The sequence below is a fragment of the Bradyrhizobium sp. USDA 3311 genome, assembly GCF_054062495.1.
In genome coordinates this window covers 7501628-7727740 of the sequence record NZ_JBSSFI010000001.1, presented here as the reverse complement: position 1 = coordinate 7727740, position 226113 = coordinate 7501628, and the positions used below count along the sequence as shown (strand labels likewise).

206 protein-coding genes and 3 pseudogenes (2 of these 209 only partly in view) are annotated in these 226113 nt (G+C 65.5%); 114 read left to right on the top strand and 95 right to left on the bottom strand.

Annotated features, from left to right (window positions below; translation table 11 throughout):
• The 8 genes from scpA to ACVWW6_RS36945 all read right to left on the bottom strand — a co-directional run.
• A protein-coding gene (scpA, locus tag ACVWW6_RS36980; protein ID WP_456683223.1) for a methylmalonyl-CoA mutase crosses the window boundary here: on the bottom strand, window positions 1–511 show its beginning. 1646 nt of this gene lie to the left of the window's left edge; 511 of the gene's 2157 nt are visible here — the first part of the coding sequence; it begins with the start codon at window positions 509–511; the stop codon falls past the left edge of the window.
• Between the two features lie 23 nt (window positions 512–534).
• Window positions 535–999 (bottom strand): GFA family protein, encoded by a 465-nt coding sequence (locus ACVWW6_RS36975; RefSeq protein WP_011085839.1) that lies wholly within the window; start codon window positions 997–999, stop codon window positions 535–537.
• Complete coding sequence (locus ACVWW6_RS36970) at window positions 996–2867, bottom strand: methylmalonyl-CoA mutase family protein (protein WP_456682487.1); 1872 nt, start codon at window positions 2865–2867, stop codon at window positions 996–998. The genes ACVWW6_RS36975 and ACVWW6_RS36970 overlap by 4 nt, the downstream gene beginning before the upstream one ends.
• Before the next feature lie 81 nt (window positions 2868–2948).
• Complete coding sequence (folK, locus tag ACVWW6_RS36965; RefSeq protein WP_456682486.1) at window positions 2949–3440, bottom strand: 2-amino-4-hydroxy-6-hydroxymethyldihydropteridine diphosphokinase; 492 nt, start codon at window positions 3438–3440, stop codon at window positions 2949–2951.
• A gap of 1 nt (window position 3441) precedes the next feature.
• Window positions 3442–3810, bottom strand: coding sequence for a dihydroneopterin aldolase (gene folB, locus ACVWW6_RS36960; RefSeq protein WP_456682485.1), 369 nt, complete (start codon window positions 3808–3810; stop codon window positions 3442–3444).
• Window positions 3807–4667, bottom strand: coding sequence for a dihydropteroate synthase (gene folP / locus ACVWW6_RS36955; RefSeq protein WP_456682484.1), 861 nt, complete (start codon window positions 4665–4667; stop codon window positions 3807–3809). The genes folB and folP overlap by 4 nt, the downstream gene beginning before the upstream one ends.
• Before the next feature lie 276 nt (window positions 4668–4943).
• Window positions 4944–5351, bottom strand: a complete 408-nt coding sequence (locus ACVWW6_RS36950; RefSeq protein WP_011085844.1) for a DUF4332 domain-containing protein — start codon at window positions 5349–5351, stop codon at window positions 4944–4946.
• A 24-nt stretch (window positions 5352–5375) separates the two neighbouring features.
• On the bottom strand, window positions 5376–5741 hold the full coding sequence (locus ACVWW6_RS36945; RefSeq protein WP_011085845.1) for a hypothetical protein: 366 nt from the start codon (window positions 5739–5741) through the stop codon (window positions 5376–5378).
• A 347-nt stretch (window positions 5742–6088) separates the two neighbouring features.
• Between ACVWW6_RS36945 and ACVWW6_RS36940 the strand changes: the two genes are divergently transcribed.
• From ACVWW6_RS36940 to ACVWW6_RS36930, 3 genes are all read left to right on the top strand, one after another.
• A complete protein-coding gene (locus ACVWW6_RS36940; protein WP_060911172.1) occupies window positions 6089–7708 on the top strand; it encodes a helicase HerA-like domain-containing protein in 1620 nt (539 codons plus the stop codon).
• Window positions 7709–7840: 132 nt separating this feature from the next.
• Window positions 7841–9169 carry a glycosyltransferase family 87 protein gene (locus tag ACVWW6_RS36935; protein ID WP_456682483.1) on the top strand — a complete coding sequence of 443 codons (1329 nt, stop codon included), beginning with the start codon at window positions 7841–7843 and terminating at the stop codon, window positions 9167–9169.
• Between the two features lie 54 nt (window positions 9170–9223).
• Window positions 9224–10618 carry a M20/M25/M40 family metallo-hydrolase gene (locus ACVWW6_RS36930; RefSeq protein WP_011085848.1) on the top strand — a complete coding sequence of 465 codons (1395 nt, stop codon included), beginning with the start codon at window positions 9224–9226 and terminating at the stop codon, window positions 10616–10618.
• Between the two features lie 302 nt (window positions 10619–10920).
• Here the strand turns inward: ACVWW6_RS36930 and ACVWW6_RS36925 are convergent, their stop codons facing one another.
• A complete protein-coding gene (locus tag ACVWW6_RS36925; RefSeq protein WP_011085849.1) occupies window positions 10921–11700 on the bottom strand; it encodes a class II aldolase/adducin family protein in 780 nt (259 codons plus the stop codon).
• Window positions 11701–11883: 183 nt separating this feature from the next.
• Window positions 11884–13533: a glycosyltransferase family 39 protein gene (locus ACVWW6_RS36920; RefSeq protein WP_456682482.1), complete on the bottom strand. Its 1650-nt coding sequence runs from the start codon at window positions 13531–13533 to the stop codon at window positions 11884–11886.
• 307 nt (window positions 13534–13840) lie between these two features.
• On the opposite strand from ACVWW6_RS36920, the gene ACVWW6_RS36915 reads away from it, so the two are divergent.
• Window positions 13841–14704: a DUF308 domain-containing protein gene (locus ACVWW6_RS36915; RefSeq protein WP_456682481.1), complete on the top strand. Its 864-nt coding sequence runs from the start codon at window positions 13841–13843 to the stop codon at window positions 14702–14704.
• A gap of 157 nt (window positions 14705–14861) precedes the next feature.
• Entirely contained in the window at window positions 14862–15278 is a 417-nt protein-coding gene (locus tag ACVWW6_RS36910) for a MucR family transcriptional regulator (RefSeq protein ID WP_011085852.1), read from the top strand.
• Between the two features lie 134 nt (window positions 15279–15412).
• On the opposite strand, the gene ACVWW6_RS36905 is transcribed toward ACVWW6_RS36910, so the two are convergent.
• Together ACVWW6_RS36905 and ACVWW6_RS36900 are read right to left on the bottom strand one after the other, a co-directional pair.
• Entirely contained in the window at window positions 15413–15841 is a 429-nt protein-coding gene (locus tag ACVWW6_RS36905; protein ID WP_456682480.1) for a SufE family protein, read from the bottom strand.
• 68 nt (window positions 15842–15909) lie between these two features.
• Window positions 15910–16344, bottom strand: coding sequence for a DUF5330 domain-containing protein (locus ACVWW6_RS36900; protein ID WP_456682479.1), 435 nt, complete (start codon window positions 16342–16344; stop codon window positions 15910–15912).
• Window positions 16345–16733: 389 nt separating this feature from the next.
• Here ACVWW6_RS36900 and ACVWW6_RS36895 point away from each other — a divergent pair, with 389 nt between their 5' ends.
• From ACVWW6_RS36895 to ACVWW6_RS36880, 4 genes are all read left to right on the top strand, one after another.
• Window positions 16734–18638, top strand: coding sequence for a PAS domain-containing sensor histidine kinase (locus ACVWW6_RS36895; protein ID WP_456682478.1), 1905 nt, complete (start codon window positions 16734–16736; stop codon window positions 18636–18638).
• A complete protein-coding gene (locus ACVWW6_RS36890) occupies window positions 18631–19377 on the top strand; it encodes a peptidoglycan-binding domain-containing protein (RefSeq protein ID WP_161535774.1) in 747 nt (248 codons plus the stop codon). The genes ACVWW6_RS36895 and ACVWW6_RS36890 overlap by 8 nt, the downstream gene beginning before the upstream one ends.
• Window positions 19378–19532: 155 nt before the next feature.
• Window positions 19533–19742 carry a hypothetical protein gene (locus ACVWW6_RS36885; RefSeq protein WP_028172283.1) on the top strand — a complete coding sequence of 70 codons (210 nt, stop codon included), beginning with the start codon at window positions 19533–19535 and terminating at the stop codon, window positions 19740–19742.
• A 53-nt stretch (window positions 19743–19795) separates the two neighbouring features.
• On the top strand, window positions 19796–20140 hold the full coding sequence (locus tag ACVWW6_RS36880; protein WP_161535773.1) for a DUF1491 family protein: 345 nt from the start codon (window positions 19796–19798) through the stop codon (window positions 20138–20140).
• Here the strand turns inward: ACVWW6_RS36880 and ACVWW6_RS36875 are convergent, their stop codons facing one another.
• Window positions 20141–21118 carry a DUF2336 domain-containing protein gene (locus ACVWW6_RS36875; RefSeq protein ID WP_161535772.1) on the bottom strand — a complete coding sequence of 326 codons (978 nt, stop codon included), beginning with the start codon at window positions 21116–21118 and terminating at the stop codon, window positions 20141–20143.
• Between the two features lie 256 nt (window positions 21119–21374).
• Between ACVWW6_RS36875 and ACVWW6_RS36870 the strand changes: the two genes are divergently transcribed.
• Window positions 21375–21563 (top strand): hypothetical protein, encoded by a 189-nt coding sequence (locus tag ACVWW6_RS36870; protein ID WP_028172280.1) that lies wholly within the window; start codon window positions 21375–21377, stop codon window positions 21561–21563.
• A 14-nt stretch (window positions 21564–21577) separates the two neighbouring features.
• Window positions 21578–22339 carry a hypothetical protein gene (locus ACVWW6_RS36865; RefSeq protein WP_028172279.1) on the top strand — a complete coding sequence of 254 codons (762 nt, stop codon included), beginning with the start codon at window positions 21578–21580 and terminating at the stop codon, window positions 22337–22339.
• Here the strand turns inward: ACVWW6_RS36865 and ACVWW6_RS36860 are convergent.
• Complete coding sequence (locus ACVWW6_RS36860) at window positions 22323–23195, bottom strand: LysR family transcriptional regulator (RefSeq protein WP_271555824.1); 873 nt, start codon at window positions 23193–23195, stop codon at window positions 22323–22325. The genes ACVWW6_RS36865 and ACVWW6_RS36860 overlap by 17 nt on opposite strands.
• A 93-nt stretch (window positions 23196–23288) precedes the next feature.
• On the opposite strand from ACVWW6_RS36860, the gene ACVWW6_RS36855 reads away from it, so the two are divergent.
• From ACVWW6_RS36855 to ACVWW6_RS36845, 3 genes are all read left to right on the top strand, one after another.
• Window positions 23289–24116 (top strand): MBL fold metallo-hydrolase, encoded by an 828-nt coding sequence (locus ACVWW6_RS36855; protein WP_271555826.1) that lies wholly within the window; start codon window positions 23289–23291, stop codon window positions 24114–24116.
• Window positions 24117–24439: 323 nt separating this feature from the next.
• Complete coding sequence (locus ACVWW6_RS36850; RefSeq protein WP_271555827.1) at window positions 24440–25432, top strand: zinc-dependent alcohol dehydrogenase family protein; 993 nt, start codon at window positions 24440–24442, stop codon at window positions 25430–25432.
• A 170-nt stretch (window positions 25433–25602) separates the two neighbouring features.
• A complete protein-coding gene (locus tag ACVWW6_RS36845; protein WP_456682477.1) occupies window positions 25603–26583 on the top strand; it encodes a tripartite tricarboxylate transporter substrate binding protein in 981 nt (326 codons plus the stop codon).
• 53 nt (window positions 26584–26636) lie between these two features.
• Here ACVWW6_RS36845 and ACVWW6_RS36840 read toward each other — a convergent pair whose 3' ends face one another.
• Complete coding sequence (locus ACVWW6_RS36840) at window positions 26637–27716, bottom strand: Cj0069 family protein (protein ID WP_456682476.1); 1080 nt, start codon at window positions 27714–27716, stop codon at window positions 26637–26639.
• Between the two features lie 233 nt (window positions 27717–27949).
• Here ACVWW6_RS36840 and ACVWW6_RS36835 point away from each other — a divergent pair, with 233 nt between their 5' ends.
• Genes ACVWW6_RS36835 through ACVWW6_RS36825 form a run of 3 tightly spaced genes read left to right on the top strand, consistent with a single transcriptional unit; the run spans window position 27950 to window position 29356 of the window.
• Window positions 27950–28183, top strand: coding sequence for a hypothetical protein (locus tag ACVWW6_RS36835; RefSeq protein ID WP_028172273.1), 234 nt, complete (start codon window positions 27950–27952; stop codon window positions 28181–28183).
• 14 nt (window positions 28184–28197) lie between these two features.
• Window positions 28198–28431 carry a hypothetical protein gene (locus ACVWW6_RS36830; RefSeq protein WP_271555832.1) on the top strand — a complete coding sequence of 78 codons (234 nt, stop codon included), beginning with the start codon at window positions 28198–28200 and terminating at the stop codon, window positions 28429–28431.
• A 37-nt stretch (window positions 28432–28468) separates the two neighbouring features.
• The gene (locus tag ACVWW6_RS36825; protein WP_038965726.1) at window positions 28469–29356 is read left to right on the top strand and encodes a DUF1259 domain-containing protein; all 888 of its coding nucleotides are present in this window, start codon (window positions 28469–28471) and stop codon (window positions 29354–29356) included.
• A gap of 61 nt (window positions 29357–29417) precedes the next feature.
• Here the strand turns inward: ACVWW6_RS36825 and arsC are convergent, their stop codons facing one another.
• The 7 genes from arsC to ACVWW6_RS36790 all read right to left on the bottom strand — a co-directional run bounded on the left by arsC (window position 29418) and on the right by ACVWW6_RS36790 (window position 33656).
• A complete protein-coding gene (gene arsC / locus ACVWW6_RS36820; protein WP_028172270.1) occupies window positions 29418–29819 on the bottom strand; it encodes an arsenate reductase (glutaredoxin) in 402 nt (133 codons plus the stop codon).
• Window positions 29816–30517, bottom strand: a complete 702-nt coding sequence (locus ACVWW6_RS36815) for an aquaporin (RefSeq protein WP_060911188.1) — start codon at window positions 30515–30517, stop codon at window positions 29816–29818. Before ACVWW6_RS36815 ends, arsC begins: the two co-directional genes overlap by 4 nt.
• Entirely contained in the window at window positions 30517–31044 is a 528-nt protein-coding gene (locus ACVWW6_RS36810) for an arsenate reductase ArsC (protein ID WP_456682475.1), read from the bottom strand. Before ACVWW6_RS36810 ends, ACVWW6_RS36815 begins: the two co-directional genes overlap by 1 nt.
• Window positions 31037–31399, bottom strand: coding sequence for an ArsR/SmtB family transcription factor (locus tag ACVWW6_RS36805; protein WP_060911190.1), 363 nt, complete (start codon window positions 31397–31399; stop codon window positions 31037–31039). Before ACVWW6_RS36805 ends, ACVWW6_RS36810 begins: the two co-directional genes overlap by 8 nt.
• 121 nt (window positions 31400–31520) lie before the next feature.
• The gene (locus ACVWW6_RS36800; RefSeq protein ID WP_456682474.1) at window positions 31521–32063 is read right to left on the bottom strand and encodes a hypothetical protein; all 543 of its coding nucleotides are present in this window, start codon (window positions 32061–32063) and stop codon (window positions 31521–31523) included.
• Window positions 32060–33325 carry an MFS transporter gene (locus ACVWW6_RS36795; RefSeq protein ID WP_456682473.1) on the bottom strand — a complete coding sequence of 422 codons (1266 nt, stop codon included), beginning with the start codon at window positions 33323–33325 and terminating at the stop codon, window positions 32060–32062. The genes ACVWW6_RS36800 and ACVWW6_RS36795 overlap by 4 nt, the downstream gene beginning before the upstream one ends.
• Before the next feature lie 4 nt (window positions 33326–33329).
• Complete coding sequence (locus tag ACVWW6_RS36790) at window positions 33330–33656, bottom strand: ArsR/SmtB family transcription factor (protein ID WP_028172265.1); 327 nt, start codon at window positions 33654–33656, stop codon at window positions 33330–33332.
• Between the two features lie 156 nt (window positions 33657–33812).
• On the opposite strand from ACVWW6_RS36790, the gene ACVWW6_RS36785 reads away from it, so the two are divergent.
• From ACVWW6_RS36785 to ACVWW6_RS36770, 4 genes are all read left to right on the top strand, one after another.
• On the top strand, window positions 33813–34013 hold the full coding sequence (locus ACVWW6_RS36785; protein ID WP_074077126.1) for a GDCCVxC domain-containing (seleno)protein: 201 nt from the start codon (window positions 33813–33815) through the stop codon (window positions 34011–34013).
• A gap of 90 nt (window positions 34014–34103) precedes the next feature.
• On the top strand, window positions 34104–34421 hold the full coding sequence (locus tag ACVWW6_RS36780) for an ArsR/SmtB family transcription factor (protein WP_456682472.1): 318 nt from the start codon (window positions 34104–34106) through the stop codon (window positions 34419–34421).
• Window positions 34422–34470: 49 nt separating this feature from the next.
• Window positions 34471–35841, top strand: coding sequence for an NAD(P)-binding domain-containing protein (locus ACVWW6_RS36775; RefSeq protein WP_456682471.1), 1371 nt, complete (start codon window positions 34471–34473; stop codon window positions 35839–35841).
• 124 nt (window positions 35842–35965) lie between these two features.
• Window positions 35966–37174, top strand: a complete 1209-nt coding sequence (locus ACVWW6_RS36770; protein WP_038965724.1) for an MFS transporter — start codon at window positions 35966–35968, stop codon at window positions 37172–37174.
• Here the strand turns inward: ACVWW6_RS36770 and ACVWW6_RS36765 are convergent.
• Window positions 37160–37960, bottom strand: coding sequence for an IclR family transcriptional regulator (locus ACVWW6_RS36765; RefSeq protein ID WP_304551788.1), 801 nt, complete (start codon window positions 37958–37960; stop codon window positions 37160–37162). The genes ACVWW6_RS36770 and ACVWW6_RS36765 overlap by 15 nt on opposite strands.
• Window positions 37961–38141: 181 nt before the next feature.
• Here ACVWW6_RS36765 and ACVWW6_RS36760 point away from each other — a divergent pair, with 181 nt between their 5' ends.
• The 5 genes from ACVWW6_RS36760 to ACVWW6_RS36740 all read left to right on the top strand — a co-directional run bounded on the left by ACVWW6_RS36760 (window position 38142) and on the right by ACVWW6_RS36740 (window position 42578).
• Window positions 38142–39302 (top strand): aminotransferase class V-fold PLP-dependent enzyme, encoded by a 1161-nt coding sequence (locus ACVWW6_RS36760; RefSeq protein ID WP_456682470.1) that lies wholly within the window; start codon window positions 38142–38144, stop codon window positions 39300–39302.
• 19 nt (window positions 39303–39321) lie between these two features.
• Window positions 39322–40230: an amino acid ABC transporter substrate-binding protein gene (locus ACVWW6_RS36755; RefSeq protein ID WP_011085880.1), complete on the top strand. Its 909-nt coding sequence runs from the start codon at window positions 39322–39324 to the stop codon at window positions 40228–40230.
• Between the two features lie 70 nt (window positions 40231–40300).
• Window positions 40301–41095, top strand: a complete 795-nt coding sequence (locus tag ACVWW6_RS36750; protein ID WP_456682469.1) for an amino acid ABC transporter permease — start codon at window positions 40301–40303, stop codon at window positions 41093–41095.
• Window positions 41092–41787, top strand: coding sequence for an amino acid ABC transporter permease (locus ACVWW6_RS36745; protein WP_456682468.1), 696 nt, complete (start codon window positions 41092–41094; stop codon window positions 41785–41787). Before ACVWW6_RS36750 ends, ACVWW6_RS36745 begins: the two co-directional genes overlap by 4 nt.
• A gap of 20 nt (window positions 41788–41807) precedes the next feature.
• Window positions 41808–42578 carry an amino acid ABC transporter ATP-binding protein gene (locus tag ACVWW6_RS36740; RefSeq protein WP_271555852.1) on the top strand — a complete coding sequence of 257 codons (771 nt, stop codon included), beginning with the start codon at window positions 41808–41810 and terminating at the stop codon, window positions 42576–42578.
• 325 nt (window positions 42579–42903) lie between these two features.
• On the opposite strand, the gene ACVWW6_RS36735 is transcribed toward ACVWW6_RS36740, so the two are convergent.
• From ACVWW6_RS36735 to ACVWW6_RS36725, 3 genes are read right to left on the bottom strand one after another with little or no spacing between them, the layout of a single operon-like run.
• Window positions 42904–43488, bottom strand: coding sequence for a DUF1254 domain-containing protein (locus tag ACVWW6_RS36735; protein WP_011085884.1), 585 nt, complete (start codon window positions 43486–43488; stop codon window positions 42904–42906).
• Entirely contained in the window at window positions 43485–44063 is a 579-nt protein-coding gene (locus ACVWW6_RS36730) for a DUF1214 domain-containing protein (protein ID WP_011085885.1), read from the bottom strand. Before ACVWW6_RS36730 ends, ACVWW6_RS36735 begins: the two co-directional genes overlap by 4 nt.
• A 9-nt stretch (window positions 44064–44072) precedes the next feature.
• A complete protein-coding gene (locus ACVWW6_RS36725; RefSeq protein WP_011085886.1) occupies window positions 44073–46358 on the bottom strand; it encodes a transglycosylase domain-containing protein in 2286 nt (761 codons plus the stop codon).
• A 294-nt stretch (window positions 46359–46652) separates the two neighbouring features.
• Between ACVWW6_RS36725 and ACVWW6_RS36720 the strand changes: the two genes are divergently transcribed.
• Entirely contained in the window at window positions 46653–47168 is a 516-nt protein-coding gene (locus ACVWW6_RS36720; RefSeq protein WP_011085887.1) for a YcgN family cysteine cluster protein, read from the top strand.
• 151 nt (window positions 47169–47319) lie between these two features.
• Complete coding sequence (locus tag ACVWW6_RS36715) at window positions 47320–48906, top strand: MDR family MFS transporter (RefSeq protein WP_161535753.1); 1587 nt, start codon at window positions 47320–47322, stop codon at window positions 48904–48906.
• Between the two features lie 3 nt (window positions 48907–48909).
• On the opposite strand, the gene ACVWW6_RS36710 is transcribed toward ACVWW6_RS36715, so the two are convergent.
• The 5 genes and pseudogenes from ACVWW6_RS36710 to ACVWW6_RS36690 all read right to left on the bottom strand — a co-directional run bounded on the left by ACVWW6_RS36710 (window position 48910) and on the right by ACVWW6_RS36690 (window position 58975).
• Complete coding sequence (locus ACVWW6_RS36710; RefSeq protein WP_456683222.1) at window positions 48910–50553, bottom strand: alpha/beta hydrolase; 1644 nt, start codon at window positions 50551–50553, stop codon at window positions 48910–48912.
• 79 nt (window positions 50554–50632) lie between these two features.
• The gene (locus ACVWW6_RS36705; RefSeq protein WP_456682467.1) at window positions 50633–53671 is read right to left on the bottom strand and encodes a GAF domain-containing protein; all 3039 of its coding nucleotides are present in this window, start codon (window positions 53669–53671) and stop codon (window positions 50633–50635) included.
• A 106-nt stretch (window positions 53672–53777) separates the two neighbouring features.
• Window positions 53778–55436 (bottom strand): annotated as a pseudogene (locus ACVWW6_RS36700) (thiamine pyrophosphate-requiring protein); the annotation flags it as partial.
• 155 nt (window positions 55437–55591) lie between these two features.
• Window positions 55592–55987 (bottom strand): hypothetical protein, encoded by a 396-nt coding sequence (locus ACVWW6_RS36695; protein WP_456682466.1) that lies wholly within the window; start codon window positions 55985–55987, stop codon window positions 55592–55594.
• A gap of 234 nt (window positions 55988–56221) precedes the next feature.
• Window positions 56222–58975 (bottom strand): beta strand repeat-containing protein, encoded by a 2754-nt coding sequence (locus ACVWW6_RS36690; protein WP_456682465.1) that lies wholly within the window; start codon window positions 58973–58975, stop codon window positions 56222–56224.
• A 337-nt stretch (window positions 58976–59312) separates the two neighbouring features.
• On the opposite strand from ACVWW6_RS36690, the gene ACVWW6_RS36685 reads away from it, so the two are divergent.
• Window positions 59313–60758 carry a hypothetical protein gene (locus tag ACVWW6_RS36685; RefSeq protein ID WP_456682464.1) on the top strand — a complete coding sequence of 482 codons (1446 nt, stop codon included), beginning with the start codon at window positions 59313–59315 and terminating at the stop codon, window positions 60756–60758.
• Between the two features lies 1 nt (window position 60759).
• Here the strand turns inward: ACVWW6_RS36685 and ACVWW6_RS36680 are convergent, their stop codons facing one another.
• The 3 genes from ACVWW6_RS36680 to ACVWW6_RS36670 all read right to left on the bottom strand — a co-directional run bounded on the left by ACVWW6_RS36680 (window position 60760) and on the right by ACVWW6_RS36670 (window position 64195).
• Complete coding sequence (locus ACVWW6_RS36680) at window positions 60760–61443, bottom strand: class I SAM-dependent methyltransferase (RefSeq protein WP_456682463.1); 684 nt, start codon at window positions 61441–61443, stop codon at window positions 60760–60762.
• Between the two features lie 8 nt (window positions 61444–61451).
• Window positions 61452–62450, bottom strand: a complete 999-nt coding sequence (locus ACVWW6_RS36675; RefSeq protein WP_028172246.1) for a glycosyltransferase family 2 protein — start codon at window positions 62448–62450, stop codon at window positions 61452–61454.
• A 182-nt stretch (window positions 62451–62632) separates the two neighbouring features.
• Complete coding sequence (locus tag ACVWW6_RS36670) at window positions 62633–64195, bottom strand: hypothetical protein (protein ID WP_456682462.1); 1563 nt, start codon at window positions 64193–64195, stop codon at window positions 62633–62635.
• 243 nt (window positions 64196–64438) lie between these two features.
• Here ACVWW6_RS36670 and ACVWW6_RS36665 point away from each other — a divergent pair, with 243 nt between their 5' ends.
• Window positions 64439–65407, top strand: a complete 969-nt coding sequence (locus ACVWW6_RS36665) for a phosphatase PAP2 family protein (RefSeq protein ID WP_049832421.1) — start codon at window positions 64439–64441, stop codon at window positions 65405–65407.
• A 34-nt stretch (window positions 65408–65441) separates the two neighbouring features.
• Here the strand turns inward: ACVWW6_RS36665 and ACVWW6_RS36660 are convergent, their stop codons facing one another.
• The 7 genes from ACVWW6_RS36660 to ku all read right to left on the bottom strand — a co-directional run bounded on the left by ACVWW6_RS36660 (window position 65442) and on the right by ku (window position 71666).
• Complete coding sequence (locus ACVWW6_RS36660; RefSeq protein ID WP_404523166.1) at window positions 65442–67037, bottom strand: MBL fold metallo-hydrolase; 1596 nt, start codon at window positions 67035–67037, stop codon at window positions 65442–65444.
• Window positions 67034–67954 carry a ribose-phosphate pyrophosphokinase gene (locus ACVWW6_RS36655; protein ID WP_404523165.1) on the bottom strand — a complete coding sequence of 307 codons (921 nt, stop codon included), beginning with the start codon at window positions 67952–67954 and terminating at the stop codon, window positions 67034–67036. The genes ACVWW6_RS36660 and ACVWW6_RS36655 overlap by 4 nt, the downstream gene beginning before the upstream one ends.
• Window positions 67951–69492: a thymidine phosphorylase family protein gene (locus ACVWW6_RS36650; protein ID WP_404523163.1), complete on the bottom strand. Its 1542-nt coding sequence runs from the start codon at window positions 69490–69492 to the stop codon at window positions 67951–67953. The genes ACVWW6_RS36655 and ACVWW6_RS36650 overlap by 4 nt, the downstream gene beginning before the upstream one ends.
• Before the next feature lie 154 nt (window positions 69493–69646).
• Window positions 69647–69811, bottom strand: coding sequence for a Flp family type IVb pilin (locus tag ACVWW6_RS36645; protein ID WP_011085902.1), 165 nt, complete (start codon window positions 69809–69811; stop codon window positions 69647–69649).
• Window positions 69812–70001: 190 nt separating this feature from the next.
• Window positions 70002–70205: a hypothetical protein gene (locus ACVWW6_RS36640; RefSeq protein ID WP_333925903.1), complete on the bottom strand. Its 204-nt coding sequence runs from the start codon at window positions 70203–70205 to the stop codon at window positions 70002–70004.
• 182 nt (window positions 70206–70387) lie between these two features.
• Window positions 70388–70624 (bottom strand): hypothetical protein, encoded by a 237-nt coding sequence (locus ACVWW6_RS36635; protein WP_028172241.1) that lies wholly within the window; start codon window positions 70622–70624, stop codon window positions 70388–70390.
• A 58-nt stretch (window positions 70625–70682) separates the two neighbouring features.
• Complete coding sequence (gene ku, locus ACVWW6_RS36630; RefSeq protein ID WP_011085904.1) at window positions 70683–71666, bottom strand: non-homologous end joining protein Ku; 984 nt, start codon at window positions 71664–71666, stop codon at window positions 70683–70685.
• A gap of 235 nt (window positions 71667–71901) precedes the next feature.
• Here ku and ACVWW6_RS36625 point away from each other — a divergent pair, with 235 nt between their 5' ends.
• The 14 genes from ACVWW6_RS36625 (at window position 71902) to ACVWW6_RS36560 (ending at window position 89271) form a co-directional block, all read left to right on the top strand.
• A complete protein-coding gene (locus ACVWW6_RS36625) occupies window positions 71902–72057 on the top strand; it encodes a hypothetical protein (protein WP_165448146.1) in 156 nt (51 codons plus the stop codon).
• 229 nt (window positions 72058–72286) lie between these two features.
• Window positions 72287–72961: a response regulator transcription factor gene (locus ACVWW6_RS36620; RefSeq protein ID WP_011085905.1), complete on the top strand. Its 675-nt coding sequence runs from the start codon at window positions 72287–72289 to the stop codon at window positions 72959–72961.
• 94 nt (window positions 72962–73055) lie between these two features.
• Window positions 73056–74432, top strand: a complete 1377-nt coding sequence (locus ACVWW6_RS36615) for a sensor histidine kinase (protein ID WP_011085906.1) — start codon at window positions 73056–73058, stop codon at window positions 74430–74432.
• A 163-nt stretch (window positions 74433–74595) separates the two neighbouring features.
• Window positions 74596–75999, top strand: a complete 1404-nt coding sequence (locus ACVWW6_RS36610) for a hypothetical protein (protein ID WP_161535742.1) — start codon at window positions 74596–74598, stop codon at window positions 75997–75999.
• Window positions 76000–76099: 100 nt separating this feature from the next.
• On the top strand, window positions 76100–76369 hold the full coding sequence (locus ACVWW6_RS36605) for a hypothetical protein (protein ID WP_028172238.1): 270 nt from the start codon (window positions 76100–76102) through the stop codon (window positions 76367–76369).
• A gap of 131 nt (window positions 76370–76500) precedes the next feature.
• Window positions 76501–77610, top strand: a complete 1110-nt coding sequence (ccmI, locus tag ACVWW6_RS36600) for a c-type cytochrome biogenesis protein CcmI (RefSeq protein ID WP_011085909.1) — start codon at window positions 76501–76503, stop codon at window positions 77608–77610.
• A 34-nt stretch (window positions 77611–77644) separates the two neighbouring features.
• On the top strand, window positions 77645–78154 hold the full coding sequence (gene ccmE / locus ACVWW6_RS36595) for a cytochrome c maturation protein CcmE (protein ID WP_011085910.1): 510 nt from the start codon (window positions 77645–77647) through the stop codon (window positions 78152–78154).
• Complete coding sequence (locus ACVWW6_RS36590) at window positions 78151–80133, top strand: heme lyase CcmF/NrfE family subunit (RefSeq protein ID WP_011085911.1); 1983 nt, start codon at window positions 78151–78153, stop codon at window positions 80131–80133. Before ccmE ends, ACVWW6_RS36590 begins: the two co-directional genes overlap by 4 nt.
• 4 nt (window positions 80134–80137) lie before the next feature.
• Complete coding sequence (locus ACVWW6_RS36585) at window positions 80138–80620, top strand: cytochrome c-type biogenesis protein (RefSeq protein WP_011085912.1); 483 nt, start codon at window positions 80138–80140, stop codon at window positions 80618–80620.
• 126 nt (window positions 80621–80746) lie between these two features.
• On the top strand, window positions 80747–82090 hold the full coding sequence (locus tag ACVWW6_RS36580) for a methyl-accepting chemotaxis protein (protein WP_011085913.1): 1344 nt from the start codon (window positions 80747–80749) through the stop codon (window positions 82088–82090).
• Window positions 82091–82313: 223 nt separating this feature from the next.
• The gene (locus ACVWW6_RS36575) at window positions 82314–83891 is read left to right on the top strand and encodes a Do family serine endopeptidase (RefSeq protein ID WP_028172236.1); all 1578 of its coding nucleotides are present in this window, start codon (window positions 82314–82316) and stop codon (window positions 83889–83891) included.
• Between the two features lie 271 nt (window positions 83892–84162).
• Window positions 84163–84843, top strand: coding sequence for a response regulator transcription factor (locus ACVWW6_RS36570; protein ID WP_038965709.1), 681 nt, complete (start codon window positions 84163–84165; stop codon window positions 84841–84843).
• Window positions 84827–86287, top strand: a complete 1461-nt coding sequence (locus ACVWW6_RS36565) for an ATP-binding protein (RefSeq protein WP_456682461.1) — start codon at window positions 84827–84829, stop codon at window positions 86285–86287. The genes ACVWW6_RS36570 and ACVWW6_RS36565 overlap by 17 nt, the downstream gene beginning before the upstream one ends.
• Window positions 86284–89271, top strand: a complete 2988-nt coding sequence (locus tag ACVWW6_RS36560; RefSeq protein WP_456682460.1) for a bifunctional [glutamine synthetase] adenylyltransferase/[glutamine synthetase]-adenylyl-L-tyrosine phosphorylase — start codon at window positions 86284–86286, stop codon at window positions 89269–89271. Before ACVWW6_RS36565 ends, ACVWW6_RS36560 begins: the two co-directional genes overlap by 4 nt.
• Here ACVWW6_RS36560 and ACVWW6_RS36555 read toward each other — a convergent pair.
• Genes ACVWW6_RS36555 through ACVWW6_RS36535 form a run of 5 tightly spaced genes read right to left on the bottom strand, consistent with a single transcriptional unit; the run spans window position 89228 to window position 95208 of the window.
• Window positions 89228–89461, bottom strand: coding sequence for a formate dehydrogenase subunit delta (locus tag ACVWW6_RS36555; protein WP_456682459.1), 234 nt, complete (start codon window positions 89459–89461; stop codon window positions 89228–89230). The genes ACVWW6_RS36560 and ACVWW6_RS36555 overlap by 44 nt on opposite strands.
• Window positions 89451–90278, bottom strand: coding sequence for a formate dehydrogenase accessory sulfurtransferase FdhD (gene fdhD / locus ACVWW6_RS36550; protein ID WP_456682458.1), 828 nt, complete (start codon window positions 90276–90278; stop codon window positions 89451–89453). The genes ACVWW6_RS36555 and fdhD overlap by 11 nt, the downstream gene beginning before the upstream one ends.
• A gap of 4 nt (window positions 90279–90282) precedes the next feature.
• Window positions 90283–93156: a formate dehydrogenase subunit alpha gene (gene fdhF / locus ACVWW6_RS36545; protein ID WP_456682457.1), complete on the bottom strand. Its 2874-nt coding sequence runs from the start codon at window positions 93154–93156 to the stop codon at window positions 90283–90285.
• A gap of 10 nt (window positions 93157–93166) precedes the next feature.
• Window positions 93167–94723, bottom strand: a complete 1557-nt coding sequence (locus ACVWW6_RS36540; protein ID WP_161535736.1) for a formate dehydrogenase beta subunit — start codon at window positions 94721–94723, stop codon at window positions 93167–93169.
• Entirely contained in the window at window positions 94720–95208 is a 489-nt protein-coding gene (locus ACVWW6_RS36535; RefSeq protein WP_028172230.1) for a formate dehydrogenase subunit gamma, read from the bottom strand. Before ACVWW6_RS36535 ends, ACVWW6_RS36540 begins: the two co-directional genes overlap by 4 nt.
• Window positions 95209–95432: 224 nt before the next feature.
• On the opposite strand from ACVWW6_RS36535, the gene ACVWW6_RS36530 reads away from it, so the two are divergent.
• Window positions 95433–96326 carry a LysR family transcriptional regulator gene (locus ACVWW6_RS36530; RefSeq protein WP_011085923.1) on the top strand — a complete coding sequence of 298 codons (894 nt, stop codon included), beginning with the start codon at window positions 95433–95435 and terminating at the stop codon, window positions 96324–96326.
• Between the two features lie 2 nt (window positions 96327–96328).
• On the opposite strand, the gene ACVWW6_RS36525 is transcribed toward ACVWW6_RS36530, so the two are convergent.
• The 13 genes from ACVWW6_RS36525 to ACVWW6_RS36465 all read right to left on the bottom strand — a co-directional run bounded on the left by ACVWW6_RS36525 (window position 96329) and on the right by ACVWW6_RS36465 (window position 112245).
• A complete protein-coding gene (locus ACVWW6_RS36525) occupies window positions 96329–98659 on the bottom strand; it encodes a PAS domain-containing sensor histidine kinase (protein WP_456682456.1) in 2331 nt (776 codons plus the stop codon).
• A gap of 227 nt (window positions 98660–98886) precedes the next feature.
• On the bottom strand, window positions 98887–100260 hold the full coding sequence (locus tag ACVWW6_RS36520; protein WP_028172229.1) for a cation-efflux pump: 1374 nt from the start codon (window positions 100258–100260) through the stop codon (window positions 98887–98889).
• A gap of 133 nt (window positions 100261–100393) precedes the next feature.
• Window positions 100394–101362, bottom strand: a complete 969-nt coding sequence (locus ACVWW6_RS36515; protein ID WP_456682455.1) for a zinc-binding dehydrogenase — start codon at window positions 101360–101362, stop codon at window positions 100394–100396.
• Between the two features lie 237 nt (window positions 101363–101599).
• Window positions 101600–102595, bottom strand: a complete 996-nt coding sequence (locus tag ACVWW6_RS36510; protein WP_456682454.1) for an NAD(P)H-dependent flavin oxidoreductase — start codon at window positions 102593–102595, stop codon at window positions 101600–101602.
• A gap of 1075 nt (window positions 102596–103670) precedes the next feature.
• Window positions 103671–104318 carry a hypothetical protein gene (locus ACVWW6_RS36505; RefSeq protein WP_028172226.1) on the bottom strand — a complete coding sequence of 216 codons (648 nt, stop codon included), beginning with the start codon at window positions 104316–104318 and terminating at the stop codon, window positions 103671–103673.
• A gap of 58 nt (window positions 104319–104376) precedes the next feature.
• Window positions 104377–104580, bottom strand: a complete 204-nt coding sequence (locus ACVWW6_RS36500; RefSeq protein ID WP_018647766.1) for a hypothetical protein — start codon at window positions 104578–104580, stop codon at window positions 104377–104379.
• Window positions 104581–104759: 179 nt separating this feature from the next.
• A complete protein-coding gene (locus ACVWW6_RS36495) occupies window positions 104760–106166 on the bottom strand; it encodes a hypothetical protein (protein WP_456682453.1) in 1407 nt (468 codons plus the stop codon).
• A gap of 298 nt (window positions 106167–106464) precedes the next feature.
• Window positions 106465–107250, bottom strand: coding sequence for a fumarylacetoacetate hydrolase family protein (locus tag ACVWW6_RS36490; RefSeq protein ID WP_456682452.1), 786 nt, complete (start codon window positions 107248–107250; stop codon window positions 106465–106467).
• Complete coding sequence (locus tag ACVWW6_RS36485; RefSeq protein WP_060911225.1) at window positions 107250–108269, bottom strand: 2-dehydropantoate 2-reductase; 1020 nt, start codon at window positions 108267–108269, stop codon at window positions 107250–107252. Before ACVWW6_RS36485 ends, ACVWW6_RS36490 begins: the two co-directional genes overlap by 1 nt.
• Before the next feature lie 101 nt (window positions 108270–108370).
• On the bottom strand, window positions 108371–108799 hold the full coding sequence (locus ACVWW6_RS36480) for a CBS domain-containing protein (RefSeq protein WP_456682451.1): 429 nt from the start codon (window positions 108797–108799) through the stop codon (window positions 108371–108373).
• 201 nt (window positions 108800–109000) lie between these two features.
• Window positions 109001–110323 (bottom strand): oxalate/formate MFS antiporter, encoded by a 1323-nt coding sequence (gene oxlT, locus ACVWW6_RS36475; protein ID WP_028172221.1) that lies wholly within the window; start codon window positions 110321–110323, stop codon window positions 109001–109003.
• 250 nt (window positions 110324–110573) lie between these two features.
• On the bottom strand, window positions 110574–111860 hold the full coding sequence (oxlT, locus tag ACVWW6_RS36470) for an oxalate/formate MFS antiporter (RefSeq protein ID WP_011085934.1): 1287 nt from the start codon (window positions 111858–111860) through the stop codon (window positions 110574–110576).
• 247 nt (window positions 111861–112107) lie between these two features.
• Window positions 112108–112245: a hypothetical protein gene (locus ACVWW6_RS36465; protein ID WP_165448147.1), complete on the bottom strand. Its 138-nt coding sequence runs from the start codon at window positions 112243–112245 to the stop codon at window positions 112108–112110.
• A gap of 344 nt (window positions 112246–112589) precedes the next feature.
• On the opposite strand from ACVWW6_RS36465, the gene ACVWW6_RS36460 reads away from it, so the two are divergent.
• A complete protein-coding gene (locus tag ACVWW6_RS36460; protein WP_456682450.1) occupies window positions 112590–113921 on the top strand; it encodes an Hsp70 family protein in 1332 nt (443 codons plus the stop codon).
• Between the two features lie 161 nt (window positions 113922–114082).
• On the opposite strand, the gene ACVWW6_RS36455 is transcribed toward ACVWW6_RS36460, so the two are convergent.
• Complete coding sequence (locus ACVWW6_RS36455) at window positions 114083–114526, bottom strand: SRPBCC family protein (RefSeq protein ID WP_456682449.1); 444 nt, start codon at window positions 114524–114526, stop codon at window positions 114083–114085.
• Window positions 114527–114796: 270 nt separating this feature from the next.
• Window positions 114797–114994, bottom strand: a complete 198-nt coding sequence (locus ACVWW6_RS36450) for a hypothetical protein (protein ID WP_028172218.1) — start codon at window positions 114992–114994, stop codon at window positions 114797–114799.
• 366 nt (window positions 114995–115360) lie between these two features.
• Here ACVWW6_RS36450 and ACVWW6_RS36445 point away from each other — a divergent pair, with 366 nt between their 5' ends.
• The 3 genes from ACVWW6_RS36445 (at window position 115361) to ACVWW6_RS36435 (ending at window position 116293) form a co-directional block, all read left to right on the top strand.
• Window positions 115361–115570, top strand: coding sequence for a cold-shock protein (locus tag ACVWW6_RS36445; RefSeq protein ID WP_011085938.1), 210 nt, complete (start codon window positions 115361–115363; stop codon window positions 115568–115570).
• Between the two features lie 98 nt (window positions 115571–115668).
• On the top strand, window positions 115669–115911 hold the full coding sequence (locus ACVWW6_RS36440) for a hypothetical protein (RefSeq protein ID WP_027546334.1): 243 nt from the start codon (window positions 115669–115671) through the stop codon (window positions 115909–115911).
• Window positions 115912–116068: 157 nt separating this feature from the next.
• Complete coding sequence (locus tag ACVWW6_RS36435) at window positions 116069–116293, top strand: hypothetical protein (RefSeq protein WP_011085939.1); 225 nt, start codon at window positions 116069–116071, stop codon at window positions 116291–116293.
• A gap of 42 nt (window positions 116294–116335) precedes the next feature.
• Here ACVWW6_RS36435 and ACVWW6_RS36430 read toward each other — a convergent pair whose 3' ends face one another.
• The 4 genes from ACVWW6_RS36430 to ACVWW6_RS36415 all read right to left on the bottom strand — a co-directional run bounded on the left by ACVWW6_RS36430 (window position 116336) and on the right by ACVWW6_RS36415 (window position 120711).
• On the bottom strand, window positions 116336–116518 hold the full coding sequence (locus ACVWW6_RS36430; RefSeq protein ID WP_028172216.1) for a hypothetical protein: 183 nt from the start codon (window positions 116516–116518) through the stop codon (window positions 116336–116338).
• Between the two features lie 360 nt (window positions 116519–116878).
• Window positions 116879–118156, bottom strand: coding sequence for a formyl-CoA transferase (frc, locus tag ACVWW6_RS36425; protein ID WP_011085940.1), 1278 nt, complete (start codon window positions 118154–118156; stop codon window positions 116879–116881).
• A 65-nt stretch (window positions 118157–118221) separates the two neighbouring features.
• Window positions 118222–119955 (bottom strand): oxalyl-CoA decarboxylase, encoded by a 1734-nt coding sequence (oxc, locus tag ACVWW6_RS36420; protein WP_456682448.1) that lies wholly within the window; start codon window positions 119953–119955, stop codon window positions 118222–118224.
• 60 nt (window positions 119956–120015) lie between these two features.
• A complete protein-coding gene (locus ACVWW6_RS36415) occupies window positions 120016–120711 on the bottom strand; it encodes a GntR family transcriptional regulator (protein WP_161537124.1) in 696 nt (231 codons plus the stop codon).
• Between the two features lie 346 nt (window positions 120712–121057).
• Between ACVWW6_RS36415 and ACVWW6_RS36410 the strand changes: the two genes are divergently transcribed.
• The 11 genes from ACVWW6_RS36410 (at window position 121058) to ACVWW6_RS36360 (ending at window position 134333) form a co-directional block, all read left to right on the top strand.
• A complete protein-coding gene (locus ACVWW6_RS36410) occupies window positions 121058–123187 on the top strand; it encodes an acetate--CoA ligase family protein (RefSeq protein WP_456682447.1) in 2130 nt (709 codons plus the stop codon).
• Window positions 123188–123351: 164 nt separating this feature from the next.
• On the top strand, window positions 123352–124194 hold the full coding sequence (locus ACVWW6_RS36405) for an IclR family transcriptional regulator (RefSeq protein WP_028172212.1): 843 nt from the start codon (window positions 123352–123354) through the stop codon (window positions 124192–124194).
• A 113-nt stretch (window positions 124195–124307) separates the two neighbouring features.
• A complete protein-coding gene (locus ACVWW6_RS36400; RefSeq protein WP_038966067.1) occupies window positions 124308–125276 on the top strand; it encodes a Bug family tripartite tricarboxylate transporter substrate binding protein in 969 nt (322 codons plus the stop codon).
• Complete coding sequence (locus ACVWW6_RS36395) at window positions 125273–125758, top strand: tripartite tricarboxylate transporter TctB family protein (protein WP_456682446.1); 486 nt, start codon at window positions 125273–125275, stop codon at window positions 125756–125758. Before ACVWW6_RS36400 ends, ACVWW6_RS36395 begins: the two co-directional genes overlap by 4 nt.
• Window positions 125758–127257, top strand: coding sequence for a tripartite tricarboxylate transporter permease (locus ACVWW6_RS36390; protein WP_028172209.1), 1500 nt, complete (start codon window positions 125758–125760; stop codon window positions 127255–127257). Before ACVWW6_RS36395 ends, ACVWW6_RS36390 begins: the two co-directional genes overlap by 1 nt.
• Before the next feature lie 54 nt (window positions 127258–127311).
• A complete protein-coding gene (locus tag ACVWW6_RS36385; RefSeq protein ID WP_011085948.1) occupies window positions 127312–128109 on the top strand; it encodes an NYN domain-containing protein in 798 nt (265 codons plus the stop codon).
• An 85-nt stretch (window positions 128110–128194) separates the two neighbouring features.
• Window positions 128195–129997, top strand: a complete 1803-nt coding sequence (locus ACVWW6_RS36380; protein WP_456682445.1) for an adenine deaminase C-terminal domain-containing protein — start codon at window positions 128195–128197, stop codon at window positions 129995–129997.
• Window positions 129998–130149: 152 nt separating this feature from the next.
• The gene (gene gcl, locus ACVWW6_RS36375; protein ID WP_456682444.1) at window positions 130150–131940 is read left to right on the top strand and encodes a glyoxylate carboligase; all 1791 of its coding nucleotides are present in this window, start codon (window positions 130150–130152) and stop codon (window positions 131938–131940) included.
• A gap of 11 nt (window positions 131941–131951) precedes the next feature.
• Window positions 131952–132737 carry a hydroxypyruvate isomerase gene (hyi, locus tag ACVWW6_RS36370; protein ID WP_060911234.1) on the top strand — a complete coding sequence of 262 codons (786 nt, stop codon included), beginning with the start codon at window positions 131952–131954 and terminating at the stop codon, window positions 132735–132737.
• A 210-nt stretch (window positions 132738–132947) separates the two neighbouring features.
• A complete protein-coding gene (locus tag ACVWW6_RS36365; RefSeq protein WP_456682443.1) occupies window positions 132948–133835 on the top strand; it encodes a 2-hydroxy-3-oxopropionate reductase in 888 nt (295 codons plus the stop codon).
• Between the two features lie 114 nt (window positions 133836–133949).
• Window positions 133950–134333 carry a DUF1236 domain-containing protein gene (locus ACVWW6_RS36360; RefSeq protein WP_028172203.1) on the top strand — a complete coding sequence of 128 codons (384 nt, stop codon included), beginning with the start codon at window positions 133950–133952 and terminating at the stop codon, window positions 134331–134333.
• Between the two features lie 39 nt (window positions 134334–134372).
• Here ACVWW6_RS36360 and ACVWW6_RS36355 read toward each other — a convergent pair whose 3' ends face one another.
• The 3 genes from ACVWW6_RS36355 to ACVWW6_RS36345 form a co-directional block, all read right to left on the bottom strand.
• Window positions 134373–134750: a VanZ family protein gene (locus ACVWW6_RS36355; protein ID WP_304565766.1), complete on the bottom strand. Its 378-nt coding sequence runs from the start codon at window positions 134748–134750 to the stop codon at window positions 134373–134375.
• Window positions 134751–134825: 75 nt separating this feature from the next.
• Window positions 134826–135434 (bottom strand): thiamine pyrophosphate-dependent enzyme, encoded by a 609-nt coding sequence (locus ACVWW6_RS36350; protein ID WP_060911237.1) that lies wholly within the window; start codon window positions 135432–135434, stop codon window positions 134826–134828.
• A gap of 10 nt (window positions 135435–135444) precedes the next feature.
• A complete protein-coding gene (locus ACVWW6_RS36345; protein ID WP_028172200.1) occupies window positions 135445–136002 on the bottom strand; it encodes a thiamine pyrophosphate-binding protein in 558 nt (185 codons plus the stop codon).
• Window positions 136003–136269: 267 nt separating this feature from the next.
• Between ACVWW6_RS36345 and ACVWW6_RS36340 the strand changes: the two genes are divergently transcribed.
• The 3 genes from ACVWW6_RS36340 to ACVWW6_RS36330 all read left to right on the top strand — a co-directional run bounded on the left by ACVWW6_RS36340 (window position 136270) and on the right by ACVWW6_RS36330 (window position 138282).
• Window positions 136270–137319, top strand: a complete 1050-nt coding sequence (locus ACVWW6_RS36340) for a hydroxyacid dehydrogenase (protein ID WP_028172199.1) — start codon at window positions 136270–136272, stop codon at window positions 137317–137319.
• A 119-nt stretch (window positions 137320–137438) separates the two neighbouring features.
• Entirely contained in the window at window positions 137439–137879 is a 441-nt protein-coding gene (locus ACVWW6_RS36335; protein WP_456682442.1) for a flagellar basal body rod protein FlgC, read from the top strand.
• 190 nt (window positions 137880–138069) lie between these two features.
• Window positions 138070–138282 (top strand): hypothetical protein, encoded by a 213-nt coding sequence (locus ACVWW6_RS36330; RefSeq protein WP_028172197.1) that lies wholly within the window; start codon window positions 138070–138072, stop codon window positions 138280–138282.
• 3 nt (window positions 138283–138285) lie between these two features.
• Here the strand turns inward: ACVWW6_RS36330 and ACVWW6_RS36325 are convergent, their stop codons facing one another.
• The 3 genes from ACVWW6_RS36325 to ACVWW6_RS36315 form a co-directional block, all read right to left on the bottom strand.
• Window positions 138286–138864: an N-acetyltransferase family protein gene (locus ACVWW6_RS36325; RefSeq protein ID WP_456682441.1), complete on the bottom strand. Its 579-nt coding sequence runs from the start codon at window positions 138862–138864 to the stop codon at window positions 138286–138288.
• A gap of 6 nt (window positions 138865–138870) precedes the next feature.
• Complete coding sequence (locus ACVWW6_RS36320; protein ID WP_456682440.1) at window positions 138871–141228, bottom strand: Orn/Lys/Arg family decarboxylase; 2358 nt, start codon at window positions 141226–141228, stop codon at window positions 138871–138873.
• A gap of 249 nt (window positions 141229–141477) precedes the next feature.
• Entirely contained in the window at window positions 141478–141957 is a 480-nt protein-coding gene (locus tag ACVWW6_RS36315; protein WP_028172194.1) for an Lrp/AsnC family transcriptional regulator, read from the bottom strand.
• A gap of 141 nt (window positions 141958–142098) precedes the next feature.
• Between ACVWW6_RS36315 and ald the strand changes: the two genes are divergently transcribed.
• Window positions 142099–143214, top strand: a complete 1116-nt coding sequence (gene ald / locus ACVWW6_RS36310; protein ID WP_028172193.1) for an alanine dehydrogenase — start codon at window positions 142099–142101, stop codon at window positions 143212–143214.
• 137 nt (window positions 143215–143351) lie between these two features.
• On the opposite strand, the gene ACVWW6_RS36305 is transcribed toward ald, so the two are convergent.
• From ACVWW6_RS36305 to ACVWW6_RS36295, 3 genes are read right to left on the bottom strand one after another with little or no spacing between them, the layout of a single operon-like run.
• A complete protein-coding gene (locus tag ACVWW6_RS36305; protein WP_456682439.1) occupies window positions 143352–145262 on the bottom strand; it encodes a flavin-containing monooxygenase in 1911 nt (636 codons plus the stop codon).
• Window positions 145259–145900, bottom strand: coding sequence for a TetR/AcrR family transcriptional regulator (locus ACVWW6_RS36300; protein WP_060911244.1), 642 nt, complete (start codon window positions 145898–145900; stop codon window positions 145259–145261). Before ACVWW6_RS36300 ends, ACVWW6_RS36305 begins: the two co-directional genes overlap by 4 nt.
• A complete protein-coding gene (locus ACVWW6_RS36295; protein ID WP_456682438.1) occupies window positions 145897–147390 on the bottom strand; it encodes an AMP-binding protein in 1494 nt (497 codons plus the stop codon). The genes ACVWW6_RS36300 and ACVWW6_RS36295 overlap by 4 nt, the downstream gene beginning before the upstream one ends.
• Window positions 147391–147561: 171 nt before the next feature.
• Between ACVWW6_RS36295 and ACVWW6_RS36290 the strand changes: the two genes are divergently transcribed.
• The 7 genes from ACVWW6_RS36290 (at window position 147562) to ACVWW6_RS36260 (ending at window position 153996) form a co-directional block, all read left to right on the top strand.
• A complete protein-coding gene (locus ACVWW6_RS36290; protein ID WP_028172189.1) occupies window positions 147562–148821 on the top strand; it encodes an ABC transporter substrate-binding protein in 1260 nt (419 codons plus the stop codon).
• A 90-nt stretch (window positions 148822–148911) separates the two neighbouring features.
• Window positions 148912–149814, top strand: coding sequence for a branched-chain amino acid ABC transporter permease (locus ACVWW6_RS36285; protein WP_011085968.1), 903 nt, complete (start codon window positions 148912–148914; stop codon window positions 149812–149814).
• A complete protein-coding gene (locus ACVWW6_RS36280; protein WP_456682437.1) occupies window positions 149811–150830 on the top strand; it encodes a branched-chain amino acid ABC transporter permease in 1020 nt (339 codons plus the stop codon). The genes ACVWW6_RS36285 and ACVWW6_RS36280 overlap by 4 nt, the downstream gene beginning before the upstream one ends.
• A gap of 145 nt (window positions 150831–150975) precedes the next feature.
• Window positions 150976–151731 carry an ABC transporter ATP-binding protein gene (locus ACVWW6_RS36275; RefSeq protein ID WP_456682436.1) on the top strand — a complete coding sequence of 252 codons (756 nt, stop codon included), beginning with the start codon at window positions 150976–150978 and terminating at the stop codon, window positions 151729–151731.
• Window positions 151728–152441 carry an ABC transporter ATP-binding protein gene (locus ACVWW6_RS36270; protein WP_011085971.1) on the top strand — a complete coding sequence of 238 codons (714 nt, stop codon included), beginning with the start codon at window positions 151728–151730 and terminating at the stop codon, window positions 152439–152441. The genes ACVWW6_RS36275 and ACVWW6_RS36270 overlap by 4 nt, the downstream gene beginning before the upstream one ends.
• A gap of 205 nt (window positions 152442–152646) precedes the next feature.
• A complete protein-coding gene (locus ACVWW6_RS36265; protein ID WP_232585903.1) occupies window positions 152647–152826 on the top strand; it encodes a hypothetical protein in 180 nt (59 codons plus the stop codon).
• Between the two features lie 111 nt (window positions 152827–152937).
• Window positions 152938–153996: a YeiH family protein gene (locus tag ACVWW6_RS36260; RefSeq protein WP_011085973.1), complete on the top strand. Its 1059-nt coding sequence runs from the start codon at window positions 152938–152940 to the stop codon at window positions 153994–153996.
• A 195-nt stretch (window positions 153997–154191) separates the two neighbouring features.
• Here ACVWW6_RS36260 and ACVWW6_RS36255 read toward each other — a convergent pair whose 3' ends face one another.
• From ACVWW6_RS36255 to ACVWW6_RS36235, 5 genes are all read right to left on the bottom strand, one after another.
• The gene (locus ACVWW6_RS36255; protein WP_456682435.1) at window positions 154192–155064 is read right to left on the bottom strand and encodes an ABC transporter ATP-binding protein; all 873 of its coding nucleotides are present in this window, start codon (window positions 155062–155064) and stop codon (window positions 154192–154194) included.
• Window positions 155061–155966, bottom strand: coding sequence for an ABC transporter permease (locus ACVWW6_RS36250; RefSeq protein ID WP_456682434.1), 906 nt, complete (start codon window positions 155964–155966; stop codon window positions 155061–155063). The genes ACVWW6_RS36255 and ACVWW6_RS36250 overlap by 4 nt, the downstream gene beginning before the upstream one ends.
• Complete coding sequence (locus ACVWW6_RS36245; protein WP_456682433.1) at window positions 155963–157384, bottom strand: ABC transporter substrate-binding protein; 1422 nt, start codon at window positions 157382–157384, stop codon at window positions 155963–155965. The genes ACVWW6_RS36250 and ACVWW6_RS36245 overlap by 4 nt, the downstream gene beginning before the upstream one ends.
• A 136-nt stretch (window positions 157385–157520) precedes the next feature.
• Window positions 157521–158339: a Crp/Fnr family transcriptional regulator gene (locus ACVWW6_RS36240; protein ID WP_456682432.1), complete on the bottom strand. Its 819-nt coding sequence runs from the start codon at window positions 158337–158339 to the stop codon at window positions 157521–157523.
• A gap of 358 nt (window positions 158340–158697) precedes the next feature.
• Window positions 158698–158994 (bottom strand): gamma-butyrobetaine hydroxylase-like domain-containing protein, encoded by a 297-nt coding sequence (locus ACVWW6_RS36235; protein WP_028172181.1) that lies wholly within the window; start codon window positions 158992–158994, stop codon window positions 158698–158700.
• Window positions 158995–159209: 215 nt separating this feature from the next.
• On the opposite strand from ACVWW6_RS36235, the gene ACVWW6_RS36230 reads away from it, so the two are divergent.
• The 16 genes from ACVWW6_RS36230 to mmsB all read left to right on the top strand — a co-directional run bounded on the left by ACVWW6_RS36230 (window position 159210) and on the right by mmsB (window position 177055).
• Window positions 159210–159983, top strand: coding sequence for a ferredoxin--NADP reductase (locus ACVWW6_RS36230; RefSeq protein ID WP_456682431.1), 774 nt, complete (start codon window positions 159210–159212; stop codon window positions 159981–159983).
• Window positions 159984–160085: 102 nt separating this feature from the next.
• Window positions 160086–161828, top strand: coding sequence for a fumarate reductase/succinate dehydrogenase flavoprotein subunit (locus ACVWW6_RS36225; RefSeq protein ID WP_161535701.1), 1743 nt, complete (start codon window positions 160086–160088; stop codon window positions 161826–161828).
• Between the two features lie 31 nt (window positions 161829–161859).
• Window positions 161860–162093: a 4Fe-4S dicluster domain-containing protein gene (locus tag ACVWW6_RS36220; protein ID WP_011085981.1), complete on the top strand. Its 234-nt coding sequence runs from the start codon at window positions 161860–161862 to the stop codon at window positions 162091–162093.
• Window positions 162094–162095: 2 nt separating this feature from the next.
• Complete coding sequence (locus ACVWW6_RS36215; protein WP_161535700.1) at window positions 162096–163073, top strand: HEAT repeat domain-containing protein; 978 nt, start codon at window positions 162096–162098, stop codon at window positions 163071–163073.
• Between the two features lie 132 nt (window positions 163074–163205).
• Complete coding sequence (locus ACVWW6_RS36210) at window positions 163206–164378, top strand: fumarylacetoacetate hydrolase family protein (protein ID WP_456682430.1); 1173 nt, start codon at window positions 163206–163208, stop codon at window positions 164376–164378.
• A 406-nt stretch (window positions 164379–164784) separates the two neighbouring features.
• Entirely contained in the window at window positions 164785–165750 is a 966-nt protein-coding gene (gene ytfQ, locus ACVWW6_RS36205; RefSeq protein ID WP_011085984.1) for a galactofuranose ABC transporter, galactofuranose-binding protein YtfQ, read from the top strand.
• Between the two features lie 117 nt (window positions 165751–165867).
• Entirely contained in the window at window positions 165868–167412 is a 1545-nt protein-coding gene (locus ACVWW6_RS36200; protein ID WP_038966054.1) for a sugar ABC transporter ATP-binding protein, read from the top strand.
• Window positions 167409–168401 (top strand): ABC transporter permease, encoded by a 993-nt coding sequence (locus ACVWW6_RS36195; protein ID WP_011085986.1) that lies wholly within the window; start codon window positions 167409–167411, stop codon window positions 168399–168401. The genes ACVWW6_RS36200 and ACVWW6_RS36195 overlap by 4 nt, the downstream gene beginning before the upstream one ends.
• Entirely contained in the window at window positions 168398–169378 is a 981-nt protein-coding gene (gene yjfF / locus ACVWW6_RS36190) for a galactofuranose ABC transporter, permease protein YjfF (protein WP_011085987.1), read from the top strand. Before ACVWW6_RS36195 ends, yjfF begins: the two co-directional genes overlap by 4 nt.
• On the top strand, window positions 169375–170145 hold the full coding sequence (locus tag ACVWW6_RS36185; RefSeq protein WP_011085988.1) for a FadR/GntR family transcriptional regulator: 771 nt from the start codon (window positions 169375–169377) through the stop codon (window positions 170143–170145). Before yjfF ends, ACVWW6_RS36185 begins: the two co-directional genes overlap by 4 nt.
• Before the next feature lie 2 nt (window positions 170146–170147).
• Window positions 170148–171074 (top strand): Gfo/Idh/MocA family protein, encoded by a 927-nt coding sequence (locus ACVWW6_RS36180; RefSeq protein ID WP_011085989.1) that lies wholly within the window; start codon window positions 170148–170150, stop codon window positions 171072–171074.
• 2 nt (window positions 171075–171076) lie between these two features.
• Window positions 171077–172153 (top strand): aldose epimerase family protein, encoded by a 1077-nt coding sequence (locus ACVWW6_RS36175; protein WP_456682429.1) that lies wholly within the window; start codon window positions 171077–171079, stop codon window positions 172151–172153.
• Window positions 172153–173031, top strand: a complete 879-nt coding sequence (locus ACVWW6_RS36170; RefSeq protein ID WP_456683221.1) for an SMP-30/gluconolactonase/LRE family protein — start codon at window positions 172153–172155, stop codon at window positions 173029–173031. The genes ACVWW6_RS36175 and ACVWW6_RS36170 overlap by 1 nt, the downstream gene beginning before the upstream one ends.
• Window positions 173032–173103: 72 nt before the next feature.
• On the top strand, window positions 173104–174177 hold the full coding sequence (chvE, locus tag ACVWW6_RS36165) for a multiple monosaccharide ABC transporter substrate-binding protein (RefSeq protein WP_011085992.1): 1074 nt from the start codon (window positions 173104–173106) through the stop codon (window positions 174175–174177).
• 113 nt (window positions 174178–174290) lie between these two features.
• Window positions 174291–175868 (top strand): multiple monosaccharide ABC transporter ATP-binding protein, encoded by a 1578-nt coding sequence (gene mmsA, locus ACVWW6_RS36160; protein WP_060911259.1) that lies wholly within the window; start codon window positions 174291–174293, stop codon window positions 175866–175868.
• Window positions 175865–177055: a multiple monosaccharide ABC transporter permease gene (gene mmsB, locus ACVWW6_RS36155; RefSeq protein WP_011085994.1), complete on the top strand. Its 1191-nt coding sequence runs from the start codon at window positions 175865–175867 to the stop codon at window positions 177053–177055. Before mmsA ends, mmsB begins: the two co-directional genes overlap by 4 nt.
• A gap of 102 nt (window positions 177056–177157) precedes the next feature.
• Here mmsB and ACVWW6_RS36150 read toward each other — a convergent pair whose 3' ends face one another.
• Window positions 177158–177313 (bottom strand): hypothetical protein, encoded by a 156-nt coding sequence (locus tag ACVWW6_RS36150; protein WP_091892367.1) that lies wholly within the window; start codon window positions 177311–177313, stop codon window positions 177158–177160.
• Window positions 177314–177482: 169 nt separating this feature from the next.
• Here ACVWW6_RS36150 and ACVWW6_RS36145 point away from each other — a divergent pair, with 169 nt between their 5' ends.
• The 15 genes and pseudogenes from ACVWW6_RS36145 to ACVWW6_RS36075 all read left to right on the top strand — a co-directional run bounded on the left by ACVWW6_RS36145 (window position 177483) and on the right by ACVWW6_RS36075 (window position 192642).
• On the top strand, window positions 177483–178058 hold the full coding sequence (locus ACVWW6_RS36145; protein ID WP_060911260.1) for a cytochrome c oxidase subunit 3 family protein: 576 nt from the start codon (window positions 177483–177485) through the stop codon (window positions 178056–178058).
• Window positions 178059–178060: 2 nt separating this feature from the next.
• Window positions 178061–178321, top strand: coding sequence for a cytochrome C oxidase subunit IV family protein (locus tag ACVWW6_RS36140; RefSeq protein ID WP_049832431.1), 261 nt, complete (start codon window positions 178061–178063; stop codon window positions 178319–178321).
• A 95-nt stretch (window positions 178322–178416) separates the two neighbouring features.
• On the top strand, window positions 178417–178869 hold the full coding sequence (locus ACVWW6_RS36135; RefSeq protein ID WP_060911261.1) for a c-type cytochrome: 453 nt from the start codon (window positions 178417–178419) through the stop codon (window positions 178867–178869).
• Window positions 178870–178906: 37 nt separating this feature from the next.
• Window positions 178907–180253, top strand: a complete 1347-nt coding sequence (locus ACVWW6_RS36130; RefSeq protein WP_028172167.1) for a cbb3-type cytochrome c oxidase subunit I — start codon at window positions 178907–178909, stop codon at window positions 180251–180253.
• 62 nt (window positions 180254–180315) lie between these two features.
• Complete coding sequence (locus ACVWW6_RS36125) at window positions 180316–181125, top strand: CbbQ/NirQ/NorQ/GpvN family protein (RefSeq protein WP_011086000.1); 810 nt, start codon at window positions 180316–180318, stop codon at window positions 181123–181125.
• Window positions 181126–181135: 10 nt separating this feature from the next.
• Complete coding sequence (locus ACVWW6_RS36120; protein ID WP_456682428.1) at window positions 181136–183055, top strand: VWA domain-containing protein; 1920 nt, start codon at window positions 181136–181138, stop codon at window positions 183053–183055.
• Between the two features lie 73 nt (window positions 183056–183128).
• Window positions 183129–183791, top strand: coding sequence for an HAD family hydrolase (locus tag ACVWW6_RS36115; RefSeq protein WP_456682427.1), 663 nt, complete (start codon window positions 183129–183131; stop codon window positions 183789–183791).
• Between the two features lie 6 nt (window positions 183792–183797).
• Entirely contained in the window at window positions 183798–184748 is a 951-nt protein-coding gene (locus ACVWW6_RS36110; RefSeq protein ID WP_011086003.1) for a sugar-binding transcriptional regulator, read from the top strand.
• A gap of 314 nt (window positions 184749–185062) precedes the next feature.
• Window positions 185063–186373, top strand: coding sequence for an ABC transporter substrate-binding protein (locus tag ACVWW6_RS36105; protein ID WP_161535693.1), 1311 nt, complete (start codon window positions 185063–185065; stop codon window positions 186371–186373).
• A gap of 96 nt (window positions 186374–186469) precedes the next feature.
• Window positions 186470–187342: pseudogene (locus ACVWW6_RS36100) on the top strand (carbohydrate ABC transporter permease).
• Between the two features lie 3 nt (window positions 187343–187345).
• Complete coding sequence (locus ACVWW6_RS36095) at window positions 187346–188176, top strand: carbohydrate ABC transporter permease (protein ID WP_038966046.1); 831 nt, start codon at window positions 187346–187348, stop codon at window positions 188174–188176.
• A 15-nt stretch (window positions 188177–188191) separates the two neighbouring features.
• Window positions 188192–189199: an ABC transporter ATP-binding protein gene (locus ACVWW6_RS36090; RefSeq protein ID WP_304565734.1), complete on the top strand. Its 1008-nt coding sequence runs from the start codon at window positions 188192–188194 to the stop codon at window positions 189197–189199.
• Between the two features lie 30 nt (window positions 189200–189229).
• Complete coding sequence (locus tag ACVWW6_RS36085; protein WP_456682426.1) at window positions 189230–190003, top strand: SDR family NAD(P)-dependent oxidoreductase; 774 nt, start codon at window positions 189230–189232, stop codon at window positions 190001–190003.
• A 39-nt stretch (window positions 190004–190042) separates the two neighbouring features.
• Window positions 190043–191689, top strand: coding sequence for an FGGY-family carbohydrate kinase (locus tag ACVWW6_RS36080; protein WP_456682425.1), 1647 nt, complete (start codon window positions 190043–190045; stop codon window positions 191687–191689).
• 17 nt (window positions 191690–191706) lie between these two features.
• Window positions 191707–192642, top strand: coding sequence for a carbohydrate kinase family protein (locus ACVWW6_RS36075; RefSeq protein ID WP_456682424.1), 936 nt, complete (start codon window positions 191707–191709; stop codon window positions 192640–192642).
• A gap of 7 nt (window positions 192643–192649) precedes the next feature.
• Here ACVWW6_RS36075 and ACVWW6_RS36070 read toward each other — a convergent pair whose 3' ends face one another.
• Window positions 192650–193537 carry a LysR family transcriptional regulator gene (locus ACVWW6_RS36070; RefSeq protein ID WP_028172156.1) on the bottom strand — a complete coding sequence of 296 codons (888 nt, stop codon included), beginning with the start codon at window positions 193535–193537 and terminating at the stop codon, window positions 192650–192652.
• A 134-nt stretch (window positions 193538–193671) separates the two neighbouring features.
• Here ACVWW6_RS36070 and ACVWW6_RS36065 point away from each other — a divergent pair, with 134 nt between their 5' ends.
• The 6 genes from ACVWW6_RS36065 (at window position 193672) to ACVWW6_RS36040 (ending at window position 200601) form a co-directional block, all read left to right on the top strand.
• Window positions 193672–195093 carry an amidase gene (locus ACVWW6_RS36065; RefSeq protein WP_456683220.1) on the top strand — a complete coding sequence of 474 codons (1422 nt, stop codon included), beginning with the start codon at window positions 193672–193674 and terminating at the stop codon, window positions 195091–195093.
• A gap of 99 nt (window positions 195094–195192) precedes the next feature.
• Complete coding sequence (locus tag ACVWW6_RS36060) at window positions 195193–196143, top strand: ABC transporter permease (protein WP_028172154.1); 951 nt, start codon at window positions 195193–195195, stop codon at window positions 196141–196143.
• The gene (locus ACVWW6_RS36055; RefSeq protein WP_456682423.1) at window positions 196140–197033 is read left to right on the top strand and encodes an ABC transporter permease; all 894 of its coding nucleotides are present in this window, start codon (window positions 196140–196142) and stop codon (window positions 197031–197033) included. The genes ACVWW6_RS36060 and ACVWW6_RS36055 overlap by 4 nt, the downstream gene beginning before the upstream one ends.
• A 2-nt stretch (window positions 197034–197035) precedes the next feature.
• Window positions 197036–198049, top strand: coding sequence for an ABC transporter ATP-binding protein (locus ACVWW6_RS36050; protein WP_456682422.1), 1014 nt, complete (start codon window positions 197036–197038; stop codon window positions 198047–198049).
• Complete coding sequence (locus ACVWW6_RS36045) at window positions 198046–199050, top strand: ABC transporter ATP-binding protein (protein ID WP_456682421.1); 1005 nt, start codon at window positions 198046–198048, stop codon at window positions 199048–199050. The genes ACVWW6_RS36050 and ACVWW6_RS36045 overlap by 4 nt, the downstream gene beginning before the upstream one ends.
• A 54-nt stretch (window positions 199051–199104) precedes the next feature.
• Complete coding sequence (locus ACVWW6_RS36040; protein WP_456682420.1) at window positions 199105–200601, top strand: ABC transporter substrate-binding protein; 1497 nt, start codon at window positions 199105–199107, stop codon at window positions 200599–200601.
• A gap of 826 nt (window positions 200602–201427) precedes the next feature.
• Here ACVWW6_RS36040 and ACVWW6_RS36035 read toward each other — a convergent pair.
• Both ACVWW6_RS36035 and ACVWW6_RS36030 read right to left on the bottom strand, forming a co-directional pair.
• Window positions 201428–201811, bottom strand: a complete 384-nt coding sequence (locus ACVWW6_RS36035; RefSeq protein WP_456682419.1) for a hypothetical protein — start codon at window positions 201809–201811, stop codon at window positions 201428–201430.
• Window positions 201812–201819: 8 nt separating this feature from the next.
• Window positions 201820–201993 (bottom strand): hypothetical protein, encoded by a 174-nt coding sequence (locus tag ACVWW6_RS36030; RefSeq protein ID WP_165448148.1) that lies wholly within the window; start codon window positions 201991–201993, stop codon window positions 201820–201822.
• Window positions 201994–202177: 184 nt separating this feature from the next.
• Here ACVWW6_RS36030 and ACVWW6_RS36025 point away from each other — a divergent pair.
• From ACVWW6_RS36025 to ACVWW6_RS36015, 3 genes and pseudogenes are all read left to right on the top strand, one after another.
• Window positions 202178–202359, top strand: a pseudogene (locus ACVWW6_RS36025) (ABC transporter substrate-binding protein); the annotation flags it as partial.
• Window positions 202360–202505: 146 nt separating this feature from the next.
• Window positions 202506–202742 (top strand): hypothetical protein, encoded by a 237-nt coding sequence (locus ACVWW6_RS36020; protein ID WP_456682418.1) that lies wholly within the window; start codon window positions 202506–202508, stop codon window positions 202740–202742.
• A gap of 35 nt (window positions 202743–202777) precedes the next feature.
• A complete protein-coding gene (locus ACVWW6_RS36015; RefSeq protein WP_456682417.1) occupies window positions 202778–203008 on the top strand; it encodes a hypothetical protein in 231 nt (76 codons plus the stop codon).
• 357 nt (window positions 203009–203365) lie between these two features.
• Here ACVWW6_RS36015 and ACVWW6_RS36010 read toward each other — a convergent pair whose 3' ends face one another.
• The 10 genes from ACVWW6_RS36010 to ACVWW6_RS35965 all read right to left on the bottom strand — a co-directional run bounded on the left by ACVWW6_RS36010 (window position 203366) and on the right by ACVWW6_RS35965 (window position 213162).
• Window positions 203366–204919: a hydantoinase/oxoprolinase N-terminal domain-containing protein gene (locus ACVWW6_RS36010; RefSeq protein ID WP_404523106.1), complete on the bottom strand. Its 1554-nt coding sequence runs from the start codon at window positions 204917–204919 to the stop codon at window positions 203366–203368.
• Between the two features lie 6 nt (window positions 204920–204925).
• The gene (locus ACVWW6_RS36005) at window positions 204926–206032 is read right to left on the bottom strand and encodes a DUF917 domain-containing protein (RefSeq protein ID WP_456682416.1); all 1107 of its coding nucleotides are present in this window, start codon (window positions 206030–206032) and stop codon (window positions 204926–204928) included.
• Complete coding sequence (locus tag ACVWW6_RS36000; protein ID WP_028172145.1) at window positions 206029–206715, bottom strand: AroM family protein; 687 nt, start codon at window positions 206713–206715, stop codon at window positions 206029–206031. Before ACVWW6_RS36000 ends, ACVWW6_RS36005 begins: the two co-directional genes overlap by 4 nt.
• A gap of 5 nt (window positions 206716–206720) precedes the next feature.
• Entirely contained in the window at window positions 206721–207803 is a 1083-nt protein-coding gene (locus ACVWW6_RS35995; protein ID WP_456682415.1) for an ABC transporter ATP-binding protein, read from the bottom strand.
• A complete protein-coding gene (locus ACVWW6_RS35990; protein WP_011086026.1) occupies window positions 207800–208864 on the bottom strand; it encodes an ABC transporter substrate-binding protein in 1065 nt (354 codons plus the stop codon). The genes ACVWW6_RS35995 and ACVWW6_RS35990 overlap by 4 nt, the downstream gene beginning before the upstream one ends.
• 28 nt (window positions 208865–208892) lie before the next feature.
• Window positions 208893–209759, bottom strand: coding sequence for an ABC transporter permease (locus tag ACVWW6_RS35985; protein ID WP_038966038.1), 867 nt, complete (start codon window positions 209757–209759; stop codon window positions 208893–208895).
• Between the two features lie 8 nt (window positions 209760–209767).
• Window positions 209768–210643 (bottom strand): ABC transporter permease, encoded by an 876-nt coding sequence (locus ACVWW6_RS35980; RefSeq protein WP_011086028.1) that lies wholly within the window; start codon window positions 210641–210643, stop codon window positions 209768–209770.
• Window positions 210640–211422, bottom strand: coding sequence for an IclR family transcriptional regulator (locus ACVWW6_RS35975; protein ID WP_011086029.1), 783 nt, complete (start codon window positions 211420–211422; stop codon window positions 210640–210642). Before ACVWW6_RS35975 ends, ACVWW6_RS35980 begins: the two co-directional genes overlap by 4 nt.
• Before the next feature lie 178 nt (window positions 211423–211600).
• A complete protein-coding gene (locus ACVWW6_RS35970; protein ID WP_456682414.1) occupies window positions 211601–212227 on the bottom strand; it encodes an alpha/beta hydrolase in 627 nt (208 codons plus the stop codon).
• Window positions 212224–213162: a ring-cleaving dioxygenase gene (locus tag ACVWW6_RS35965; RefSeq protein WP_011086031.1), complete on the bottom strand. Its 939-nt coding sequence runs from the start codon at window positions 213160–213162 to the stop codon at window positions 212224–212226. The genes ACVWW6_RS35970 and ACVWW6_RS35965 overlap by 4 nt, the downstream gene beginning before the upstream one ends.
• Window positions 213163–213290: 128 nt before the next feature.
• On the opposite strand from ACVWW6_RS35965, the gene ACVWW6_RS35960 reads away from it, so the two are divergent.
• A complete protein-coding gene (locus ACVWW6_RS35960; RefSeq protein WP_028172140.1) occupies window positions 213291–214214 on the top strand; it encodes a LysR family transcriptional regulator in 924 nt (307 codons plus the stop codon).
• Here the strand turns inward: ACVWW6_RS35960 and ACVWW6_RS35955 are convergent.
• Window positions 214207–216900 (bottom strand): ATP-binding protein, encoded by a 2694-nt coding sequence (locus tag ACVWW6_RS35955; RefSeq protein WP_456682413.1) that lies wholly within the window; start codon window positions 216898–216900, stop codon window positions 214207–214209. The two genes, ACVWW6_RS35960 and ACVWW6_RS35955, sit on opposite strands and share 8 nt — an antisense overlap.
• Complete coding sequence (locus ACVWW6_RS35950; protein WP_060913005.1) at window positions 216897–217928, bottom strand: ABC transporter substrate-binding protein; 1032 nt, start codon at window positions 217926–217928, stop codon at window positions 216897–216899. Before ACVWW6_RS35950 ends, ACVWW6_RS35955 begins: the two co-directional genes overlap by 4 nt.
• Before the next feature lie 293 nt (window positions 217929–218221).
• On the opposite strand from ACVWW6_RS35950, the gene ACVWW6_RS35945 reads away from it, so the two are divergent.
• Window positions 218222–218968 (top strand): hypothetical protein, encoded by a 747-nt coding sequence (locus tag ACVWW6_RS35945; RefSeq protein ID WP_028172137.1) that lies wholly within the window; start codon window positions 218222–218224, stop codon window positions 218966–218968.
• Between the two features lie 72 nt (window positions 218969–219040).
• A protein-coding gene (locus tag ACVWW6_RS35940; protein WP_456682412.1) for a leukotoxin LktA family filamentous adhesin crosses the window boundary here: on the top strand, window positions 219041–226113 show its 5' end (the start). The gene runs 9985 nt beyond the window's last position; the window shows 7073 of its 17058 coding nt (coding positions 1–7073); its start codon is at window positions 219041–219043; its stop codon lies beyond the right edge, outside the window.

Here is a 226113-nt window from a genome sequence, read left to right as displayed (position 1 = left end):
CGGCGGCGACGAACAGCGCGAGGATCGGCAGCACCGCGCCGTTCATGGTCATGGACACGCTCATCTGGTCGAGCGGGATGCCCGCAAACAGCGTGCGCATGTCGTAGATGGAATCGATGGCCACGCCGGCCATGCCGACGTCGCCGCCGACGCGCGGATGATCGCTGTCATAGCCGCGATGGGTGGCGAGGTCGAAGGCGACCGAGAGGCCCTTCTGTCCGGCAGCTAAGTTGCGGCGGTAGAACGCGTTGGAATCCTCCGCCGTGGAGAAGCCGGCATATTGCCGGACGGTCCAGGGCTGGTTGACATACATGGTCGGGTAGGGGCCGCGCAGGTAGGGCGCGATGCCCGGATAAGTCTCGAGGAAATCGAGCCCGGCGAGGTCGGCCTCGCCATAGGCGGGCTTCACCAGGATGCCCTCGGGCGTCAGCCACGGCTCGGCGCTGCCGGCCGGCGCGGCGGCGGTTGCTCTCTCGAAGGCGACATCGGCGAAATTGGGAATGCGGCTCATGGTTTCGACCATATCATAGACGCTCAATCATGGTCCGGATGCTGATGGCTGACGATGGTCGCCATCTTCTCCGGCCCGTAATTCTGTTGCGTGGTCTGGCTCGGCAAATTGGCGATCCCGACCACCCAGCCGAGGCGGGATTCGGTTCCATATTGCCGTGTCGGCACCACGTGATCCGGACGATCGAACGTACCGGTCATGATCTCGATGCGCGGGCCGTCGATGCGGCGGAAGCTCAGCGGCGTGCCGCAGGCGGCGCAGAAATCGCGCATCGCGATGGACGAGGAGCGGAACGCAGAGGGCGTGCCCTTGGTCCAGGCGAAATCACCCTTCTCGATGTCGGCGTAGGAGGCGAACGGCGCACCGGTCGCCTTCTGGCACATCCGGCAATGACAGATGCTGATCTTCGCCGGCGCTGCCAAGACCGCAAAGCGGATGGCGCCGCATTGGCAGCCGCCGGTGAGAACTGGTTTGCCTGGCTCGGTCATGCCTGCTCCATCCGTCGATAGGCGTCTTGCAGCGTGGCAAGCGCATCGCCCCCGGCGAAGACAAAACCCGTGACGCCGGCGGCCCGTAAACCTGCCTCGGCCTCGGTCGGGCGGCCTGCCAAATAGATATGTCTGGTGCCTGCGGTTTGCAGGGCCTTCGCCGCGGCTTCGGCGTGTTCCGCATAGACCTTGTCGCTGGAACAAAGGCAGGCAAGCTCTGCACCGGAGGCCCTGAACGCGGCGACCAATTTGGCCGGATCAGCAAAACCCTCGCTGTCGATGGCCTGGATGCCGCCGGCCTCGAAGAAGCTCTTCGCAAAAGTTGCGCGCGCCGTGAAATCGGCGGGCGTGCCGAGATTGGCCAGGAACACCTTTGGCCGCGCGCCGTGCGCCTTCAACGCCGCATCGGATTTGTCGCGCAGCGCTTCGAACGGTTCCGCCAGTCGTATCGGCGGCAGCGCGTCGAACTTGTATTTCTGTTCGCCGTAGGGTGCGAGCGCGACCGGCGTCGCGTTCAGCACCGCCGTCTCGCGCTCATGCAGGTTCGGAAACTCGCTCGCGCCGGTCAGGACGTCGCGGCGTTTTGCAATGTCGGCATCGCGCGCTTTGCGGGCGGCCGCGACCTTGCTCTGGAACAGGCCCTGCTGAAGCGCGGCAAAGGCGCCGCCGGCCTTCTCGCTCTCCTGGAACAGTGCCCAGGCCGCCTCGCAAAGCTGTGCCGTGAGCGTCTCGATGCCGCCTGCGCCCGCCGCGGGATCGCTGACCTTGGCGAGGTTGCTCTCCTCCAGCAGCAGCAGTTGCGTGTTGCGCGCCACGCGCCGCGCGAACGGATCGGGTAGTCCGAGCGCCAGCGTGTGCGGCAGCACCGTGATCGCGTTGGCGCCGGCAAGCCCCGCAGCGAACGTCGCCATGGTCGCGCGCAGCATGTTCACATAGGGGTCGCGCTGCGTCAGCATGCGCCAGGCCGTATCGGCGGCGATGAACAACGGCTTCGGTGTCAGTCCGCATGCCGTCTCGATGCGCGCCCACAAGAGCCGCAGCGCGCGGAATTTTGCCATGGTCAGGAACTGGTCGGCGTCCGCGGCGAGCCGCGCATAGACCATGCCCTGCGCGGCTTCCAGCGGAACGCCGGCGCCTTCGATCGCGCGAAGATAGGCGACGCCACAGGCGAGCACGAAGGCGAGCTCCTGCACTTCCGAGCCGCCGGCATCGTGGATCACGCGTCCGTCGGCGGACGCAAACGGCCCCTTGAAGCCGAGCGCGGCGAGACCCTTGATCGCGCCGGTGACGGCAGGAGCGATCTCCTCCCAGGCGTAAGGGCTGTGGCCCCACACCGCGCAGGCGGCGAGCGGATCGAGACCGAAGCGGATGTCGCAGGCCGCGGGATCGAGGCCCTTGCTCTTTACATATTCCGCGACATGGATCGCGGCCATCCGCGATTGCGGACCGATTTGAAGCTCGATGCCGATGCCGGCATCGAGATGAATGTCCTTCAAGACCTTTCCGACCGCGTCGGCTGTCGGTTCCAGGCCGAAACCGTGGGCGTCATTGCCACCGGCGAACACCAGCGCGAGCCCCGTCGCGCCATTCTCCAGATCCTGCAAGGCCTGCGCGTTCGCGGCCGCCGCGTCGGGATGGTCGATCCGCTGCATGATCTGCCACGGCGCGGCAGCAGCCCGTCCGACCACGGGCGCAACGCCCCTGGCGCGCGGATAGAGCGGATCGATCTTCAGGCCGTCATAGGTCTTGCCGACCAGCTTCTCGAACGGCGCGCCCTTGAGCACGCCATCGACCAGCTTGCGCCAGTCTTCGACCGTAGCCTTGGGAAAATCCGCCGCCAGCGGCAGGTCGTCAGTCACGGAGGTCATGCGGCGAGGGGCTCCCGAAAATCTTGTTGTTCGCAGGCGAAATTGCCACGGCGGACCGTCCCTGCAAACGGTTGTTTTTGGTTAACCGGTATCCGGAAGCCGCTCAATGCCTTGCGTCGAGACGCTGGAAAGCCCGTCGCGCACGCGAATGCCTGAGATCACGCGGTCGGGCGCGATCTCGGCCAGCGGCACCAGCACGAAGGCGCGCTCGAACAGGCGCGGATGCGGCAAGGTCAGGTCGGGCTTCTGCAGCCTGACATCGTCATAGGCGATCATGTCGAGATCGAGCGTGCGCGGCCCCCAGGGCCGCTCCTTGGCCCGCGTACGTCCGAATTTCTGCTCGACCTTCTGCAGCACGAACAGCAGCGCGTGCGGATCGAGGCCGGTTTCGATCTCGATGCAGGCATTGATGAAGGGATCCTGCTCCTTATCGCCCCAGGGCGGCGTCGCATAGTCCGAGGAGCGCGCGGTCAGCGCGGCCTGTGCCATGCCGCAGATGTGCGCGATCGCCTTGCCGAACGTCGCGCGGACATCGCCGACATTGCCGCCCAGCGCGATCAGCACGCTCGCCATATCAAGGGTGCCGCGAGCGCGTCAGCACGATGCCGACATCGTCGAAGATCGCAGCGATCGGCGCATGCGGCTTGTGCACGGTGATCTTCACGGCGCGGATGCGCGGGAAGTGCGACAGGATGGCGTCGGCCACCGCGCCGGCGGCGCGTTCCAAGAGCTTGTAATTGGTGTTCTTGAACGCCGCCGTCGTGGTCGCCACGACTTCGGCGTAGGACACCGTATCGGCGAGCCGGTCGGTGCGCGAAGGCTCCGACAGGTCGGTATAGAGCTCGAGATCAATCACGAAACGCTGGCCGACTTCGGTTTCGTGATCCATGACGCCGTGGCGAGCGTGGATCGACAGGCCGGTCACGAAGATCGTATCGGTCATTGCTTGCTCTCGATTGCGCTCGCGACCCGCAGGGCCTGCAAGGTCTCGGCGACGTCATGGGTCCGGATGATCCTGGCGCCGCGCTGCGTGGCGATGAGATGCGCCGCGATCGAGCCGGCGAGCCGCTCTTTCGGTTCCGACGGCGACACCGAGGCGATGAAGCGCTTGCGCGAGGCGCCGACCAGGATCGGCAGGCCGAACATGTCGAATTCGCGCAGCCGCGCCAGCGCGGTCATGCTCTGCTCGGCGGTCTTGCCGAAGCCGATGCCGGGATCGAGCACGATCTTGTCGCGTGCGATGCCGGCCTTGGCGGCGATATCCAGCGAGCGCAGGAAGAACGCCTTCATGTCCGCGATGATGTCGATGGCGGAATCCACGCTCTCGCGGTTGTGCATGACGATGACGGGGACGCCTCTGGCGGCTACCAGCGGCGCCATGCCGGCATCGCGTTGCAGGCCCCAGACGTCGTTGGCGATCGCCGCGCCCTGGTCGAGCGCGAAGGCCACCACCTCCGCCTTCATGCTGTCGATCGAGACCGGCACGCCGAGCGCAACCACGCCCGATAGCACCGGCCTCAGCCGGGCAAGCTCGTCCTCGGCCGTGACGGCCTTGGCGCCCTTGTAGGGCCGGGTGGACTCCGCGCCGATGTCGATGATGTCGACGCCATCGGCGATCATCGCCCGGGCCCGTTCGAGCGCCAGGTCGGGCGCGATGAAATCGCCGCCGTCTGAGAAGGAATCCGGGGTGACGTTGAGCACGCCCATCACCGCCGGGAGTGGCCGTTCCAGCAGTGTCCGCAGCACGTCACGCCCGGCCGAGCCGGCCGGCGGGACGGAAGGGGATGGCAAGGCATTCATGCGCGTGGATGTGCGCGGTCGGGGAGGGGGAGTCAAGACGGGATTGGGGGCGATCCGGTCGCTCCGATCCGTTCCGGGGCCAGTGAGGGAACGTTGCTCTTGCCCACGCTCCGTCATTGCGAGCGCAGCGAAGCAATCCAGATTTTTTCCGCGGCGGCAGTCTGGATTGCTTCGCTGCGCTCGCAATGACGTTGTTGCGACAGCCGTCCAATCTTACCCCCGGTGTCGTCCCGGCGAAGGTGTGGCGTCAGCGCTCGTATTCGGTGAGCAGCAGGCCTAATACGTGATCTTCGGCGGCAGCTTCTTGGCCTTGGCGATGATGTCGCCGACCGATTTCTCCGAGGGCAGGATGCGGAGGAGCTTCTTCTTCTCGTTGGCTTCGCGCATGCTCTGGGCGAGTCTTGCCGGATTCCGATAGGCGAGCTCGCGCACGGTGGTGACGCCGGCGGCACGGACCAGGCCGACCTTGGCACGGCCCATCCCGGGAATGCGCATGTAGTCGGAGACGTTGGCCCATTCCAGAAGCTGCTGCTCGCTGATGCCGGTCTTGGCGGACAGCGCCTTGCGGCCCTTCACGGTTGAGGCCGCCTCGAGCAGCGCGTCCGTCGTGCGGATTCCTTGCGCCTTCAACTTGTTGGCGGCAAAGGCCGGCAGGCCCTCAATCTCGGAAATCGGATATGTCATGATGCTCGATATGAAAAGCGTAGCTCAGGCAAATTGGCTGAGGCCCGGCGTCCCTGCGATGATCTTGCCCATCTGATCCGCTCCGATTTTGTCTCGGCCGAAGCGAAAAAGTTCACGAGCAATGGTCTGAATCTCGGACATGCCAAGTCCCAAGCCCATCAGGCGCGTGCCAACCGCCATCAGGCCGCCGCCCATCAGCCGCGACAGTCCGCCACCGCTTTTGGACGCCTCGATCGCCGCTTCCGCGCCGGGAATATGATTGATCAGGGCTTCGACGTTCTCGGAAGGGCCTTCGTTGCGAAGGAAGCCCAGGATAATGCCGACCGTCTTTTCAGCGACAGCACTATCTATGCTGGCGTTCGTCGCCAGCCGCCCGATCAGCTCGTCCATATGGCCTGCCCCTCAGCCGGTTCACATGCCGGAGTATTGTTTTCAAAATGATCTTGAGCCGGTGTGGTGTGAAATACAAGCTATGAACGGAGGCGAACATGCGATTCAGCTTAGAACGCGCGAAAAGTGTTGCAGCGATGCAAGAGCGGAGACGAAATCAGCAGTAAATTACCGCGGTGCGAACGCGCAGTTCCTACTTTCGGCGGATGTCGTGCACTTGTTTTCCGACAATGTCGCATGATCAGGTCGCGTTGAACGGTTTCAATCGACGCGCGACATGCGTTAAACTACGGAACTGGCATTTGAGTTTCAATACGCGAAATACGGCAGACGGATCAGAGAGAATAATGACCGCACAGAACAGCAAGCTCGGCGACACCGACGACAAGATCTTCGTCGGCAAGGGAGACGAGCAGGCATGGCTGACGCTGGCGCTCGCCAATCGCCACGGCCTCGTCACAGGTGCAACCGGAACCGGCAAGACGGTATCGCTGCAAGTCATGGCAGAGGGATTTGCGCGCGCCGGTGTTCCGGTCTTCGCGGCCGACATCAAGGGCGACCTCTCCGGCATCTCCGAGGTCGGCGTGCCCGCGGACTTCATCGTCAAGCGCGCCACCGAGATGGGGCTGACGTTCCAGCCCGACCAGTTCTCGACGGTGTTCTGGGATGTGTTCGGTGAGCAGGGCCACCCGGTGCGGGCGACCGTCACCGAGATGGGGCCGCTTCTGCTCGCGCGCATGCTCGACCTCAACGACGTGCAGGAGGGCGTGCTCAACGTCGCCTTCCGTGTCGCCGACGACAACGGCCTTGTCCTGATCGACATGAAGGATCTGCGGGCGTTGCTCGATGCCATCGTGCCCGACAGCAGCAAGAAGGGGCCGGACGCCGCCGACGATCCGCTTGCCGACATCCGCAAGGCCGCCCAGGGATTTGGCAACGTCACCAAGGCCACCGTCGGCACCATCCAGCGCCAGCTCCTGGTGCTGGAGAACCAGGGCGCCACCAAGTTCTTCGGCGAGCCGGCGCTGACGCTGAAGGACTTCATGAGGACCGACCGCGACGGCCGCGGCATGGTCAACATCCTCGTCGCCGACAAGCTGCTCCAGAGCCCGCGGCTTTACGCGACATTCCTGTTGTGGATGCTGTCGGAGCTGTTCGAGGAGCTGCCCGAGGCCGGCGACCTGCCGAAGCCGAAGCTGGTGTTCTTCTTCGACGAGGCGCATCTGCTGTTCAACGACGCGCCCAAGGCGCTGATGGACAAGATCGAGCAGGTGGTCCGCCTGATCCGCTCCAAGGGCGTCGGCGTCTACTTCGTGACGCAGAACCCGATCGACGTGCCCGACCGCGTGCTCGGTCAGCTCGGTAACCGGGTGCAGCACGCGCTGCGCGCCTTCACCCCGCGCGACCAGAAGGCGGTCGCTGCCGCGGCCCAGACCTTCCGGCCCAACCCGAAGCTCGACACCGCCAAGGTGATCATGGAGCTCGGCAAGGGCGAAGCGCTGGTGTCCTTCCTCGAAGGCAACGGCACGCCGGCGATGGTCGAGCGGGTGATGATCCGGCCGCCGTCGGCCCGGATCGGATCGATCACGCCGGAAGAGCGCAAGGCGATCATGGATGCGAGCCCGGTGAAGGGCAAATACGACACCGCCGTTGACGAAGAGTCCGCCTACGAGATGATCCAGAAGCGCATCGCCGGCACCGCGGCGACGGCGGATGCTCCGGCGGGCGGAGGCGGCAGCATCCTCGGCCAGATCGGCTCGATCGTCGGCACCATCTTCGGCACCAATGTCAAGCGCGGCCGCCTGTCGGCCGGCCAGGTCATTGCGCGCGACGTGACGCGATCGGTGACCAACCAGGTGATCGGAGGGATGGCCGCCAATCTCGGCAAGTCGGTCGGCGGCCAGCTCGGCGGCTCGATCGGCCGCACCTTGGTCCGCGGCGCGCTCGGCGGCTTGCTGCGTCGGTAGGCAGAAAGCCCGATTGGAGGCAATCCGCGCGCTGGCGCGGCCGCCTCGTCACGGGTACAATTTCAGGTGAGGTGCTCTCCAACCGTTCGTCGGTCTGCTACGTGCTATGTCGACGCTGGACTGGACCCTATTGTGACCTCAACCGACCCGCTAGCCAAACCTGATGCGCCGAGACGCCTGTCGTTGCGCGCGCCGCTGGACCTGCTCTTCCTCTTTTGCTGCTTCATCCTGATCGCAGACGTCCTCGGCCCGGAGATTTTCGGCCACGGCAAGACCAAGGACTATGCGCTTTGGTATTGGGCCGGGCAGCAGGTGCTGCATGGTGGCTCGCTCTATCCGAGCGACTTCCGTTATCCGTTCGAATTCATCTATCCACCCCTGCCGGCGATCCTGCTGGCGATCCCGAGCTGGTTCGGCAAGATCCCGCTCTACATCGTGCTGTCGGTCCTGAATGCGCTGGCGTGGTGGTACACCGGGACACTCTCCAATGTCATGACCGGCTCGGGCCGCAAGCCCGGCCCCTGGCTGGAGGCACTGCCCGCCTTCGTCACCGTGACCTTCGTGTTCGACATGTTCGACCTCGGCCAGCCGAACCTCGTCCTGCTGGCGATGATGCTCTACGGTTTTTGGTGCTTGCAGCATCAGCGCGTCTGGCTCGCGGGCTTGATGTTCGCGCTCGCCACCGCCATCAAGGTGTTTCCGATTGCGGTGCTGCCCTATCTGGTCTGGCGGCGGAAGTGGGCGGCTGCCGTCGCTACGGTCGCCTTCACCGGCATCCTTCTCTATGTTGTGCCGGCGCCCATTCGCGGCTTCGAGCGCAACGCGGCCGAGCTTGCGACCTGGTATCAGGGCATGGTCGGGGCGAGCTCGGAAAAGGGCTTTGGCCAGCGCGACGAGCAGAACTGGTCGTGGGTCAACCAATCCATCATTGCCGTCACGCACCGCCTGGTTCGTCCGATCAACTACAATCAGGAGGATCCCAGCAAGCCGCCGCGCACGATGAATATCATCGACGTCGATTACAGGACAGCGAACTGGATCGTGCTCGCGCTGTCGGCGTTGCTCGGGCTCGGCTTCGTCGCGGTCATGCCGCCGCAACGGCTTCGAACGGCGCGCTCGGATGCCGAGGAGCTCGGCATTCTGTTCTGCCTGATGACGGTGGCATCGCCCCTGGCGCGGCAATACTACTTCATGTGGCTGTTCTTCCCGATGACGGTGCTGATGCATCGCGCCGCCTTCGACGAGCGGGCGAATGTGCGGCTGGGAACCTGGCTTGCCCTCGGCGCGGCCGGATGTCTCATGCTGCTGGCACTGCCGTGGTTTCCCAATGCCTTCCAGGCCTGGGGCAACAACCTCCTCGCCACAGCTATCCTCGCGGGGGGCCTCGCATGGCACATCCGGCATCCGCCGGTTGCGGCTGGCTCCGGCGCCGCGGCAGCGCTAAAACCCAAGACCTCTTGAAACCCAAGACCTCTTGAGAAGCCATCTTGAGACTCGAAAGTCAGGAATCCGACCATGGCCAATGCCCAGCTTCAATCCGTGCTCGACCACATCGACAAGGATTTCGACAACAGCCTTGAGCGCCTGTTCTCGCTGTTGCGGATCAAGTCGATCTCGGCGGATCCGGCCTTTGCCAACGACTGCAAGGCCGCGGCCGAGCATCTCGCCAAGGATATCGCGAGCCTGGGTGTCGCCACCGAAGTGAGGCCGACCGCCGGCCATCCCGCCATCGTCGGCAAGACCGGAGCGGGCGGGCGGCCGCATGTGATCTTCTATGGCCATTACGACGTGCAGCCGGTCGATCCGCTGGACCTCTGGCACCGTCCGCCGTTCGAGCCTGCCGTCACCGATCATGCCGATGGCCGCAAGATCATCGTCGCCCGCGGCGCCGAGGACGACAAGGGCCAGGTAATGACCTTCGTCGAGGCCTGTCGCGCCTGGAAGAAGGTGACGGGCTCGCTGCCGATCGACGTCACCTTCCTGATCGAAGGCGAGGAGGAGGTCGGCTCGAAGAATTTCGTGCCCTTCATCGAGGCCAACAAGGACGAGTTCAAAGCCGATTACGTGCTGGTCTGCGACACCGGCATGTGGGACCGCAACACGCCGGCGATCACGACGTCGCTGCGCGGCCTGCTCTATGAAGAGCTGAAGATCACCGCCGCCAATCGCGATTTGCATTCCGGCGTGTTCGGCGGCAGCGCGATGAACCCGATCCGGGTGCTCACGAAAATTCTCGGCGGGCTGTTCGACGACGATAACCGCATCACCATCCCCGGCTTTTATGACGGGGTGAAGGACCTGCCGCCCGATATCCTGGAGCAGTGGAAGAAGCTCAACCTGACGCCGGAGATGTTCCTGAAGCCGATCGGCCTGTCGATCCCGGCCGGCGAGAAGGGCCGGCTCCTGATCGAGCAGGCCTCCTCGCGTCCGACCTGCGATGTCAACGGCATCTGGGGCGGCTATATCGGCGAGGGCTCCAAGACGGTGATCCCGTCGCATGCGTCCGCCAAGGTCTCGTTCCGTCTGGTCGAGGGACAGGACCCCGCAAAGATCCGTAAGGCCTTCCGCGACTACGTGACGGCACGGCTTCCGGGCGACTGCAAGGTCGAGTTCGGCGACCATTCCGCCGCGCCCGCGGTCGCGCTCGACTGGAACATGAAGCCGCTCGCCGCCGCCAGCAAGGCGCTGACCGAGGAATGGGGCAAGGAGACCGTGCTGATGGGCTCGGGCGCCTCGATCCCGATCGTCGCCGACTTCAAGCGCACGCTGGGACTGGACTCGCTGCTGGTCGGCTTCGGCTTGGATGACGACAACATCCACTCGCCGAACGAGAAGTACGACCTCCGCAGCTTCCAGAAGGGGATCCGCTCCTGGGCGCGCATCCTCGCCGCGCTGGCCGAGGTGAAGTAGCACACGGTGCCGTAGGGTGGGCAAAGGCGCGCTCTTCGCGCGCCGCGCCCACCATCTCTCCGCGATTGCGATCGAAGGGGTGGGCACGCTTCGCTTTGCCCACCCTACGAAATCTCTATCTTCGTCATTGCGAGCGAAGCAATCCAGAATCCCTCCGCGGAAACAGTCTGGATTGCTTCGTCGCAAGAGCTCCTCGCAATGACAGCGGGGCCAAATAAAAACGCCGCCCGGAATTGGGCGGCGTTTCATTCCAGAACGTGCAGAGGTAGTTGAGAGCTACCTTACACGAAATCCCGAAAATCTCAAGACCGATAGCCCGGCAGCTCGCGGTCGAGCTTGCGCAGCAGGGGCGGCCAGACGAGGTTGGTCGCACGCAGCTCGGCGCGGTCACGGTTGGCGAGCAGCTCGGTGTTCTTCTCGATCGCAATCTCCTCGACCGGATAGACCGGCGTGCCGAGCGCGCGCGTGCGCACCTGCATCGAGCAGGCGCGCTCGAGGTGATACATGCGCTCGAAGGCCGAGGCGACCGAGCGGCCGACCGTCAGCGTACCGTGGTTGCGCAGGAGCATGTGGTTGTGGTCGCCGAGGTCCTTCTGCAGCCGCGGCCGCTCGTCGTGGTCGAGCGCGATGCCTTCATAGTCGTGATAGGCAAGGTCGTGGGTGACGAGCTGGGCGGTCTGGTTCAGCGGCAGCAGCCCTTCGGCGCTGCTCGACACCGCGGTGCCGTCGAGGGTGTGGAGATGCAGCACGCAGATCGCGTCCTCGCGCACCTCGTGGATCGCCGAATGGATGGTGAAGCCGGCCGGGTTGATGCTGTACTCGCTCTCGGAGAGCTGGTTGCCGTGCAGGTCGACCTTGACGAGGCTCGAGGCCGTGATCTCGTCGAACATCAGCCCGTAGGGGTTGATGAGGAAGTGATGCTCGGGGCCGGGCACGCGGGCGGAGATGTGGGTGTCGACCAGATCGTCCCAGCCGTACAGCGAGACGAGGCGATAGCAGGCGGCGAGGTTGACCCGTTGCTGCCACTCGGCCTCCGTCATGTTCGACGGCACTTCCTTCAGGCGCGCTTCCGCTGGTGACATGGCAAATCTCTCCGAACCTCGTTGTTGCGGAGCGAGAGCCTAGTCTCGGGTGAGGTCGGCGGCAAGGCGCTCAAAGCGCGGCAGTTCAGCGTCGCCCGCATGGAGTGCGCGTTTGAGGTTCCGGATTTCAGAACCGTCCGACGCGACGTTTCGTCTACGCGGCCGTCCGATCGGACAATGATCTTACGGTGCCGGGATCGAGAGCAGGCTGGAAATGCTGCTGCCGCGGATGTCGTAGACGCGGGCGAACACCACGTCGTCGCGCTTGATCTCGACCATGACAGGCGCGGTCAGGCCCTTGCAGTAGAACTCGCCGAGCGTCATGGCGAAATCGGCGGCATTGGAGTCCCAGCCGATGGTGAAGTCGGGCCCGAGCGCGACCTGCGCCGGACGCTGCGGACCGCACACCGCGACCTTCCATTTGCGGTTGCGCGGCGGCACTTCCTGGCGCTCGACCAGCTGCTCGCGCAGCTCGTCGGAGGCCTGCTTCAGCGCGAGGCCCCAATAGTCCAGCATGAAGCGGTCGTCGGCGGCGCGCACCGTGCCGGCGATGTGGTTGAAGTGGGTGTATTGATAGGGATGCAGCCGGATCATCTCGGCGAGCGGGAGCGCGAGGCCAAAGCAGAAGGTGGCGAGCACGACCGGCTGCCAGGTGCGGTGGTTGGCGCGCAGGCGCTCCATGGTCCAGGCGAAGGCGACGCCGCCGAGCACTGCCATCGGCGGGATCACGAAGACGAAATGGCGGATGCCGTTGTACAGTGCGGGCCGCTTCACCATCGCGATCGCGAGCGGCAGGGTCGCGGCGAGCGTCAGCATCAGCAGGATGGTCTTGCGGCGGGCCGGAACCTCGCCGCGCGGCAGCAGCGCGAAGGTGCTGACCACGGCGCCGGTCATCAGCACCAGCATCACCTCGGGCAACTGAAGCGCGAACAGCGTCGGCAGATAGGACCAGGGCATGTCGGGGACCGACACGATCGCGCCGTCGAACATCTCCTTCCAGGGCTTCTCGAAGAAGTGCGAGAAGTAGGTCAGCGCCTCGAAGGGATTGCCGGGCTCCATGATCGACCACGGCCAGATCAGGCCCATCACGAGATAGCCGAACACAAGGCCGGGCAGCAGCAGGTAGACGACATGGGCGAAGCGGCTGGCCGCCTCGCGAACGCCTTCGGTGCGCAGTTCCTCCAGGAACAGCGGGATGAAGCCGATCACGGCGTAGACCAGCGCAAGCCCGCCGAGGATGCGGCAGCCGATCGACAGGCCGGCACCTAAGCCGACGATCAGGATCGTGCGCGGCGAAGGCTGCGGATATTCCTCCGCGAGCCGGACGAGGCCCAGCATCAGGATGATCATGGCGACCGCGAAGGGCGCGTCCTTCGGGTTCATGAACATGTGGCCGTAGAAGATCGGGCAGAGCGCGAGCAGAAGCAGCGCAGCGAGGCCTGCGAGCGGCCCGCCGATGCGGCGGCCGAGCCGCCACGTCACGGCAAGCCCGATCACGCCGACGATCGCGCCGACCAGGCGGCGCGTCTCGAACAGTTCGAGCGGAATGACCTTGTGCAGGAGGGCCGCGACCATGTCGAAGCCGCCGCCATACATATAGAGGTTGGCGAAGGAGAGCGCCGCGGTGTCCTTGAAGCCGGAACCGAACATGCGCAGCAACAGATCGGCATATTCAGCGTGGGTGTAGTCGTCCCAGCCGAGCCCGTAATCGCGGAAGGTCAGGCCTGCGATGACGGCGACCGCGGCCAGCACCAGCATGGCGAGATCGTCGCAAGTCCGTTCGACCGAGCGCCGCAGAGGCGTGTCGATCGCCGAAGTCGTGATGGATGTCATGGCTATTGGTGACCCGGAATCCCCTCTCGGCCCTGCTGGTGCGCGCGGGCCTGCTCCCCGGACTCCGTATAGCGCAGTTCCATTACCAAGTAATTGGGCATTATGGCTAAATTCCTGATGCGACGCAGCAAATCCAGAAACTCAAGAGCACTCTAGCAGTAGCGATCCGTAGCTGAAGGGAATGTGAATAAGTCCCTGATTTCCTTCCCTTTAGGAACGCTGATCGCAATTCGTCGTTGGCGAGCAACACAGGAAGACGGTATCGTGGCGTGTGTCGCGTATGGATGCGCGGCCGGGGGTGAGTTCGATGACGTTGGCATTATTGATCGCGGGGATTGTCGCCGTCCTGGCGGGCCTCCTTGCGATCCTGTTTGGCTTCACCGTCAGGGAGTTCAGCCTCGGCAGTACCCTCATAATCTCGGGCACGATCGGCGTCTGCTCCGGAATGTTACTGGCGGGCCTCCATTTGGTGGTGCTGGAACTGAAGGGCATCGCCCGCCGGCTTGCCGGTGCCGCCGCACCGTCCGAAGTGCGCGTCAGGCCCGTGCTGCCGGGTCTCGCGCCGCCCGGCGCGCCTGCGCCCGAGCCTGCTCCGGCGATGCGCGCCGAGCCGACGGCCCCGCCATCGCCGGCCGCGCCGCCTCCATGGCAAGGCGAGGCACCGATGCGCGAGCGGCCGCGCGTCGAGCCGCCACCGGAGCCGGAACCTCCGGCGCCGCCCGCAGCTCCGGAAGCGCCGCGCCGGCGCAACCTGCTGTTCGCCTCGACCTCGCGAAAGGAACGCGAGCGTGCGGAGGCCAAGGCCACCGAGGGCCCGCCGCCGCATGCCGAGCCCGCGGCGCCTGCCGGCCCGGACACGCCGCCTGCAAGCTTCGACGACGCTTGGCCGAAGCCGGATCGTATGCGCCCGCCGGAACCGCCGGCCGCCTCGCGCCGCCCGCCACCGCGCTCGCCCTCGACCTTTGTCGAGGCTACCCCGCCGCCTGCACCCGAGCCGGAGTCGGAGCCGGCGGTCGAGCAGGCGCCCGTGACCGTGCTCAAATCCGGTGTCGTCGACGGCATGGCCTATTCGCTCTATTCGGACGGCTCGATCGAAGCGCAGATGCCGGAAGGCATGATGCGCTTTGCCTCGATCGACGAGTTGCGCGCGCATCTTGACCAGCGCTCCTGAGGACTGCCGGGGCCAAGTAAAGCGCCAGCTTTCTTGTCACTTCGCCAGTCATCAGCCCATAGTCGTCAGTCCTGTATTTTGGCCGAACGTATTGTTGACACGGAATACTTCGAAGTCGTCTCTCCCGTGAGACGCAAGGTGGAGAAAGGTCGGGCCCATGTCGGATGCCGGGGCTAAGAATTTCATTGAGCTGACGGCGAGCATCGTCTCGGCCTATCTCGGCAACAACCCGACGCCGGCCGCGGAGATCCCGAACCTGATCAGCCAGGTGCACGGGGCGCTGGTGCGGGTCTCGTCAGGCCGCGTCGAGGCGGCGCCGCTCGAGCCGGCCAAGCCGGCGGTGTCGCTGAAGAAGTCGATCGCGCCGGACTATCTGGTCTGCCTGGAAGACGGCAAGCGCTTCAAGTCGCTGAAGCGCCATCTGCGCACCCAGTACAACATGACGCCTGAGCAATATCGCGAGAAATGGGGCCTGCCGGCCGACTATCCGATGGTCGCGCCGAACTACGCGGTGGCGCGCTCGCAATTGGCGAAGCAGATGGGTTTGGGACAGCAGCAGCGGAAGCGGAAGTAGAGCCGGCCTCGAATCTCGTAGGGTGGGCAAAGCAAAGCGTGCCCACCATCCGGCTCACAATTGTTGATAGATGGTGGGCACGGCGCAAGTGCGCCTTTGCCCACCCTACGCAGCGCTTCCCACCATGAGGATCTTCAGGTGGCTTCCGCCAGCGCCTCTTTCGCGTCGGTCTTGATGCGTTCGACCATCGAGCGCAGGCCGTTGGAGCGCTGCGGCGTCAGGTGATCGCGAAAGCCGAACTCGTCGAACACCGCGATCGCGTCGGTCGCGAGGATCTCCTGCGGTGTGCGGCCCGAATAGAGCGCGAGCACGATCGCGACCAGGCCGCGCACGATATGCGCGTCACTGTCGCCGCGATATTTCAGGATCGGCGCGCCGCCATCGCGCTCGACCAGCTTCTGGAGCCAGACCTGGCTGACGCAGCCATTCACCTTGTTGGCGGCCGAATGCTCGGCCTCGGGCAGCGGTTCCAGGGTGCGGCCGAGCTCGATGACGTACCGGTAGCGGTCGTCCCACTCGTCCAGAATCTCGAAATTGTCCCTGATTTCGTCGATCGTCGTCATGCTGGCCTATCGTTCCCGTTCAGCCCAATATAAGGACGCGAAGCCGTGAAATCGATAGGGTTTGGGGGCTAATTCGCAAGCCTCGGTCCGCGCCATTCCAGCGCGAGGTCGTCCTGGGTCAGGGTGTCGCGCGGCGCCTCGCTCGCAGCGGTGTCGCCTTCGCCGGCCAGCGTGATCGAGCCGGTGTGGTCGGGCGCCTTCTTGTCGCTCTTCTCGTTCTTCTCGTTGGTGATCTGCTCTTTCTTGTCGTTGATGATCTGATAGATCTTCTTCGCGCCGTCCTGGGCGCGCTGGCCAATGATCGACGCGGCCTGTCCGCCGACCTCGCATGCCGCCGGCTGGCGCTTGCAGAACTGGGTCATGTCGGAGACGGCCGCGGTCGCAGCCTGCACCGCGTCGGCGGCGCCGATCTGCGGCAGCTTCTCCGATTCGGGCGTCTTGTCCCGCGGCAGGAGCACCAGCACCAGCCCGAGCCAGAATGTGATGCGGAGCAGAAAGCGCATCTTATCGACCTGTATGTTAGATCCCGCCGCGGCGATTTCCGCAGAGCGCGTCGGACCTAGCAACTCTCGATAAATCGCAAGTGATTGCCTTGAGCTTAATTCGCGGAAATTTTACGCAAAAAACTTCGAAAATGGCGGCCTCGTAAATTTTCCATTGATGCCGAGCCCCCGTGATCTTGCTGTCCTCCTTATCTACCAATTCGAAACCATGCCGGCCGGGGTGAAACCCTGTGTTCACCATCCTCGCCGAAGACGTCGTCAAATCGTCTAAAAAGCTCCGCGATGACACGCTGTCCGGCGCCGGGCCGTACCGCCTTAGCACTCGTTTAAGGTCGCTCTGACACGGTGGCTCAACGACAAGGAGGCGTTCCGGCGCGTCTCTCCGACGAATGAGCCGAAGCGCGAGACCCGTGACAGTTTTGAGTATCATCCGCGATTGTCTCGATGCGCTGCTGCATCCCTCCGCGCGTTACGACGCGCTGACGCGAGCGCGCCATCGTGCCTTCATGGCGCCGCGTCTGCTCGGCAGCCTGGCAGCGTTTGCCGCATTCCCGATCTATCTCGCCATGCGTGGCGCACCGAGCGCGGTCGAGGTCGCGGCCTTTGCCTGGCTGATCGCGCCGATCATGTTGTCCTGGTTCCTGTCGCGCACCGGCCGCTACGAAGGCGCGCATGTGCTGTCGTCGCTGGCGCTCGCCGGCCTGATCATGGCGGTCGCAATCACGACCGGCGGCATCGAATCATTCGCTGCGGTCTGGCTGATCGTCGTTCCCCTCGAGGCTGCGCTGTCGGCATCGCGACGCGTCGCTGCCTTTGCCTCGCTGCTCGCGCTCTCCTGCGCGGGGATACTGATCCTCGTCGGACAGCTCGGCTGGCTGCCGCTGGACGCGCCGGGTGCCGCGGAGCGCAGCCTGCTGATGGCGTTCGGCGTCGCCTCGGCCACCCTCTATGCTGCAGGCCTCGCTTTCGGCGCGGAGTCGCTCGCACGCACCGGCGTTGCGCTGCTGTCGCGCGAGGAGGAGCGTTATCGCCTGCTTGCGCGCAACATGAGCGACGTCATCTCGCGGCATCGGCGCAACGGCGCGGTGCAGTTCATCTCGCCGGCCGCCGAGGCCATGCTCGGAATGCCCGTTGCGCAGCTGCACGGCCACGGCCTGTTCGATCGCGTCCATGTCGCCGACCGGCCGGCCTATCTCACCGCTCTGTCCGATGCCGCGCGCGGTAATGTGCGTAGCGTCGAGTTCCGGCTGCGGCGGGAACCGACCGGCTCGGAGCGCGGCCAGGTTGACTTCATCTGGGTCGAGATGCGCTGCCGGCCGCTCGACCAGGATCTCGGCCGCCAGGATATTGACCGTGATGTCGCACGCGAGACGGAAGTCGTCGCCGTGATGCGCGACATCACCGATCGCAAGCTCTCCGAGCAGGCGCTCGATCAGGCCCGCAGCGCCGCCGAAGCGGCCGACGCCGCCAAGACGCGCTTCCTCGCCACCATGAGCCACGAGCTGCGCACGCCGCTCAACGCCATCATCGGCTTCTCCGACATGATCGCGCAGGAGCAGGCCCTGATGCTGGGTGCGGCCCAGCGCAAGGAATATGCCCAACTGATCAACGATTCCGGCCAGCATTTGCTGTCGGTCGTCAACGGCATCCTCGACATGTCCAAGATGGAATCGGGCAATTTCGAGATTGCGTCGGAGCCGTTCGCGCCGCGCGCCTCGCTGATGCATTGCTGCAATCTGCTGGCGCTGAAGGCGCGGGAGAACGGCATCGACCTCATCACCGACGCGCCGCAGGACCTGCCTGTCATGACCGGCGATCCCAGAGCCTTCAAGCAGATCGTGCTCAACCTCGTCGCCAACGCCATCAAGTTCACCGAGCGCGGCGGCCAGGTCTCCGTATCAGCCGCGGTGTCGGGGTCGCACCTCACGCTGCGTATCAGCGATACCGGCGTCGGCATCGCGCCCGACGACCTCAAGCGTATCGGTGCGCCGTTCTTCCAGGCCGGCAAGACCTATCAGCGCCGTCACGAAGGCACCGGACTCGGACTTTCGATCGTGAAGAGTCTTGTGGCGTTGCATCTCGGCGATTTGACGGTACAAAGCAGGCTCGGCGAGGGCACCGCCGTCACCGTCAAGCTGCCGCTGGTCTACACGTCGCCGCAAGCCAAACCTGCCGATAGAATGCCGGCCGAGAGCAAGATCGCGACTTTGACGCCGGTGCCGCGCCAGGAACATCACGACCAACATCACGACCAACTTCAGGACCAACCTGCTCTGGTGAAGAAAAGTGCCTAAGAAGTCTGCAAAGGGCGAAGCTGCACCGCGCCGTCGTGGCGCCAAGGCTGCGGCTGTCGACATCGAGACCGAGCGCAACCTCGTGATGCGCGTGCTGCTGCACAGTCCCAAGGATACGCTGGCCGGCCTCGTCGCCGTTGCCGCCATCAGCGCGATCGTTGCCAATGCGCTGTTCCTCCAGACCGGAAGGCATCCGGCACCGATGTTCGGCACCGTGATCAACCTTCCCGCGCCGTCGTCCGTGCCGCTGTCGAACCCCTTGCCGCGTCCGCGCCCCGTCGGCGCCGATACTTCGCCGCTCGAGCCGAGAGCGACGGAGTTCCGCGCCGAGCCCAAGTCCGTAGAGCCCCGGCCTGTCGAGCCCAAGCCTGTCGAGAGAGTTGCCGAGAGGGCGCCGGAGAAGCCGGTCGAGGCGACCGCATCGACGCCGCGCTCGGCCAGCGATCCCATGACAAATCTGGTCAAGGCGACGACCTCGACGCCGCCGTCCATTGCTGTCGCGCGTCCGCCGGCACCGATCCCGGCGCAGCAGAGCCCGGCCGTACGGCGTATCGCCGGCGTGCAGCGCGCGCTGTCCGAATACGGCTACGGCAATTTGAAGGTCACGGGCGCGATGAGCGGCGAGACCCAGTCCGCGATCCAGAAATTCGAGCGCGAGCACAAGATGCAGGTCACCGGCCAGGTGTCCGATCGCCTGCTGCGCGAGCTCGCCGCCGCGATCGGCCATCCCGTCGAATAGCGACATTTGTCGTCGTCATTGACGCGGATCAATTGGCCGCGCGTGATCCGCAAGGGGATGCCAGCCCTGCGCCGGCGTGATTTGTCCGGGATCAATGACTGTCGGCGGCGTCAGGGAAGATGATCGCTCATCCTCATCAAGGAAGAGAGGTCATCATGTTCAAGGTCTCGATTCTCGTCTGGATCATGCTGGGTACCGTGCTGGCGGGCGTCAGCCTGATCGTGGTGCTGATGGTGCCGAGCCTTGCCGCGGAGGCGATCAAGAACATCCCCTATGCCGCGGCCATCGGGTTTGCGCTTGCGATGCCGCTGTCATATCTCGTCGCACGCCAGATCGGCGGGGGACAGGGTGCAGGCAAGGCGTAGCGAACGCGCGCCGAGACTGGCGGGACGCATCGTACTGGCCTATCGTCCGATTCATGCGTTTGAAATCCAACATATGGGTCGCGGCCTATTTGCGCCGGTGCCAGAGCGAGGGCGTGTTCGGGGCGGTGCGCCGTCGCGGCGCCGAGGAGGCGGGCGCGGTGTTCGTGAAGGTGTCGCTGCTCGACGGCAATGCGATGCTCTACGTGCCGGCGCCGCAGACCGTCTATGACGACGGCCGGCCCGTCGACCGCTTCTTCGTGCCGGTTGCACCGCAGCCGCTGCCGGAGCCCGCCGTCGAGGAACGGCTGACCAAGGAAATCCGCTTCGATTCGGATGCCTGGATCGTCGAGACCGAAGACCGCGCCGGACGGCACTTCCTGGAATTGGCGAAGACCTGACTAGTGATCCGACGACCCGCCGGTGCCGGTCCGCACCGTTGGGCTGGAGCCGGGCTGCACGCCGGGCCGCGTCTGGCTTGCGCCCGCACGCGCACGCTGGCGTTCGCCATCGTGCAGCGACGACTGATACTTTGCCCGCGTCACCGCGAGCGTGGAGCCGCGCCAGGCGGCCAGCATCACCAGCGCGGAGCGCTCGCCGAGGCGATCGTAGAGCCGCGACAGCCGGTACACGTTGTTCACGGAGTTGCCGATCTCCGGCTTGAAGAATAAGAGGATGCGCTGGAAGTTCGGGCTCGGCATGTCGAGCGCGCGCGCGGCGACCGCGAGCGCTTCGCCGCCGGGATCGTCGACGATCTGGGCCGCGACGCGCGAGGGCAGGATCAGGCTGTCGCCGAGCTCGTAGGTGAAATTCTCGACGTCGCCCGCGATCGCCGCCATCTCCAGGATCTGGATCGCGCGCTTGGCGCGCACGGTCGGAATCCGCGGCGCGGCCTTCAGCGGCGTCTGCTCCAGATTGTGCAGGATCAGCGCGCGCTGGGACGCATCGGCGTGAAAGAACATGTCGTGGATTTCGGCGGCGTCCGTCGGCTGCATCGCCATGTTCGAGGCCATACGCTGCTCGGCCTCGGTCGGCGCGCGGACCGGGGAGGGCGCGGGCGGGGGCGCCGCGATTTCGCGCGCGAGCGGAACCCTGCGGCCTTCCTGGGCGGCGACCAGCCCGAGCTTCTGCAGGATAGGGACGGGCGTCTGCGGATAGACCGCAAGCCGCGCCTTGACGGCGGCGCGCGTCGCATCGTCGACCTGGTCGATCAGTCGCGTGGCGAGTTCGACGAATTGCCGCTGTTCGTCCTCGCTGTGGACGCGCGTCTGGACATAGAGGTCGGTCAGCACGCGCAGCAGCGTCGGGCGAACATCGACGCCTTCGCGACGGGAGAGGGTCATCAGCCCGTCGAATCCGGGAAACAGCGACTTGGTCATGGAGGCGTACGCAACTCGGAAAAGAGACTTGCGAGTGAGCCTAGCGCAGGTTCTTTTAAAGCCTCGTTAAGGAAAACGAGGCGTGAAGCCGCCCCCGCAATTCAAGGCATTGTCGTGCCGCAACGGGACGGCGCGGCGGGTTCCGTGCGGTTACGGTCCAGAGCACATCTTTACACCCCGTTAACCATGAGCTGATCTTAATGATCCGCATGTTGCAGGGGCGCATTCGGTCGCGCGGCAATTGAAGAGAGCTGACATGGGGACCATCATCGAATTTCCGGCCGGTCGCCGGGTAGGCTCGTCGGGGGACGTCGCACCGCGCGCGGACATGGGGACGATTCTGATCCTTCCCGTGATCCGCATCGAGCGCGAGGCGGACGAAACCAGCGGCGATCGTGGGCCGGAAGCGGGCACAGCGCCGGGGCGCCGTCGTCGTCGCCGCTAGATCCGGCTTTTGCAATGCCGGACACCATCCACAAGATCCGGCCCTTCGTATCGGCCGTCCTGCTCGCGCTGCTCGGCGCCACGCTCGGGGCCTGTAGCGGCGGCGATTTCGGCCGCACCCGCGCCGATATGCGCAGCGACGACATGCATCGCTGGCTCGGCACCGAGGCCACCGGCAGCGTCGGGTTGAGACCGTCGCAATTCCAGCTCACCGACGAGGAGCGCCAGCTTCGCGACCTCGCCTATCCCCTGATCGAGCCGCCGCTGTCGCGCCCCGCATGGAAGAGCGTGTTCGGCGACTACAAGGCCTTGCCGTCACCGTGGCGGCAGAAGGTCGTGTTCGACCGCACCATGTACGGGCGCACGCTGATCGACGAGCCGCACCGCTCGCACTCCTCGCGCTATGCGCAGCTGATCGAGGACGTGCGCAACGACACCACCCGCTTCGAGCCGTTCTTCGCCTCCGCGATCAAGGTCATCGACCTCGACAGGAAGCGCGATGCCAGCATGGCGCGCGTCTCCGGCCTCTCTCCGAGGGAGAGAGACGACGCGGTCGCGCGCATGCAGGAGAACTCGCTGATCATCCAGTGGGTGCAGCAGTGCCTGGAGCAGCGCGTCTCCTCCTATCGCTGGGCGTTGGAGCGCCTGGTGATCCAGGCGCCCGACGGCATGGCCGCCGACGCCGACCGCCTGATCGGCGAGCTCGCGGCCCAGACCGCCAACCCGCCGGTCCAGGCGCAGCCGCCCTACGGCCGCGCGGTCATCTCGAAGGGCTGAGCGTTTTGCGCGCACTGCGCTGGCGCGCAGTCCGATCGGGCTTGCGCTGCTTCTGAAGCTTCCCGACAAGATCCCTCAGCGCATCCGCCAGCGGCACTGATGCGCGGTAGGCGAGGCCGACTTCGCGCTTGACCTTGACCTCGATCTCGCGCACCGCGACGTCTGGATTGCAGCGCGCCACGCCCTCGGGAACGATGGCGATGCCGACGCCGGCGGCGACCAGCGCCATGGCCCAGTCTTCCGATTGCGCGATCGCCGCGGTCTGGCGCCGCTGCGCGGCGCGGCCGAAGAACTGGCTTTGCTCGCAATGGCAGCGGTCGATCATGGCAGCGCCGGCGAGATCGGCGGCACGGAGCTTCTCCTTCAGCGTCAGCGGATGCGACGGCGGCAGCGCGGCGACATAGCGCTCGCTCCACAGCGCGACGAAATGCTCGTCAGCGCGCAGCATGGTCTTCGAGATGATCCGCGCATCGGCGCGCTCGTCGCTGCCGACGAGGCGCAGCGCGATGTCGCTGCGCGCCGTCAGCGGCTTCAGCAGCGCGATCGTTCGGGGCACGTCGAGCGTGCGCATCAGGCCGAGCGTGACCGTCGTCCTGGTCGCCGGCTTCCTGAACAGGCCGCGCGCGGCGTCCGCCTCGTCGATGATGCGGCGGGCCAGTGCGTGAAACTGCTCGGCCGAGGCGGTGGGCGCGACGCCCTTCTTGTGCCGGATGAAAAGCGTGGTGCCGAGCTCGGCTTCCAGATTGGTGATCGCGGTCGAGATCGACGGCTGCGACACGAAGCAGGCCCGCGCCGCGGCGGTCAGGTTGCGCGCGCGATAGACGGCGGCGAAGTAGCGGAGCTCGCGGATGTCCATAGGATGAGCCTAGAGATATGATCAATATTCAATATTTTACCTATGGATCGGACGATGACAAGAACGCCCTGTTCACAACGGGCGAGGTCCTCCATGAAAATCCATCATCTCAACACCGGGACGATGTGCCCGATGGGCCGCCGCCTGGTAAACGGCACCGGCGGCCTGTTCCAGCGTGCCCGCATGGTCTGCCACTGCCTGCTGGTCGAAACGGGTGACGGGCTTGCCCTGGTCGATACCGGCATCGGGCTTGGCGATATCGCAGCCCCTGACCGGCTCGGACGGCGATGGCTGCGCCAGACCGCGCCAAGGCTCGATCCGTCCGAGACGGCGCTCGAGCAGGTGAAGGCGCTCGGCTATTCGCCCAAAGACGTGCGCCACGTGCTGCTGACGCATCTCGATCGCGATCACGCCGGCGGCGTGCCCGACTTTCCCCATGCCGCGATCCACGTCCATCGCGCCGAATACGACATGGCGGTGCAGAGCAGGCCGGCGCCGCCGCAAGGGCGCTATGTCACCGGGCAGTGGAGCCATGGACCGAGCTGGACGTTCTATGGCGAAGCCGGCGAAGACTGGTTCGGCTTCAAGGGCGTGCGCGCGCTCGGCGACAAGGAGGCGGACATCCTGATGATCCCGCTCGCCGGCCATACGCTCGGCCATTGCGGCATCGCGGTCCGATCAGGCGACACATGGCTGCTGCATGCCGGCGACAGCTATTTCCATCACGGCCAGCTCGCGGCATCCCCGCGCATGCCGCTGGTGCTCGGCTATTTCCAGCGCCGCGCCGACATGGACCGCACGCAGCGGATCGCCAACCAGGCGCGGCTGCGCGCGCTGAAGCTCTCCCACGGCGGCCGCGTGAGGATCGTCAACAGCCACGATCCCGTCGATTACGAGAACTGCCGGTGCGGGACGCACTGAGTGCGCGCCGGACCCGTCAACGCTTCATGCGCGCAGACGTCCGACGCCTTAGGTCCCCCGATGCGCGCGCGTGAGGCGGCCGCCGGCCGCCCTCGCAAGCCCGAACGGCGCGCCGGCTTTTTCCGGCTGGCGTGTTATTTTCGAAAATGACCGGGACGCCAGCCGCCGCGCGTCGGGATCACGGCGATTTCCTATCTTCGTCCTTCCGATGGTAGCCGGCCGATTCCACTTCAGGAGAGATCTTCGCGCGACGACCGCCTTGCAATAATTTTCGTAAACAGTATTATTTTCGAAAATGCAGTTTGGGGAGGCGGGGCGAAATCATGAGGGCGGTGCTGGTGCGTCAGCCGGGTGGGCCGGATGCACTTGAATTGGTCGAGCTCCCGGTGCCCGTGCCGGGCGCCGGGCAGGTGCAGATCCGGGCCGAGGCGTTCGGGGTCGGGCAGCCCGACGCGCTGATCCGGCGCGGCGTCTACAAATGGATGCCGCCGCTGCCGGCCAATCCCGGCAATGATGTCGCGGGCCGCATTTCCGCGCTCGGGCCCGGCATGGAGGGGCTTGCCGTCGGCCAGAAGGTGCTGCTGAGCGCGCGCGACCTGTCGCAACGTGGCGGCTGCTACGCCGACTACGTGGTTGCCCCCGCGGACGCCGTTCACGCATTGCCCGACCATGTCGATCTGCAAGCCGCCGTGTGCCTGTCGAACTATCAGGTGGCCTACGCACTCCTGCACGAATGCCGCCACCCACGCGCGCCGGCAAGCGTGCTGGTGATCGGCGCGGCCGGCGGCGTCGGCACCGCGCTGGTGCAGCTCGCCAAGCTCGCGCAGATGACCGTGATCGGCACGGTCTCGACCGAAGAGAAGGCGGAGTTCGCGAAGGCGAACGGTGCCGATCACATCATCTTCTACCGCCGCGAGGATGTCGTGGCGCGAACCCGCGAGCTGACCAACGGCGAGGGCGTCGGCCTCGTGCTCGATCACGTCTGCGGGCCGGAGTTCACCGCCTATCTCGGCGCGCTCGGCAAATGGGGGACGCTGCTCTCCTACAACGCCTTCGCGGGCCTTCCGGAAGAGAACCTGATGGCGGCGATGCGCAATCACCTCGACATCTGTCCCGCCGTGCGCTGCTTCTCCTTCCACATCTACGACCACGATCGCGACGGCCGCCGCGCCCTGATGCGCAGCGTGATCGAGGCCCTGAGCCGCAATGCCATCAAGCCGGCCGTCTCGGCGGTCCTGAAGCTGGACCAGGTCAGGCAGGCCCACGCGCTGCTCGAGCAGGGCTCGGCGCTCGGCAAGATCATCATGACGCCATGAGGGGATGGACGGCACGATGACATCACACGCCGAACTTCGCTCGTGCGCCCGTTCGGAGCATGCCGCCATCGCCTGAATGCGCCGGGTTCGCCCGTCAGGCGGCCCGGCCTGGAGAACGTCGCCTTCGCTGCGGCCAACGATAGAACGGTCAAAAAAGGGAGAACGCATCCATGCGATGGATGAGACGGCTTGCTGCGGCAACGTTTCTGCTTGGCGGGTTTCTCGCCGCCGGCACAGTGGCACTTGCGGACAATTATCCGTCGCGCCCGATCCGCCTGCTGCACGGATTTGCCGCAGGCGGCGCGGCCGACACGCTGTCGCGCATCATCGCCGACGGGCTCGCGAGACGGCTCGGGCAGCCGATCATCGTCGAGGCCAAACCGGGCGCCGGCGGCAACCTCGCGGCGGATGCCGTCGCCAAGGCGGCGCCTGACGGCTACACGCTCGGGCTCGTCACCGGCGCCCACGCGATTTCCGCGGCGACCTACAAGAGCCTCGCCTACCAGCCCGCGGACAGTTTCGAGATGATCTCGACGCTGGTCTACTACGCGCTCGTCATTGCCGTGCGCAGTGACTACGCGGCGAAGTCGCTGGGCGAGATCGTCGCCATGGCGAAGGAGAAGCCCGGCTCGCTCAGCTTCGGTTCGGTCGGTTTCGGCAGCACGCATCACCTTGCGGGCGAGCTGCTGAATGCAACGGCCGGCATCGAGATCGTGCATGTGCCGTATCGCGGCGATTCGCAGTCCGTCACCGCGCTTCTCGGCGGAGAGGTTCCGGTCATCGTCGGCACGCCGGTCCTGCTCGCGCCGCAAATCCAGAGCGGCGCGATCCGCGGCCTTGCGGTGACCTCGCCGACGCGGACTGCGCTATTGCCTGACGTCCCGACGGTTCAGGAGGCCGGCATCAAGGGATACGACGTGCGCACCTGGGCCGGCCTGCTGGCCCCGAAGGGAACGCCGCCCGCCATCATCGCCGCGCTCAATGCAGCGACGCTCGATGCGCTCAAGGACCCAGACCTCAGGCAACGTCTGGAGACGGCCGTCGGCGGCGAGGTCCGTGGCGGCTCGCCGGCGGAGATGAAGGCGCTGATCGAAACCGAGATCACCAAATGGTCGGGCGTGGTCGAGCGGGCGAAGATCCCGAAGATCTGATCCACGGGGGCCGCAGCGCCGCTGCTGCGGCCCCCGTCAGATGCCGTCTTCTCCTATCTGCCGGAGCCGGCCTCCTGGGTTGTCAGCAGGCGGTGCTTCACCGTCCGCGCAATCGCCGCAGGTGCCTCTTCGGGAATCGCAAAACAGGAACTCGCGTTGATCTCGCACAGGACGTAAGTGTCGGCGCCTGCCGCGTTGCGAGGTCCGTAGAGGAAGTCCGCGTCCCAGATCACCGGCAGCGAGGATTCATCGATGTCGAGCGTGTCCATCATCTGCGGCGTCCATTCGTTCTCCATCGATCTTCGCAGCGCCTGGAACGGTGGAGCATCGGGTCCGTGCATGATGCGCGGGCCGGGTTGCGCCTCCGCTGCATCGGGGCCTTCCGGCGGCGGCGGGATCAAGGCCTTGATCCGTTGCTGGCCAAAGCCCGCGACCTTGGAGCCGCTCATGTAGCAGCGGATCATCCCGTCGGGCAGGCGCGATTGAAATGCCTGATCGATGATGCAGCCGCCCCAGCCGAAATAGGGTTCGCACCGGGCGATGAAGGCATCGAGCGGCATGTCCTCAGGCAGGCTGCCGCGCGTTGCATGGAGGACGCGAACCATGGCGCTCGCCTCTGCAATGGCCTCCACTTTCCAGACGCCCTGGCCTCCATTGCCGCGGTTTTGTTTCAGCACGCGCGGTCCGTCGGTCTGAAGGCGCGACGGAAACTCGGCGCGGAAGCTTGCGGCCGTGTCGTAGCGATGCGTGTCGGCGCCCCAGCCCAGGTGGCGCGTTCTGTAAAGGACTTCCTTGACGCCCATCTTCAGGATGACGTCCGGGTGCGCGCTCACCCATGGCCCTCGCGCCGCGACGTCGCGGAGCAGGGGATCGAGGTCAGCGCGTGTCTTGCCTTGATGGATCGGGTCGACCCAGACGAGCACGCCGTCGACCGCAAGCAATTGATCGCGGACGGCGTCGGCAAAGGTTTCGTCGTAGATGACGGGCCGGGCTTCGATGCCGGCGGCGGCGAGTGCCTCGAAGACGCGGACGAAGCGGCTGTTCTGCGGTGTGGCATCCGCCCGCGCGGCGGCATCGCCGCGTGAGAGGATGGCAACGGTGCATCGGAGAGGAAAGTGTTGTTCGGTATCCATGCGCAAGCTCCACGAAGTGCGTGCTGCGCAGAGCTTGGACCGAAGTCTCATGGGGGGTCTGCATTGCCCCCATGCGGACGACCTTACGTGAGATCGGCCTCGGCTTTCAAGACGGTCGCGCGGTTCCACCCGGGGCCTACCCGGTGCTTTCGCGCGACGCGCAGGTTGACAGCTCGGCGTTCCGGGTTTTCTATTTCAGGCAACGGGGATGTGCGATCTCCCCGTGAGGCGTCATGCCCAAGAATCGCGTCCTGATCGTCACCAAGGGCGCAGCATGTCACCCCACACTCCGAATTCATCCGACAGATCGTTTCGGCTCATCGCTCCAGCGCGGCGCGCCGGAGCCTGTCGGCGCGCATACCGACAAGGGCGTCCCGGCGGACCTGCGTCAGGGGCGTGACCTCTCGATCTGCGCCATTTGGAAGGGCAGCGTCGCAAAAGCGGACTTCACCTGGGGCGGGACATGACCGGGAGAACGACCATGCGAACATGGACAATCTTTTTCACCTTCCTGTTTCTGGCGATCGCGGCTGGCGTGCCGACCGCACGCGCGCTGACTCAAGACGAGTTGATCGCCAGGATCCAGGCGGCTGGCTACACGCAGGTCAGCGAGATCAAGTCGACGGCGGAGGGGACGACCGCCAAGGCGGTCAAGAACGGCAAGCCGGTGCGGCTCCTTATCGACGGTGCCGGCCAGATCAAAGAGCAGAACTGAACTCCGGAAACCGGATTTCGCTCGAGGGAGCAGATCAATGCGAAGTGCAATTCTGCCGCTGATGGGCATCGGCGCATGCTTCATCGCGACCGCTCACGCGCAGGATGTCGACTGGCAGAAGGTCGATGATGCGCTGGGCCGAAAGCCGGCCGTTGCCGGCGACGTGCATCGTTATGGCTTTCCCCGCACCGACCTCACGGTGACGCTCGACGGCGTCACCATCAAGCCTTCGCTGGCGCTGGGCGGCTGGGTCGCGTTCAAGCCCGCGCATGGCGCCGTCATGGCAATGGGCGATCTGGTGCTGCTCGAATCGGAAATCAACCCGGTCATGCAGAAGATGATCGAGAGCGGGTTGGAGATTACGGCTGTTCACAACCATCTGCTCGGCGCGGTCCCGGCGACATTCTACATGCATGTGGCCGGGCACGGTGATCCGCTCAAGATCGCGACCGCCATCAAGACCGCGCTTGCCGAGAGCAAGACGCCTATGTCGGCGCCGGCTCCGGCGGTCCCGCCGCCTGCCATTGATCTCGACACGGCCAAGCTCGATCAGATCATCGGCGTCAAGGGGCAGGCCAACGGCGGCGTCTATCAGTTCAACGTTCCCCGCCGCGATCCGATCACCGAGCACGGAATGCAGCTAAGTCCCGTCGGGCCCATGGGCGTTGCGACCGGTGTCAACTTCCAGCCGACCGGCGGCGGCAGGGCGGCCATCACCGGCGACTTCGTGCTGATCGGCGACGAGGTGAATCCCGTGATCATGGCGCTCCGGTCCCATGGCATCTCCGTAACGGCGCTTCATAGCCACATGCTGGACGAGCAGCCGCGCCTTTTCTTCATGCACTTCTGGGCGAACGACGACGCGATCAAGCTCGCCAATGGCGTGCGTGCCGCGCTCGACAAGACGGCGAGTACGAAGAACTGATGTCTGATCTGTATCGGTCTTTGATCGGGCCGTCGGGGCGAAATGCGTTCTTCGTTCGTGCCTACCTGGCTTCGATCACCTCGCCGTCCTCCTTCACAAACCGGCCGAGGGGATTGTCCAGGAGGTCGACGACGGCTTCGGAGGGCCGGCACAGTCGCGTGCCCTTCGCCGTCACCACGATCGGACGATTGATCAGAATGGGATGTGCCATCATCGCGTCGAGCAGTTCATCGTCCGTCCATTTGGGGTCGGAAAGGCCGAGCTCCTTGTACGGCGTCCCCTTCTCGCGCAGCAATGCGCGGACCGATATTCCCATCGCTGCGATCAGTTGCTTGAGCGTTTCGCGCGATGGTGGGGTCTTGAGGTATTCAATAACGGTGGGCTCGGCTCCGCTCTGCCGGATCATCGCGAGCGTGTTGCGCGAGGTTCCGCAATCCGGGTTGTGATAGATCGTGACGCTCATGATCGGGTCTCCGCAACAGCAACCGGGCCGCGCACTTCGGCGCGCCCGAGCAGCCAATTCATCAGCAGCATGCCGGCGATCGCTCCGCAGAGCTCCGCGAGAATGAACCCGGGAAGATCGACGGGCCGGATGCCGGAAAAGGTGTTCGTGAGCGAACGCGCAATTGCGACCGCCGGATTTGCAAACGACGTCGATGCGGTGAACCAATATGCGGCCGTGATGTAGAGGCCGACCAGCCAGGGAATGGCCGCGCGCTGAAAGCGGATGCCGGCGAGGATCGTGACGATCAGTCCGAAAGCGGCGACGGCTTCCGCGAACCACTGCGCTCCGCCGGTCCGGACCTTCATCGACAGGTCGATCACGGGGTGCGCAAACATCAGGTGCGCCGCAATCGTCCCGATCGCGCCACCGACGATCTGAGCGATGACGTATAGCGCGGCTTCATTCGCCGGCAGCTCGCGCTTGCCGGTGAAGACCAGCGTCACTGCCGGATTGAAATGCGCGCCGGAGATCGGACCGAGCACGGTGATCAGGACAACGAGAATGGCCCCGGTCGGCAACGTATTGCAGAGTAGCGCAAGAGCCACGTCCTTGGTCAGCGTCTCGGCCATGATGCCGGACCCGACGACGGTGGCGACGAGAATGCCGGTGCCGAGCGCTTCGGCGACCAGGCGTCGGGAAAGGTCGAACGTGTCCATCAGCCGGCCTTTGGCGCTGGACGTGCTGCGCCCTCGGCGCGGCCGATCTCGCGCAGCTTCGTGCCAAGTGAAAGCCTGTCGATACTTCTCAATGGGAGGTTCACGAAGGTATCGATCCGATTCTTGAGGTAGCGGAACGCTGTGACGAACGCCGCCTGCTTCTCCAGATCGGTGCCCTCGGCTGCGGCGGGATCCTCGATACCCCAGTGCGCGGTCATCGGCTGCCCCGGCCAGATGGGGCAGGCCTCGCCGGCGGCATTGTCACAAACGGTGAAGACGAAATCCATCACCGGCGCATCGGGAGCAGCGAACTCCAGCCAGCTCTTCGAGCGCATCCCGTCGGTGGGATAGTCCATGCTTTCCAGCGTGCGCAGCGCCAGCGGGTGGACCGCGCCTTTCGGGGTGCTTCCGGCGGAGAATGCCTGAAAGCGGCTGGCTCCGTCCTTCCTGAGGATCGACTCGGCGAGGATCGAGCGTGCTGAATTGCCGGTACACAGGAACAGGACATTGTAGATTTGATCAGGCACGGATACGCCCCTTTCGCTTTGGAGAGCAGCAGGCTTGGAGGCTTTCGACGACCGGCTCGCAAACTTCCGGTCGCCCGCCGCAGCAATCCCGAAGCAGGAAAACCGCGACGTCGCGAAACTCGGCGAGGTTGGCGCGATAGACGATCGAACGGCTGCGCCGCTCGGAGGTCACGAGGCGCGCGCGCGTCAAGATCGACAGATGGGCCGAAAGCGTGTTGGGCGGCACTTCCAGCTGGCGCGCGAGGTCGCCTGCCGCAAGGCCATCGGGCTCATGTTTGACCAACGTCCGGAAGGCCTCCAGACGGGTCGATTGGGACAGCGCCGCGAGGGCGAGAACGGCTTCTTCAGCTTCCATATATCCAGAGTTATGGAATTATTAGATGCTCGTCAATCCGAAATCCGGAGGGCCCGTCAAGCGTCGGAAGGAGCTATTCGGCCGCATTGGCTTGAGGGCATCGATTGGCGCGCATCGCAAATTATCGCATCAAGTGGAAATCATGGCGGGCGGGTGCCAACGGCGGCCACAGAAGCGCGCGAACGATAAGCGGAATACCAACGGCCAGCGGTATCAGCCAGTACATGAAATGGGGCAGGTCCTTCCAAAGCGGAAGCTGCCTACCATTGTCTATGTAGAAAGCAACCAGCACCAGTATGTACGACAGGCCCATCCCAGCTATATGCAGCCTGACCCAATAACACCAGCGGCGCCGGAGCGCGGTGCGCCCGATCCAGGCGCAAGTGAATGACAACACACCGAGTACGAACAAGTGATAGTTTTCGGCCCAGCGCATAAGTGACAGTAACGTTGCGGACGCGACGAGCGCCAGCAGGGACCAGAAATAGGTCGTCCCAAGTCTCGAATGACGCCCGCGACGCTTCTCACTCAACATCGCGATTGCGCCGATCGCAACGCACGCAAGGCCCAGGGGAATATGCAGCCCCAGGACCACCGCCAGAAAGAAGGCGTCGGTCGAAGGAATTTCGATGCCAGCCACGATGGTCGTTTCTCCGCCTGTCATGGCGTTGCTCCCATCTTGCAGTTCATCATCGACTCGGCCGACGAGAACGGTCGTTTGACGGCGAATGCTCCGGCGCCGCAGATAATGCAAAGCATGCAGCAACCGATCAGGACGGCCGCATAGCTTCCGGCCCAATCGACGCTTGCCGCGAAAGGCAGCGGGCCGAACGCTGCGCCGGCAATGCCGAAGACGAACGACGCCCCCCTGATTGCGCCGAGATGGTCGCGGCCGAAATACTGCGCATAGCCGGCGGCGTTGATGGCTTGCTGCGAACCGTATGCCCCTCCCAGGCTCAGCGCGTACAGCACACTGATGGCGACGCCGCTGCTAAACGCCGGAAGAGCCGTCGCCAGCGCAAGCATGAACATCGCGAGCGGAACCAGGTGCCGGGGTTCATAGCGATCCACCAGAAATCCGGTGCCGAGTGTCGCAACGGCTTGAACGCCGGCAAGAAGCGACAGCAGTAGCAGCGCGTCGCTGTGTGCGATCCCGGCCGTCCGCATGATTGAGAAGTGATTGAGCAAGAGCGCGGTGCCGATGGCATTGGTGAGAAAGCCTGCCGCGCACAGCAGCCAGAATACGCCGGTACGGAGCGCCTGCTTGCGCGTAAACGAAGGCTCCTCCCGTAGATCTTGCGTAGTCGGCGGCAGCCCGGCGTCCGTGCTGAGGCCGTATTTCTCCGGCCGATCGCGAAACAGGGCAGCCGCAACCGGCACTGCAACAAGTCCGGCGAGGGCGAGATAGGCGCCTCGCCAGCCGTAGAGCGAGATCAGGCTATCGATCAGCTTCGGGAAGGTCATGGAACCGGCCGCGAGTCCGAGACTGGCTGCTGCAGCGGCAATCCCGCGCCGACGTACGAACCATAGATTGACGACCTGCTGACTGACGAGGCTGAGGCCGCCGATCGCAGCGCCGCGCAACAGCGCGAAGCCGATGAGCAACATCATTGCTGTTTGAACAGCCGCCATGAGCGTGCAGGCCAGGGCGAGGCCACCGGCGATGATGGTCGCCGTTAGGCGCGGTCCGCGCCGGTCGATCCAACGACCGATCACCGGTGCCGGGAGGATTCCCGCAAGCGTCCCCATTGCATAAGCGATTGAGGCTGATGTGCGAGAGATTCCGAGATCGGCGGTGATGGGGTCGAAGAAAACGGAAACGCCTGCCGTTTGGCCGGGCAGCGTCATGAACGAGCCGAATGTGCCCGCGCCCAGTACGATCCAGCCATAATGGAGAGCCGACGTTCGGGGGCTCACCATCCGCATCTGATCAACTCGCCCGGCGTGTCGCCGCCGCCGGCGCGTCACTCGCAAATCCCTCGCAGCAATGCTCGCGCAAGAACGCGATGACTCCGTCCATGCGATCGTATCGAGCGCGGCAGATCACCGTGCGCCCGTTTTTTTCCTGTGCGACGAGGCCAGCGGTGACCAGCCCGCGGAGATGAAAGGCGAGCGTCGAGGCCGGTACGTCGAGGCGGGTCTGGATATCGGTGATGCTAAGGCCGGGCGGCCCGGCTCGAACCAGCAGCCGATATATGTCCAGGCGCGTCAAATTGCCTAGTTCCGCCAGACAGCGCGCAGCGATTTTCCGGTTCATGGGTTCCGCGATACCGCAAACCCTAGGGAATTACAACTATAATGCTAGTTTTATGGTCTGATGGAGATCGAGCTCCGAAAGTGACACGACCTTTGTTGGCGCGTTGGCGCTAAACGACTAGAATGGGTCTTGTCTTGCGATCGAGGAAAGCCGGCAATGCAAACGCAATCGGTTATTACGTGTCCGGTCTGTCATCACGCGTCAGCCGAGACCATGCCGACTGACGCCTGCCAGTTCTTCTACGATTGCAAGGGGTGCGGGGCCCGGCTCAAGCCCAAGAGCGGCGATTGCTGCGTCTTTTGTTCGTACGGATCGGTCCCTTGTCCGCCGATCCAGCAGAACGGAAAGTGCTGTTGATGCCAGCCTCCGCCGGAGCGGTCTCAACTGTATTTCCAATATTCTAGAAATATAGTTGACCGCGCCGGCGGCTCGGTGCATTGTCTCGTCATGAAGATCGACGACGCAGCAGCACGCCTGGAAGCCCTGGGTAGCCGGACACGGCTTCAGATCTATCGGGCCCTGGTCCGGGCCGGACGGTCGGGCATGCCCGTCGGCCGCTTGCAGGACAAGCTGAAGATCCCGGCCTCGACGCTGTCGCATCACATCAAGTCTCTGGTCGCGGTCGGACTCATCAGCCAGGTCCGCGAATCGACGACCCTGGTCTGTCACGCGAACTATGACTTGATGCGGGGCCTGGTCGATTTCCTCGCGGCGGAGTGCTGTGCGGACGAAGCCGGATGCAAGGGCGCCCGGACAGCGGCCTGATTTTTTTCGGCTCGGTTATTCGAAATTTCTAGAATTATAGGATGACAAGATGCGTGATGGGAAGATGGTAGTTATCGTCGGGGCAGGGCCCGTCGGCCTCGCCGCGGCCGCGCATGTGCTCGCACGGGGCATGTCGCCCGTTGTGCTGGAGGCCGGGGCGGAGGCTGGACATGCGATCCGCCAGTGGCAGCACGTGCAGCTGTTCTCGCCGTGGGAGTACAACATCGACAAGGCCGCCGCGCGTCTGCTCGCGCCGACGGGATGGAATTCGCCGGACCCTCAGTCCTATCCGACCGGCGGCGAGCTGCTCGATCGATATCTCACGCCGCTTGCGACGCGAACGCCGCTGCGTGAGGCGATCCGGACCTCCAGCCGCGTCTCGGCGATCAGCCGTGTCGGCTTCGACAAGGCCAGGACCAGGGGACGCGAGCAGGCGCCGTTCGAGATCCGCTACCGGAACGGCAGCGGCCCCGAGGTGCTGCGCGCGGATGCTGTGATCGATACGTCAGGCACATGGTTCTCCCCCAATCCGGCCGGGAGCAACGGTTTGCCGGCGATCGGCGAGCCCGAGTGCGCCGGCCGCGTCGCCTACGGCATGCCGGATGTGCGAGGCGCCGCCCGTTCCAGATATACCGGGAAGACCGTTGCCGTCCTGGGCGCCGGCCATTCCGCCGTGGGCACGCTGATCGATCTCGTGCATCTCGCGGGCGAGGTGCCGGGTACGCAACCCGTCTGGCTCTTGCGCGGCGCCGATCCCGCCAAGGCTTTCGGGGGCGGCCGCAACGACAAGCTGGCCGCGCGCGGCGAGCTCGGCAGTGCCTTCGCCGCGCTCGTTGCCGCCGGGAAGATCAGGATCGAAACCGAATTCGGCGTCACGCACCTTTCGGACTCCGAGGGCCGGCTCAAGATCGCCGCCGGCGCCTTGAGCGGTGCGCGACACGTGATCGCGGACGAATTGATCGTGTCGACCGGTTTCCGTCCCGACTTTTCGTTCCTGTCCGAGCTGCGCCTGCGGCTCGATCCCGCCATCGAGGCACCGGTCGCGCTGGCGCCGCTGATCGATCCCAACGAGCATAGCTGCGGCACGGTGCGCCCGCACGGCGCCCGCGAGCTCGCGCATGACGAGCCGGGTTTCTACCTGGCCGGCATGAAGTCATATGGCAGGGCCCCGACCTTCCTCATGATGACGGGCTATGAGCAGGTCCGCTCGATCGTGGCCGATATCGCCGGCGACAAGCGCGCCGCGGCGAGAGTCGAGCTTGTGCTGCCCGAGACCGGCGTCTGTACGCGCGGCGGCCTTGAGACCGCTGCCGCCGCGTCGGGATGCTGCGGCGGGCCGGCGAAGGACGTTTCGTCGGCCTGCTGCGCCGCCGACGAAACCGCGAAGACGTCGGGCGCTTCGGGGTGTGGCTGTTCATGAGGCACTCCGCTCCGCACCCGCTCGCCGAAGGACCGGCGCTCGGCACCCTGCCAACCCCGGCGCTGTCTTCCCCGCAATGGAGGGCAAAATTCGAAGCTTGAGCGGCCGGTCTCTGATTGCGGTGATGTGCATCGGCCAGGTCGGCAACCTGCTGCCGCATGTGACGCTGTCCGCGAACCTGGCGCAGCACCTGATGCCGGCGTGGGGACTTTCCGCGGCCGAAGGCGGCCTGATGGCAAGCGGCTATGCGTTCGGCTACATGCTCGCAGTGCCGGTGCTGACGACGCTGACCGACCGGATCGATGCGCGGCTGGTCCTGCTCTGGGGCTCGATCGTCAGCGGGCTCGCCACCGCGGCGTTCGGCATGTTCGCGCAGGGGTTCTGGTCGGGCACGGCGATCTGGTCGCTTGCAGGGCTCGGATTTGCGGGCGCCTACATGCCCGGCCTGAAAGCCCTGACGGACCGGCTTCCCGCGGGCGACACCTCGCGGGCCGTCACGCTGTACACGTCGAGCTTCTCGGTGGGTGTCGGCCTCTCGTTCCTGGTGGCGCAACTGATCGCCGACAGGTGGGGTTGGCGGACGGCTTTCCTCGTGACCGGCTTCGGTCCGGTCGCAATGGTCGGCGCGTGCCTCCTGATCGACCCGCGGCGACCCGTGCCGAAAGCCGGGCGTCTGCTGAACTTCGCCCCCGTCTTCGCCAATCGCGAGGCGCTCGGATACATCCTCGGCTATGGTGCGCACTGCTTCGAGCTCTACGGCATCCGCACCTGGCTGGTGGGGTTCTGGACCTTCGTCGTTGCCCATCAGGGCGCGCCGGCGTGGTTGAGCCCCGTTGTGCTGAGCTTCTGCTTCGCGGTGATCTCGATGCCCGCTAGCATCCTTGGCAACGAGGCGGCGCTGAAATTCGGCCGCCATCGCGCGATCACGATCGTGATGATTGCGTCGGCTTGCGTCGCGCTGGTCATTGGCCTCAACGCGACGGCCCCGGCATGGCTGCTCGCGCTGCTGCTGCTCCTCTATGGCCTGACCGTGCCGGCCGATTCCGGCGCGTTGACCGCGGGCATGTCGGCCGCCGCCGCATCCGAACATCGCGGCGCGACGCTCGCCTTGCACTCGACGGTTGGTTTCGGCCTGTCAGCGGTTGGCGCGTGGGGGACCGGCGCTGCGCTCGACGCGGCCGGCGGCCCGCAGAGCGCGACCGGCTGGCTGCTGGCGTTCATCGTCCTCGCCGCCGGCATCGCGCTGGGGCCGCTCGCGCTGCTGTGGGCGCGGAGCGGCGCCGACGGGGGCCGGAAGCGGACAATCAAACGGGCAGGACTAGAACGTCTCTGATGCCTCGCTCGCGCCGTCATCGTCGGCCTGGAGGATGGTCTCCGACAGCAGCGCAGCGGCTTTCTGCAGCGGAGCGATGAACCGGTCCAGCTCGGCGAAGCTCACGCGGGCCACGGGAACGGAGACGCCGAGGCACGCGATCAGTTCGCGATCCGGAGACAGGATGGGAACGGCGCAGCCGACGACCCCTCGCACGTACTCTTCGTTGGTCTTGGCCCAGCCGCGTTTGCGCGTCTCGTCGAGGACTTTCATCAGGCTTTCGACGTCGACGATCGTCGTCTCGGTGTATTTGGTGAGCGCGAGTGCGCGGCACAGATTCTCGCGCGCTCGCTCCGGCAATCGGCTCATGTAGATCTTGCCGGTCGACGTGCAGTGGAGCGGTGCCGCTTCGCCCGGATTGAACTGGAGCCCCTGCGGTTGCGACACGCGGACGCTGTCGACGTAGGCGACGACATTGTCCCGCACGACACCGATCTCGCATTGCTCGCCGATTTCGGCCGCGACTGCGCGGAGCACGGCGTGCCGGCGCGCGGTGCGGAAAGCTGCGCCGATGACCTTGGCCGACAGCGTGACCAGCTGGTTGCCGACCACGTAGCGCTTCGTTCCCAGCGCTTTCTGAAGCAGCCCGCGCTGCTCCAGATTGCCGATGAGGCGATGCGCCGTCGGCAGCGGGAGAGCCAGCGCGTTGGCGATTTCCGCAACCGAGACAGCTCTGACTTGACCGGCGACATGGCCAACGATGGCGAAGGCCCGGTCGAGCGGTCCGTCGGATTTGGTTTGCGGCATCTACTCATCCTTGCGTGACATCCCATATAATTATCATTTTTCGGAATAAATACTATTGAAATATGAAAATTACTCTTGGCCGCACCGGCGGATTGCTCATATCGTTGGCGCCGCCGAAAGGTGATCAGGATTTGTGCAGCGCAGCCAGAGCCCTGCCGGGCGCGCTCATCAGGAGAGTGGGATGTCTCGCCATTACGACGTCGGTGCCGTGCGGAAGGAATTTCCGGCTGTCGAGCGCATCACCTATCTCGACGCCGGCTTCCAGACGCCGCTCGCGCGCCCGGTCAAGGCGGCGATCGATCTCTTCCTCCGCGAGGGCCTTGAGACGGCCGGCCCCAAGAGCGTGTGGCTCGATCGCGTCGAGCAGACCCGCGAGAAGCTGGCGCGGTTTCTCGGCGTAGCGGCCGACGAGATCGCCTTCACCAAGAACACCTCGGAAAGCATGAACATTGCCGCCAACGCGCTGCCCCTGCGCGCCGGCGACAAGGTGCTGATGATCCTTGGCGATCATCCCAACAACGCCTATGCGTTCCTCAATCTGCGGCGCAAGGGCGTGACGGTCGAGTTCGTGCCGATGACGGAGATCGTGAACGCCGACAGCCTTCGTCCGCACATCGACGCGAGCACGCGGGCGATCTCGATGTCGCAGGTGACCTTCCACGCCGGTCATCGTTTTGACGTCGAAAGCGTGGGCGCCCTCTGTGACGAGCAGGGGCTCTATTTCGTCGTCGACGTCATGCAGGCGATCGGCGTCGTGCCGATCGATGCGAAAGCCATGCGGGCGACCTTCATCGGGTCGGGCAGCCACAAGGGCTTGCTCGTGCCGCAGGGGCTCGGGCTGCTGTACTGGGACAAATCTAGGATTGAGCTCGAGCCCGCCTATCTCGCCGCCGCCAGCCTTGCGGAGGTCCCGGCCGATCTCATCGCCCGGCCCGACCAGCTCGACCTCGCCCCGAGCGCGCGCCGCTTCGAGCTCGGCAATTTCAATCTTCCGGCGATCCACGCGCTCGGCGCCTCGCTCGACATGATCGAGGCCCTGGGCGTGCAGAACATCCAGAACCACTGTTTCGATCTCGGCGATCATCTCATCGCGGGGCTCGACGCGCTGGACGTTCGTCTCGTCGGTCCCCGCGATCGGCAGCACCGCGCGCCGCACATCTACGTCATCGCGCTTCCTGCGGGCGAATGGCTCGGTCATTTCGAGCAGAATGGCGTGCGCGTGTCGCCGGAGCGCGATGGCATTCGCGTGTCGTTCGGGATGTTCAACACTTTCGCCGATGTCGATCGCCTGATCGACATCATCAAGCGGCGCGGCGTGAAGCCAGCGTCCAGGGCCGCCTAGGCTGTTCTTCAGAGGGGAGATGCACATGACGAGTTTTGCGCGTGTATGGGGCGGCCTAATCGGCCTTGCGGCCGTCGGCACCCTCGCTGGGCCGTCGATCGCGGCCGACAGTCCCACGCTCGCCAAGATCAAGTCGAGCGGTGCCATCACCATCGGTCACCGCGAGGCCTCCATTCCGTTCTCGTATCTCGGTCCCGATCAAAAGCCGATCGGCTTTTCGCTGGACCTCTGCGCCGGCATCGTCGAGCGCATCAAGGCGGAGCTCAGCCTGCCCAATCTCGCCGTCAACTATACGCCGGTGAACTCGTCCAACCGGATTCCGCTCATCCAAAGCGGCACCGTTGACATCGAGTGTGGCGGCACGGCGAACGACAGGAAGCGGCAGGAGCAGGTCTCGTTCTCCGTCGCCACCTTCGTCAGCCAGCCGCGCTGGCTGGTCAAGGCGGATAGCGGCCTGAAGACGGCCGGCGATCTCAAGGGCAAGACGATCGTCGTGACCCAGGGTTCCAATGCCGTCGGCTTCGCGCAAGGCGTGAATGCAAAGGAGCAGCTCGGATTCAACATCGTCCAGGCGAAAGACCATGCGGAATCCTTCCTGATGCTCAACACCGGCCGCGCGGCCGCCTTCATGGAGGACGATATCCTGCTCGCCGGCCTCAAGGCCGCGGCTCCGAAGCCGGACGCGCTGATATTTCTCCCCGAGGGTTACGCGAAGATCTATTATGGTCTGATGTTCACGAAGGGCGATGCCGGCTTCAAGGCGCTCGTCGACGACGTCCTGTCGAAGCAGATGGCGTCGGGGCAGTTCGAAAAGACCTACGCGAAGTGGTTCACGCGGGGGATTCCGCCAAAGGGCGAGAATCTTGCCTTTCCGCTGACCGACGAACTGAAGGAACGGATCGCGCATCCCAGCGATGCCGTCGATTAGTCGGAGCACCATATCGCGGAATCTTTCCGCACGCTGATCCTCTCTTGTATCCGGAGCTTCGAGGTTCGCCATGTTCGCGGTGCTCTTTGAACAGACGGCGGATGGCCAGCGCTACATCGACTGGCTTCTGTCGGGCCTCGGCTGGACCCTGGCCCTGGCGTTCTTCGGCTGGTGGATTGCCTTTGCGATCGGGATCGTCATCGGGATCGGCCGCACCGTGCAGAACCGGGCCATCGCTGCGCTTGCGCGCCTGTATGTGGAGATTTTCCGCAACATCCCCGTCCTGGCGCAGATGTTTCTCTGGTACTTCGTCCTGCCTGAGATTCTTCCCGTCACGCTCGGAAACGCCATCAAGCAGATTCCGCCGCCCTGGGGATCATTCGTCCCCGCACTTCTGTGCCTCGGCCTCTACACCGCGGCCCGGATCGCCGAGCAGGTTCGGGCCGGGATCGAGGCCCTGCCGAAGGGGCAGACCGAGGCGGCAAGCGCGCTCGGACTCACGGGCTATCTGACCTACCGCCATATCATCGTGCCGCAGGCGCTGCGTTTGATCGTGCCAAGCCTCACCAGCGAGGTGATGGGCATCTACAAGAACACCTCGGTCGCACTGACGATCGGGTTGATGGAGCTCACGGCTCAGGCGCGCCAGATCAGCGAGGCGACGTTCCAGACCTTCACGGCTTTCGGCGCCGCGACCCTGATCTATCTCGCGCTGGCGCTGATCGCCTATCAGGGGATGGCGCTGATCGACAGGGCCGTGCGCATTCCGGGCACAGGGCGTGCGGAGGATGCGATCGAGCCGAGCCTGGCCGACGACGTCGGGCAGGCCGGCTCGTTGCCCTCAGGGATGGAGGTCGTGAAATGAACAGCCTCGATTTCTCGATTGTTCTGCAGGCGTGGCCCTATCTCTGGTCCGGATTGCTGTTTTCGCTGGCGCTGACCGCGGTGGCCTTCGTGGTCGGCATGACCCTGGGCACCTGCCTTGCGCTGTTGCAGCACTTCGAGGTGCCGGTGATCGGGAAGGTCGTGCGCGGCTACATCGCCCTGATCCGCTCGATCCCCCTGATCCTCGTCCTGTTCTGGTTCTTCTTCCTGGTGCCGATCGTGCTCGGCCATCTCAGCGGAAACGGTCGCCCGATTCCGATCGGCGCGACCTGGACTGCCTTCATCACCTTCGGCCTGTTCGAGGCGGCCTATTATTCGGAAATCATCCGCGTCGGATTGCGCGCCGTGAACCGCGGACAGTTCGAGGCGTGCCAGGCGCTCGCACTGTCCACCTTCGAGACCTATCGCAGCGTGATCCTGCCGCAGGTGCTCCGCGTGGCGAGCCCGATCATCCTGAGCCAGACCATCATCCTGTTCCAGGATACCTCGCTGGTCTACGTGCTCTCGCTCACCGACCTGCTCGGCGCGGCCTCGAAGCTCGCGCAGCTCAACGGTCGTCTCGTCGAGATGTATCTCGTGGTCGTCGTGGTCTACCTCGCCATCAGTTCGGCGGCATCGCAAGGCGTCGCGCTGCTGCGCAAGCGCTATGCCATCGCCGGAGTGCGCCGATGAGAAACCTTAGGGAGAAGAAGATGGCTCGGGAGATTGCCGCGAACGAGACGGGCCGACCCGCGGCCATCGTCACCGTGGAAAACGTGGTGAAGCGGTTCGGCGGCTTCACGGCCCTGAGTGACGTCAATCTCAGCGTGAGGGCAGGCGAGAAGATCGTGCTTTGCGGACCTTCGGGCTCGGGCAAGTCGACGCTGATCCGTTGCATCAACCACATCGAGAAGCATGACGGCGGCCGCATCGTCGTCGACGGCATCGAGCTGTCGGACCGGATGAGCGACATCAACGACGTCCGCCGCGAGGTCGGCATGGTGTTCCAGAGCTTTAACCTGTTTCCGCATCTCTCGGTCGTCGAGAACTGCATGCTGGCCCCGATCAAGGTGCGCGGTCTGTCGCGCGCGGCGGCGCATGAGCGTGCGATCGGCGTCTTGCGCAAGGTACGCATCCACGACCAGGCGAGCAAATATCCGGGACAGCTCTCCGGCGGCCAGCAGCAGCGCGTTGCCATTGCCCGCGCCCTCTGCATGCAGCCGAAGATCATGCTGTTCGACGAGCCAACCTCCGCACTCGATCCGGAGATGGTCAAGGAGGTGCTCGACACCATGGTGGAGCTCGCGCGCGACGGAATGACCATGGTGTGCGTCACGCACGAGATGGGCTTTGCCCGCGAAGTCGCCGACAGGGTGGTCTTCATGGATCGCGGCGCCATCGTCGAGGAGGCGGATCCCGAAACCTTCTTCCGCGCGCCGAGGACGGAGCGGGCGAGGGCGTTCCTCGGCCAGATCATTCATTGATCGGGAGCGGCGTCAGGTTTCAGGAAGATGGCGGCACGCGACTGCGAATTCGTATGCTTGCGGGAGCCTGGCATCCAAATCCAACTCTAGGCTCCGACATGAAAACACCCGCGGCGGATTGCTCCGCGCGGGTGTTACGAACTTTCGATCTTGCCATTCTGCCAGTGTTTTGCCCGACAAGTCAAAGGCGGCAAAATGGTCGCGTGGCTGAGGTCGCGCGGCTGCTGATGGGTCGCTTAAATTAGCTAACAGTTTCAATGCCCCCGCTACTGTGCATGGGGTTGTTTTTTTAGTTTTTGTTTTGAGCGTGCCTTAGCAATCGTGCTCAGCGCCGTCCGCGCGGCGTCTCGGCCTTGGCCGGCACCTCGGTCTGCGGCGCGCAGGTCGCGGCCGCAAGCGTCGCTTGCGCCTGCGGCATCAGGCCGGGCTCGGCGGCCAGGGCCTTCATCACGATCAGGCCGGTGGTAGCAGGGGAATCGATGATCAGGCGGTCGGCCGCGGTGATCTCCTCGTCCTCGGGCAGCTCGTTGTGCTGCGCTTCGGTCATCAGGTCGAGCTCGATCACCTTCTTGCCCGCCGAGCGGTCGTTGATGGCGTAATAGGCGATCTCGTTGCGGGTGTAGAACGACACCGAGGTGTAGGCCTGGCTGACGGGGACGGTGAGCTTGATCGGCCCGCCCGACAGGTCATAGCGGCAGATCGCCAGCGCAAAGGCCGGGTCCATGAACGGCATCGGCGAGGTGTTGGGATCAGCGAGGGGAAGTTGGGTGACGCCGTTGAGCTTCGTCATCGGCGTCAGCCGCGAATAGGCGTCCTGCGTCGCGATGCGCGGCAGCGCCAGCACGCTGACGAGATGGACGACGAGGCCGAGCACCACGCCGGCGACGATGGTGAAGGCGAGCCGGATCATGAGCAGCCCACCGTCGAGATCGTCGGCATCGGCGCATCGCGCTGGGTGCGCGTCGCAACGCCGACTGGGGTGTCGTAGAGGCGCAGCATCAGGGCGTAGCGCTCGATGCCGCCGGTCGGCAGCCAGTTGCCGGAGCGCGAGCGCGAGGCGATGCGGATCTCGAATGTGCCGTCGGACTGCCGCACGATCTCCTGGCTGGTGAAGCCGTAGCGCTGCAGCGAATTGGCGACGAGATGCCCCTTGCGGTCGTACAGCGTCAGCGTCCAGAACCGCGCCGGCGGCGTCACGCCGGAGACGATCACATCACAGCGGCCGTCGAGCGCCTTCTTCTTGTCGTCGGCGGTGGCGGTGAAGGCGACCCCGTCGCCGGTGCCGATCGGCAGCTCGCCGTTGCGCACGATGGTGGCGCGCGAATAGGGGTCGACGTCGGCGGTGCCGGTGCGCGGGCGCGCGGTCCAGGGGCCGATGGTCAGCGCGCCGATCTCGGTGCCGCGCGTCGTCGTCATCCAGGTCGCGCCGACGCCCACCACGGTCGCGAGCAGGAGGGCAGTCAATGTGGTCAGGATCAGCCGCACGGGTTTCGATCAGTTCTTACGCGGGGCGGATGCGTTCGCATTCTCTTCCGCATAGTTCTGCGGGAAGGCGAGCGCGCTTGTCGATGAGGCCGGCCTGGCGGGCTTGCCGTCGCTCGCGGCCGACTTGTTCGCGGTCTTGGCCGCTTCATCCAGCAGCTTCTCGACGCGCACCAGGATGTCGGCGCCGCGCTTGGTCAGCACGGGCGGCGGACCGGGCTTGGTCTCCAGCACCTTCGGCGCGGCATTGGCTTGCGCGGCCATCGGCTGCGGCGGCAGCTTCTGGCCCATGCCGATGCCGGGGATTTCCCGGACCTCGACGCCCTGATGCGCCGCGACCATGATGTCGTGCCAGGTCTGCGCCGGCAGCGAGCCGCCGGTCATGCGGTTGGTCGGCGAATAGTCGTCGTTGCCGTACCAGACCGCGCAGGTGAAATTGCCGGTGTAGCCGACGAACCAGGCATCGCGATACGCATTGGTCGTGCCGGTCTTGCCCGCGGTCGGAATGCCGTCGAGCGCGGCGCGGCGCGCCGTGCCTTCGCTGACGACGTGGCTCATCATCCCGGCCATGTCGGCGGCGATGTTCGGCGGAATGGCCTGCTTCGGCTTCGGGCCGTCGCGGTCCCAGCGCCAGACGAGATCACCGGCGCCGGTGCGCACCTCCAGCACCGAATGCGGCGTCACCGACTTGCCGCGATTGGGGAAGGTCGCATAGGCAACCGCGTGCTCGAGCACGGTGACTTCGTCCGAGCCGATCGGCAGCGACGGCGTGTCGGGCAGCGGTGCCTTGAGGCCGAAGCGGCGGGCGACCTCGACGATCTTGGCGCGGCCGATCTTGGCCGGGTTCGGCGCCTTCGGCTGCTCCTTCTGCCCGATCGCGATCGAGAGCTTGACCGGCACCACGTTGATCGAGCGCGTGATCGCCTGCGTCAGCGTCACCGCGCCGGAATAGGAATGGCCATAGTTCTGCGGACACCAATTGCCGATGCAGACCGGGCCGTCGACCACGATCGAGTTCGGCGTGAAGCCGTTCAGAAGCGCGGTGGTGTAGACGTAGGGCTTGAACGAGGAGCCGGGCTGGCGATAGGCGTCGGTGGCGCGGTTGAACTGGCTGGCGCCGTAGTCGCGGCCGCCGACCATGGCGCGGATGCCGCCGTCGAGATCGGAGACGACGGTCGCGGCCTGGGTCGCGTGATAGTCGCGGCCGAACTGGCGCAGCTGGTTCTCGATGGCGTCTTCCGCGGCCTTCTGCACGTTGGCGTCGATGGCGAGGCGGACCACGAAGACGCGCTCGGTGTAGGACTTCGGGAAGGTGTCGACCAGCTTGCGCATCTCGTCGAAGGCGTAGTCGAGATAGTAGTTCGGCGAAGCCTCGTCGCGGCGGTCGACCGCGAAGGCGGGGTTGCGGCGGGCGCCGAACACCTGGCCCTCGGTCATGAAGCCGGCATCGACGAGGTTGTCGAGCACGACGTTGGCGCGGGCGCGCGCGGCAGGCAGGTTGATGTGGGGGGCGTATTTGGTCGGCGCCTTGAACAGGCCGGCGAGCATCGCAGCCTCCGCCAGCGTCACGTCGCGCGCGGATTTGTTGAAGTAGAAATGCGCCGCGCCGTCGACGCCGAACGTGCCGCCGCCCATATAGGCGCGGTCGAGATAGAGCTTGAGGATCTCGTTCTTGGTCAGGCGCCATTCCAGCCAGACCGCGAGGAAGGCTTCGTTGACCTTGCGCTCGATGGTGCGCTCGTTGCTCAGGAACAGGTTCTTGGCGAGCTGCTGGGTGATCGAGGAGCCGCCCTGGCGGACGCCGCCGGCCTGGGCGTTGGTGACGAGCGCGCGCGCGGTGCCGGCGATGTCGATGCCGAAATGCTCATAGAAGCGGCGGTCCTCGGTCGCCAGCGTCGCCTTGATCAGCACGTCAGGAAAATCTTCCAGCGGGATCGAGTCGTTGTGCTTGATGCCGCGGCTGCCGATCGGGTTGCCGTAGCGGTCGAGGAAGGTCACCGCGAGGTCGGATTTCTTCAGCCAGTCCTCGTCCGCGGTCTCGCGGAAGGCGGGGATGGCGAGCGTGAGCATCACGACGAGGCCGCCGAGCCCGAGGGTCGCGGCTTCCGACAGCGGCTCGATGAACACCCAGCGCTTCCACCGCCCGACATAGAAGCGGTCCATGAAGGTCGAGTAGCGCTCGTAGAGTTCGCGGATGCCCTTGGCCGAGGAGAACAGCGAGGAGTCGATGCGCGCATCGAGATCCAGGAAGAAATTCCGGACCTTCTGCTTCCAATGCGGTGGTATGATCTGGCGCACCTAGAACCCTTGAGGCTCGGTTCGAAACCGTTCAAGCACCCGGCCGGGGCGGCATCGAGACGTCTTGAGGGAATGTTGCGGCAAACCCAAGGCGCCCGGTTCGCGTCCTTTGGGGACTTGCTGTTCCTTCTAGCCGAGCAGGGCCTATAAACCAATGGTCAGGCTCGCGATTTTGAACAACAGGCCTAATTGACCCCGGGTCATTACGGGCCTCCCGGGGGCGTTGCTTGCAGCATCGCAGGCACACGGCCTAGATGGGTTAACCGTAGCTCTTTCGAACTCTTGTTGAGGCGCATGACCGCAGCTCCCAAACGACCTTCAGGCCAGGAAGGATTCTTCTGGAAAACCAAGACGTTGGAAGAGATGTCGGGGGCCGAATGGGAGAGCCTGTGCGACGGCTGCGGCCGCTGCTGCCTGAACAAGCTCGAGGATGAGGACACCGGCGACATCTATTTCACCCATGTCGGCTGCAAGCTGCTCGATGCCGGGACTTGCGGCTGCAAGGACTACCCGAATCGTTCCGACAAGGTTCCGGACTGCGTCCGCCTGACCCCGGCCAATGTCCGCACCCTGAACTGGCTGCCGCCGAGCTGCGGCTACAAGCTCGTCGCCGAGGGGCGCGACCTCTATTGGTGGCATCCGCTGGTATCCGGTGATCCCAACACCGTGCATGAGGCCGGCGTCTCCGTGCGCGGCCGGGTCGAGGGCAGCGAGGAGGAGATCCCGGACGCGGATCTCGAGGACCACATCGTGCAATGGCCGGCCCTGCTGCCGAAACGGGCACGCCTGAAGCGACGTCCGAAGGACTGATCTGCCGCACGGATCACGTGTTCGGGATGACCCGGCGGCGGGATGCACCCATGCGCCGCGGTGCCTGCCTGGGAAGAACTTTGCTGTCTACATTGGACTGCATAGAACGAATCCTTCGCGGCGTTGCGCCGCCTCACGGCTTCCGATCGAGATGAACAAGTTCGACCGGCAGAGCAGTTCTGCCGACATCCAGGCGTTGCCCGACGACATTGCCGAAGAGCTGTCCCGCCTTCCGAGCGAGGTCATCAGCGTCGATGACGCGCCGTCCATCGCGCCGCCGGTGCCGCTGACCTCCGACGAGGTCCGCACCATCGTGATCAGCCTGATGCTGACGATGTTCCTGGCAGCCCTCGACCAGACCATCGTGGCGACCGCGCTGCCGACGATCGGACGCCAGTTCAACGACGTCTCCAATCTGTCCTGGGTCATCACGGCCTATCTGCTCGCCTCGACCGCGGTCGCACCGGTGTTCGGCACGCTGAGCGACATCTACGGCCGCCGCGTCATGATCATCATCTCGCTCAGCCTGTTCGTCGCCGGCTCGGTGCTGTGCGCGATCGCGCCGAACATGCCGATGCTGATCCTGGCGCGCGGTCTCCAGGGACTGGGTGGCGGCGGCATCATGCCTGTCGTGCAGACGGTGATCTCCGACGTCGTGAGCCCGCGCGAGCGCGGCCAGTACCAGGCCTATTTCTCCAGCGTCTGGATGGTGGGCGGCATCCTCGGCCCGGTCATCGGAGGCGTGTTCGCCGAGCATCTGCACTGGTCGATGATCTTCTGGATCAATCTGCCGCTCGCCGCCGCGGCGATCGCGATGCTGCTGCCGAAGATGAAGAAGATTCCGGTGTTCCACCGCAAGCGCAAGGTCGACTGGCTCGGCGGCGTTCTGCTGATGGCCTCCGCGGTCGTCTTCATGCTGGTGCTGACCTGGGGCGGCACGCGCTATCCGTGGCTCTCGCCGACCGTGCTTGCGATGGTGGGCGGCGCTGTCGCGCTCGCGGTCACCTTCGTCTGGCACGCGCGCCGCGCCGACGAGCCGTTCCTGCCGCTGAAGCTGCTGACGGGATCGGTGGCGCCGTTCGCGCTGACGGCCGGCGGCTGCGGGCTCGGCGCGATCACGGGCCTCACCGTGCAGCTCCCGCTCTATTACGAGTCGGTCTACCATCTCAGCGCCAGCGAGGCGGGGCTTGCGCTGATTCCGCTCGCGGCGGTCTCGACCTGCGGCGCGGCGATCGCCGGCCGCACCATGGCGCGCGCCAAGCACTACAAGCGCGTCGCCATTGTCGGCACGTCCTGGGCCGCGATTTGCGCGCTGGGCCTGACGCTCACCACCTTGCCGCTCTGGGGCCTGCTGACGCTGATGGCCGCGTTCGCGCTCGGGCTCGGCACGACCTTCCCGGTCTGCGTGGTCTCGCTGCAGAATTCGGTCGCGCGTCCGCAGGTCGGCACCATCACCGGCGCGATGAACTTCTTCCGCTCGCTGATGTCCTCGTTCACGGTCGCGGCCTTCGCCGCTATCCTGCTGATCGCGCTCGGCACCGACATTCCGCTCGCGGGCGAGCATCACGCGGCCGGCGGCATCCCCGCGATCCCCGCCGACGACATGCGGCACGCGTTCCGCTACGTCTTCGGCGCCGCGACCGCGCTGATGACCACCGCCTCGCTCTGCCTGATCATGATGGAGGAGCGGCCGCTGGCCGGCCCGACCGTCACGCAGCAGGTGGAGATGGCGGAGTAGCGATTAGCCGCCGCGATCGGGATCATCGTCGGCATTGCCTGCGCCGGTCTTCCGCGCTTTCGCAGCAAGCTGCTCCCTGAGCTGCGCCAGCGCGTCGGTAGACCAATCACGGACATCGGTGACCGCCACCCAGGCATCGACGTAGTGCTCGGGCGCGTAGACATGGCCGAAGCCCATCGGCGTATTGGTCGCGACCGCCATGTCGAGCGCGAGCTGCAGCATCGTCACGATCGGATACCATCGCAGCTCGGGCGACACGTCGGGTCCGCGCGGTGCGCTCATCCAGGCTGGAGCCTGATAGGCATCGCGGTAGGCGAAGAAGGTGATCGCGTCGCTGGCATATTGCAGATAGACGACGCGCATCGGACCCCAGGGCGCATCTGCTGGCACCGTAGGTCCGTTCTGGTTCATGAAGCGGACGAAGCGGCTGTCGCGGAACTCAGGTAGCCAGGCCGGCGTACCCGGATTGCGGTTCGTGGTGACCGAGCGCCAGATGCGGCTCTCGAACGGCGCCCCGCTCCACAGCGCGCCGGCAATGGGATCGCCGATCGTCTCGAACAGCTCCGCGGATTTTTCCGAGTTCATGGCGCCGAGGCTGAGCCCGTGCAGATACACTCTTGGCCGCTTGTCCTTCGGCAAGCTCGTCCAGTAGCCGTAGATCTCCGCGAACAGGGCGCGCGCCGCCTCCGCGCCGTACTCGGGCTGAAACATCAATGACAGCGGGCTGTTGAGATAGGAATATTGCATCGCGACGCTCGCGACGTCGCCATGGTGGAGATATTCGACCGTGTCCATCGCGGACGGATCGATCCAGCCGGTGCCGGTCGGTGTAATGACGATCAGAATCTTTCGCTCGAAGCCGTGTTGGCGCTTGAGCTCCTCGAGCGCAAGCTTGGCGCGCGCCTGCGCCGTGTCGCGGCTAGCGAGGCCCACATAGACGCGCACGGGGTCATGCGCGGGCCCTCCCGTAACGGCGCTGATCTCCGCTGCGGTCGGACCCGAGGCAATGAATCTGCGCCCCATGCGCCCGAGCTCCGTCCACTTCACCAGCGACGCAGAACTTCCTGTTTGATCCGGGGCGGCCGGTTGCGGCCGCTCGGGCTCTTGCAAGGCGTCGAGCTCGCGGAAGGAGGAGTCGAGCGCGTTGAACGCCGTGCGGATCAGGACATTGCTGGCGATCGACCAGAACAGCAGGCCTGCGACCAGCACGCCGAGGACGTTGGCGACCTTCCGCGGAATCACGAGCCTCGCGCGCGTAGCGAGGAAGCGGACGACAACCGCGAACAGCCGCCCCAGCACCAGCAGCACTGCGAACGTTATCAGGGCGATGACGCAGACCTTGAGCGGATGGGCGGTCTCCACCGGCGCCATCTTCATCACAGTGCGGATCGAGTTCTGCCATTCGGCGGCGCGCCACAGGAAGATGATGACGATGAGCAGGCAGATTGCTGCGGCCAGCGCATTCGCGATCGATCGCGCCCGCGCCGAAGGCTCGGGCAGTTCGAGATAATGCCACAGCCGGCGCCACAGGATTCCGGCGAAATAGCCGATCGCAAAGCAGCCACCGGCGAGGGCACCTTGCGTGAGATAGCTGCGCGGGATCAGTGTCGGCGTCAGCGCGGCCGCGAAGAACAGCGCGCCCAGCATGAGGCCGATACCTGATAGCGAGAGGAGTTGTCGCCGAATGAACCACGCGAGACTCTTCAAGACATCCTCCGGGGTGATGCTATTCCTTGTTGTTCTCCGCAAAGCTGCTCTTGCGCGGCAGCAGGATCGTGAATTCCGTGAACTTGCCGGGCTCTGTCGTGACGTCGATCGTGCCGCCGTGCTGCTTCACGATGATGTCGTGGCTCATCGACAGCCCGAGACCGGTACCTTCGCCGGCCGGCTTGGTCGTGAAGAACGGATTGAACATCTTCTCCTTCACCTCGTCCGCGATGCCGGTGCCGTTGTCGCGGATGCGGATCTCGATGCTATCGCCGCGATCGCGCGTCGTGGCGATCACCACCGGCTCGTAACTGGCGGCGCCGCTGCCCATCTGGCGCTTGGTCACCGCATAGAAGCCGTTCGAGATCAGGTTCAAAAGCACCCGGGAAATCTCCTGCGGAAACACCTCTGCCGAACCTGCCGCCGGGTCGAGCTCGCTCTTCAGCGTCACGTCGAAGAGCGGCTTCTCGGCACGCGCGCCGTGATAGGCGAGGTTGAGGCTCTCCTCGACCAGCGCGTTGATGTCGCTCAGCCGATGCTCGCCGCCGCCCTCGCGCGAATGCAGCAGCATGTTCTTGACGATGGAATCGGCGCGCCTTCCGTGCTGCACGATCTTCTGCAGGTTGCCCTTGAGCATTCCGGACAGTTCGTCGACCTCCTCGCGGGTCGTGTCGGTGAGCTTTGTGTCCGCAAGCGACCGGTTCAGCTCGTCCATCAGCTCCGCGGAAACCGCCGCGAAATTGTTGACGAAGTTCAGCGGGTTCTTGATCTCGTGCGCGATGCCGGCCGTGAGCTGGCCGAGCGAAGCAAGCTTCTCGGTCTGCACCAGGCGATCCTGCGCGGCGCGCAGGTCGTCGAGCGATTTTGCAAGCTCCCGGGTGCGGGCCTGCACTTGCTCGAACAGCCGTACGTTGCCGATCGCGATCACGGCCTGGTCGGCAAAGGTCTGCAGCAGAGCGACCTGCTTGTCGGTGAACGGATGCACCTCGTTGCGGCGGAGCACGATCGCGCCGATGCTCTCGTTCTCCTGCAACAGAGGCACGCTCAGAATGCTGCGGTGGCCCATGCGCAGCGCGTGTGCGCGTCCTTCCGGGAACTCATCGCTCTCGCTGAGATCGGCGACATGCACGGGGAGCCGGTCGACGAAGGCACGGCCCGCGGTCCAGTTGCGATTGATCGGCCATTTCTCGAGGTTGATCGGAATCGGCCCATGGTGGGCGCTGAAGCGCAAGCTGTCGCCGTCCTTCAGCGCTACGGCGGCGTCATAGGCATCGCAGAGCTCGCAGGCGCTCTCGACGATCGCTTTCAGAGCCGGTCCGACATCGGTCGGCGAGGACGCGATCACCTTCAGGATGTTGGCGCTGCCGGTCTGGTGTCTCAGCGCCTCGGTCAATTCCTCGGTGCTCCCGCGCAATTCGCGGAGCAACCGGGTATTCTCGATGGCGATCACGGCCTGCGCGGCGAACTGCTGGAGCAGCCTGATCTGCTTGTCGGTGAATCGGCGCTGCTCCTGCCTGAAGATCATCACATTGCCGACGACGCGGTCGTCCTTGATCAGAGGCACGGTCAGCAGGCAGCGCGCGCCGCCGAGATCGACCAATGCCCGGCGATTGGCGTCGCCGCTTCGATAGGCCGCCGTATCGTCGAGATTGTCGATCTCGACATACGGCTCGCCCAGCAGCAGGCGAGCCGGCGCCGTGCCCGGGCCGTATTCGAGCGGCTGCATGCGCCGGTATTCGTCGTAGGCGGGCGGCAAGCCGTAGGTCGCAGCGCTGTGGAACGACTTGCCGTCAAAAGTGTTGAGCACGCCGAAATTGGCGCCGCAAAGCTGCATCGCCTTGGCGAGCATCGCATCGAAGACCGGAACGAGGTCACCGCCCGAGCTGGAGATGACGCTCAGGACTTCGGCCGTCGCTGTCTGTTGCTCGAGCGCTTCGGTGAGCTCATTCGTGCGCTGCTGCACCTCGTTGAACAGCCGCGCGTTATCGATCGCGATCACGGCCTGGTCGGCGAAGGTCTGGAGCAGCCTGACATGGTGCTCGCCGAACGCGCCGGTCTCCCGGCGCGTGGCGATGATGACGCCGATCGCCTCGCCCTCGCTCATCAGGGGTGCGAACAGCATGCTGCGGTAGCCGCGGGCGCGCGCGATGTCGCGTGCGGCCGGCTCGAGCTCGGTGTCGGGCAATTGCGCCGCCGCACCATTGGCCACAAGCGGGTAGGGCGGAAACCGTGCGAACGGCACCGGGAACGAGGATTGGAGCACGCGATCGCCGACCGGATCGGTCGGCGTGAACGCCGCAAGGTGCGCGGCGCCGTCGAGATAGCGCAGCACCGCCGTGGAGAAGCCGCCGATCAGCCGGTTGGCGTTGGCGGCGATGGCGTCGAACACCGGCTGCACGTCCGAGGGCGAGCCGGCCATCACCTTCAAGATGTCGGCGGTCGCGGTCTGGCGCTCCAGCGTTTCCTTCGTCTCGTTGAACAGCCGCGCATTCTCGATCGCGATCACGGCCTGGTCGGCGAAGGTCTGGAGTAGCTGTACGAGATCGGGCGCGAACGCGCCGGGCTCGGCGCGTGTGACACTGATCATGCCGACCGCCGCGCCCCGGTTCATCAGCGGCATGAAGAGCACGCTGCGGAAGCCGCGCAGCCGCGCCAGATTGCGGTTCAGCTCCGGGACGTGCTCGGCCTCGCTGTCGGGAAACTGGATCGTCTCGCCGCCGCGAACGAGGGCAAAGGTCGGAAAATCCTCGATCCGGCGCGGGAACGATGCCTTCAGCCCTTCGTCCGCGTCCGGGCTGGTCGGTGTGAACGCCACGAGGTGCAGCTCGTCGCCGATGAACTGAAGCACGGTGGCGGAGAAGCCGCCGAGCAGGCGCTTCGAGCTGGACGCGATCGCAGCGAACACCGGCCGCGCGTCGGACGGGGAGGCCGCGATGGTGCGCAGGATCTCGGCGCTGGCGCTTTGCCGATCGCGCAGCCGCGCATTCTCGGCCGCGGCCGACTGCAGTTGCCGTTTGAGCTCGTCGATCCCGGCGACATCGTTAGAAGGCGTGGTCATTCGCAATCCGGCCTGGTGCCGCGACGGGCGCCGCACCCGGCCGGATTATCACATCTCCTGCGGCCGGAGCCAGCGCCCGCGGCCCTGCCGCTGAGACCGGGCTGCCTCACGTGCCCGGCCGCGACACCTCGGTCTCCTTGCTGGTGATGAACTCCAGCAGCACCGGCACGCCTTCCTTTGTCTTCTGGATACCGCGCTGGATCGCCGGGATGATGTCCTCTGGTCTGGTCACGCGCTCGCCATAGCCGCCGAAGGCGCGCGCCATCGCGGCATAGTCGCCGGAAATGTCGGTCGAGCGATATTTCTCGGTCGAGACCGGCATCACCTTCAGCTCGATCGCCATGGAGAAATTGTTGAGCAGGATCGACATGATCGGGATGCGCTCGCGCACAGCGGTCTCGAAATCCATGCCGGTGAAACCGATCGCCGCATCACCCCAGACATTGATGCAGAGCTTGTCGGGCTTTGCGAGCTTGGCGCCCATCGCGAGGCCAAGGCCGTAGCCGAGCTGCGTCGTCTTGCCCCAGCCGAGATAGGAGAGGGGCTCCACGGCCTTCCAGAACGGCGACAGCTGGTCGCGCGGGCTGCCGGCATCATGCGTGATGATGGTGTTGCTGATGTCGACGGTGTGCTGAAGGTCCCACAGCACGCGATAGGGGCTCAGCGGCGTGTCGTTGCTGGTGAGTTTCGGCATCCACTTTGCCAACCACTCCTTGTGAGAGGCGGCGATCTCCGCCGCGACGGCCGAGGCATCGCGATCCTTCGTGACGGTCTTGCCGATCTCCTCCAGCAGCGCATCGAGCACGAGGCCGGCATCGCCGACGAGGCCGATCTTCGCCTCGACATCCTTGTTGAGATGGTTCGGATCGAGCGTGGAATGGATGATGGTCTTGCCCTTCGGCATCGCGACGCCAAAACTGGTCTCGGTGAAGGAGCAGCCGATGCCGAAGATGACGTCGGCCTCGCTGAGGAACTTCGGAACCGCGCGCGGCACCGCAAGACCGCCGGAGCCGAGCGAGAGCGGATGTGTCTCCGGAAACGACGACTTGCCTCCCAAGCTGGTGGTTACGGGAATGGCGAGCCGCTCGGCGAGCCGTTTCAGTTGCGGCCACGCCTGCGCATAGTGCACGCCCTGGCCGGCATAGATCACCGGCCGTTTGGCGTTGACGAGCAGGGCGGCCGCTTCCTTCACATGCACGGGATCGGCGCCGTAGCGGGTGCGCAGCACCGGCGTGTAGTTCAGCGGCTCCGGGACCTCCTCGTTCCACATGTCCGAGGGGATTTCGACGATGACGGGTCCGCCGCGGCCGTTCTTGAGCTTCGTGAAGGCGCGGCGGAAGATGTTGGCGACTTCCGCCGCGAGGATGATCGGCTCCGAGGACTTCGCGAACGGCTTCATCGCCTCGCTGGAATTGAAGTTCGGCTCGACGTGCGCCAGCCGGCGCGGATAGCCCATCGGCAGCACCAGCACGGGCACGGATTCGCCAAAGCACTGCGCGACTCCGCCCATTGCATTTTCCGCGCCCGGCCCATGCTGCATGCAGAACGCGCCGATCGTGCGTCCCGACGTCACCCGCGAGATCGCGTCCGCCATGTGGATGCCGACGCGCTCCTGCCGCACCATCACGGGACGGATCTCGGCCATCGCCGCATGCTCGATCAGATGGTTGACCGGATAGCCGCAGAGGATCTCGATGCCCTCGCGCCTCATGATTTCCGCAATGGCGGTGCCGAGCTTCATGGCGTCTCTCTCCCTGGCGAGGCCGGTTGCTCCGGCCGATTGAGGGAGAGAGGATCAGGAATTTGGGGAAGGGTAAAGCGCGGGGGTGCGAAGGAGGCGGTAGGTCAGGTATGCAGCGCCGGCGTCCAGCCGCACGGACCCGCAAGGCCATTGCATCAGCGCTTCGGTGCCGCGGCCTCCTACTTGCAGCTTTTGCAGATCGTCAGCCTACGTTTTAACGCCTCATCTTCTTGATCGATCGATTGCTGCGCCGTATCCGGATTGGGCTTGGAACCCTTTGCCGCGCGCGACGTCGTGGCTCGCGTCGTTTGCTCCGGAGTGTCGTTGTCGTCGACGGCGCTAAAGCCGTCATAGTCGGCGGCAGGATTCGGCGGTTGTGGGACGCCGCCAGTCGCTGGTGTCGACGATACCCTGTCGGACGCTGCCGGGGAATTCTTGGCGCTCGCCCGCGGCGGCGATTCCTTGGGTGGAGCAAGCGAAACCGGCGGCGCGACCGAAGTCTGGCCTCTCGCGCTGTCGTACGACCATGCGCCGACAAGCATGAGGCCGAGAGCCAAGAGCGTCACGCTTCTCATTCGCATCCTCTCGGCAGCTCTGGTTCAACGATCGATGGCATGGCCCGCCGAGCCACGACGGCGTGCAGAGTATCAGGACTCACATGGCCGTCAAAGCGCCGTAGCCCAGATGGTGAGCGGCCCAATCCGGGACACGACCGCATCGATTCGCGGGCCCGCGATTGCCTTCCGCGCCATCCGGGCTGCGCCCGACAGGCAAAACACACGATCGCCGGGCGACCGCGATCGTCGGCCTCAGATCAGCGTGCCGGCGTGGAAGCTCGCATGGGCGAGCAACGACTGGATCACGACGTTGTCGCCGGGCCCTCCGTCCAGCACGTCGACGCCGCCGCCGCCGATCAGCACGTCGTCGCCGAGCCCGCCAAGCAGCGTATCGTTGCCCGCGCTGCCGAGGAGCAGGTCGTCGCCGGCGCCGCCGTCGAAAATGAGGTGCGGCCCGCCGGGGCCGACGCCCGACGCCTCGATCACGTCGTCGCCGCCGAGGCCGTTGATGGTGATGGTGTCGTTGAAGTCGAAGTTCTCGATCACGATCTGGCTTGCGAGACCGTCAATCACCAGCGCGCCATTGCTGTTGAGCGAAAGCGAGATGACGTCGTCCCCGCCCGTGCCGTTGATCACGATCTTGTCGGCCGCGCCGTCGCCGCCAGGGGTGCCGGGAACGCCGCCCAGATCGATCTTGACCTCCGTCACGTCGGTGCCGCTCATGTCGCCGACATTGATCGTGTCGGCGCCGCCGCGGGCATTGAACGCGATCGTCTCGACGCCGTGCGTGTCCATCGTGATCGAGGCGACGTCCCGCGTCAGCTCGGCACGCCCTCCATTCGCGAAGATGTTGATGGTTTCGGCGATGTTGGCGCCGTTGAACAGCAGCGTGTCGGTGCCGCCCTGGCCCTCGATCGTGTCGTTGTCGTCGCCTGGATTCCAGACGAAGGTGTCGTTGCCCGCACCCATCAGCGCGACGTCGTTTCCGTCGCCGCCATTGATCAAGTCGTCGCCCTGACTGCCACGGATGGTGTCGTTGCCAAGTCCGCCGTTGATCGTGAGTTGCAGCACGCCGGCCGCAAGCCCGCTCGCATCGATCACGTCGTCGCCGCCGAGGCCATTGAGTGTCAGTTGATCGGTTGCGTCCATGGAGGCCAGGTTGGTGGCCGCGTGGAGGCCGAAGACCGTCACGCCGCCGGCATTGCCTGCGACGCCGAACGTGTCGGCACCCTGGGTCGCATCGACCGTGACGGTGTCGATGGCGCCGTCCGGCGTTCCGGCCGAACCGCCGAGGTCGATGTTCACCCGCGTCACATCCGTCCCGGTCAGGTCGCCCACCACGACATGGTCGGCGCCGCCCAGCGCGTGGATATCGACGTGCTCGACCCCGTGCAGGTCCATCGTGATGTTGCCGACGTCGCGCGTGAGCAGGGCGTGATCGCCGTTCGCCGTTATGGTGAGGTTCTCGGCGATGTTGGCACCGGAGAACTGCAGCGTGTCGACACCGGCGCCGCCTTCGATGGTGTCGCTGCCATCGCCCGGATTCCACTGGAACACGTCGCGGCCGGCGCCGAGCTGCACGAGGTCGTCGCCGCGGCCGCCGACGACGGAATCATTGCCGTCGCCGCCGATCAGTGTGTCGTTGCCGGCGCTGCCAACGATCGTATCGTTGCCGGCGCCGCCGTCGATCGTCAGGTGCACGACCCCCGCGGCAAGCGTCGCCGCCGAGATCGTGTCGTTGCCGCCGAGGCCGTCGATGACGAGCGCGTCGTTTGCGCCTTCCGCGTTGGTAATGGCGAGAGCGGCGGGCAATCCTGTGACCGAAATTGACGTGCCCGAGCCGGACACCTGGATCGTATCGGCTGCGCTCGTGCCGTCGAGCGTCACCGTATCGGCCGCGCCGTCCCCGGTCCCGGTCGATCCGAGATCGACATTGACCTGTTTGACATCGGTTCCCGCGAGATTGTTGACAACGATGTTGTCGCTGCCGCCGCGCGCATTGATCGTGATGGTCTCGATGCCGTTCAGGTCCATCGTGATGTTGCCGACATCGCGGGTCAGCAGCGTGCGTCCGTCATTTCCAGCGGAAACAACGATGTTCTCGCCGATGTTCGAACCATTGAACAACAGGGTGTCGACTCCGGCCTGTCCTTCGACCTTGTCGCTGCCGTCGCCCGGGTCCCACTGGAAGGTATCGTTGCCGGCGCCGAGCATAGCGGTGTCGTTGCCCTGGTTGCCGTCGATGAAATCGTTGCCGTCGCCGCCCAGCAGGTAGTCGGCACCGTTGCCGCCGAGGATCGTGTCATTGCCGGCGCCGCCGTCGATCGTCAGATTGATGAGCGCGGCGAGATTGCCGCTGGCGGTGATGACATCGTCGCCGCCATTGGCATGGACTACGAGGTTTTCTGTGGTGCCGATGTCCAGCGAGAACGGCGCGGGGTCGACGCGGTCGAAGCGCACGCGCGTGCCGTTGGCCGTGATGGCGAAGGTCTCGCTGCCGTTGCCGCCGTTCACCTCGGCCGTGTCGATGCCTTCGCCGCCTTCCATCAGGTCGCTGTCGTCGCCGGGATTCCAGATCATGCGGTCGTTGCCGGCCTCACCGAACATCTGGTCGTTGCCGTCGCCGCCGATCAGCACGTCATTGCCGGCGCCGCCGAACAACAGATCGTTGCCGCCTTTGCCGAGCAGCGTGTCGTTGCCGGACTGCCCGAACAGCATGTCGCCGCCGGACCCGCCGGTCAGCGTATCGTTGCCGGCGCCACCGAACAGATTCGCCGCAGGCATCGCGCCGTTGCTCTCGTCGATCGTGATGGTGTCGTTGCCGTCTTGGCCGAAGGCCTGTATCAACTTGGTGTTGGCGACCGTCGCGGGTCCGCCTTTGATCGCGACCGCGCCGCCGTTGACAACGATCGTTCCGGCCGCATTGCGGCCCAACGCGATTGTGTTGTTCTGGCCGTTGCCAAAGGTGGTGAGAATTCCGGCGGAAAAGTTTGCTGTGACAGCCATGTGCGCTTCTCGCTCGCGTCATCGTCGGAACGGACCGTATGGCAGGATCATGACGCGTTTTGCGATGCCACCGGGGTGAACGGACGACGGCTGTAGGCCGAGATGCAAGTTCCAGCTTGGTGGAATCCTTCGGGAGGGCTTTTGTTTGTCTTGAGAACAGCTTGATTTTCCGGAGAGCCGCCGCATTACCGGCTGATGGATCTTCGCGGCCGGTAGGATGCGTCCGCCCAGCGTCAAGAACATGGTTCACAAACCGTAACCTGCCCGCCCTGCGCTGGACCAGGCGCGGTGAGCACCAAAGAAGAATTTAACGCTTGGGCCTTAAGTTGCGCTCGCCATGAGTGAGCAGGTCGTGCACAGCGAGGTTCAACCGTTTTCGGCGCGTGCGGCGCTCCCCTGGCTGGTGAGCCTTGGCGTCTATGCCACGGTGCTGATCCTCGGACAGCGGCTGCTCAATGATCCCGACAGCTATTCTCACATCGAGGTCGGGCGCTGGATCATGGCGCATGGCGCCCTGCCGGCGAGCGACCCTTTCTCCTTTTCGATGCACGGCGCGCCCTGGATCACCTTCGAATGGCTCTCGGAGATGGTCTACGCCGGAGTCTACGCGCTGTCCGGCTGGCCGGGCGTCGTCGTCGTCGCCGCCGCGGCGATCGCGCTCGCCTTTGGCCTGCTGACGTTCTTCCTGCTGCGCGAGCTCTCGCCAACCCTGACGCTGCTCATGGTGATCGCGGCCGTCATCCTGTCGGCGCCGCATATGCTGGCGCGGCCACACGTCCTCGTGCTGCCGGTGATGGTGACTTGGGCCGCTGCCCTGGTGCGCTGTATGGATCGTGGGGGGCCTCCGCCCTACTGGGCCCTGCCGCTGCTGGTCCTGTGGGCCAATCTGCACGGCAGCGTGGTGCTGGCGCTTGGGCTGATCGGCCCGGCGGTGCTCGAGGCGCTGCTGCGTGAGGGGCGAAGCGGATGGTCGCACGTGCTGTTGCGATGGCTCCCATTCGCGGCGCTCGCGCTCGCTGCGTCCTGCCTGACGCCCTACGGGCCAGAACCGCTGCTGATGCCGCTGACGACACTCGGCCTCGGCCCCGCGCTCGCCTGGATCTCGGAATGGCGGCCGCAGGATTTCAGCCGCATCGGCGGCTTCGAACTGCTGCTGCTGGCCGGCATCTTTGCGCTCTCGCGCGGCGTGACGCTGCCGCTCGTGCGGGCCCTGGTGGTGATCGGCCTGCTCCATTTCGCTTTGGCCCAGATACGCAATGCGGATCTGCTGGCCATGCTGGCGCCGCTTTACCTCGCGGCTCCGCTGGGTCGGAAGTTCGGCGGACCGACCGGCGACGATGCGGCCGGCTCGTCACGCGGCCTGACTCTGGCCGCGTTCGCCGGGTTGATCGCGGTGAGCGGGGCGGCCCTGGCGCGTGACATCCGGCCGGCTCCGATCATCACCCCTCAGGCTGCTATCGCTCAGGCCGACCTCGCCAGGGCGGGGCCCGTGCTCAACGATTATTCCTTCGGCGGCTATTTGATCTTCGCCGGCATTCCCACCTTTATCGATGGTCGCGGCGAACTGTACGGGGGACCGTTCATCGACCGCTACAACCGCGCCGTAGCGCTGGTCGACCTCGGAGATTTTCTCAAGTTGCTCGATGAATACAAGATCGGCGCCACGCTGCTCGCACCGCGGACGCCGGCGGTCGCGATGCTCGACCGGCTGCCCCAGTGGCAGCGCGTCTACAGCGACGATGTGGCGGTCGTGCACAAGCGGCGAGATGCGCCGCTGAGATAAGTCAAGCGGTCCCGAAGGCCGCGTATTGGCCCCCGAGCGACACGCCGCTCAAGGCACCTTCCACGCGCCGTGCCGGTTTGGTGTCCCAGGGGAGCAGCAGGAAATGGCGCGAGCCGATCTCGCGTAGACCGTCCGCAGCCATCAACTTTCGGGTCGTGCCGGCGCTGAGCAGGACAGCGTCCCGGTCGAACTCGCAGCGCGCAACGGCAAGGCGTGTCAGCGGGTTGTACGGATTGTGCTCGATCACGCAGACGAGCCCGCCGGGGCGCGTCACTCGCCGCATCTCGGCGATGAACTGCGCCCATTCGGCCGGCACGACATGGTGCATCACGCAGACGGCCGTGACCAGATCAAAGCTGGCGTCGTCGAAAGGAAAGCTGCGGCCGTCGAACTCACGGTAGTCGACCCCGCGGTTGTCGGCGCGAGCCTGCGCCAGGCTGGCCGAAGACACGTCGATACCGCTCAAGCGGCCGACCATGCCGTGCAGCAGGGGATGAAGGCTGCCGACGCCGCAGCCGACGTCCAGCATTTCGGGCCGCTCTGCGTCGAGCCGCTCCGCGATCAGATCGCGCAGGAGATCGGCCTTGGCGCGCATGAAGAAATGATGCGGCAAGCCCGAAAAGTCGATCGATGATTGGACCACGTCACGATAGTTGTCGTGATAGCTGTCGAAGAGCTCGGTCATGCGCCGGGTCACTCGTTGACGGCGTGGATCGCGGGTGCCGCGGCCGGCGCCTCGCTGCGATCGAAGCCGGCGCGCGTCTGCACCACGTAGAGCGGGCGGCGTTTCACCTCGGCATGGATGCGGCCGACATAAAGCCCCACGATGCCCGTCATCAGCATGTTGATTCCGCACAGCAGGGACACGACGACGATCGTCGAGGACCAGCCGGTCACGAGATGACTATCCTTGCTGAGCCACAACAGGATTACCCAGCCGCCGTAGAGGAGTGCGAGTCCGGAGACCGTCAATCCGCACCAGATGGCAAGCCGCAAGGGCAGATCCGAAAAGCCAAGCGCGGCGTTCATCGCGAGCCGCACCATCTTGAACAGCGGGTATTTGGTTTCGCCCGCCGCGCGCTCGAGACGATGGAAGGTGACCTCGGCCTGCCGGAAGCCGAGCCAGGCGATCATGCCGCGGACGAAGCGGTCCTGCTCCGGCATCTGCCGAAGTGCGTCGAGCACCTTGCGGTCGATCAGGCGGAAGTCGCCGACATCGGCGGGGATGCCGACAGAGGACATCCTGCCGAGAAGCCGGTAGAAGAGATGTGCGGTCGCACGCTTGAATCGGCTTTCGCCGTCGCGCGACAGGCGGCGGGCGTGGACGATGTCGTTGCCTTCCTTCCATTTTGCGATCAATTGCTCGATCACTTCGGGAGGATCCTGCAAATCGGCATCCATGACGATGATCGCTTCACCTTGCGCGGCGTCCATGCCGGCGGTGATGGCGACCTGATGACCGAAATTTCGCGACAAGCCGATATAGCGGAAGCGCGGGTCGCGCGTGGCGAGCGCCCGTAGCACGATAGAGCTGGAATCGCTGCTGCCGTCGTCGACGAAGATCGCCTCTGCGGGCCCGTCGAGCCGGGACAAGACCAGGTCGAGCCGGCGCAGCAGGATCGGCAGCACGGCTTCCTCGTTGAACACGGGGATGACGAGGCTGTAGCGGATCGATTTGAAACTGGCCGCCATGCGAGAGGGTCCAACTCGGTTGCAGGGGCGGAAGCCTAATCCGTGGGTGGTTAAGGTGGCCTTGCCGCAACTGTTAAGGATCTAGGGCTCCCGGGCGATGCGGACGCCCGCGGGCGGCTGGGGGGCCGGCGGGAGCGGGTGGTGATGTCCCGTTAACCACACCGTGCAGCCGCGGCGTCGCGCTACGACCTGCGGCGGATCTTGTAGAGGACAAATCGTTCCGAAGCGTCCAGCTCGTCCAGCAGATCCGGCAGCGGGTTGGGGGCGTGCGGTCCAAGCAAATAGAGATAGTCGAAATCCTGGTACCAGGTCCGGACGAACGGCGGAGCGTCCGCCGGCGGCCGGCCTGTCGCAATTGCCGCTAGCAGGCCTGACGGCACCGGCCCTCCGTAGGGAATGGCAAGACGGCGCACGGCCTCGCGTGCCCGCACCGGCTGCTTGCCCGCTTCCGTGAATAAATTGGGCACGAAGGCGTTGGCATAGTGCACGGCCAGCGTCGGCGCATAGAACATTGGATAGGACGTGAGGTCGGCGAAGGGCGGGTCTCCAGCGTCGCCCGTGCTGCCAATGAGGACGCGTGAGCCGCGATCGATCTTGTGGAATGACGCGACGATAGCCGCATAGTCGGCGCGATAAGGCAGCCACACCGCGAGGACCACGGCGAGATTGATCAGGGTAATTCCGCTGATCACAGCGAGCGCAGCCATTCCCCAGGCACGGCTGGGCAGCGACAGCGAGCAGAAGGCCGGCAGGATCAGGGCCGCGGCGGGAATCACGCGGATGTCCACAAACGAGGTTCCGAACAGCTTCGAGGGAATGACGAGGTACAAGACCGCAAAGCCGATCGCGAGCCAGATTCCGGCTGGCTCGAGCTTGAGGACGCCGCGTCTTGCGGCGAAAAGCAGCGAGATCATCAGCGCCAGTCCGGTCACTGCCGATACCGTCAAGCTGTAGCCGTTCATGATGCGCAACGGCCAGATCGGCTTGAATCCGAGGAACCAGCTCGTGCCTTCGCTTCCGATCGAGCCTGCAGTCATATGCATGATGGCGAACAGGACGAGCGCCGGTATGGCCAACGCGCCAAGCCGCGCGGCCGCGACCCGGTACGATATTCCCTGGTGGCGGATGCGCCAGAGCTCGAAGAGGCCCAGCGTCGCGCCGTAGATGCCGAGGGAGAAGAAATGCGCCGCATACAGCGCAGCGACGAAGATCGCGTTGACGGCGAAGCGCGCTGGCCATGGGCCTTCTGCCAGCATCAGATAGACGGCGATGCCGCAGAGGGCGAGGCCCAGTCCGAACTCGAAATTGACGAAGCCCCAGCTGAACGGCAGACAGTAGAGGAAAGCGAGCGCCGCAAAGCCGGCGAGATGGACGCGTCCCTTGCGGGCCCATTCGAGCAGAAGCGCGCCCCCGACGATCAACAATTGGCTAATGAGCAGGAACAGCCGCGTGGCGCTCTCGACGCTCATCAGTCGCGCCATCTGCGGGACCAGCAGGTCCATTCCAAGGTTGGGATAGAATGCCCAGGCCACCTCGTAATGCGGATTGGCGTACGGAGTGCCGCTCTGGCTCAAAATATACATGCGGGCGAGGTGATTGGGATAATCGACCATCGCGGGAATAGGGGTCAGCAGCACCGGAAGAAACGAGACGGCGGCGAGCATTCCAAGAACGGTGATCGTCACCGATCGGTCCGAGCCAAGACGAGCCCGGATCGTCAAGGTCGGCCTGTCGGAAGAAGCCATGTGATCGGGCCGCTGGAGTTCGAGCCTACGCTCTGCAAAGGTGCAATTGCACGACACAACGCCATAACGCGAACATCGTAAAGATCAAACGTCACGCGGCAGTAGGGTGCCGTTGCCGTCGGCACAGCACTAATGAAAAGGAAATTCCGCCGTGTTCGTGTTGTTGCGTTAACGCAGGCTCAATTTTGCCTCGCTAGCGTGGCGACAGGGCCGTGGTGACCAGGCCGGCGATCGGATGCCCCCATGCCAGACAGGCTGAGTCTGCCAGATATCCACCTTGTCCAATTGAAGCGTGCCGATCGTGTCGTCTGGATCGCGATCGGGGCCTCGGCCGGCGCTGTGTTGATCGCGTCGACGCTTGGGCCGTTTCAGATGGAATGGCTTTCATTCTGGAAACCCGCCCTCGTTGCCGGCCTGCTCGTATTGATGAGCTGGTTCTATGCGACCATCAGAAGGGACGCGGCTCTCGCCGACGCGCTGGTCAGCGCCGCCCAGGTCGTCGCATTTGCGGCGGTGGGAGCTCCGCTGTCATACGTCGCGGCAAGCGCGGCATTTCCGCTATGGGACAGCGAGTTCGCCGTACTGGACCAGCGGCTTGGCTTTGACTGGATGGCGTGGCTTGCGGCGATGAATGCTGCGCCGCTTCTGCATAGGATCCTGGCGGGTGCGTATGCGAGCTTTGCCGTGCAAACGACGGCCGTGGTCCTCGTATTGGCCGCGGCGGGCCATGCCCTGCGATTGCGCATCTTCATGCTGAGCTTCGTTCTGACGACGCTTCTGACCATCGGCGTTTCCGCTTTCATGCCGGCGCAGGGTGTTTGGGGGCATCTGCATCTGTCAGCAGTCGATTCTCCTGCCATCGTGCCGATGACGCGAGATCTGCCGCTTCCCGTATTCTTTGGGTTGCGGGACGGGACCTTCCGCCATCTGGTTGCGGAAGGCGCCGAAGGGATCATCAGCTTTCCGAGCTTGCACGCCGCGCTTGGACTTCTCTTCCTGTTGGCGCTTTGGCCGGTCAGATATGTGGGTTGGATCGCCGTGCTGCTCAATGTTGCGATGATTGCGGCCACGCCGGTGGATGGAAGCCATTACTTTTCCGATGTGGCCGCGGGTCTGGCGATCGCACTCCTGAGCTGGGTCACGATGCAACGTGCCCTCACCGCGAGTGGACGAATGGAAACGGCTCGCGCGTTGTATTCGCGCGCGTTTTAGCCCCTTTCCGACAAGGGCGACATTCCGCGTCGCTCTACTCATTCTCCTGCAGCGCGCGCCGCAGCCTGCGGATGATGACGCCGCGGGCGCGGTCGTCGGCGGCGGCTGCGACCTTGTCGCTGATGTCGAGCATCAGCTCCGACATTTCGTTGTGCCAGTCGAGATGCGTGACGGCCTCGGGCGCCAGCCGGCGGCGATGGTCGACGTCGAGCACGCGCGGCTCGGGCGCCTCGAGCTCGTAGATGTCGTCGAGCACCGGCTGATAGATCTTTGCGGCCGGGACAATGCGTTCGCCCAGCCGTTCGGCAAGCCCGGCGATTGCATCCTGCTCGCCGTGGGTGAGGAACAGGCCGCGGGCGATCGGGCGGCGTGCCGCGATCCAGCCGGCGATGCCGGCGGCGTCGGCATGTCCGGAATATTCGTCGATCATCCGGATGCGCGCAGCGACCCTGATCTCGTCGCCCTGGATCCGCACGGCCGTGGCGCCGTCCTGGAGGAAGCGGCCGAGCGTGCCATGCGCCTGGAAGCCGGAGAGGAGCACAGTCGCGCGCTCGTTCCACAGCCAGCGCTTGAGGTGATGGCGGATGCGGCCCGCGTCGCACATTCCGCTGGCGGCGATGATGATGTGAAAGCCGGTCAGGCGCATGATCGCCTTGCTCTCGGCAACCGTCTCGGTGAATTTGAGATGCGGCGAGTTGAGCAGGCGGTCGACGTCGACGCCGGGATCGAGGCTCGCGGCATGCTCGCGGAAGACTTCGGTGGCATGGATCGCGAGCGGGGAATCCAGAAAGATCGGCGCTGCCGGAACTTCGCCGCGCTCCATCAGGTGGACGATGTCGACGATGAGCTCCTGGGTCCGCTCGACCGCGAAGGCGGGGATGAGCAGGGCACCCTTGGCCGCGGCGGCATCGCGGATCTCGCTTGCGAGATGCTGCCGGCGCTGCTCGGGCGTGGTGACGGGGCGCACGCGGTCGCCATAGGTGGATTCGCAGATGACGTAGTCGAGGTCCACCGGCGCCTCGGGATCGGGCTGGAGCAGTTTAGCTTCCGGCCCGACGTCGCCCGAGAGCAGGACGCGCAACGGGCGTTCCCGGCCGTCCTGGCCGAATTCCAGCTCGATCGAGGCGGAGCCGAGCAGGTGGCCGGCGTTCCAGTAGCGCGCGCGAACGCCGGGCATCACGTCGGTCCAGCGCTCATAGTCGACCGGGCGGAACGATTGCAGCGATGCGGTTGCGTCGGCCTGCGTGTAGATCGGTACGACCTCCTTCCGTCGGCGCGCCGCGTTGCGCCGGTTGAGCTGTGTGACTTCGGACTCCTGGATGCTGCCGGCGTCCGGCAGCATCCAGGAGCAGAGGTCGATGGTGCCGCGCGTCGCCAGGATCGGTCCGTCAAAACCCTCGCGCACGAGTTTCGGCAGCAGCCCGCTGTGGTCGATATGGGCGTGCGTGAGCAGCACCGCCTGGATGTCGGCGGGGCGGAAGGGAAAGGCGCCGTAATTGAGTGCCTTGAGCGTCTTCTGTCCCTGGAACAGGCCGCAGTCGACCAGGAAGCGCCCGGTCGCGGTCTGGAACAGGTAGCTCGAGCCGGTCACGGTGCGGGCGGCGCCGCAGAATCGAACAGTCACGCTCATGTCGTCGTCTCCGGCGGAAGTGTCGGGTTGAGCTCGCGCTTGAGAGCCGCGGCCAGAATTTCGTCGAGTGCGATCGCGTTGGTCGGATGTGGCACGCTGTCGCTCGAGCGAATGGAGCGGATGCCTGCGTCGGCGAATGCCGCGCTCATCGCGGGTGGAAACAGCGCGTGCGTCACGACCGAATCGACAGCGCTTGCGCCCATCGCTCGCAATGTCTTCGCCGCGACCATCAGCGTCGTCCCGGAGGACACGATGTCGTCGACCATCAGCGCCGGCCGTCCCGCGAGCAGGGCGGCGTCGGCAAAATCGATCTCAACGGAGCGATCGCCGCGCCGGTGCTTTCGCGCAACCGTGTGCTGCAAGTCCAGCCGTCCCGCGAGGTCTCTCACCCAGGGCTCGGATTCGGCGTCGGGGCCGATCACGACGGTCGCGGGATCGATGCCGGCCGCGACAAGCGCGTTCGCAATCGCGGGCATCGCGGACAGGTTCTCGGCCTCGATGCCGGGAAACACGGCGGCGATGTCGGGGGTGCGGTGCAGGTGCGCATCCACGGTGACGACGCGGTCGACGATCGTCGCAAGCAGAGTGCCCATGGCGCGCTGGCTGATGGCCTCGCCCGCATGAAACGCAATGTCCTGCCGCATGTAGCACAGATAGGGCGCGACCAGGACCAGCCGCTTTGCGCCGCCGCGACGCAGCGCCTCTGCGGCGAACAGCAGGGCGATCAGCTTGTCGTTGGGTTGATCGAGCGCGGCATAGAGGATGGTGGTGTCGGCTGCGGGCGCGACCGTGACGCGCAGCTCGCCGTCCGGGAAGCGGTGCAGGGTCATCTCGTCGCAGGCAAGCCCAAGCCGCGCCGCGAGACGCTTCGCCGCCTCGGTGCCGAACGGCAGGGTCTGGAACGCGATCATGCTCACGACGCCGTCTTGCCCGGGAGCGCGTCGTGACCATCGACGGCGTAGCCGTTCCCTGCTGCTGCGGCGGAGGCTGCGAGATCATGCTCCGGCTGATCGAAGGCGTAGACGCGGTAGAGCGGCTCGCCCTGCTCGACGTGGTCGCCGATCTTCTTGAACAGGCGGATGCCGGCGCCCTTGTCGAGCGGCGCGCCGGCGGTGCGGGCGAGCCGGTTCAACCGCAGACAGTCGATCGCGGACACCGTGCCGTCATGCGCCGCCTTGACGTCGAAGCTGAGCGATCCCAGTTCGGTGCTGCATGTCGACGGGCCCTGGGCGTCGATGATCTTCTGCATCTGCTTCAGCGCCGCGCCGCTGTCGAGCAATTCGCGCGCCCGTGCGTAGCCGGCGCCGCCGCGCAGCTTCGGATCGTATTCCAAGAGATGGGCGGCGAGCCGCAGTGATTTCTCGCGCAGGTCGCGCGGGGCATCCTTATCGTTACCGAGCACCGCCATCACGTCGTTGGCCTCGAGCACCGGCCCGATGCCGTTGCCGATCGGCTGGCGGCCGTCGGTCGTGATCACTTCGACCGTGCGGCCGAACCGGTCGCCGACGAATTCGAACAGCTTTCGCAGCCGCATCGCCTCGACGGCGCCGGTGACCTTCGCGGTCGGCCCGACCGGAATGTCGATCAGCAGATGCGTCGAGCCCGCCGCGATCTTCTTGGACATGATGGAGGCGACCATCTGCTCGCGAGTATCGAGGCTCAGCGGTCGCTCGACCGAGATCAGGACGTCGTCGGCCGGCGACAGGTTCACGTGGCCGCCCCAGATCAGGCAGCCGTTACAGGACGAGACGATCGCCTTCATCTCCTCGACCCCGACATTCACCCGCGCCAGAACCTCCATCGTGTCGGCGGTGCCGGCGGGCGAGGTGATGGCGCGCGAGGAGGTCTTGGGGATCGGCAGGCCGTGCGCGGCGACGATCGGCACCACCACCATCGAGGTGCGATTGCCGGGAATGCCGCCGATGCAGTGCTTGTCGACGACCACAGGGTCCGGCCACACCAGTTGGGTGCCGGCCTGGGCCATCGCCCCGGTGAGGGCCAGGAGCTCGTCGCTGGTGATGAAGCTCGCCGAACCGATCAGGAAGGCGGCGATCTCCATGTCGGAGTAGCGATAATGCGCGAGGTCGTTGATGATCGCGCCGATCTCCGCCTGGCTCAAGGTTCGCCCGCGGATCTTCGCACGCACCGCTTCAAGGCTCTCCGGTGGCGTGGCGGGCGTCACCGCGACCAGCGTGCCGACCGGTTCGGCGAAACGGCGGAATGCGGGCTCGGAGAGGCCGATCTCGTCCTGGGCGGCCAAAGTGTCGTCGTCAGTGATCAGCAGCGTCGCCAGCAGCACCTTGCCGTTGAGACGGAGCTCGACGCGGCTGAAGCCGCGAAAGATCTCTGCGCGCAGCGCCTTCGATTGCCTGGAGATGACGACGACGTTCTCGCGGCCGGTATCGAGGCGAACGCGGCGGATCTTCAGTTGGGAGTGGGGGAGGTCTGGGTGCATGGACGGGCCGGCAGAGAGGAAGCTCAGCCTCCATGCTTAGCCGTCGCCGCCCTGGTGCTGTTGACCCAGATCATGGTCTGTCACGCCGGCAGGCCTTGCGTGCCGGCACGGTCTCGCCGATATCAGAAGGTGACTTCGGGCCGGGGCATGCGGCCTACTTCGTGGCCGCGTCGATCGAGTTGAACTTGTTGTTCAGGAGCGCGCTGCCCGTGTTGTTCACGACCGTGACGATCACGAGCGCGATGCCGGCGGCAATCAGGCAATACTCGATAGCGGTGGCTGCACTTTCATCGGCAAGAAAGGACTTGAGCAATGCCATCGTCAACTCCCGTTCATCCGTCCAACGTAGGCTGGCGCCGTTTTCGGAATGGTAAATTGATTCACTAAATTTCGCAGGGCGCGCGTCAAAGTGCTGGCGGGGCGGTCCCGACCTCAGGCCTTATATGCTGGCATTCATTGACTTAAGGTTTCGTCACCCAACTCGGGTGGATTTGACGGCGTCGTTGCTTTCAGGACTTGATCGCGCGTCCGGGGGTGGCCTTGCCAGGGCGTCTCAGCGCCGCTGCGAGGCGTCCGACCAGATAGCTCATGACGCGCGGCTGTGACCGCGCCGCGCTGTCTGCAAGGCGCTTGTCCTCGCTCGTGTCGTTCACGAGGCCGATGTAGTTCTTTCTGGCGTCCTGCTGCTGCACCGCGTGCAAACCCTGGTTCAATCGACCGCGCGACCTTGTGGTGCGCAATGGGAATCGAGGGTTAATTTTGTCTTCCGTAGGATTACTTGGTGCCTCGCCGGAGGGCGCTGAAAGCAATGGCGCCGCTCAACCGATTGTTGAGGCTATGTCTCGGCGGCGCGAGGGAGGGCGAATGCTGCAAGCGCCACCGCGCCAGGTGGAGCTTACTTGCGACTGACGTCCGCGTTCAGCGCCCGCAACATCGCGATGCGGGCGAACATCGTCCAGCCGCCGCCCGTCTCGGCCGCGTGGATCAGGGTCTCGATCGCGGTCTGCCAGTGGCTCGCGTGCTGCGCGTCCTCGGGCAGCTGCATGATGTGATCGGCCGCCTGTTGCAGCGTCCGCAGCTTGCGCCCGTTGCGCAGCGAGATCGGATCGTCGAACGCCGCCGACCAGGGCATGTCAGGCCGGCCGACGGGCGAGGGGAGACATCACGGCGCGATCGTAAGCTGCGTGCCGCTAACCGGCCTTCTTCGCCCGCGCCGGCGCGCGCACCGGCTTGTCGGCCTTCTTCGAGGCTTCCTTGGGGGCCGTTTTCGCCGCAGCTTCCTTGCCGCCCTTGCCGGCGATCGGCAGCAGCATCTCGCGCTGGCCTTCGACGCGCTTCTTCGGCTTCTTGCCCTTGACGGTCTCCTTGACGACCTTCGCGATCGGAGCTGCGTCCTTCTCGCTCGCGAGGCTCTTCTTCAGAGCGTCCATCAGGTTGATGACGTTGCCGCCCGTCTTCGGCGCCGCCTTGGCCGCGATCGGGGCGCCCGAGCGCTTCTTGTTGATGAGATCAATCAGCGCGGCCTCGTAGTGGTCCTCGAACAGCTCGGGCTCGAACGCTCCGGACTTCTTCTCGACGATGTGTTTTGCAAGGTCGAGCATGTCCTTCGTCAGCTTCACGTCCTGGATGTCGTCGAAATATTCCTTCTCGCTGCGGACCTCGTAGGGGTAGCGCAGCAGCGTGCCCATCAGGCCGCTCTCGAGCGGCTCCAGTGCGATGATGTGCTCGCGGTTGGTCAGCACCACGCGGCCGATCGCGACCTTGTCCATGCTGCGGATGGTCTCGCGGATCACCGCAAAGGCGTCGTGGCCGACCTTGCCGTCCGGCACGAGATAATAGGGGCGGATCAGATAGCGGTTGTCGATGTCGGCCTTCGGCACGAATTCGTCGATCTCGATCGTGTGCGTCGAGTCGAGCGCGATCTCGTCGAGCTCGTCCTTGGTGACCTCGATATAGGTGTCGGTGTCGACCTTGTAGCCCTTGACGATGTCCTCGGAGGTCACCTCGTCACCGGTCTCGGCGTCGACCTTGAGGTACTTGATCCGGTGGCCGGTCTTGCGGTTGATCTGGTTGAAGGAGACCTTCTCGGTATCCGAAGTGGCCGGATAGAGCGCGACCGGGCAGGTCACGAGCGACAAACGCAAAAAACCCTTCCAATTGGCGCGGGGGGCCATGGGCTACTCCAAACGCAACGGGGACAGACTTATGAGGATACCATCGGGGAACACCGAATCAAACACGGCGCGGTGCGGAATCTTGCAACTGCGTTAACCAGCCGCCCCGCGTCCGGTTGCTGCCCGAGCCCGCGGCAAAAGCCGGAACATCGTATCGGATCGGGCGTTGCCTCAGGACACAGGGCCGTGAGGCGGTCGCGGTCATCGGAGGCGACACGCAGAGATTGAGGGCATCATGGCAACCACGCGAGACCAGCATCAGATCGTCGAAACTGCAACCGAGGCGCGCCAGGGCGAACCCGGGCCGTCGGTGGCCGCGCTGCTCGCCATCTCGACCGGGCTCGCGATCCTGATCCTCGCCGTCATCTGGTTCGTATTCTTCCGGACCTGACGGCCGGATCCGAACGTCACGGGCTTTCCGACTCGCCGCGTAACGCGGCACATTGCGCCCGCCATGCCGCCGGCTCCTCCGGCAGCCTGGCGGGCGCAGTCGCGTCGGCGCGTGACAGGGCGTATATGACCAAAAAGTAACGCGGCCGGTTCCCCGCGTTCATATTCAGTTCACGCCGGAATTGCTCATCTGAGGCTGTTGTTCATGCGGCCTATCTTTGGAGAGAAGCGTGCGCCTGCTCGTTGTTGAGGACGACCCCGATCTCAATCGCCAGCTCACCAAGGCGCTGACGGACGCCGGCTATGTCGTCGACCGCGCCTTCGACGGGGAGGAGGGGCACTATCTCGGCGACAACGAGCCGTACGATGCCGTCGTACTCGACATCGGCCTGCCGAAGAAGGACGGCATCTCGGTGCTGGAGGCCTGGCGCCGCAACGGCCGCACCATGCCGGTCCTGATCCTCACCGCGCGCGACCGCTGGAGCGACAAGGTCCAGGGCTTCGATGCCGGCGCCGACGACTATGTCGCAAAGCCGTTCCATCTCGAGGAGGTGCTGGCGCGCATCCGCGCGCTGCTGCGCCGCTCCACCGGACATGCCCAGAGCGAACTCAGCTGCGGCCCGGTCACGCTCGACACCAGGACCGGCCGGGTCAGCGTCTCCGGCAATCCCGTCAAGATGACCTCGCACGAATATCGGCTTCTGGCCTACCTGATGCACCATTCCGGACGCGTGGTCTCCCGCACCGAGCTGGTCGAGCATCTCTACGACCAGGACTTCGACCGCGACTCCAACACCATCGAGGTCTTCGTCGGCCGCATTCGCAAGAAGCTCGACGTCGACATCATCCAGACCGTCCGCGGCCTCGGCTATCTCCTGACCCCGCCGCCCGCTCCGGGCGCCTGAGGCGTTGCGGGCTTGACGGGAGGCCGAACTGGGGGCCTTGGTCCGGTTATGACGTCCGACGCCCTGCCATCCTGCGCCTCCCGGGATCGTTCCGATGCCCGCTAGCTCGCTTGCGAACCGCCTGTTCCTGTCGGCGACGGCGTGGCTCGTGGTGATCCTGGCCATCACCGGCGTGGTGCTGTCGTCGGTCTACAAGAACGCGACCGAACGCGCCTTCGACCGCCGGCTCAATCTCTATCTCCGCACGCTGATCGCGGAGGTCGCGACCCCGGACGAGCCCCCGGACCGCCAGTTCCAGTCGCTCGGCGAGCCCCTGTTCGAGCTGCCGCTGTCCGGCTGGTATTGGCAGATCACGCGCACCGACACCGAAAAGCCGGAGGTGCGCTCCTCGCGCTCGCTCTGGGACAAGAAGCTGCCGAAGCTGGAGGAGCACGGTGCCGAGCTCACCGCCGCCGGCATCCGGCTCGGCTATGTCGATGGTCCCGAGGGGCAGAACCTGCGGATGGTGGAACGGCCGGTCGATCTCGGCGCCGACGGCAAATATCTGGTCAGCGTCGCCGGCGACGACAGCGAGATTTTCGACGAGACGCGCAGCTTCGACTATTACCTCGGCGGCACCTTCACCGCGCTCGGCATCGTGCTGCTCCTGACCACGGTGTTCCAGGTCCGCTTCGGCCTCGCGCCGCTCAAGCGCATCTCGGAGTCGATCGCCGACATTCGCTCCGGGCGGGCAGAGCGGCTCGAGGGCGAATTCCCGGTCGAGATCGCGCCGCTCGCGCGCGAGACAAACGCGCTGATCGATGCCAATCGCGAGATCGTCGAGCGCGCGCGCACCCATGTCGGCAATCTCGCCCATGCGATCAAGACGCCGCTTTCGGTCATCGTCAACGAAGCCGGCGTCCACGCTGCCGATCCGTTCGCGGCCAAGGTGATGGAGCAGGCGGACGTGATGCGCGACCAGGTCGCCCATCACCTGGAGCGGGCGCGCATCGCCGCGCGCGTCTCGGTCGTCGCGACCGTGACGGAGGTGGCGCCCGCCATCGAGGCGCTGCGGCGGACGATGGAGAAGATCCACCGCGACCGCGGCATCATGGTCGAGGCAAAGGCCGATCCGTCGGCAAAATTCCGGGGCGAGCGCCAGGATCTGGAGGAGATGGTCGGCAATCTCGTCGACAATGCCTGCAAATGGGCGGCCTCCCGGGTCTTCATCGAGGTGCTGGTGGAAGTGCCGCATAAGGCCGGCGCCGGTCCGCGCCTGAGGATCATTGTCGACGACGACGGCCGCGGCCTGTCGGAGGCGGAGCGCACCCAGGTCTCCCGGCGAGGCCAGCGGCTCGACGAGTCCAAGCCCGGCTCGGGGCTCGGGCTTTCCATCGTGGTCGACCTTGCCGCGCTCTATGGCGGCAGCCTCTCCCTCGGCGCCGCGCCGATCGGCGGCTTGCGGGCCGAGTTGGTCCTCCCCGGAATATAATCCTTTGTTTCAACAGGATTTTTTTTGGTTCCGGGACGGCCGATCCGCAAGCAAACGGGAGGATTCGGGCCAACGTCCTCAACGGCTTCTTAAGGCGCAGCCATCTATGATCGCGCTCGGACGCATCCCATGTCCGCCACTTTACCGTGCATTACCTGGGCGCATGAGCCAGACATCGATCGAGCGGCTGAGGGAATATCTCGCGCAGCTCCCGCCGCAGTCGCAGGCGCTGCTGATGCGGGAGTTCGAGCGCGCGCTCGAGCGCGGCCAGGACACGGCTGTGGCGACCCTCGTGCTCGAGCAGCTGCGCAGGATCGTCCGCAAGACGGAGGCCGACGAAACCCCACCCCCGCGGACGGACGACCTGTCGCGGCTTCTGTTCCAGGTGCTGGAACCGTTCCTCATCGAGGCGGGCGCCCCGATCCGGGTCGGACAGATCCGCCGCTCCTCGCTGCATCCGATCTGGCAATGGTTCGGCCGTGACGGTGCTCCGGACAAGGTGAACGAATTCGAGGCGGCGCTGGCGCGCATGCCGGCCGCTGACAGTGCGGGGCAGGTCGAAGCGCTCGCCCAGAAGCTCCAGGCGGTGGCTGCGGACGCCATCTTCCAATTGACGGGGCCGGGCGGCGGCGACAAGTCGCGCGCGCTGGCCCGCGTCGGCCCGCCCAACGTGATCGAGGACCTCTATTCGGTCGGAGCGGTACTCCAGGTACGAGAGGCCATCGCCACCCTGAACGAGAAGCTGCCGCGCTTCCTGCGCGCCTTCGGCGACTCCCAGATCGCCTCGGTGACGTCGGCGCTCAACATCCCTGTCCTCCAGACGCCGCAGATGCTGCCCTTCGCGCTGTCGATCGTCGTGCAGCGCATGACCGCGCCGTGGCAGATCATCCGCCTCGCCATCAAGATTGCCGCATCGGACGACGAGATCCGCGTGGCGGCAACGCCCTATGGCGTCGCCGTCACGATCGCCCTGCACGATTTGTCCTGCGTCGCCGCGATCCTGCGCATGGACATCAAGCGCGGCCAGTTCGACAACGTCGCCGACAATCTCAAGGCGCTGCACGACGGTGTGCGCGGCCTGCGCACCGAGCTCGACCTGCGCAACGATTCCGCCTGGGGTAAGCAACTGACCTCGATCCGGGCCGATATCTCCAATGCGCTGCAATCCGAGATCGACAGCGTTCCCGGCCGCGTTCGCCGGATCCTGCGCCAGCGCCCCGAGAAGGACATTCCGCCGGGCGCGCGGATCGACAGCACCGAGGTGGAGGAAACCGCGGCGCTGATCGATTTCGTCGCGACCTGCCGCAACTACGCCAGCGAGCTCGCGATCAACGAGGTGACGCTGCGCACCTATTCCGACCTGCAGCAATATGTCGAACGCTCGACCGAGCAGCTGGTGCAGTCGCTGCGCGCCGCCGATCTCAAGGTCCGCACCTATCGGCAACAGCAGGTGCAGGCTGCGATTCGCTTCTGCCAGGTGCTGTTCGGCGATGACTACGCCTCGCTGATGAGCCGCGCCGCGGAGAACGCACTCACGGGCGAGCGCAAATCGTCGCGCGCAAGCTGATTCAAGCGCATATTTTTGTGATCACAATTTGTGGTTGACGCTGTCGGTGACGGGCCCTACGGTCCCGATGCAAGTCCGGGGAATTTCTATTTGTGGGCGCATGAAACCCGTTATCAGCTCCATCGAAATCGAGAACCGCGTCATTGTTGCCAAATATCAAAGACTGATGGTCGGCGCGAAGGTGGTGCTGGTCGAGAAGGCAAGCGGTCGGCAACTGCCTGAGACGGTCACGAGGGTTGCATCTCCGGTTCCGGTCGGAGCGTTGCGCATCAGATTGCCTGACGCCATCGAGCCGGGAACATACTTCCTGAAGGCCCTCAACGGTCACGGCGAGGACGCGGCTCGAAGTGTGGACTTCGAGATCGGCTAAGCCGTTGGATTTTCGCCGTTTCGGGGCTGTGGCCGGTCGCGCCGAATTGACAATTGTCAATTGCCGCATCGTCCGGCCGTGGTGTAAAGCCACCTATGGGCGCGGGTGGCGCGCTGCCGGAAGCTTGCCAGATGACGTTATGGTTCGTGTTCGCGCTGATGACGGTCGCGGCGATTTTCGCCGTGCTCTGGCCGCTCGGCCGCAGCGCGCGCGCGCAAAATCAGGGCAGCGAGGTCGTCGTCTACAAGGACCAGTTGACCGAGATCGAGCGAGACCTTGCCTCGGGACTGATCGCTGCGCCTGAAGCCGAGGCTGCGCGTGTCGAGATCAGCCGCAGGCTGCTCGCTGCCGCCGGCAGCGAGCCTGTGTCGGAGCCCAAATCGAGCCTCAAATGGCGCCGCGCGGCAGCGGTGCTGGCGCTTGTCGGTCTGCCGCTCGTTGCGATCGGCGTCTACATGCCGCTCGGCTCACCCCGGCTTCAGGACTTTCCGCTGGCGCAGCGGGAGCGCGGGTCCGGCTCCGGCATGGCGGGATCTCTGGAGAACCTCGTCGTGCAGGTCGAGCAACATCTGGAAAAGAATCCGACCGATGGACGCGGCTGGAACGTGCTCGCGCCGGTGCTGGAGCGGCTCGGCCGCTTCGACGATGCGGTGCGGGCCTATCGCAACTCGATTACCTACAATGGTGAGAGCCCGGAGCGCAGATCCGATCTCGGCGAAGCAATCTCGGCCGCTGCGGGCGGCGTGGTGACCGCCGAGGCCAAGACCGAGTTCGAACGGGCGCATGCCCTGAACGCAGACGATCCCAAGGCGAACTACTTCCTCGGTCTCGCCGCCGAGCAGGACGGCCGCAAGGACGATGCCGCCACCATCTGGCGCGCGCTGCTGGCCAAGGCTCCGGCGGATGCGCCGTGGCGGCCCCTGGTGCAGTCCTCGCTGGTGCGGGTCGGCGGCGGCACGATGCCGGCACTGTCCGATGAGACGATCGCCGCATCGAAGGACATGAGCGAGGGCGATCGCGGCGCCATGGTCCGCGGCATGGTCGAGCGACTGGCGACGCGCTTGAAGCAGAACAGCGACGACGTCGAGGGTTGGCTGCGCCTCGTGCGTGCCTATCTCGTGATGGGCGATCGCGACAAGGCGGTCGGCGCGTCGAGCGATGCCCGTCAAGCGGTCGCCAAGGATACCGAACGGCTCCGCCAGCTCAATGAAGGCCTCAAAACTCTCGGGCTCGACGGATGACGATGTCAGGACGAGACGAGAGAACGGATACGCCATGACCCGCAAGCAGCGACGCATGACCATCATCGGCGGCTCACTCGCCGTGCTCGCGCTCGCCGCCGCGCTGGTGCTCAACGCGCTGCGCGACTCCATCGTGTTCTTCTCGACCCCGACCATGGTCGCCGAAAAGCACGTTCAGGCCGGCAAGCGGTTTCGCCTCGGCGGCCTGGTGCAGCCGGGCTCGCTCCAGCGTGGCGACAATCTCGCGGTGAGCTTCGAGGTCGCCGACGGCAACGCCAAGCTGCCGGTCGCCTACAAGGGCATCCTGCCCGACCTGTTCCGCGAAGGCCAGGGCGTTGTCGCCGAAGGCGCGCTCGATGCTAACGGCGTGTTCAAGGCCGACACGGTGCTTGCCAAGCACGACGAGACCTACATGCCCAAGGACGTCGCAGATGCCCTGAAGAAGCAGGGGCACTGGAAGGACGATTACGGCGGCAAGGCTTCTGATGGCGTCAAGCCTGCGGCCACGACAGCGCAGGGCAACCCGCAAGGAGCGGTGCGGTGATCGCGGAATCCGGGCATTACGCGCTGGTGCTGGCGCTCGGGCTGGCGCTGATCCAATCCATCGTGCCGCTGATCGGCGCGCGGCTGCGCGACGATGCGCTGATGAGCGTGGCGCGCTCCACCGCGCTGGCTCAGCTGCTGTTCGTCGGCGCCTCGTTCGTGGCGCTGGTGATGCTGCATGTGAATTCGGATTTCTCCGTCGCCAACGTCTACGAGAATTCGCATTCGATGAAGCCGCTGCTCTACAAGATCACCGGCGTGTGGGGAAACCATGAAGGCTCGATGCTGCTGTGGGTGTCGATCCTGGCGCTGTTCGGCGGATTGGTCGCGGCGTTCGGCAACAATCTTCCGCTGTCGCTGCGCGCGCATGTGCTCGCGGTGCAGGCCTGGATCGCCAGTGCCTTCTATCTCTTCATCCTGGTGACCTCGAACCCGTTCCTGCGTATCGCCAACCCGCCGATCGAGGGACGCGATCTCAATCCCGTGCTGCAGGACATCGGTCTCGCCGTGCATCCGCCGATGCTCTATCTCGGCTATGTCGGATTCTCGATCTCGTTCTCCTTTGCCATCGCGGCGCTGATGGAGGGGCGGATCGACGCCGCCTGGGCGCGCTGGGTGCGGCCGTGGACGCTGGTCGCGTGGATCTTCCTGACGCTCGGCATCGCGATGGGCTCCTACTGGGCCTATTACGAGCTCGGCTGGGGCGGCTGGTGGTTCTGGGATCCGGTCGAGAACGCCTCGCTGATGCCGTGGCTTGCCGGGACGGCGCTGCTCCATTCGGCGCTGGTGATGGAGAAGCGCAACGCGTTGAAGGTCTGGACCATCCTGCTGTCGATCCTGACCTTCTCGCTATCGCTGCTCGGCACCTTCCTGGTGCGCTCGGGCGTCATCACCTCCGTGCATGCCTTTGCCACCGATCCGACCCGCGGCGTGTTCATTCTGCTGATCCTCTGCCTGTTCATCGGCGGCAGCCTGTCGCTGTTCGCAGGCCGCGCGACATCGTTGAAGCAGGGCGGCCTGTTCGCGCCGATCTCGCGTGAGGGCGCGCTGGTGCTGAACAATCTGCTGCTGACCGTCGCCTGCGCGGTCGTGCTGTTCGGCACGCTCTATCCGCTGGCGATGGAGATGCTCGCCGACTTCAAGATGTCGGTTGGCGCGCCGTTCTACAACCTCACCTTCGCACCGCTGTTTGCCCTGTTGCTGCTCGCCGTGCCGTTCGGGCCGATGCTGGCGTGGAAGCGCGGCGATCTGCTCGGCGTCACCCAGCGGCTGCTCGCGGCCGGCGTTGCCGGGCTCGTTGTAGTCGCGATCGTCTGGGCCTGGACGCGTGGCGGCAGCGCGCTCGCACCGCTCGCGATCGGACTTGGCGTCTTCGTCATCGCCGGCGCCGTCACCGATCTGGTCGAGCGGACGGGCCTGGTTCGTCTGCCGCTCGCAACAGCGCTGCAGCGGGCGCGCGGCCTGCCACGCTCGGCCTGGGGCGCGGCATTGGCGCATGCCGGCCTCGGCGTCGCGCTGATCGGGATCGTCTGCGAGACCACCTGGAACAGCGAATATATCGCGACGATGAAGCGGAGCGACGTCGCCCATGTCGCCGGCTACGACGTGAAGCTCGACGGGTTGTTTCAGCGTCAGGGCCCGAACTACCGCGAGATGATCGCCGAGTTCAACGTCAGCCGCGACGGTGAGACACTGAGCGTCATGACGCCGTCCAAGCGCAGCTTCACCACCCGCGGCTCCTCCACCACGGAGGCCGCGCTGCTGACCCGCGGGGCGAGCCAGCTCTACATCTCGCTGGGCGATGCCAATGCCGAGGGCGCGATTGCCGTGCGCATCTATCACAAGCCGCTGGTGCTGCTGATCTGGTGGGGTCCGGTGCTGATGGCCTTCGGCGGCGTGCTGTCGCTGTCCGATCGCCGCCTGCGGGTCGGCGCGCCAAAACCGGCGCGGGCCAAGCAGCGCCTGCAGCCGGCGGAGTGATCCGATGCGCCGGATGATGGCCGCGTTCGTCGCGCTTGCGCTGCTGGCTTCGCCCGCGGTGCATGCCGTGCAGCCCGACGAGATCATGTCGGATCCGGCGAAGGAGACGCGCGCGCGCGACCTGTCGCGCGAGCTGCGTTGCATGGTCTGCCAGAACCAGTCGATCGACGATTCCGATGCGCCGCTGGCGCGCGACCTGCGGCTCCTGGTGCGCGAGCGCATCGCGGCCGGCGACAGCAACTCGCAGGTGCTCGACTTCCTGGTCGCGCGCTATGGCGAGTTCGTGCTGCTCAAGCCGCGCTTCGAGCGGCAGACCTTGCTGCTGTGGCTGCTCGGCCCCCTGCTGCTGACCGGCGGTGGCCTGGCGCTGTGGCTGCAAATCCGGCGTCGCTCGCGGAGCGGTGCAGACCTACCTGCGCCGCCGCTCACGCCCGATGAAGAGGCGAGACTCGCGGCATTGATGTCGGACGAGGCCAAATCGTCCTAGCGACGTGAAATCCTCCCGGCTACGTATTGATACGTAATCTGCCGGCCGCCGCCGGGTGTTTCATGCTATGTTGACCTTTGTCTGGAAGCTTGTCCCGAGATTTGATTCCAGACTCTGAGTTCCCCGATGTTCGCGAACAGCAATCTGACGATCCGCTTCCTGGTCGGCGCCGTTGTCGCTGCATTATTGTTCCTGCTGGGCATCGGCGGCGGCACCGGATTCGTCGCGGTGCTCTATCTCAACAACGAGATCACCAGCCTGTCGTCGGACTTTGCTGCGCTGAGCGGGCCCGCACGCGATCACGCGATGCAGATCTACCAGCAGGCACAGGCCGCATTCTCGTATTTCCTGATCGCCTGCGGCGTGATCGCGGTCGTCGCCTGCGCGATCTGCCTCACGACCTGGTTTGCGGTGCGCAACGGCATCCTCAGTCCGTTGGCGGCGATCGTGCATGCCATGCGCGAGGTCGCCGACCAGAAGTTCGAAACCCCCGTGCCGGGGCTCGGCGGCACCAACGAAATCGGCCTGCTCGCCGGCGCGCTGGAGGTCTTCAAGACCAACGGGCTCGAACGGCGCCGCCTCACCGAGCAGCAATTGCGTGAAGCGCAGCACCAGGCCGAGCGGTCGAAATTCCTGGACGCCCGGATCAAGCGCTTCAACGATCTCGTTGCCAGCGTCGTCGATAGCGTGGCCTCGTCGGCCGTGCATCTGAAGAGCAATGCCGAGACGCTGTCGCGGACGGCCAACGACACCAGCACCAAGGCCAATGCGGTGGCGAGCGGAGCGAGCCAGGCCAGCGCCAGCGTGCAGACGGTCGCGGGCTCCGCCGAGGAGATGACGAATTCGATCGGCACGATCAGCCGACGCGTCACCGATGCGACCCAGCGCGCCGAGGGCGCGGCGGCGCAAGCCGAGAAGAGCCGCGACACCATCCACACGCTGTCGGACGCCGCCGACAAGATCGGCGAGGTCGTGCAGCTCGTGCAGGCGATCGCATCGCAGACCAACCTTTTGGCGCTCAACGCCACCATCGAGGCGGCGCGGGCGGGGGAGGCCGGCAAGGGGTTTGCCGTCGTCGCCTCCGAGGTGAAGAGCCTCGCGCACCAGACCAGCAAGGCGACGGAGGAGATCACCTCCCATGTCGCCAGCATCCAGGGCATCACCGCGGAGACGCGCGGGGCGATCGACGGCATCTCGAAGACGCTGTCGGAGATCTCGTCGATCATGTCCGGCATCGAGGTCGACACTGCCCAGCAGCGCAACGCCACCCAGGACATCTCGCGCAGCGTCCAGGACGCCGCGCGCGGCACGCTCGACGTGTCCAACCACATCGCCCAGATCACCTCGACCTCCGCCGAGACCGGTCGCATGGCGGCCGAGGCCCGGGATTCTGCCGTCGATCTGTCGCAGCAGGCCGAGACCCTGAAGCGTGAAGTCGACGAGTTCATCGTCAGCGTCAGGGCAAGCTGAGGTCGCCCGAAACCTCGCCCAGGGGCCGGTCAGCGGAACTCGAATAAGTTCCTGTAAGACCACAACTTTCGGTCTGCGCTAAACTGCCGCATCAACGCCGCCCCTTCATTACGAAAGTTTAACCCCGCCGCCAGCGCACGGTAAGGCGCGAGCCCCCATCTTCAGGTCCGTAAGGTGCTGCCATCCCGCACCAAATGGATTTCAAGGCCTTGGAGAGCTCTGCATGACCGAACGTCCCGACCTTTCGAACCTTCCGTCCTACCGGCAGCCGCGCCGGTCGGTCTTCTCCGCGCGTAGGATCGCGCTGATGGCCTCGGTCGTCGCCGGCTTCGGCGCAGCCGTCTACGGCTTCAGCCCGTCGGTGTCGCCGGCCGACCTGTTCTCGAGCCCGGCGCATGCGCAGGTCAACAACGAGGTCCGGAAGGTTGAACGCCCGGTCGGCTTCGCCGACATCGTCGAGCGCGTGAAGCCGTCGGTGATCTCGGTGAAGGTCAACATCAAGGAAAAGACCGCGAGCAACGATGATGGCGACGATTCCTCCTCGCCGTTCCAGCCGGGCTCGCCGATGGAGCGCTTCTTCCGGCGCTTCGGCGGTCCGGATGGCATCCCGGGCATGAAGGGCGGCCGTGGCCGCGTCGTGCAGGGCCAGGGTTCCGGCTTCTTCATCTCGGCTGACGGCTTTGCCGTGACCAACAACCACGTGGTCGACGGCGCCGACAAGGTCGAGGTCACCACCGACGACGGCAAGACCTATACCGCCAAGGTGATCGGCACCGACCAGCGCACCGACCTTGCCCTGATCAAGGTCGAGGGCGGCTCGAACTTCCCGTTCGCAAAGCTTGCCGACGGCAAGCCGCGGATCGGCGACTGGGTGCTCGCAGTCGGCAATCCCTTCGGTCTCGGCGGCACCGTGACCGCGGGCATCGTCTCGGCCAGCGGCCGCGACATCGGCAACGGTCCCTATGACGATTTCATCCAGATCGACGCGCCCGTGAACAAGGGCAATTCCGGCGGTCCGGCCTTCAACACCGACGGCGAGGTGATGGGCGTCAACACCGCGATCTACTCGCCCTCCGGCGGCAGTGTCGGCATCGCGTTCTCGATCCCGGCCAACACCGTGAAGACGGTTGTTGCCCAGCTCAAGGACAAGGGTTCGGTCAGCCGCGGCTGGATCGGCGTGCAGATTCAGCCGGTGACGTCGGATATCGCCGACAGCCTCGGCATGAAGAAGGCCGAAGGGGCGCTGGTGGCGGAGCCGCAGGCGAACGGTCCGGCGGCGAAGGCCGGCATCGAGTCCGGCGACGTGATCACCTCGGTCAACGGCGAATCCGTCAAGGACGCCCGCGAGCTCGCCCGCACCATCGGCGGCATGGCGCCCGGTGCGATCGTGAAGCTCAACGTGCTGCACAAGGGCCAGGACAAGGTCGTGAACCTCACCCTCGGCCAGCTGCCGAACACGGTCGAGGCCAAGGCCGATACCGATAACGACAGCGGCAAGGGCGCGACCAAGGGCACCGACGTGCCCAAGCTCGGCATGACCGTTGCGCCCGCGAACTCCGTGGCCGGCGCCGGTAAGGAAGGCGTCGTGGTTACCGAAGTCGATCCGAAGAGCGCCGCGGCCGAACGCGGCTTCAAGGAAGGCGACGTGATTCTCGAAGTCGGCGGCAAGAGCGTGAGCACCGCCGGCGATGTCCGCGAGGCCATCAACACGGCGCGGACCGACAACAAGAACAGCGTCCTGATGCGCGTGAAGAGCGGCGGCCAGTCGCGCTTCGTCGCGATTCCCCTCGCCAAGGGGTAAGCGTCAGGAGGCTACGCAATGAAGGGTGTCGCCGGCATCAGTCGCCCCAGCCGCCGGCGCCCTTCGGGGGAGCAGCGTAACATTCGCTTCCCCAATCTACCTTCCGGTGGAATTACGCCCCCCTCCGTCGGAAGGCCTAGGGCGGTGAGGTCCCCCCAGCTTCACCGCCCGCCTTTTTCTCGACCCGAGACTCTCCCACTCGGCTTGCATGCGATTGCCGCTCGCGCCATGTTTAGAGAAGGTGACCTCCTTGACCGCCGCCGAACGCACGATGCGCCTCCTCATCATTGAAGACGACCGCGAATCCGCCGACTACCTCGTGAAGGCGTTTCGCGAAGTCGGACACATTGCCGACCACGCCCCCGACGGCGAGGAAGGCCTCGCCATGGCCGAGAACGGGGACTACGACGTGCTGGTGGTCGACCGCATGCTGCCCAAGCGCGACGGCCTGTCGTTGATCGGCGCGCTGCGCGACAAGGGCAACACCGCGCCGGTGCTGATTCTCTCCGCGCTCGGGCAGGTCGACGACCGCATCAAGGGCCTGCGCGCCGGCGGCGACGACTATCTGCCCAAGCCCTATTCGTTCGCCGAGCTCCTGGCGCGGGTCGAGGTGCTGTCGCGCCGCCGCGGCGGCCCGGCGGAGGACACGCTCTATCGTGTCGGCGATCTCGAGCTCGACCGGCTCTCCCATCGCGTCGCCCGCGGCAAGGACGAATTGACGCTTCAGCCGCGCGAATTCCGCCTGCTCGAATACCTCATGAAGCACGCCGGCCAGGTGGTGACGCGCACCATGCTGTTGGAGAACGTCTGGGACTATCATTTCGATCCGCAGACCAACGTGATCGACGTGCACATTTCGCGGCTGCGCTCCAAGATCGACAAGGGTTTTGAGCGGCCGCTGCTGCACACGATCCGCGGCGCCGGGTATATGATCCGTGACGGCATTCGGTAAACTGATCCGCACCACGGCATTCCGGCTGACGCTGGTCTACCTGTTTCTGTTCGCGATTTTCGCAGCCTCGCTGCTCGCCTATTTCGCCTGGAATACGCGGCGGCTCATCACCGAGGAAATCACGCAGACGGTGAATGCCGAGACCTCGGAGATCAACGAGATCTACGGCCGCCGCGGCCTCGTCGGCCTCGTGCGCGCGATCGAGTATCGGGCGCTGCGGCCGGGTGCCAATCTCTACCTCGTGACGACGCCGACGGGGCAGGCGGTGGCCGGCAATGTCGGCTCGCTGGCGCCGGGCGTGATGGCAACGCGCGGCTGGACCGAGACGGCCTATCGGCGGATCGAGGACGCTGACGAGCGCGATCACCGCGCGCTCGTGCGCGTCACCGAACTCGAAAACGGCTTCCGGCTGCTGATCGGCCGCGACCTCGCCGAGCGGCGTCGTCTGTTCGGCATCGTCGCCAAGGCCGCGCAATGGTCAGTCCTGATCGTGGTCGTGCTCGGGCTCGGCGGCGGCGTCTTCGTCGCGCGCAGAGTGCTCAGGCGCATCGACGCGATGAGCGGCACGGCGCACCGCATCATGACCGGCGATCTCAGCGAGCGCCTGCCGGTGGGGCGCAGCGGCGACGAGCTCGACCGCCTCGCCGAAAACCTCAATGCCATGCTGGAGCGCATCGAGGCGCTGATGGCGGGGCTGAAGGAGGTCTCCGACAACATCGCCCACGATCTCAAGACGCCGCTGACACGCTTGCGCAACCGCGCCGAGGAAGCGTTGGCGAAATCCGGCTGCGAGGCCGACTACCGCGCCGCGCTGGAGCGGACCATCGAGGAATCCGACGGGCTGATCCGCACCTTCAACGCGCTGCTGATGATCGCGCGCGCCGAGTCCGGCCAGGCGCGCGGCAACATGGACGATTTCGATGCCGCCGATGTCGCGGGCGGCATCCACGAGCTCTACGAGCCGCTCGCCGAGGACGACGGCATGACCTTGAAGGTCAAGGCCGATCCGACGCCGGTTCACGGCAACCGCGAGCTGATCAGCCAGGCGCTCGCCAATCTGGTCGAGAATGCCATCAAATACGGCAAGCCGGTCACGCAGGCCGGCGGAACCGTGGTCAGCATGGACTCTGGGCAGATCATGATCGAGGCGAAGCGCGAGAGCGACCAGGTGCTGCTGAGCGTCACCGATCGCGGCCCCGGTATTCCGGAAGCCGACCGCAAACATGCTGTCGAACGATTCGTCCGGCTTGAAGCTAGCCGCACGCTGCCGGGCTCCGGCCTCGGCCTCAGCCTTGCCTCCGCAGTTGCGACGCTCCATGGCGGAGAATTGCGGCTGGGCGATGCCCATCCCGGCCTCGTCGCCACGCTGGTGCTGCCGGCGCGCGCGGGCGCGGGCGACAGGGTTGCTCCTCCAATACCGGATGTGCCACAGAAGGTGGCATGAACCACTCCGCGCCGGGAAACGCGGACAAGCATGGTGAGAGCCTGGCCGCACGCTTCGCGGAGGCTCCCCATATTGCCGCTTCCACAACCGACGAACGACGTTTTGAAAGCTGGCTGGCCGAGCTCGAGCCGGCACAATCGGCTCGTCTCGAAGCGCTGCTGGTTCAGCCCTTCGGCCGGAATATCCTCGCCGGCATCGCGGAATTCTCGCCCTATCTGTTCGATCTGGTGCGCGCCGATCCGCTGCGCCTGATCCGGCTGCTCGAATGCGATCCGGATACTCATCTCGCCGCACTGATCGCGGAGGCGAGGGGCGCGGTGCTCGCGGCACCTGACGAGGCCGAGGTGATGCGGCTGCTTCGCCGCATGAAGGGGGAGGCGGCGCTTCTGACCGCGTTGTGCGACATCGGCGGGGTCTGGCCGGTGATGCGGGTGACGGCGGCGCTGACCGATGTCGCGGTCTCCTCCGTGCAGGTGGCGCTCCAGTACCTGCTGCGGCAGGAAGCCGCACGAGGAAAGCTTTTCCCGCCTAATCCCGAGGCACCGGAAGAGGGCTGCGGCCTGATCGTGCTCGCGATGGGCAAGATGGGGGCGGGCGAGCTGAACTATTCCAGTGACATCGACCTCATCGTGTTCTTCGACCCTGACGCCACGACGCTGGCGCCGGATATCGAGCCGCAGCCGTTTTTCGTCCGCGTGACGCAAGGCATGGCACGCATTCTTCAGCAGCGCACCTATGACGGCTATGTCTTCCGCGTCGATCTGCGCCTGCGCCCCGATCCGTCCTCGACGCAGGTGGCGATCTCACGGGACGCCGCGCTGCATTACTACGAGCGGGAAGGGCGCACCTGGGAACGCGCCGCGATGATCAAGGCGCGCGCCTGTGCCGGCGATGCCAGGGCAGGCGAGGCGCTGCTCGCCGAGATCGCCCCCTTCGTCTGGCGCAAGCATCTCGACTTCGCCGCGCTTGCCGACGTCCACGACATGAAGCGGCAGATGCAGACCTATCGCGGCCAGAGTGAGGTCGCGGTCGAAGGCCACAACGTCAAGGTCGGCCGCGGCGGCATCCGCGAGATCGAGTTTTTCGCGCAGACCCAGCAGCTGATCGCCGGCGGCCGCCATCCGGAATTGCGGGTGCGGCCGACGCTCGCCGCGCTCGATGTGCTCGCCAGCAGCAACTGGATCACACTTGCGGCGCGTGACGAACTCGCCAGGGCGTACGAATTCCTGCGCCGGGTTGAGCATCGCCTCCAGATGGTCGCCGACGAGCAGACCCATGCGCTGCCCGACGACAGGGAAGCGGTCGAGCGCTTTGCCCGGTTCTTCGGCTATCCGGATCGCGAGGCCTTTGCGCGCGACCTGCTGCGGCAGCTCGAGATCGTGCAGGGGCACTACGAGAAGCTGTTCGAGGGCGATGACCCGACCGGCACGGCAAAGCTGCCGGCGCTCGACTACAGTGCAGGTCCCGACGATCCGCGCCTGTTCCAGCACCTGACGACGCTCGGCTTCAAGAAGCCTGCCGCCGTGGCGCAGACCGTGCGCGACTGGATCACCGGCGACTATCGCGTGTTCCGCAACGAGGCGACGCGAAGCGCCTTCATCGAATTCGTGCCGGCCCTGATCGACGGCCTCGCCCTCGCCGAGGAGCCGGACCGCGCCGTCGTGGCGTTCGATCAATTCCTTGGGGCGCTCCAGCGTGGCGGCCGGCTGATCACGCTGCTTGGCCAGAACCGCGATCTCGTCGCGCTCGTGGCGCTGGTGCTGGGCGCGGCACCACGGCTCGGCGAGATGCTGGCGCGGCAGCCGCAGCTCATGGACGGCCTGATCGATCCGCGCTTCTTCGGCGCGATGCCGGACAGGCGGGAATTGTCCGGGCGGCTCGCCGCCACCGTGCAGGATGCCGCCTCATATGAGGAATTCCTCGATCGCCTGCGCCTGTTCGGGCAGGAGAGCCTGTTCCTGATCGGCACGCGCATCCTCTCCGGCACGGTCTCGGCGCAGCAGGCGAGCACGGCGTTTGCCGACGTCGCCGAAGGCGTCGTCCACACAGTGCATGACCTCGTTGCCGATCGCTTTGCCGCCCAGCACGGCCGGATCAAGGGGCAGGAGACGGCGATCATCGCGATGGGCCGGCTCGGCAGCCGCGAAATGACCGCGTCGTCCGATCTCGACCTGATCCTGCTGTACGATTTCGACAGCGAGAATCCGGACTCGGATGGGCCGAAATCGCTTCAGGGCGCGCATTATTTCGCGCGCTTCACCCAGCGCCTGATCAGCGCCTTCACGACGCGCACTAATTACGGCGTGCTCTATGAGATCGACATGCGGCTGCGCCCGTCGGGGCGGGCCGGCCCGGTGGCCTCGAGCCTTGCCTCCTTCGCGGATTATCAGTCCAACGAGGCCTGGACCTGGGAGCACATGGCGCTGACGCGTGCCCGCGTGGTGTCGGCATCGGCTGAATTCGGCGAGCGGATCGCGCGCGTCATCCGCGATGTCCTGACCCGCCGCCGCGATCCTGCCACCATCGCCAACGACGTCGCCGACATGCGGCGCGCGATCGCGCAGGAGAAGGGCGAGACCGATTATTGGGATCTCAAATATGCCGCCGGCGGCATGATCGACATCGACTTCATCGCGCAATATCTCCAGCTCGTGCATGCCCATCACAAGCCCGATATTCTCGACGTCAGCACGCTTCAGGTGCTGGACAATGCGGCGAGGCTCGGCGTGCTGCCGCAGTCGGAGGCCGAGATCCTGCGTGCCGCAGCGCGGCTCTATCACGACCTGACGCAGATCCTGCGGCTCTGCGTCAGCGACCGCTTCAAGCCGGAAACCGCCGGCACCGATCTCCAACGCGTGATGGCGCGTGCGGGCGACGCGCCGGATTTCTCGTCGCTGGAGGCGCGTGTGAAGGAGACGCAGAGCGAGGTGCGGCGCGTGTTCAGAGCGTTGCTGGAAGGGACGTCGCCGGCTTCAGCGAGGTGAGGGCCTCGCGGACATTGGGCTCCAGGCCCGCGCCGCCGGCGTCGAGATGGGCGAAGATCGCGCGCTTCATCCGGGGATCCCAGAACTTCTTGATATGCTCGGCGATTCCCGGCACGGCCTTGTCGTGGCCCTGGCTCTGGAAGAACCTGCCGATCTGGTTGGCCATGTAGATCAGGCGGTCAGGCGACATCGGCAACCTCCGTAGCATGGCAGGCGACGATGCGGCCGCCATGCGTAAACACTTCGAACCCGTCTTGCCGGGCAATGGCGATCAGCGTGATGCCGGCGGCTTCCGCGGTGCGGACCGCGAGCGCGGTCGGCGCGGAGACCGCGACCATCAGCGGCGCGCCGATCGCGGCGGTCTTCTGCACCATCTCGACCGAGACGCGGCTCGTCAGCAGCACCATGCCGCCGCGCGCATCCGTCCGGCTGCGCGCCAGCGCACCGGCAAGCTTGTCAAGCGCGTTGTGGCGGCCGACATCCTCGCGCAGCGCGACGATGTTGCCGGCAGGCGACCAGAACGCGGCGGCGTGAACGGCGCGGGTTTGCATGTTGATCGATTGCAGCGGCGCGATGGCCTGCATCGCCGTCATGATCTGCTCGGGCGTGAAGTTCTGCCCCGGCGGCACGACGGCCGCGGGCCGCACGGCTTCGGCAATGGACTCGATGCCGCAGATGCCGCAGCCGGTCGGGCCGGCGATATGACGCCGCCGTTCGCTGATGCGCGCGGCTTGGTCCGGCGCAAGCCACATGCGCAGCTCGATGCCGTCGTCGAGGCGGACGATTTCGAGCGACCGGATGTCGTCGACCGATCTGACGATGCCTTCGCTGAGGCTGAAGCCGACTGCGAAGTCCTCGAGGTTTTGCGGCGTCCCCATCATGACGGCATAGGTGCCGCCATTGTAGGTCAGCGCCAGCGGCGTCTCCTCGGGGATCAGCCGTGTGCCTTCGGACGCAACGCTGTGGTGCCAGATTTCGCGGTCGATGGCCTGGACCGGCACGTGCATGCGCTTACTCCGCAGCCTCGGCGGGCGCGATGCGGCGGGAGTGCCGCGCCTGCGCGTCATAGGACTTCTGCCAGTCGGACGGGCCGTTCGACGGCGAGATCTGCACCGCCGTGACCTTGTATTCGGGACAGTTGGTCGCCCAGTCCGAATAGTCCGTCGTGATGACGTTGGCCTGTGTGTCCGGGTGGTGGAAGGTGGTGTAGACGACGCCCGGCGCGACGCGATCGGTGATCTCCGCGCGCAGCGTGGTCTCGCCCGCGCGGCTCTTCAGCCGCACCCAGTCGCCGTCGCGCACGCCGCGCTGCTCGGCATCGTGCGGGTGGATCTCCAGCCGGTCCTCGGCATGCCAGACCACGTTCTCGGTGCGCCTTGTCTGCGCGCCGACATTGTACTGGCTGAGGATGCGCCCCGTGGTGAGCAGCAGCGGGAAACGTGGGCCGGTCCGCTCGTCGGTCGCGACATATTCGGTGACGATGAACTTGCCCTTGCCGCGGACGAAGCCGTCGATATGCATCACCGGCGTGCCCTCGGGCGCCTTCTCGTTGCACGGCCACTGCACCGAGCCGAGCTCGTCGAGCTTGGCATAGGAGACGCCGGTGAAGGTCGGCGTCAGCGCCGCGATCTCGTCCATGATCTCGGACGGGTGGCTGTAGTTCATCTCGAAGCCCATGGCCTTGGCAAGGCCGATGGTGACTTCCCAGTCGGCCATGCCGTTCTTCGGCGTCATCACCTTGCGCACGCGCTGGATGCGGCGTTCAGCGTTGGTAAAGGTGCCGTCCTTCTCGAGGAAGCTCGAGCCGGGCAGGAAGACGTGGGCGTAGTTCGCGGTCTCGTTCAGGAACAGGTCGTGGACGATCACGCATTCCATCGCCGACAGCGCCGCCACCACATGCGAGGTGTTGGGGTCGGACTGGAGGATGTCCTCACCCTGCACGTAGATGCCCATGAACGTGCCCTCGATTGCGGCATCGAACATGTTGGGAATGCGCAGGCCCGGCTCCGGGTTGAGCTTGACGTTCCAGAGCGCCTCGAACTGGTCGCGCACGGCATCGCCCGAGATGTGGCGGTAGCCGGGCAGCTCGTGCGGGAACGAGCCCATGTCGCAGGAGCCCTGCACGTTGTTCTGGCCGCGCAACGGGTTCACGCCGACGCCGGGACGGCCGATATTGCCGGTCGCCATCGCGAGGTTGGCGATCGCGATCACCGTGGTCGAACCCTGGCTGTGCTCGGTGACGCCGAGACCGTAATAGATCGCGCCGTTGCCGCCGGTGGCGTAGATGCGGGCCGCTTCGCGCAGCGCCTTGGGGTCCACGCCCGTGAGGATCGCCGTTGCTTCCGGGCTGTTGTTCGGCTGGGCGACGAAGGCGGCCCATTCCTCGAACTCGGTCCAGTCGCAGCGCTCGCGCACGAAGGCTTCGTTGACGAGGCCCTCGGTGACGATGACATGCGCCAGCGCGGTGACGACCGCGACGTTGGTGCCGGGCATCAGCGGCAGATGCAGCGCCTTCACATGCGGCGATTCCACCATCTCGGTGCGGCGCGGATCGATCACGATCAGCTTGGCACCCTGGCGCAGGCGCTTCTTCAGGCGCGAGGCGAAGACGGGGTGTGCGGAGGCCGGATTGGCGCCGATGACGACGGCGACGTCGGTGTTCTCCACGGAGTCGAAGTCCTGGGTGCCGGCCGACGTGCCGAAGGTCTGCGACAGGCCATAGCCGGTCGGCGAGTGGCAGACGCGGGCGCAGGTATCGACATTGTTGTTGCCGAAGCCGGCCCGGATCAGCTTCTGCACCAAATAGGTCTCTTCGTTGGTGCAACGGGACGAGGTGATGCCGCCGATGGCGTCGCGACCGTACTTCTTCTGGATGCCGCGCATCCTGGCGGCGGCGAAGGAGAACGCCTCATCCCAGGACACTTCGCGCCAGGGATCCTCGATCCGTTCGCGGATCATCGGCTTGAGGATGCGTTCCTTGTGGTTGGTGTAGCCCCAGGCGAAGCGTCCCTTGACGCAGGAATGGCCGCGATTGGCCTTGCCGTCCTTGTACGGCACCATGCGCACGACTTCCTCGCCGCGCATCTCCGCCTTGAAGGCGCAGCCGACGCCGCAATAGGCGCAGGTTGTGACGACCGAGTGCTCGGGCTGGCCGATCTCGATCACGGATTTTTCGGTCAGCGTCGCGGTCGGGCAGGCCTGCACGCAGGCGCCGCAGGAGACGCATTCGGAGCCGAGGAAGCTCTCGCTCATGCCGGGCGAGACGCGACTGTCGAAGCCGCGGCCCGAGATCGTCAGCGCGAAGGTGCCTTGCACCTCCTCGCAGGCGCGGACGCAGCGCGAGCAGACGATGCACTTGGAGGGATCGTAGGTGAAGTAGGGGTTGGACTCGTCCTTCGGCATCCAGGCGGCGTTGACCTCGCCGTTGGATTTCGCGAAGACATGGTTCTCGCCCTCGTAGCCGTAGCGCACGTCGCGCAGGCCCACGGCGCCGGCCATGTCCTGCAACTCGCAATCGCCGTTGGCGCCGCAGGTGAGGCAGTCGAGCGGGTGATCGGAGATATAGAGCTCCATCACGCCCTTGCGCAGCTTCTTCAGCCGGTCGGTCTGGGTGTGCACGACGAGGCCCGGCATCACAGGCGTAGTGCAGGATGCCGGCGTGCCGGCGCGGCCCTCGATCTCGACGAGGCAGAGGCGGCAGGAGCCGAATGCATCGACCATGTCGGTCGCGCAGAGTTTCGGGATCTGGTGGCCGGCTTCCATCGCCGCGCGCATGATCGAGGTGCCCTCGGGCACCGAGATCTCCTTGCCGTCGATGGTCAGCGTCACCATCGTTCCCGATTTGGCGCGCGGCGTGCCGAAGTCGATTTCTTCGATCAGAGACATTGTCGTTCTCCTATTCCGCGGCCTGAAGCGTGGTCGGCGCCGGGACGAAGTCCTCCCGGAAGTGCTTCAATGCGCTGAGCACAGGATAGGGCGTGAAGCCGCCGAGCGCGCAGAGCGAGCCGAATTTCATGGTGTTGCAGAGGTCTTCGACGAGCGCGAGGTTTTCGCTGACGCGTTCGCCGTTGATGATCTTCTCGATGGTCTCGACGCCGCGGGTCGAGCCGATCCGGCAGGGCGTGCACTTGCCGCAGGATTCGACGGCGCAGAATTCCATCGCGAAGCGTGCCTGCCTGCGCATGTCGACGCTGTCGTCGAACACGACGATGCCGCCATGGCCGATCAGCCCGTCACGCGCGGCAAAGGCTTCGTAGTCGAACGGCGTGTCGAACAGCGCGCGGGGGAAGTAGGCGCCAAGGGGCCCGCCGACCTGCACCGCGCGGACCGGACGGCCGGTGGACGTGCCGCCGCCGATGTCGTCGACGAGCTCGCCGAGCGTCACGCCGAACGCGGTCTCGAACAGGCCGCCATGGCGGATATTGCCGGCGAGCTGGATCGGCATCGTGCCGCGCGAGCGGCCCATGCCGAAATCCGCATAGGCCTTCGCGCCTTCGGCGAGGATGAAGGGGATCGCCGCGAACGACAGCACGTTGTTGATCACGGTCGGCTTGCCGAACAGGCCGTGATGGGCCGGCAGCGGCGGCTTGGCGCGCACGATGCCGCGGCGGCCTTCGAGGCTCTCCAGCAGCGACGTTTCCTCGCCGCAGACATAGGCGCCGGCGCCGACGCGGACTTCGAGGTCGAAGCTGTAGGTCGAGCCGCCGATCTTGTCGCCGAGATAACCGCCGCGCTTCGCAGCCTGGATGGCGGCCTTCATCGCCTCGACCGCGTGCGGATATTCGCTGCGGATGTAGATGTAGCCCTTGGTCGCGCCGACGGTGATGCCGGCGGTGGTCATGCCCTCGATCACCAGGAAGGGATCGCCTTCCATGATCATGCGGTCGGCGAAGGTACCGCTGTCGCCTTCGTCGGCGTTGCAGACGATGAACTTGCGGTCGGCCTTGGCCTGGGCAACCGTCTTCCATTTGATGCCGGTCGGAAAGCCCGCGCCGCCGCGGCCGCGCAGGCCCGATGCGGTGACCTCGGTGAGGATGGCCTCCGAGCCGAGCGACAGCGCGCGCTCCAGGCCCTTGTAGCCACCGTGGGCGCGGTAGTCCTCGAGCGAGCGCGGATCGATCACGCCGCAGCGGGCGAAGGTGAGGCGGGTCTGGCGCTTCAGCCAGGGAATCTCGTCGGTCGCCCCTAACCGCAGCAGATGCGGCGTATTGCTGGCGAGCGCGTCGAGCAGGGAGGGTACATCGGTCTCGGTGACCGGGCCGAACGCGATCCGGCCCTGCGGCGTCGCGACCTCGACCAGCGGCTCCAGCCAGTACATGCCCCGCGAGCCGGTCCTGATGATCTCGACGGCGACGCCGCGCTTGGCCGCAGCCTGTTCCAGCGCCAGCGCAACCTCGTCGGCGCCGACGGCCAACGCACCCGCGTCGCGTGAGACGAAGAGACGCATGCTCATCGCTGTGCCTCCGCAACCAGCGCATCGAGACGCTTCTCGTCGAGCCGGCCGACGAGGCGACCGTCGAGCATCGCGGACGGTGCGGTCGCGCAGAGCCCGAGGCAGTAGATCGGCTCCAGCGTGACGCGATCATCGGCCGTCGTGTTGCCAAGCGACACGCCGAGCCGGGCCTCCGCACGCGCGGCCAGCGCATCGCCGCCCGCAGCCTGGCAGGCCTCGGCGCGGCAAAGCTTCAGCACGTGGCGGCCGGCCGGCTTGTGCCTGAAATCATGGTAGAAGGTGAACACGCCATGCACTTCGGCGCGCGACAGATTGAGCGCTTGCGCCACCATGGGAATGGCGGCCTCCGGCACGTAGCCGAACGCCTCCTGGAGCGCATGCAGGATGACCAGCGTCGCGCCCTCCTGCCTTGCATGTTCGGCGATGATCTCGGCGCCGCGCGTCTCGTCCCAAGGCTCGTAACAAGGCTCGTAAGTCGCTGTCATTCTTTGTTCTCAACCTGAGCGTTCCTGCCTCGCAGGCTATTTGGAATCATTCGAAGATCAATAAAGCTGTCTCATGCTGCGATTGCGAATTCAGATCGATTGGCGGATGCAATCGATCGATACGGAAGTGGAATTAATCGCATTTCGCCTGCCGGTTTTTCCGTGTTGGCAAGGACCTGCCGTGCTAGCTTGCATGCCACGACAGAATTCGAGGGGACGTCCGGTTGATCGACAAGCTTGAACTGCTGCTGGCGCTGGCGAAGGAACGGCATTTCGGACGCGCGGCGGAAGCCTGCGGGGTCACCCAGCCGACGATGTCGACCGGGCTCAAGCAGCTCGAGGAGATCCTCGGCGTGATGCTGGTCCAGCGCGGGTCCCGCTTCCAGGGCTTTACGCCCGAGGGCGAGCGGGCGCTGGACTGGGCGCGGCGGATCGTGGGCGATGCCCGCGCGATGCGCCAGGAGATCAACTCGCTGAAGGACAAGCTCTCCGGTGAGATCCGCATCGCGGCGATCCCGACCGTGCTCGGCATGGTTGCCGCGCTGACGACGCCGTTCCGCGCCCGGCATCCCGAGGTGCGCTTCCGCATCCAGTCCACAACGTCATCGGAGGTGCTCGGGCTGCTCGAAAATCTCGAGGTGGACGCGGGGCTGACCTATATCGAGAACGAGCCGATCGGCAAGGTGCGCACCATTCCGCTCTACAACGAGAGCTATCGCCTCCTCACCGCGCCTGATGCGATGTTCGGTGATCGCGAGACGGTGACCTGGACCGAGGTCGGGCAGGTGCCGCTGTGCCTGCTCACGCCCGACATGCAGAACCGCCGCATCATCGACCGCGCGCTGCGCTCGGTCGGCGCGGAGGCGACGCCGACGCTGACCTCGAACTCGCTGCTCGTGCTGTTCACGCACGTGAAGACGGGACGCTGGGCGAGCGTGATGCCGGCCAAGCTCGCCGAGACGCTTGGCCTGTCCGATACCGTGCGTTCGATCCCGATCGTCGACCCCGAGGTCAATTACAGCATCGGCATGGTGATCCCGCAGCGCGATCCGATGACGCCGCTGATCGCGGCGCTGGTCAATGTCGCGCGCGAGGTCGCGCCGACGCTGCAATTGTAGCTTCAGGCCGCGGCCGATATCCCGGACGCCGCCTTGACGGCGTCGCGCGGCAGCGTCACGCGGACGACGGTGCCGACATCGATCTTCGAGCGCAGCCGCATCGAGCCGCCGTGGAGTTGCGTCAGCGAGCGGGCGATGGCGAGGCCCAGCCCCGAGCCGTGATAGGTCTTCGTGAGCTGGCTCTCGACCTGCTCGAACGGGCGTCCGAGCCGCGCCAGGGAGTGCGGGGCGATCCCGATGCCGGTGTCGGCGATCATCAGCACGATCCTGTCGTCGAGCTGCCGGCTGCGCACGACGATGCGTCCGCCGTCGGGCGTGAACTTCACCGCGTTCGAGAGCAGGTTGACGATGATCTGCTTGGTGGCGCGGCGGTCGGCGACGACGGAGATCGATTTCTCGATATCGGCATCGAGCGTCAGGTGCTTGTCCTGCGCGCGGCCGGAGACGACGCGCAGGGATTCCGCGAGCGTCCGCGCGAGGTCGAGCTCCTCCATGTCGAGCTTCATGCGGCCGGCCTCGATTTTGGACATGTCGAGGATGTCGTTGATGACTTCGAGAAGGTAGTGGCCGCTGGTCAGGATGTCCTGGCAATATTCCTGGTACTTCTCGCTGCCGAGCTCGCCGAACAGGCCCGAGCCCATGATCTCGGAGAAGCCGATGATGGCGTTGAGCGGCGTGCGCAGCTCGTGGCTCATATTGGCGAGGAATTTCGACTTGGTCTGGTTGGCTTCCTCGGCGCGGGTCTTCTCGCGCTGATACTTCTCGGCGAGGTCGGCGAGCTCGTTGGTCTGGCGTTCGAGCGCGGCCTGCGAGCGCTTCAGGTCGATGACGGTGGCGCGCAGGCGCAGATCGTTGTCGACCAGCTTCTGCTCGTGCTCCTTGATTCGGGTGATGTCGGTGCCGACCGAGACGTAGCCGCCGTCCTTGGTGCGGCGCTCGCTGATGTGCAGCCAGCTGCCGTCGTCGAGCTGCGCCTCGAAGGTGCGCGCGCCCGGGCCTTGGGCAGCCGTCTCGTTGTGGCGGGTGCGCACCTCCGGCATGCGGCCGACCTCGAGCACGGTTTCGTAGGAGGTGCCGGGAATGACGGCGCTGTCGGGCAGCTTGTGCAGGCGCTGGAAGTGCGAGTTGCAGAGCACGAGGCGGTCGCTCGCGTCCCACAGCACGAAGGCCTCCGGAATGGTCTCGATGGCGTCGCGCAGACGCAAATCGGCTTCCACCGTGCGCTCGGCGAGGCTCTTCTGCTCGGTGATGTCGACGGCGATTCCGATCAGGTGAACGCTGGAATCGGTCGCACCGCTCGTCTTTTCGCAGCGGACACGGAGCCAGATCCAGTGACCGTCGACATGCTGCATGCGGAAGGTCTGGTCGATGTGGTCGATCTTCTCGGAGATGAGCTGGTCGGCGATCTCGAACAGGTCGATGTCGTCGGACTTCACCAGCGCGTTGACCTCGCCGAAGGTCAGGAGCTCGTTGCGGCCGTCGAGGCCCAGCATCGAGAACATCGACTGCGACCAGAAGATCCGGCCGCGCGACAGGTCCCAGTCCCAGAGGCCGCAGCGGCCGCGGTTGAGCGCGGTGTCGATGCGGCCGCGCACCGCGTCGTTGATGAGATCGCCCTCGCGGGCGCGGGTCGACTGCCAGTGGAAGGCGAAACCGAGGATCAGGACGACGAAGCCGGTGGTGGCCGACAGCGTCACCGAGAGCGCGGCGTCCGAGCCCCAGATCGGCTCGTTGCGCTCCTGGATCACGGTGACGAAGCCGGGCAGCGACTTGATCTGCCGCGAGATCGCCATCGCGGCGTTGCCGTTCGGCAGCGTCATGTCGGAGATGTTGCCGTCGCGCGGCGGCGCCGCGAGCAACTGCGCCGTGGTGATGGAATCGAGCAGGCGGTCGTTGCCTGAGGGATCGCTGTCGACGGGAATGCGGGCGAGGATGCGGCGGTCGACGCCGGCCGAGGTGACGATGACATGGCGGCCCATGGCCATGCCCCAGGACGGGATCAGGTCGGGCAGCAGCGCCGGCAGGCTCTCGATGTTCTTCAGCCGTTCCTGCCGCGAGGAGGTGAGGCGGTCGATGCGCTCGGCGAGCAAATCGGCGAGTGCCGAGATGTCATGGCGGATCACCAGCCGCTTCTGGCGCGTCTGGTCGACGACCTGCACGAACGCGCCGAGGCAGATCGTGATCAGGAACGCGATGATGAGCGTCGGCACGGCGCGACGCAGCGCCGGCTCCGCGATCAGCAGCCGGTGATAGGCAGGTTTCGCGATCGATTGCGCCAATCCTTTGATCGAATCGGATTGGACGCACGCGTTCGCGGCGTCTGCACGCGACATGCCTTCGGCCCCCTGGAAAACTTGCTTGCAACTTGAGTTCGGAAGCAGCCCCACATCGCTTCCGAATCACACCGATTTGAATCCAGTTTTGCCGGGCTGTCGAGAGTCAACGAATCGTTAACGCGAATTTATTCTTATCCAATGAGCAGTTTGCGCGTCGCGTGCCCGCAAACTCACGTGCGTGACGAGTCCGAAACGAGAACGTGTGACTCCTCGCACATTCTGCGTCACGTGCGCGGCGGCTCGGCGTGGCTGATCACGCGCTTCACGCTCGGGAACGCGCGGCGCAACGCGCGCTCGATCGCGTCGACATGCTCGTGCACCTTGATCACGCTCATCGACGGCGTGGCGCGGCAATGAAAGTTGACGATCTCGCCGGCATCGGTGTTGCGGACGCGCACATTGTGGATGTCGTGGATCTCGCCCTCGCCGGCGAATTCGGCCAACGCGGCGGCGATGGTCTGCACCCGTTCCGGCGTGGCATCGACGCCGAACGGCAGTTCCGGTTCCAGAGGCTCGATATGGACGTCGACCTCGACGTCGGCGCCGAACTCCTCCTGGATGTTCCGCTCCAGCGTGTTGGCGACGTCGTGGGCGGCGTCGAGCCGCATGCCGGCGTCGACCTCGAGGTCGATGCTGACGATCAGCTTGGCGCCGAGGTCGTGCACCGTGACGTGGTGGACGGCGAGGCTCGAATTGCGGGCGATCACCATGATGCGGTCGCGTACGGTCTCGTTGTCGCGGGCGACGGGGACCGGGGTGAAGGTGAGGTCGGCATCGCCGAATGCCTTGTCGACGGCGGCCTGCACCTTGCGCTTGATCTCCTCGACGCGGTCGATCGGATAGGTCCGCGGCACCTTTGCGATGGTGTCGATGAAGGTGGTCGCGCCGACCATGCGCACCCGCAGCCGCTCGACGCCGATCACGCCGGGGACGCTGCGGATCGCGGCCGTGGCCTTCTCCTGCGCGCCCTCCGGCGCGCGGTCGACCAGCGTCTGCACGGTCGAGCCGGCCATGCGCAGGCCGAGCGCCGCGATCATCACCGCGACTGCCGCGGCAGCCGCCGCGTCGCCCCACCAGAAGCCGAGAGCGGCGAGGATCAGGCCCACGATCACGGCGAAGGAGCCCATGACGTCGGAGGCGAAGTGCAGCGCGTCGGCGGCGAGCGCCTGGCTGCGCGTCTCCCGCGCGGCGCGGTGCAGGGCGCGGGCGCGCCACAGGTTGACGACGATGTCGATCACCAGCACCACGAACGGTATGGCCGAAATGGTCGGCGGCGGGGTTCCCTCGCGCAGCCGGCTGTAGGCCTCGACCAGGATGCCGCCGGCGAGCACGTAGAGCAGGGCGGTGACGCCGAGCGCGGAGATGCTCTCCAGCTTGCCGTGGCCGTAGTGATGCTCGTCGTCGGCCGGCTTGTCGGACACCCGCACCACCGCCCAGGTGATGATGGTTGCGACCAAGTCGACCGAGGAGTGCAGGGCTTCCGAGATCAGCGCGAGCGAGCCGATCGCCACGCCGACCACGAACTTCGCCGCCGCCATGCCGCCGCTGGCGAAGATCGAGATGGCCGCGACCGAGGTCTTGTTGTGCTGGGAGGTCATGGCGGGGGATTTAGCAGCCCGGCGCGGGACATCAAGCGATGATCCACAGGAGTAGTCGCTAGTGAGTTGCAGGAGCGGTCACGATGTCATTCCGGGTTCGGCTCTTCGAGCCGCCCCGGAATGACGGCCACCCTCACACCGTCACGACAATCTTCCCCAGATGCTTGTTCGCTTCCATGTGCTCGAACGCCTTGTCGATGTCGGCGAATGCAAACACCCTGTCGATCGGCAGTTGCAGCTTCCGCGATTCCACCGCACCCCAGATGTCCTTGCGGACCTCCTCGAAGATCTCGCGGACTTCCTCGATGGTGCGGGTGCGGAAGGTGACGCCGACATAGTCGATCCGGCGCGCGGCGTGCAGGTCGAAGTTGAAATCGGCATGGGTGCCGCCGAGCCGGCCGACGTTGACGATACGGCCCTTGATCCTGGTGGCGGCGAGGTTCTGGTTGGCGACCTTGCCGGAGACCTGGTCGACGATGAGATCGACGCCATCGCCGTTCGTCGCCTTCAGCACCTCCTCGACCCATTTGGGATCGGAGGAGTCGACGGCGAGGTCGGCGCCGTACTCCGTCAGCCGGCCGCGCCGATAGGCGTCGGTCGACGAGCCGATCACCAGCTGGGCGCCCTTGAGCTTGGCGATCTGCATCGCCATCAGGCCGACGCCGGAGCTGGCGCCCTGGATCAGCACGCTCTGGCCCGCCTGCACGCCGCCGACGGTGACGACCGCGTTGTGCATGGTCGCGAGCGCGACGGGCAGGGTGGCGGCCTCCTCGAAATTCATGTTCGAGGGCGCGCGGAACAGCCGGCCGTGATCGGCCAGCGTGTACTCGGCAAACGCCGCGCCGCCCGAGCCCATGATGCGGTCTCCGACCTTCACGCCCCTGGCATCCGGTCCGAGCTCGGCGACCTCGCCGGCCCATTCCATGCCGAGCACGGTGCCGACCCCGCCGGCCGCGCCATGGGCGTGGCCCTTGCGCATGCCGGTGTCGGCACGGTTCAAGCCGCAGGCACGGACGCGGACGAGCACCTGTGTGCCCTTAGGTTTTGGTTGAGCGACGTCGGAAATCCTAGCGCCCTCAGGGCCGTAGACGTAAGCCTTCATGCATTACCTCGGAGCTCAATTGAGTTTGTAGGTGAAGAGCGGAGCCGTTCTTCGCCTCTCCCCGCTTGCGGGGAGAGGCCGACGCGCGGAACGCGCGGCGGGTGGGGGGGGGCCCCGCGAGTCCAATTGTCACCGTCAGCGCGGAGACTCCCCCTCACCCCAACCCTCTCCCCGCAAGCGGGGCGAGGGAGCATACCTTCGGCGTGGCGGGCGTCGTGTTCAAATCACTTCAGCGAATTATTCCGCCGCTTCGCGTTGCGGCTGAACGATCATTCCCTCCAGCCGGCTTCTGATGATGGCTTGCGCTTCGGACACGATGCGGGAGACGAGCTCGGCGCAGCTCGGGATGTCGTGGATCAAGCCCTGGACCTGGCCGGCCGACCAGATGCCTTCGTCGGAGTTGCCGGTGGCATAGACCATCTTGCCGCGGGCACCGGCGACGAGCTCGCGGATGTCCTCGAACTTGGCGCCTTCCTTCTCCATGGCGACGACCTTGGTCGAGACCGCGTTCCTGGCGACGCGGGAGGTGTTGCGCATGGTGCGGAAGATCAGCTCGGTCTCGCGCTCGTCATTGGCGACGATCTTCTCCTTGATGGACTGGTGGATCGGGCTCTCCTTGGTGGCCATGAAGCGGGTGCCCATGTTGATGCCCTCGGCGCCGAGCGCCAGCGCCGCGACGAGGCCGCGCGCGTCGGCGAAGCCGCCGGAGGCGATCATCGGGATCTTGACCTTGTTGGCGGCGGCCGGGATCAGGATCAGGCCGGGCGTGTCGTCCTCGCCGGGATGGCCGGCGCATTCGAACCCGTCGATCGAGATGGCGTCGACGCCCATGCGCTCGGCCGAGAGCGCGTGGCGGACGCTGGTGCATTTGTGCACGACCTTGACGCCGTGCTTCCTGAACTCGTCGACATGCTCCTGCGGCTTGTTGCCGGCGGTCTCGACCACCGTGATGCCGCTCTCGATGATGGCGGCGCGGTATTCGGCGTAGGGCGGCGGCTTGATCGCGGGCAGGATGGTGAGGTTGACGCCGAACGGCTTGTCGGTGAGGTCGCGGCAGCGCGCGATTTCCCTGGTCAGATCCTCCGGCGTCGGCTGGGTCAGCGCCGTGATGAAGCCGAGCGCGCCGGCATTCGCAACGGCGGCGACCAGCTCGGCGCGCCCGACCCATTGCATGCCGCCCTGGACGATCGGGTGCTCGACGCCGACGAGCCTGGTGAACCGTGTCTGCAACATGATGCGTTTCCCCCGCCTGCGTGGCAGGCCCTGTTATCGATTGATGGCGGCAGGATGCCGCCGAGGTCGCGAAAAGTCTATTGCGGGAGCGTGCGGTGAGGGCGGGGCGATCATGCGGGAGGCGGGGGGATTCCGTGGGACGGATAATTGGGGGGCTGCAGTATTCGTCCCGTCATGACGGTCATAAAATTGAGCTCGCGGCCGCAACTCGCTCCCGTACCGCAAGGCACACCTTCGCCTTCTCGCGGCGCATCCCGCCCGAGCTTTGCTTCATCGCATTGCCCTCATCGGAACAAGGGCGCAGGGAAGGCCGGGCGCGGCTGGCACCCGCAAGTCCGTGCGCTACAAAAGATGCACACGGGGTGGACCACAGGTCTCGCCGGACGCCCGGCCTTCCCTGCGCGATGGGTTACGGCTTACTTCGTGCTCTCCCCGGGGAGCGATGCACTATTGCCCCCGTCGCCTTGCGGATGGCTGATGCACGCGGTCCGGTCGGGCCGCGCATATCACCACAAGACTTGACGCACAGACCCCGGGCGTCAGGACCACACGACTTCGCCGTCCGCGCACGTCCTCGCTGGGACTTCGAGAGCTGGCGTGTGCTCGCACCCGAAGCCATGCGAAGACGCTGTCGGCGCCGTGTCGTTCGTGCGAGCGCTCCTTGCTCACGGTTTCCCGCCCTGCAATGCTGCCCGCGCCCGACGCCGTCGCGTCCATCGCTGCCCGGCCCGCGGTTCGTGACGATCGCGATCCGCCCCTTGTCTCGGGCCAGGGTGTTTCGTGTGTACGACAAATCCGAATTTCGGTAAAGTGGAATATATCTGCGGCGGCGAATTGACAGGCGAGGCGGGAGATTTGTGCGGGGTGTCTTGCCCGACGGCCGAGGTGCCGCTCCACCCTACGCTGTCATGCCCCGGCTTGACCGGGGCATCCAGTACGCCGCGGCGTCTCCGTGTTACCGCGCCGCCTCTGGAATACTGGATTGCCCGCCTTCGCGGGCAATGACAGCCAGGGGTGATAACGGGACCCGAATGTTCGCGAGATGTCGTAGCCCGCAAGGGCTTTGAGGCTTCGGCTACTCCGCCGACAGCCGCACCATCTGCCGGCCGCCGTTCATTTCCTTGAGGCTGTTGACGAAGTTCTCCGGGCGCTGCCAGCGGTAGGGGACCTTCAAGCCCATGAACTCGGCGATGTCGCCGATGAAGCCTGTGCAGTTGGTGGTCTCGGCGTTCCAGACCGGCGAGCTCGACTGCAATTTCTTGATGTAGGCGAACACGCGCTTGGCGTCGGCTTCGTTCAGATAGACGCGATAGCTCGCGGTCAGATATTCCGGATCGAGATCGCCGTAGCTAGCGCCGGTCTCTGACGGCACCCAGGTGAGGTGACCGAGCACGTAAGCAAGGGTGTCGCCGGCGGGCGTCAGGCCCGCGACCTCGACGGCGCGCTCGCTGGTCTTGCCGTACCAGACGAAGGCGTGGCCCCAGCTCGCCGCCGTCCGGGCGCGGAAGTCGACGTAGTAGGGGCCTTTCTCCGCACGCGCGACGGGCCGCCGCGACTGCGGCGCCGGTCGCGATGCGGTGTCGGTCGTCGCAAGCGCATTGGCGTCGGCCATGCGCTTGTTCGCTTCGTGGGCCGAGGCCGAGGGCGTCGTGCACGCGATCATCGCCGCGAGCGCGAACCCCGCAAGGATGCAGGATCCCGATCGATCAGGTTTGTTCGTCACGCTGTGCCCCCTCGACTGTCGGCCGCTTACGCAGATGCTGCGCGTATGTCGCCGTGCGTCAGTAGCGCGCCGCGACCGGGCCGGGCGCCTTGCCGATCGGGGCCTTGCCAACGGGGCTCTTGCCAATCGGCATCTTGCCGATCGGCGCCTGCTCCGCCGGATAGACAGGCACGGGCTGCCGGCGCGGCAAATCAGCAGCGTTCGCAGCCGTCACCAGAGCAAGCGTCGCACCCAGAACAAATACAATCTTCTTCACAGTCATACCCCTGAAGGTTTGGTCCAAACACGGCAGTGCCGTGCCCCCAGACACGCCTCACAGAAGGGCGGCCGAATGCGTCCAAGTTGCGGCGCGCGCGGGACATGTTGGCGGCATATGTCGGGCGCGCGGAGATGTGATGTGTCTGGATGTTTCGGCAGCGTCTACGACGCGCGAGCGTTTCCTCACCCGATCCGGTTCAGGCTGTTCCTGATCGTCGAGAAGATGCCGCCGATGTCCTTGCGCAAGGCATCGAGCGCGTTGAAATTGTCGAAGATGCGGGCGAGGCGGTCTTCGACCTCGCGCTTGCTTTTCGCCAGCGCGTCGACGCGCGAGGCGAGGGGCACGCCGCCGTGCGCCTCGATCTCGCCGACGGTCCTGGCAAGGAGGTCGCGGGTGGTGCCGACTTCCGCGATCAGCGCCTCGATGCCGAACACCGGGGCCCTCAGCGGGACGAGGTCGGCCTGCGACTTCGACAAGTCCGTCTTGAAGGCGTTCAGCGTCGCCAGCGTCTCCTGCAACGCGCCAAGGCGCTGGCGCGACTGGATGACGAAATCGTTCAGCGCGTTCTGGCGGTCGGCGAGGGTCTTGCCGTCGGGATCGGTCTCGATCTCCGCAAGCGAGCGTTCGAGCTGGGCCTGGCGCTGGCCGAGCTCCTCGAAGTCGAGGCGGATGGCCTTGAGGATGTTGAAGCTGTCGTCGATGCGGGCGAGGCGCTGCTCGATCTCGATCCTGTTCTTCGACAGCGTCTCGACGCGGGTGCCGAGCGGCGCTTCGCCGCCGGTCTCGAGCTCGTCGATGCTCTTGGCGAGGCGGTCGTGGCTGAGGCCGAGCTCGCTGATCAGCGCGTTGATACCGGCGTCCGTCGATCGCAGCGGCATGAGCTCGGCGTGGGATTTCGCCAGATCTTCCTTGTACTGATTCAGGGTCGCAAACGTGTCCTGGACCGTGTTCACCCGCGCGAGCAGCGCCGAGATGTCGTGCGCGATGTCCTTGAGCCGGTCGGCGAGGTTGTTCTTGCGGTCGTCGGTCTCGAGGTCGTGGAGCGACCGCTCGAGCTGATTCTGGCGGTCGCGGATCTCGGTGAAAATCGGCTCGACCGCGCGGCGCTGCTCGGCGACCTTGCCGACCATCTCGCGCAGGCCCTGCTGGCGGCGGCGGATCTCGGCGAGCTGGTCGTGCATGTCGGTGGATTCGTTGCGGCCCTGCTGGAGCAGGGCGCGCTGCTCGGTCTCGCCCAGCTTGTCGTGAAGGGTGGAGACGGCCTCCCTCGGGTCGCTCTCGATCAGGTGCTGGACGGTGGCGTCGAGGTGGTTTTGCAGGGCGTGGGCGACGACGACGTCTTCGCGGGTCTTCTTCAGGCGGTCGCGCAGCTTGACCAGTCGCCGATCCTGGCGCGAGACCCGAAAGGCGGTTGCGCCGATCAGCGCCAGCGCCACGGCCAGCAGCGCGCCGGTCGCGATGCGCTGCGGCATGGGAAGGCCCGCAAACAAGGCGGGCAGGTGGGCGACGTCGTAACCGAACGCCTGCTGGGCGAAGATCGCGATGGCAGCGAGCAGGACGAACCAGGCAACCAGGAAAAACAGCCACATCGTGACTTCCTCACGCCGGCACACATTTTCGCCATGATTGCTATTGGAGAGCGGAACCGAGATCAAGGGGCGCGCGGGGGAGCGGTATGTATCCGGCCTCGCGATCCACGACTGATTGCATCAGCTGACCGGTGGAGAGCGGCATGAGGTGCCGAGTTTTCCCGAGGGGGCTGCGGCCCTTCGCTGTCATTCCGGGGCGCGACGAAGTCGCGAGCCCGGAATCCATCGGGCGGCAGAGACTGCGGATAAATGGATTCCGGGCTCGGCGCCTTGCGCCGCCCCGGAATGACGACGGGAGCTAGAGCCGAAACTCGTTGGTGAGCTCGCCGATCCCGTCGATCGCGACGGTGACCGTATTCTCCCGCTCCTTCATCACGCCGACGCCGACCGAGGTGCCGACCGCGATGAGGTCGCCGGGCAGCAGGGTCATGTCGTGGGAGATCCTGCTCACCAGCTCCTGCGCGCTGAAGATCATGTCCGAGATCGGGTAGTTCTGCCGCTCCGCGTCGTTGAGGATGGTGCGGACCACGAGCTTGGCCGGATCGAGGCCGGTCGCGATGACGGGGCCGAACGGGCCGTAATCGTCGATGCCCTTGGCGCGCGCCCATTGCGGGAAGGTGGGATCGCTGGTCAGGATGTCGTTGGCGGTGATGTCGTTGACGCAGGTATAGCCGAAGATGAAGCTGTCGGCCTCACCAGGCGAGACGCGGGCGCAGGTCCTGCCGATGACGATGCCGAGTTCGCCCTCATAGGTGGTCTTGCCGTCGTAATAAGAGGGACGGCGGATCACCGCGCCGGGGGCCGCGATGCTGGTCGTGGCCTTCAGCAGGTAGAGCGGCTCCGGCGGCTCGGGCTGGTTCAGCTTGGCCGCGAGCGCGTGAAAGTTGTTCCAGAGCGCGACGATCTTGCTGGGTGCGCAGGGTGCGAGCAGCTCGACCTCCGACAGCGCCAGCGTCCTGTCGGTAGCTGCATGGCGGCCGAACATCTCGCCCTCGTGCACGCTGATGCCGGATGAGGTCAGCGTGCCGAAACCGGTCGCGCCATTATTCCGGAAGCGCAGCCATTTCCTGATCTCGCCGGTCATCACGCCACCGCCAGCGCGCGGGGATCGGTGGGCGCGGAGACGCCGTCATAGAGACCGGCGATGCGGGCGCGCTGGGTCACCATCGCCAGCACCGAGTCCAGTGCGGGCGTGGAAATGCCGGTGAGGCGGCCCATCTCCTGCACGACGGTGACGAGCGGGTCGATCTCCATCGGGCGGCCGCGCTCGAGGTCCTGGAGCATCGAGGTCTTGTGCGCGCCGACCTTGCGGGCGCCCTCGATGCGGCGCTCGACATCGACGCGGAATTTGACGCCGAACGTCTCGGCGATGCCTTGCGTCTCCACCATGATCGCGCGCGACAGCGCGCGCGTGGCCGGATCGGTGCAGATCACGTCGAGCGTTGCGTGCGTGAGCGCGCTGATCGGGTTGAAGCAGACATTGCCCCAGAGCTTGAGCCAGATCTCGTCGCGGATGCGGTCGAGCACCGGGGCCTTCAGGCCGGCGGCGACGAAGAGATCGGCGAGGCGCTGCACGTCGGACGTGATCTCGCCGGAGGGCTCGCCGAGCGGGAAATTGTTGCCGTAGACGTGGCGGATCACGCCGGGCGCCTCGATCTCGGTGGCGGGATAGACGATGCAGCCGATGGCGCGCTCGGCGCCGATCTCGCGCCATTGCCGGCCGCCGGGGTCGATGCTCTCCAGCGTCGAATTCTCGTATTTGCCGCCGTGCTTGTAGAAGTACCAATAGGGGATGCCGTTGACCGCGGTGACGATGCGGGTGTGCGGGCCCAAGAGCGGCTGCATCTTCTCGATCACGCCGGTGATCGAATGCGCCTTGAGCGTGATGATGATGTAGTCCTGCACGCCGAGCTCGGCGGGATCGTCGGTGCAGCGCGGATGCACGGTGTGCGTCTCGTCGCCCGCGAGAAGCGTCAGGCCGCGCTCGCGCATCGCGGCGAGATGCGCGCCGCGTGCGACCAGGCTGACGTCGGCGCCGGCGCGCGCCAGCTGAACCCCGAGATATCCGCCGATTGCGCCGGCGCCGTAGATGCAGATCTTCATGAAATCCTCGCGGGTGACCGGAATTTTGGGACGAAGGATCCGGTCCGGCGCGGAGGGATCCGAGCCGGGGCCGGTAGTCGCAGGGGAAGGGTCGTGGCGCTTTAAGCTGCTGCTTGCGGCGTGCCGTTGATCGCCTCGTCAACGGCAGCGGCGATGTCGCGCATGCTGATGACGGAGATGAGGCTGTAATCGTCGATCACGGGCAGGTGGCGGATGTGATGCCGGTTCATCAGATGGCGCACGTGCTCGATCGTGTCCGAGGAGGCGCAGGAGACGAGCTGCTGCACCGACACGAGCTGCGAGACCTTGACGTTGATGGCATTGGCGCCGTGCTCGGCGACGGCGCGCACCACGTCGCGCTCGGTGAACATGCCGACCGCGGTGTTGCCCTCGGAGCGGACCACGTCCTTCACCACGAGGGCGCTGATGTTGTTGGCGCGCATCAGCTTGGCGGCGATACCCACCGTTTCGTTCATTCGCACCGTGACAACGCGCGGCGTCTTCTTGCGCAGAATGTCTCCGACCAGCATTGCAACCTCCCTAGGTGAATGACGAGGTAAGTGTGGTATACATAATGCCAATCGTCAAGCACTGGATTTGGCGGATCCGAAAAATCTTGCGACAGCATTATTGACGTTTGCGGTGCCTCCGGCCTCGGCCAAAAAACCTTGGCCAAAAAGAAAGGGGCGCATTCTGCGCCCCTTTTTCAACCGTGCAAAGTGTGTGGCTTGTCACGCCGTCTCGGTCTTGGCGTCGCCCGTTGCAGGGCTTGCGCTCTCGGCTTCCTTGCCCAGGATGAAGGAGCGGCGCAACGGCTTGATCACGAACAGCGCCGTCAGCGCCGCCGTCGCGTTCAAGGCGACCGCGACCACGAACACGGCCTTCCAGCCGTACGTTGCCGAGATCACGCTTGCGAGCGGAACGAGCAGGGAGGCGGTGCCCTTCGCGGTGTAGAGCATGCCGTTGTTGGTGGTCGCGAACTTCGAGCCGAAAGTGTCGCCGCAGGTCGCGGGGAACAGCGAGTAGATCTCGCCGAATACGCCGAAGTAAATGGCGGTCGCGAGCACGAACACGATCGGAACGTGGCCGTAGGCTGACAGCGTCAGCAGCATCACCGCGGCGGTGCCGAAGGCGATGAACATGGTGTGCTCGCGGCCGATCGTGTCGGAGACCCAGCCGAAGAACGGACGTCCGAACCCGTCGAAGATGCGGTCGAGCGAGATCGCGAAGGTCAGCGCCGCCATCTGGAAGCCGGCGAGCGTCACCGGCGTGTCGGCGATCTTGAAGTCGTGTGCGATCGGGCCGATCTGCGCCGCGGTCATCAGGCCGCCGGAAGCGACCATGACGAAGACGAGGTACATTACCCAGAAAATAGGGGTGCGCAGCACTTGCGGCGGGGTGAAGTCGATCTTGGTCTGCGGCAGGTTGAGCTGCTTCTTCTTCGGCGGGATCGAGATCCGCGGCGGCTGGATGAAGAAGGCGAGCACGAAGACGATGAGGCCCTGGCCGATGCCGAAGGTGAAGAACGCGCTCTGATAGCCGCTAGCGGCGATCATGGTCGCGATCGGCACGATGGTGAGCGCGGCGCCCGCGCCGAAGCCGGCGGCCGTCGCGCCGGCGGCGAGGCCGCGGCGGTCGGGAAACCATTTCAGCGCGTTGCCGACGCAGGTGCCGTAGACGGCGCCCGCGCCCATGCCGCCGACGATCGCGGCCGCATAGAGCAGGGTGAGCGAGTCGGCGTAGGAGTTGAGCACCCAGGACAGCGCAATCATCACGCCGCCGAACATGATGACGATGCGGGGGCCGTACTTGTCGACGAACCAGGCCTCGACCGGCACCAGCCAGGTTTCGGTGACGACGAAGATGGTGAAAGCGAGCTGGATCGCGGCGCGTCCCCAATGGTGGGCCGCATCGATCGGATCGACGAACAGCGTCCAGCCATATTGCAGGTTGGCGATCATCGCCATGCAGACGATGCCCATGGCAAGCTGGAACCAACGGAAACCTGTGCGAAGAGGCGCGGCCGTGACGGCGCCGTCCGTGCTGGAAATCATCAAGAACCTCCCAACGCGCTTGTCTGGTCGACACCGGTTGCCAAGATGACCTGATGTCGCAAATATTGTGGCTTATCGTCGCAAGCGCGGCCCAAAGCTTGGTATACCATATCCCAGAATGCAAGCCCAATCTTGGCTTGCCCGTTACAAAATCGGCAGTTCCGTTCGGACACGGGTTCCGAATCCTCAAAACGAAAACGCCCGGCCATGAGGCCGGGCGTCCCGTCGGAATGAAGTGTGGTGAAGCGCGTCAGACCGTGGACTTCGCTACCACGACCTTGCGCCAGGGCTTGAGCACCGCGATCGCCAGCGCCGAAGCCATGATGTTGGCGCCGGCTGCGATGATGAACACGCTGTCCCAGGTCCCTGACGACTGCTGCATGTAATTGGCGATCGGAACCAGCAGCGCGGCCGTGCCCTTTGCGGTGTAGAGCAGGCCCGCATTGGTGGTCGCGAACTTGGCGCCGAACGTGTCGGTGCAGGTCGAGGGGAACAGCGAGTAGATCTCACCCCAGGCGAAGAACACGAAGCCCGAGAGCAGCACGAACCAGATGGGATCGTGGCCCCAGAGGTAGAGCATCCAGATGCCAACACCTTCCATGCCGAAGGCAATGAACATCGTGTTCTCGCGGCCGATCATGTCGGAGATCCAGCCGAAGAACGGACGCGTCAGCCCGTTGAGCACGCGGTCGATCGTGGCTGCGAAGGTCACCGCGGTCATCGTCACCGCCATCAGCGTCACCGGAACGCTGTCGACCTTCCAGTCAACCGCGATGGGCTTCAGGTTGGCCGTCACCATCAGGCCGCCGGCGCCGACGATCACGAACATGAAGTACATCAGCCAGAAGATCGGCTGACGCAGCACCTCGGTCGGCTGGTAGTTGCGACGCGTCTGCACCAGCGCGGCGTTCGCCACGACGACCGGCACCTGGCCAGGCTTCGGCGCCAGCAGGAAGAAGGCGAGGATGCAGATGATGAGGCCTTGCCCGAGGCCGAAATACAGGAAGGTGGTCTGGAAGCCACTGTCCTTGATCATGGCCTGGATCGGCGCGACGGTCAGCGCGGAGCCCGCACCGAAGCCGGCCGCCGTGATGCCCGCAGCGAGACCGCGCTTGTCGGGAAACCATTTCAGCGCGTTGCCGACGCAGGTGCCATAGACGCCGCCGGCGCCGATGCCCGCGATGATCATGCCGAGATAGTAGCCGTTGAGCGTGGTGGCCTGTGCGTTGATCGCCCAGCCCATGGCGCAGAGCACGCCGCCGACCAGCACGACGATGCGCGGACCGTATTTGTCGACGAACCAGCCTTCGACCGGCACCAGCCAGGTCTCGAACAGCACGAAGAGAGTAAAGGCCCATTGGATCGACGCGCGATCCCAGCCGAACTTTTTCTGGATGTCGGGGACGAAGAACGTCCAGCCATATTGATAGTTGGCGATCATCACCATCGCCGCTACACCGATCGCCAATTGCGCCCAGCGATACGTGTCGCTAACGCGCGCGGTTGTAGGGGCCGTTGCCTGCACCATGTCCGTCATAAAGCCTCCCGTGGCGCCTCTAATTTTTCTGCGAGCGCTGGAGAGGCATTCTTGTATTCATTATGCCAAGGTTCAAGCGCTGGTCCGGTCACCGTGCGCAAATGCCGCAGGACCCTTCTCCGGCCGCGGCAGTGACTCAGGACAGCACAAGTAGAAATGGCCCCGTCCTGCGGGGCCATTCATCAAAAGTAGCATGTCGACACCTGTGAAACCGGCGTGCGGCTCCCGCGGCGCAGGAAGCGCGCGCTTACAGGCCGAAACGCGGCAGGTCGCCGTTGTGATTCGAGATCTCGGCGCTGGCCATCAGGAAGCGGTCGACCGCGGCCATGAAACGCGCGAACAGGGTGGAGGAGGGGGCGAGAGCGACGGAAGCGGTCTTGGACATCGGAATTCCTTTCTTGAGACGGTCAGTAGCGCTGTCTCATTTCGAAAGGCAATCTATGTATACCAGATGCCAATGTCCATGCATGCCATTGCATAGCAGCATGCATCATCCCGCATTGCAGCATAATGCTCCGTTAAAGGGGCCGTACCGGGCCTAAAATTGCACGAACGGCAGCCGAAACGAGCTGCCGGCTCCGAAATGCCCCAGTTTGCCGCCGAGTCTGGCGCAAACGGTCGCCCCACGGGCACGAATTCCGGCGGGGGCAAGCCGCGGGCCGGGTCTTGGCACGGCAAGTCAAAGCCGCTAGTGGTCTGCCCCCTTCCAATCATCTGTCAGAGTGGTTCATGTCGAGCGCCTCGCCCGCCGTCTCGATCGGCATCGATTTTGGGACCAGCAATACGGTCGTCGCCCTCGCGGCGGACGACCGCCGGGTCGAGGCCATCCGCTTCGATCACGGCGGACAGCGACACAGCGTCTTTGTGTCGGCCCTGTGCTTCTGGGAGGACCGGCCGGGAGCCGGCGCCCAGGCCGAGGGCGGCCCGTGGGCGATCGAGCAGTTTCTCGAAGGACGCCACGTCTACCGCTTCCTCCAGTCGTTCAAGACCTTCGCCGCGAGCAGCAGCTTCAACACCACCCAGGTGTTCCGGCAGCGCTACAAGTTCGAGGATATTCTGGCGGCGTTCCTGCGCACGCTGGCGCGCCATGGCGGCGACCGGTTCGGCTTCGAGACGTCAACGATCACGGTCGGTCGTCCCGTGCGCTTCGCCGGCGGCAATCCCGACGAGGCGCTGGCGATGCAGCGCTACCGGGCCGCGTTCGAGCGCCTGGGCGCCGGCCACGCGCGCTATGTCTACGAGCCCGTGGGCGCCGCGTTCTCCTTCGCCCGCCGCCTGGAGCGCGATGCCACCGTATTGGTCGCGGATTTCGGCGGCGGTACCAGCGACTTCTCCGTGATGCGCTTCTCGCGCAAAGGCGGCGCCTTGCGCGCCGAGCCGCTCGGTCATGCCGGCATCGGCATTGCGGGCGACACGTTCGACTACCGCATCGTCGACCACGTCGTCTCGCCGCGGCTCGGCAAGGGCTCCAGCTTCCGCTCGTTCGACAAGGTGCTCCCGGTTCCCAGCGGCCACTACACCAACCTCGCGCGTTGGCATCAGCTCGCGATGATGAAGAGCAACGGCGATCTGCGCGAGCTCCGCGAGCTTGCGCGCAGCGCGCTGAAGCCGGAGCTGCTCGAGGATTTCATCACCATCGTCGATCTCGACCTCGGCTTTTCGCTGTACCGCGCGGTGTCGAACGCCAAGGTCGCGCTGTCGGCGCAGGATCAGGTGGACTTCCGCTTCAAGGGCGGCGGGGTCGACATTGGCTCGACCATCACCCGGAAGAATTTTGAATCCTGGATTGCCGACGATATCGCCGGGCTGGGGGCGACCGTCGACAAGGTGCTGGGCGAAGCCCGCATCACCGCGCGCGAGGTGGAGAAGGTGTTTCTGACCGGCGGCACATCGTTCGTCCCCGCCGTCCGAAAGCTGTTTGCCGACCGGTTCGGCAACGAGCGGCTGATGTCGGGCGACCAGTTCGAGTCGATCGCCTACGGCCTCGCGCTGATCGGACACAGTCCAGATCCCGATCGCTGGACCGCAGACGGTGGGCTGGCGCCGAAGGAGGGCGGGTAGGGCACCCTCTCGGCCTTCATGGTTCGAGACGCGCCGTGAGGCGGCGCTCCTCACCATGAGGGACTAAGACTTCGCCGCGAAGCACGACCTCATCCTGAGGAGCCCGCCAAAGCGGGCGTCTCGAAGGATCGGCCGCAAGGAAGCTCCCCACCCAGTCATTGCTATTGCTTGATGTCGGGCTCGACGAGCTTCGCGAGATTCCGTAGCGATTCCTGCCAGCCGAGATAACAGGCTTCCGGCGGGATGAGGTCCGGGATGCCGGCCTGCGTGATGTCCACCTCGGTGCCGACCGAGACTTTCTTTAGCAGCACGGTCACCTGAATTTCGCCGGGCAGATGAGGGTCGTCGAACTTGTCAGTGTAGCGGAGACGTTCGCCGGGGACGAGCTCGAGATACTCGCCGCCGAAGGCGTGGCTGTTGCCCGTCGTGAAGTTCCGAAACGACATCTTGAACGTGCCCCCGACCTTCGGCTCGAAATGATGCACGGTGCAGGTGAAGCCGTTCGGCGGAAGCCATTTTGCCAGCGCATCGGCCTCGAGGAAGGCGCGATAGACTTTCTCGGGGCTGGTCGTGAGAACGCGGTGCAGGCGGACAGTGCTGGGCATGTTCATTCATCCTCTTGCATTGGCGGGCGCGACATCAACGTCTGTTGCCCGTTCATGATACGAGGACGAGCAAGACGTCGTTGACCCGACAGGACATCCCGATTTTTTTGAGGGGGGCTGGCCGTATGTTCCACACTGCGGCGATATCCTGCGGCGTTGCCGCAATTCTGCCTACGCATATGCACTGACGTTCCGGCAGGATTCGACCGGGCGGCTTTTCATAGCGGCGAATTGACCAGCTCTATCCCGCGAAACCCCGATATCGCTGCGTTACGTCGGCGCCCTCAGGCCCGGAGAGCTGAGCCACGCGTCGATCTGGATGGCCGTCTCGTCCTGCCGCACCCTTCGCAGCAGCATCTCGCGGCGCCGGCCGGGAGGGAGTAAGCGGGCCTCGTCGCGCAGACGGCCGACCTCATTGACGAGCCGCTGTTTCAGAGTTTGACTTTGTTTGAAGCGACGCCGTTCCATGACAATGCTCCCCTTGTTCGGATGGGGGCGGGAGCGCAACTGGCGTTCTCATCACCGGTAGAAGCCACGGGCCGGGCGGTGATGAGAAAGCATACCCACAAATCCGTGGCGTGTATGTCTACTAAGACACGTTGTTCGCCCGGAAGTGTCGCGAGCTTCAACCGTTCCGCCGGCGCGGGCGCGCAATTAAATCCGGCCCAAGCCTTGTAACTGACCGTGATGGGGTATAGCCTGTCGCCATTCGTTCAGCCGCTGTGCCTTGTTGAATGCGCCCGCGGGCTCCTTTTTCCAGAGACATCGACGAATTGAATCGATTCTGCGTGAGCGTCACGCGGGTTACGCGCATGCGCGCTTTGGAGAAGAACAATGCCGACAGGTACAGTGAAGTGGTTTAACGGCCAGAAGGGCTTTGGATTCATTCAGCCCGACGACGGCGGCAACGACGTGTTCGTTCACGTCAGCGCGGTCGAGCGGGCTGGTCTTTCGGGTCTCGCCGAGGGCCAAAAGGTCAACTTTGAGGCCAAGACCGACAAGATGCGGGGCAAGGTCAGCGCTGAGAATCTCTCGCTGGCCTAAGCTCTCCAGTGCCGTTTCACGGATGTATTGAAACGGCCATGCGACCCGCTCGATCCCTGGATTGAGCGGGTTTTGTCCGTTGCCAAGCAGGGTGGAAGATGAGCGCCAGGAAATCGGCAGAACCTTCGCCCGCAGGCATCGCGCGTTCCAACCGCCAACGCCTGGCGGCTGAAGAGGGCGCGCGCGCGATGGCGGATGCCGAACGGCAGTCCGCCGAACTCCGCAAGAACATGGCGCGGCTACGCGAGTTGCGGGAGGCCAAGGAAGCGGCCGACGCGGATATTCGCGCGTCGTTGCCGGCGCCTGTGCCGAAGAAGCGCGCGCGGAAATCGCCGCGCTAGAGCGTTTTCGAGCGAAATGGGTACCGGTTCGCGGCAGGAAAACGCGTCAAAACAAGAATCTAGAGCCCCGTTCCGATTCCATCGGAACGGGAAAGGCTCTAGTCGGGCTCGATAGCGCCGACGATCATTTCCGAGAGGGCCGGTCACATGCCAAAGAGTGCGGATCGTGCCTAGGATCAAGCCGGATGGCGGCGGCACAATCACCTTTTTCCTCGCGCTTGGCGCGGGTCGTCAGATGTGCCGGCTTGCCACCACGTTTCAGACGCAGAAACAGGCCTTCAGCTATCTTCAGAAGTACCGGACCGAGTTCGAGCGTATCGCGCGGATACGGCTGGCGTCCGGCGAACTTGAAGACGGGATCGTCGTGCTCTCGATGCTATAGGCCAAGCGCGCGCCGAACGTGACGCGCCCCTTCAGCCGCTCCCTATTCGGAGCGGTCACTCGGCTTGGTCTCGCGGGCCAATCGCTCCGCCTTCAGACGCTCACGGTTCTCGTTGAGGGCGTGCTGGTCCTTCGCATAGTCGCTCATCGGCTTGTGCGTGTTGGCGGGCTTGAACGCCTTGTTGGCTTCACGCTTGGCGCGATCAGAGGATTGATGTCTCAACATATCGACCTCGTTTGATCAACGGGCGTGGTCCCGGCAAGTGCTGGACGCGACGCCTCCCGCTCGCAAGCTGAGATGGGTCGACTTGTCACCCTCGGGACGAGGAGGACAATTCTTCAGCGTTGGGCAGGTATTCTGCGAAGCGCCTGGTCACTCGCTCTGGAGGCGGCTCGCTCGCATTTCCGGGAGCGCGCCGGCAAAAGAATAACGGCCGGCCCCCGCATTTGTTCCCCCGGACCCATCCTCAATTCGGTGTCGGCTGGTTCATCGCAGCAAGCGTGCCGATTGCGGGATGCAGTCCCTCTCGCCACCAACAAAAAGGCCGCCGAAATCGGCGGCCTTTCGTGTCTCTGGTCGAACCGCTTACTCGGCGGCCTGCTTCTGCGGCGGGGCGAGCGCGCCGGACTTGTGGATGTCGGCGACCTGGTGATCCGAGAAGCCGAGCACGCTGCGCAGGATCTCGTCGGTGTGCTCGCCGAGCAGCGGGGAGCGCTGCACGTCGCTCGGGCTATCCGACAGCTTGATCGGGTTGCCGACCGAGATGTACTTGCCGCGGGTGGGGTGGTCGACCTCGACCACGGTGCCGGTCGCGCGCAGCGACTGGTCCTCGGCGATCTCCTTCATCGACAGGATCGGGCCGCAGGGGATGTCGTCCTTGTTGAGGATTTCCATCGCCTCGAACTTGGTCTTGGTCATCGTCCACTGCTCGATGCGGGCGAAGATCTCGTTCAGCCGCGGCAGGCGGGCCGCCGGCTTGGCGTAGTTCGGGTCGGTCTTCCAGGTCGGCTCGCCGATCACGTCGCAGATCTTCTCCCAGACCGGCGCCTGGGTGATGAAGTAGATGTAGGCGTTGGGATCGGTCTCCCAGCCCTTGCACTTCAGGATGCGGCCGGGCTGGCCGCCGCCCGAGTCGTTGCCGGCGCGCGGCACGGCATCACCGAACGGAATGCCTTCGCCGAACTGGCTGTATTCCCTAAGCGGGCCGTGGGCGAGGCGCTGCTGGTCGCGCAGTTTGACGCGGGCGAGGTTGAGCACGCCGTCCTGCATCGCAGCGGTGACGCGCTGGCCCTTGCCCGAATGCGTGCGCTGATAGAGCGCGGTGACGATGCCGAGCGCCAGATGCAGGCCGGTGCCGGAATCACCGATCTGCGCGCCGGTCACGAGCGGCAGGCCGTCGCGGAAGCCGGTGGTGGAGGCGGCGCCGCCGGTGCACTGCGCGACGTTCTCATAGACCTTGCAGTCCTCGTACGGTCCGGGACCGAAGCCCTTGATCGAGGCGACGATCATCTTCGGGTTGATCTGCTGGATCTTCTCCCAGGGGAAGCCCATGCGGTCGAGCACGCCGGGGCCGAAGTTTTCGACCAGCACGTCGCACTTCTTGATCAGCTCGGTGAGGACTTCCTTGCCCTTGGGGTTCTTGGTGTCGAGCGTGATCGAACGCTTGTTGTGGTTCAGCATGGTGAAATACAGGCTGTCCACGTTCGGGATGTCCTGCAACTGGCCGCGGGTGATGTCACCCACGCCCGGGCGTTCAACCTTGATCACGTCGGCGCCGAACCAGGCGAGCAGCTGCGTGCAGGTCGGTCCGGACTGGACGTGGGTGAAGTCGAGAATGCGAACGCCCGTGAGCGCTTTGGTCATCGTATTGCTCCGTATACTCTGTCTGCCCCTGCACCCGCAGGGAGTAATGGGTTGAAGGGGAGGACTTACTTCTTCTTCTGAAGGACGCTCTGCGGATTGAGGTTGCCGATGCGGCCGCTCTCCGAGCCGGCGGCCGGATCGATCACCGCGTTGATGAGCGTCGGCTTGCGTGAAGCCATCGCCTCGTTGACGGCGCGCTTGAGCTCGTCGGGCGAGGTGGCATTCACGCCGACGCCGCCGAAGGCTTCCATCATCTTGTCGTAGCGCGCGCCCTTGACGAACACGGTCGTCGCGGGATCCGCGTTGACGCTGTTGACGTCGGTGCCGCGATAGATGCCGTCATTGTTGAAGATGACGACGCAGATCGGAAGGTTGTAGCGGCAGATGGTCTCGACCTCCATGCCGGAGAAGCCGAATGCGCTGTCGCCTTCCACCGCGAGCACGGGGTGGCCGGTCTCCAGCGCGGCCGCAATCGCCTGGCCCATGCCGATGCCCATCACGCCCCAGGTGCCGACGTCGAGACGCTTGCGCGGCTTGTACATGTCGATGACGCCGCGGGCGAGGTCGAGCGTGTTGGCGCCCTCGTTGACGAGGATCGCCTCGGGGTGATCCTTGATGACGTTCTTCAGCACGCCGAGCGCGCCGTGATAGTCCATCGGCGACTTGTTGTTCATGAGCTTCGGCGCCATCTTGGCGACGTTCTCTTCGCGCTTGGATGAAATCGCCTTGGTCCAGTCGGCGGGCGGGGCGGTCCAGCCCGAAGCCATCGCCTGGTTGAAGGCGGAGACGACCGAGCCGATGTCGCCGACGACGGGCGCGACGATCTCGACGTTGGAGTCCATTTCCCTGGGCTCGATATCGACCTGGATGAACTTCTTGGGCGCTTCGCCCCAGCTCTTGCCCTTGCCGTGCGAGAGCAGCCAGTTCAACCGCGCGCCGATCAGCATGACGACGTCGGATTCCTTCAGCACCGTCGAGCGAGCCGCGCCGGCGCACTGCGGATGCGTGTCGGGAAGGAGGCCCTTGGCCATGCTCATCGGCAGGAACGGTACGCCGCTCTTCTCGACGAAGCTCTTGATCTCCTCATCGGCCTGCGCGTAGGCCGCGCCCTTGCCGAGGATGATGAGCGGACGCTTTGCGCTCTTGAGCACGTCGAGCGCGCGCTTGACCGACGCGGGCGAGGGGATCTGCGCGGGTGCTGCGTCGATCACCTTGACCAGTGATTTCTGGCCGGCCTCGGCGTTCATCACCTGGCCGAACAGCTTTGCCGGCAGGTCGAGATAGACGCCGCCCGGACGGCCCGAGACCGCGGCGCGGATGGCGCGGGCGAAGCCGATGCCGATGTCCTGGGCGTGCAGCACGCGATAGGCCGCCTTGCACAGCGGCTTCGCAATCGTGAGCTGGTCCATTTCCTCGTAGTCGCCCTGCTGGAGGTCGACGATCTCGCGCTCCGAGGAGCCCGAGACCAGGATCATCGGGTAGCAGTTGGTGGTCGCATGCGCGAGCGCGGTGAGACCGTTGAGGAAGCCGGGCGCGGAGACCGTGAGGCAGACGCCGGGCTTCTTGGTGAGGTAGCCGGCAATGCCCGCGGCATAGCCGGCGTTCTGCTCGTGGCGGAAGGAGATCACGCGAATGCCGGCGGCCTGCGCCATGCGGCCCAAGTCCGTGATCGGGATGCCCGGCACATTATAGATGGTGTTGATGCCGTTCAGCTTGAGCGCGTCGATGACGAGATGGAAGCCATCCGTCAATTCCTGCTCGGTGCCCGGTGCCTCGGACTTGGTCGCGGTGTTCAGCATGGGCCTTGTCTCCCTGGTCTCAATACTGGGGCGAATGTTTCGCCCTTCTGGTGAACGTTGCTAGGTAAAGAGTTCCTGACCGTGCGCTTCGACGTAAGCGGCAAGGCCAAGGGTGTGGTCGCGGGCGCGCTTCTCGGCGAGCTCGGTGTCGCGCGCTTCCAGTGCTTCGATCATGCCGAGATGCTCGGGCAGCGAGGTCGCGGTGCGGTCCTTGCGTCCGATGGTCAGCTGCCGGTAGCCGCGCACGTGCAGCAGCAGGTCGTTGGTGAGATCGACCAGCACGGGGGATTCCGACAGCGAGATCAGCGCCTGGTGGAAGGCGATGTTGGCGCGCGAATATTCCTCGACGTGATCCTCGGGCAGGCGGTCCTTGCCGAAGTCCTTGAAGAAGTCGCGCAACGCCGTGATGTCCTTCTTGCGCGCGGTGGTGGTGATGAGGCGGGCCGCCATGCTCTCCAGCGCCGCCCAGGCGCGGATCATGTCGACGATCTCGCTCTTGGTCCGGCGCACCACCATGATGCCGCGGCGCGGAACCGTCTTCACGAATCCGTCCTGCTCGAGCATCGCGATCGCTTCGCGGATCGGCGTGCGGCTGACACCCAGGCGCTCGGACAGCGCGCGCTCGTCGAGCATCACCGGCTCGGGCGTCGAGTAGATGTCCATCTTGAGGATGGCTTCCTTCAAGGCGTCATACGCCTTGTTCTTGAAGCTGCTCTCCGGGGCAATACGAACGATTGCGATATCTGCCTCGGCCATGTTCGGCAACGCCTTGGTTGGTTTCCGCAGTGACACGACGAATCTCCTCCAGTGGGAGTCGTCTTTTACAGGATTATTAACGGGAAAGTTTTTGGCATACCACATGCCAGAATGTCAAGCTGCCTATTTTTTGCGGCGTTCCAGGGGGCGCCGCAGCTTGACAAATTGGCTTCTGGCATACCAAATGCCATCGCCAGCCATTTTTGATCCAAGCGGGCGGAGTAATCTCGGGCTTTATGCCACTCCGTTCCGCCGCATGGAACAGAGCGCGGCGAATGGCAAGCATCACGGGCAGCCGCAATACGCGCGCTTTGCAAAGAACGAACCAGGTCAAGGGAGAAGCCACATGTCCAATTCCAAAGATGCCGTCCGCAAGGTGCTCGACCAGGTCAAGGCGGACAACCGCACCAGCCTGACGGCGCCGGAAGGCAAGCTGGTCTGCGACGCCTACGGCATTCCGGTGCCGAAGGAGGGCGTGGCAAGGTCGGCAGGCGAGGCCGGCAAGATGGCTGCCTCGATGGGCTTCCCGGTCGTGATGAAGATCGTCTCGCCGGACATTCTCCATAAGACCGAAGCCGGCGGCGTGATCGTCGGCCTCAAGACGGCCGAGGATGCCGAGAAGGCCTACGAGACCATTCTCGGCAACGCCAAGAGGTACAAGGCCGATGCCAAGATCGAGGGCGTCCAGGTGCAGCAGATGCTGGCCGGCGGCACCGAGGTCATCGTCGGCTCGATCACCGACGGCTCGTTCGGCAAGCTGGTCGCCTTCGGCCTCGGCGGCGTGCTGGTCGAAGTGCTGAAGGACATCACCTTCCGCCTCGCGCCCGCGACCAAGGAAGACGCGCTCTCGATGCTCGACGGCATCCAGGCCCATGAGATCCTGAAGGGCGTGCGCGGCGGCGAGCCCGTGAACCGCACGGCGCTTGCCGACGTCATCGTCAAGGTCTCGCAGCTCGTCACCGATTTCCCCGAAATCGTCGAGCTCGACCTCAATCCGGTGTTCGCGACGGCGAAGAGCGCGATTGCGGCCGACGTGCGTATCGTCGTCGACTTCGCCTATGTGCCCAAGCCGAAGCCGCGCCCGACCGAAGAGATCGTAGCTGCCATGAGCCGCATCATGCAGCCGAAGGCGGTCGCCGTGGTCGGCGCCTCCGCCGAGGACGGCAAGATCGGCAACTCCGTGATGAAAAACCTCATCAACGGCGGCTACAAGGGCGACATCTATCCGATCCATCCCAAGGCCACCGAGATCCTCGGCTACAAGGCCTACAAGAGCGTCAAGGACGTGCCGGGTGTGATCGACACGGCGGTGTTCGCGATTCCCGCGAAGTTCGTGGCTGCTGCGCTGACCGAATGCGGCGAGAAGAAAATTCCGGGTGCGGTGCTGATCCCGTCGGGCTTCGCCGAGGCCGGCGCGCCGGAGTTGCAGGCCGAGATCGTCGAGGTCGGCAAGAAGTACGACATCCGCCTGATGGGGCCGAACATCTACGGCTTCTACTATACGCCCGCCAATCTCTGCGCGACCTTCTGCACCGCCTACGACGTCAAGGGCCACGCGGCGCTGTCGTCGCAGTCGGGCGGCATCGGCATGGCCATCATCGGCTTCTCGCGTTCGGCCAAGATGGGCGTTTCGGCGATCGTCGGCCTCGGCAACAAGTCCGACATCGACGAGGACGATCTGCTCGCCTTCTTCGAGCAGGATCCCAACACCAACCTGATCGCGCAGCACTGCGAGGACCTCAAGGACGGCCGCGCCTTCGCGGAAGCCGCCAAGCGCGTCTCCAAGAAGAAGCCGGTCGTCGTGCTCAAGGCCGGCCGCACCTCGGCCGGCGCCAAGGCGGCGTCCTCGCACACCGGCGCGCTCGCCGGTAACGACAAGATCTACGAGGACGTCCTGGCGCAGTCCGGCGTGATCCGCGCCCGCAGCTTGCGCCAGCTGCTCGAATTCGCCCGCGGCGTGCCGGTGCTGCCGACGCCGAAGGGCGAGAACGTGCTGATCATCACCGGTGCGGGCGGCTCGGGCGTGCTGCTGTCGGACTCCTGCGTCGACAACGGCCTGTCGCTGATGTCGATGCCGCCGGATCTGGATGCGGCCTTCCGCAAGTTCATCCCGCCGTTTGGAGCCGCCGGAAATCCTGTGGATATCACCGGTGGCGAGCCGCCGATCACCTACGTCAACACGGTGAAGCTCGGCCTGTCGGACGAGCGCATCCATTCGCTGATCCTCGGCTACTGGCACACCATCGTCACCCCGCCGATGGTGTTCGCCCGCAACATGGTCGAGGTGAAGAAGGAGATGGAGGCCAAGGGCTTCGTGAAGCCGATTGTGGCCTCGCTCGCCGGCGACGTCGAGGTCGAGGAAGCCGCCGAATATCTCTACCAGAACGGCATCCCGGCCTACGCCTATTCGACCGAACTGCCGGTCGAGGTCCTGGGTGCCAAGTACAAGTGGGCGCGCGGGGCAGGGCTGCTCTGAGCGTTATCTCTGACGTCATCCCGGGGCGACGCGAAGCGTCGAACTATGGTGCGCACTTGCGCACCTGAGGATCTCGAGATTCCGGGTCTGGTACGCCAGGCCCGCGCTGCGCGCAGTCCCGGCGCACCATCCCGGAATGACGGATGCACAAGCGGCAGGTCGCGATGAGCAAGAACGTGATCCGGCGCAAATCGCTCGAGCCCAGGTCGCCTTCGGAGGCCGACCATGACGCACGCGACGGCGGCGTGCAGTCCGTCGACCGCGCGCTGTCGATCCTCGAGACGCTGGCCGAAGACGACGAGGGCTATCGCCTCAGCGATCTCGCCGTGCGCACCGGCCTGTCGGCCTCCACCGTCCACCGCCTGCTGGCAACGCTCGAAAGCCGCCGCTTCGTGCAGTTCGACCGCGCCGAATCCAAATGGCATGTCGGGGTGCGCGGCTTCACGGTGGGCGCGAGCTTTGCCCGGCGGCGTAATTTCTCCACGCAGGCGATTCCCTATTTGCGCAAGCTGCGCGATCTCACCCGCGAGACCGCCAATCTCGCCGTCGTCGACGACGAGTTCATCATCGTGCTGACCCGCATGGAGAGCCGCGAGATCATGCGCTCGCTGACCCAGGTCGGCGGCCGCGTCGCCATGGTGACGTCGGGCGTCGGCAAGGCGGTGCTCGCAACCTATTCCGACGAGGACGTCGGCGCCGTCATCCGCCATCACGGCATGCCACGCCTGACCGAGAAATCGATCGTGCGGCCGAGCGACCTGTTCAAGGAGCTCGCGACGATCCGCAAGCAGGGCTTTGCGATCGATGACGAAGAGGCCTGCATGGGCCTGCGCTGTATTGCCGCAGTCGTCTACAACGACTGCGCCGAGCCGCTGGCGGCGATCTCCGTCTCCGGCATGACCAGCCGTCTGACCGACGACAGGCTGCCGGAAATCGGGCGAATTGTGCGCGATGTCGCCGGTGAGCTGACGGTCGCGCTCGGCGGGGTGATGCCGAACTCCCGCTGAAGGAACACCGGCGCCGTCGCTGGACAGCATCGGCCGTTTTGGCTGATATGCGACCAAACGACACAATGCGGCAGCTGATCAGCAACGTCCGCACGAGCCTGGAGAATGCCCTCATGTTTCGATTTCCCGCGCGCCTTGTCGGCGCAGCCGTTGCGCTGACCCTGGCGGCAGCCACGCCGAGCCTTGCCCAGCAGCTCGAGCTCAAGCTGATGGCGCCGGCGGCACCGGGCGGGGGCTGGGACCAGACCGCGCGCTCGATGCAGCAGGCGCTTGTCGCCGCGGGCGTCGCGCGCAGCGTGCAGGTCACCAACGTTCCCGGCGCCGGCGGCAGCGTCGGCATCGCGCAGTTCGTCAACGGCGCCAAGGGCGACGGCAACCAGCTGATGGTCAACGGCTTCGTCATGGTCGGCGCGCTCGCCATGAACAAGTCGCCGGTGACGCTCGAGCAGGTGACGCCGATCGCGCGCCTCACCGAGGAAATCCAGGTGATCGTGGTGCCCGCGAATTCGCCGATCAAGACGGCGCAGGATCTCGCCGCTGCGGTGAAGGCCGATATCGCCAAGGTGACCTTCGCCGGCGGCTCGGCCGGCGGCGTCGACCATGTCATGGCGGCACTGTTCGCCGGCGCCGTCGGCGCCGATGCGAAGAAGATCAACTACATCCCGTTCTCCGGCGGCGGCGAGTCTCTGGCGGCGATCCTCGGCGGCAAGGTCACCGCGGGCATTTCGGGGATGAGCGAATATGAAGGGCAGATCAAATCCGGCAAGCTGCGCGCAATCGGCGTGACCTCGGAGAAGCGCATCGCGGGCAGCGACATCCCGACCTTCAAGGAGCAGGGCATCGACCTCGTGATCGCCAACTGGCGCTCGGTGGTCGCGCCTCCCGGCATCACCGCGGAGCAGCGCAAAACCCTAGGCGATGCGGTCGAGAAGATGGTGAAGTCGGACGCCTGGAAGGACATCCTCAAGCAGAAGGGCTGGGAGGACGCCTATCTCGGCGGCGATGCCTTCGCCGACTTCCTGAAGAAGGAAACGGTGCGCGTCACTGACGTGCTGAGGTCGGTCGGCCTGGTCAAGTCATGACCTCAGGCGATCCCGCCCAGCCGCCGCGGCGCGTCGATCGCGCCGGCATCGTCATCGCTGCACTGCTCGCAGGTCTTGCCGCGGTGCTGGTCTGGGACGCGCGCGGCCTGCAATCCACCACGATGTACGGGATGGGGCCGGAGGCGATGCCGGTGGTGATCGCCACCGGCCTCGCGCTGCTCGCGATCGGCAATCTCATCGACGCGCTGCGCGGCAACCTGCCGGCGCGCGAGAGCGCCGATCCCGTGCCGGTGATTCTAATCCTCGCTGGCCTTGCGCTGCTGATCGCCATCATCGGCTTCGGCGGCGGCTTCATCCTGGCGACGTCGGCGCTGTTCGTCACGACGTCGGCGGCGTTCGGACGCCGTGCCGTCCTTGCCGATTCCGTCATCGCGCTCGTGATGTCGACCCTCATCTATCTCGCGTTCGACCGGCTGCTGACGCTGAGCCTTCCCGCCGGCCCCCTGGAGCGACTGCTGTGATGGACACCTTCGCCGCGCTGGCGCACGGCATGGCGGTCGCCGTCCAGCCGATGAATCTGCTCTATGCGCTGATCGGCGTATTCCTGGGCACCGCCGTCGGCGTGCTGCCCGGCATCGGCCCGGCATTGACGGTCGCGCTGCTGTTGCCGGTGACCTACAAGCTCGATCCCGGCGGCTCGCTGATCATGTTTGCCGGCATCTATTATGGCGGCATGTATGGCGGTTCGACCACCGCGATCCTGATCAACACGCCGGGCGAGAGCGCCTCGATGGCGACCGCGCTCGAAGGCAACAAGATGGCCAAGGCCGGCCGCGGCGGGCCGGCGCTCGCGACCTCCGCGATCGGCTCCTTCGTCGCCGGCACCATCGCCACCATCGGGCTTGCCTTTCTCGCGCCCTGGCTGGTCGATTTCGCCGTGCGCTTCGGCCCCGAGGACTATTTCGCGCTGATGTGCGTCGCCTTCGTCACGGTGTCGGCGACCTTCGGCGATTCCCCGGTCCGCGGCCTCACCAGCCTGTTCATCGGCCTGACGCTCGGCCTCGTCGGCATCGACAAGCTGACCGGTCAGGCGCGGCTGGCGTTCGGCGTCCCCGAACTGCTCGACGGCGTCGAGGTGACGACGCTCGCGGTCGGCCTGTTCGCGCTGGGCGAGGCGCTCTACGTCGCATCGCGCCGCCACCACACCGAGGAGAAGCTCGAGCCGGTGCGCGGCTCGCTGTGGATGACGAAGGAAGACTGGAAGCGGTCATGGAAGCCGTGGCTGCGCGGCACCATGTTCGGCTTCCCGATCGGTGCGCTGCCGGCGGGCGGCGCGGAGATCCCGACCTTCCTGTCCTATTCGACCGAGAAACGGCTGACCAAGCACCCGGAAGAATTCGGCAAGGGCGCGATCGAAGGCGTCGCGGGACCGGAGGCCGCCAACAACGCCTCGGCCGCCGGCACGCTGGTGCCGCTCTTGACGCTGGGATTGCCGACCTCGGCGACGGCCGCGATGATGCTGGCGGGCTTCCAGCAATACGGCCTCAATCCGGGGCCGCTGCTGTTCGCCGAGCGGCCGGACCTCGTGTGGGGCCTGATCGCGAGCCTCTTCATCGCCAATTGCATGCTGCTGGTGCTCAACCTGCCGCTGGTCGGGCTGTGGGTGCGGCTGCTCGCGATCCCGCAGCCGTGGCTCTATGCCGGCATCCTCGTCTTCGCGACCATGGGCACCATCGCGGCCAAGCCGTCGGTGGTCGAATTGTCGATGCTGGCGGGCTTCGGCGTGCTGGGCTTCCTGATGCGCCGGTTCGACTTTCCGATCGCGCCCGTCGTTGTCGGCCTGATCCTCGGCCCGATCGCCGAGAGCCAGTTGCGCAGAGCGCTTGCGATCAGCCTCGGCGATCCCATGACGCTGCTCCAGAGTCCGATCTCGGCGACGCTGCTCGTCATCGCGCTGGTTGCGCTGCTGGCCCCGTTCGTGCTGAAGGGGATGGGGCGCTTCAAGGCGAATGAGGACTAGCCGTCCCGGCGCGCGCGTCCTTGAATGCTGCGCCCAGCTCGTTGAGGAAACGCCATGCCGTCGGAACTCCGCTCGCCCCGTCTCGCCGTCCTGATCGATGCCGACAACGCCTCCGCAAAGATCGCGGATGGCCTGTTCGAGGAGATTGCCAAGATCGGCGAGGCCAGCGTTCGCCGCATCTATGGCGACTTCTCCAGCTCGCGGTCCAAGGGGTGGGCTGATATTCTGTCGAAGCACGCCATCATCCCGCAGCAGCAATTCGCCTATACGACGGGAAAGAACGCGTCCGACATCACCCTGGTCATCGACGCCATGGACCTGCTCCACAGCGGCCGGTTCGACGGCTTCTGCCTGGTGTCATCCGACAGCGACTTTACCCGTCTGGCCGCCCGCATCCGGGAACAGGGCGTCGACGTCTTCGGGTTCGGCGAGCAGAAGACGCCGGAAAGCTTCAGGCAGGCCTGCCGAAGGTTCGTCTACACCGAGAACCTGCTTGCCGCCCCGACGACCAACCAGGACGCCGCCGCAAGATCGACGTCGCTTCAGCCGCTTGATGCAGCGACCCCCATCATCAAGAAGGTCATCACCCAGATGGAGAGCGAGGACGGCTGGGTCGCGCTCGGGGAAGTCGGGCGGCAGCTCGCCAATCTGGCGTCCGATTTCGATCCGAGGACGTTCGGGTTCCGCAAGCTGAGCGACCTCGTGCGCAAGACCAACTCATTCGAGATCGACGAGTCAAAGGGCCGCTCGATGCGGATTCGGGTCAAGCCCGCTGCCGCAGCGCCGCCGAGAAGGCGGAACCCGCGCAGGCCTGCAAGGGCGGCGACGGGCGGCTCGGCGCCTAAGGCGTAAGCAGGGCCTGCCGTTATATTTGCGCTTGCCCGCTATGGCGCGGGGCGTAACCATCGCTGGGCCGTAACGCCACGCGAGGGTCCCGATGACCAGACTTACCCGCTTCGCCGTCGCACCGCTGCATTCGATGACCCGGCGTCTGGCCGATGTCGCCTCCGCGCGCGTCGCGCCGGATCTCGTGGTCACCGGGGGGCGGGTGCTTTCGACCTATTCGGAGCGCATCCACGCGAACCGCGAGGTCTGGATCACCGGCGGCCGTGTCGCTGCGGTCAAGCCGGCGGGAACGGCCAAGAAGGCGTGGAGCGGTGTTGCCCTCTACGACGCGGCCGGCGCGATCATCGCGCCGGGGCTGGTCGATCCGCATATCCACATCGAATCCTCGATGGTGACGGCCTGCGCCTACGCCGAGGCCGCACTGCTGAACGGTACCACCACCATCTTCTGCGACAGCCACGAGATCGGCAACGTCATGGACGTCGCCGGCGTCGAGGCGATGCTGGAGGACGCGCGCGAGGCGCCGCTCTCGATCTTCTTGACGGTGCCGTCGACCGTCCCGGCCACGTCGGCGGAGCTTGAGACCGCGGGTGGCGACCTCACGCCGGACAAGATCGCTGGCCTGTTCGACCGTTGGCCCGAGGCGGTGGCGCTCGGCGAGAAGATGGATTTCGTGCCGGTGACCATGGGTGACGAGCGGAGCCACGCCATCCTCGCCGCCGCCTTGAAGCGCGGACGCCCGGTGTCCGGCCACGTCTACGGCCGTGAATTCGTCGCGGCCTATGCGGCGAGCGGCGTCACCGACACCCATGAGGCGATCGACCGCGATATCGCCGACGATCTGCTCGACGCCGGCGTCTGGGTGTTCCTGCGCGGCGGCCCGCCGACCACGCCCTGGCACTCGCTGCCGCAGGCGATCCGGACGATCACCGAGCTCGGGGCCTCGCACAAGCGCACCGCCGTGTGCACCGACGACCGCGACGCCGACGATCTCCTGCTGTTCGGCCTCGACTGGGTGGTGCGCGAGACGGTGAAGGCGGGCATGTCGCCCGAACAGGCCTGGTCGATGGGCTCGCTGCACGGCGCCACCCGCTTCGGCATGGAGGGCGATATCGGCGGGCTCGGTGGCGGCCGCCGCGCCGATCTCGTGCTGATGGACGATCAGCTCAAGCCGCAATGCACCTGGTATGGCGGCGAGCTGGTGGTCCAGCGTGGTAAGATCACGCCGAGGCTCGATCAGGCGCTGTCGCAGCGCTATCAATATCCGAAGGCGGCCTATGCGACCGTGAAGCTCCCGGAGAAGGTCAAGCTGACGCCGGAGCTGCCGGCGAAAGCCTGCACCGTCAACGCCATCAAGACCGCGCTGCCGGGCATCACGCTGATCCATGAGAAAGTCGCAATCGAGCCGGCCAAGGACTGGCCGACGCTGTTCGCACGCTACGGCCTCTGCTTCGTCACCGTGGTCGAGCGCCACGGCAAATCGGCCGGCAATGTCGCCTATGGCCTGCTGAAGGATTTTGGCCTGAAGCGCGGCGCGGTCTCCTCCAGCGTCGGGCATGACAGCCACAACATCATCGTTGCCGGAACCAACGAGGCCGACATGCAGGTCGCGATCGCGGCGATCAAGGAGCACCAGGGCGCTGTCTGCGTCGTCGCCGATGGCAAGGTGAGGGCGCTGGTCCCGCTGCCGATCGCGGGGCTGTTGTCCGACAAGCGCGTCACGGAGGTGGCCGAAGAGGTCAAGGTGCTGAAGAAGGAATGGGCGGAAGCCGGTTGCACCATCCCCTACATGGGCTTCAATCTGATTCCGCTATCGGTCATTCCGGAAATTCGGATCACCGACAAGGGCCTCGTGCTGGTGCCGCAGATGGAGCTGGCGCCGCTGTTCGAGTGAAGCGCTTTCACGGATATCTCGATCTAACTGATTGACACGCCCACGATTTTTCCACGGCTGCCGCATCGTGGAAAATAAAATCGATCTCGTTGAGATCGCACCTTGCGCGCCCGATGATCTCGCTCGCTGACGCAACTTGAGCGAGGTCCGATATGGCGAAGATGCGAGCTATCGATGCGGCCGTGCGAATTCTGGAGAAGGAAGGCATCTCGACTGCCTTCGGCGTTCCAGGAGCCGCGATCAATCCGCTTTACTCGGCGTTGAAGAAGCGCGGCTCGATTCGCCATATCCTGGCGCGTCATGTCGAGGGCGCCTCGCACATGGCCGAGGGCTATACGCGGGCGAAGGCCGGCAATATCGGGGTCTGCATCGGCACGTCGGGGCCGGCCGGCACCGACATGATCACCGGGCTCTATTCGGCGATCGCCGATTCGATTCCGATCCTCTGCATCACCGGGCAGGCGCCGCGGGCGCGGCTCTACAAGGAGGATTTTCAGGCGGTCGATATCGAGTCGATCGCAAAGCCCGTGACCAAATGGGCGGTCACCGTGCGCGAGCCGGCGCTGGTGCCGCGGGTGTTCAGCCAGGCGTTTCACGTCATGCGCTCAGGGCGGCCGGGGCCGGTGCTGGTCGACATGCCGCTCGACGTGCAGCTCGCCGAGATCGAGTTCGACGACGAGACCTATGAGCCGCTGCCGGTTTACAAGCCGGCCGCGACCCGCAAGCAGGTCGAGAAGGCGCTGGAGATGCTCAATGCGGCCGAGCGGCCGCTGATCGTGGCGGGCGGCGGCATCATCAACGCGGACGCCTCGGACCTCCTGGTCGAATTCGCCGAGATTGCCAACGTGCCGGTCGTGCCGACGCTGATGGGGTGGGGAGCGATCCCCGACGATCACGTGCTGATGGCCGGCATGGTCGGCCTTCAGACCAGTCACCGCTACGGCAACGCCACGATGCTCGAATCCGATTTCGTGCTCGGCATCGGCAACCGCTGGGCCAACCGCCACACCGGCTCGGTCGAGACCTACACCAAGGGCCGCACCTTCGTGCATGTCGACATCGAGCCGACGCAGATCGGGCGGGTGTTCAATCCCGATCTCGGCATCGTCTCGGACGCCAAGGCCGCGCTCGAGCTTTTCGTCACCGTCGCCAGGGAGTGGCGTCGGTCAGGCAGGCTTCGCGAGCGCCAGGCGTGGCCCGCGGCCTGTCGCGATCGCAAGCGCTCGATGCTGCGCAAGAGCCATTTCGACAACGTCCCGATCAAGCCGCAGCGCGTCTACGAGGAGATGAACAAGGCGTTCGGCCGCGACACCACCTATGTCACCGTGATCGGCCTGTCGCAGATCGCGGGTGCGCAGTTCCTCGGCGTCTACAAGCCGCGCAACTGGATCAATGCGGGGCAGGCGGGGCCGCTGGGCTGGACGCTGCCCGCGGCGCTCGGCGTGCGCGCGGCCTGCCCGGATCGCGACATCGTCGCGCTGTCAGGCGATTACGATTTCCAGTTCCTGATCGAGGAGCTCGCGGTCGGGGCGCAGTTCAACCTGCCCTACATCCACGTCGTCGTGAACAATTCCTATCTCGGCCTGATCCGCCAGGCCCAGCGCGGCTTCGACATGGACTACCACGTCCAGCTCTCGTTCGAGAACATCAACGCGCCCGAGCTCGGCGGCTACGGTGTCGACCATGTCGCCGTCGCCGAAGGCCTCGGCTGCAAGGCGATCCGCGTCACCGATCCCAAGGACTCGCAGGCCGCGTTTGCGACGGCGCGCGAGCTGATGGCGAAGCACCGCGTGCCCGTGGTGGTCGAGTTCATCCTCGAACGCGTCACCAACATCGCGATGGGGACGGAGATCGACAACATCGTCGAGTTCGAGGAGGTGCTGGACCTGGCCCTCGACGAGGTCGGGACCAAGCGGCCCGGCGTGCTTCAGCCGGCGGAATAGGGGACAGCATCATGCCGAAGTTTGCCGCCAACCTCACCATGCTCTTCAACGAGATGCCGTTCCTCGACCGCTTCGCCGCGGCGAAAGCGGCGGGCTTTGCCGGGGTCGAGTATCTCTTCCCCTATGATTTCGACAAGGCGCAGCTCCGAGAGCAGCTCGAGGCCCACGGGTTGACGCAGGTGCTGCACAATCTACCGGCCGGCAATTGGGCCGGGGGCGAGCGCGGCATCGCGATCCTGCCAGACCGCACCGCCGAATTCCGCGACAGCGTGTTCCGCGCCATCGACTATGCCAAGGCGCTCGATTGCGAGCAGCTCAACTGTCTCGTCGGCATCGCGCCCGCCGATGCCGATCCGCGCGAACTCAACGAGACCCTCGTCGGCAATTTGCGCTTTGCCGCCTCGACGCTGGCGCGGGAGAACATCAGGCTGCTGGTCGAGCCGATCAACACGCTCGACATTCCCGGCTTCCATCTCAACGGCACCGAGCAGGCGGTGCAGCTCATCTCCGAGGTGCGGTCGAACAATTTGTTCATCCAGTACGACATCTACCACATGCAGATCATGGAGGGCGATCTCGCCCGCACCATGCAGGAATATCTCCCCCAGATCGCCCACGTCCAGCTCGCCGACAATCCCGGCCGTCACGAGCCGGGCACCGGCGAGATCAACTACCCCTTCCTGTTCCGCCACCTCGACGCGATCGGCTATCGCGGCTGGATCGGCTGCGAATACAAGCCGCGCACCACGACGCTGGAAGGCCTGTCCTGGCACGCGGCGCAGACCTTCGAGACGTAGTCATAGCCACGGTCACGGTGCGCTCCCTCTCCCGCTTGCGGGGGAGGGCTGGGGTGAGGGTGCCTCCGCAACGGGGCCCGTGAGATGCGTCGATAATCCCGATGCGGACAGAACCCTCACCCGGCGCTTCGCGCCGACCTCTCCCGCAAGCGGGAGAGGTGCACCGAGCCCGCGGATCGACTTAGCCTGAACAAAGAGGAATGATTTGACATGATCGACATCGGCTTTATCGGACTTGGCACCATGGGACGGCCGATGGCCGGCCATCTTCTGGCCGCGGGCCATCGCGTGCTCCTGCACGACGTTGCGCCGGTGCCGCCCGAGCTGATCGCGGCGGGCGGCATCGCCTGCAAGTCGGGCAGGGAGGTCGCGGAGGAGGCGGATGCCGTCATCATCATGGTGCCGGATACGCCGCATGTTGAGGCCGTGCTATTCGGCAAGGACGGCGTCGCGAGCGGCATCTCCAAGGGCAAGATCGTCGTCGACATGAGCTCGATCTCGCCGCTGGCGACGAAGGAGTTTGCCAAGAAGATCGAGGCGCTGGGTGCGGACTATCTCGATGCGCCAGTATCGGGCGGGGAGGTCGGGGCGAAAGCTGCGAGCCTCACCATCATGGTCGGCGGGCCGGAGAGGGCCTTTGGCACCATGAAGCCGATCTTCGACAGGATGGGCAAGAACATCACGCATGTCGGCGCCAATGGCGACGGACAGACCACGAAGGTCGCCAATCAGATCATCGTCGCGCTGACGATCGAAGCGGTGAGCGAAGCGCTGTTGTTCGCATCGAAGGCCGGGGCGAACCCCGCGCTGGTGCGCAAGGCGCTGATGGGCGGCTTTGCCTCGTCGCGGATTCTCGAAGTGCATGGCGAGCGCATGGTAAAGCGCAATTTCGATCCCGGCTTCCGCATCGAGCTGCACCAGAAGGATCTCAATCTCGCGCTCGAAGGCGCTCGCGCGCTCGGACTGTCGCTGCCGAGCACGGCGGTGGCGCAGCAATTGTTCTCGTCCTGCACCGCGCATGGCGGCAAGGGCTGGGATCACTCGGCGATGGTGCGCGCGCTGGAACTGATGGCGGGGCACGAGATCGCCGCGGCGTAAGCGTTACGCGGGAACACTCTCCAGATTTGACCTGTCTTTCGTCCCGCGGGAACCGGAACAATGGTCCGCTCCCGCGGGTTGGGAGTGCATGACAATCACTGGAGAGATAAGCGCATGAAAACCCGTCTTGCGATTTCGTTGGCTGCCGCGTCGCTGCTGGCGTCGAGTGCGGCCTTTGCTCAGTCGACGACCGAAGAGGGCGCCAGGAACGGCGCACGCGCGGGCGGCGATATCGGTGGTCCGGTCGGAGCGATGGTCGGCGGCACCGTCGGTGCGGCCGTCGGCGCCGGCCTCGAAATCCCGAATGCGATCCTGGGCGGAATCCCGCGCGACGATTCCGTCGTGATCCACGAGCGCGTCGTGGTCGGCGAGCCGCTGCCCCCGACCGTGGTGCTGCGTCCCGTGCCGAACTACACCGAATATCGCTATGCGGTCGTGAACGACCGCCGCGTCATCGTCGAGCCGCGGACGCGCCGCGTCGTCAAGATCATCGACTGACCGGCATCGGCGTTGAGTGAAAACGGGCCCTGCGGAGCGTCATTCCGCGGGGCCTTCGCTTGTGACGGATACGCTGGGGCGTAGGCGTGTCATGACCCAATCGGCTGCGGCTGCGAGCGCGAAGCCGGCGCAGGCGGTGGCGGCATCGACCAGAAAATCCTCCAGCCGTGCATGGCGTCCCGGCGTCCAGAACTGCATCAGCTCGAGCAGGCCGATCAGGATGACCGAGACGGCCGCCGCTGCCAGGCGTCGCTTCCGATAGGCGAGGCCGAAGGCCAGCCCGACCAGGATGAAGGCGAGCGCATGCTCGCCGTCCTGGCCGAGGTCGGAATGGGGGCGCAGGCCGGGCGGACCGAGGGTTGCAAAGCTCACGGCGACGGCGAGCAGCCAGGCAAAGGCGCGAACATAAATGGACATCCGCACCGCTTAGCACGGTTTTGCAGGGCCTGCGCGGGCTGCGGATCAGATCGCCGTGTAGTTAATGACGAAACGTTAAAGTGGTTCGCGCACGCCGAGGCCCTGCATGAATCGCTCCCGGATCTGCACGGGGTCACGCCGGGTGGTGCCGACGCCCGGCTTGTCGTCGATGCGGACCGCGATCAGGCTCGGCTCGGGGGCCGACATGGCCTCCTCGACCAGGCGCTCGAAATCCTCCTCGTCCGCGGCCCAAGCGCTGTTGGTGAGCCCCGAAGCGGTCGCGATGCCGACGATGTCAGCCACGCTTGCTGCCGGCGTCGGCTGCGCGCCGGTGATCTGGTAGATGCCGTTGTCCATCACGATCATGATCAGGTTCTTCGGCTTCAACATCGCGATCGTCGAGAGTGCGCCGAGCTGCATCAAGAGCGAGCCGTCGCCTTCGAGCGCGAAGACGCGGCGCTCCGGCTGCGCCAGCGCAACGCCGAGCGCGATCGGGAAGGCGAGCCCCATGCTGCCGAGCATGTAGAAATTCTGCGGGCGGTGGCCGGCGGCCCAGAGGTCGAAATTGGTGTTGCCGATGCCGCCGATCACGGCTTCCTCGTGCTTGAGCTTTGCGATCAGGCGCGAGGTGACATCGAAGCGGTTCATCACCTTGGTGTTGCGCGTGTTCATGTTTGAACTCATTTGGCCGGCCTCACTTGTCGAAGACCTTGCCGCCGGTGAGCAGCGGGTTGAGGATCAGGGCCACCGGCGCTTGCGTGGTGATCGCCTGCTTGATCGAGCGGTCGGCGATGAATTCAAGCTCGTCGAGCCGGGTGATGGTGTGATGCTCCAGCGCCAGCGAATCCAGCACCGGGCGCATGGTGCGGCAGACCAGCGACTGGCCGTAGTTGAACTCGCCGAGCGTGCCGCGCTCGGACACGAACATGATCAGCGGGATCTGGTAGGGCACCGCGAGCGAGGCCAGCACGTTGGCGAGCGTGGCAAAGCCCGAGGTCTGCATCAGCACCGCGCCGCGCCGTCCGCCCATCCAGGCGCCCGAGACGATGCCGACGGCTTCCTCCTCGCGGGCGGTGGCGAAGGTGGTGAAGAAGGGATCGGCATGCAGGTTCTTGATCAGCGGCGTCAGCACGCGGTCGGGCACGTAAGGGATCAGGCTGATCTCGTTCCGCTTCAAGGTCTGCAGGACGATGCCGTGCCAGCTCCCGTCGCCGGACCCCTGCGTCGAGGTCTGCTGTTCCGCAATCGCCATTGCGCTCTCCCTTGGCGTATTCCTTGGGCCGCGCATGCTTCTTGGTCTTTGCCATTGCCCTGGCCGTCGCGGCGATCCGCCGAACTTGACGCAGGCCGCGGGATTGTCAACATGTCCGGGCCGGCACCGTGATCTGCGCCAGGCGGCCTGCCGTGGCCGGCACCGCCATGTCATAAGCGGCGACAATGAGAAATTGGGAGGAAGGCATGGACGGGCGCGCGCCGCGCTGACCTTGTGGACCTCCTCGAGAGAGCCGGAAGGGTCCTGATGTCCGTCAACAACAAGCGCGTCTTCTACGTCAAATATCTGGCCAATCCGATCTATATCGACATCCTCAAGGCGCGGCCCGACGTCCGGCTCGACCGCATCGAGAACGAGAGCCCCGAAGACTTCTATGCGCCGATCCTCTCGGCCGCCCATGTCTACCAGATCGGCGCGGCCCGCGACGAGCTCGCCCCGCACTTCCATGTCGATGCCGCCTTCCTGAAACGGACGCCGAATTTGCTGCTCGTCTCCAGCAACGGCGCGGGCTTCGATCCCGTTGACGTCGAAGCCTGTACGGATGCGGGCGTGCTGGTCGTCAACCAGTCCGGCGGCAACGCCCATTCGGTCGCCGAGCACGCGCTGGCGATGATGCTGACGCTGTCCAAGCGCATCATCCAGTCCGACCGTCGCTTGCGCCGCGAGCGCGACGTCAACCGCAACGACCTCGTCGGCAACGAGGTCGAGCACAAGACCGTCGGCATCATCGGCCTCGGCAATGTCGGCCGCCGCATCGCCGCGCTGTGCAAGGGCCTGCTCGGCATGAAGGTGCTGGCCTATGACCCGTATCTAACCGCCGAAGTGATGGCCGAGCGCGGCGGCGAGAAGGTCGAGCTCGACGAGCTGCTGCGCCGCGCCGACTTCGTCTCGATCTCCTGCCCGCTCAACAAGGGCAGCCGCAACATGATCAGCGTGCGTGAATTCGCGCTGATGCAGCCGCATGCCTATTTCATTACCACCGCGCGCGGCTTCATCCACGACGAGGACGCGCTGCTCCAGGCGCTGCGCGACAAGCGCATTGCGGGGGCCGGTCTCGACGTCTGGTCCAAGGAGCCGCCGCCGCCCGAGCATCCGCTGCTCCAGTTCGACAACGTGCTGGCGAGCCCGCATACCGCGGGCGTGACGACCGAGGCGCGCCAGAACATGGGCCGCATCGCCGCCGAGCAGGTCCTGGAGACGCTCGACGGCAAGCGCCCGCCGCGCATCATCAATCCCGAGGTCTGGCCGCGCTACGCCGAGCGCTTCAAGCGGGCGTTCGGCGTGATGCCGGGGTAGGGACGCGCACGACGTTTGATTGCGCTCCAATCATTGGTTACCGCGATGAAAATACAAAGTGGCGCATCTTATCGATTGCGTGAGGGAACGCGTATTGCTTGTCCTGTAGATGAAAGGCCATGAGCATACTTTCAATTGCGACATCCGGACTTTCTGCGGCGAGCCTGCGCGTGAGCGTGGCCGCGAGCAATATCGCCAACGTCAACACGACCGGCCCGCTGCCTGCGTCAGGCGGATCGGGCACATCGGCCGGTGCGGGCATAGCTCCGACGTTTCCTGCCGCCTATGTGCCGCTGCGCGTCGATCAGGTCTCCCAATCGAGCGGCTCGACGCCGGGCGGTACGGTCGCGACCGTGTCGGCGGTTTCGCCGAGCTATATCGCACAGTCGGATCCGAGCGCTCCCTTCGCAAACGAGGACGGCCTGGTCGCAGCGCCGAATGTCGATCTCGCCGGCGAATTCGTTGAACTGGCGACCGCGAAGTACAGCTTCATTGCCAATGCGAAGGTCATTCAAGCGTACGCCGAGACGACAGAGTCGCTGCTCGATATCACGACGTAATGGTTGATGTCGGCCCGTGTGCCCCGTGTCGCGCGCGGCTTTCGCGAGGCTCCAGGCGGGGCGGCTCACGGATCGAACCGGCGCCTGGTTCGGCGGCGGGAACCGTTGCCGGCCTTGATCCCGGTCAAAATCTGCCTCCCCGAAACCGGGTAAATGGGATTAGAGTGCTGCCGAGGCAGCAGGAGGTCCCATGTCCACTTATGTCGTCAGGTTCATGAAGGACGTGCTCGGGGAGTACGGCCGGCAGATCGAGGTCTGCCAGGGCACGCTCGAGATCGACGCCGCCGACGAGGACGAGGCCAGGGAACGGGCGAAGGCGCGGTTTTGCAAGGACCAGGCGTTGTGTGACTGGTCGCTGCATGCCGATCGCATCCACGTCAGACCGGCCGACTTCCCCTCGTAAGGCTTACCGGCCGGGTGCCGTTGCCGGCGGCGGCGCGGTTGCGCCCGCGCCGAGCGAGCGTTGCACCATGACGGTGTCGGACCAGCGGCCGTGCCGGTAGGCGACGCCGCAGAGCAGGCCGGCGCGCGCGAAACCGAACTTTTCGTGCAGCGCCAGCGAGGGCGCGTTGTCGGCGTCGATATAGCCGATCATCTGGCGGAAGCCGGCCGCCGCACAAACATCGACCAGCTCCTGGAGCAATAGCCGTCCGACGCCGCGGCCGAGATGCGCGTGGTGGACGTAGATCGAGTGCTTGGCGGTGTAGCGATAGGCCGGGCGCTTGCGGAACAGCACCGCATAGGCGTAGCCGACCACCTCGCCGCGATAGGTCGCGACCAGATGCGGCAGGCGGGTCTGCTTCAGGTTCTTGCGCCGGTCGCGCAGATCGTCCGGCTCCGGCGCGCCGGTTCCCTCGACATCGCGCGGCACGCCGTTGCGGACATGATGGCGGTAGATCGCCAGCATCGCCTCGACATCGCTCTCGCGCGAGGGGCGGACCTGGAGCGGCTCGTCGTCCGAACGCGCAAATGCTGTCTCGTTCATCGGCACCTACTCGGCAACGACGTAAGTATAGAGCCCGATACGGCCCTGGGCATCGATCTCCTTGTAGACGCCCTGGATTTCGACGTCGAAGCCCGGGAACGTGTTGAAGCAGGTCTCGAACATCTTGAGATAGTCGACCATGGGCTTGGCGCGTTCCGTCAGCCGCTCGCCGGGCACGATGGTGGCGATGCCGGGCGGATAGACCACGAAGGGCGTGGTGGCGATGCGGCCCGCGATCGCCTCGATCGGCAGATAGTCGACGTCGTTGCGGAACAAATAGCGGGCGGCATCGCGGGGCGACATCGCGATCTCGGGCATGTGCTCGGGCATGAACTGCCGCGCCTGGAGCGCGCTGACATCGGCGGCGCGGAAGAAACGGTGCATGTCGCCGCAGAGATCGCGCAGCCGCGCGCCGGCATAGCGCGCCTGCCGCCGCTGGTAGAATTCCGGGATTGCGTCCGCCAGCAACGCATTGTCGTCGTGCAGCCTCTTGAAGGCGACGAGGCCGGAGATCAGCGTGCCGGCCTTGCTCGCCTCGACGCCGGGAGTGAGCAGGAAGAGCAGGGAGTTGAGGTCGTTCTTCTCGGGCACGATGCGGTTCTCGCGCAGATATTGCGCGACGACGGGGGCGGGGATGCCGTGCTCGGCATAGGCGCCGGTGGTGCGATCGAAGCCAGGCGTGAGCAACGTCAGCTTGTTCGGATCGGTCATGGCAAAGCCTTCCGCGAGATCGGGAAAGCCGTGCCAGTTGGTATCCGGAGAGAGTTGCCACAAGGCGGGATTGGTGGCGAGCTCGTCGGTGGACAGCGTCTCCCAGGCGACGTTGTGGGCGGCGCCGGGGCGGCTGACGTCGGGGATGGCGACGCGATCCGGGACGAAGGGCTCGAAGAACCAGCGCCGATCGGGATTCTGCTCCTTCTCCTCGAACTCCCGGCGCATCGCGCGGATCTTCTTGCGCAGCTCGATGCCGAGCCGGATCGTGTCGTCCCACAGCACTTCGCCGGAGCGCCCCTTCATCATCTGCGCGCCGACGTCGAGGGATGCGAACAGCGGATAGAACGGTGACGTGGAAGCGTGCTGCATGAAGCTTTCGTTGAAGCGGCGGTGCTCGACCCGCCGCTTCTGGCCGCGGATGTGGCGGTCCTTGATGTGGATTTGTGAGGCCTGCGAAAAGCTCGCGAGCTGCTTGTGGGTCGACTGCGTCGCGATGATGCCCGGTGCTTCCGGGGGAAGGTTCGCGAGGCCCATGGCGAAACGGCCGGCATAGAGCGGGTGGAATTTCATGAAGCCGGCCCAGGCCTCGTCGAACAGGATGTACTCGCAGAGATGGCCGATGCGCTTCAGGATCATCTCGGCGCTGTGGATCGAGCCGTCATAGGTGCACTGCTCGACCACGGCGACGCGGAACGGCCGCTCCTTGCGCCAGGCGTCGCGATCCCTGACCAGCGGATGGCTGCGGATCGCCTCGCGCAGGGCCTTCTCGTCGAGCATGTCCCAGCGCATCGGGCCTATCAGGCCCCAGGCGTTGCGGATGGTCGGGACGTAGACCGGGATGCCGCCATTGATCATCAGCGCGCCGTGATGGGCGGCCTTGTGGTTGTTGCGGTCGAACAGCACGAGGTCGCCGTCGGTGACGAGCGCGCCGAGCGCGACCTTGTTCGAGGTCGAGGTGCCGTTGAGCACGAAATAGGTCTTCTCCGCGCCGAAGATCGCTGCTGCTTCCTTCTGCGCCTTCAGCGCCGGGCCCTCATGGGTGAGGAGGTCGCCGAGGTCGAGCACGGAATTGTCGAGGTCGTCGCGGAACACGGATTCGCCGAGATGCTCGACGAACACCCGGCCGATGGGGCTGCGATTGTAGAACACGCCGCCATTGTGGCCCGGACAGGTCCAGAGCTGGTTGCCTTCCTCGGCATAGTCGACCAGCGCGCCGAAGAACGGCGTCTTCAGCGTCTCGGCATATTGCTTGAGCCGGCTGATCAGGTTCTTGGCGATGAAGGTCGGCGTCTCCTCGGAAAGGAAGACATAGCCGTCGATGAAGTCGAGCACCTCGACCGGCAGATCCTCGAACCGCTTGCGCCGGATCAGGAGGATGATCGGGAAATCGAGGCCGCGGCGCCGCATCAAATTGATCAGCGCCGAGGTCTTGCCCTCCAGGCCCTTCTTGCCCCAATCCACCACCATGCAGCCGATCGCGGCGTCGGTCTGCACCGCGATCTCCGCGTCCTCCAGCTTGCGGGCCCGGACGACCTCGAAGCCGGAGCGCTGGATCTCCTCGATGATCTGGTTGAAGCGGACGCCTTCGAGGTCGTCGGCGTCGAACACGGGTGCGGCGAACAGGAAGTTGAAGCGCTTGAAATAGTCCATTGTCTGTCCCGAATGTACTGGAGACACAGCTCTCGGCACATTCGATGACAGTTGGATGACGGGAGCTGCGGCTGGCGTTTCGCCTCTCCCCGCTTGCGGGAGAGGCCGGATTGCACAGCAATCCGGGTGAGGGGAGCTTCCGCGAGTCCGACTATCACCGCCTTTGTGGGTGCAGCCCCTCACCCCAACGCTCTCAGCGCGAGCGAAGCTCGGCGCGGCCCCGTAAGAACGGGGAGAGGGAGAAGTCCGCTACCGCTTGGCCTCGCTGAACACCACCGTCGGCACCGCGCGGTTGACGACTTCGCGCAGCGCGAAGCTCGATTGCACCCGCGCGACGCGCGGCAATCGCGACAGCTCGGTGCGGTGGATGCGCTCGAAATCCTGGATGTCGCGCGCAAGCACGATCAGGATGTAGTCGTCGGTGCCCGACATCAGGAAGCAGCGCACGACGGAGGGGCATTTCACCACCTCCGCCTCGAACGCTTTCAGCGCCTCGTCGCTCTGGCTCTCCAGCGCAATGCGCACCAGTACCGTCGTGGTGAGGCCGAACTGCGCCAGGTCGAGCGCGGCCTGATAGGCCTGGATGTAGCCGTCGTCCTCCAGCGCCTTCTGCCGCCGCGCCAGCGCCGTGCTGGATAGTCCGACCTTGTTGGCAAGCTCGGTGTGGCTGGCCCGCGCGTTGGTCGTGAGTTCCGCGAGGATGGCGAGGTCTTTCCGGTCGAGGGCCAATGTTTCGTTTCCAGCGTGAAAGGGCACTTCGGCGCCGGAAACCGGCGCGGAGATCGCGAAACTAGCTGATATTTGCACGAAACCAAACTGGACCCGTCGCTACCATGGCGAGGTGAATCAAGACGTTGGAAGGAGCCCAGGATGCGTGTCGGTGTGCCCAAGGAGATCAAGGTGCAGGAATATCGCGTCGGGCTCACCCCGGGCGCGGTCCGTGAATATGTCGCGGCCGGGCATCAGGTGACGGTCGAGACAGGCGCTGGCAGCGGCATCGGTGCTTCGGACGAGGTCTATCGGCGGGCAGGGGCGGAGATCGCCGGGAGCGCCCGCGACGTCTTCGCCAGCTCCGACATGATCGTGAAGGTGAAGGAGCCGCAGAAGAGCGAATGGACCCAGCTTCGCGAAAGCCAGATCCTGTTTACTTACCTCCATCTTGCACCGGATCCCGAACAGGCCAAGGGCTTGCTCGCCTCCGGCTGTACGGCGATCGCCTATGAAACCGTCACCGACGCGGCCGGTCACCTCCCCCTGCTTGCGCCGATGAGCGAAGTCGCCGGCCGCCTCGCCATCGAGGCCGCTGGCGCCGCGCTCAAGCGGTCGGCCGGCGGTCGCGGGCTTTTGCTGGGCGGCGTGCCCGGCGTGCAGCCGGCGCGGCTCGTCGTGCTCGGCGGCGGCGTGGTGGGAACACAGGCCGCGCGCATGGCCGCGGGCCTTGGCGCGGAGGTCACGGTGATCGATCGCTCGATTCCCCGGCTGCGCGAGCTGGATGATGTCTTTCTCGGACGGGTGCGCACCCGCTTTTCAACCATCGAGGCGGTCGAGGAGGAGGTCTTTGCCGCCGACGTCGTGATCGGTGCGGTGCTGGTGCCGGGCGCGAGCGCGCCCAAACTCGTCACGCGCGCGATGCTGAAATCGATGCGGCCGGGCGCCGTGCTGGTCGACGTCGCTATCGACCAGGGCGGTTGCTTCGAGACGTCGCATGCGACCACGCACACGGACCCGACCTACGAGGTCGACGGCATCGTGCATTATTGCGTCGCCAACATGCCGGGTGCGGTGCCTGTCACGTCGAGCCAGGCGCTGAACAACGCGACGCTGCCGTTCGGCCTGATGCTCGCGAACAAGGGTTTTGCGGCGGTGCTGGAGAACCCGCATTTGCGCAACGGCCTGAATGTCCACCGTGGCCGCATCACCAACAAGGCGGTCGCGGAAAGCCTCGGGCTGGAGTTCGCTCCGGTGGAGACCGGGCTCGCGGCGTAGACGGGCCGCCAGTTCCGTCATTGCGAGCGTAGCGAAGCAATCCAGAGTATCTCCACGCAAAGATTCTGGATTGCTTCGCTGCGCTCGCAATGACGACGTGGAGAGAGAGTGCGCCGACGTTGTGGGCGCCATCAACTCTACGCCTTCGTCAGCCTGTACTGCCCAAGATCCGGATCATGCGTCATGCGCCAGTAGTCCACGAAGCGCCAGGGCATCGCGGAAAACACGCGGCCGCTCGAATTGCGGTAGTAGGTGGTCATGCCGGGATGGGTCCAGATCATTGCCTCGTGCTCGGCATCGACCTTGCGGACGTAATCGTCGAGCACGTCCGGACGGACGTCGATCGCTGCGACGTCGCGCGCGATCATGTCGGCGAGACACGCCGAGATGTAGCGGCTCTGGCACTCCGACTGGAAGATGACGCTGCCGCCATGCGCGGGACCTGAGTTCGGGCCGAGCATGCAGAAGAAGTTGGGGAAATCAGGCACGGTAAGGCCGAGGAACGCGGTCGGATTGTCGTTGCCCCAGGCCTCGCGCAAATTCTTGCCGTTGCGGCCGCTGATGTTCAGGCGCGCCGCCATCTCCGTGACCTTGAAGCCGGTCGCGACCACGATGATATCCGCGGGGCGGCGCTTGCCGTCCGCGGTGACGATGCCGCCCTGGTCGAAACGGTCGATCGCGTCGGTGACGAGCTCCACGTTCGGTCGCGTCAACGTCTTGAACCAGTTGTTGTCGAGCAGGATGCGCTTGCCGTAAGGCGGATAGGTCGGCACGCATTTTTCGATCAGGTCGGGGCGGTCCTTCAGCTCGGTCAGGATGAAGTCGGTCAATTCCTGCCGGTGCCGGTCGTTGCCCTTGTTGACGGCGCGCTCCGGATGCGGCCAGGCCGGGTCCTTGCGCAGGAACGGCAGCAGGCCGTCGCCATAGCGCCAGAACATGTTGAAGCGATACCACTGCACATAGAACGGCAGATGCGCCAGCAGCCAGCGCGCACCCTCGCTGATCGGGTCGGAATAGCCCTTCACCGGCCGCGCCCATTGCGCGCTGCGCTGATAGACGGTGACCGAGGCAACACGGCCGGCAATCGCCGGCACCAGCTGCATCGCGGTCGCGCCGGTGCCGATCACGGCGACGTGCTTGCCGTCCAGATCGATATCGCCGGACCATAACGCCGAATGCAGGATCGTGCCCTTGAAGCTTTCTTCGCCTTTGAAGCGCGCGCGGGAGGGATCGTTGAGCTGGCCGATCGCGCTGACCAGCGCGGTGGATTCGAAGGTCTCTTCTCCGTCCTTGGTCCTGAGCGTGGAAATCCAGCGCCTCTTGCCTTCGTCCCAGCGCGACGAGGTCAGCTCGGTGTTGACGCGCAGATGCTCGCGGATGCCGTATTCATCGGCGACCTTCAGGAGATAGCCGAGCAGCTCCTCGCGCTGGCAGAAGTACCGCGTCCATGCGTTGCGCGAGCCGAACGAATACGAATAGGAATGGTTCGGTGTGTCGACACCGCAGCCGGGATAGCGGTTGATCCACCAGGTGCCGCCGAGCTCGTCGTTCTTCTCGACGATGGTGTAGGGGATGCCGAGATGACCGAGCGCCACGCCGAGCGCGATGGCGCAGACGCCGGCGCCGACGATCAGAACGTGCTGCTCCGCGAGCTTGTCGTCGGAAGGACGCGTCGTCCATCGTGTCTCGCGCGGCACAAAGCCCATCTCCTCGCGCATCAGGGGCGCATATTCCGGCGCGACGTTCTCGCCGAGGCAGGCGCGCATCATCTTCAAGAGCAGCTCTTCACCGGGGTCGGTGATGACCGGCTGCGGCGAGCCATTGGCGAAGAGGTTGACCACCGCGGTGCGGATTTCGTCCTGGATCTCCTTCGGCACGCCGGCTTCGGGATCGGGAATGAGGCGGATGTCGCGCTTGGGCAAGTACGGCGGCTCGAGCCAGCGCGCCTCGCCGGTCATGTGCACCAGCACCATCAGGAGGCAGCGGATGTCGCCTTCCGCGATCGCCGAGGCGATGTCGAGCGGGTGGTGGGGAGATGCGATGTTCATGGCGTTTCCTGATCTCCCGATGAACTGAACAGGCCGCGCGTCATCAGCTTGCGATAGGCGGAGATGACGTGGTCGGGCACGGCGGTGACGCCGCCTTCCGAATAGGAGTAGCGGCGGCTGAGATAACCGCGCGCGCCCATCAGCATGTGGACGATCGCCTCGAATTCCTCGTCGCTGTAATCCTCGATCGCGCCCGCAAGGCGGGCGCGGCGCAGGATGCGCACATAGGCGACCGAGATGTTGTCGAGATGCTTTTGGTAGCCGATCGGGGCAAAAAATTCGGCCTCGTTGAGGATGCGCAGGAATTCCGGCACCTCGCGGATGAAGTCGAAGAAGGCGGAGAAGCGCTCGATCTCCTGCCGCGCCGCGTGCGCATTGCCGGTGCGGGCGCGGATGAACCCGACCATGTCGAGGCCGATCTTGGGCAGCAGCTGGTCGAGCAGCTCCTGGCGGTTCTCGAAATGATTGTAGAAGGTGCCTTGCGCGACGCCGGCCTGCTCGGTGATGCGGGCGACGGAGGCTTCGGCATAACCATGCTTGCCGACGACCTTGGTCGCGGCGTCAAAGATCTTCTGCTTGGTCCAGGCGTTGCGCTCGACGCGGTTGAGCTTTGTGACCTTGGCATTCGCTTGCGTCATTCAGACGTCTCCAGCTCGGCGCGCAGCACGCGCTTGAGGATCTTTCCGCTCGGGTTGCGCGGCAGGCTGTTGCGGACGACGAGCTGCTTCGGCACCTTGAAGCTCGCCAGCCGCGCGCGGCAATGTTCGGTAAGGGCAGGGAGCTCGAGGCTCGCACCTTCCGCCAGCACGACGATGGCGACGGGCCGCTCGCCCCAGCGCGCATCGCGCAGGCCGATCACCGCGACCTCGCGCACCTCTGATAGCTCGTAGATGACGCGTTCGACCTCGGAGGAGGCGATGTTCTCGCCGCCGGAGATGATCATGTCCTTCTTGCGATCGGTCAGATACAGAAAGCCCTCGTCGTCGAGATAGCCGACGTCGCCGCTGCGGAACCAGTCGCCGAAGAAGGCCGCAGCCGTCTTCTCCGGGTCCTTCCAGTAGCCGCGCGTGATCTTCGGCCCGCGCAGGCAGATCTCGCCGTTGACGTTCGGCGGCAGCGTCCTGCCGTCCTCGTCGCGGATCTCGATCTCGACATGGGCGATGGCGCGCCCGGTCGAGCCGATCTTCTCGATCTCGCGGCCGGCCTCCATGAAGGTGTCGCCGCCGACGGTCTCGGTGAGGCCATAGGCGTCGATGTAGCGCGCATTGCGGAAATATTCCGAGAAGGCGCGGATGCGCAGCTCCGGCGTCTTCTCGCCGCCGCCGATCGCCCATGTCAGGCTGGAGACGTCGTAGCGATCGCGGGTGGGGCAGGTGAGCATCGCCGTGGTCATGACCGGCGCGAACCATGCGGCGTTGAGCTTGTCCTCCGCAATCGCTGCAAGTGCGGCCTCAGGCTCGAAATTGCGCTCGATGCGGATGAGGCCGCCATGCCAGAGCACGGCAATGCCGGGCAGGTCGAGTGCTCCGACGTGATAGAGCGGACCGACGACGAGGAGGCGCGTCTCGGCGCTGAGACCCAGCGCGATGGTCTGGTCGGCGGACTTCCAGTAGAAATTATCGTAAGACAGCATCACGCCCTTGGGGCGGTCGGTCGTGCCCGAGGTGTACATCAGCCGCATCAGGTCGGACGGCGCCCGGACGTGCATTGGCGCAGCCGCAGCGCCGCCCGCCAGATGCGTAACGCTCTGCTGGGCGGCTTCGTCCAGCACGACGATCTTCGCGCCCGCCGCGTTCGCGGCCAATTCCTCATCGACCATCAGAAGGCGCGCGCCGGCATTGCCGGCGATGTAGCCGACCTCGTCACGGGAGAGGCGGAAGTTGATCGGCAGAAAAACCGCGCCGAGATGGCTGGTGGCGAACACCAGCTCCAGGAACGCCGCGCTGTTCTTCATCAGCACGGCCACGACATCGCCGGCGCCAATGCCCTGCGCGGCCAGCCAGCCGGCCGCTTTCCGGATGCGCGCGTCGAAGACGGCGTAGGAGATCTCCTCGCCGCGGTATTTCAGCGCGGGCCGCTCCGGCGTGCGCCGGGCATGAAAGGCGATGAAGCTCGACAGGTTGATCATTGTGCGGGTTTTGGGCCGGTTGCGGCCTCATGTCCTCCCTTGATGAATTCTGACTCGTAATTCATCTTTGGCTTGACGTCACCCCCCTACCTCTGAAATCCTTGGGAACACGGAGACGAGACGATCTCCGACAGGGATCTGGAAACGCCGACCCGACAGAGGGAGGGAAAAATGACGAGAACCCGCACGCCGGGCATCAGCCGCCGTTCAACGCTGGCGCTGATGGGCGCCGGTGCGATGAGTGTTGCCGCGCCCTGGGTGGCGCGCGCCCAGGCCAAGACCATCAAGGTCGGCATGCCGACGATTCTGTCGGGCCGCGTGGCGCAGCTCGGCACGTCCTCGCGCAACGCGGTGATGCTCGAGGTCGACAAGGTCAATGCCGCCGGCGGCCTTGCCGGGCGTCCCATCGAGATGGTGATCCGCGATTCCAAGGGCCAGCCGCAGGAAGCCGCGCGCGTCGCGCGCGAGCTCGTCAACACCGATGGCTGCGAATGGCTGATCGACGGCGAAGCCTCGTCCGGATCGTTCGCGGTTCACGAGGTGGCGCGCGATCTCGGCGTGCTCTGCGTCCACACCTGCTCGGAAGCGTCCTCGCTCACCGCCGATCCGAAGCAGCACATCCCGAACGCGTTCCGCTGCGTGCGCCAGGGCATCCACGATTCCATCGTCGGCGGCAGTTATGCAGCGGCGATCTCCAAAGCCAAGGGTCTGAAGAAGTGGGCGACCTGCTCGCCCGACTATGCCTATGGCCGCGACACCACCGGCGAGTTCACGCTGTACCTGAAGCGCTTCGCGCCGGACGTCGAGGTCATCAGCGAGTCCTGGCCAAAGCTGTTCCAGCCCGACTACACCGAAGTGGTGACCAAGATCCTCCAGGCCAAGCCGCAGGCGCTGTACTCCTGCCTGTGGGGCGGCGATCTCACCTCCTACATCGACCAGGCCAACATCTACGCGATGTTCAGCCAGATGGAGGTGTTCGCGGTCAACATGGCCGACTACACCGCGCTCACGGTGGTGAAGAACCTGCCCAAGGGCATCCACTCCGGCAACCGCTACATCAAGACCTTCCCGACCACGCCGGAGAATGCCGCCTGGGGCGATGCCTACAAGTCCAAGTACAACGAGTACCCGACCAACTGGTCGTGGCAGAACGCGACCGCGGTGATGTTCCTGGCCGAAGCCGCCAAGAAGGCGAACTCCACCGACGGCAAGAAGATCGCCGAGGTGCTGGCCGGCCTCACCATCAAGTGCCCGTTCGGCGCCGACGGCACCGTGACGATGCGCGGCGATGATCACACCCTCGTCGGCTACGCCATCGGCTGGGGCACCACGATCCCGCAGGAGCCTTATGTGCCCGAGGTCAAGGCCGGCGACTGGAAGACGATCTTCGAGCTCGAGGCCGAGTGGAAGAAGAGCAAGGGCTACACCTGATCCGATGCGCGGCGGAGACGGGTGACCGTCTCCGCCTGTTTCGTTTGATTCTCCGCGCCAGGTCCGGCGCGCTGCAATGAAAGTGCTCCCGTGGATCTCGACGCGCTTGCCGGCTGCCTCTCCAGCTCCGCCTGTCTGGTGACGCAAACCACCAGCGGCCTCATCATCGGCATGCTGCTGTTTCTGGTCGCGGTCGGGCTGACGCTGATCTTCGGTGTGCTCAAGGTCGTCAATTTCAGCCACGGCGCCTTCTACATGTTCGGCGCCTATTTCGCGATGACGGCCTATCATCTCACCGACAGCTTTGCGCTGGCGATGCTGGCCGGTGCGGGCGGCACCGCCATCCTCGGCCTGATCTTCGAGCGCGTCTTCATGAGTCGCGTCTATGGCGCCGACGTCTTGATGCAGCTCCTCGTCTGCTACGCCTTCGTGCTGATCTTCGATGATGTCGTGCGCATCATCTGGGGCCCCGAGTTCAAGTCGATGGGCATGCCCGCGGCGTTCCAGGTGATGCCGCTGTTCATCGCCGGCGGCGTGGTGCCGCCTTATTACCTGCTGCTGATCGGCGTCGCGCTCGTCGCGGCCATCGTGCTCGGCATTGGGCTGTCGCGCAGCCGCATTGGCAAGGTGATCCGCGCCGCCGCGCACAATCCCGGCATGGTGTCGGCGCTCGGCATCAACACCGGCCTGATCTATGGCGGCGTGTTCGCGCTCGGCGGCATGCTGGCGGGGCTTGCGGGTGCGCTCGCGGCGCCGGTGCGGTCGCTGACCCCCGGCATGGGATTTTCGGTGCTGATCGAATCCTTCATCGTCACCGTGATCGGCGGCATGGGCTCGATCCTGGGCGCGCTGATCGGCGCGCTGCTGATCGGCCTGATCCGCTCGTTCGGCTCGCTCGGCTTTCCCCTGTTCACGGAAGGCCTGATGTACCTGTTCATGGTGATCGTGCTGGTCTCAAAACCCACCGGCCTGTTCGGCAAGGAGGCGGCATGACCGAGCTGGAGGTCGGACGCGCGCAAGCGCTGGCGCCGGTGCGCAGCGGCGCGGCGGTTCACCGCTATCGCGACGTTCTGATCGCGCTGATCGCCTTCGCCGTGCTGGCGAGCCTGCCGCTTTTCACCGGCAGCAAGGCGCTGCTCGACTTCGTCATCCGGTGCTCGGCTTACGGCCTGTTCGCGACCTCGCTCAACCTCCTGGTCGGCTACACCGGGCTGACCTCGTTCGGCCACGGCATGTTCTTCGGCCTTGGCGCCTACAGTTTCGGCCTGATTATGCAGAAGCTTGGCCTGCCCATTCCGGTCGCCTTCGTCGCGACGCTGGTGATCACGGCGCTCATCGCCGCCGTGATCGGCGCGATCTGCGTGCGGCTGAAGGAGATCTACTTTGCCTTCGTCACGCTGGCGTTCCAGATGCTGATCCACTCGACCATCCTGTCCTGGGCGTCCTTCACCGGTGGTGACCAGGGCCTGCGCGGCGGCATCCCGCGTCCCGCGTTCCTCGGCATCGATCTGTCGAACCACGTCCATCTCTATGTCACGAGCTGCGCGCTCCTCGTCCTTGGCCTGCTCGCGATGCGCCAGATCGCGCAATCGCCGTTCGGCTACACGCTGCGCATGATCCGCGACAACGCCGCGCGCGCGAGCTTCCTCGGCATCGATGTCTGGCGCGCAAAGCTCACCGTGTTCGTGCTGGCGGCGCTGTTCGCGGCGATGGGCGGCATGGTGATGGCGCTGTTCGTCTCCGGCGCCTATCCGGAATTCGCCTATTGGACCATTTCGGGCGAAGCCATCTTCATCAACATGCTCGGCGGCGTCTCGACCTTCCTGGGGCCGATGGTCGGCACCGTGCTGCTGCTGCTGCTCAATGACACCGTGACGCGGTACACCGAGTACCACGGCATCGTGCTCGGCGTGGTCATCCTGTTCTTCGCACTGGGCCTGCGCAAAGGCCTGCTCGATTTCGTCGCCGAATGGTTCGCACACCGGCGCGACGCCGGCGAGGGACGCTAGCGATGTCAGGTGTATCCATCGGGCAGTCATTCCGGGGCGCACGAAGTGCGAACCCGGAACCTCGAGATTCCGGGTCTGGTCCTGACGGACCATCCCGGAATGACAATGCCAGACAACGGCGCGAGACAGGCGAGGGGCGCTAGCGATGCTCGAGATCCGCAACCTCGCAAAGTCCTTTGGCGGCGTGAAGGCGACCAACGACGTCACGCTCGACTTCCCCGATGGCTCGCTCACCGCCGTGATCGGCCCGAACGGCGCCGGCAAGAGCACCTTCTTCAACCTGATCACCGGCGCCTTGAGGCCGGATTCCGGCGAGGTCCTGCTCGACGGCGTCGATCTCGCCGGGCGTTCGCCGCCGGAGATCGTGCGCCACGGCATCGGCCGCGCTTTCCAGGTCGCCAGCATCTTCAAATCGCTGACGGTGCAGGAAACCATGCTTGCCGCGGTCAGCGCCGACCAGCGCACCTCCGCAGTGCTGCACAAGCGGTTTCCTTTGTCCGAGACGCGCGATCGCGCCGAGCATGTGATGGAGCTGTTAGGCCTGTCCGGCAAGCGCAACCGCACCGCGGCGACGCTGTCGCATGGCGATCAGAAGCTGCTCGACATCGCGCTGGCGCTCGTGCTCGAACCAAAGGTGCTGCTGCTGGACGAGCCGACCGCCGGCATGGGCCCGGAGGAGCGCTGGCGCATGATCGACAAGGTGCGCGAGCTCTGGGAGACGCAAAAGATCACTGTCGTGTTCATCGAGCACGACATGGACATCGTGTTCAAGATCGCGCCGAAGATCGTCGTGCTTTGCTATGGCCGCATCCTGGCCACCGGCACGCCGGACGAGATCCGCAACAACAGCGCCGTGATCGAGGCCTATCTCGGCACCGAACATGCGGGAGCGGCCGCATGAGCGCAGCCATCATCGAAGTCGCCGATCTCGACGTCTATTACGGCACCAGCCAGATTCTGTTCGGCGTCGGTCTCTCGGTGCGGCAGGGTGAGACCATGGCGCTGCTCGGCCGCAATGGCGCCGGCAAGTCGACGACCATGAAGGCGATCATGGGTCTGGCGCCGCCGCGGCGGGGCAGGGTCAGCCTGCGCGGCGCGGTGATATCAGGCCGGAAGCCGCACCATATCGCCCGCGCCGGGCTCGGCTTCGTGCCGGAGGACCGCCAGATCTTCCCGGAGCACACGGTCGAGGACAATCTCGTCATCGGTCGCAAGAAGGGGCCGGAAGGCCAGGACGAGTGGCCGATCAAGCGCATCTATGAAGTCTTCCCGCTGCTGGAGCCGCTGCGCCATCGCATCGCCGGACGCCTGTCGGGCGGTGAGCAGCAGATGCTGGCGATCGCGCGCACGCTGATGGGCAATCCGGCGCTGCTGCTGCTCGATGAGCCCAGCGAAGGGCTCGCGCCGATCATCGTGCAGCGGATCGGCGAGCTTTTGCGCCAGCTCCGCCAGCTGGGCTCGACCGTGCTGATCGCCGAGCAGAACATGCATTTCTGCCTTGGCCTGGCGAGCCATGCCACGGTGATCGACAAGGGCCAGATCGTCTATGCCGCCGGAATCGACGAGCTGAAGGCCAACGAGGCGATCCGGCGGCGTTATCTGGCCCTTTAGCCTGGGCGCCGGTGTCCAAATAGGCCGGAAGAAGAAAACTATTGTCCCGGGGGTGTCCGACGGAAGGAGTTTCCCCGTCGAGGCGCAAAAACGCCAATCGCTTCCATTGCCGTTTGGGGCCGAAACGACGACATTCCGTTCAGAATTTGATGGATTGGCGCAAGCTATGGAACGCACTCGATTTGAACCCTTCGGCGAGCAGCTGGTGTCCGCGACGGACACCCAGCCCAAGTCGCGCGCCTCGAAGCTCCTGTTGCGGGCCGGTACCACGCTGTTCTGGTCGCTGGTCGCGGGCATCGTGCTGGCGCGCGCGGCCTTCTTTGAGCCGGGCATCTATGACGGCTTCAGCCGCGTCGCCTCGCTGGCCAAAAACCTGATCTTCTGAGCCGGTTTATTCCGGGTCGAGGACAGAACTTCCCTCGGCCCTGATATGTCGAAAACTTATTTCCCAATTGGATCGTGCTGCGTATAAATCTTTCTCCTCTGGGAGAGATTTGTGTCGCAGAATCAAGCATCCAGCCCGGCCGATGCCAAGCCGGCCACCGCCATAAGCCGCATTGCGGCGCTGATTCCGGGCATCCTCCTCTGCATTGCCGTCGCCGGCGTCTCCGCCCTGCTGGAGCGGGCGGAACTGGGCGTGTTCGAGCATCCCTATGTCGAGGCGCTGGTGATGGCGATCCTGCTCGGCATGGCCTTGCGCAGCTTCTGGAAGCCCGCGCCGCGCTGGCAGGCCGGCATCGCCTTCAGCGCAAAACAGCTGCTTGAAGTCGCAGTCATGCTGCTCGGAGCCTCGATCAGCTTCGCGGCCATCGCCGCCTCGGGCATCGCGCTGCTCGCATCGATCGCCGCGGTCGTCGTCATCGCGCTCTGCGTCTCCTTCGGCCTCAGCCGGCTGCTCGGCCTGTCGACGCGGCTGTCGATCCTGATCGCCTGCGGCAACTCGATCTGCGGCAATTCCGCGATCGCGGCCGTGGCGCCGATCATCGGCGCCAACAACGACGAGATCGCGTCCTCGATCTCCTTCACGGCGATCCTCGGCGTGATGATGGTGCTCGGCCTGCCGTTGCTGATCCCGCTGCTGCAACTCTCCGCTACGCAATACGGGATTCTCGCGGGCCTCACCGTCTATGCGGTGCCGCAGGTGCTCGCGGCGACGGTGCCGGCCGGGCTCGTCTCGACGCAGATCGGCACGCTGGTGAAATTGATGCGTGTGCTGATGCTCGGACCGGTCGTCGTCGGCCTGTCGCTGGTCGCCTCGCGTTGGCAGAGCGACGCCAAGAAGACCAATGTCGGCTTCTTCCGCCTGGTCCCGTGGTTCATCCTCGGCTTCCTCGCGCTGGCGACGCTGCGCTCGCTGGAGATCGTCCCTAGCACGGTGGTCGGACCGGTGACCAAGATCACCAGCTTTTTGACGGTGGTGTCGATGGCGGCGCTGGGCCTCGGCGTCGACGTCCGCGTGCTCGCCAATGTCGGCGGACGGGTGACGGCTGCGGTGACGCTGTCGCTGATGCTGCTGCTCGGCATCAGCATCGCGCTGGTGCATTGGTTTAAGTGATCTTGCCGCGATGGCGGTGCTGACCCTCTCCCCTTGTGGGAGAGGGTGGCTCGCCGCGAAAGCGGCGAGACGGGTGAGGGGTTGTCTCCACGAGTACTTCTCTCACGGTGTCATTCGCGGATAGAACCCCTCATCCGGCGCTTCGCGCCACCTTCTCCCACAAGGGGAGAAGGGAAGTAAGAGCGCTAGCTGCGCCTAAATCACATCTGCCAGCGAATGCCCGTGCAGCTCGATGTTGAGCCCCTGCATGCCCATGTCGGTGATCTCGCCGCCCATCGCCTTCAGGCTTTCCTCGCGGATCAGCGACATCAGCCCGCGGCGCAGGCCCAAGAACTCCGACGACATCATCATCGCTTGCTGCCGCGGCCGCTCCAGCGGGATCGCAATCTCCGCCTTGATCGAGCCGGGGCGGGCGGTCATGCAGTAGACGCGGTCGGACAGGAAGATCGCCTCGTCGATGTCGTGAGTGACGAACAGCACCGAGATCTTCAGCCGCTGCCACATATTGGTGAGGATCTGCTGCATGATGACGCGGGTCTGCGCGTCGAGCGCGCCGAACGGCTCGTCCAGCAGCAGCACCTTCGGTCCCGTCGCGAGCGCACGGACGATGCCGACGCGCTGCTTCATGCCGCCGGAGAGTTTTTCCGGATAATGCTTCTCGAAGGCCTCCAACCCGGCAAGCCCGAGCAGCGTGCGCGCGGCCCGCTCACGCTGGGAACGCGGCATGCCGCGCATCTTCAGGCCGAACTCGACGTTCTCCCGCACCGTCTTCCAGGGAAACAGCGAATATTGCTGGAACACCATGCCGCGCTCGGCGCTGGGGCCGTTGACGCGCTCGCCGTCGACGGTGACGATGCCTGTGGTGGGCTTGAGGAATCCCGCGACCGCGTTGAGCAGCGTCGACTTTCCGCAGCCCGAGGGACCGACGATCGAGACGAACTCGCCGGGCTTCACATCGATCTGCGTATCGGTGACGGCCTGAACCGGTCCCTCGATGCTGTCATAGCTGAGCGAGAAGTTCCGGACTTCGATATGGCCCTTCGACGGGTTCGCGAGCATCTCGCTCATGTCAACCTCCACGGCATCACCAATTGTCCCGCGCCCCTGATGAGCAGGCTCGATCCGAGGCCGAGCACGCCGATCGCGATCATGCCGAGCGCGATGTCGGCATACTGGACCAGCGAATAGGCTTCCCAGGTGAAGTAGCCGATGCCGTATTGGCCCGAGATCATCTCGGCGGCGATCAGCGACACCCAGGCGACGCCCATGCCGACTGTGAGGCCGGTGAAGATGTGCGGCAGCGAGGCCGGGAAATACACCTCGCGGAAGATCGAGCGTTCGCGCGCGCCGAGACACTGCGCGGCGCGCACCAGCACCGGATCGACCAGCGACATGCCGTGCAGCGTGTTGACCAGGATCGGAAAGAACGAGCCGAGGAAAGTGATGAAGACGATGCTCTGCTCGTTGGTCGGCCACAGCATGATCGCCATCGGCACCCAGGCGATCGCCGGGATCGGCCGCAGCACCTCGGCGACCGGGAAGATGATCTCGTGGACCAGCTTGAAACGGCCCATGATCAGGCCGAGCGGCACGCCGACGATGGCCGCGAGCGAGAAGCCGATGAAGATGCGCCGGCAGCTGAGCACGATGTGCATCAGGAACTTGGGATCGTGGATCGCCTTGGTGAAGCTGGCATAGACCGCGAGCGGCGAGGGCACGTTGGTGAAGCGCACGAAGAACACGACGCGGTAGGTCGTGAGCAGGTGCCAGACCAGCAGGAACGCGATCAGCGAGGCGATGCCGATCGCGGTCGCGCGCAGCCGGCCCTGGTTGAGACGATACCAGCGCAGCGCGAGCGTGCCGAAGGAGGGCGGTGTCTTGGGCGGTGCGGCGGGCGCCGGGCCTGCCTCCGCGACTGCTGTTGCCGGCATGCTGTCCTCGGACTGTCTGACGAGGGCGGGACTGCTCACGTCTTGCCTCCGCCGACCGCCGCCTTCACCGCGTCGTCGAAGCCGAGCACCTTGCCGCCGATCTTGGCGGCATGGGCTTCGGCATCCTTCTTCAGCAGGAACGGCGCGACGTCGCCATTGCCGACCGCGAAGAAGGCCTGGTCGGCGAACAGCTTGATGCCGCGCGTGGTGTCGAAGACGTAGGCGACGTTGATCTTCTTGCCCTTGGCCTTGAAGTCGGCATAGGCGCCTACCGTGCAGGCCGCGGACGCGAACGGCAGGATGCCGGCTTCATCCACCCAGACCTCGCCGGCCTTGCGCGGATCGGTGATTGGCTTCTTGCAGAAGCTGTCTTCGCCCGTGATTTCGTAGTTCTTGGTGCTCGCAAGCTGCGCATCGTAGTCGAGCTTCATTTCGGCATAGGCCTTGCGGATGTAGCTGTCGTCGACCCATTTCTTCGGATCGAACTCCTTCATGCGGCCGAGGTTCTGGAGCACCTTGACGTCGGTCGTGGCGGCATCGATCAGCGCCGGCTTGATCGTCGGATCTGTGGTCATGTTGCCGCTGGGGCCGAGGAAGATATAGACGACCTCCTTGTTGATGCCGGTCCACTCCTGGATCTTTTCGGCGGCAAGCTTGGGATCGTCGCGCAGCCACTGATTGGCGGCGATCAGCGCCTTGAAGTAGGCGACGACGACCTCGGGATATTTTTCAGCGAAGTCCGTACGCACCACGATGCCGTGGAAGGTCGGCAGATTGGTCTCGACGCCGTCGAAGATCTTTCGTGCGAAGCCACGGAATGGCAGCAACTCGGCGAAGGGGACGAAGTCGGCATGCGCGTCGATCTTCTTTTCCTGGAGATTGGTCGAGCCGACCTCCGGGCTCTGGCTGACGAGCTGGAAGAAGTCGGATGCGTAGCCGCGGTCCTGCATCGCCTTTAGCACCATGCCGTGCGCGGCGGAGCCGAACGGCACGCTGACCAGCTTGCCCTTGAGATCGGCAAGGTCGTAGTAGGGCGAGTCCTTGTGGACGACGAGGCCGTTGCCGGAGCCGGACAGGCTGTAGGCGGCGATGCCGATCAGGCGGCTCTTGCTCTCCGGATTGCTCTCGAAGGTGAAGCCGTTCACGATCAGCGGATAGTCGCCCATCATGCCGATCTGCAGCTTGTTCGCCATCATCGCGTTGGTGACGGGCGGGCCGGAGGTGAAGTTCTGCCACTCCAGCTCGAACTTGATGTTGGCGTACTTGCCGTCCTTCGGCAGGTATTTTTCGAGGAGATGAAGCTGGCGGATCACGACGCCGGCGGTCACCGTGTTGGTCGTGGTGTCCTGCGTTCCGATGCCGAGCGTCACGGTTTCCGCCGAAGCCGGCTGCGCGAGGATCAGCGCCAGCGACGTCACCGACATCGCGATCGAGAGCGTGGGAAGATGGCGGACCATTCTCATCCTCATTCGGTTGGATGTGCTGTGGTTGCCATGATTGGGTGAGGGCCTGGACAGGGCAAATCCGGAATGAGCGCCGCAGTCGATTAGTTGCCGGGAAAAGCTGATTGCATACTCCTTGGGCAGTCCTGCACTATAAAGCCGCTTGCCTGTGCAGCGGCCGTGGTCGCGGGCTCCCTAAATCGGACGCCTGGCCGCGCATCTCCTCCAGCACGTCGGTCCGGCACACCACGATCTGCGAGCGCTTGGTCACGACGATTCCCTTCTCCTGCATGCGCTTCAGGCTGATCGTCACCCATTGCCTGGTGGCGCCGACCATGTGGGCGATGTCGGCATGGGTGAAGGCGGCCGCGATCACCCGGCCGTCCGCATCCTCGACGCCGTAGAGCTCGACGAGATGCAGCAAGAGATGCGCAAGGCGCTGGGTGATCGAGCGCGTTCCCAGCATCTGCGCCAGCGCGGAATAGCATTTGCCCTTGAAGGTGAGACCTTCGATCAGGCCGATCGCAAGGTTCGGGATCTCTGCGGCAAGGGACCGCAGTTCCTTTCCGGGAAGGTGCACCACGCTGCAATTGCTGGATGCGACGCCGGACCATTGATGCACGGTGCCTTCGAACACCTCCGGCCCGCCGACGAAATTGCCGACATGCCAATAGGCCAGCGTGATCTCGCGTCCGAGCGGGGAGGTGTAGAACACGCGGATGCGGCCGCTCTCGATCAGCCAGATGCCGTCATGCTTGCCGCCCTGGCTGAACAGCGTCTGGCCGCGGTTGAGCACCTTGCGGCGACCCTGCTTCAGCACCAGCTCCCGCTCGCGCGGCGTCAGCTTGTCCATCAGCGCCGGCGGTCCGCCGATCCATTGCTGGTTCTCGGTGAGCAGCAGCGAGGAGCTTCCGGCAGGCCGGACTGCCGGGGGAACAGCCCCGCGAACCACATTGGCCGCCTGCAACATCACCTGCCTCCGGAACGTTCAAGTCGTTCTAATGAGGAGCAATGTCCGTGCCAGATTCACTCCGCTGTCATCGCCCGGCTTGACCGGGCGATCCAGTATTCCAGAGGCGTCAATGGGTTATCGAGAGGCCGCGGCGTACTGGATTCCCCGCCTTCGCGGTGAATGACAGCGGAATTTGTGGCTTGGCTAGCGTGCCTCACCAACATCGTCGTCCTGGACAAGCGAGCGAAGCGGAGCGCTGATCCAGGACCCATTACCACACGTGTGCGTTGTTGCGCGGCCATGTTGCCACAGCCCGCTTTTGCAACTTGCTCTTGGGGTAATGGGTCCCGGCTTTCGCCAGGACGACATCGATGGGTCAGCGCCCCGCCAGGCTCAGCAGATACGGCTTGGGGTAAATCCCCCGGTTATGCCCATCCGAAAACGAGATGTTGAGCCCGTAACCGAGATCGCCGATCTCGGTGATGGCGATGCCCGGAAAGCGGTCGGGGAAGCGGCCGTCGAAGCGGGCGCGGGTGCAATGGGCGCATTTGCAGGAGAGGCGAAGCTGTTCGGCGGGCAGGCTCAACGCATCGTCCTGCGTGGTGCGGACGAGGAGCGCGGCGAGATCGGCGCTGGCTTCGTAGTCGGCTACGGTCGGTGCCACCAAAGTCATGGTCATGACGAACCTCCGACTCCTCTCTACGTCGTTGTGACGCCACTGCGATAGCAACTAATTGCCAGCGCGCGTGCGCTCGCCTGACCTTCGCTGCCTGCTCTTCAGTCACCGCCCGCGAAATGTGAAACTAATCGACCGGAAATTTCACTTACGAATTGCCGGACTCTCCTCGCTCCGAAACCTTGGGCGTCGTCGATGGCCAAGGAGAGACCATGAGCGCATTTCAGAGGGAAACGGTGTTGTCGGTCCGCCACTGGACCGAGTCCCTGTTCAGCTTCACCGCGACCCGCGATCCGGGCTTCCGCTTCCAGAACGGCCAGTTCGCCATGATCGGCCTGGAGGTCGAGGGCAAGCCGTTGATGCGGGCCTACAGCATGGCGAGCGCCAATCACGAGGAGGCGCTCGAGTTCTTCTCGATCAAGGTTCAGGACGGCCCGCTGACCTCGCGCCTCCAGAAGATCAGGGAAGGCGACATCATCCTGGTCGGCCGCAAGGCGACGGGCACGCTGATCACCGGCAACCTCATTCCGGGGAAACGCCTGCTGCTGCTCTCGACCGGCACGGGACTCGCGCCGTTCGCCAGCCTGATCAAGGATCCCGATGTCTACGAGAATTACGAGACCATCGTGCTCGCCCATGGCTGCCGCCACGTCTCCGAGCTCGCCTATGGCGAGCACCTCGTCGAAGGCCTGCGCGACCACGAATTCTTCGGTCCCCTGATCCGCGACAAGCTCGTCTACTACCCGACCGTGACCCGCGAGCCATTCAGGAACCGCGGCCGCATCACCGATCTGATCGCCTCGAACCAGCTGTTCGACGACATCGGGCTGCCGGGCCTCGATATCGAGACCGACCGCATCATGCTGTGCGGCAGCCCGGCGATGCTGGAGGAACTCCCTGCGATGTTTTCGGCGCGCGGCTTTGTCGAGGGCAATCACAGCCAGCCCGGCCATTTCGTGATCGAAAAGGCCTTTGTCGAGCGCTGAGGCGCAAATCGCGGCCCGGCGACAACTAATTGCTATCGCCGGAACGTCGCCTGAACAAATCTGATGCAAAGGCGCCGGCTATCGGCGAACCAGGAGCAAGCGATGGCACTAGATCAGATCGTCGACGGACTTTCGGAGGTTTCCTGCGATGTGCTGGTCATCGGCGGAGGCACGGCCGGCCCGATGGCGGCGCTCAAGGCGAAGCTGAAGAATCCGAAGGCCAATGTCGTTTTGCTCGAGAAGGCGAACGTCAAGCGCTCCGGCGCGATCTCCATGGGCATGGACGGGCTGAACAACGCGGTCATCCCCGGTTACGCGACGCCGGAGCAGTACACCAAGGAAATCACCATCGCCAATGACGGCATCGTCGACCAGAAGGCGGTCTATAAATACGCGCAGAACTGCTACAAGATCATAGAAGAGCTCGACAGTTTCGGCATCCGCTTCCTGAAGAACGAGAACGGCGACTACGCCGTCAAGAAGGTGCATCACATCGGCACCTATGTGCTGCCGATGCCGAACGGCGAGACCGTGAAGAAGGCGCTGTACCGTCAGCTCCGCCGTGCCCGCATCCTGATCTCCAACCGCTACATGGCGACGCGGCTGCTGAAATCGTCTGATGGCCGCATCGCCGGCGCGATCTCCGTCAACACGCGAACGGCCGAAATGCTGGTCATCAAGGCCAAGGCGGTGATCCTGTGCATGGGCGCCGCCGGCCGCCTCGGTCTGCCGACCTCCGGCTACATGTTCGGCACCTATGAGAACGCCGCCAATTCCGGCGACGGCTATTCCATGGCCTATCACGCCGGCGCGGCACTCGCGAACCTCGAATGCTATCAGATCAATCCGCTGATCAAGGACTATAACGGCCCGGCCTGCGCCTATGTCGCCGGTCCCTTCGGCGCCTTCACCGCCAACAACGAAGGCTCGCGTTTCATCGAATGCGACTACTGGTCCGGCCAGATGATGCTGGAGTTCTACAATGAGCTCTTGTCCGGCAAGGGGCCGGTGTTCCTCCAGCTCAAGCATCTTCACCCCGACACCATCTCGGAGATCGAATCCACGCTGCACAAGGTCGAGCGTCCGACGCGCGGCCTGTTCCAGCAGGGACGCGGCGTCGACTACCGCAGCGAATCGATCGAGATGCACATCTCCGAGATCGGCTTCTGCTCCGGCCACAGCGCCTCCGGCGTGTTCGTCGACGACAATGCCCGCACCACCGTGCCCGGCCTCTACGCCGCCGGCGACATGGCGAGCGTGCCGCACAACTACATGCTCGGCGCCTTCACCAACGGCTCGGTCGCCGGCATCGACGCGATGGAGTTCGCCGACAGCCACGACTTTGCGGAGTTCGACGCCGCCGATGTCGCGCTGGAGCGCGACCGCGTGATGGCGCCGACCAGGCGGGAGGACGGCATTCCGCCGAACCAGGTCGAGTACAAGACCCGCCGCCTCGTCAACGACTATCTCCAGCCGCCAAAGGTGACGCGCAAGTACGAGCTCGGCATGCGCCGCCTCGCCGAGACGCGGCAGGACATGCAGGAGCACATGATCGCGCGCAACGCCCACGAATTGCTCCGCGCCCTAGAGGTGCAGTCGATCATGGACTGCGCCGACATGGCGGTGCACGCCTCGCTGTATCGCGAGGAGAGCCGCTGGGGTCTCTATCACTGGCGCACCGATTTCCCGGAGAAGGACAACGAGAACTGGTTCTGCCACACGCTGCTCTCCAAGCAGGACGGCAAGATGACCAGCGAGAAACGTGCCGTGGAGCCGTACGTCGTGCCGATCGCCGACGACGAGAAGGACCTCTACGACAAGCAGCGCATCCGCGCCTCCGCCTGATCCACTGCACCAAAGCAACAGGAGACATCCAATGCCTCTCGCGTCCTATCAGACATCGGTTCCGGTGGTCGTCGACGACGCCAAATGCATCGCGGACAAGGGCTGCACCGTCTGCGTCGACGTCTGCCCGCTCGACGTGCTCCGCATCAGCGAGATGACCAACAAGGCCTACATGGCCTATGACGAGTGCTGGTACTGCATGCCCTGCGAAGCGGATTGCCCGACCGGCGCCGTCACCGTCAACATTCCCTATCTGCTGAGGTGATCATGTCGAGCCCCTTCGAATCCTATGACGACCTCGAAGACGCCGACGAGCGGCTTCAGGCCGCCGATCCCGCGGAGCGCCGCGTCGCCATCATCGCGCTCGGTCATTCCGGCGATCCCGCGGCCGTTGCGCATCTCGCCAACATGGTGGCCGACCCTGATGCCGGCGTGCGCCAGCAGGTCGCCATGGCGCTCGGCGAGTTCGACGGGCCGGAAGCCGCGAGCGCGTTGGTGAAATTGCTTGTCGACCCTGAAAGGATCGTGGCATCGGCTGCGGCCGACAGCATGGCCGAGTTCAAGGATCCGGCCTGTGCCGGAATCATCCTGCCGCTGGTCAAGCACGCCCACGCCTTCGTCCGCATGGGCGCGCTGCGCGCGCTGAAGGAATTGCGCTGCAAGGACACGCTGAAGCCGGCGCTGGAAGCGCTCCAGGACACGGACGCCGCCGTGCGCGTGCAGGCGATCGGCGTGATCGGCTTCCTCAAGCTGGAAGAATCCATCCCGGCGCTGACCGCGCTGATCAACGACCCTGATGCCCATGTGCGCCGCGCCGCCGTGAGTGCGCTGGCGTTCTCGCAGATGAAGCCGGCCGCCGAGACGATCACGCGCGCGCTGAAGGACAGCGATTGGATGGTGCGCGAGATGGCGGCCGAAACGCTGGGCCTCAACGTCAACGGCTCGCTCGCCGCAGACCAGCTCGTGGCTTCGCTTGGCGACGAATTCTGGCAGGTGCGGCTGAAGGCGATCCGCAGCCTCGGCAGGATGAAGATCGAGCGCGCGGTGCGCCCGATCGGCAATTGCATCAACCATGACCAGGCCAATTTGCGGAAAGAGGCGGCCGCCGCGCTCGGCGAGATCGCCCATCCCGACGGCGAGGCGTTTCTCGCCGTCATTGCCGACGATGCCGACCCTGATGTCCGCAAGAACGCGCGCTGGGCACTCCAGCAGATCGCGGCCCGCAAAGCGCGCGCAGGCGCATAGAGGCGCGGGCAGGGGCATAGCGGGTCTTCGCGGCCGGTCTGGACTTCCCCTGCCAGACGTTTATTGGTCTTCGCCAACGGGATCGGCGGCTGTAAACGCGGCCGATCCTTAGAAGCAGCGAGGACGCCGGCCATGACCACACTGACAGTCAAAGACCTTCTCCCCGAGGACGGCACGCGGGGAACACTCGTCGGCCGCGTCTGGCTGCCGCAGGTCAATGGTCCGGCCGTGGTCGCCGTGCGCGGCGACGGTGTCTTCGACGTCACCGCCAAATTTCCGACCGTCAGCGCGCTTTGCGAAGAGGACAATCCGGCCAAGGCGCTCGCCGCGACCAGGGGTGAGCGCATCGGCGATCTCGACGCCATCGTGGCCAATACGGCCCCCGATGGACGTGACCCCAAGAAGCCGTGGCTGCTCGCGCCGGTCGATCTCCAGACCCTGAAGGCGGCCGGCGTCACCTTCGCGATCTCGATGCTGGAGCGCGTCATCGAGGAGCGCGCCAAGGGCAATCCGGCCTCGGCCGAAGCGATCCGGAAAGAGGTGACGCGGCTGATCGGCGACGATCTGTCAAAGCTCAAGCCGGGCTCGGACCAGGCGATGCACCTGAAGCAGGTGCTGATCGATCAGAACGCCTGGAGCCAGTATCTCGAGGTCGGCATCGGTCCCGATGCCGAGGTCTTCACCAAGGCACCGACCCTGTCCTCGGTCGGCACCGGCATGGACGCCGGCCTGCATCCGAAGTCCACCTGGAACAACCCCGAGCCGGAGCTCGTGCTGTTCGTGTCGAGCCGCGGCAAGATCGTCGGCGGCTCGCTCGGCAACGACGTCAATCTGCGCGACTTCGAAGGACGCTCGGCGCTCTTGCTGTCGAAGGCCAAGGACAACAACGCCTCCTGCGCGATCGGCCCGCTGCTGCGCCTGTTCGACGAGACGTTCTCGCTCGACGATGCGCGCAAGCTCGACATCAGCCTGAACGTGAAGGGCACCGATGGCTTCGTCCTCGACGGCCATTCCTCGATCAGCAAGATCAGCCGCGATCCGACCGACCTCGTCGAGCAGACCATCGGCAAGGTCCATCAATACCCTGACGGCTTCGTGCTGTTCCTCGGCACCATGTTCGCGCCGGTCAAGGATCGCGATGCGCCGGGGCAGGGCTTCACTCACAAGCGCGACGATATCGTCACCATCGCCGCGCCCCAGCTCGGCAAGCTGGTCAACCGCATGCGCACCAGCGACGAGTGCGAGCCGTGGACCTTCGGCTTCAGTGCGCTGATGAAGAACCTCGCGCAGCGGAAGCTGATCTAGCTTCTTTTTCGCCTCTCCCTGCTTGCGGGGAGAGGCCGGAATTTGCGCGAAGCGCGAATTCCGGGTGAGGGGGAGTCTCCGCGAGTCGATTTGGTCGACCTATGCCGAGCTCCACACATCGTCATTGCGAGCGCCCTCACCCCAACCCGCTCCCCGCAAGCGGGGCGAGGGAGCGCCCCTTCATCTCCTCGTTGCATCGCTGGAACAAAATCGCGCTGGGTGTGTCATAGAGCCACCCAGTCCGCCAACGGGCGGTTTCCTCCAAATAGTCAGATAATATGACTAGTCGGAACCGATCTTCCGTGAAATAGTGCCTCCCGCCGCCCGCAAAGGACGGTCCGCAGGTGCTATGCTACCAATCGGCGCCTGAGATAAACACAAGATCGCTTCTTGGGAGACACGCCTGATGATCCTCAAAGCCCTCTTTGCAGCCAGCGCCACGGCCGCGTTGCTGCTCGCGCTGCCGGCGAATGCCGCCGAGCTCACCATCGGCTTCTCGCAGATCGGATCGGAATCCGGCTGGCGCGCGGCCGAGACCTCGGTCTCCAAGCAGGAGGCCGCCAAGCGCAAGGTCAATCTCAAGATCGCCGACGCCCAGCAGAAGCAGGAGAACCAGATCAAGGCGATCCGCTCCTTCATCGCGCAGAACGTCGATGCGATCTTCCTCGCGCCCGTCGTCTCGACCGGCTGGGACTCGGTGCTGAAGGAAGCCAAGGAGGCCAAGATCCCGGTCGTGCTGCTCGACCGCGACATCGATCCCTCCGGCAAGGAACTCTATCTCACCGCCGTCACGTCGGACAGCGTGCACGAAGGCGAGGTCGCCGGCGACTGGCTGGCCAAGACCGTCGGCGGCAAGGCCTGCAACATCGTCGAATTGCAGGGCACGGTCGGCGCCAGCGTCGCTGCCAACCGCAAGAAGGGTTTTGACACTGCCATCGCCAAGCACGCGAACCTGAAAGTGGTGCGCAGCCAGACCGGCGACTTCACCCGCGCCAAGGGCAAGGAAGTGATGGAGAGCTTCATCAAGGCCGAAGGCGGCGGCAAGTCGATCTGCGCGGTCTACGCGCACAACGACGACATGATGGTCGGCGCGATCCAGGCGATGAAGGAAGCCGGCCTCAAGCCCGGCAAGGAGATCCTCACCGTCTCGATCGACGCGGTTCCCGATATCTTCAAGGCCATGGCCGCCGGCGAAGCCAATGCCACGGTCGAGCTGACGCCGAACATGGCGGGCCCCGCACTCGATGCCATCGCGGCCTTCAAGGACAAGGGCACCGTTCCGCCCAAGTGGATCCAGACCGAGTCCAAGCTCTATACCGCGGCCGATGATCCGCAGAAGATCTACGACAGCAAGAAGGGCCTCGGTTACTGAGGCGGGCGCCGTGCCGGACCGCCCATTTGTGGTCCGGCACCCCCTTCGGCACCGCTGCGCGAACGAATAGGCTGGGTGTCCGCAGCATCAGCGGACGCCGGTGGGAGTGACGTCGTTATGGAGAACAGCCCCGATCCTGCTCCGCCCCTTCTGGAGGTGCGCGGGATCAGCAAGAGCTTCGGCGCTGTGCGTGCGTTGCAGGAGGTCGACTTCACGCTTCGCGCCGGCGAGATCCATGCGCTGCTCGGCGAGAACGGCGCCGGCAAGTCCACGCTGATCAAGGTCGTCACCGGCGTATTCCCGCGCGACGCCGGCATCGTCAGGCTCGGCGGCGAGGAGGTCGCGCCGCGCTCGGCCAAGGCCGCGCTTCAGGCCGGCATCGCTACGGTCTACCAGGAGGTCAATCTGCTGCCGAATCTCTCGGTGGCGCAGAACCTGTTTCTCGACCGCCAGCCGATGCGCTTCGGCATCGTGCGCGACGGCGAGATGCGCCGCCGCGCCAAAGCGCTGCTCGCGGAGTTCGGCCTCGACATCGACGTATCAGCGCCGCTCGGCAGCTATTCCGTCGCCGTGCAGCATGTCACCGCGATTGCGCGCGCCGTGGATCTGTCCGCGCGCGTGCTGATCCTGGACGAGCCGACCGCGAGTCTCGACCGTCACGAGGTCGAGATCCTCTTCGGCATCATGCGCCAACTGGCGAAACGCGGCATCGGCATCGTCTTCGTCAGTCATTTCCTCGACCAGGTCTACGAGATCTCCGACCGCATCACCGTCTTGCGCAACGGCCGCCTGGTCGGCGAACGCGAGACCGCCTCGCTGCCGCGGATCGAGCTGATCCGCATGATGCTCGGCCGCGAACTGGCCGAGACCACCGGCGCGCGGGCGGCGACACGCGAGCATCAGGCGCGCGAGATCTGCGCGAGCTTCGAGAATTACGGCAAATCCGGCTATGTCGCGCCGTTCAATCTCGAGCTGCGCCATGGCGAGGTCGTCGGCCTCGCCGGCCTGCTCGGCTCGGGTCGCACCGAGACGGCGCGGCTGGTGTTCGGCGCCGAGCGCGCCGATCGCGGGCAGGCGAAGGTTGAAGGCGCGCCCGTGCGGCTGCACTCGCCGCGCGACGGCGTGCGCCACGGCTTTGGCTATTGCCCGGAGGAACGCAAGACCGACGGCATCGTCGCCGAGCTCAGCGTGCGCGAGAACATCGTGCTGGCGCTCCAGGCCAAACGCGGGCTGCATCGGCCGCTGTCGCGCCGCGAGCAGGACGAGATCGCGCGCCGCTACGTCAGGATGCTGGACATCCGTCCGTCCGATCCGGAGCGCCCGGTGGGCCTGCTCTCCGGCGGCAATCAGCAAAAAGTGCTGCTGGCGCGCTGGCTCGCGACCTCGCCGCGGCTGCTGGTGCTGGACGAGCCGACCCGCGGCATCGACGTCGGCGCGCATGCCGAGATCATCCGCCTGATCCGCGACCTCTGCGACGACGGGCTCTCTCTGCTCGTGATCTCCTCGGAGCTGGACGAGATCGTGACCTATTCGGATCGGGTCGTGGTGCTGCGCGACCGCGCCCATATCGAGGAGCTCGCGGGCGAGGCGATCGACGTCGGCAACATTCTCGCGGCCATCGCGGCCGACGGCGCCGCCACAGCGCATGAGGGGCGGGCATGATAGCGCTGTTGCCGCGCCGCGGCCTTGCCCAGATCCTCGCACTGATCGTCATCCTCGCGGTCGACCGCGTGGTGTCGCCGCAATTCTTCGATTTGCGCCTTCAGGACGGCCGTCTGTTCGGCAGCCTGATCGACGTGCTCAACCGCGGCACGCCGGTGGCGCTGCTCTCGCTCGGCATGGTGCTGGTGATCGCGACGCGCGGCATCGACCTCTCGGTCGGCGCAATCATGGCGATCTCGGGCGCGATTGCGGCGAGCCTCGCCGACAGCCACGGGCTTCCGATCGTGCTGGCGGCCGCGCTTGGCGCCGGCCTCGTCTGCGGATTGTGGAACGGCTTTCTCGTCGCCGTGCTCGGCATGCAGCCGATCGTGGCAACGCTGATCCTGATGGTGGCGGGGCGGGGCATCGCCCAGCTCATCACCGAAGGGCGTATTGTGACGTTTTCCTCGCCCGACCTGGTCTGGCTCGGCAATGGTGCCATCCTCGGCCTGCCGGTTCCGGTCGCGATCGCCTTGGTCATGCTGATCCTCACCGGCGCGGTGGTGCGCGGCTCGGCGCTCGGGCTTCTGATCGAGGCGACCGGCGGTAATGCGCGGGCGAGCGAGCTTGCCGGCGTCGGCACCCGCGCGATGATTCTTTCGGTCTATGTCTGGTGCGGCGTCTGCGCCGCGCTGGCCGGCGTGATTGCGGCCGCCGACATCATGGGCGCGGATGCCAACAATGCCGGCCTCTGGCTCGAGCTCGACGCGATCCTGGCCGTGGTGATCGGCGGCACCTCGCTGTTCGGCGGCCGCTTCAGCCTCGTTCTGGCCGTACTCGGCGCGCTGATCATCCAGACCATGAACACCGGGATCCTGCTGTCCGGCTATCCGCCGGAGTTCAATCTGCTGGTCAAGGCGGTGGTCGTGCTCGCGGTTCTGCTGCTGCAATCGCCGAAATTCTCGGGGCTTGCCGGTATCGCGGCGCGGCTGCGGAGGGCGAAAGCATGAAAGGCCTGCCGCCCGTCCTGATCACGGCCATCGTGCTCGTCGCGGGCTTCGCGCTCTGCGCCATGCAATTCCCCAACATCGCCTCCACCCGCGTGGTCGGCAATCTCCTCACCGACAACGCCTTTCTCGGCATCGTCGCGACCGGCATGACCTTCGTCATCATCTCCGGCGGCATCGATCTGTCGGTCGGCTCGGTGATCGGCTTCACCACCGTCTTCGTCGCGCTCGCGATCGAGCGCTGGGGCGTGCCGCCGCTGGTCGCCTTCGTCGCCATCCTCGCGCTCTCGGCGGCGTTCGGTGCGGCGATGGGCGCGGTCATCCATGTCTTCGATCTGCCGCCTTTCATCGTGACGCTGGCGGGGATGTTCCTGGCCCGCGGCGCGAGCTTCCTGCTCTCGACGGAGTCGGTCCCGATCACCGCGCCGGTCTATTCCACCGTGTCGGACTTCGCCCTGCGGATGCCCGGCGGCGGGCGGCTGACCGCGATTGCGATCATCATGCTCGTGATCGTGATCGGGGGCGCCTTGCTGCTGCATCTCACGAGGTTCGGCGCCAATGTCTATGCGCTCGGCGGCAGCCGGACCACTGCAAGCCTGATGGGCGTTGCGGTCGGCAAGATGACGGTGAAGATCTACATGCTGTCGAGCCTGCTCGCAGGCATCGCCGGCATCGTCTTCTCCTTCTACACCAGCGCCGGCTACTCGCTGTCCGCCGTCGGCGTCGAGCTCGACACCATCGCCGCCGTCGTGATCGGCGGCACGCTGCTCACGGGCGGGCAGGGCTCGGTGATCGGCACCTTCCTCGGCGTGCTGATCCAGGGCCTGATCCAGACCTACATCAATTTCGACGGGACGCTGTCGAGCTGGTGGACCAAGATCGCGACCGGCGTGCTACTGTTCGCCTTCATCGCCTTGCAGCAGGGGCTGGTCGCGCTCGCGCGCCGGCCCGTGGCCAAGAGCGCAGGAGCTGCCACATGACCTCGCGCATCGTCGTCATCCCGACGCGCCGGGCCCACTCCAACCACGCGGAGGTGGCCCGCTCGATCGGCGTCGACATCATCGCCGGCCGTTACGCGGAGGGGACACGCCTGCCTGGCGATGCCGAGATGATCGCGATGTTCGGCGTGTCGCGGCCGGTGCTGCGGGAGAGCGTGAAGACGCTGGTGGCCAAGGGCCTGCTCACCACCAAGGCCCGGGTCGGCACCGTCGTGCGCGAGCGTGCGGCCTGGAACATGTTCGATGCCGACGTGCTGGCCTGGCATCTCGACGCCGGCATCGACAAGCGCTTCCTCAACGACCTCGCCGAGATCCGTCTGGCGGTCGAGCCGCGCGCGGCCGAGCTCGCAGCGAAGCAGCGGTCCGAGGAGGACGTCGCCGAGCTCCGGCGCAGCATGGAGCGCATGCGGCGTGAAGCCTCCGACTCGGTGGGCTTTGCCGATGCCGACCTCGCGCTTCACGTTGCCGTGGCGCGGGCCTCCGGCAATCTGTTCATGCGCTCGATCGGGCATGTCATCGAAGCCGCCTTGCGCGCCTCGTTCCTGCTCAGCGCCCCGGTCGAGCCGGAGGACCGCGACGCCGTGCTGCTCTGGCATCAGAAGATCGTCGACGCGATCGCGGCCGGCGATGCCGAGGCGGCATCGGAGGCCATGGTCTTTGTCATTCACAACGGCATGAGCCGCCACGAGGACACGGTGATCGAGACCGCCCCGGCCGAGGTGCTGCCGTCAGCCGATACTGGAGAATAAGCGTGACCGACCTTCGCATTGCCATCGTCGGATTCGGCAAGATCGCGCGCGACCAGCATGTCGGTGCGATCGCGGCGGTACCGGGCGCGACGCTCGCGGCTGTTGCCAGTCGCAATGCTTCGCTGCCGGAGCTGCCGCATTTTGCCACCATCGAAGAGCTGCTGGAGAAGGGCCCGGCGATCGACGCGGTCTCGCTCTGCACGCCGCCGCAGGTGCGGCGCGCCCAGGCCGCCACGGCGCTCGCCGCCGGCAAGCACGTCATGCTGGAGAAGCCGCCCGGCACCGGCGTTGCCGAGCTCGATCCGCTGGTCGCGATGGCGGCCGATGCCAGGCGCACGCTGTTCGCGACCTGGCATTCGCGCTATGCGCCGGCGGTCGAGCCGGCCCGCGAATGGCTGGCGACACGCCGGATCAAGTCCGTGCACATCAACTGGAAGGAAGACGTCCGCGTCTGGCATCCCGGCCAAGCCTGGATCTGGGAGCCGGGCGGGCTCGGCGTGTTCGATCCCGGCATAAATGCGCTGTCGATCCTGACCCGCATCCTGCCCAAGCCGGTGTTCGTCACCGCGGCCGAGCTTGCCTTTCCGGCCAACTGCCAGGCCCCGATTGCCGCGAACCTGACGCTGACCGATATCGGCGGCCTGCCGGTCACCGCCGAATTCGACTTCCGCCAGACCGGGCCGCAGAGCTGGGATATCCTCGTGGAAACCGATCAGGGCCGGATGAATTTGTCCGGCGGCGGGCGTCGGATGGCTGTCGACGGCAAGGCCATTGCCGAGGCGCCCGATCAGGAATATCGCGAGCTGTACCGGCGCTTTGTCGAACTCGCGGCGACCGGCGCAAGCGATGTCGATCTGGCGCCGTTGCGTCTCGTTGCCGACTCTTTCCTGCTCGGCAGGCGCACGATCGTCGAACCGTTTGTGGACTGAACATGGCTGGCTCAAAAATAACAAAAGACGTCTTCGGAACGCTGCCGGACGGCCGCAATGTCGAGCGCATCGTGCTGCGCGGCGAGGGCGGCTTTGAAGCCCGTATCATCACCCATGGCGCGGTGATCCAGGCGCTGATCGCGCCGGACGCCAAGGGCGGCTACGACGATGTCGTGCTCGGCCACGACGCCTTCGCCGGCTATCTCGCCGAACGAAAATTCCTGGGTGCCACCGTCGGCCGCTACGCCAACCGTATCGCCAGGGGACAGTTCTCGCTCGACGGCGAGACGGTGCAGCTTCCCGTCAACAATGGCCCGAATGCGCTGCATGGCGGCCTCGACGGGTTCGACCGCAAGCTCTGGGCGATCGCCGGGATCGAAGAGGGCGCCGAGCCCGCGGTGACGCTCACCTATACGAGCCCGCACGGCGAGGAGAATTATCCGGGCCGGCTCGATGTGCGCCTGACCTATCGCGTCACCGGCCCCGCCGAGCTGTCGCTGATGATGGAGGCGCGGACGGACCGGCCGACCATCGTCAATTTGACCAACCACAGCTTCTTCAATCTCGAAGGCGCGACATCAGGCACGTCCATTCTCGACCACAGACTGACGGTCGCAGCCGAGCATTTCCTCGCGATCGATCCCACCGCCATTCCGTTGCCGGAGCCGCCGCGCGCGGTGACCGGCACGCCGTTCGACTTCCGCAACCCGCATGCCGTGGGCGAGCGCATCCGCGAAAACGATCGGCAATTGCAGAACGGCAGGGGTTACGACCACACCTACTGCCTCGGCCGTGACGGCAAGCTTGCGCTCGCGGCGCGGCTGGAGGCGCCGCGCTCGGGGCGCGTCATGGAGCTGCTCACCAATCAGCCCGGCTTGCAGGTCTATTCCGGCAACTATCTCGACGGCACGATCTCGGGCAAGGGCGGCAAGCTGATCCGGCAATCGGACGCCATGTGCCTGGAGCCGCACATCTGGCCTGATGCACCGAACCGGCCGGACTTTCCGAGCCCGCGCCTCGATCCGGGCCAAGTCTACCGGCATCACACCGTCTATCGCTTTGCAGTGAGGGCGCCATGATGGAAGAAGTGCCGACCTCCGTACTCTCCGCCGAGCAATGTCATCTCGGCGAAGGGCCGACCTATGACATGACCACCGATACCGCCTGGTGGTTCGATATCCGCGAAGGACGCCTGTTCGAGGCGCATCTCGGCAGCGGCAGCATCCGCCTCCACGCGCTCGGCCGGATGGCGAGCGCGCTCGGACGCATCGATGCCGATCGGCAGTTGATCGTCGCGGAAGACGGCCTCTATATCCGCAGTCTCGCCGACGGCGCGATGACGCTGTTCTGCCCGCTCGACGCCGACAATCCCACGACGCGCTCCAATGATTGCCGCGTGCACCAGTCCGGCACGTTCTGGATCGGCACCATGGGCAAGAAGGCCGAGCCGAGGGCAGGGGCGATCTACGCGCTCCATCGCGGCAAGATCTCGACGCTGTTTCCCGGCATCAGCATTCCCAACTCGATCTGCTTCTCGCCGGATGGCGCGACCGGCTACTTCACCGACACCCCGCGCGCGGTGCTCTACGCCGTCCCGCTCAATCCTGCGACCGGATTGCCGCGCGGCGAGCCGGAGGTGCTGCTCCGCCACACCGGCATCGGCGGCCTCGACGGCTCGGTGTGCGATGCCGACGGGCAGATCTGGAATGCGTGCTGGGGCGCGAGCCGGATCGACGTCTACTCTCCGCAGGGCGAGCGCCTGCGCTCGCTGAGTGTGCCGGCCAAGCAGGCGAGCTGCCCGGCCTTCGTCGGCCCTGACCTGTCGCGTCTCCTCGTCACCTCGGCCTGGCAGGATATGGACGCGGCGGCACGCGCTGCCGATCCGCAAGCCGGCTGCACGTTTTTATTGGAGGCATCCGCGCGCGGTCGCGCGGAGCCCGACGTCAAGCTCGCATAGGAGGCCCGGAGCCGCACACGACGAACGTTCTCGACGACACGAAAAACAGTCTGACACCCAAGGGAGTGAAGCATGCTGAAACTGAAGACGACATTCCTCGCGCTGGCGCTGGCCGGCGCTGCGACGATGGCCGCGGGCGTCACCGCCTCCGCGCAGGACAAGGCGACCGTCGGCATCGCCATGCCGACCAAATCGTCGGCGCGCTGGATCGACGACGGCAACAACATGGTCAAGGTGCTGAAGGAGCGCGGCTACAACACCGACCTGCAATATGCCGAGGACGACATCCCGAACCAGCTCTCGCAGGTCGAGAACATGGTGACCAAGGGCGCGAAGGCGCTGGTGATCGCCGCGATCGACGGCACCACGCTGTCCGACGTGCTCAAGCAGGCGAAAGCAAAAGGCATCACGGTGATTGCCTATGACCGCCTGATCCGCGGCACGCCGAACGTCGACTATTACGCGACCTTCGACAATTTCCAGGTCGGCGTGCTCCAGGCGGAGTCGCTCGTGCAGGGTCTCGGCCTGAAGGACGGCAAGGGTCCGTTCAACATCGAGCTGTTCGGCGGCTCGCCCGACGACAACAACGCCTACTTCTTCTACAACGGCGCGATGAGCGTGCTGAAGCCCTACATCGACAGCGGCAAGCTCGTCGTCGTGTCCGGCCAGATGGGCATGGACAAGGTCGCGACCCTGCGCTGGGACGGCGCCACCGCGCAGGCCCGCATGGACAACCTGCTCAGCGCCTACTACGGCAACAAGAAGGTCAACGCCGTGCTGTCGCCCTATGACGGCCTCTCGATCGGCATCATCTCCTCGCTGAAGGGCGTGGGCTATGGCAGCGCCGACCAGCCGATGCCCGTCATCTCGGGCCAGGACGCCGAGGTGCCCTCGATCAAGGCGATGCTGCGCGGCGATCAGTATTCGACCATCTTCAAGGACACCCGCGATCTCGCCAAGGTGACCGCCGACATGGTCGACGCCGCGCTCGCCGGCAAGCAGGTCACAGTCAACGACACCAACACCTATGAGAACGGCGTCAAGAAGGTTCCGTCCTATCTGCTCAAGCCGGTCGTGGTCTACAAGGACAATTGGGAGAAGGTTCTGGTGGACAGCGGCTACTACAAGAAGTCGCAGTTCCAGTAGACGTTCTTGTTCCGTCATTCCGGGGCGATGCGTAGCATCGAACCCGGAATCTCGAGGTTCCGGGTTCGCCCTTCGGGCGCCCCGGAACGACCGCGATTTAGGACACCAAAGCCATGACCGCCATGCTGGAGATGCGCAACGTCAGCAAGAGCTTTGCCGGCGTCCAGGCGCTGCGCGACGTCAACTTCTCGGTTCACGCCGGGCAGATCCACGCCCTCGTCGGCGAGAACGGCGCAGGCAAGTCCACGCTGATGAAGGTGCTCAGCGGCGTCTATCCGCACGGCAGCTACGAGGGCACCATCATCTTCGAGGGCGAGGAGCGCCGCTTCCGCGACATCAACGATTCCGAGGCGCTCGGCATCATCATCATCCACCAGGAGCTGGCGCTGATCCCGTTGATGTCGATCGCCGAAAACATCTTCCTGTCGCATCCGCCGTCGAAATTCGGCGTGATCGACCGCGACGAGGTGTACCGGCGCACGCGCGAGCTGCTGGCGCAGGTCGGCCTGAGGGAATCGCCGGATACGCTGATCACCGACCTCGGCGTCGGCAAGCAGCAGCTGGTCGAGATCGCCAAGGCGCTGTCCAAGCGGGTGCGCATGCTGATCCTGGACGAGCCGACCGCGAGCCTCAACGAAGCCGATAGCGCCGCGTTGCTCGAACGCCTGATGGCGTTCCGCGAGCAGGGCATCGGCTCGATCCTGATCTCGCACAAGCTCAACGAGGTGGCCAAGGTCGCCGACCACATCACCGTGCTGCGTGACGGCCGCACCGTCGACAGCATCGACTGCCGTGCCGAGCCGATCCAGGAAGACCGCATCATCCGCAGCATGGTCAACCGCGATCTCGCCCATCGCTTTCCCGAGCGCAGCGTGAAGATCGGCGAGCCCGTGCTCGCCATCGAGAACTGGTCGGTCTATCACCCCATTCATCCCGAGCGGCAGGTCATCAAGAACGTCAGTTTCGGCGTCAAGCGCGGCGAGGTCGTCGGCATCGCCGGGCTGATGGGCGCCGGCCGCACCGAATTCGCCATGAGCCTGTTCGGCCGCTCCTGGGGCACCAATATCAGCGGCCATATCCGGCTCGAGGGCAGGGAGATCGTGCTGCCGAGCGTCGCCGCCGCGATCGACGCCGGCCTTGCCTATGTCACCGAGGACCGCAAGCAGCTCGGGCTGATCCTCGCCGACGACGTCCGCAAGAACATCACGCTCGCCAGCCTCGACCAGGTCGCGCCGGGGAGGGTGATCGACGACATCGCCGAGCTGAAGGTTGCCAGCGACTACAGGAACCGCATGCGCATCCGCTGCTCCGACGTCTACCAGGAGACCGGCCAGCTCTCCGGCGGCAACCAGCAGAAGGTGGTGCTGTCGAAATGGCTGATGACCGACCCCAAGGTGCTGATCCTGGACGAACCGACAAGGGGCATCGACGTCGGTGCCAAATACGAGATTTACTGTATCATCAACGAGCTTGCGGAGGCCGGCCGCGGCGTCGTGGTCATCTCCTCGGAGATGCCCGAGCTGCTCGGCATCTGCGACCGCATCTGCGTGATGAACGACGGCGCTTTCGTCGGCGAGTTCTCCGGCACGGAAGCGACGCAGGAGAAGATCATGCGCGCCATCATGCGCAACCAGAGAAGCAACGGAAACGGCGTGCCTGAGGCCGCGGAGATGGGAGGATTGCAGCCATGACCGACAAGACGGTTTCGCTGCCCGAGGAGCGCCGGCACGGCAGCTTCATCAAGAACAATTTGCGCAATTACGGCATGCTGATGTCGCTGATCGCGATCATGCTGTTCTTTCAGGTCATGACCGGCGGCACGCTGCTGCAGCCGCTCAATTTGACCAACCTGGTGCTCCAGAACAGCTACATCGTCATCATGGCGCTCGGCATGCTGCTGGTGATCGTTACCGGCCATATCGACCTCTCGGTCGGTTCGGTCGCGGGCTTCGTCGGCGCGGTGGCCGCCGTGCTGATGGTGACGTACAAGGTCGACTACACGCTGGCCTTCATCGCCTGCCTGCTGCTGGGCGCCGCGATCGGCGCGGCGCAGGGCTATTGGGTGGCCTATTTCAAGATCCCGTCCTTCATCGTGACGCTGGCCGGCATGCTCGTGTTCAAGGGTCTTGCGCTTGCGGTGTTGCAGGGCCAGTCGCTCGGGCCGTTCCCGGCGACCTTCCAGAAACTGTCCTCGGGCTTCATTCCGGAGATCCTGCCCGAGGCCGGCACGCTGCATCCGACCTCCATGCTGATCGGCGCCGTGCTCGCGCTCGGCCTCGTTTATGTCAGCGCCAAGGGCCGGTCGCGCGAGCAGTCGCACGGCATCGAGGTCGAGCCTTATGCCTTCTTCCTCGGCAAGAGCATTTTGCTGGCCTGCGCCGTGCTCTACTTCACCTATCTGATCGCCTCGCATCGCGGCCTGCCCAACGTGCTGGTGATCATGGGCGCGCTGATCGCGCTCTACGGCTTCGTCACCCGTCGCACCGTGATCGGGCGGCAGATCTACGCGGTCGGTGGCAATGCCAAGGCGGCAAGCCTGTCGGGCATCAAGACCGAGCGGCTGACCTTCCTCACCTTCGTCAACATGGGCGTGCTGGCCGCGCTCGCCGGCCTCGTCTTCGCCGCGCGCCTCAACACCGCAACGCCGAAGGCGGGCTTGGGCTTCGAGCTCGACGTCATCGCCGCCTGCTTCATCGGCGGCGCCTCGGCCTATGGCGGCGTGGGCCGCGTCGGCGGCGCCGTGGTCGGCGCCATGATCATGGGCGTGATGAACAACGGCATGTCCATCCTCGGCATCGGCATCGACTATCAGCAGGTCATCAAGGGCCTGGTGCTGCTGGGAGCGGTGTGCATCGACGTGTATAATCAGCGGCGGTGAGTGGACTGTTGTAGGGTCGGCAAAGGCGCGTAAGCGCCGTGCCTACCACCTTTCCACGATCGCGCGAGAAGTGGTGGGCACGCGTCCACCCTACGGCAGCCGCTACTGCGTGGTGAACAGCACCGCCGCGATGGCGACGGAGAGGCTGACCGCCGAGACGGTCGCCACGGTTGACAGTACCCCCATGCGCCTGAGCGCGATGGCGAACGCGATGATGATGGGGGTCGCGGTCATCAGCCCGATTTGTGCATCGCTCATGTCGTTGCTCGCCGCTCCCTGAAATCCTGAGGCGGTTCCTACCGTGATCCGGGCGGGCGGACGTTGCGTCGGCGCAAACAAGCCGGCGCAATCCACCAGTTTGTCCGCCGACAAACTCGGATCGGGGCGGGTCAGCTAAGTCTGTCCGGTGTCCTGATCCGGAAGGCAGATGTCGGCAACCGATTGCGAACAACAGGGAACCGGCTGGGGCATCCTCGAGGATCTCCCCGGCGATCCCATGATCTGGGTGCTGATCTTCAGCGAGCTGGCCGCGTTCGGCCTGTTCCTCGGCGCCTTCATCGTGGCCCGCGCCGTTCATCCCGTGATGTTCGCGGCCGGACAGGCCACGCTCGATGCGCATCTCGCCGGGCTCAATACCGTTGTCCTGGTGACCAGCGGCTGGGCCGCCGCCCGCGGCACGGCCGCCGCACGGGCTCGCCGCAAGCAGGCCGCGCGCGGCTGGCTGTTCGGTGCCATGGCCCTCGGCGGCGTCTTCATCGCGATCAAGCTGCTCGAATATGCCGGCGAGATCGCGCAGGGAAACGGGCTGGAGACCAGCCCGTTCTTCACGCTGTACTTCCTTCTCACCGGCTTCCATCTCCTGCATGTCGGCCTCGGCATCGTGATCCTGGCCGTGGTTTCCCGGGGGGCGGAGGTGATCGGCGTCGAGACGGGGACCGCCTTCTGGCACATGGTCGACCTGCTCTGGATCGTCATGTTCCCGATCCTGTATCTGGTGCGCTGATGATGCCGGATCGTCTCGACCTCACATGGATCGTGCTGATCGGCCTCGCGCTCGCGACCGTCCTGGTGCCATCCCTTGTGACGCGTCCGCTGCTCGGCAACGCCCTGCTGCTGGCCTTCGCCGCGCTCAAGGGGCGCCGGATCGTGCTCGATTTCCTCGATCTCCGCGCCGCGCCGGCGCTCTGGCGCGGCCTCGTGAGCGCCTGGGTCGTCATCGTCGTGCTCTTTGCCTGGTCCGTGTCGGCCGTCGTCGCCCTGATCTGACGCGCTCATTGCGCCCTGACAAAGAACCGGCCGCGCGAAGCGGCAATAAATCACAGCATCGGACCTCGACAGGAATCAACCGGAAAGGATTGGCAATGGCTGAACGCCTGACCAAGTCGGCCGCTCGAAACGTCTTCTACGGCGGCTCGGCTTTTTTCTTCGCCATCTTCATAGGGCTGACGGCGCACAGCCACTACTACATGGCCACGACCTCGACGGACGCGTCGACGCTGACGTCGTCGGTCGCCCGCGGCAAGCATGTCTGGGAGAAGAACTCCTGCATCAACTGCCACACCTTGCTCGGTGAGGGCGCCTATTTCGCGCCCGAGGTCGGCAACGTCTGGGATCGCTGGGGCGGCAAGGAAGATCCGGCAAGCGCGCGCGAAACGCTGAAAGCCTGGATGCAGTCGCAGCCGTCGGGCGCCGAGGGCCGGCGGCAGATGCCGCAGTTCAACCTGACCGACCAGGAGCTCAACGATCTTGCCGACTTCCTGCAATGGGTGAGCGCGATCAAGCGCCAGGACTGGCCGCCGAACAAGGCCGGTTGAGCGCCGCTAATCCTCTTTCAAGACAGAGAGAACCGAGATGAAATATCAGACCCAGAAAGTCGCGATGCTGTATTTCTACGGCGCGCTGACGCTGTTCCTGGCCCAGGTCCTGTTCGGCCTGCTCGCCGGAACCATCTACGTCCTGCCCAACACGCTGTCGACCCTCCTGCCGTTCAACATCGTCAGGATGATCCATACCAACGCGCTGATCGTATGGTCGCTGATCGGCTTCATGGGGGCGACCTACTTCCTGCTCCCGGAAGAGACCGAGACCGAGCTGTACAGCCCGCTGCTCGCCAAGATCCAGTTCTGGATGTTCTTCGGCGCGGCCGGCGTCGCCGTGGTCGGCTATCTCTTCCACTACCACGAGGGCCGCGAATTCCTCGAGCAGCCCTTCATCATCAAGGTCGGCATCGTCGTGGTCTGCCTGATGTTCCTGTTCAACGTGACCATGACGGCGCTCAAGGGCCGCAAGACCACGGTGACCAACATCCTGCTGTTCGGCCTGTGGGGCGTTGCGATCTTCTTCCTGTTCGCGTTCTACAATCCGGCGAACCTCGCCGTCGACAAGATGTACTGGTGGTACGTCGTCCATCTCTGGGTCGAAGGCGTCTGGGAGCTGATCATGGCCTCCGTGCTCGCCTACCTGATGATCAAGCTCAACGGCATCGACCGCGAGGTGGTCGAGAAGTGGCTCTACGTCATCATCGGCCTTGCCCTGTTCTCGGGCATCCTCGGCACCGGCCATCACTTCTACTGGATCGGCGCGCCCGGCTACTGGCAGTGGATCGGCTCGCTGTTCTCGACGCTCGAGGTCGCGCCGTTCTTCACCATGGTGATCTTCACCGTGCAGATGACCTGGAAGGCCGGCCGCAAGCATCCGAACCGCGCCGCGCTGCTGTGGTCGGTCGGCTGCTCGGTGATGGCGTTCCTCGGCGCCGGCGTCTGGGGCTTCCTGCACACGCTGTCCTCGGTGAACTACTACACCCACGGCACCCAGGTCACCGCCGCGCACGGCCATCTCGCCTTCTTCGGCGCCTATGTGATGCTGAACCTGTCGGTGATGGCCTATGCGATCCCGCAGCTGAAGGGACGCGCGCCCTACAACCAGTGGCTCAGCATGACGAGCTTCTGGATCATGTGCACGGCCATGATGACCATGACCTTTGCGCTGACCTTCGCCGGCGTGGTCCAGGTCCACCTCCAGCGCGTGCTCGGCCAGAGCTACATGGACGTGCAGGACCAGCTCGCGATGTTCTACTGGGTCCGGCTCGGTTCCGGCGTGTTCGTCGCGATCTCCGCGCTGATGTTCGTCTGGGCGGTGCTGGTGCCGGGCCGCGAGAAGCAGGCGACCGTGCCCGCCGCGCTGCAGCCGGCTGAGTAAACGCAAATGGCGGCCGCGGTTCGCCGCGGCCGCCTGCTTCCTGGAAAGTCCGGAGAGACATCATGAAACCTGCCCTTCACACGGTGACCTCGGCGCCCGCGTTGCCGGCCTATGTCGCAACCGGCAATGAATGCGCGCTGTTCGAGCACGCCTGGCGTCATCAGCTTCCGGTCCTGCTCAAGGGGCCGACCGGTTGCGGCAAGACGCGCTTCGTCGCGCATATGGCGGCGCGGCTCGGACTGCCGCTTCACACCGTCGCCTGCCACGACGATCTCACCGCCGCCGATCTCACCGGCCGCTATCTGCTGAAGGGCGGCGACACCGTATGGACCGACGGTCCGCTGACGCGCGCGGTGCGCGAGGGCGGCATCTGCTATCTCGACGAGGTGGTGGAAGCGCGCAAGGACGTCACCGTGGTGCTGCATCCGCTCACCGACGATCGCCGCATCCTGCCGCTGGAGCGCACCGGCGAGGAGCTGGCGGCACCGAAGAGCTTCATGCTCGTCGTGTCCTACAATCCCGGTTACCAGACGCTGCTCAAGGCGCTGAAGCCCTCGACGCGGCAGCGCTTCGTCGCCATCGAGTTCGGCTTCTTAGCCCCCGAGCAGGAGATCGCGGTGGTGTCCGCCGAGAGCGGGCTGCCGCCGGATCGCGTGCGGCCGCTGGTTGCGCTGGCCGGGCGGCTGCGCGCACTTAGGGGGCACGATCTGGAGGAGGGCGTCTCGACGCGCCTCGTCGTCTATTGCGCGACCCTGATCGCCGCGGGCACGCCGATCGCCGACGCCGTGCTGGCCGGCATGATCGAGCCCTTGACCGACGATTCCGACGTCAAGGCCGCGCTGCTCGACGTCGCGCGCGCCGTGATCGGGTGAGGACGGGCCCATGCTCGACTTCCTCGAACTGGAGGAAACGGTCGGCCGTGCCTGGCACCGGATGGTTGGTGGCACCGCGAGCTATCCGGTTCACGCTGATTACGCGGTGACGCTTTCGGAGGTGAGAGGCCGGATCGCGGTGATGTTCCGCGCGCTGGGCGGCGAGGCCGGCGTGCAGATCGCAAGCGCCGGCGCCCGCAAGTCCGGGCACCGGCTCGGCTGGCGGCAACGCATCGGCCTCGGCGACGAGCGTCTCGAGCAGCCGGGCCGCGACGCCGCAACCATCTTCCTGCCCGATCGCATCGCGATCTTTCCCGACCGCGAGCTCAACGCATGCCTCTATCGCTGGCTCGCGGCATGGTTCGCGGTCGCGCCGATCGAGACGATTGTGGAGGCCGATCCGCTCAGGCGCGATCTGCTGGTGCTGCGCCGCGCCGCCGAAACGGCGGTCTTTGTGCTCACGCAGTTTCCCGGGCTCGTCGCCGAATACGCGCAGCTTGCCGCGGCAACCGCCGCGGCCCGGCCGCGGCGTCCGTTGCCACGCATCGAGCAGGAGATCGAGCAGATCGTTCTCGCCCTGCTCGGAGCGGGACCTGCGCCCGCGGGCAAATTATGGCCGGCGATGATGGGAACGGAGCCGCTGCCGGACAAGGCGCCGCCGGGCTATCATTCGATCCTGCCGTGCCCGCTCTGGGGCGATTGCTGGACGCGCGAGCTGTCGCCCGCGCATGCCGGCGAGGACGAGTGCGCTAATGGCGCGGAGCCCGCAGCCCAGGACAATCGCAAGCGTTTCGCCGTCCGCGAGCGCGAGGACGGCGCCAATCGCCGCGATCCCTTCGTGCTCAACCGCTTCGAGAAGATTTTGGCGATGGCCGAGATGGTCAATGTCGATCGCCCGGCGGACGACAGCGATGACGAAGACGCACAGAAGGCGGCCGACGATCTCGAGGAGATCACGCTCAGCCGCCGCAGCGGCAAGCCGGCGAGCCGCTTCAAATTCGATCTCGACCTGCCGCCGGAAGCCCTCGACGCCTCGCGCCTGAACGCGGATTTGACCTATCCCGAATGGGATTATCGCAGCAGCTCCTATCTGTCCGATCATTGCCGCGTGCTCGCCGGCGCGGCCTCCGAGCGAGGTGAGAGCTGGACGCCGGACGAGACCATGCGCCGCCACATCCGCCAGGTGCGCCGCCGCTTCGAGATCCTGCGGCCGCGCCACGAATTGATGCGTGCGCAGGCCGACGGACACGATCTCGATCTTGATGCGCTCGTGCGCGCGCGGTGCGATCTTCGCGCCGGCGGCAATGGCGCGGGTCTTGATCGCGTCCACATGGCGATGCGGCCGCAAGGGCACGATCTCGCCGTCACGCTGCTCGCGGACGTCTCACTCTCGACGGATGCCTGGGTCGACGGCTATCGCGTGCTCGACGTTGAGAAGGAGGCGTTGCTCGTGCTCGCACACGGGCTGTCGGCCTGCGGCGACCACCACAGCATCCTGACCTTCACCTCGCGCCGGCGGTCCTGGGTGCGGCTCGAAACGATCAAGGCGTTCGGCGAACCGATGAGCGGACTGGTCGAGCGCCGCATCGGCGCTCTCAAGCCCGGTTATTATACGCGGATCGGCGCCGCAGTGCGCCACGCCTCGGCCGAGCTGGCGCGCCAGCCGCAGCGCAAGAAGCTGCTGCTCGTCCTCACCGACGGCAAGCCGAACGACGTCGATCACTACGAGGGGCGCTTTGCGGTCGAGGACACCAGGAAGTCCGTGCAGGAAGCGCGCCGGCTCGGCATCGCCGTCTTCGGCGTGACGGTCGACGCGACCGCGCAATCCTATTTTCCAACGCTGTTCGGGCGCGGCGGCTATGCGATCGTCGGCAACATCAAGCGATTGCCTGCGGCGCTGCCGGCGATCTACCGGCAGGTGGCGCATTGAGGCGGGAACGCCGCGGCACCGCGTTCTTGCCTGAGCTATTGCTCATGCGGTGAGTATATGATCGAATGTCCGAATGGACCAAGGCCGGCCAAAACCCGATCTCATCATCTTCGATTGTGACGGCGTGCTCGTCGATAGCGAGCTCTTGAGCTGCCGGTGCTTGTCCGAGGTGCTGGCCGAATTCGGCCTCCCGCTCAGCGAGGAGCAGGCGCTCGAGCTGTTTCTCGGGCGCAGCACCAGGGCGATCGAGCAGCACTACCGTGATCTCGGGCAGGTCGTGCCGGATGGCTTCCTGCCGCGATTGAAGTCGCGTGTGCTGGAGACGTTCTCTGCTTCGCTCGAGCCGATCCCCGGGGTAGGGGCGGTGATCTCCGGGCTCGCCGCGCCGTTCTGCGTGGCCTCGTCCAGCGACATCGACCGTGTCTCGCTCTCGCTCGATGTCACCGGCCTTCGAGCGCATTTCGGCGCGCGGCTCTACACAGCGCAGATGGTCAGGCACGGCAAGCCGGCGCCGGATCTCTTTCTTCACGCGGCGGCGCAGATGGGCGCGGAGCCCGCGCGCACGCTGGTGATCGAGGACAGCGTCAGCGGTGTGCAGGCCGGCAGGGCGGCCGGCATGACCGTATGGGGATTTGTCGGCGGCAGCCATTATCGCGCCCGCGACGGCCGGGCTATATTGTCCGCCGCCGGGGCCGATCGGGTCTTCGCGCGCATGAGCGATTTCTGGGAGATGTGAGCCCGCATGGCCGCCGAGAACGACAAGTCGAGACTCGACGACGCCGCGCGGGCCGGCTGGCTCTATTTCATTGCCGGCCACACCCAGGACGAGATCGCAAAAATGCTCCAGGTCTCGCGCGCCTCGGCGCAGCGGCTGGTCTCGCTCTGCCTTGCCGAGCGGCTGATCACCTTCCGGCTCGAACATCCCATCGCCGCCTGCATGGAATTGGCGGCGCGTCTGAAGGAGCGGTTCGATCTCGTCCATTGCGAGGTGGTGCCAGAAGATCCCGCCGCGCCGCAGGCGACCGCCGGCATTGCCGAGCGCTGCGCCAACCTGCTCGATTCCACGCTGCGCTCCGAAACGCCCGTCATCGTCGCGCTCGGCACCGGGCGGGCGGTGCGCGCCGCGGTCGAGCGCGTCACGCCGATCGACCGGCCCAATCACCAGATCGTTTCGCTGGTCGGCAACATCTCCGCCGACGGCTCGGCGAGCTTCTACGACACCGTCGGGCGGCTCGCCGACCGCACCGGGGCGCGGCACTACCCGATGCCGCTGCCGTTCCTGATGTCGTCGGAGGACGAGCGCAACAGGATGGTGCGCATCGAGCCGATCGCCAAGGTGAAGGCGGTCGCGGCCAAGGCGGATCTGCGCCTCGTCGGCATCGGTCAGATGGACCAGAAGGCGCAGGTCCATATCGATGGCTTCGTCACCCGCGACGAACTGTTCGAGATGATGCGGCAGGGGGCGATCGGCGAGATCACCGGCTGGGCCTATGACGCCAAGGGCCGCCTGCTCAAGGCCGGCACCAACAAGCGCCTCACCAGCATTCCGCCGGAAGTTCCGGCGAAGACCACGACCATTGGCGCCGCGGTCGGCGCCGCCAAGGTCCCGGCGATCGCGGCGGCCTTGAGCGGAGGGCTGATCAACGGCCTGATCACCGACGAGGCGACGGCAAGGGCGATCCTGGAGCGCTGAGGCGAGCCAGCACGTCAGCATCCTTGCGAGGCGGACGGTCTTTCCCCGCACAACACTGTCATCATCCGCGCAGGCGGATGATCCAGTACGCCGCGGCCTCACTTGGGGCAAACCAACAGACAGCACGGCGTACTGGATGCCCCGCCTGCGCGGGGCATGACAGGGGAGGGTGCGCAACAGCCCGCCCTCCCGCATCGCAGCACTCATAAGTTGCCGAAACACCCGCGCGCCTGCTTGACAAGCGGTATCCCTCATCCGAACATACGCCCAACGCGTGGGCATATGCTCAAAACGCGAGTTTGAGGGAGGTCACCGTGAAACACGTCCTCGGCGCCGTCTGTGGCGCGTCCGTCCTGCTGGCCATCCCCGCGATGGCCGAAACCACCCTGACGATCGCCACCGTGAACAACGGCGACATGATCCGCATGCAGGGGCTGACCGGTGAATTCACCAAGAAGAACCCCGATATCACTGTGAAATGGGTGACGCTGGAGGAGAACGTGCTGCGCCAGCGCGTCACCACCGACATCGCCACCAAGGGCGGCCAGTTCGACGTGCTCACCATCGGCACCTATGAGGTGCCGATCTGGGCCAAGAAGGGCTGGCTGGTGCCGCTCGCCAATCTCGGCGCCGATTACGACGTCGCCGACCTGCTGCCCAGGATCAAGGACGCGGTCTCTGCCGACGGCAAGCTTTATGCCGCGCCGTTCTACGGCGAGAGCTCGATGGTGATGTACCGCACCGACCTGTTCGACAAGGCCGGCCTGAAGATGCCGGAGAAGCCGACCTGGGATTTCGTCATCGACGCCGCCAAGAAGCTGACCGACAAGAACGCGGGCGTCTACGGCATCTGCCTGCGCGGCAAAGCTGGCTGGGGCGAGAACATGGCGTTCCTCTCCGCGATGGCCAATTCCTACGGTGCGCGCTGGTTCGACGAGAAGTGGGTGCCGCAGTTCAATACGCCGGAATGGAAGACGACGCTCACGACCTATGTGAACCTGATGAAGGACGCCGGCCCTCCCGGCGCGAGCTCCAACGGCTTCAACGAGAACCTGGCACTGTTCAACGCCGGCAAATGCGCGATGTGGATCGACGCGACGGTGGCGGCGTCCTTCGTCACCAATCCCAAGGACTCCAAGGTCGCCGACAAGGTCGGCTTTGCGCTCGCGCCCAACACCGGGCTCGGCAAGAACGCCAACTGGCTGTGGGCCTGGAATCTCGCGATCCCCGCCGGCTCCAAGAAGGCGGAAGCGGCCGAAAAGTTCATCGCCTGGGCAACGAGCAAGGACTACACGAAACTCGTGGCCTCGAAGGAGGGCTGGGCCAACGTGCCGCCGGGCACCCGCACCTCGCTCTACCAGAACCCTGAATATCTGAAGGTCGCGCCCTTCGCCAAGTTGACGCTGGCCTCGATCGACGCCGCCGATCCGAACAAGCCGACGGTGAAGCCGGTGCCTTACGTGGGCGTGCAATATGCCGCGATCCCCGAATTCCAGGGCATCGGCACCCAGGTGGGCCAGCAGTTCTCGGCGGCGCTTTCGGGCTCGATGACGGTCGATGCCGCGCTCACCGCCGCTCAATCCGTGACCGAGCGCGAGATGAAGCGCGCCGGTTACATCAAGTGAACCCGAGCTCTCCCTCCTGAGCTCAAACTGGCGGCCATCCTCCAGTCCAGCCCCGGATGGATGGCCGCCTTCTTTCGGCAAGCGGAGAAGTCAGGGATGGCAACCCGGCAGACGCAGTTTCTGGCGCGCGCGCTCCTGACCCCGGCCGTCGGGCTGCTCTTCATCTGGATGATCGTCCCGCTCGCGCTGACGATCTATTTCTCGACCCTGCACTACAGCCTGCTCGATCCCGGCTCGGAAGAATTCGTCGGGCTGGAAAACTTCCGCTACTTCCTCACCGATCCCGCCTTCCTCGCGTCGCTCCAGAACACGCTGGTGCTGGTCGGCTCGGTGTTGGCCATGACCATTCTGCTCGGCATTCCGCTGGCGTTGCTGATGGACCAGCCCGTGATCGGCCGCAACATCGTGCGTCTGATGGTGATCGCGCCGTTCTTCGTGATGCCGACGGTGAGCGCGCTGGTCTGGAAGAACCTGTTGATGCACCCGGTGTCCGGGCTGTTCGCCTGGCTCGCCAAGCTGTTCGGATTGACGCCGATCGACTGGTTCAACGACGTGCCGCTGTTCGCGGTGATCCTGATCGTCGCCTGGCAATGGCTGCCGTTCGCGACGCTCATCCTGCTGACCGCGCTGCAATCGCTCGACGAGGAGCAGAAGGAGGCCGCCGAGATGGATGGCGCGAGCGCCGTCTCGGCCTTCATCTAAATCACGCTGCCGCACCTGGCGCGTCCCATCACCGTGGTGATCCTGATCGAGACCATTTTCCTGCTCACGGTGTTCGCCGAGATCTTCGTCACCACCGGCGGCGGGCCGGGCCTGCAGACCACCAACATCGCCTTCCTGATCTACTCGCAGGCACTGATCCAGTTCGACGTCGGCAGCGCCTCCGCCGGCGGCCTCGTCGCGGTGGTGATCGCCAACGTCGTCGCCTTCTTCCTCGTCCGCATCGTCGGCCGCAATTTGGAGGCTTGAAGCATGGCGCGGATGGCAACGACGCAGCGGGTGGTGATCTCGACGATCGGGGCGTGGTTCTTCGGCTTCTTGATCTTCTTCCCGATCCTCTGGATGGTGCTGGCAAGCTTCAAGACCGAGCTCGAGGCCTTCGCCATTCCGCCGTCCTTCCTGTTCTTCCACTGGACCACGGAAAATTACGCGACCGTGCAGGAGCGGAGCGACTATCTGCACCACGCCATGAACTCGGTCATCATCGCCGGCGGCTCGACGCTGATTGCGCTCTTGATCGCCATCCCGGCGGCCTGGTCGATGGCGTTCGCGCCGACCAAGCGCACCAAGGACATCCTGCTCTGGATGCTCTCGACCAAGATGATGCCGCCGGTCGGCGTGCTGGTGCCGATCTACCTGATCTACAAGACCTTCGGCCTGCTCGATTCCCGCATCGGCCTCGTCTTCATCCTGTGCCTCGGCAATCTGCCGATCGTGATCTGGATGCTGTTCACCTATTTCAAGGAGATCCCGCGCGACATCCTCGAAGCCGCGCGCATGGATGGCGCCACCATCGGCCGCGAGCTGGTCTACGTGCTGACGCCGATGGCGATCCCGGGTCTGGCATCGACCCTGCTGCTCAATCTGATTCTGGCCTGGAACGAGGCGTTCTGGACGCTGAACCTGTCGACCTCGAACGCCGCGCCGCTCACCACGTTCATCGCCTCCTATTCGAGCCCGGAAGGGCTGTTCTGGGCAAAGCTGTCGGCGGCCTCGACGCTGGCGATCGCGCCCATTCTCGTCCTCGGTTGGTTCAGCCAGAAGCAGCTCGTGCGCGGGCTGACCTTCGGCGCGGTGAAGTAGAGGGGCTGCCGGATCATGGGTCAGATCACACTTCAGGACGTGCAGAAATCCTTCGGCCCCGTGCACATCATCAAGGGCGCAGATCTCGACATTGCCGACGGCTCCTTCGTGGTGTTCGTCGGTCCCTCCGGCTGCGGCAAGACCACGCTGTTGCGGCTGATCGCCGGCCTCGAGGACGTCTCCGGCGGCAAGATCCTGATCGACGGCAAGAACGTCGTCGACACGCCGCCCGCCAAGCGCGGGTTATCCATGGTGTTCCAGTCCTACGCGCTCTATCCGCACATGAGCGTGCGCGGCAATATCGGCTTCGGCCTGAAGATGGCGGGGCTCCCCAAGGACGAGATCAACCGCAAGGTCGAGGCCGCCGCCGCGACGCTGAACCTCACGCCCTACCTCGACCGCAAGCCGCGCGAGCTTTCCGGCGGCCAGCGCCAGCGCGTCGCGATCGGCCGCGCCATCGTGCGCGAGCCCAAGGCGTTCCTGTTCGACGAGCCGCTGTCGAATCTGGATGCCGCGCTCCGCGTACAGATGCGCATCGAGGTGACGCGGCTCCAGAAGCAGCTCGGCACCACCGCGATCTACGTCACCCATGACCAGGTCGAGGCCATGACCATGGCCGACAAGATCGTCGTGCTCAACGGCGGCAAGATCGAGCAATACGGCTCGCCGCTGGAGCTTTACGAGAGGCCCGCCAATCTCTTCGTCGCCGGCTTCATCGGCTCGCCCAAGATGAACTTCGTCACCGGTGAACACGCCAGGCAGCAGGGCGCGGCCACGATCGGCGTGCGTCCGGAGCACCTCAGGATCGAGCGCGATGGCGCCGGCGGCTGGCAGGGGACGATCGCGGTCGCCGAGCATCTCGGCAGCGACACCTTTCTCTACGTCGATGCCGGTCCGCTCGGCATGCTGACCGCGCGCTACATCGGCGAATTGAGCCTGCATGCCGGCGATCACGTGTCGCTGGTGCCGGACCCCGCGCGGATCCACCGCTTCGATGCGAGCGGCAACGCGCTTCGCGGCTGACAAGAAACGGCAAAGAACGGAAAGACCAACATGTACCTGGAAAAATTCAAGCTGGACGGCAAGACCGCGTTCATCACCGGCGGCGGGCAGGGCATTGGGCTGGCCTGCGCCGAGGCGCTCGCCGAAGCCGGCGCCAGGGTCGTCATCGGCGACCGCGACGGCAAGGTCGCGGACAGCGCCAAGGCCAGCCTGAAAGCCAAGGGGTTCGACGCCGAGACCGCGATCATGGACGTGACCGATACCAGGCGCGTCGCCGAGGTCGCCAATGACCTCGTCGCCCGCCACGGCAGGGTCGACATCCTCGTCAACAATGCCGGCATCGCCCGCAGCGAGACGCCGGCGGAGACCGTGACCGACGAGCATTGGCTCAACGTCATCGACGTCAACCTCAACGGCACCTTCTGGTGCTGCCGCGAGTTCGGCAAGCACATGCTGAAGGCGCAAAGCGGTGCCATCGTCAATGTCGGCTCGATGTCCGGCTTCATCGTCAACAAGCCGCAGGAGCAGTGCTTCTACAATGCGTCGAAGGCCGGTGTGCACCATCTGACCAAGTCGCTCGCGGCGGAATGGGGCGCGCGCGGCATCCGCGTCAACGCGGTGGCGCCGACCTATATCGAGACGCCGCTCAACGCCTTCGTGAAGAGCAATCCGAAAATGTACGACGCCTGGATCGGCGGAACCCCGATGGCGCGGATGGGGCAGGTCGAGGAGATCGCCTCCGTCGTGCTGTTCCTCTCCTCGGAAGCCGCGAGCCTGATGACCGGCAGCATCGTGCTGGTGGATGGCGGCTACACTTGCTGGTAGGCTTGCCGTCAGAACTGACGAGAGCGACCGGGAGCGACAATGCCGCGAGCGTATATCGGCGTCGACGTGGGGACCACCAGCACGCGGGCAGGGGTGTTCGACGAGGCCGGCACGCTGCTGGCGACGGCGCGGCACCCGATCAGGATCTGGCACGAGGCCGGCGATATCGTCGAGCAGTCATCCCGGGACATCTGGGAGGCCTGCGCAAAATCCGTGCGGGCGGCGATGGCGGAAGCTGCCATCGCGCCGGAGAGCGTCGGTGGCATCGGTTTCGACGCAACCTGTTCGCTGGTGGTGCTTGATAGGCAAGGCGAGCCGCTCACCGTCAGCGCCTCAGGCGAGGCGCAGCGCAATGTCATCGTCTGGATGGACCATCGCGCCACCGCCGAGGCGCGGCTGATCAACGAGACCGAGGATGCGGTGCTGCGCTATGTCGGCGGCTCGATCTCGCCCGAGATGGAGATGCCAAAACTGTTGTGGCTGAAGCGCCATCTGCGCGCGAGCTTCGATGCCGCAGGCCACTTCTTCGATCTGGCAGATTACCTGACTTGGCGCGCGACCGGCTCGCTGCAACGCTCGACCTGCACCGTCACCTGCAAGTGGAACTATCTCGCCCATGACGGTGGCGGCTGGAGCGCGCAATTCTTCAAGCGCATCGGGCTGTCCGACTTCGTCAGCGAGAAATACGCCCGCATCGGCACCGAGATCGTCGCGCCGGGCACGCGGCTCGGCGCAGGCCTCACCCGCACGGCGGCGACCGAGCTCGGCCTGTCGCCGGGTACGCCGGTCGGCGCATCCCTGATCGATGCCCATGCCGGCGGCATCGGCGCGATCGGCGGCCGCGACGGCTCGGGCGCAACGACCGATGTCAGCGATCGCCTCGCCTACATCATGGGAACGTCGGCCTGCATCATGGCGACGACGAAGGAGCCCTGTTTCGTGCCGGGCGTGTGGGGGCCCTACTATTCCGGCATGGTCCCGGACTTCTGGCTCAACGAGGGCGGGCAGTCGGCGGCGGGCGCGGCGATCGACCACCTCCTCAAATCGCATCCGGGCTTTGCCGAGGCGAGCGCGGCTGCGCGCAACAAGGGCCTCGACCTCATCGACTTCCTCGAGCGCCGCATCATCGCGCGTGCCGGCGATGCCAGCCGCGCCGCGCTGCTCGCCCGCGATGTCCACGTCCTGCCCGAATTCATCGGCAACCGCTCGCCTTACGCTGACCCCGATACGCGCGCGGTGATCGCGGGCCTCGATCTCGACACCGATGTCGCTTCTATGGAGCGGCTGTTCGTCGCCGGCCTTTGCGGGCTCGCTTACGGGCTTGCCGAGGTGATCGAGGCCTTTGCCGCGCACGGCGTCCGCTCCAGCATCATGATCATGGGCGGCGGCGCCAGCCGCAGTCCGCTGGTGCGCCAGATCATGGCCGACACCACAGGCCTCACCGTCGCGCTGCCGCAGACCAGGGAGCCGGTGCTGCTCGGCGCCGCGATGCTCGGGGCGGTGGCCGGCGGCGCCTGTGCCTCGATCGGCGAGACCATGGCAAAGATGTCGGCGCTGGGACGCAAGAGCGAGCCGACCGCGCCTGATATGGCCGCGTTTCACGCCCGCAAGCGCGAGGTGTACAAGTTGCTGCGCGAGGTCGATCGCGGCAGCCGTGCCGCGATGCGCGACATCGCAAAGGACTGAATTCGGGGTTGAAACGAATGCTGATATCCTGCGGCGATGCGCTGATCGATTTCGTGCCGACGCGAAATGCCGACGGACGCGAGGCGGTGATGCCCGCGGTCGGCGGCTCCTGCCTCAACGTCGCGATCGGCATGGCGCGCCTGGGCGCACCGACCGGTTTTGTCGGCGGCATCTCGACCGACCTGTTCGGCCGCATGATCGCGGACCACGCCGCTGCCTCGCATGTCGAGCTCGGCCTTGCCACCCGCAGCGATCACCAGACCACGCTCGCTTTCGTGCGCATCGTCGCGGGCGAGTCGCATTACGCCTTCTACGACGCCGAGACGGCGACCCGGAACTGGACCTATCGGCACGGGTCCGTTCCCTTCGATACGGTCGAAGTTCTCCATGTCGGCTCGACCACGCTGGTCAACGACCAGGGCGCGGCCGAAACGAAAGCGCTGATCGCGGACGCGCGGATGTCGTCCACGATCTCGTTCGATCCGAACTGCCGCCCCAACCTCGTCAGGGACAAGCCGGCCTATCTCGCGCGCATGGCCGAGTTCGCGCAAAGCGCCGATCTCATCAAGATGTCGGACGTCGACTTCGCCTATCTCTTCGGCGACGAGCCCTATCAACAGCGCGCGAGCACGCTGCTCGGGCAGGGCACGAGCCTCGTCGTCGTCACCCGTGGCAACAACGGCGCCATCGCCTGGCACGCCGGCGCAGGGCAGATCGAGGTCACCGCGCCCAAGGTCGCGGTCGCCGACACCATCGGCGCCGGCGATAGTTTTCAGGCGGCGCTGCTGTTCGCCCTGCACAAGCAGGGACGTCTGGCGCGGCAGCAGCTGAAAGTCATCAATGCCGACGAGCTCCGCCGCGCGCTGTCCTTTGCCGCCAATTGCGCCGGCCTGACCTGCACCCGCCCGGGCGCCGATCCGCCCTGGAGCCACGAGATCACCTGGAGCCCGTAGCGCCGCGTCACATCCGCGCGACGGCCTTCTCGGCGCATTTGATGAAGGTTCCGATCAGCGGGCTCTGCGAATCCCGCCGCCAGCACACCGCGATGTCGAGGGAGTCGGTGGCATCGCGGAGCGGCCTGAACACGATGCCGCGCGGGGCGCCGAGCTGCGCGCAGGCCGGCAGGATCGCGAGGCCTTCGCCCGCCAGCACCAGGCTCATCGCCGAATGCACCGTCTCCACGCGGCTCGCGATCGGCATCACCACCTGGTGCCGGCGCAGCAGGGGGACCACGGCGGACGATGCGGGACCATGGTCCGGATGCGGCAGCGCGATCAGCGGACGTCCGTGCAACCGGGCCATCGGCACGGAGCCCAGGCGGGCGAGCGGCGAGCTGGTCGGCATCGCCAGCATGAAGCGCTGTGCACCGATCCGCGCCACCTGGATCTCGGGATGGTTGATGGCCGGCATGCACAGCGCGACCGTGACGCTGCGATCGAGCACCCGCGCCTCGCGTGTCGATGCGCTGAGCTCGGCGAAGTCGAGGTCGACACCGGGAACCGAGCGGCGCAGCTCGGGGATCAGCCGCGGCAGGATCGCATTGGCCAGCACGAACATGTAGCCGACCGACAGCCGCCCGCGCTTGCCGGATGCGACCGCGCGGGCGGCCTCGATGCCGTCGGACGCCAGCGCCAGCGCCTCGCTGGCACGCACCAGCAGCGCCTGGCCCGCCTCGGTCAGGTCCATGCCGCGGGTGCCGCGGCGGAACAGCGGCGCGCCGACCTCGGCCTCCAGCTTGCGGATCTGGACCGAGAGCGGCGGCTGCGCCATGCGCAGCCGCTCGGCGGCCTTGCCGACGCTGCGTGCCTCGGCGACGGCGACGAAATAGCGGAGCCGACGAAGATCCATTGGCATACCGAAAACGTATGGGTTGGCGACCAAAATCGTATTGGACGGCGAGTTAACAAAACTGTCATTCTGGCTGTCAATGGCTTGTCTAATGCCTTGGCCAACGGTGGCCGGCTTCGGAGCGTGATGTGACGATGAACGGCGATCCCTGCCTGCTGTCCGCAACCGAACTGCGCGGCCTCATCGCCGACAAGCGGATCTCGCCCGTCGAGATCACCCGGGCCGTGCTCGCGCGCGCCGAGGCGCTCCAGCCCCAGTTGAACTGCTTCATCACGATCTGCGGCGACGAGGCGATGGCGGCCGCGCGCGCCGCCGAGCGCAGGGTCATGGCCGGCGAGCCGCTCGGCCTGCTGCACGGCATCCCCTACACCGTCAAGGACATCGTCAACACCAGGGGGGTGAAGACCACCTTCGGCGCCGTTCCCTACAAGGACAATGTGCCTGTTGAGGACGCGGTGGCGGTCGCGCGGCTGCGCAGCGAGGGTGCGATCCTGATCGGCAAGACCACGACGCCGGAATTCGGCAGCAAGTGCCTGACGGATTCGCCGCTGTTCGGCCGCACCCGCAATGCGTGGGATGCCTGCCGCTCCTCCGGCGGCTCCAGCGGCGGCGCGGCGGTTGCTGTGGCCAGCGGCATCGCGCCGCTCGCGGTCGCGACCGACGGCGGCGGCTCGACGCGGATTCCCGCCGCCTGCAACGGCGTGGTCGGCCTGAAGCAGAGCAACGGAATCATCCCGCACAGCCAGGCGCTGGATGTGTTCGGCAACCAGACCTACGTCACGCCGACGACGCGCACCGTCGCCGACACCGCGCTGATGATGCAGGCGATGGCGGGCGAGGACCCCTGCGATCCCTGGTCGATCGGCGTTCCCGTATCCGATTTCGTCGGCACCGCCGCCCCGCGCGGCGATCTGCGCGGGCAGAGGATCCTGTACTGCCTGACGCCGCCGGGCCGTCCGGTGTCCGCCGAGGTCGCGGCCAGCTTCAGGGCGAGCCTCGACCGGCTGGCCGGGCTCGGCGCCGAGCTCGAGGAATTCTCCGGCGAGGGTTTCGACATCGAGCCGATCTGGCGCGCCATCAACCACACCGTCTGGCGCACGCGCTTTGCAAAACTCGCGGCCGAGCACAAGGACGAGCTGAGCGAGGCCTTCCTCAAGCAGCTCGCGCTTGCCACCGAGGTCAGCGGCGTTGACTACCAGGAGGCGATGTTCGCGCGCACCGCGCTGTTCCGCCGCGTGCAATCCCTGCTTGCGCGCGGCCACTTCCTGGCGATGCCGACGCTCACGCGCTCCGCGCTGCCGATCAAGCAGGATTTGTTCGGCACCATCGAGATCGATGGTCGGCATTTCGACAGCGTCCGGCCGCACTGGTTCCCCTGGACCATGCCGTTCAACATGACCGGGCATCCCGCCGTCAGCCTTCCCTCCGGCTTCGGCCGCGACGGCCTGCCGATCGGGCTTCAGCTCGTCGGCCGCTTCCGTGCCGATGCGGAATTGCTCCGCGTCAGCACGCTGTTCGAGGCCTCCGTCGACCTTCTGTCCCGCTGGCCGGAATAACGACATGCGCATGCAGCAAAGCACTTGCGCGCAAAGGACTTGCGTCCGCCGTCCGGACATGTTGATCGTGCCGCGGATGAGCTTTGAAACCGGGCGCGCATGAGCGTATTTGTCCTCCGACGTGTCTTGACCTTGCTGGCGACGCTGGTCGGCGCGTCGCTGATCATCTTCCTGGTGCTGGATGCGCTTCCCGGCAATGCCGCGCAGATGCTGATGGGCGCCGATGCCTCGGCCGACGCGGTGCGCGCGCTCACGGTCAAGCTCGGGCTCGACCAGCCGCTGGCGGTTCGCTACCTGCAATGGATCAAGGGCCTGCTCGTCGGCGATCTCGGCAACTCCTATGTCTACGGCACGCCGGTCGCCAGCCTGATCGCGGAGCGGCTGGTGCTGACCATTCCGCTCGCGATCATGGCCATGTCGATCACGGTGACGCTGGCGCTCTCGGCCGGCATCTACACCGCCGCCAACCACAACAAGCTCGGCGATGTCGGCGTGATGTCGCTGACTCAGGTCGGCATCGCGCTGCCGAACTTCTGGTTTGCGATCCTGCTGGTCCTGTTGTTCTCGGTGCGGCTGCAATGGCTCTCGGCGGGCGGCTTCGCCGGCTGGGAGGACGGCATCTGGCTGGGGGTCAAGTCGCTGCTGCTTCCGGCGATCTCGCTCGCGGTGGTGCAGGCCGCGATCCTCGCCCGCGTCACGCGCTCGGCCGTGCTCGAAGTGCTGCGCGAGGATTTCGTGCGGACGGCGCGCGCCAAAGGGCTCGGCAAACGCGAGGTGCTGTGGCGCCACGTGCTGCGCAACGCCATGATCCCCGTGATGACCGTGATGGGGCTGCAATTCGCCAATCTGCTCGCCGGCACAATCGTGATCGAGAACGTGTTCTACCTGCCGGGCCTCGGCCGCCTGATCTTCCAGTCGATCGCCAACCGCGACCTGATCGTGGTGCGCAATTGCGTGATGCTGCTGGCAACCATGGTCGTTATCGTCAATTTCGTGGTCGACGTGCTCTATGCCTTCATCGATCCCCGCATCAAGGTTCACGACCTGTGAGCGCGCCCCTGACCACCCCGATTGACGCAGCAGTCGCCACGCGCCGTCTGCCGGCCAAGACCTTCTGGGGCCGCGCGCTGCGCCATCGCAGCTTCGTCCTCGGCGGCGCGCTGAGCCTGCTGGTGCTCGCCTCGGCGCTGCTGTCGCTGGTGTGGACGCCGTGGTCGCCCTACGAGATCGACATCGCCTCGAAGCTCCGGCCGCCGTCGGCGGCGCACTGGCTCGGCACCGATTCCTTCGGCCGCGACATCGTCTCGCTGCTGCTCGCCGGCGCCCGCTCCACCATCATGGTCGGGATCATCGCGGTCAGCATTGGTCTCACCTTCGGCGTTTGTCTCGGCCTGATCGCCTCGGCGCGGCGCGGCTGGACCGAAGAGATCATCATGCGCTTCTCCGACTTCACCTTCGCCTTTCCGGCCGTGCTCTCCGCGATCATGCTCGCCGCGGTCGTAGGGCCGGGCATGGTGACCTCGATCGTCGCGATCGGCATCTTCCAGATCCCGACATTGACCCGGCTGACGCGCGGCTCGGCCAACGCGATCTGGGCGCGCGAATTCGTGCTGGCCGCGCGAGCGTCGGGGAAGGGAAAATTCCGCATCACCATCGAGCACGTGCTGCCCAACATCCTGTCGATCCTGATCGTGCAGGCGACGATCCAGTTCGCACTCGCGATTCTCGCGGAAGCCGCACTGTCCTATCTTGGCCTCGGCACGCAGCCGCCGCAGCCATCCTGGGGCCGCATGCTGAACGATGCGCAGACCCTGCTGTTCCAGTCGCCGATGCTCGCGGTCTATCCGGGGGCCGCCATCGCGGTCGCCGTGCTCGGCCTCAATCTCCTCGGCGACGGCTTGCGCGATCTGCTCGATCCACGACTGGCGCGGGAGCGATGAGGATGGCTGAGCGCTCCACCATGCCGCTGATCGAGGTTGATAATCTTGGCGTCCGCCTCAACACCAGCCGCGGGCCGGCGCAGGCCGTGCGCGGCGTCAGCTTTGCCCTGAAGCGCGGCGAGACGCTCGGGCTCGTCGGCGAATCCGGCTGCGGCAAGTCGGTGACCGCGATGTCCCTGATGGGCCTGTTGCCGGACAGCGCCGTCGTCACCGGCAGCATCAAGCTCGATGGCAGCGAGCTCGCCGGGCTTGCGGATGCGGATTACTGCCGCCTGCGCGGCAACCGCATCAGCATGATCTTCCAGGAGCCGATGACCGCGCTCAATCCGATGCACACGATCGGCCACCAGGTCGCCGAGCCGCTGCGGCGTCACAAGAACTACTCGGCGTCGCAGGCGCGGAAGGAGACGATCGCCTTGCTCGACCGCGTCGGGCTGCCCGATCCGGCGCGGCGCGTCGATGCCTATCCGCACCAGTTCTCCGGTGGCCAGCGCCAGCGCATCACCATTGCGATGGCGCTCGCCTGCGAGCCCGACCTGTTGATCGCGGACGAGCCGACCACGGCGCTCGACGTCACCATCCAGGGCCAGATCCTCGACCTCATCGCCGATCTCGTCGAGGAGCGCGGCATGTCGATGATCCTGATCTCGCACGATCTTGGCGTCATCGCCGAGAACGTGCAGCGCATGATGGTGATGTATGGCGGCACCGTGGTCGAGAGCGGGCCGACCGACGAGGTGTTCCGCCGCATGGGCCATCCCTATACGCAAGGCCTGTTCCGCGCCCGTCCGAAGCTCGGCGCGCGCAAGGGGACGCGGCTGAAGACGATCTCGGGCACCGTGCCGGAGCTCGCGGATCTTCCGGCCGGCTGCACCTTCTCCGCGCGATGTCCGCTCGTGATCGATCGGTGCCGCGCCGCGCTGCCGGCGATGGTCGAGGTCGGACCCGGTCATGTCGTGCGCTGCGTGCGCACCGATGTCTCGATGGCCGAGAATGTCGGAGCCCTGTCCGCATGAGCACCGCGCCTCTTCTCGACGTCAGGGATCTGGAGCAGCGCTACATGCTGCCGCGCGAGAGCCTGTTCCGTCCGCCCGGGCAGGTGCGCGCGCTCAACGGCGTGAGCGTGCAGGTCCTGCCCGGCAAGAGCCTCGGCATCGTCGGCGAGTCCGGTTCGGGCAAGTCGACCTTCGCGCGCGTCGCGATGGCGCTGGAGCGGCCGACGTCGGGGCAGGTCGCGCTGCTCGGCCGCGACCTCAACCGCCTCCCGGCCGACGAGCTGCGCCGTGCGCGTCGCGATTTCCAGATGGTGTTCCAGGACCCTTACGGCTCGCTCGATCCGCGCCAGACCATCGCGCGCATCGTTGCCGAGCCATTGACCGTGCTGGACGGCGCTGATCGCACCACGTTCCGGGAACGCGTCGCCGCGGTGCTGCGCCAGGTCGGCTTGCGCGATGCCGACATGGACAAATATCCGCACGAATTCTCCGGCGGCCAGCGCCAGCGCATCGCAATCGCGCGCGCCCTGATCACCCAGCCTAAGCTGATCGTCGCCGACGAGCCGGTCTCGGCGCTTGACGTTTCCGTGCAGGCCCAGGTCCTGAACCTGATGCAGGACCTTCAGGACCAGTTCGGCCTGAGCTATGTCCTGATCAGCCATGACCTCGCCGTCGTCGACTATCTCTGCGATGAGGTCGCGGTGATGTATCTCGGCCGGATCGTCGAGCAGGGGCGGCCGGAGGATCTGTTCGAGCGCTGCGCCCATCCCTATACGCGGGCGCTCCTGGATGCCGTGCCGCGGGCGCGCGCGGGCGGCGGCCGGCGCCGGCGCGGGGCCCAGGCGATCGCCTCGCAATCGGCGGCCGCCACGGGGTGTCCCTATGTCGCGCGTTGCGCGCTCGCCGACCAGCATTGCCGCGAGGCCCTGCCTGAGCTACGCAAGGTGGGCGAGGGACACCTTGCCGCCTGTCACAGGGCGGAGGCCGTGATGGCGTTGCCGCCGCCCGCTGCGGAGGGTTAGTCTCGGGCGCAGGATTGGCGTAGACTGGGAATTGAGAAGGCAGGGGAGTTACGCATGTTCAGGAAACTATCCATCGTCGCACTCACTGCCGCGTTTGTCGCGGCGCCGCTGCCGGTGCTGGCACAAAGCAAGAAGGACAGCGTCGTCATGGCGATGGCGCTGGAGCCGCCGGGTCTCGATCCCACCAACGCGGCCGCTGCCGCGATCGCCGAAGTCGCGCTCTACAACATCTACGAGACCCTGACCAAGATCAACGAGGACGGCACCACCTCGCCGCTGCTGGCGGAGAGCTGGACCGCTTCGCCCGACCTGAAGACCTACACCTTCAAGCTGCGCAAGGGCGTCAAGTTCCACAACGGCGAGCCGTTCGACTCCGCCGCGGTGAAGTTTTCGTTCGAGCGCAATGCGGTGCCGACCAGCACCAACAAGGACAAGAGCCTGTTCCAGAGCTTCGAGTCCGTTGCCGCGCCCGACGCCGACACGGTCGTGATCACCCTGAAGAATTCCGAGCCGAACCTGCCGTTCCTGCTGGGGCAGGCGAGCGGCTCGATCGTCGAGCCGAAGAGCGCGCCGACCAACGTCACGCAGCCGGTCGGCACCGGGCCGTATCAGCTCGGCGCCTGGGCCAAGGGGTCCTCGATGACCCTGACCAAATGGGCCGACTATCGCAACGCCGCGGCGATCAAGCTCTCGAAGGTGACGATCCGCTTCATCTCCGATCCGGCGGCGCAGACCGCGGCGCTGCTCTCCGGCGACGTCGATGCCTTCCCGCGCGTTGCGGCCCAGCGTACCATTGCCCAGTTCAAGGCCGATCCGCGTTTCACGGTTCTGGTCGGCGGCTCCAAGGCCAAGACCATCGTCGCGATCAACGAGCGCAAGAAGCCGCTCGATGACGTCCGCGTCCGCCGCGCCATCCTCGCCGCGATCGACCGCAAGGCCATGATCGACGGTGCCGTCGACGGCTTCGGCACGCCGATCGGCAGCTTCTACGTGCCGGGATCGCTCGGCTATGTCGACACCACAGGCATCAACCCCTACGACCCCGAGAAGGCCAAGAAGCTGCTCGCCGAAGCCGGCGTCACCACGCCGCTCGAACTGTCGCTCAAGCTGCCGCCGCCGTCCTATGCGCGGCAGGGCGGCGAGATCGTCGCAGCCCAGCTCGCCAAGGTCGGCATCATCGCCAAGATCGAGAACGTCGAATGGGCGCAATGGCTGTCGCAGGTGTTCGCCGGCAATGGTCCGCACAATTTCGACCTCACCATCGTCAGCCATGTCGAGCCGTTCGACCTCGTCAAGATCACCGAGCCGGACTACTACCTCGGCTACAACAACGAGGCGTTCAACGCGCTCTACAAGCAGATCGTGTCCACGCCGGATGAAGCCGCCCGCGCCAAGCTTCTCGGCGACGCCCAGCGCATGCTGGCCGCCGACGCCGTCTCCGCCTACATGTACCAGCCGCAGCTCATCACCATCACAGCCAAGAAGCTGAAGGGCGTCTGGAAGGACGTCCCGCAATACGAGAACGATTTCTCGACCTGGTATTGGGAGTAGGGGGCGCACACCCTCGTCGTTCGAGGCGCGCGCCGCCCGTTGCAGTGCCCTCTCCCCTTGCGGGAGAGGGCAGCGACGCCGGTAGACACTGACTCGCAAGGTGAGGGGTCTGTCTCCGCACACGAATCTCGCGAGATGAATTCGCGGAGAGCGCGATTTTAAGCCGACCATCCGGTGGCGGTCTCTAGAGCCCTGGCCTCAGCCCACGGCGCGCCGATCCAGACATCGCGCTCGTTAAGGAACTGGTTACCCGTCACTGTCACCATTTGCATATAGCTCGTCGCCATGCGCGGCAGCGTATTCTAAGAACGGTTGGATATTTCGACACGCCCGGTTGGCGGTCTCTTTCAGGAGAGGCCCAATGTTTAAGGGCTTTACGGTGGCAGTTGTGGCGCTGATTAGCACAGCGCAAGTGGATCGATACCTAACCAACGGTCGGTACACCGACGCGGCCATGGCCATGCTGCGGCAGATCAGGCACGCGTTTGGGTTTTGAGATACCCTTGGGACAATTTTTAGGTGCTTTGATGGAAGGCATCTTGTGGACTGATCTCGACGCGGATGAGCAACGCGCCCTTGCGACCTTGGGAGCCGGACTTTCTATCGAGCTGTGTGACCCCGTTGCTCTCCTGACTTTAAGGCGGCTCGGTCTGATCGTAGGCTCTCATTTGACGGCTGCTGCGCACGAGTTGCGGAGGGGCGTTGTTCTGGACGAACTCAGGCGCGTGATTGCATGATGTAACCAAGCGCACGGCCGCGAACAGGCAGTCGAAAGTCCTCGCCCGCGATAAGCGGTATGCAGGATCGCTTAGGTCGTTAGTATCGGTCAGTCATGCCCTGTGTTTGAGCTGGAGATGATCCTGGCACGCCATCGCTCTTCAAAAGTGTCAGGGCCCTCTTTCAGTGCCAACGCTCGTGCATCCAAGGGATTGCCGGGCTTGCTAGCTATGACAATGCCTGTCGCTTCTCCGCGAGCACCGAGTTGGGGGGACCGCTCCATAGGCCATTCCAGCAATGCTTTCGACAGCATGGGCTTACCCGCGTACCAGCATTTTTGTCCGTCAATGAGACGATAAGACCACCATTGCCCTTGCGGGTTTGGCGGCATTGCGGTGCTGCATTGTTGCTTGGCATGCACGCTAGTCATTTCGAGCAATGAGAGCGCAGCAATGCAAACGGTTAAAGCAAACGATCGAAGGGGTTTGCTCATGGACGCGCTCAATTGCCCTGTTGCTGCAATCGACTTACGGCAACGATCAAGGCAGGCCGTTCGAGGACTTCCACCAACTTTTCAAGGATAAGCGCATTATCCTTGGGGCAGGGCTGAAGGTATTCTTCCAGTATGAGTTGCGCGTCGCTAATCGCTTCCAGGGCTAATTGCTGATCAGTCATCACTGCTTACTCATCAATTAGTTGCGCCAGGAAAGCGAGCGGAGAGAGAAATCAAGTCAGCTTTGAGGAATATCCCCGCTCTTCTTTTCACTTTTTATTTCAAGTTCTCGGCTTCCCGCTGTTTGTCTCGATGTCGTCGGGGTCAATGTTGCGCAAATAGTCCCGCGAGGGTGTGTCGCGAGCGAGGGGCACGGCGACCAACGTCACGCAGCCGGTCGGGACAGGGCCGTACCAGCTCGGCGCTTGGGCCAAGGGCTCCTCGATCACGCTCAACAATGGGCCGACTACCGCAACGCCTCGGCGATCAAGCTGTCGAAGGTGACGATCCGCTTCATCTCCGATCCGGCCGCTCAGGCCGCACCGCTGCGTTGCCATCAACGAGCGGCCTGTATCTCAATTCCCACACTTGCGATCAAAAGAGATCCGTTTGTCGCTTTTCGAACAGACGGAAAAAGCCTGGTCCGTTCCAATTCCCCAACGATTGAAAACAGTCATCGGTTGGGGGAGACGAAATGGAACGTTCCCTGCTCATTGAGCTGGCGCGCGATAAATATGTCGAGCGTTGCAAGCAACGGGCCTTCGATCATCTGGACCGAGGCGATCTCAAGAACGCGGTCGCCTCGTTTGTCGCCAATATCAACGCGCGTCCTGATTGCGAACTGCCATCCTACTTGGCAACGCTTGGCGCTTTGCTGCTGACGGCGAACGATGCGTTCGGCTGGAGAGCGCTGATTGAAGGATTGAGGTGATGATCCGATAAACGCGGCCGTTGGGAGGTGTGGGGATGGCTCATTACAGGGCTTACCTTTTGGATCAGCACCGCCACGTGATAAGCGTAGCCAAATTGCAGTGTGCCGACGAGCAGGAAGCACGAGAACGTGCTGCGCAACTGGTTGATGTCAACGACGTCGAGCTATGGCAACTCGATCGCCGTATTGCGATCTTTGAGGTCCCCGCAAGCCGAACCCCGCAGGCGGCGAGAAGGGAAAAGCCGCAGCGCCCCAAGGACAAATGAAGCAGCCTGTCAGTACGCGAATTCTTCAGCGCATTGATGGGGTAGCTTGGCTTTGCGGATTTTCCGATGTTGGCAATATACCCCTGTTTTGCCCGACGGGTCAAACCGCGGCGATGACCGTTGCGGTGCCGTCTCCCCTCGCGGGAGAGGGCAGCGACTCCGGTGGACGCAGACTCACTCGGGTGAGGGGTCTGTCTCCGCGGATGCACCTCTCTCAGTCCTAAGCAGCTCTATCCGCGTAAGCCATTGATCTCGCTATCCCCGGCTACTGTGCATGGGGTTGTTTTCGAGTTTTATTTTGACAGGGGTGGAGGCCGACACGCGAGGTCGTCGTGCCGGGCTCCCGGCCCGCATCCGCTACGCCGCCGCCGGCAGATCCGGATCGGCGATCGCGCCGGCGACACGGACACGCACGCGCAGCGCGTTGCCGGGCAGATAGGCGATCGGCATGTCCTCGACATCAACGGTCTTGAGGCTGTCGCGCGCAGCACCCGCCTGCACCGCGCGGTCCGCCGCGATGTCGCGCGCGGCCGCGATCGCGTCCTCGCGGCTGAGGTCGCGGAACACCTGGTCGGCCTCACCGGAGACCTGCGCGATCGCGGCACCCACAGCATTGGCGCAGTCGCCGTGCGGCACGCGCACGATCTCGGAGATGCCGGGCAGGCGGTCCGGCACCAGGAAGGCGCCGCCGCCGACCGCGAGCAGCGGTACGTCGCCGGCCTCGGTCTTCATGCGGTCGATGTCCTCCTCCAGCTTGCGCCAGGCATCGCGCAGCGCGGCCTCGATCAGGCGCTTCGGCAGCTTGGCGACGCGGGAGCGGTCGCCGATGTCGATGAGACCTGCGGCCACCGCAATGTCGGTGGCGGTGAGGCGCGAGCCACCGAACACCAGAGCATCCGACGTCAGGCGGTAACCGACACTGAGCGGACCGACGCGGACCGGGTCCTCGTCGACATGGCTGCCGCCGCCGAGCCCGATCGAGAGCAGGTCGGGCATCCGGAACAGCGTGCGCACGCCGCCGACCTCGACGACCGCATTCGCCTCGCGCGGAAAACCGTGACGCAGCTGGCCGATGTCGCTTGTGGTGCCGCCGACATCGACGACCATGGCGTCGTCGAGGCCGGACAGATGCGCGGCGCCGCGCATCGAATTGGTGGCGCCGGAGGCAAAGCTCATCACCGGGAAGGCGGTGGCGATCTCGGCCTGCATGACGGTGCCGTCGTTCTGGGTCAGGAACAGCGGCGCATCGATGCCGCTGTCGGCGATCGCCTTGCGGAAGGCGGCGACCGTGGTGACCGCGAGATCGTGCAGGGAGGCGTTGAGCAGCGCGGCATTCTCGCGCTCCAGAAGACCGATGCGGCCGAGATCGTGCGACAGCGTCACCGCGACGTCGGGACAGATCTCCGCGAGGATTTCGCGCGCTGTCGTCTCGCAGGAGGGATCGAGCGGCGAGAAGCTCGAGCACACCGCGACCGAGCGCAGGCCCTTGTCCCTGATTTTTCGCGCGGCCTCCTTCAGCCCGGCGGTGTCGAGCGGCATGAACGGACGGCCGTCGTAATCGTGGCCGCCCTCCAGCATGAAGATTTCGCCGTTGACGAGTGTCGCGAGATCCGCCGGCCAGTCGCAGAACGGCGGCAGTGAGGCGCTTGCGGGCATGCCGATGCGGATCGCGCCGATCTTCTGCACATGGCGGCGCTGCACCACGGCGTTGATGAAATGCGTGGTGCCGATCACGACCGCATCGACCCTCACCGCGGCGGCGGGCTCGGCACGCAGCGCCTTGAGGGCGTCGAGGATGCCCGAGGTCACGTCGGCAGTGGTCGGGCGCTTGACGGAATGGACGACCTTCTCGTCGACGATCAGCACGGCGTCCGTGTTGGTGCCGCCGACATCGATGCCAATACGCTTCATGGGATCTTAAGCTCCTGCCTCAGCGGGCGCGAAGAGGGAACGATAGTCGAGGTCGTAGCCGAAGGCGCGGGGGCCGACGAATTCGAGACCCCGGGGACTCGTCAGCACGGCCGGCGCGGGCAGGGCGACGACGGTGACGCGCTGGCCGTAGCGGATGGTCTCGGTGCCGATGCCGTGGCCGTTGACGCTGTCGAGCACGCAGATCAGATCGGGCGAGGTCGCGATCGCTTGCTCGTCACGCCAGGCCACGATCCATTCGTTCTGGAACGAGAGCTTGAGCTTCGTGCCGCGATCTGCATCGCTGCCGTCGACCATCGCCGTGCCGCGCAAAAATCCTTCCGTCGTGCGCCGGGCGACGTCGACGATCTTGCCGGTGAACAGCTTCTTGCCGCCTTCGGTCGAAAGCAGAGCGGCGATCGGATCCTCGTGACGACGATTTGCCTCCTGCACGGCGCGGCCGATGCGGATCGCCTTGGTGGTGGTGAAGTGGATACCCCAGTCCTTCACCTCGCGTCCGGTGCGCGGCGCCTTGCTAGTGGAGGCGATCGAGCCCATCTCGACGCAGATCTTGCGGCTCGCCCGCTCCATCCACTTCCAGCTCGGTACCTTCGTCACGACGGCCTCGATGCCGCGGGGATCGTAGAGGGTGCAGGGATAGGGACGCAGGTCCCCGATCGCGACCGAGGTCATCTGCGCTTCGGGGAAGGCGCGGCCCATGCAGTCCGCGTCGACCACGGGGATGCCGAGATGCGCGGCCGCCATCAGCGCCTGCACGCCGTTGCCGCCGCCGATCTCGACCGACATCACGGCGCGGAACTTGATGCCATTGATCTCTTCCTGCATCCGCACGGCGCGCGCGATGTTGCGGCTGTCAGCGAGGCGCTCCTGTCCGACCAGCGGCGCGCCCATGTTGGAGACCACCGCCACCCAGTCCGCGTCGTCGAGGTCGAGCGGCGACATCAATTGCACGCGGTGCCCTTCGGCATAGAGCCGGCGCAGATTGAGCAGGCCGAGATAGGGGCTGCCGCCGCCGCCGGTGCCGAGAATCCAGGCGCCGACCGCGAGCGCCTCGATCTCCTCGAGGCTGATCGTCTTCAATTCCACCTTGCTCACGACACCAGCTCCTCGACGATGCGGGCCGCGGCGGCAATGCCGAGGATCACGGGACCCGGATAGGCCGTGCGCACGCGCGCCTTGTTGGCGCTGGTGTAGCTGATGCAATCCATCACCACGAGATCGGGCTCGAGGTCCGCCATCGTGCGTGCGGCTTCGTCGACGACGGCGTCGCTCGAACCGGGACGCAGCGTGATGCCGACGACCTCGACGCCGTCGCGCTGCCATTTCTTGTCGATCAGTACGGTCTGCTCGGGCAGCGGCGAGAACACGCCGAGCCGGCCTTTCGGCAGCACGGCCTCGACGAGATTGTGCAGGATGGCCGAGGGCAGGATGACGAGGCCATCCGCCGCGAGGTTGGGAAACTTGCCGGTGCAGGCCATCAGCGTCACGCCGACGCCCTCGTGCTTGAAGCGGGTGATCTGCTGGCTCGCGCGGCGCTCGACTTCCTTCTTGCTGATGGTGACGCCGTCGCCGTTCGGCAGCAGCGTGAACAGCGTGTCGTAGCCGTCCATCGGCGGGATGGCGTCGATCTCGGCGCGGCTCATGCCGTCGAGCGCGCCGCGCAGCTCGATCTCGATGCCCGGCGACAGCACGGCGGCGATCTCGGAGGCGACGGTGGGGCGCGGGCTCTGGCCGATCACGACAACCCCGATGCGCTGGTGCTTCAATGGCATGTTCATTTGGTCTAGTCCTTCAAGACGACGAGATCGGCCGGCGTCCAGTCGAGCGTGACACCGTTGCCGGGAACGAACAGGCGGCTCGTGCCTGCATTGGGCTGCTGCACGAGGACACGATGGCCGCCCTCGAGCGTGATGCGATAGAGCACCGCGCCGCCGAGGAAGTTGGTGTTCTCGACGGTGCCGTGGGCGGAGCTGCCGGCTGCGGTGGCGTCGGCGCGCGGGATGAGGCGAATCTTTTCGGGGCGCAGAGCGACCGAGAGAACGCCGGTGCCTTGCGCCTCGGAGGACGGGAGCGCCAGGATCAGACCCTTGCCGACGTCGAGCGCAGAGGCGCCTGCGCTCGTCGTGGTGCGCTCGCCGCGAAAGATGTTGGTGTCGCCGATGAAGTCGGCGACAAAGCGCGTCGTGGGCTGGTTGTAGATCTCGGTCGGCGTGCCGACCTGCTCGACACGGCCGCCGTTCATCACGGCGATGCGGTCGGACATCGCGAGGGCCTCCTCCTGGTCGTGGGTAACGAAGACCAGGGTCAGGCCGAGCTTCTTCTGGAGCTGCTTGAGCTCGAACTGCATCTGCTGACGCAGCTTCTTGTCGAGCGCCCCTAACGGCTCGTCGCAGAGCAGGACGCGCGGCGCGATCACGATGGCGCGGGCAAGCGCCACGCGCTGCTGCTGGCCGCCGGAGAGCTGGGCAGGGCGGCGGTCCTCGAGGCCGGACAGCTCGACCATGGCCAGCGCCGCCTTCACCTTGGCTGCGATGCTCGCCTTGTCGAGCCCGCGCATGCGCAGGCCGAAGGCGACGTTCTCGGCGACGGTCCGATGCGGGAACAGCGCGTAGTTCTGGAACACCATGCCCATGTCGCGCTTGTGCGCGGGCACATGGGTGATGTCGGCGCCGTCGACGCGGATCGCGCCCGCGCTCGGGGTTTCGAAGCCGGCGATCATGCGCAGCGTCGTGGTCTTGCCGCAGCCGGACGGGCCGAGCAGGGAGAAGAACTCGCCCTGCCTGATGTCCATCGCGACCGCGTCCACCGCGCGCACGCCGCCTTCATAGACCTTGCTGACGCTGGCGATCTCGATCGACGCGCTCATGCGCGGAAGATCCGGTTGACGCGCTGGTCGATCTCGTCCTTGCGCTCGTTGTACCACTTCCAGTCGACCTGGATCAGCTTCGAGACCTTCTCGGGCGTGGTGAGCAGCTTGGCGTCATACTTGGCGTCGAGCTTCACCTGCCTGTTGGCCGGCGAATACCACACGGTCTCCGCAAGGCGCTTCTGCACCTCCGGGCGCAGCATGTAGTTCACGTAGGCGTTGGCAAGCTCCTTCATCTTGCTGCCGGGCGTGATGGTCAGGACCTGCTCGAGCGATAAGACGCCTTCGCTCGGCGCGACGAAATCGGTCGGCTGGTTCTGGCCGTCATAGCGGTAGATGCCGGAATCGTGGATGACGCAGAGGCCGACTTCGCCGGACAGCAGCATCTTCTCCATCGCGCCGGTGAAATCGACGATCTTGATCGGCTTGAGCTTCTCCAGCGCGGCATAGGCCGCGTCGAGATCGGTCTGGCCCTTGCCGAACAGGGTACCGCACATCATCAGGAAGGCCTGGCCGAGGCTGTTGACGGGAATGACGTAGCCGCCGCGGACGCCGTTGTATTTCGCGTCCCACAGCTCCTTCCACGAGGTGATGTTGCCGTAGCCCTTGTCGGTGCGAAGTCCAAGGCCGATGGCGCTGGTGAAGATCGAGACGCCGACGATCTTGTCGCTGATCGCGTAGGGGTAGACGTCGGCAAGGTTCGGGACGAGCTTGGGATCGATCTTCGGCTCGACCAGGCCCATCTCGGCCGCCGCCCACTGCTCGTTGGAATTGGTGTGCAGCACGTCGTAGATCGGCGCGGAGCGCGAGCTTGCCTGGAGCTTCGGCAGATAGGGGAAGGCGGAGTCGGTCTGGAGCTTGCACTTGAACTCGCTCTCGAAGGCGGGGCCGATCTCGGCCTTCATGATCTCGCCCCACTTGCCGCCCCAGCCGGTGATGCGCAGCGTCGGATCGTCGGCGCGCGCGACATAGGGCGCGGCGATCGTGCCGATGCCGAGCGAGGCGCTCGCGGTCAGAAAGCGGCGGCGGCTGAGCCGTGAGGATCCCAGAGCTTTCATCATGTCTCGATTCCTTCGGTGCAATGAGCGGTTACAATTTGACGTAGGAGCGCAGGCCGACGGTGCGGTCGAGCCCGATGACGACGACAAAGGCGAGGACGATGGAGACCACCGAGGCGGCGCCGATGGTGCCGTCCAGATCGAACTTGAGATAGTTGAACAGCGTGACCGGCAGGGTCTCGTTGCCCGGTGAGACCAGGAACAGCGACACCGGAAATTGGTCGAAGGAAACGATGAAGGCGAAGATCGCGCCCGCCAGCACGCCCGGCTTGATCAGCGGCAGCGTCACCTCGAAGAAGGTGCGCAAGGGACTTGCGCCGAGATTGCGCGCGGCTTCCTCGAGGCGCAGGTCGAAATTATGCAGCACGGCGAGCGTGGTACGCACCACGTAAGGCAGCGTCACCAGCGTATGGCCGGCAACGAGGCCCCAGGTCGGACGTCCGACATCGAGCAGCACATAGGTCTGGAACAGTGCAAGGCCCGTCAGGATCGCCGGCAGCATCAACGGCGAGAGCATCGTCGCGACGATCAGCCGCGTGCCCGGCAGATTGCCGCGCGCGAGCGCGAGCGCGGCGGAAGCGCCCAGGATCGTTGCCGATATGGTGGTGAGGACGGCGACTTCGAGGCTGAAGCCCAGCGCATGCATGAAATCGCGCGAGGCGAAGAACTTCTCGAACCAGCGCAAGGACACGCCGACCGGCGGAAACTGGATGAAGGGCGTCGGGTTCAGGGCGAACACGACGACGATCGCGATCGGTGCCAGCAGGAAGATCAGGATGGCGATGTTGACGGCGAGATAGAGATAGCGGCCGTAATGCCTGACGCGTCCGGCCGTCCGCGCGGGAGCCGCCTGCCGGGCCGCCGCGAGCGATGGGCTGTGCGAGGCGGTGGTTTGCATCGTCGGCCTCACTGCAATTCGCGCTGGCCGGAGACGAGGCCGAGCGCGCGGTTATAGGCGACGACGAGCCCGAGCGAGATCATCAGCAGGACGATACCGAGCGCGGCGGCGAAGCCGACGTTGAAGTTCGCCGAGATCTGCTGGTAGATCAGGATCGGCAGCGTCATGATCTGGAAGCCGCCGAGCAGGATCGGCGTGACATAGGCGCTGATCGCCAGCGCAAACACCAGCAGCGAGCCGGCGAGGATGCCGGGCAGGCTGAGCGGCAGCGTCACCTCGAGGAACGCACGCAAGGGGCTCGCGCCGAGGTTTTCCGCGGCCTGCTCCAGCCGCTCGTCGATGCGGCCGATCACGCCGGTCAGCGTCAGCACCATGAACGGAACGTAGATGTGGACGAGACCGACCACGATTCCGGTCTCGGTGTACATCAGCTTGAGCGGCTGGCTGATCACGCCGAGCGACATCAGGGTCTGGTTGACGACGCCCTTGTCGGAGAGCAGCGTCATCCAGGCGAAGGTGCGCACCACGATGCCGGTCAGCATCGGCGCCAGCACCGCCATCAGCAGCAGCGCGTGCCCGGTGCGGCTCTTGATGCGCGCCATCCAGTGCGCCAGCGGATAGCCGATCGCGAGCGCGACCAGCGTGGTCACGAGCCCGATCCGGATCGTGGTCCAGATCACCTCGAGATAAAAGGGATCGTCGATCATGCGGGCGTAGTGGCGCGTGGTGAAGGCGACCTTCGGCGCCACCACCGGATTGCCGGTGAGCACGCTCATCAGCGCCATCAGCCCGATCGGCAGGAAGAAGAAGAGGGCGAACAGCAGCGCGCTCGGCAGAATGAAGAGCGCAAGGCCGTTGGGGCGCTGGGTGGTGGCGCTGCTCATCGCGTCCCCGTCTGAACGCGCGCTGTATCCTGGTCGAGCGGATCGCCGGTCATGCGCCGCAATTTTGCGGCCATCGCCGCCAGCTCGCGGCGGACATTGGCGCGCTCGGCGGCAGTGGTCGCCTGCACCGAATAGGACACCGCGATCCCGATCATCTCGCCGGTCTCGCCGCTTTTCAGCGCAAAGCCTTGGGAGCCGACGCCCTCGATCGATTCATCGGCTGCCTCGGACACGCCGGTGCGGCGGATCTCGTCGAGGCGGGCCATCAGCTGCTTGAAGTTCTGCGGCGAGTTGCGCGGCAGCTTTGGATAGGTCGCAGGCACCCGCGCGCGGACGTCCTCGTCGGCGAGGCGGGCGAGCATGGCGCGGCCGTTCGAGGTGGCGAGCGCCGGCGTGCGCTGGCCGGGCGGATTGACGACACGCAGGGGATTCGAGCCCGGAACGATCCGGAGCACGACCTGCTCGTAGCCGTCGAGCACGGCGATGTAGCCGGTGTGGCCGGTGCGCGCGCAGACCTCGCGCAGCTCGCGCTCGGCCATGCTGATGAGATCGTCATGGGCGCGGTGCAGCCGGCCGAGCTCGAAGGTGAGGAGGCCGGGCCGGTAGCGGCGGGTGTGCGGATCCTGCTCGAGCAGGCCGCAGTCGCGCAACGACCGCAGCAGCCGCGAGGTCGAGCTCTTCGGCTTGCCCGTCAGCGCCATCACGTCCGCGAACGACAGATCCGGCCGCGCGCTGGAAAAGCAGCGCAGGATCTCGATCGCGTTGGTGAGGGCGCTCATGCAGGTCGGTCCAAGGTAGTTCCATATTTCGGAACCTTGTCCCAAATTCTAAGCCTGGCGCGGAAACGAGCAAGCGGAAATTTCCGGCAGGGTGGTGCCCGATTGCGCAGATGCGGCGGAAGGTCGCTCGGATATAACGAAGCGGCGCACCGCGGTCAGGCGGTACGCCGCTTTGGGATCAGGCCGCCTCCACGGCGACGTTGCCGATCCAGTCGCGGGCGAGCGTCACGTCGGCTTGCGACAATTGATGGCCCGCTGGCAGGACCCTGTGATCGACACGCGCACCCGCTTCCGACAGCAGCGTAGCGAGCCGGGCCGAGTTGCTCGCCGGCACGATCGGATCAGCCTGTCCGGACAGGAGCAGGACGGGCTTGCCGCCGAGCTCGGCCTTGGGCGGATCTGACAGTGGCACCATGGCGCGCAGCAGGATCGCGCCTGCCAGCACGCCCGGCTGCAGCAGCAACAGCGCGGCTGCGATGTTGGCGCCGTTGGAGAAGCCGACAGCAACCGGCGCGGCGATGCCGTAGCGCTGCCGCGCCTCGCCAACGAAATCGCCGAGCTCGCGCGCACGCCGGCGCACATCGTCCTCTTCGAACACGCCCTCGGCAAGGCGGCGGAAGAAGCGCGGCATGCCGTGCTCGAGCACGCGGCCGCGCGGCGAGAGCAGGGCGGCACCGGGCGAGATCATCTTGCCGAGCCCGAGCAGGTCGTTCTCGTCGCCACCGGTGCCGTGCAGCAGCAGGAGCGGGGCCGAGCCCGCGTCGCGCGCGGGCTCGAAACGATGGATGAATGCACTCTCGGTCATGACACGCTCTCTTCCAGGCTCGGCAACACACCCTCGATCTGCTTGCGATGCGCTTCGAGGAAGGCCGGCAGCTTCAGGTCGCGTCCCAGCGTCGCAACGGGTTCGTCGACGGCGAAGCCGGGAATATCGGTCGCGATCTCGAACAGCACGCCGCCGGGCTCGCGGAAGTAGATCGAGCGGAAGTAGTTGCGGTCCCTCTGCTCGGTCGGGTGCAGGCCGTGATTGCTGACGAGCTTTTGCGCCATCGCTCCCTGCTCGGCGTCATCGGCCGCACGGAAGGCGATGTGGTGCACCGAGCCGCCGCCCTGATGGCCGCGCAAGAAGCCCTTGGCCTCGTAGATGTCGACGACGCTGCCCTCGGCATCGCCCGGCGCCTTGAAGCGGATCACCGAGCCCTCGCGTCCCGTCTCCTTGAAGCCGAATACGTCGGTGAGGACGGCGGCCGTCTTCGCCGCGCTGTCGAGCAGCAAGGTCACGCCGTGGAAGCCGCGGATCGCATGCTCGGCCGGCACGTCGCCATTGCTCCAGCCGGGCTCGTTCTCGGCACCGGGAACGCCGACGAGCGCGAGCGCCATGCCATCGGGGTCGGTGAACGGCAGCACGGACTCGCCGAAGCGCTTCTCCAGGGCTTCATAGGCGATGCCCTTCTCGGTGAAGCGCTGCGTCCAGTAGCCGAGCGAACGCTGAGGCACGCGGAAGGCGGTCTGATGGGTTTCGCCGACGCCGCGGCGCCCAGCCGGCACGCCGGCCCAGGGGAAGAAGGTCAGGATGGTGCCGGGGCGGCCGGTCTCGTCGCCATAATAGAAGTGATAGGTGCCGGGATCATCGAAATTGACCGTCTTCTTGACGAAGCGCAGGCCGAGATCCCTGGTGTAAAAGCCGAAATTCCTGATGGGATCGCCGGCGATCGCGGTGACGTGGTGCAGTCCAGACATTGTCGTCCTCCAAATTCGGGGAGCAGTCTTGCTCTGGCCGGAAATATCGTTCCGCTTTGGATTGGAGACAATCCATGCAAATATGACGTCTATGTCTACGATTTGGAAACAATCGCTGGAGCGGCAGCTTGGATAAGGTCGCTAGCCTCCGGGCCTTCGTGAAGGTGGTCGAAAGCGGCAGTTTTGCCGAGGCGGGCCGTCAGCTACGGCTGTCGCGGTCGGCGATCAGCAAATACATCGCCGACCTCGAGGAGAGCCTCGGCGTCCAGCTCCTGAACCGGACCACCCGCCACGCGAGCCCGACCGAGAACGGCCAGCGTTATTTCGAGCGCGCGGTCGTGATCCTCTCGGAGATCGAGGCCGCGGACCAGGCGGTGGCGCAAGCCCAGTCCGCGCCGCGCGGGCTGCTGCGCGTCAACGCGCCGATGTCGTTCGGCACCATGCGGCTCGGGCCGGTGCTGGCCGATTTCATGGCGCGCTATGGCGAGCTTCAGCTCCAGATCGTGCTGAGCGACGATCTGCTCGATCCGGTCCAGGACGGCTTTGACGTGACGCTGCGGATCGCCGAACTGGAATCCTCCAGCCTGATCGCGCGCAAGATCACGCCGGTGGCGCGCATGATCTGCGCCTCGCCCGATTATCTCGCGCGGCACGGCACGCCAAAGCATCCGCAGGATCTGCGCGAGCATGCGTCGCTGACCTACGGCTTCCTGCTCACCGGCAATCAGTGGAAGCTTACCGGCGCGGATGGCGATCACTGGATCCAGCCGACCTGGTCGCTCTGCGTCAACAACGCCGAAGTGCTGCGCGACGTCGCGATCAAGGGCAGGGGGCTCGCGCTGCTCCCGGAGTTCATCGCCGCCGACGCTTTGCGGAAGGGCGAGTTGCTGACGGTGCTGGATGATTATTCGGCGCCGCCGCTCGCGCTCTATGCGGTCTATCCGCCGACGCGGCATTTGTCGGTGAAGGTACGGCTGTTCATTGATTTTCTGGTCGAGCGGTTTGGACGGGAGGATGAGGCGGGCGTACGCAGCCGCGCCGCGGCTAGCTGACCGAACGCTGTTCGACGGGCAGAAGCAATTCGTCCAGCGCGCTCATCGAAGCTTTCTGGAGGGCGGCAAGTTCGCGGGCGGCACCGTGGCATTCGGATGCGGACATCGTGGCTACCGCCAGCTCAACCTCGCGGCAGCGTTCGAACAGGCGAACGAGGCCGAGCGCGCTCGCCGCGCTGCCAAGCTGGTGTGCGGATCGCGCCAGCTGCAGGTGATCGTCGATCGCCGCAGCCTCGGCGATGTCCTCGATCAGTTGTTGGCTCGTTTGCCGCAGAAGCTGGTGGAGCTTGGCGATTTGCGTGGCGCCCAGCAGTTCTTTCTGGTCGTCGAGGAAATGCCGGTCGATCAACGCGCCTGCGGCGAGCCGCACCTCTGCCGGCTGGTCCGGCGGATCGTCCTCGATCGCCTCGCGCAGGGCATTGATCAGGATCGGCTTGCTGACAACCTTGGCGATCCCTGCACTGGCGAGCCGCTCGCGTGCGCTGCGCGAGACGTCGGCGGTCACGGCGATGATGCGCGGCATCCTCGGCAGACCGAGCTTGCCGATCTGCGAGGCCGCCTCCACGCCGTCCATGTCGGGCATGTGCAGATCCATCAGGATGATGTCGAACGCCTGATCGCGGGCGAGTGCGACGGCCGAGGCGCCGTTTCTGGCTATGGTGGGATGATGGCCGAGCCGGTTCAGGATGGCTTCGCCGACCTGGCAATTGACGGGATCGTCGTCGACCAGCAGCACGCGAAGCCGCCGCGACGGCGGCGGAAGCGCACCTTGCGCGATGCCGTTCGCGGCAAGGCCGAGCGGTACTTCAAGCGCGAACGTGCTGCCTGCGCCCGGCGTGCTCTCCACCGTCAGCTCGCCGCGCATCAGGCGCGTCAGCCGCCGCGCGATCGCAAGGCCAAGGCCGGTGCCGCCGAACCGCCGTGCGATGCTATCGTCCGCCTGCACGAAATCCTCGAAGATCCGCTCGTGCATGTCCGGCGCGATGCCGATGCCGGTATCGCGAACCGTAATGCTCAGCAGGATGTGATCCTCGTGCTGCTCCGCTGACGCCTTCAAGCCGATCCCGCCGCGCGGAGTGAATTTGATGGCATTGCCGATCAAATTGAGCAGGATGCGATTGAGCCTGACAGGATCGCCGTGCACGGACGTGTTGACCGTCACGTCGCTGGCGAGATCGAAGGTCAGTCCCTTGCCGAAGGCCTGTGGGCGCATCAGATCGGCGGCGGCCTCGATGAGCTGATCGAGACGGAAGTCGCGCGTCTCCAGCGTTTCGGCGCTGGCCTCCAGACGCGCATATTCCAGGATGGCATCGACCAGCGCGATCAGCGTCTCGCCCGATGCGGCGGCGGTGGCGAGATGGCGTCGCTGCGCTTCGCCGAGGCTGCCGTCGTCCAGCAGTTGCAGCACGCCCATGACGCCGTTCAGCGGCGTGCGCAGCTCGTGGCTGACGACGGCGAGGAAGCGCGACTTGGTCTCGTTGGCCTGCACGGCAATACTGCGCGCACGTTCGGCCGCGTCATGTTCGGCGAGGGCGTGGTCGCGCGCCTTCTCGAGCTCGGAGGTCCGCTCGATGACCTTGCGCTCGAGCGTCGCGTAGGATTCGCGCAAGTGCGCGGCCATGCGGTTGAACTGGTCGCCGAGCGCCTCCAGCTCGTCGCCGGTCTTGATCGCGAGCCGCAGGCCGAGATCGCCGCTGCCGATCCGGCGCGCACCCTGTGTCAGGATCTGGATCGGCACGGTCATGCGCCGGCTGAGAAAGAGCGAGACCAGCACCGCGCAGGCGAGCAGAGCGACCAGGAGAAACGTCGAGCGGCCGATCGACGCGTAGATCGGCGCATAGGCTTCGGTGAGCGGGAGCTCGACGAACACCAGCCAGCCGAGCGAGGGCACCGTCGCATAGGTCGACAGCACGCGTTGACCGGACAGGTCTTCCTTGACCAGGCCGCCTGACGGCGGCCCGACTCCGTCGAGTGCGGCTCGAACGTCGGCATGTCCCGAAAGATCGCTGCGGCGTAGCGCCGGCCACAAATCGGGATGTGCGATCAACAGCCCCATGCGGTCGACCACATAGGCCTTGCCGGTATTGCCGACCCTGATCCCCGCGACGAGGTCCCAGATGAAGCGCAGATTGACCTCGGCGACGATCACATTGGGACCGCGGCCGGCCCCGCGCGCGGCGATCGTCATGAACGGCTCCGTGTCGCCGAAGAAGTAGACCGGCCCGTAATAGGTCCGGCTTTCGTTGGCGCCACGGAAGGCGGGCGAAGCGGCGAGGTCGATCTTGCTGCCGATCCTGTCCGCGACGCGGCGCGACACGCGCACCTGCTCGCGGCCTTGCGCGTCGAGCTCGGCGATTTCCGCGATCGCGGGCGAGAGGCGCAGGAGGCGGATCGCGTTCAGGCGCTCGTCCTCGTTCGTCGACAGCTCCGGGGGCAGGCGGGAGAGCCATCTGATCTGGTTCTCGATCTGGCCGATGAACTGGCCGATCTGAATGGCCGCCGACGCTGCCTGCTCGCGCTGGGTTGCCGCGAGGAGCTGCTTCTGCTCGCGATAGGAGAACCAGACGTCGAAGCCGGTGTTGATGGCGAGCGCGGCAAAGGCGAGGGCGACGATCGAGTAGAGATATTTGCGGAACAGCCGGCCGGGAGGCGTCCGCAAATGTCCCTGGTCGACCTGCTCGTTCACTCGCGAATCTCGTCGGCGCGTGCGAGCAGCGTGAACGGTATGGTCAAATCCAGCGTACGGGCGACCGTGCGGTTGATCAGCAGCTCGTATTTGCGTGGCGATTGCACCGGGAGATCGCCGGCCTTGGTGCCGCGCAGGATCAGATCGACATAGTCGGCCGAGCGCACTTCGAGCGTCGGCCCGTAGCTCATCAGCCCGCCCGCATCCATGAAATAATGGAACGGATAGATCGTGGGGACGCGATATTTGGCCGCTGCCGCCACGACCGCCTGCCGGTGGATCACGAGGAAGCTGTCGACCAGCGCAACCATCGCCGCTTTGGGCGGCTCGGAGAGGCGCCTGATGACCTCGTCAATTTCCGTTGGCGCGTTGACGGGGGCGGGGACCACGGAGACGCCGCATGCTGCGGCCTCTTGCTCGATGGAGTCGAGGAAGAAGCGCCCGCCGCGCGGCGTGGTCGCCGGGTTGAACAGCACACCGACGCGCGCAACGTCAGGCACGGCCTCCCGGATGAGCTGAAGCCATTTGCCGCCCATCTCGGCGGAGCTGTTGGTGAAGCCGGTGACGTTGCCGCCGGGATGCGCGAGGCTCTCGACGAAGCCATTGCCGACGGGATCGTTGGCCGTCGCGAAGACGATCGGGATGGTTTTGGTGGCTGCCAGGACTGCCGCGGTTTCGATCGTCGAGCCGGTCAGGATCACGTCCGGCTTCAGCTCCAGCAATTCCTGGACCGCGGTCTTCAGTCTATCGGAGCTGCCGAAAGTCGAACGGAGTTCGAGGCGGAAGTTGACGCCTTCGACCCAGCCTCGCTGCCTCAAACCCACGATGAGGCCGCCGAGGCGGGAGGTCGGGCTGTCGGTCATGCTCCTTCTGGTCAATTCGTCGTCGAGCGGTAATCCCGTCAGCGAGGCGACGATCCGCATGCGATCAGATGTTGCGCCGAGCGCGAGCCATCCCGCAGCGCTTGTCCCCGCAAGGCGAATGAACCCGCGGCGATCGACCGCGAAAGCGGAAGGCCGTTCGGTCATGAAATTCTTTGCATGATGATTGCCCCAAGGCGGATGCTTAGCGCGAACCGCCGGCATCCACAATTGATGAAAAAATGCGCTTGTGAATGTTCATTCGCAGCGTTTGGCAACCCGATACCGTATTCCTACGCCGCTGAGGAGTCGCTGTTCGAGCCTTGTCTGCTCCGTGATGTTTTGTAGCGCCTTATGGCATTGCAACATTTTCCGTCTCGGTTGCGACGGCGGTTCGGAGAAGCCGATTTCGTGACTGCCGATTTTTGAAGCGTTCTTTCAAGTTGTTTCGAAGGTTCTCGATGCGCAAAATCTATCTCGTTCCGGCCCTCGTCGGCCTTCTCACCTTTGTGGCTACAGGTCCGGTGGCGGCTCAGGGCGCCGTTCCAAAGCAGAAGGCGGCGCAAGCCCCGAAGGCTGCTGCGGCTGGGGCTGCTCCGGCGGCCGGCGCCCCGGCGGCGGCCACGACCGAGGCGCCGAGCGCCGGCGCGGACGACAAGGCAAAGTCAATCGACGGCTTCCGCTCCGCCAAGTTCGGCATGGGCGAAGCCGACGTGCGCGCGGCGATGATCAAGGACTTCAACGCCAAGCCCGACGCCATCAAGGCGCAGGACAACGCGTCCGAGCTGACGCATAGCATCCTCATGTCGGTTCCCGAGCTGCTGCCGAACGGCGGTACCGCCGAGCTCTCCTACGTGTTCGGCTACAAGTCCAAGTCGCTGATCCAGGTGGGCGCCGTCTGGTCGAAGGGGACCGACGCGGCGATAACGCCGGAAAAGCTGTTCTCCAACGCCAACATCCTGCGCGCCCATTTCATGGGCGAAGGCTTCAAGCCTGATTCCATCGCGGTCAACATGCCGGTTGCCGGCGGCATCGTGATGTTCCGCGGCAGCGACGCCAAGGACCGCTCGGTGATCCTGCTGCTCCAAGGCACGTTCGAGAACAAGGAGAACAACCAGCGTGTGCTGACCCCGACCAGCCTGCTGCTGTTCTACGTGGCCGACGCCAAGAGCCCCGACATCTTCAAGCTGCCGCCCGGCCAGTTCTGATGCCGGACGCCTTCGACGACATTCTCCCACCCGGTTGTGGATCGGCGCCAATGCCGATGAAGAGGATATGAAATGCGCGGACCATCTGCGACGCGAAACAACGATGAGCTGACGACGCTGCGGGGGCTTGCGCGCTTCCGCTCGATGTCGCTGCTCTGCGCGATGCAGATGGTCTTCCTGCCGGTGTTCAGCGTCCGCGTTCAGGCGCAGACGGCGAACGTCATCGTTCCGGACGGACGCACCGGGACGTCCTTGCAGACCTCCGGCGGCGTCACCAACATCACGACGTCGACGGTCTCCGGCAACAACGCCTTCAACTCGTTCTCGCAGTTCAGCGTCGGGCAGGGCAACACCGTCAACCTGCAACTGCCGACCGGCACGCAAAACCTCGTCAACATCGTTCGCGACGCGCCGGTCTACGTCAATGGCACGCTGAACTCCTACATGAACGGTGCGATCGGCGGTAACGTCTACTTCGCCGATCCCAAGGGTTTCGTGGTCGGCCGTTCCGGCACGGTGAATGTCGGCAGCCTCAACGTCTCGACGCCGACGCGCGAGTTCACCGACAGCCTGATCGGCGCGGGCGGGGCGATCAACCAGTCGGCCGTCGGCAACCTGATGGCCGGCTCGTTCCCGGTCTCGCCCGACGGCAACATCCGCATCTACGGCCGGGTCAATGCGCAGGATGGCGTGCGGCTGACCGGGCAGAACGTCTATGTCGGCGGCGCCACCCAGCGCGACATCGCCAATCTCGATCACGCCGCGAAATTTGCGGCCTCCGTCAACTCCAAGGGCCTGCGCAGCGCCAGCTCGATCACCGTCAGCAACGGCTCGATCCATATCGGTGCGGTCAACAATGCCAGGGTCAACGGACGTCTGACCGCGCAGAGCAAGACCGCAACGCCGAGCAACATCACCGTCCAGGCCGGCAACAACATCGATGTCGGCAAGAACGCCAATCTCAACATCGCAAGCGCAAACGGCAATGCCGGAGAGATCCGCCTGAAGGCGGCGCAGAACCTGACCGTCGCGGGCGGCGCCAGGTTCGATGCCAGCGCGAAGACGGGCAATGCCGGTCTCGTCGACTTCAGCGCGAACGGGATCATCGACATCGGGAAAGGCATCAAGGTCGATCTCAGTGCGGACAACGGCAAGGCCGGCACGCTGCTGATCGACCCCACCGACGTGGTCGTGGGCGATGCCGCCCAGGGCGACTCCGGCGTGACGCTGTCGAACAGCTCCATCGCTAATGCGCTCGCCGGGCTCAGCGCGGGTGCCGACTACCTCATCCAGGCGGATCATTCCATCACGCTCGCCGCGCATGCGATGATCGATGCCCGCCGTCTCGATGGCTCCGGCCATTCGACCGGCAACGCCAACAACGTCATCATCGACGCGCCCAACATCGAGATCATGAATGGCGCGCAGATCCTGGCCCAGTCGGTCAATTTCGGCGGGACCACCTACGCCGACGGTAACGTGACGCTGAGGGCGACGGCGAGCGACATCAAGCTGTCCGGCCAGGCCACCGCCGCGACGTCGATCACGGTCGACGGCAAGATTACCGGCGGCATCGTCTCGATCACCGCAACCTCGACGGCCGTGTCGAGCTTCCTGAACGGTTCCGTGGCCGGTGATTTCGCGCTCGTCGGCTCGACGCTGGCCGCATCGCTGCTCGGGCTCAATGGCGGCTATGTCGCGGCAAGCGCCACTGCGACCATCAACATCAACAGCCATGCCGACATCAACGGCCGCGGCGATGTCACCATTTCCGCGCATGCCACGGAGACCGCGTCGGATCCGGCGGTCGCCTCCACCTTGCTTGGCAGCCTGACGCCGGTCGCGGCCGGCGTGGTCGTCGGCAAGATCGACGGCACTGCCACGACCAACGTGGCCTCGGGCGCGACGGTCAACGCCGGCGGCAACCTCGAGGTCAAGGCGCTCAACGACGCGACCATCGCCGTCTCTGCCCTCGCGGCATCGACGAGCGCGCAGATCGTCCCGACGGTGGCCTATTCCAAGGGATCAGTGTCGACGACCGCCAACGTTGCGACCGGCGCGCATATTGCGGCGGGCCTGGTGAACACGAGCGGCAGCACGCTGAAGGTGCGCGCGATCAACAACAATTCCTTCTCGACCAGCGCAACGTCGGTCGCGGCACCCGGGACGGGGGCGAGCGGCGCCGTCGGCGGGGCGTTCGCCATCAGCGACATCACGACGTCCGCGACCGCGACGCTCGGCGCATCGCTCGGAACCGATACCGCCAACCGGATGAACGGCTCCGTTCTCGTTGAAGCGACGTCGGACACGACGAGCAATTCCACGATGGCCTCGTCCATCGCCGGCCTGCCGGCGCTGATCGCGGCGATCGAACGAGGACTGCGCGCCGTCACCTCGCCGACGTCGATCATCAGGGACCATATGGGCTCGCTGATGCCGTTGAGCTTCGATTTCAAGGTCGCAGGCGCGCTGTCGCTGGCCAACAGCAGCCAGAGCGCGACCGCTGCGATCGCGCAAAATCCGAGCGGCGGCGCGCCGAGCATCTATGCCAGCGGCAACGTTGCCGTTGCCAGCAACGTCATCGATCGCGGCGTTCGCAGCAATGCGACGTCCAGCGCGATCACGAAGGATCCGGTGTCCGGCGAGAGCACCGCGATCAGCGCGGCCGTCGCCTGGGGCAATTTCACGCATAATTCGAACGCCTATGTCGGCAATGGCACACTGATCAACGCAGCGAACATCGCCGTCGATGCCACCACCGAACTGCCGATCACCAATTCCTGGCTGAAGTGGGATGGTTTGGGCGCGGTGCTGAGCCACCTCAACGGCAATCTCGGCGTCGGCGGCAACATCCTGACCAGCTACGCCAATGCCACCGCGGACGCCGGCGACACGATCGGCATCGCCGGTTCGCTGAATCATTTCGTCGTGAACAACAACACGACGGCGTGGGTGGCCGGAAGCGCGAGCCTGACGGCGACCTGCGCGACCGCGGCCTGCGGCAGTGGCACCGGCTGGTCGGTCGGGATGGACAATGGCGACGTCCATACCTACAACGCCAGCATCCAAATCGCGGCCACCACGACCACGGCGTCGATCGACGCCGCCGGCAATGTCGGCACGCTCGGCTTCCTGTTCGGCAACACCTCGGGCGGCTCCTCCGTCGGCGGCGCGCTCAATCTCGTCCAGTTCAACACCAATACCATCGCCGGCGTTTCGGACCGCGCGACGCTGCGTGCGGCGGACGACATCGCCGTCAATGCGATCACTTCAGACCGGTTCGTCGCTGTCGCACCGTCGTCCGGCAAGGCTGCCGGCACGCTGGCGCTGAATGGCATCACTTCGCTCGGTTTCCTGAACAACACGACGCACGCGTCGATATCGAGCCAGGCCACCGTCTATGCACCGACGGTCGGCATCCTGGCGCAGCAGGATCTGTCGGTCGTGACGCTGTCCGGCGCGATGAGCTATAACGGGAGCGGCGGTTCGGCGGTCGGCTTGTCGGTCGCCTATCTCGGCGCAAATACCGACACCTCCGCCTATATCGGCGACAACCATTCCGACATCCGGCCCGGCGTGTTCAGCGCCAACGATCCGTTCGCTGGCACCAGCGGCGGAAGCGGGGCGGTCAATGTCGACAATCTGACACTCAGCGCGACCACGTCGGGGCGAATCACCGCGGCCGCCGTGGCGGCAGCCGTCTCCGACCCGGCGTCGTCGAATTTCTCCGACAAGGCAGGCGCTGCCGGCGCCGCCTCGACCGGAGGCACCGCCGGCGTGACGACGGCGGCGGGCAAGATCGGTTCGACTTCGGGATCGAGCACCAGCGGCTTCAGCCTCGACCTCGCCGGCAGCTCGTCGGTGAGCGACGTCTCGCTCGGCACCAGCGCCTATATCAAAAACACGACGGTCAACAAGTACACCACGACCGGCGCCGTGCTCACCAACACGATCGTTCAGGCGCTGAACGACACCATGCTTAATAATGGTTCCGGTTCCGCGGCGCTCAATCTGGCCGGAGGGTCCGCCCAGGGGGCTGCGATCGGCGGTGCGATCGCGGCGGCGATGTCGAACAACGCGACACTCGCCTATATCTACGGCACCACCGTGAACAACCAGAGTTCGGTGACGGTGCAGGCGCTCAACGGCGGCTCGGAGACCGTCGTCGCCATCGGCGTGGCGGGATCGAAATCCAATGCGGCGTCGCTGTCGGCCTCCGTCGGCATCATCACGGACAGCGCCAACGCCTATATCGAGAGCTCGACGATCACGGGGCAAGCGACCGGCGTCAATCGCGCGCTCGAGGTCGACGCCTACCAGACCACGAACATCGCGATCGGCGGCGGGTCGCTCTATATAGCCGGTGGCCAGGCCGGCGTCGGCATCGGGCTGACCTACGCGTCGATTGCCGATCCCACGGGTGGGAACGCGACCGACGCGCATATCCGCAGCACCTCGATCTCGAACTACGACACGCTGCTGGTGCTGGCCGACAGCGCCAGCGTGATCGCCGCCGGTGCGGCCTCGGGCGGGGCAGGGTCCAACGGGCTTGCCGGCGCGATCGTCGTCAGCGAGATCTCGTCGACCACGACGGCCTATATCAGCAGCGGCGCCACGGTGAACATCGACGTTGGCCGCGTAACGGTGCTGGCGGACAGCGGCGCAGTGTCGGCGCTGGATACGGCGCTCGGAAACCTCGTCAAGAAATCGAACAACAATCATCTCGCCGAAGACACATGTACGGTCGCGGGCGGCACGGGCGGGCAGAACTGCATCGACTTCGGCGCGGCTGCGCTCAACGGCGGCACGGGTAACGGTCCGGGCGCCAGCATCGTCTCCGTTGCCGGCCTCGTCCAGGCCGGCAAGAACAATGTCGGCGCCTCGATCGTCTACGATACCATCGCAACGACGCATTCGGCCTATATCGCCAACGTCCTGTTGACGGCCGGCAGCAACGGCAATGTCAGCGTGAGCGCGGTCGATTCCTCGAAGATCCAGTCGGTCACGATTGGCTTCGGTCTTGCGACCGGACAATTTGCCGGCGTCGGTGGCACCACGATCAGCAGCATCTCCAACACCGTCTCCGCGGCCATCGGCAACAACCAGTCCAGCACGACGCAATCGTCCGTCACGGCCAAGAACATTTCCGTCAGCGCGACCGACAATTCCAGCATTACCGGAACCGCCGCCGTTGCGGGCGCCTCGACGCAAGGAAGCGCCGCGGGTCTGGCGCTTGTCTACAGCAGCATCGCCAACAATGTCAGCGCCGGCGTCACCGGCTCCAAGCTGACCGCCTCGGGCAATGTCGCGGTCGGTGCGAACTCGAACGCCAGCATCTCGACGGTCGCCGTCGGTATCGCGATGTCCTCGCAGGTCGGGCTGGCCGGCTCGGTCGCCACCAATCTGATGGGGACCAACGTCACCGCCAGTATCACGGCGGCAGGTACCAACGGTATCAATGGCGCCGACGTCATCGCCACCAACAACGTCGCCGTGATCGCCGGCAACAACGACAAGGTTGGCGTGTTCGGCGGCGCGGTGTCGATCAGCAAGGGGGCGGCGGGCGGCGCGGGCTCGCTGGTCACCAACCAGATCACGGGAACCACTGCGGCCTATATCAGCGGCGCGAACACCAAGGTCGACGCGCTCGGGACCAGCACCACCGATACGCTGTCGGTCAACAACGGCACCCTCGTCCATGCCTTCGATCTCGGCACGGCCCACGCGCCGACCGACACCACGCCCGACCTCACCGAGAACCAGGACGTCCTGCGCGGCCTCGCCGTGGTCGCGAGCTCGCACCAGGCTGTCGTGACCAACGTCGCGTCGGTCGCCGCGAGTGGCGGCATCTCGATCATGATCAACCCGATCACTAACGTGATGAGCGGGGCGACACGAGCCTATATCGACAGCGCGTCCATCGACACGCGCCTGACCTCGCCGACGCTCAAGCCGCAGATCGAGGTGGCCGCATCGAGCTTCTCCTATTCCGGCGCATTCGGCGCAGGCATCGCCTACGGCAGCAGCGGCGGCGGTGGCGCGACGATTGTCTCGACGACGATGTCGCGCGAGACCTTCGCCTATATCACCAATGCCACGGTCGGCGGCGTCCAGTCGTCGAGCGCGACGTTGGGCGCCGTGACCGTGAAGGCCAATGCGGAGCAGGATGCGTCCTCGATTGCGATCGGCTTCAACAGCGGCTCGGTCGGCCTGAACGTCTTCCAGGCGACCACGGAAGCCTATGTCGACGGCGGCGCGCTGACCGCTTCGTCGCTGACGGTCAACGCCAACAACAACACCGGCATCTTCTCCGCGAACGGCTCTGGTGCCTATGGCAGCCAGGCCGCGATCGGCGCGGCGTTCCTGGTCCAGGTCTCCTCGAACCGGACGCTGGCCTATGTCGGCGATGAGTTCCGCTATCAGGGCAATGGCGCCGCGCACACCACCGCGCTCAATTTGAGCGGTGCGCTCGACGTCGAAGCCAAGACCAAGAACCGCTTCGAGGCCTATGCAATCGGTGGCGCGCTCTCGACGGGCACCGCCGCGATCGCCGGCATGGCGAACATCGAGGTCGCCAACAACAACACCATCGCCGGCGTCTACGACACCACGCTGCAGGGGGTGACGGGCGGTGCGGCCGGCGCGGTCACGGTCAACGCCAACGAGGACGTCGCGATCAAGGAGATCGCGGGCGCGCTCGCGGTCGGCGCCAGCGGAGGAGGGGTCGGCGTCGGCGCTGCGGCCAACGTCATCGTGTTCAAGAGCCGGACCGTTGCCGAGAGCTGGAACAGCAATCTGAACTCGTCAGGCGCGATCAACGTCAACGCGCTCAGCACCAAGGAGGTGCTGTCCTACGCGGTGACCGCCGGCATCGGCGGCAGCGCCGGCATCGGCGCGACCGTCGGCGTCATCATCATCGGCACCAACACCGCGGACGCCGACACGCAGGGCCAGCAGACCGGCCAGCTCAACCAAGGTAGCAACGGCACCATCGCGTCCGTCAACAGCGGCACCAGCAACATGCATGGCAGTGGTGCCGTCGCGAGCGGCACGGCCGGCAATCCGAACAGTGCCAATGTCAGCTCGACCTACGACGTCAGCAATATCCTGAGCGGCGGCAATGACGCGGTCATCGCCCAGATCGC

What these genes read in the sequence shown, in the direction of transcription:
- ACVWW6_RS36975 (WP_011085839.1), bottom strand. Translation starts at nt 999, where the DNA reads ATGACCGAGCCAGGCAAACCAGTTCTCACCGGCGGCTGCCAATGCGGC.
- ACVWW6_RS36970 (WP_456682487.1), bottom strand. Translation starts at nt 2,867, where the DNA reads ATGACCTCCGTGACTGACGACCTGCCGCTGGCGGCGGATTTTCCCAAG.
- folK (WP_456682486.1), bottom strand. Translation starts at nt 3,440, where the DNA reads ATGGCGAGCGTGCTGATCGCGCTGGGCGGCAATGTCGGCGATGTCCGC.
- folB (WP_456682485.1), bottom strand. Translation starts at nt 3,810, where the DNA reads ATGACCGATACGATCTTCGTGACCGGCCTGTCGATCCACGCTCGCCAC.
- folP (WP_456682484.1), bottom strand. Translation starts at nt 4,667, where the DNA reads ATGAATGCCTTGCCATCCCCTTCCGTCCCGCCGGCCGGCTCGGCCGGG.
- ACVWW6_RS36950 (WP_011085844.1), bottom strand. Translation starts at nt 5,351, where the DNA reads ATGACATATCCGATTTCCGAGATTGAGGGCCTGCCGGCCTTTGCCGCC.
- ACVWW6_RS36945 (WP_011085845.1), bottom strand. Translation starts at nt 5,741, where the DNA reads ATGGACGAGCTGATCGGGCGGCTGGCGACGAACGCCAGCATAGATAGT.
- ACVWW6_RS36940 (WP_060911172.1), top strand. Translation starts at nt 6,089, where the DNA reads ATGACCGCACAGAACAGCAAGCTCGGCGACACCGACGACAAGATCTTC.
- ACVWW6_RS36930 (WP_011085848.1), top strand. Translation starts at nt 9,224, where the DNA reads ATGGCCAATGCCCAGCTTCAATCCGTGCTCGACCACATCGACAAGGAT.
- ACVWW6_RS36925 (WP_011085849.1), bottom strand. Translation starts at nt 11,700, where the DNA reads ATGTCACCAGCGGAAGCGCGCCTGAAGGAAGTGCCGTCGAACATGACG.
- ACVWW6_RS36920 (WP_456682482.1), bottom strand. Translation starts at nt 13,533, where the DNA reads ATGACATCCATCACGACTTCGGCGATCGACACGCCTCTGCGGCGCTCG.
- ACVWW6_RS36915 (WP_456682481.1), top strand. Translation starts at nt 13,841, where the DNA reads ATGACGTTGGCATTATTGATCGCGGGGATTGTCGCCGTCCTGGCGGGC.
- ACVWW6_RS36910 (WP_011085852.1), top strand. Translation starts at nt 14,862, where the DNA reads ATGTCGGATGCCGGGGCTAAGAATTTCATTGAGCTGACGGCGAGCATC.
- ACVWW6_RS36905 (WP_456682480.1), bottom strand. Translation starts at nt 15,841, where the DNA reads ATGACGACGATCGACGAAATCAGGGACAATTTCGAGATTCTGGACGAG.
- ACVWW6_RS36900 (WP_456682479.1), bottom strand. Translation starts at nt 16,344, where the DNA reads ATGCGCTTTCTGCTCCGCATCACATTCTGGCTCGGGCTGGTGCTGGTG.
- ACVWW6_RS36895 (WP_456682478.1), top strand. Translation starts at nt 16,734, where the DNA reads ATGAGCCGAAGCGCGAGACCCGTGACAGTTTTGAGTATCATCCGCGAT.
- ACVWW6_RS36885 (WP_028172283.1), top strand. Translation starts at nt 19,533, where the DNA reads ATGTTCAAGGTCTCGATTCTCGTCTGGATCATGCTGGGTACCGTGCTG.
- ACVWW6_RS36880 (WP_161535773.1), top strand. Translation starts at nt 19,796, where the DNA reads ATGCGTTTGAAATCCAACATATGGGTCGCGGCCTATTTGCGCCGGTGC.
- ACVWW6_RS36875 (WP_161535772.1), bottom strand. Translation starts at nt 21,118, where the DNA reads ATGACCAAGTCGCTGTTTCCCGGATTCGACGGGCTGATGACCCTCTCC.
- ACVWW6_RS36870 (WP_028172280.1), top strand. Translation starts at nt 21,375, where the DNA reads ATGGGGACCATCATCGAATTTCCGGCCGGTCGCCGGGTAGGCTCGTCG.
- ACVWW6_RS36865 (WP_028172279.1), top strand. Translation starts at nt 21,578, where the DNA reads ATGCCGGACACCATCCACAAGATCCGGCCCTTCGTATCGGCCGTCCTG.
- ACVWW6_RS36860 (WP_271555824.1), bottom strand. Translation starts at nt 23,195, where the DNA reads ATGGACATCCGCGAGCTCCGCTACTTCGCCGCCGTCTATCGCGCGCGC.
- ACVWW6_RS36855 (WP_271555826.1), top strand. Translation starts at nt 23,289, where the DNA reads ATGAAAATCCATCATCTCAACACCGGGACGATGTGCCCGATGGGCCGC.
- ACVWW6_RS36850 (WP_271555827.1), top strand. Translation starts at nt 24,440, where the DNA reads ATGAGGGCGGTGCTGGTGCGTCAGCCGGGTGGGCCGGATGCACTTGAA.
- ACVWW6_RS36845 (WP_456682477.1), top strand. Translation starts at nt 25,603, where the DNA reads ATGCGATGGATGAGACGGCTTGCTGCGGCAACGTTTCTGCTTGGCGGG.
- ACVWW6_RS36840 (WP_456682476.1), bottom strand. Translation starts at nt 27,716, where the DNA reads ATGGATACCGAACAACACTTTCCTCTCCGATGCACCGTTGCCATCCTC.
- ACVWW6_RS36835 (WP_028172273.1), top strand. Translation starts at nt 27,950, where the DNA reads ATGCCCAAGAATCGCGTCCTGATCGTCACCAAGGGCGCAGCATGTCAC.
- ACVWW6_RS36830 (WP_271555832.1), top strand. Translation starts at nt 28,198, where the DNA reads ATGCGAACATGGACAATCTTTTTCACCTTCCTGTTTCTGGCGATCGCG.
- ACVWW6_RS36825 (WP_038965726.1), top strand. Translation starts at nt 28,469, where the DNA reads ATGCGAAGTGCAATTCTGCCGCTGATGGGCATCGGCGCATGCTTCATC.
- arsC (WP_028172270.1), bottom strand. Translation starts at nt 29,819, where the DNA reads ATGAGCGTCACGATCTATCACAACCCGGATTGCGGAACCTCGCGCAAC.
- ACVWW6_RS36815 (WP_060911188.1), bottom strand. Translation starts at nt 30,517, where the DNA reads ATGGACACGTTCGACCTTTCCCGACGCCTGGTCGCCGAAGCGCTCGGC.
- ACVWW6_RS36805 (WP_060911190.1), bottom strand. Translation starts at nt 31,399, where the DNA reads ATGGAAGCTGAAGAAGCCGTTCTCGCCCTCGCGGCGCTGTCCCAATCG.
- ACVWW6_RS36800 (WP_456682474.1), bottom strand. Translation starts at nt 32,063, where the DNA reads ATGACAGGCGGAGAAACGACCATCGTGGCTGGCATCGAAATTCCTTCG.
- ACVWW6_RS36795 (WP_456682473.1), bottom strand. Translation starts at nt 33,325, where the DNA reads ATGCGGATGGTGAGCCCCCGAACGTCGGCTCTCCATTATGGCTGGATC.
- ACVWW6_RS36790 (WP_028172265.1), bottom strand. Translation starts at nt 33,656, where the DNA reads ATGAACCGGAAAATCGCTGCGCGCTGTCTGGCGGAACTAGGCAATTTG.
- ACVWW6_RS36785 (WP_074077126.1), top strand. Translation starts at nt 33,813, where the DNA reads ATGCAAACGCAATCGGTTATTACGTGTCCGGTCTGTCATCACGCGTCA.
- ACVWW6_RS36780 (WP_456682472.1), top strand. Translation starts at nt 34,104, where the DNA reads ATGAAGATCGACGACGCAGCAGCACGCCTGGAAGCCCTGGGTAGCCGG.
- ACVWW6_RS36775 (WP_456682471.1), top strand. Translation starts at nt 34,471, where the DNA reads ATGCGTGATGGGAAGATGGTAGTTATCGTCGGGGCAGGGCCCGTCGGC.
- ACVWW6_RS36770 (WP_038965724.1), top strand. Translation starts at nt 35,966, where the DNA reads ATGTGCATCGGCCAGGTCGGCAACCTGCTGCCGCATGTGACGCTGTCC.
- ACVWW6_RS36765 (WP_304551788.1), bottom strand. Translation starts at nt 37,960, where the DNA reads ATGCCGCAAACCAAATCCGACGGACCGCTCGACCGGGCCTTCGCCATC.
- ACVWW6_RS36760 (WP_456682470.1), top strand. Translation starts at nt 38,142, where the DNA reads ATGTCTCGCCATTACGACGTCGGTGCCGTGCGGAAGGAATTTCCGGCT.
- ACVWW6_RS36755 (WP_011085880.1), top strand. Translation starts at nt 39,322, where the DNA reads ATGCACATGACGAGTTTTGCGCGTGTATGGGGCGGCCTAATCGGCCTT.
- ACVWW6_RS36750 (WP_456682469.1), top strand. Translation starts at nt 40,301, where the DNA reads ATGTTCGCGGTGCTCTTTGAACAGACGGCGGATGGCCAGCGCTACATC.
- ACVWW6_RS36745 (WP_456682468.1), top strand. Translation starts at nt 41,092, where the DNA reads ATGAACAGCCTCGATTTCTCGATTGTTCTGCAGGCGTGGCCCTATCTC.
- ACVWW6_RS36740 (WP_271555852.1), top strand. Translation starts at nt 41,808, where the DNA reads ATGGCTCGGGAGATTGCCGCGAACGAGACGGGCCGACCCGCGGCCATC.
- ACVWW6_RS36735 (WP_011085884.1), bottom strand. Translation starts at nt 43,488, where the DNA reads ATGATCCGGCTCGCCTTCACCATCGTCGCCGGCGTGGTGCTCGGCCTC.
- ACVWW6_RS36720 (WP_011085887.1), top strand. Translation starts at nt 46,653, where the DNA reads ATGACCGCAGCTCCCAAACGACCTTCAGGCCAGGAAGGATTCTTCTGG.
- ACVWW6_RS36715 (WP_161535753.1), top strand. Translation starts at nt 47,320, where the DNA reads ATGAACAAGTTCGACCGGCAGAGCAGTTCTGCCGACATCCAGGCGTTG.
- ACVWW6_RS36710 (WP_456683222.1), bottom strand. Translation starts at nt 50,553, where the DNA reads ATGCTGGGCGCGCTGTTCTTCGCGGCCGCGCTGACGCCGACACTGATC.
- ACVWW6_RS36705 (WP_456682467.1), bottom strand. Translation starts at nt 53,671, where the DNA reads ATGACCACGCCTTCTAACGATGTCGCCGGGATCGACGAGCTCAAACGG.
- ACVWW6_RS36695 (WP_456682466.1), bottom strand. Translation starts at nt 55,987, where the DNA reads ATGAGAAGCGTGACGCTCTTGGCTCTCGGCCTCATGCTTGTCGGCGCA.
- ACVWW6_RS36690 (WP_456682465.1), bottom strand. Translation starts at nt 58,975, where the DNA reads ATGGCTGTCACAGCAAACTTTTCCGCCGGAATTCTCACCACCTTTGGC.
- ACVWW6_RS36685 (WP_456682464.1), top strand. Translation starts at nt 59,313, where the DNA reads ATGAGTGAGCAGGTCGTGCACAGCGAGGTTCAACCGTTTTCGGCGCGT.
- ACVWW6_RS36680 (WP_456682463.1), bottom strand. Translation starts at nt 61,443, where the DNA reads ATGACCGAGCTCTTCGACAGCTATCACGACAACTATCGTGACGTGGTC.
- ACVWW6_RS36675 (WP_028172246.1), bottom strand. Translation starts at nt 62,450, where the DNA reads ATGGCGGCCAGTTTCAAATCGATCCGCTACAGCCTCGTCATCCCCGTG.
- ACVWW6_RS36670 (WP_456682462.1), bottom strand. Translation starts at nt 64,195, where the DNA reads ATGGCTTCTTCCGACAGGCCGACCTTGACGATCCGGGCTCGTCTTGGC.
- ACVWW6_RS36665 (WP_049832421.1), top strand. Translation starts at nt 64,439, where the DNA reads ATGCCAGACAGGCTGAGTCTGCCAGATATCCACCTTGTCCAATTGAAG.
- ACVWW6_RS36660 (WP_404523166.1), bottom strand. Translation starts at nt 67,037, where the DNA reads ATGAGCGTGACTGTTCGATTCTGCGGCGCCGCCCGCACCGTGACCGGC.
- ACVWW6_RS36650 (WP_404523163.1), bottom strand. Translation starts at nt 69,492, where the DNA reads ATGCACCCAGACCTCCCCCACTCCCAACTGAAGATCCGCCGCGTTCGC.
- ACVWW6_RS36645 (WP_011085902.1), bottom strand. Translation starts at nt 69,811, where the DNA reads ATGGCATTGCTCAAGTCCTTTCTTGCCGATGAAAGTGCAGCCACCGCT.
- ACVWW6_RS36635 (WP_028172241.1), bottom strand. Translation starts at nt 70,624, where the DNA reads ATGCCCTGGTCGGCGGCGTTCGACGATCCGATCTCGCTGCGCAACGGG.
- ku (WP_011085904.1), bottom strand. Translation starts at nt 71,666, where the DNA reads ATGGCCCCCCGCGCCAATTGGAAGGGTTTTTTGCGTTTGTCGCTCGTG.
- ACVWW6_RS36625 (WP_165448146.1), top strand. Translation starts at nt 71,902, where the DNA reads ATGGCAACCACGCGAGACCAGCATCAGATCGTCGAAACTGCAACCGAG.
- ACVWW6_RS36615 (WP_011085906.1), top strand. Translation starts at nt 73,056, where the DNA reads ATGCCCGCTAGCTCGCTTGCGAACCGCCTGTTCCTGTCGGCGACGGCG.
- ACVWW6_RS36610 (WP_161535742.1), top strand. Translation starts at nt 74,596, where the DNA reads ATGAGCCAGACATCGATCGAGCGGCTGAGGGAATATCTCGCGCAGCTC.
- ACVWW6_RS36605 (WP_028172238.1), top strand. Translation starts at nt 76,100, where the DNA reads ATGAAACCCGTTATCAGCTCCATCGAAATCGAGAACCGCGTCATTGTT.
- ccmI (WP_011085909.1), top strand. Translation starts at nt 76,501, where the DNA reads ATGACGTTATGGTTCGTGTTCGCGCTGATGACGGTCGCGGCGATTTTC.
- ccmE (WP_011085910.1), top strand. Translation starts at nt 77,645, where the DNA reads ATGACCCGCAAGCAGCGACGCATGACCATCATCGGCGGCTCACTCGCC.
- ACVWW6_RS36585 (WP_011085912.1), top strand. Translation starts at nt 80,138, where the DNA reads ATGCGCCGGATGATGGCCGCGTTCGTCGCGCTTGCGCTGCTGGCTTCG.
- ACVWW6_RS36580 (WP_011085913.1), top strand. Translation starts at nt 80,747, where the DNA reads ATGTTCGCGAACAGCAATCTGACGATCCGCTTCCTGGTCGGCGCCGTT.
- ACVWW6_RS36575 (WP_028172236.1), top strand. Translation starts at nt 82,314, where the DNA reads ATGACCGAACGTCCCGACCTTTCGAACCTTCCGTCCTACCGGCAGCCG.
- ACVWW6_RS36570 (WP_038965709.1), top strand. Translation starts at nt 84,163, where the DNA reads ATGCGCCTCCTCATCATTGAAGACGACCGCGAATCCGCCGACTACCTC.
- ACVWW6_RS36560 (WP_456682460.1), top strand. Translation starts at nt 86,284, where the DNA reads ATGAACCACTCCGCGCCGGGAAACGCGGACAAGCATGGTGAGAGCCTG.
- ACVWW6_RS36555 (WP_456682459.1), bottom strand. Translation starts at nt 89,461, where the DNA reads ATGTCGCCTGACCGCCTGATCTACATGGCCAACCAGATCGGCAGGTTC.
- fdhD (WP_456682458.1), bottom strand. Translation starts at nt 90,278, where the DNA reads ATGCACGTGCCGGTCCAGGCCATCGACCGCGAAATCTGGCACCACAGC.
- fdhF (WP_456682457.1), bottom strand. Translation starts at nt 93,156, where the DNA reads ATGTCTCTGATCGAAGAAATCGACTTCGGCACGCCGCGCGCCAAATCG.
- ACVWW6_RS36540 (WP_161535736.1), bottom strand. Translation starts at nt 94,723, where the DNA reads ATGAGCATGCGTCTCTTCGTCTCACGCGACGCGGGTGCGTTGGCCGTC.
- ACVWW6_RS36535 (WP_028172230.1), bottom strand. Translation starts at nt 95,208, where the DNA reads ATGACAGCGACTTACGAGCCTTGTTACGAGCCTTGGGACGAGACGCGC.
- ACVWW6_RS36525 (WP_456682456.1), bottom strand. Translation starts at nt 98,659, where the DNA reads ATGTCGCGTGCAGACGCCGCGAACGCGTGCGTCCAATCCGATTCGATC.
- ACVWW6_RS36520 (WP_028172229.1), bottom strand. Translation starts at nt 100,260, where the DNA reads ATGACCTCCCAGCACAACAAGACCTCGGTCGCGGCCATCTCGATCTTC.
- ACVWW6_RS36515 (WP_456682455.1), bottom strand. Translation starts at nt 101,362, where the DNA reads ATGAAGGCTTACGTCTACGGCCCTGAGGGCGCTAGGATTTCCGACGTC.
- ACVWW6_RS36510 (WP_456682454.1), bottom strand. Translation starts at nt 102,595, where the DNA reads ATGTTGCAGACACGGTTCACCAGGCTCGTCGGCGTCGAGCACCCGATC.
- ACVWW6_RS36500 (WP_018647766.1), bottom strand. Translation starts at nt 104,580, where the DNA reads ATGACTGTGAAGAAGATTGTATTTGTTCTGGGTGCGACGCTTGCTCTG.
- ACVWW6_RS36495 (WP_456682453.1), bottom strand. Translation starts at nt 106,166, where the DNA reads ATGTGGCTGTTTTTCCTGGTTGCCTGGTTCGTCCTGCTCGCTGCCATC.
- ACVWW6_RS36490 (WP_456682452.1), bottom strand. Translation starts at nt 107,250, where the DNA reads ATGACCGGCGAGATCAGGAAATGGCTGCGCTTCCGGAATAATGGCGCG.
- ACVWW6_RS36485 (WP_060911225.1), bottom strand. Translation starts at nt 108,269, where the DNA reads ATGAAGATCTGCATCTACGGCGCCGGCGCAATCGGCGGATATCTCGGG.
- ACVWW6_RS36480 (WP_456682451.1), bottom strand. Translation starts at nt 108,799, where the DNA reads ATGCTGGTCGGAGACATTCTGCGCAAGAAGACGCCGCGCGTTGTCACG.
- oxlT (WP_028172221.1), bottom strand. Translation starts at nt 110,323, where the DNA reads ATGATTTCCAGCACGGACGGCGCCGTCACGGCCGCGCCTCTTCGCACA.
- oxlT (WP_011085934.1), bottom strand. Translation starts at nt 111,860, where the DNA reads ATGACGGACATGGTGCAGGCAACGGCCCCTACAACCGCGCGCGTTAGC.
- ACVWW6_RS36465 (WP_165448147.1), bottom strand. Translation starts at nt 112,245, where the DNA reads ATGTCCAAGACCGCTTCCGTCGCTCTCGCCCCCTCCTCCACCCTGTTC.
- ACVWW6_RS36460 (WP_456682450.1), top strand. Translation starts at nt 112,590, where the DNA reads ATGTCGAGCGCCTCGCCCGCCGTCTCGATCGGCATCGATTTTGGGACC.
- ACVWW6_RS36455 (WP_456682449.1), bottom strand. Translation starts at nt 114,526, where the DNA reads ATGCCCAGCACTGTCCGCCTGCACCGCGTTCTCACGACCAGCCCCGAG.
- ACVWW6_RS36450 (WP_028172218.1), bottom strand. Translation starts at nt 114,994, where the DNA reads ATGGAACGGCGTCGCTTCAAACAAAGTCAAACTCTGAAACAGCGGCTC.
- ACVWW6_RS36445 (WP_011085938.1), top strand. Translation starts at nt 115,361, where the DNA reads ATGCCGACAGGTACAGTGAAGTGGTTTAACGGCCAGAAGGGCTTTGGA.
- ACVWW6_RS36440 (WP_027546334.1), top strand. Translation starts at nt 115,669, where the DNA reads ATGAGCGCCAGGAAATCGGCAGAACCTTCGCCCGCAGGCATCGCGCGT.
- ACVWW6_RS36430 (WP_028172216.1), bottom strand. Translation starts at nt 116,518, where the DNA reads ATGTTGAGACATCAATCCTCTGATCGCGCCAAGCGTGAAGCCAACAAG.
- frc (WP_011085940.1), bottom strand. Translation starts at nt 118,156, where the DNA reads ATGACCAAAGCGCTCACGGGCGTTCGCATTCTCGACTTCACCCACGTC.
- oxc (WP_456682448.1), bottom strand. Translation starts at nt 119,955, where the DNA reads ATGCTGAACACCGCGACCAAGTCCGAGGCACCGGGCACCGAGCAGGAA.
- ACVWW6_RS36415 (WP_161537124.1), bottom strand. Translation starts at nt 120,711, where the DNA reads ATGGCCGAGGCAGATATCGCAATCGTTCGTATTGCCCCGGAGAGCAGC.
- ACVWW6_RS36410 (WP_456682447.1), top strand. Translation starts at nt 121,058, where the DNA reads ATGTCCAATTCCAAAGATGCCGTCCGCAAGGTGCTCGACCAGGTCAAG.
- ACVWW6_RS36405 (WP_028172212.1), top strand. Translation starts at nt 123,352, where the DNA reads ATGAGCAAGAACGTGATCCGGCGCAAATCGCTCGAGCCCAGGTCGCCT.
- ACVWW6_RS36400 (WP_038966067.1), top strand. Translation starts at nt 124,308, where the DNA reads ATGTTTCGATTTCCCGCGCGCCTTGTCGGCGCAGCCGTTGCGCTGACC.
- ACVWW6_RS36395 (WP_456682446.1), top strand. Translation starts at nt 125,273, where the DNA reads ATGACCTCAGGCGATCCCGCCCAGCCGCCGCGGCGCGTCGATCGCGCC.
- ACVWW6_RS36390 (WP_028172209.1), top strand. Translation starts at nt 125,758, where the DNA reads ATGGACACCTTCGCCGCGCTGGCGCACGGCATGGCGGTCGCCGTCCAG.
- ACVWW6_RS36385 (WP_011085948.1), top strand. Translation starts at nt 127,312, where the DNA reads ATGCCGTCGGAACTCCGCTCGCCCCGTCTCGCCGTCCTGATCGATGCC.
- ACVWW6_RS36380 (WP_456682445.1), top strand. Translation starts at nt 128,195, where the DNA reads ATGACCAGACTTACCCGCTTCGCCGTCGCACCGCTGCATTCGATGACC.
- gcl (WP_456682444.1), top strand. Translation starts at nt 130,150, where the DNA reads ATGGCGAAGATGCGAGCTATCGATGCGGCCGTGCGAATTCTGGAGAAG.
- hyi (WP_060911234.1), top strand. Translation starts at nt 131,952, where the DNA reads ATGCCGAAGTTTGCCGCCAACCTCACCATGCTCTTCAACGAGATGCCG.
- ACVWW6_RS36365 (WP_456682443.1), top strand. Translation starts at nt 132,948, where the DNA reads ATGATCGACATCGGCTTTATCGGACTTGGCACCATGGGACGGCCGATG.
- ACVWW6_RS36360 (WP_028172203.1), top strand. Translation starts at nt 133,950, where the DNA reads ATGAAAACCCGTCTTGCGATTTCGTTGGCTGCCGCGTCGCTGCTGGCG.
- ACVWW6_RS36355 (WP_304565766.1), bottom strand. Translation starts at nt 134,750, where the DNA reads ATGTCCATTTATGTTCGCGCCTTTGCCTGGCTGCTCGCCGTCGCCGTG.
- ACVWW6_RS36350 (WP_060911237.1), bottom strand. Translation starts at nt 135,434, where the DNA reads ATGAGTTCAAACATGAACACGCGCAACACCAAGGTGATGAACCGCTTC.
- ACVWW6_RS36345 (WP_028172200.1), bottom strand. Translation starts at nt 136,002, where the DNA reads ATGGCGATTGCGGAACAGCAGACCTCGACGCAGGGGTCCGGCGACGGG.
- ACVWW6_RS36340 (WP_028172199.1), top strand. Translation starts at nt 136,270, where the DNA reads ATGTCCGTCAACAACAAGCGCGTCTTCTACGTCAAATATCTGGCCAAT.
- ACVWW6_RS36335 (WP_456682442.1), top strand. Translation starts at nt 137,439, where the DNA reads ATGAGCATACTTTCAATTGCGACATCCGGACTTTCTGCGGCGAGCCTG.
- ACVWW6_RS36330 (WP_028172197.1), top strand. Translation starts at nt 138,070, where the DNA reads ATGTCCACTTATGTCGTCAGGTTCATGAAGGACGTGCTCGGGGAGTAC.
- ACVWW6_RS36325 (WP_456682441.1), bottom strand. Translation starts at nt 138,864, where the DNA reads ATGAACGAGACAGCATTTGCGCGTTCGGACGACGAGCCGCTCCAGGTC.
- ACVWW6_RS36320 (WP_456682440.1), bottom strand. Translation starts at nt 141,228, where the DNA reads ATGGACTATTTCAAGCGCTTCAACTTCCTGTTCGCCGCACCCGTGTTC.
- ald (WP_028172193.1), top strand. Translation starts at nt 142,099, where the DNA reads ATGCGTGTCGGTGTGCCCAAGGAGATCAAGGTGCAGGAATATCGCGTC.
- ACVWW6_RS36305 (WP_456682439.1), bottom strand. Translation starts at nt 145,262, where the DNA reads ATGAACATCGCATCTCCCCACCACCCGCTCGACATCGCCTCGGCGATC.
- ACVWW6_RS36300 (WP_060911244.1), bottom strand. Translation starts at nt 145,900, where the DNA reads ATGACGCAAGCGAATGCCAAGGTCACAAAGCTCAACCGCGTCGAGCGC.
- ACVWW6_RS36295 (WP_456682438.1), bottom strand. Translation starts at nt 147,390, where the DNA reads ATGATCAACCTGTCGAGCTTCATCGCCTTTCATGCCCGGCGCACGCCG.
- ACVWW6_RS36290 (WP_028172189.1), top strand. Translation starts at nt 147,562, where the DNA reads ATGACGAGAACCCGCACGCCGGGCATCAGCCGCCGTTCAACGCTGGCG.
- ACVWW6_RS36280 (WP_456682437.1), top strand. Translation starts at nt 149,811, where the DNA reads ATGACCGAGCTGGAGGTCGGACGCGCGCAAGCGCTGGCGCCGGTGCGC.
- ACVWW6_RS36275 (WP_456682436.1), top strand. Translation starts at nt 150,976, where the DNA reads ATGCTCGAGATCCGCAACCTCGCAAAGTCCTTTGGCGGCGTGAAGGCG.
- ACVWW6_RS36270 (WP_011085971.1), top strand. Translation starts at nt 151,728, where the DNA reads ATGAGCGCAGCCATCATCGAAGTCGCCGATCTCGACGTCTATTACGGC.
- ACVWW6_RS36255 (WP_456682435.1), bottom strand. Translation starts at nt 155,064, where the DNA reads ATGAGCGAGATGCTCGCGAACCCGTCGAAGGGCCATATCGAAGTCCGG.
- ACVWW6_RS36245 (WP_456682433.1), bottom strand. Translation starts at nt 157,384, where the DNA reads ATGGTCCGCCATCTTCCCACGCTCTCGATCGCGATGTCGGTGACGTCG.
- ACVWW6_RS36240 (WP_456682432.1), bottom strand. Translation starts at nt 158,339, where the DNA reads ATGTTGCAGGCGGCCAATGTGGTTCGCGGGGCTGTTCCCCCGGCAGTC.
- ACVWW6_RS36235 (WP_028172181.1), bottom strand. Translation starts at nt 158,994, where the DNA reads ATGACTTTGGTGGCACCGACCGTAGCCGACTACGAAGCCAGCGCCGAT.
- ACVWW6_RS36230 (WP_456682431.1), top strand. Translation starts at nt 159,210, where the DNA reads ATGAGCGCATTTCAGAGGGAAACGGTGTTGTCGGTCCGCCACTGGACC.
- ACVWW6_RS36225 (WP_161535701.1), top strand. Translation starts at nt 160,086, where the DNA reads ATGGCACTAGATCAGATCGTCGACGGACTTTCGGAGGTTTCCTGCGAT.
- ACVWW6_RS36220 (WP_011085981.1), top strand. Translation starts at nt 161,860, where the DNA reads ATGCCTCTCGCGTCCTATCAGACATCGGTTCCGGTGGTCGTCGACGAC.
- ACVWW6_RS36215 (WP_161535700.1), top strand. Translation starts at nt 162,096, where the DNA reads ATGTCGAGCCCCTTCGAATCCTATGACGACCTCGAAGACGCCGACGAG.
- ACVWW6_RS36210 (WP_456682430.1), top strand. Translation starts at nt 163,206, where the DNA reads ATGACCACACTGACAGTCAAAGACCTTCTCCCCGAGGACGGCACGCGG.
- ytfQ (WP_011085984.1), top strand. Translation starts at nt 164,785, where the DNA reads ATGATCCTCAAAGCCCTCTTTGCAGCCAGCGCCACGGCCGCGTTGCTG.
- ACVWW6_RS36200 (WP_038966054.1), top strand. Translation starts at nt 165,868, where the DNA reads ATGGAGAACAGCCCCGATCCTGCTCCGCCCCTTCTGGAGGTGCGCGGG.
- ACVWW6_RS36195 (WP_011085986.1), top strand. Translation starts at nt 167,409, where the DNA reads ATGATAGCGCTGTTGCCGCGCCGCGGCCTTGCCCAGATCCTCGCACTG.
- yjfF (WP_011085987.1), top strand. Translation starts at nt 168,398, where the DNA reads ATGAAAGGCCTGCCGCCCGTCCTGATCACGGCCATCGTGCTCGTCGCG.
- ACVWW6_RS36185 (WP_011085988.1), top strand. Translation starts at nt 169,375, where the DNA reads ATGACCTCGCGCATCGTCGTCATCCCGACGCGCCGGGCCCACTCCAAC.
- ACVWW6_RS36175 (WP_456682429.1), top strand. Translation starts at nt 171,077, where the DNA reads ATGGCTGGCTCAAAAATAACAAAAGACGTCTTCGGAACGCTGCCGGAC.
- ACVWW6_RS36170 (WP_456683221.1), top strand. Translation starts at nt 172,153, where the DNA reads ATGGAAGAAGTGCCGACCTCCGTACTCTCCGCCGAGCAATGTCATCTC.
- chvE (WP_011085992.1), top strand. Translation starts at nt 173,104, where the DNA reads ATGCTGAAACTGAAGACGACATTCCTCGCGCTGGCGCTGGCCGGCGCT.
- mmsA (WP_060911259.1), top strand. Translation starts at nt 174,291, where the DNA reads ATGACCGCCATGCTGGAGATGCGCAACGTCAGCAAGAGCTTTGCCGGC.
- mmsB (WP_011085994.1), top strand. Translation starts at nt 175,865, where the DNA reads ATGACCGACAAGACGGTTTCGCTGCCCGAGGAGCGCCGGCACGGCAGC.
- ACVWW6_RS36150 (WP_091892367.1), bottom strand. Translation starts at nt 177,313, where the DNA reads ATGAGCGATGCACAAATCGGGCTGATGACCGCGACCCCCATCATCATC.
- ACVWW6_RS36145 (WP_060911260.1), top strand. Translation starts at nt 177,483, where the DNA reads ATGTCGGCAACCGATTGCGAACAACAGGGAACCGGCTGGGGCATCCTC.
- ACVWW6_RS36140 (WP_049832431.1), top strand. Translation starts at nt 178,061, where the DNA reads ATGCCGGATCGTCTCGACCTCACATGGATCGTGCTGATCGGCCTCGCG.
- ACVWW6_RS36135 (WP_060911261.1), top strand. Translation starts at nt 178,417, where the DNA reads ATGGCTGAACGCCTGACCAAGTCGGCCGCTCGAAACGTCTTCTACGGC.
- ACVWW6_RS36130 (WP_028172167.1), top strand. Translation starts at nt 178,907, where the DNA reads ATGAAATATCAGACCCAGAAAGTCGCGATGCTGTATTTCTACGGCGCG.
- ACVWW6_RS36125 (WP_011086000.1), top strand. Translation starts at nt 180,316, where the DNA reads ATGAAACCTGCCCTTCACACGGTGACCTCGGCGCCCGCGTTGCCGGCC.
- ACVWW6_RS36120 (WP_456682428.1), top strand. Translation starts at nt 181,136, where the DNA reads ATGCTCGACTTCCTCGAACTGGAGGAAACGGTCGGCCGTGCCTGGCAC.
- ACVWW6_RS36115 (WP_456682427.1), top strand. Translation starts at nt 183,129, where the DNA reads ATGGACCAAGGCCGGCCAAAACCCGATCTCATCATCTTCGATTGTGAC.
- ACVWW6_RS36110 (WP_011086003.1), top strand. Translation starts at nt 183,798, where the DNA reads ATGGCCGCCGAGAACGACAAGTCGAGACTCGACGACGCCGCGCGGGCC.
- ACVWW6_RS36095 (WP_038966046.1), top strand. Translation starts at nt 187,346, where the DNA reads ATGGCGCGGATGGCAACGACGCAGCGGGTGGTGATCTCGACGATCGGG.
- ACVWW6_RS36090 (WP_304565734.1), top strand. Translation starts at nt 188,192, where the DNA reads ATGGGTCAGATCACACTTCAGGACGTGCAGAAATCCTTCGGCCCCGTG.
- ACVWW6_RS36085 (WP_456682426.1), top strand. Translation starts at nt 189,230, where the DNA reads ATGTACCTGGAAAAATTCAAGCTGGACGGCAAGACCGCGTTCATCACC.
- ACVWW6_RS36080 (WP_456682425.1), top strand. Translation starts at nt 190,043, where the DNA reads ATGCCGCGAGCGTATATCGGCGTCGACGTGGGGACCACCAGCACGCGG.
- ACVWW6_RS36075 (WP_456682424.1), top strand. Translation starts at nt 191,707, where the DNA reads ATGCTGATATCCTGCGGCGATGCGCTGATCGATTTCGTGCCGACGCGA.
- ACVWW6_RS36070 (WP_028172156.1), bottom strand. Translation starts at nt 193,537, where the DNA reads ATGGATCTTCGTCGGCTCCGCTATTTCGTCGCCGTCGCCGAGGCACGC.
- ACVWW6_RS36065 (WP_456683220.1), top strand. Translation starts at nt 193,672, where the DNA reads ATGAACGGCGATCCCTGCCTGCTGTCCGCAACCGAACTGCGCGGCCTC.
- ACVWW6_RS36060 (WP_028172154.1), top strand. Translation starts at nt 195,193, where the DNA reads ATGAGCGTATTTGTCCTCCGACGTGTCTTGACCTTGCTGGCGACGCTG.
- ACVWW6_RS36050 (WP_456682422.1), top strand. Translation starts at nt 197,036, where the DNA reads ATGGCTGAGCGCTCCACCATGCCGCTGATCGAGGTTGATAATCTTGGC.
- ACVWW6_RS36045 (WP_456682421.1), top strand. Translation starts at nt 198,046, where the DNA reads ATGAGCACCGCGCCTCTTCTCGACGTCAGGGATCTGGAGCAGCGCTAC.
- ACVWW6_RS36040 (WP_456682420.1), top strand. Translation starts at nt 199,105, where the DNA reads ATGTTCAGGAAACTATCCATCGTCGCACTCACTGCCGCGTTTGTCGCG.
- ACVWW6_RS36035 (WP_456682419.1), bottom strand. Translation starts at nt 201,811, where the DNA reads ATGAGCAAACCCCTTCGATCGTTTGCTTTAACCGTTTGCATTGCTGCG.
- ACVWW6_RS36030 (WP_165448148.1), bottom strand. Translation starts at nt 201,993, where the DNA reads ATGACTGATCAGCAATTAGCCCTGGAAGCGATTAGCGACGCGCAACTC.
- ACVWW6_RS36020 (WP_456682418.1), top strand. Translation starts at nt 202,506, where the DNA reads ATGGAACGTTCCCTGCTCATTGAGCTGGCGCGCGATAAATATGTCGAG.
- ACVWW6_RS36015 (WP_456682417.1), top strand. Translation starts at nt 202,778, where the DNA reads ATGGCTCATTACAGGGCTTACCTTTTGGATCAGCACCGCCACGTGATA.
- ACVWW6_RS36010 (WP_404523106.1), bottom strand. Translation starts at nt 204,919, where the DNA reads ATGAAGCGTATTGGCATCGATGTCGGCGGCACCAACACGGACGCCGTG.
- ACVWW6_RS36000 (WP_028172145.1), bottom strand. Translation starts at nt 206,715, where the DNA reads ATGAACATGCCATTGAAGCACCAGCGCATCGGGGTTGTCGTGATCGGC.
- ACVWW6_RS35995 (WP_456682415.1), bottom strand. Translation starts at nt 207,803, where the DNA reads ATGAGCGCGTCGATCGAGATCGCCAGCGTCAGCAAGGTCTATGAAGGC.
- ACVWW6_RS35990 (WP_011086026.1), bottom strand. Translation starts at nt 208,864, where the DNA reads ATGATGAAAGCTCTGGGATCCTCACGGCTCAGCCGCCGCCGCTTTCTG.
- ACVWW6_RS35985 (WP_038966038.1), bottom strand. Translation starts at nt 209,759, where the DNA reads ATGCAAACCACCGCCTCGCACAGCCCATCGCTCGCGGCGGCCCGGCAG.
- ACVWW6_RS35980 (WP_011086028.1), bottom strand. Translation starts at nt 210,643, where the DNA reads ATGAGCAGCGCCACCACCCAGCGCCCCAACGGCCTTGCGCTCTTCATT.
- ACVWW6_RS35975 (WP_011086029.1), bottom strand. Translation starts at nt 211,422, where the DNA reads ATGAGCGCCCTCACCAACGCGATCGAGATCCTGCGCTGCTTTTCCAGC.
- ACVWW6_RS35970 (WP_456682414.1), bottom strand. Translation starts at nt 212,227, where the DNA reads ATGACCGAGAGTGCATTCATCCATCGTTTCGAGCCCGCGCGCGACGCG.
- ACVWW6_RS35965 (WP_011086031.1), bottom strand. Translation starts at nt 213,162, where the DNA reads ATGTCTGGACTGCACCACGTCACCGCGATCGCCGGCGATCCCATCAGG.
- ACVWW6_RS35950 (WP_060913005.1), bottom strand. Translation starts at nt 217,928, where the DNA reads ATGACCGAACGGCCTTCCGCTTTCGCGGTCGATCGCCGCGGGTTCATT.
- ACVWW6_RS35945 (WP_028172137.1), top strand. Translation starts at nt 218,222, where the DNA reads ATGCGCAAAATCTATCTCGTTCCGGCCCTCGTCGGCCTTCTCACCTTT.